Origin of the sequence: Aequorivita soesokkakensis (assembly GCF_001641085.1) — a bacterium.
Taxonomy (GTDB): Bacteria; Bacteroidota; Bacteroidia; order Flavobacteriales; family Flavobacteriaceae; genus Aequorivita; species Aequorivita soesokkakensis.
Genome location: NZ_LXIE01000012.1, coordinates 1 through 230,686 on the forward strand (window position 1 = coordinate 1; position 230,686 = coordinate 230,686).

The following is a 230,686-nucleotide window of genomic DNA, read 5'->3' on the forward strand; positions in this document are numbered from 1 at the left end:
AAATCTCAAATTCCAAATTCCAAAAAAAAATGTTTTGGTCCCGAAACTTCGGGAGGTACTTGTAATTTGGAATTTATTTGGAATTTATTTGGAATTTGGTACTTGTAATTTGAAATTTTTCAAAACATCATTAGTATCTTTAAACTTATCATATTTCCAAAAAATTGAAAAGAAACAAATACCATATTATAGGTGTAATGAGCGGCACTTCGCTGGACGGAATTGATTTGGCTGAAATCATTTTTAATTATACTGAAAAAAATTGGAATTTTGAAATTCTAGCTGCGGAAACAGTTCCGTATTCCTCATTTTGGAAAGAAGAGCTTCGCGAAGCCATAAATTATTCCAAAGAAATGTTGGAAAGGCTCGATTTTAAATACACTGAAAAACTTTCCGAGGAAATTTCAAAATTTATAAAAAAGCACAACATCCTTGAAATTGATGCAATTTGTAGTCACGGACATACCATTTTACACCGTCCCGAAAAAGGATTGACCTATCAAATTGGCAATTTGCCCCGTATCTCAAAAATGCTCAGCCAAACGGTGGTTTGCGATTTCAGGGTACAGGATGTTGAATTGGGCGGGCAAGGCGCACCATTGGTTCCAATTGGGGATAGATTGCTTTTTTCAGAATATGATTATTGCTTGAATTTAGGCGGTTTCGCAAATTGTTCCTTTGAAAAAAATGGCGAACGGATTGCTTTTGATATTTGTCCGGTGAATATCGTTTTAAACAAATATGCCGAAAAATTGGGGCGCGATTTTGACGAAGACGGAAAATTGGGAGCTTCGGGAAACATAGATAAAAATTTACTCGATAAATTAAATTCTCTTTCTTTTTATAGTAAAACGCCCCCTAAATCTTTAGGCTTAGAATGGGTAAAAGAACATATTTTTCCACTTTTGGACGCTTCAGAAATTTCTTCCGAAGATATTTTGCGAACCTTTACTGAGCATATTGCGGTCCAGCTTGCCAAACAGTTTCACGAAAACGCTTCGGTGTTGATAACTGGAGGCGGGGCATATAATTCTTTTTTGATTGAAAGATTGAATAAAATTGCACAGGTAGAAACAGCAATTCCTTTCCGTGAAATTGTGGAATTTAAGGAAGCCTTGATTTTTGGGCTTTTGGGCGTTTTGAAATTACGTGAAGAGGTGAATTGTTTGGCGAGTGTAACTGGGGCATCAAAAAATCATTCTTCAGGAAAAATATTCTATCCATAAATTTTACCTAAAATAAATATAAACCCCTAACAAGTTTTTTATATTTGTCCTCACACTCCGAAGCTTTAGCGTGGAGTATCTTAACTTTCCATATTTAATGAAGGAATTACTCAAAAAGTACGAAGACAAAGAACCCGAAATAGTTTTTCATTGGAATGACCCCGAAACCGAGGCCGAAGGCTGGACTGTAATCAACTCGCTGCGCGGCGGTGCTGCCGGCGGCGGAACCCGAATGCGGAAAGGGCTTGATTCCAACGAAGTGCTTTCACTCGCAAAAACAATGGAAGTTAAGTTTACGGTCTCTGGACCTGCAATTGGCGGTGCAAAATCTGGAATTAACTTTGATCCTTCAGACCCACGGAAAAAAGGAGTTTTGGAACGTTGGTATAAAGCCGTTTCGCCTTTATTGAAAGCATATTACGGAACCGGCGGCGACTTAAATGTAGATGAAATTCACGAAGTGATCCCGATTACCGAGCAAAGTGGTGTATGGCACCCGCAGGAAGGCGTTTTCAACGGGCATTTTTCACCTACGGAAGCAGATAAAATCAACCGTATTGGGCAATTGCGCCAAGGCGTTATAAAGGTTTTGGAAAACGTAAATTTTTCACCGGATGTTTCCCGAAAATATACCGTGGCAGATATGATTACGGGCTATGGCGTTGCCGAGGCTGTTCGTCATTATTATGATATATATGGCGGTAATGTGGAAGGAAAGCGAGCCATAGTGCAAGGTTTCGGAAACGTTGGTGCCGCCGCCGCTTATTATCTTTCGCAGATGGGCGCAAAAATAGTTGGAATAATTGACCGTGATGGTGGAATTATTAATAAAGACGGATTTTCTTTTGAAGAGATAAAGCAATTATTCCTTAAGAAGAATGGCAACACTTTGGTAGCGGAAAATATGATTCCTTTTGAAGAAATCAATGATAAAATCTGGAAACTTGAAACGGAGATTTTTGCACCCTGTGCTGCCTCCCGATTGATTACAAAGGAACAGATTTCAGAAATGATTGAAACGGGATTGGAAGTAATTAGTTGCGGAGCAAATGTGCCGTTTGCGGACAAGGAAATTTTCTTTGGGCCCATTATGGAATTTACGGACGAACGTGTAAGCTTGATTCCAGATTTCATTAGTAATTGCGGCATGGCGCGTGTTTTTGCCTATTTTATGGAACGCAAAGTGCAAATGACGGATGAAGCTATTTTTAACGATACTTCCATCACCATCAAAAATGCTATTCAAAATACATTTGATAATAACAGTACTAAAATAAATATTAGCAAAACTGCTTTTGAAATTGCCTTAAAGCAATTAGTGTAATCTATAATAACCAACAATAGTATGGCATCAATAATAATTTTAATTTTCGTAATTGGATATCTTTCCATCACTCTGGAACACCCATTAAAACTGGATAAAACAGTTCCAGCACTTATCATGGCCTCACTTATTTGGGCCGTTCTTGCTATTGGTTTTACTAGCGGTTGGTTTGATATTATTAATAGTGAAGAGCAAGCTTTCAATTTTCTTTCCGGCGGCGAATCTGCAATGGAAGGCTTTGAGGGAACGCTGCTTCACCATTTGGGGAAAACTGCCGAGATACTTATTTTCCTAATTGGAGCGATGACGATTGTTGAAATAATTGACCTTCACCGTGGTTTTGAAGTTTTGAAAAGCGCTGTACACACAAAGAGCAAAAGAAAACTACTTTGGATTATTGGGATTCTTGCATTTTTCCTTTCAGCTATTATAGATAACCTTACCGCAACCATTGTGTTGATTACCCTTTTAAGAAAACTGATTCATAAAAGAGAAGATAGGCTTTGGTATGCCGCATTGGTTGTGATTGCTGCAAATGCTGGGGGTGCCTGGTCGCCAATTGGAGATGTTACCACAACAATGCTTTGGATTGCAAAGAAAATTACGGCCGCAGGCTTAATAGAATTTGTGGTTTTGCCATCCATCGTATGTTTCGCAATTCCATTTTTAATTGCAAGTTATATGCCTGCTTTCCGCGGCACTATTGATGTTGATGCTCGTGAGGATAAAGCAGAGGAAAAACTTTTAAGCAGTAAAACAATGCTCTTTTTAGGATTGGGGATGATAATTTCTGTGCCAATTTTTAAAACGCTGACACATTTGCCACCCTATATGGGAATGATGCTTGCGCTGGGTGTTGTATGGCTGGTTTCAGAATACATACATCCCGAAGAAGATTTTAGTAAAGAAAGAAGACATTTATATTCTGCCCACAAAGCTTTATCGCGTATTGAAATTTCGAGCATCCTTTTCTTCCTTGGAATATTGATGGCCGTTGCAGGACTTGAAAGCCTTGTTTATGGCGTTGTGAATGGAGAAGAAGTAGGAACGCTACGTTATGTGGCTGAGCTATTGCAAAATGCCATACCAAATCAAGATGTTGTTATTCTATTGTTAGGGGTACTCTCTGCAATTATCGATAACGTACCGTTGGTTGCAGCTTCCATGGGAATGTATGATATGCCGATTGATTCGGTACTTTGGCACTTTATAGCGTATTCTGCCGGAACGGGGGGAAGTATGCTCATTATTGGTTCCGCCGCTGGTGTTGCTGCAATGGGAATGGAGCGTATAGACTTTATTTGGTATCTCAAAAAAATCACTTGGCTTGCCTTTTTAGGCTTCATTGCGGGGGCAGGCGTATTTCTGTTGTTTGAAAGAGTGTTATTTCACCACACCTAACAATTTCTGAAACCTAATTTCGTTATTCACTAAAACAAAACCTTTTTTATGTTAAACTTCTTTCTTCAAGAGGGTGCAGAAGTTGCGCAGGATCTTGAACCAATTGCCCAAGAGAAAACCCTTTCAATAATGGATCTTTTATTGACGGGTGGCATTGCTGGCCAAATAATTATAGTAGTACTTTTCGTGCTACTTTTCGTTGCGGTATATATTTATTTTGAACGGCTTTTCGCAATAAAGGCAGCTTCAAAAATGGACGGAAATTTTATGAATCAAATTCGCGACCACGTTGCAAAAGGAAATATCCAAGCCGCAAAAGTGCTTTGTGCCCAAAATAATACACCTGTTTCACATTTAACTGAAAAAGGAATTTCCAGAATTGGAAGTCCTTTGGAAGATATCAATACAGCAATTGAAAATGCTGGACGACTTGAAGTTTATAAACTTGAAAAAAACGTAAGTGTTCTTGCAACAATTGCTGGGGCAGCGCCTATGATTGGTTTCTTGGGAACTGTAATCGGGATGGTTTTGGCTTTCCACGAACTTGCAACCAGTAGCGGCCAAGCCGAAATGGGAAGTCTTGCAGAAGGTATTTATACCGCGATGACCACCACAGTTGCAGGATTGATAGTTGGTATTATTGCATATATGGGCTACAACCATTTGGTGGTAAAAACTGATAAAGTGGTGCATCAAATGGAAGCTACAGCAGTAGATTTCCTTGATATTTTAAACGAGCCTGTTTAATGAACTTACGAGGAAGAAATAAAGTTAGCGCCGAGTTCAGTATGAGCTCCATGACGGACATCGTGTTTCTGTTATTGGTATTTTTTCTGCTCACTTCGCCTGCAATAACGCCAGATGCATTGGATTTAATACTTCCGAAGGCAAAGGGAAAAACTTCAAATGTTCAGAAAGCATCCGTTAGTATCACAAAAGACGGTGCCTATTATGTGGACAAAGAACGCGTTAGCGAATACAGCATTGAAAGTGAGTTGAAAAAAGCGCTCGCTGGCCAGGAAGAGCCCACCATAATCCTCCGCGCAGAGGAAGGCGTGCCTATTGAAGATGCTGTGTTTGTAATGGATATTGCTAATAAGAACAATTTTAAAGTTGTTCTAGCAGTTAGGCCGAATTGACCAGTAATCATTAGCCAGTCGCAGTAATCAGTTAAGTTTTTAATAAAACTTCAGATTTTAAAAATCAACCACAAACTTTAAGCTTTAAACTTTGAACTTTTTAGATACAGAACATAAAAGAAAAAGTATGACCATCACGGTAATCGTGCATGTAATTATTCTTATTCTCTTGTTTTATGTAGGAATGAAATACCTGGATCCGCCGCTGGAACAAGGAATTGCAATAAACTTTGGCACAACGGATACTGGCAGCGGAAATATCCAGCCAACTGAAAAAATACAATCAGCACCTCAAAAAACATCGGCTCAGCCTGTTTCACAACCAAAATCTGAGATAAAAGAAGAAGTAGTTACGCAAGATAATGAAGATGCTCCTGTTATAAAAAAGGAAAAACCTAAAAAGGAACAAACTGCAACCCCTGTCAAGGAACAACCTAAAAAGGAAGTTAAAAAACCTGATCCCAAACCAGACAAGTCCACTACAGACGCGCTCTCCAGCATTTTGAACGGTCCAAAAAGTGATGGTACGGCAAAGGGTGGCGAGGGCAACGACAATAAACCTGGCGACAAAGGGAGTCCGGATGGTGATCCTAATGCAAGTAGTTATTACGGCACAGGAAAAGGATTGGACGGCGATGGCAATTATTTGCTTGGGGGAAGAAAAGCTTTAAACAAAGAAAAGTTTGTCCAGGATTGCAACGAAGCAGGAACAGTGGTCGTAAGCATTGAGGTGGATAGAAACGGAAAAGTAATTAGCGCCACTCCCGGCGTGCGCGGAACCACAAACAATTCCCGCTGTCTTACTGAACCCGCAAAACGCGCTGCTTTGGCAACAAAATTTAACGCTGACGATAAAGCACCAGCAAAACAGATTGGCAAAATAATCTACAGATTCAGTCTTTCTCAGTAGTAATTTCTCTTTAAAAAACACCTTGATTTTTTCTGTATCTTTAAACTTCAAAAAAAAGATACTATGCTTCGTATTGCTACTATTCTCTTCATTGTAATTTGTTTTGTGGGATGTAAAAATTCTTCCGAAAAATCCATTTCAAAAAATTCCGAGGAAGAAAAAAGTGAAAAGTATCCTTTCGATCTACTATTTATGCAGCGTGCATACCCAAGTGGCGAAATAAATACTTCGGCCTATTCCGAAGCAATCCAATGGAAAAGGCAATCTGCAAATAGAAATACAGCAAATGAAATTTGGCAGTTCAGCGGTCCGTTGAATATTGGCGGAAGGATTACAGATATTGAAATTCCTTCTTCCCAGCCCGATGTTTACTACGTTGGCGCGGCTTCTGGCGGAATTTTTAAAACCGTAAACGGCGGAGCAGATTGGACGCCAATTTTTGACGACCAGCAAATGCTTTCCATCGGCGATATTGAAATTTCGAAAAATAATAATAATTTAATTTATGTAGGCACTGGCGAAGTGAACGCCGGCGGCGGCTCTTTGGTTTATGATGGTGATGGAATCTACAAAAGCACAGATGGCGGAACCACGTGGCAATCCAAAGGTTTGCCGGACATTGGGAGCGTTGGAAAAATTGTTTTGGACCCAAATAACGATAATACAGCCTTTGTTGGCGCGATGGGACCTTTATTCAGAAATAGTAGCAATCGTGGAGTTTATAAAACCACAAATGGCGGAGATAGCTGGCAACAGGTTTTAGCCGTGAGCGATTCTACAGGAATCGTGGATATGGCTATTCACCCTACAAACGGAAACATTGTGTATGCTGCCAGTTGGGAACGAATTAGAAGACCAAATAGAAGACAGTACGGCGGAATAACTTCCGGGATTTACAGAACTACCGATGGCGGTGCCAATTGGACGGAACTAACAAATGGTTTACCAAGTCTCGCTTCCCAAAAAGGAAGGATTGGTATCGATATTTCGCAATCAAATCCCAATGTACTTTATGCACGCTATGCCAACGCAAATGGAAATATTCAAGGGGTTTATAAAACTACAAATGGTGGTGATTCTTGGACGGCCGTTAATTCCAGTCAGTTGACCGATGTTGGGTTTCACTGGTGGTTTGGCGGTATTTTTATTGACCCGACCGATGAAAACGTGCTCTATAATGTAGATTTTGAAGTACAAAAATCGACCAATGGCGGTACAAGTTGGAGCAACGTTTTTACGAACGCACACGTGGATCAGCACGCAATGGCTTTCAATGCCTCGGCTTCCAATGAGGTTTTATTGGGAAATGACGGCGGCCTTTATTACAGCACCAATGGCGGTGCTTCCGCCACCAAAGATTTAAAACTGCCAATAACGCAATTCAACAGAATGTTTGTGGATGCGCAAAACGAAAATAAAATCTATGCAGGCGCGCAGGACAATAGCACGAGCCGCACACAAACTGGAGGGCTGAGCGATTGGAACATCATTTACGGTGGCGATGGTTTTCAGCCTTTGGTTGACCCTACGAATACCAACATTATTTATGCCCTGTATCAGTATGGAGCTTTGGGAAAATCAACGAATAACGGCGGTTCCTTCAATAATGCCACAAATGGAATATCCAATGGTGATCGAAAAAACTGGGATACCCCGATTACTTTTGATCCCAATAACTCGCAAACACTTTATTTTGGGACAAACCGCCTTTATAAAACCACAAATGCCGCGGGCAATTGGAGCGCTATCAGTCCCGATTTAACTGATGGGCCGCACACTGGAAACTTGACTTTTGGAACAATTACCACTATTAGCGTTTCTCAATTTAACAGTCAAGTTATTTACGTTGGAACCGATGACGGCAAAGCCTGGGTGACCCAAGATGGCGGTACAAATTGGATTGATATTTCGGCTGGAGTTCCGAACCGTTGGGTTACTAAAGTTTTGGCCTCAAAGGAAAATGCAAATACAGTTTATTTAACGCTTTCAGGTTATCGGTTTGGGGAAGATGTTGGGCACGTTTACAAAAGCATCGATTTTGGGAATACCTGGGTAGATATATCAACCAGTTTACCGGACATTCCCGTGAACGACATTGAGCAGGACAGTTTCGGAAATCTTTTTATTGGAACGGACGTAGGCGTTTTGGCCTCAAATGATGAAGGAATAAACTGGAACGTGTTGGGTGAAAATATGCCTTCCGCAGTGGTTTCCGATTTGTTTATTCACGAAAACTCGCAGTTTTTGTATGCCGCTACTTTTGGTCGATCAACTTATAAAATTGATATTTCAGGAAATATTTTGAATTCCAATGAAAATATTTTTACTTCGGAAGTAAAAGTTTTTCCAAATCCAGCTTCAGATTTAGTAACTATTTTTCTGAAAAATGATTCGGAACGAACTTCTTTGTTTGTTTATGATGTAATGGGAAGGACTGTAAAACAACAATTTTTTGATAACGGACAAATGAATCTTTCAGTTGCAGATTTACAAGCAGGTGTATATTATTTAAAAATTTCACAAGCAGGACAACAGACAACAAAGAAACTGATTGTGAAATAATACTTTACAATAAACAATAAATTTTACAGACTATCAATTATTCCGAAACCATAGCTTGGCTTTTTGCGCAACTCCCAATGTACCAAAGGGTGGGGCAGTCTGCCTATAAAGCAGACCTATCTGCTACTATACAGCTTGCAAATTATTTAAACAATCCCGAGAAAAACTTTAAAACCATCCATGTTGCAGGCACCAATGGAAAGGGAAGCACGAGCCATATGTTGGCTTCCGTTTTTCAGGAAGCGGGCTATAAAACGGGGCTTTACACTTCGCCACATTTAAAGGATTTTCGAGAGCGCATAAAAATTAATGGCGAAATGATTCCGAAGAAGGACGTTTCGGAATTTGTGGAAAAACACAAACTGTATTTCACAGAAAATCAGCTGTCTTTTTTTGAAATGACCGTGGGCTTGGCGTTTGATTATTTCAGAAAGGAAAAAGTTGGCATCGCCATTGTTGAAGTGGGAATGGGCGGTAGGTTGGACAGCACGAACATACTAACGCCGGATGTTTCGGTTATTACAAATATAGGTTTGGACCACACGCAGTTTTTGGGCGATACTTTGGAAAAAGTTGCTGCAGAAAAGGCAGGAATTATAAAGGAAGGCATTCCTGTAATCGTTGGAGAAACTTTACCTGAAACAAAACAGGTTTTTGAAAAAATGGCTTCGGAAAAAAATGCAGAAATCACTTTTGCCGAAACAAATGATTCTTCAAACTATGCTTCAGATTTAAAGGGCAGCTATCAGCAAAAAAATATAAAAACTGTTTTGGCAACTTTAAGAATACTTCAAAAAAAAGGCTGGAACATTTCCGAGGAAAACATTCAAAAAGGTTTGTTGAATACAATTAAAAACACTGGTTTAATGGGGCGTTGGCAGGTTTTGGGCGAAAATCCGAAAGTAATTTGTGATACGGGACATAACACGGAAGGGTTGAGGTTGGTGATGGAGCAACTTTCAAAAGAAAGTTTTAAAAAGTTGCATATTGTTTTGGGCGTGGTTAGCGATAAAGACTTGGCGTCCGTATTGCCTTTGTTTCCGAAAGATGCAATATATTATTTCTGTAAGCCAAACATTCCGCGCGGTTTGGATGCTTCGTTATTGCTAACCCAAGCTAGGGGTTTTGGTTTAATAGGGGAAGAATATATTTCTGTAACTAAGGCTTATTCCGTTGCTCTAGAAGCTGCTGCAGCTAATGATTTGGTCTTTATTGGCGGAAGCACTTTTGTAGTGGCCGAAGTAGTTTAAAACAATATTTTATAAATAAAAAAATCCCGACGAAATCGTCAGGATTTTTAAAAACTGGTGGGCGATGAGGGGTTCGAACCCCCGACCCCCTCGGTGTAAACGAGGTGCTCTGAACCAGCTGAGCTAATCGCCCTTCTTGTTAGCGGTTGCAAATATAAGTTACTTTTTAATTTCACCAAACATTTATTTGAAATAATTATTGGAAAGAACTATTTGTGGCTTGTGGAAGAATTAAATAAGTTTAACTTTGACTACTTCACCTTTTAAAAACCAAACAGCACTTGAATCCATTATTTAAAAATATAATTGTAAATGTTGTAAAAAACCGTCAAAAGCATCGGAAACCATCCCAGATTTCCGAACCTTTTGAAAAGCGGGTGAAAAATCTTGAGGTTGAAGTAACCCACGAAATATGGGATTTTTTCTATCTACTTTTGGGCGTAGTTTCCGCTTCTTTTGGCTTGCGAGGTTTTTTGATGCCCAACAGTTTTATTGATGGTGGCGTCACGGGGGTTTCGTTGATGGTAAATGAACTGGTAGGTATTTCCTTTCCGCTATTGCTAGTGTGTTTCAACTTGCCGTTTTTGGCCCTGGCTTATTTTTCTATTGGAAAGCGGTTTGCCGTAAAAAGCGTTTTGGGAATTGTGCTTTTGTCAATTGCCGTAGCCTTGATTCCCTATCCTCTTATTACTGATGATCAAATTTTAGTAGCCGCTTTTGGAGGGCTTTTCTTAGGGTTGGGCATCGGGCTCGCTATTCGTGGGGGTGCAATTATAGATGGCACAGAAGTTTTGGCAATTTTTATCAGCCGGAAAACTAGTCTTACTGTCGGGAATGTAATTATGATTTTTAACGTAATTATATTTATAACCGCCGCCTATTTTCTTTCCACGGAAATTGCACTTTATGCAATTCTTACATATTTCGCGGCTTCAAAAACGGTTGATTTTGTAATTGACGGTATTGAGGAGTTTATGGGGATTACCATTATTTCTGAAAAAAATGAAGAAATACGTATGGCGATCATTGAAAAAATGGGCCGTGGCTGCACTATTTTTAAAGCTGAAAATGGGTTTGCAAAAGAAGGAGAAACACGAAAACCCGTTGATGTTGTTTATACGGTAATAACTCGTTTGGAAATGAGCAAGCTTCAAACAGAAGTGGATAAAATAGATAGCCAAGCATTCATAATTATGACTTCCGTTAAAGATGCCAAGGGCGGAATGATAAAAAAGAAACCTATCAAAAAATTTGACAAATAATCTTTTGCTTGGAATTTGTTATTTGTATTTTGGAGCTTTAAAATTAGGGTCATTAACTCAGTTGGTTTAGAGTGTCACGTCGACAACGTGGAAGTCGTTGGTTCGAATCCAACATGGCCCACAATTGGATTCTATCTATTTTTTAAAAGAGGGTTGGTTCCCCCAAGGTTTCGGGGCAACATGGCCCACAATTTTTGTTATTAGAAAAGATCCAATATTCTTTCCAGCGCCATTCCTCGTGAAGCTTTTATAAGGATTGTTGCGTGTTTGGGGGAATTGCTTTCAAGTTCTTTTTTTAAGTCCTCAAAAGTTTCAAATTTATTGATATGGGCAGAATTGTTTACTGTTTTAAAGAAATTGCTTCCCACCAAAAAAACCTTTCCAAATTGGTTTTCTACTAAATAATCCACGATGTTTTGGTGCTCAATTTCGGCTTCTTTGCCCAGTTCAAACATATCCCCCAAAAACATTATTTTGTTTTCGCCCTTTGCCTGTTTAAAGTTTTGCAAAGCGGCGAGCATACTTGTTGGATTGGCATTATAAGCATCCATTAAAATAGTGTTCGTGCCTTTTGAAATTAATTGCGACCGATTATTTGAAGGAATATAGCCCTCAATTCCGGCTTTTATTTTTTCCTTCGAAACCTTAAAATAAGCTCCAATAGCAATTGCGGCTGCAAGATTTGCAAAATTGTAAGCTCCCACTAAATTACTTTGTATTTCAGTTCCTTCAAATTCAATTAAAAGATGGTGGGTGCTGTCTATTAATTTAATGTCGAAATCACTTTGTGGTGTTCCAAAAGTGATTCTTTCAATTCCTTCTGAATTGGCCAATTGTTTTGGATCGTTTGCATTGACAAATATTTTCCTACCATGTTTTTTTAAAAATTGGTAAAGTTCGGTTTTGCCTTGCACAACGCCTTCAAGACTTCCGAAACCTTCTAAATGGGCTTTTCCGAAATTGGTGATATATCCATAATCAGGTTCGGCTATTTCGCTCAGCATTTTTATTTCCCCCAAATGGTTGGCGCCCATTTCCACAATTCCCAGTTGTGTTTCTTTCTTCATGGCAAGCAAAGTCAAAGGAACGCCAATATGGTTGTTTAAATTTCCCTGGGTGGCAACGGTCTTGAATTTTTGTGAAAGCACAGCATTTATAAGTTCTTTAGAAGTAGTTTTTCCGTTGCTTCCCGTTAACGAAATTATAGGGAGGCCAAGAAACTCCCTGTGAAAACGAGCTAGTTGTTGAAGAGTAACCAAAACATTTTCAACCAAAATTGTCTCACCCGTAGTTTTATGAAAAGCTTCTTCATCAACAATAACTTTGAAAGCACCTTTGTCCAAAGCTTCCTGCGCAAAAAGATTTCCGTTGAAATTTTCGCCCTTTAAGGCAAAGAAAATACAGTTTTCGAATATTTTTCGGGTGTCGATACTAACGCCGCTACAGTTTAAAAACTCTTTGTGGAGGGAAGGTATATTCATAAAATAAATATACTAAAAAACCCTCCGAAGCTGAATACTAAGGAGGGCTGTTTTTTATAGATTTTTATTTTTAGTTACGAGGGCGTTTTCCTTTTTTGGATTTTGAACCAACGCGGCTCATTGCGCATCTAAACCCAATATAGTCTGTTGCCATATCTTGCGGGAAATAACGTCTTTGAGCTGGATCTAACCAATAATCACGGTCTCTCCACGAGCCTCCTTTGTAAACACGAACCTCATTGTCTACCAAAGTGGTTCTGTTTGAAGACTTATCATATTGTCTATCTAGTTCTCCTAAGCTGTCTGCGTAAACTTTTTGAACCGGAGAGTTGTACATACGGTGTGATCCATCGCCGCTTTCACTTTCATCATCTGCAAAAGATTGATAGTAACGGGAGGAGCGTTTGTCGCCATCTCTGTAATCGCGGTTATCGCTTTCAGAGAAGTTTGTGCGTAAATAAGTTTCGTTTTCGTCAACTGGTACCTGAAGTATTTCCCCTGGTAAGTTACGTGCTATAATTTTTCCATTGCTCAAAGTGTCATAGATTATGGAATCCATAGTAACTATTTTCACTTTTCCATCTTCGCCAATGGCGTTTTTGGTATAAACGTTTCCACGGTAATAGTTGAAATCGTTAAAGTCATCATCAACTATTGGACGATAAACATCAGCTACCCATTCTGCAACGTTTCCAGCCATATCATACAATCCAAAATCGTTAGGTTCGTATGATTTTACTTGGGCTGTAATATCGGCACCATCATCACTCCATCCGGCTATTCCACCGTAATCACCATCACCTTGTTTAAAGTTTGCCATTTGGTCACCGCGAGATCTTCTTTTTCCAGAACGAGTGTATTGACCTTCCCAAGGATATTTTTTCTTTCCTCTATAAACGTTGTAGTTACGAAGCCCAACCAAACCTAGTGCAGCATATTCCCATTCAGCCTCAGTTGGAAGCCTGTAACCTGGCATCAAAATTCCATCTTTACGTTGAACGTATAGGTTTGTGCTGTCTTTACTTCTTTTGGCAATAGATTCAGATTTTTTACCGCCACGGGTTATTGAATCGTTTCCGCCGTAAACCATTGTTGGGGCGTTTAAATAGGTTTCGGTATTAAAGGTTTCGCCTGGTTCTACTTCATAACGAGCATTACGAGCCGTAACTCCTGCTGTTTCCAAAGCCATTTCATTAACACGATCCGTTCTCCAGTTGCTGAACTCTACGGCTTGTACCCAACTAACACCCACAACAGGATATTCTGCATATGCGGGGTGACGAAGGTAGTTGTTGGTCATTACTTCGTTGAAACCTAAACGGTTTCTCCAGACCAAAGTGTCGGGCACTGCACCTTCATATATTCTTCTATAATTTTCGTCAGATGGAGGGAAAACTTTCTTTAACCAGTCTAAGTATTCAAGATACATTAGGTTGGTTACTTCGGTTTCATCCATATAAAATGACTGAACGTGTTGTTGGTTTGGGGAATTGTTCCAGTCATGCATTGGGTCATCCTGAACTCTTCCCATTGTGAAAGTTCCGCCTTCAACAAAAACAAGACCTGGTCCTGTTTCTTGTTCTTTGGTTTTAGGATCATACTGAAAACCACCTTCTTTGGCGTTCATCTTCCAACCAGTGGCACGGGAACTGTTTTTATAGTCCCTAGTTTTGTTGCAGCCAACTAGTAGTGAGGCCACTATTACAGTAACAAATAGCTTTAATGCTAGGTTTTTTCTTAACATCATAGATTCAAATATGATAAAATTGGGTTCGCAATATAGTAATTAACGACAAAAACACAATAATATTTTGTTATTATTGCGCTGTGGGGTTTTGAAAGGTTTTACGACCAATCCCGAATGCAAACGTATTAGTTTTAAAATTATTATCCTAATACTGCTATATAGAAAAACTTTAAAAATTTTGCGCTATACTAAGTGTATATTTGCAGCGTTAATGGTACTAATGAGAAAAGTAATACTTCTTTTTATTTTAATTGCGATGCCTTTTTTAGGAAAGGCACAGTCAAAAAGCATAACCATAGATTGGGGAGATAGCAGTCCGTCAAGCTCTAATTTTGGTGTAAAAAAATCTTCGGTTTCTTCAAAACAAAAAGCGATTGAGGCTTTGAAACTCCAAATGAATACGGAAGTTGTTAGCTATACCACTCAATGGGAAGACAAAGGTTTTTCCGATAAAAATTCAGTTACAGTTTCAAACGTTAAGTATGGGGCGGTTTCTTCGGCTGAACTGAAAAAAATAAATACAAATACCCTACCCACCAAACTGAAATACAATATAGCGAGTACCTATTCGCGGGATAGGCTTTTCACTATTTTCAGTATTTCGCCCATAATAAAAACCAATGGAAGCTATCAAAAAGTGCTTTCATTTGATGTTAAATATCAGTACGGCCCACAAAGCCGTAATTTCCCTCCCGCAATTACAAACTCCGTGCTGGCAAGTGGTCAGTGGTTTAAGTTTAAAGTTGATAAAACAGGAATTTACAAACTCGACAAATCATTTTTGAATAGTTTGGGAATGAATACGGATGGTATTAATCCTAGAAACCTCAAAGTATATGGAAATGGCGGAAAAACCTTGCCTTTACTAAATGTCGAAAATAAGTTTTTTGACCTTCCGGAAAATTCAATACAGGTTATAGGCGAAGAGGATGGAAATTTTGATGGAAGCGATTACATTTTGTTTTATGGTACAAATACGGAGGGTTACGTTCCGGAAAACGACTCAAACCTAAATCCGTATAGTGATGAATCCTATTATTACGTAACCGTAGATGGGGGGCCGGGAAAAAGGGTGCAAGCAATGAATGAGCCTTCAGGAGCGGCTGAATTTACGATCAATCAATTTGACGATTATAAATTTCACGAAGTTGACGAAGAAAGCCCAACCAAGTTAGGTAGATTGTGGTACGGCAACCGTTTTGACATTGAAAGTGAACAGAGTTACACTTTTGAGTTTCCAAAAATTGTTTCGGGAAAACCTATGAAGATTGTTATAAAGGCGGGCGCTGCTTCAGAAAGCAATACTTCCATGGCTGTTTCCGTAAATAGTACTAGTTTGGACCCACTTACGTTTTCAAGATTGGGTGACCAAGGGCTTTTAAGTTTAGCTAATTTAAATACAGAAGTCGCGGCGAGCACAGCAACTGTAACTGTGGACCTTACCTATAATAATGCAGGAAACCCTTCAAGTATTGCCTATTTGGATTATATAGGTTTATGGGCAGTTCGCGAATTGAGCGGGGTGGAGGGACAATTGGCTTTTCGTTATAACGCTGCTGCTTCTTTGGCGGGTGTTGGGGAATACCAAATAAGCAATGCCTCACAGTTTTCACAGGTTTGGGATGTGACCGATTTTCAGTTCATTACCTCCAAACAAAATGAAGGAAATGCAACTTCTTTGAGTTTTAAGCAAACTCTTGGTGAGGTGCGCGAATATGTTGCCGTAAATCCCAATAATTATTTTCTTCCTATAAAATTAGCCCAATCTGCTGTTCCGAATCAAAATTTAAAAGGAACCATATTTAATGACGAATCTGGAAATTTTAAAGATATAGATTACATTATTATCACCGCGCCATTTCTTATTCAGCCTGCATTGCGCTTGGCAACTTATCATAAAAACCTGGAAGGGCTAAATGTGAAAGTGGTAACCACAGATAAAATTTATGAAGAATTCAGTTCTGGGAAACAGGATATTGGCGCCATTCGGAATTTTATTCGGTATGTTTATTTCAATGCTTCCACTGAATCGAAAAGGGTAAAATACATTGGCATTATGGGAGATGCTTCCATTGATTACAAAAATAGGCTTCCCAACAACAACAATATTGTCCCCACTTTTCAGACCGTTTCCGGTACCAGTATAAGCCAATCATTCATGTCTGATGATTTTTATGGAAACATGGATGAATTTGAAGGAACAATTGGAAGGGGGACGAATGATATGGACAAACTGGACATTGCGATGGGAAGGATGCTTGTTGATAATGTTTCCTTGGCAAATGCAATGGTAGATAAGGTAATTAGGTACACTTCAGAGACTTCCTATGGCAATTGGAGGACAAACTTTGTTCTTGTTTCAGATGATATTGATAAAACAGGGGAAGAGATTTTGGAAACAAAGTTGGATGGGCTTGGAGATCGAATATCACAGGAAAAACCCTTTATCAATGTAAAAAAAATACACTCAGATTCGTATCAACAGGAAGCCTCTGCCGGTGGAAATCGTTACCCTCAAGTTAACGAAGCCATTAAGCAAGCAGTAGAAGTTGGCGCAATAATTCTAGATTATTTTGGGCATGGAGGGGAAGATGGTTTAGCTGCGGAATATATTTACACTAAAGAAACTGCGCAAGAATTCAAAAATAAGAATAACCTTCCGTGTATAATTACGGTTACTTGTGAGTTTACAAAATTTGATAATCCATTGCGTATAACAGCGGGTGAATTGACCTACCAAAATAGAGATGGTGGCGCAATTTCATTGGTTACTACCACTCGGGCAATTTTCATTTCAACAGGAGTTGAATTTAATGAAGCATTGGCCGGGGAGCTCTTTGGTTATGGCGTTGACGTGCCAAGTCCTCCTGCTGAAGCATTTAGGCGTGCAAAAGAAGACAGTATTTCCAGCCCTTTAAGACGTGTGGTTTTTTATATCGGTGATCCTGCCATGCACCTTGCGTTTCCAAAGAAAAGTATTCGATTGACTAAATTGAACGGTGTGCCGCTTGGGCAGGCCACTGATACTTTGAAAGCATTAAGCAAAATAAAATTAGAGGGTGAGGTTATAAATGAAGCTGGTTCGTTAATGACAGATTACAATGGTGTGCTGGAGGCAAAAGTCTTTGATAAAAATGTAATGCGCCAAACCCTTGATAATGATAACCATAATTTCATAATGGATTTTGTAACCTTGGGCGAAGGACTTTTCAATGGGCAAGCTACGGTTACCAATGGAGTTTTTGAATTTGAGTTTGTTGTTCCCCGAGATATCCAAATACCCGTTGGGAAAGGAAGGGTAAGCCTCTATGCGAAAAGAGATAATGTGCTCGAGGACCAAGCGGGTGTAAACTTGGATTTAAATGTTGGAGGCCTAAATGAAAACGCCCCAGAAGATAATGAAGGTCCGCTCATTCGGCTTTATATGAATGATGAAAGTTTTGTGTCTGGCGGGATAACCGACGATTCACCAATATTGCTCGCCAAGTTGGAGGATCCCAACGGTATCAATACAGCTAGTGGAATTGGGCATGATATTGTAGCTATTTTGGACGGCGATGAAGCCAACCCATTTGTTTTAAATGAATTTTACCAAGCCGAAGTGGACGATTATACAAAAGGCGCCACTAACTACAAGTTCCGAGATCTTGAAGATGGCTTGCATACGCTAACCCTAAAAGCTTGGGATGTTTACAACAATTCTTCCACCGCCGAAATACAATTTATAGTTGCGGGGAACGATAAGCTTGAGATTACACGGGTACTGAATTATCCCAATCCATTCGTTAATTACACCGAATTTTGGTTCAACCACAACAGGCCAGACGAAACATTGGAAGTGCAAGTGCAAGTATTTACAGTTACAGGAAAAGTGGTATGGACCCAAAATGCAACTTTGCCACCATCGGGCAGTTATTTATGCCGAGAAATTACTTGGGATGGCCGCGATGATTTTGGGGATCGCATCGGAAAAGGAGTTTACATATATAAGATAACTGTTAAATCTACGTTAACCAATCAGCGGGTTGAAAAATTCGAGAAACTCGTCATCCTTTAAAAATTAAAATTATATTTGTCCAAAATTATTTAATATGAAGAAATTATTTATTCCAATTTTATTAGGTTTGGTGGCCTTTAAATCTATTGCTCAAGATAATACAGGTATAGAAAACCGTGTAATCACCACAGGTGTACCTTTTATATTAATAGCTGCCGACCCACGTTCTGGAGGTATGGGCGATATAGGTGTGGTTACTTCCGCAGATGCTTTTTCACAACAATGGAACCCAGCAAAATATGCTTTTTCACTTTCAAAACAAGGTGTTGGCGTTACATACACCCCTTACTTAAATAAGTTGGTTAATGATATATTTTTGGGTAACCTTACTTATTATAACCGTTTGAGCGAACAAAGTGCTGTAGCAGCAAGTTTCCGTTATTTTAGCCAAGGTGAAATTGAACTTCGCCAAACACCGGATGAAACTCCATTGATTGTAAAGCCAAACGAACTTCTTTTTGACGTTTCTTATTCCCTTCGTCTTAGCGAACGTTTTTCTATGGCTGTTGCGGGTAGATACATTCGTTCAGATTTGAAATTGCAAACTTCTATTGCAGATGCTTCTGCGGCAAGTTCAGTAGCTGTGGATGTTGCAGGTTATTATCAAAGTGAGGAAATACCTTATAACGATTTTGATGGTCGTTGGAGATTGGGTTTCAATATTTCTAACATTGGTCCAAAACTTAAGTATGACGAAGTAGGTTCAGAAAGCAACCTTCCAACAAACCTTGCCCTGGGTGGTGGTTTTGATTTTATTCTTGATGAATACAATAAAGTTGGTGTTTCAGCTCAAGTTAATAAACTTTTGGTGCCAACACCAAGCGATTCAAACAATGACGGCTTAATAAACAGTGAAGATGACTATTATAACGAAAGTTTTTTTAGCGGGATGATTTCTTCTTTTGGTGATGCCCCTGACGGTTTCAGCGAGGAGTTGAAAGAGTTTACTTGGGCTTTGGGTGCAGAATATTGGTATCAAGATGTATTTGCTTTTCGTACAGGTTATTTCAACGAAAGTGACGTAAAAGGAAGTAGAAAATTTCTATCCTTTGGAGCAGGTTTCCGTTATACCGCAATCAATATTGACGTGTCCTATTTGTTTTCAACATCAAAACTGGCCAACAGTCCACTTGATGGAACCCTTCGTTTTGGTTTAACATTTAACTTTGGTGATACCTACGACGAATATTAAAATAGTTAAAAGTTGAGGAGTCTATGAGTTGAGTAGTCAAAGAAGTAAATTATAATATATTAAACCTCTAAACTTATCGACTTCTAAACTCATCGACTAAATAAATGAAAAAACAAAAAATTGAAATTCCACTGGAAGTTTTTGAAGCCGTTTCAGAACTACCAATAGACATTCAAGAATTAATGAATAAGGCGCAGCAAGCACGTGAAAATGCTTATGCGCCTTATTCGCGTTTTAGGGTTGGGGCGGCACTTCAGCTTTCTTCAGGAAAAATTGTTTTAGGAAACAATCAGGAAAATGCCGCTTTTCCATCTGGCCTTTGTGCCGAAAGGGTTGCGGTTTTTAACGCCGGTGCTAACTTTCCCAATGAAATAATTACGGCTTTGGCAATAACCGTACGTTCCGAAAACAAGAAAATTTCTGAAGCCATTGCACCCTGTGGCGCTTGCCGACAATCTTTGGCGGAGTATGAGCAAAAACAGAAAAGCCCAATTGAAATCTACTTTATGGGCGAAACTGGCGAAATCATTAAAGTTGCTTCCGTGATGGATTTGCTTCCTTTGGGATTTGATGCAAAATACCTTTGAAAAGCAAGCACCAAATCTCAAATTCCAAATTCCAAATTTGTGATTTGGAATTTCCCCTTCATTTGTGATTTGTGATTTGGAATTTGTGATTTAAAGGTTTAAAGTGTTATTTTTGTTGTCCTTTCAATAAAAGTATAGATGAAGAAAATCACCAAAAAAACGTATCTGGATTGGTACGAAAACATGCTCTTTTGGCGCAAGTTTGAAGATAAGCTGGCGCAAGTATATATCAATCAAAAAGTAAGGGGCTTTCTGCATCTTTACAACGGCCAGGAAGCGGTACTTGCAGGCGCTTTGCACGTCATGGATCTTACAAAGGACCGAATGATAACCGCTTACCGAAACCACGTGCAACCTATCGGGATGGGCGTGGATCCAAAAAGAGTAATGGCCGAACTTTATGGAAAAGGTACTGGAACTTCACAAGGTTTGGGAGGTTCAATGCACATATTTTCCAAAGAGCACCGTTTTTACGGCGGTCACGGTATTGTTGGTGGCCAGATTCCGTTAGGTGCAGGCTTGGCTTTTGCCGATAAGTATTTTGACAGAGATTCCGTAACATTGACCTATATGGGTGATGGTGCAACTCGCCAAGGCTCACTTCACGAGACTTTTAACCTTGCAATGCTCTGGAAACTTCCAGTGGTTTTTTGTGTGGAAAACAATGGATATGCAATGGGAACTTCCGTAGCGCGAACCGCTAACCATACAGATATTTGGAAACTTGGTTTGGGCTATGAAATGCCTTGTAAACCTGTAGATGCAATGAAGCCAGAAGTGGTGGCAAAGGAAATGGACGAAGCTATTCAACGTGCGCGTCGCGGTGATGGCCCAACATTTTTGGAGTTGCGCACTTACCGTTATCGCGGTCATTCAATGAGTGATGCTCAGCATTACCGAACCAAAGAGGAGGTAGCTAAAAAACAGGAAGAAGACCCAATTACCTACGTGCTTCATCAGATATACGAAAACAAATGGGCAACCGAGGCAGAAATAAAAAAGATTGACCAAAGGGTAAAGGATTTAGTTGATGAATGTGAAAAGTTTGCTGAAGATTCGCCATATCCAGAGAAAAATGTAATGTTTGATGTAGTTTACGAACAGGAAGACTATCCCTTTTTATCAGATAAATTATAAAAAATGGCAGAAGTAATAAACATGCCGCGTTTGAGCGACACGATGGAAGAAGGAACGGTAGCAACCTGGCTTAAAAAAGTAGGTGATTCTGTAAAGGAAGGCGATATTCTTGCAGAAATTGAAACAGATAAAGCCACGATGGAGTTCGAATCTTTTTACGAAGGAACCTTACTTCATATTGGCATTAAAGAAGGGGAGACCGCAAAAGTGGATTCGCTTTTGGCAATTATTGGGAAAAAGGACGAAGATATTTCAGATTTGATTGACGGATCCTCCTCCGCTGAAGCTTCGGAGGATAAAGGAAAATCAAAAGATGAACCCGAAGCTTCCGATAAAAAAGAAAACAAGAAAAAATCTTCTGATGAAGAAACTGAAAACGATTCAAATAAAAGTGATGAATCAGCAAATTCTGAAAAAGCTGAGATTCCTGAAGGTGTGGAGGTAATTACAATGCCTCGTTTGAGCGATACAATGACTGAAGGAACTGTTGCATCTTGGTTAAAAAAGGAAGGCGACAAAGTTGAAGAAGGCGATATTCTTGCCGAAATTGAAACCGATAAAGCCACAATGGAATTTGAGTCTTTTTATTCCGGAACGCTTTTAAAAATAGGTGTTGGCGAAGGCGAATCTGCTTCTGTGGATGCTTTGCTCGCAATCATTGGTCCAAAGGGAACCGATGTTTCCGGGATCGGGGAAAATTTTAAGAAAAGTGGGAAGTCTTCAGATAAAAAAGAGAGTGCTTCCGAAGATAAAAAAGAAGAAAAAGAAATCTCAAGTAACGATTCTAAAAAAGAATCCCCCTCCGCTAAAGCTTCGGAGGACAAAGGAAAATCCGAAAGCTCACAAACAACAAACGAAGGTCGCATTTTTGTTTCGCCCTTGGCTAAAAAACTTGCCGAAGAAAAAGGAATTAACCTGCGCCAAGTTCGTGGTAGTGGTGAAAATGGTCGTATCGTTAAAAGCGATATTGAAAATTATCAACCTGCTGCTGGCGGTGGACAAGCTTATATTCCTGTGGGAACCGAAAGTTTTGAGGAAGTGAAAAACTCCCAAATGCGCAAAACCATTGCAAAGCGTTTGGCTGAATCAAAATTCACCGCACCAGAATATTATTTGACAGTTGAATTGGATATGGATCACGCAATCGCAGCTCGCGAAGCTATAAATGCAGATCCAGACGTGAAAATTTCTTTCAACGATATGGTTATAAAAGCGTGTGCAATGGCCTTGAGAAAGCATCCGCAAGTTAACAGCCAATGGACTCCTGAAGCTACAAGAATTGCAAAGCATATTCATATTGGCGTTGCTGTTGCGGTAGACGAAGGATTACTGGTTCCTGTTCTAAAATTTGCGGACCAAATGACGTTTTCACAAATTGGAGCACAGGTTAAAGAACTTGCTGGAAAAGCACGAAACAAGAAAATTACGCCACAGGAAATGGAAGGCAGTACGTTTACGGTTTCAAACCTTGGAATGTTTGGAATTACCGAATTTACCTCTATCATAAACCAGCCAAATTCCGCAATTTTATCTGTTGGCGCAATTGTTCAAAAACCAGTTGTGAAAAATGGGCAAATTGCTGTTGGCAATACAATGACAGTAACCTTGGCCTGCGATCACAGAACTGTTGATGGCGCGACGGGAGCAAAATTTCTGCAAACCTTGCGGCAGTATATTGAGAATCCGGTGACGATGTTCGTATAAATTATTCCTTCGGTAGGCGCGCGAGTAATCACGCGCCTACTTATATACAAAACCATGAAAAACATAATTATCACAGGTACTTCCCGCGGAATTGGGTTTGAGATGGTAAAATTATTTTCGGATGCTGGACACAATGTGTTGGCGCTTTCGCGGAATTCAAAACCTATTTCAGATTTAAAGCTGAAGAATGTTACGGCTTTGGAATTTGACATTGCCAATGAATCTGAAATTTTAAAGCTTTCCGCATATCTTCAAACAGGGATGAAATCTGTTGATGTTTTGATAAACAATGCCGGGTTTTTGGTGAACAAACCGTTTGCCGAAATTACTTCCGAAGAATTTAAAAGATGTTACGATGTAAATGTTTTTGGTGTTGCCTCATTGATGCAGACCGTACTTCCATTTATGAAAAAAAGTGGACACATAGTAAACATTAGTAGTATGGGCGGAATACAGGGAAGCGTGAAATTTCCTGGGCTGAGTGCATACAGCAGCAGTAAAGGCGCAATCATTACATTAACCGAATTGCTTGCCGAGGAATACAAAGAAACGGGTCCGTCTTTCAACGTTCTTGCTTTGGGCTCCGTGCAGACCGAAATGCTGGAAGAGGCTTTTCCGGGTTTTAAAGCGCCGCTTTCCGCAACTGAAATGGCGCAATATATAATGGATTTTTCCCTTACTGGAAATAAATTTTATAACGGAAAAATATTGCAGGTTTCGAGTACTACCCCTTGAGTGGTTTCTGTTTTTTTTTAGGTTTTTTCTTCAGTTTGTTCAGCCAAATAATGATTCCTGTAACTGGGAGACTTGTTGCTATCAAGCAGGAAATAAAGTAAATAGTCTTTGAAAACCACCCAAAGATAGTTCCCATATGAATCGCTTTTATAGAGCTTGCGATTTGAACATTCAACGGTTTTTCTGAAAAAATTTCCTTTGAAATAATAGTGCCATCGCGATCAATTTTCAGTTCATCAACGGCAGTTTCCAGAAAATCTTCATCGTGGTATTTGCGGATGCTAAAAATATCTTTTTCATCAGCTGGAATTTGAAAAATTGTAGTTCCTTCAAAAGGCAATTCGCTTTCCGTGATTTTTATGACTTCGGCAAAATCTACAGTTTCTGAAGAGGGATTTGCTTTGGAATCAATTTTTGGTCCACCTCCGCGCCCGCCAAAAACTTCCGTTCCCAAAACTGCGCTTCCCGCATCTTTGTACCATTCAAAAGACCAAAAAAGTCCGGTGAGCGACATAATCACTAAAAATATCGCCGTGTAAAATCCCAAGGTTACGTGCAAATCGTGGTTTACGCGTTTCCATTTTGCGCGCCAAGCTATTTTGAAACCGGGTTTTAGATGTTTCCATTTCAATTTTTTCAGTTTCTTCTTTGGAAACCAAAGCACAATGCCTGTGATGGAAAGTATCAAAAAAATGATAGTGGCAATACCAACAATCGGTCTTCCAATTGACATATCCAAAAGAAGCCAACGGTGCAGTTTGAACATGGTCATAAAAAATCCATCAAGCACATTTGGCTCCGATTTCGTATAAGTTCCATTGTATTGATCAACAAAAAAAGTCGTTCCGCGCCTGTCCTCTTTGTTTGTTTTAACGGAAAACTCATAGGGCTTTGTTCTTTCTGGGCTTATGCTTACGCGCGTCACTTCACCTTCAGCGGCAAGGTTTGTTGTTAGTGTTTCTATTGGAAAAACAGTTTCTTTTGGAGAAACGATCATTTCTTCAGAAAACAAACTTTTTATTTCTTCTTCAAAAGTTAGCACCGTTCCTGTTAAACAAATAATCAGCAGAATGATGCCGCTGCCAATTCCCAGCCAAAGATGGATGTCGTTTATAAACTTTCGTACAGTATATTTTTTTGATTTCATAAAAAGGAAATTTTTAAAACAATATAAAAGGCACAACCTAAGTCATGCCTTTATAAACTAACACTCAAACAACTAAAAATTATAGCGCAGGACTCCTGCAAAGTTTCGTGGATCGGTTTGATTGATATAACTGGTTCTATAGGCGTTGTAACCTATCTTATCAAATACATTATTCAATAAAAATTGAAGACTCCAGTTTTTATTGAATTTGTATTCCGCCTGAAAATTTACCAAGGTGTAGGCTTCTACATCAAAGGGTTTTTGGTTTGGCACAATTCCTTGATGGGTAACAGGTCCCGACGACCAATCGTTGATAGGGCGTTCTCCGGTAAAATACGCACCAGCGCCAACCGAAAGCCCTTCCAAAATGCTATTTCTGAAAGAGTAATTGGCATAGGCATTAAAGGTATGTCTTGGGGTATTTAGCGGTGCAGAACCATAAACATAGGAGGTATGCTCTTTATATTGCGCATCAATATATGCGTAACCGCCAATCAGCTCCAGATTTTCAAGTGGCCTTCCGGTAAGTTCTACTTCTATTCCTTGGCGCTGGTCGTTTCCGCCTTTTGCGTAATATAAAATGTTTGTCCAAGTTTCGTCATAAACAGGAAGGTTTATGTTTTTGTTGTTGATTTTATAAAGCGTCAAGTTAAATCGCAGTCGGTCGTTGAGCCAAGTTGTTTTAAACCCCGTTTCCAATTGGTCGTAGCGCTCGTTGCCCAATTCTTCTCCATTTTGACCCAAACGTGAAGCTGTTCGTGGATAGGAACTGTTGGTGTATGAAACAAAAACGTTTACATTTTTTATTGGCGAAACGATAATTCCTCCCAGAGGATTAAAAGCATCGCTACGTGTGTTTTCAACTTCTGAAAGCGTTTCGGTTGAACTGTAACGTGCCCCCAAAAATGTTTTCAGCCAACTGTTCCAAGAAATCACATCCTGGGCAACAAAACCTAATGAATTTGTTTTTCCGCCGCTCACATTTGCTTCTCCCAAGGCAACATTGGGCAATCTGTGTTCTATGTTTTGAAAAACATTAATAGTATCTACAACTCCAGCAGATTGGCTGCTTGTACTAAACCGTGAGGCCCGATAATCAAACCCAACTTGGAAAGTGTGTTTTATAGAACCTGTGTAAACATCATCCCCAATCAAGTCAAATTGGAGCACACTGTTGTTGTCATCGCGGGTAGAGGTGGAGTAGCTGCGTTGGCGAATATTGTAAATAGGCATTTCATTTTCCTCAATAGTTTTTCCCAAACCGGCACCTTTATCATCCAAGCTTAGTGACGAACTATAGAAAGCTCCTTTTAATGTAAGTTTCTCGCTTAATTCACGATCCATTCTGATGGCATAGGTAGTATTTTCGGTGATGGAACGATCGTTTTCAAAACCTAAAAATTGTGAATGTGGAAGATCATAAATTGCATTCATATCATTTTCAGCCAAGTTTACGGTGCCCAGATCTGGGGTACGGCTGTCGTAATAATGATCCAATTCTAAAGTTACCGTTGTCTTTTCATTTATTTTCCATTCAAAAGAAGGATTGAAGTAAAAACTTTCCTTTTCCACCAAATCCCTGAAACTATCGGCTCTTTCCAAAGCGCCATTTAAACGGAACGCAATATTTTTTTCTTTGTTAAGTGGCCCATAAACATCGAATGTAGGACGTATTTGCCCAAAACTTCCACCGCGCAGACTCACGCTTCCTCCGGTAGTATATTTTGGAGTTTTGGTAACAATATTTATGATTCCGCCGGGACTTCCCAAATCTGTTGCTACGCCTTGGGTTATGGAAGCGGTTCCTTTTAGAACTTGAATGTTATCCACACCCTGCATATCGGTCAATATACCAACACCGCGAAAATCTGAATGAATCCGTACTCCGTTTTTCAAAATAGGAATTCCCCTAAATCCACGAGAGGACATACTCTCACGTTTGTTGCCATAAGTCGCGAAGGTGTAAACGCCCGGTACGTTTTTAGTGGCTTCGGCAATGCTCAAAGCACCTTGATCCTCAATCAATTTTTCTGAAAGCACTGAGATGCTCTGGATCTGTTCATAAGGTTTAAGAGGCAAACGTGTGATTGATTCAATTTTGTCGGGATGGTCGTTTCGGTTACCGAAAACTTCCACTTCGTCAAGTTCGTTATCGTGGGTAAGTTGAAAAATGACTCCGTTAAAAACAGGCTCGTTCGGATTAATTGTAATCGTGGAAGCTTCGTAACCAACAGCACTCGCTGTAAGTTGCCATAGGCCATAAGGAATATTGTTGATTGTAAACTTTCCATCGGCATTGGCCGCACTTCCCTTTTTAAGTTCGGGAAGATAAACGCTAGCAAAAGGAATTGGATTATTGTCAATATCCGTAACCGTTCCGTTAATTTCTGCCACCTCTTGTGAAAATATAAACTGTACGCACAAGAGGAAAAATAGGGTGGTGATGAATTTCATTTTGTATTATTTTTATTTAGATTGGTTTTAAATTGAGAGCAAATCTAAAACGGAACTTTTAATTTTCAAAGCTTATTTAGAATAGTTTTAAATAGTAATTTATAATATGTTGAAATCAAAAGAAATGCAAATAATATTTTTTTTAAAAAGCTTTAAAATTTCCTTTAAATTGTTTCAGACCTGCTATTTTTGAAGCTGTAAAAATGGATAGAAACCTTCGTTTGGGTATTTTATGACTGATATTCTTGAAAAATACATTCCACAAGCTTCCGTTGCTTCAGCTTTTGAGTTGATAAAAACACACAATGTTCATCTTAAGATTGTAAATGAAAGGGTTACCCGCCACGGCGACTACAGGAAAATGCCCAATGGCCAACATAAAATCACAGTAAATGCCTCGCTTAACAAATACCGCTTTTTAATTACACTGGTTCACGAAATAGCTCATCTGGAAGCTTTCACAAAATATGGAAGACTCATAAAACCCCATGGATTGGAATGGAAGCGTACCTTTCAGTTGTTGATGCTCCCTTTTTTGCGCCCCGAGGTTTTTCCTAATCAATTATTGCCTTTATTGGCGCGCCATTTTAAAAACCCAAAAGCTTCGAGTGATACAGATGCCAGCCTTGCATTGGCCTTAAAGCAGTTTGACCCAGAGAACGATAAAAACTATATCTTTGAAATACCTTTTGGGGGGCATTTTAGATTGTACAACGGTAAAATTTTTAAACGCGGAAAGCAGCGTGTAAAACGTTTTGAATGTTTGGAAGTTGCTACAGGAAGAACGTATCTTTTCAATCCTAATGCTGAAGTGGAATTTTTAAGTCGATGAGTCAATGAGTTTATGAGTGGAGCGATTTATGGAATTCAGAAATTGGGGTTTATAGAAAAATAAAAACGATAAATTAGTTTAAAAGGGTTACGGTTTGGCTCCTCAACTTATCGACTCCTAAACTCATAGACTATACATGAACAAAGATTATTACGCAGTAATTATGGCCGGTGGCATTGGTTCCCGATTTTGGCCAGTGAGCACCCAAGAATTTCCAAAGCAATTCCACGATATGCTTGGTACGGGGCAAACGCTGCTGCAAAAAACTTTTTCAAGGCTTAACAAAATTATTCCTTCGGAAAATATTTATATACTTACAAATGAAATGTATCTGGAAATTACACTGAAACAATTGCCGGAAATTTCAGAAAAACAAGTGGTTCTTGAACCTGCAATGCGGAATACTGCGCCCTGCATTTTGCTTTCCGCTTTAAAAATAAAAAAGGAAAACCCGAACGCGTTGATGCTCGTGGCACCAAGCGATCACTGGATTGAAGATGAAAATGCTTTTGCAAATGATATTCAAAAATGTTTTGATTCAGCGGAAAAAGATAATATTTTACTCACTTTGGGCATTGAACCAACCTTTCCGAATACAGGATACGGTTATATTGAAAGCGATAAAAATGACGCTTCTGAAATTAAAAAAGTAAAACAGTTTCGTGAAAAACCTGATTATGAAACTGCAAAACAATTTCTTGCTGCAGGAAATTTTCTGTGGAATGCGGGTATTTTTATTTGGAGTGTGAAAAGTATTGTTGCCTCTTTTGAAAAGCATTTGGCTGAAATGAATTTGTTGTTTTCAAAGGGAATTCCTGTTTTGAATACTTCCGAAGAAAAAAAATTCATTGAAAACAATTATTCCGAGGCAGAAAATATTTCCATAGATTTCGGGATACTGGAAAAAGCGGATAATGTTTTTATGAAAAAGGCCACGTTTGATTGGAACGATTTGGGCACTTGGGGCGCGCTTCACGAGAAATTGAACAAAGATGAAAACGGTAATTCTGTTGTAAATGCTGAAACAATTCTAAAAAACTCCAAAAATAATATGGTTTTCACCAGTTCAAAAAAACTTGTTGTTTTGGATGGAATTGAAGATTATATCGTTGTGGACAAAAAAGATGTTTTGTTATTATTTCCTAAGAAAAAAGAGCAGGAGATAAAGGAGCTTTTGAAAGAGGTTTCAACTAAATTTGGTAAAAAATATTCATAGATGGAGAATTCAGAAAATAATGACGAAATAAAGATAACTCCGAATGATAAAGAGTTTGAAAGCGTAAAGCTGAACACTTGGGAAAGCATCAAAAAATTCTTAGTTGAGCTTTTTGATATTCAAACAGATTCAGACCGCGATGCCACGATTGAAGCGGTAAAAAAAGATATTTCCTTTAAAGGACATACAGCTTGGATTCTTATTTTTTCAATATTCGTTGCGTCTATAGGCTTAAATGTTAGTAGCACCGCTGTAGTTATTGGCGCGATGCTTATTTCGCCATTAATGGGGCCAATTGTTGGGATCGGTCTTTCCGTAGCCATCAATGATGTGGAAACCTTGCGACGCTCGTTTATAAATCTTGGGGTGATGGTTTTTTTAAGCGTGCTAACGGCTTTTCTTTATTTTAAAATTTCACCCTTAACAGAAGAAACGCCGGAATTGATTGCAAGAACTTATCCAACAATATTGGACGTGCTTATAGCCATTTTTGGTGGTCTGGGATTGATAGTTGCAAAAACAAAAAGCGGGACTATTGCCAGCGTTATTTTTGGGGTTGCTATTGCCACGGCATTGATGCCGCCGCTGTGTACCGTAGGGTATGGTTTGGCTATTGGCAGCGGCCCTTATGCAATTGGCGCACTTTATCTGTTCTCAATTAACGCAGTTTTTATTGCGCTTTCTACATTTATAGTTTCAAAAATATTGCGCTTTCCATTGGTGCGCTATGCCAACAGCAAAAGGCGCAAACGAACTGCCCAAATTGCTTCAGTAATAGCAATTGCGGTTATGGTTCCCAGTGTATGGCTTTTTGTGAAATTGTTGGATCAGCAAGTTTTTGAGACCAAAACAAAAGAGTTTGTAAAAAACATTATTAAGTATGAAGGCGCTGAGGTTGTTAAGTTTACACAGGATTATAAATCGAAAAATATTGATGTTTATTTAATTGGCCGCCCCGTTCCCCAAAACAAGATAAATGAATGGCTTTCAAAACTTGAGAAAACGGAAAAGTTGGAGCAAACACATTTACGGATTTACCAAGGTGCAGACCAAAGTGGCGAAATGGCCGCGAAACTTTCTGGTGAGATTAAAGCTGGAATCCTTGAAGATTTATACGTAAAAAATGAGCAATTAATCCAAGATAAAGATGAACAGATTCGCTTTTTGGAAAACCAGATTGCCCTTATAAAAGTTCAAAATGTTCCTTTTAAAGAATTGAGTGAAGAATTGAAGATAAACTATGAAGGTGTTGAAACTTTTAGTTATTCAAACAAAATCACAACGAATTTTAAAAAAACGGACACACTTCCGGTAATTAACATACGGTGGAAGAAAAATGTAACAACAGCTGAAAAAAGGAACGATTTGAAAAAAATTGAGGCGTGGATCAAATTTAAATTGAAGCTGGACACTCTTCAGGTTTCGGAATATCCGTAAAACAAAAACCCAGCTAAATTGCTGGGTTTTTTGTTTCGTTTAAATCTTGGAAGAAGTTTAATTCTTTATAAATTTATAACTAGCAGTTTTCTTTTCAACCTGTAACATTGCAAAATAAGTTCCAGTTCTTAATGAAGAAACGTTTATAGAACCTTCATTTGAAACCTTACTATTCAACACTATTTTTCCATTTACGTCAATAATTTGAACTGGATTATTTTCCAAACCTTTCATTGAAAAATAAAGGAGTTCAGAAGTTGGGTTTGGATATAATTTTAGGTTTTCAATAGAATTGTCTGCAATGGAAAGCGGAAAACTTCCTTCAACAATAATGTGGGTAGTATTTGTATCTGGATTTGGAACGACATCAACGGTTCCTGAAGGCCATTCAATAATCAAGGTTTCAATTGCGGTGCTTGTCCCAATCCCGAAATGTGCCAATAAAGAATTCATATGGCTGAAACCTTGGCCAGAACGCACTTCGCGCATTTGAGTGCCCCAATCACCAACAATTTTTACTCTGGCACCAATTCCGTTTTTGTTACTTTCAACGCCTTCCAATCCAACTTTCACCCAATTGTTGGCGTTCCCGTCATTAATATACAGGTTTCCATCGTTAACAACGTCTAAAAAACCATCGTTGTTGAAATCGCCAATTCCTCCTTCGTCAAAGTTTAAATCTTGACCCGTGAATGTCATGTCACCATTATTGAGGTAAAGTTCTTTGGACATTTCAGAAAAAATATCCACAAAGCCATCATTGTTGAAATCGCCCGATTGGTTCTCCCAAGCGCCGAGATCTGTTGGGTTTATGCCCGAACCTGCAATAACGTCGGTAAACATTCCGGTGCCATCATTTTGCATCAAGCGGTTTTGAAAATCGTGGTTAACTATAAAAGCATCAAAATCGCCATCGTTGTCAAAATCCTCAAAAACGGTTGACCAAGATTGTGCATTGTCGCGCATTCCGATGTCAAGCCCGTTTTCAGTAAAAGTACCGTCACCGTTATTGGTGTACATTGCATTGTCGCGGTTTTCATCACCTGGCAAAGCTCCTCCACGGCATTTTGTTAAATACATATCGGCATCGCCATCGTTATCATAATCTACCCAAATAGCAGCATAGTTTCCAGGTCTGTCTAAGGTTACAATTAAGGTTTGGTCCAGAATCATATTTTGGCCGCCACCATTGCGGTATGGATGGCTAAGATCAACATCATGGCAAACAAAAGCATCCAGCAAACCGTCATTGTTTATATCGGCAAGGGTTGATCTTTGTGAAAAGATATAATCCGGTTTGGGCACTTCGGTATAGGCAGTTCCGTCTTCATTGGCGAATAAAAAGGAAACGCGTGAATTGTTTCCAAGAAGAAGGTCGTTAAATCCGTTGCCATCAATATCGCCCGCAGCTACACTCCAATCTGGAATATTCTGTATTGGGGTTGTAATAAATATTGAATTGAAAGTGTGATCTGGAAGTTGATAGTCAATACCAATTCCATTTTCGGAAACCCGAACGTAATCATCAAGATAATCGCCATTCATATCAACAGCTACTTCAGAATAATCGTCATAATTACCAATTAGCCCACTTTGGTTGGTAAACGTAACTTGGGCCATTAAAGAAGCACTGAATAAAACGGTGCAAAGGGAAAGTAATTTATTTATCATAATATTATAATTTGGACACTAAAAATAAATTAAAATATTTGATAAATAGGGATGTAGAAAGAAAAAAATTAACCTTCTTTCAATTGAACTTCCCGTATTTTTTTGAAAAGATCTGAAGAATATACAAAATTGGTTACGTCTTCGTTGTCCGTTTTGAAAATTTCTTGATTGGTTCCCTGCCAAACCAATTTGCCGTTTTTTAGCAAGACAACTTTTTCGCCAATTTCCATTACAGAGTTCATGTCGTGGGTTACCACAACCGTTGTAATGTCATATTCGTGGGTTATTTCTTGAATAAGGGTGTCAATTAAAGTTGCGGTTTTTGGGTCAAGCCCAGAATTGGGTTCGTCACAAAAAAGAAATTTGGGTTTGTTTACGATAGCCCGGGCAATAGAAACACGTTTTTGCATTCCGCCAGAGATTTCTGCGGGAAATTTTTTGTTCACGTTTTCAAGGTTTACCCTTTTTAGCACCTCGTTCACCCTTGCCAGCATATCTGCTTTTTTCTGTTTTGTGAACATACGCAGCGGAAACATTACATTTTCTTCAATATTCATGGAATCGAACAGTGCGCCACCTTGAAAGAGCATCCCTATTTCTTCGCGAAGCTTTCTTTGTTCTTCATCATCCATATTCTGAATGGCTTTGTCTTCATAATAGATTTTGCCCTGCTCTGGTTTGAAGAGGCCAATAAGGCATTTCAATAAAACGGTTTTTCCGCTACCGCTCTGACCGATAATAAGGTTTGTTTTTCCTTTGTCAAATTCCGTAGTTATCCCTTTCAGAATTTCTTCTTCCCCAAAACTTTTATGTACGTCTTCTACTTTTATCATCAGCTAAGCAATAATTGGGTTATAATATAATTGGCCGAAATAATGAGCACACTCGTCCAAACGAAGGAATTGGTACTGGCTCTTCCCACTTCAAGTGCGCCACCCTTCATATAATAGCCTTGCCATGAAGGAACCGTGGCTAAAATGAAGGCAAAAACAAAGGTTTTAAAGAAAGCATAAAAAAGCTGATAGGGTATAAAGCTGTCCTGCAATCCCGAAATAAAGGCAGTGGAACTGGAAAAGCCACCATAAACACCAGCCACCCAGCCGCCCAAAATACCAAGAAACATAGAAATTACAATCACGAATGGATAGAACATTAATGCAACAATTTTTGGGAAAACCAAATAGTTTAGCGAGTTGATCCCCATTACCTCTAAGGCGTCAATCTGTTCGGTAACCCGCATGGAACCAATGCTGGAAGTTATGAATGACCCTACTTTTCCCGCCATAATTATTGAAATGAAAGTCGGCGCGAACTCCAAGATTACAGATTGGCGTGTGGCAAAACCTATAAGACTTTTCGGGATTAAGGGATTGTCCATATTTAAGGCAGTCTGTATTGCTACAACCCCGCCAACAAAGAAGGAGATGAAAGCGACAATGCCCAGAGAACTAATAATAAGGTCGTTGATTTCCTTAAAGATAAGATGTTTTAAAACAGATGTTTTGGTGAAACTGCCAAACACCTTTTTGATCATCAAAAAATAGGAACCAATATCTTGTAAATACTTCATAAAAAAGATAGCTATGGCTAAAATACTAAAATTAGCCCACGGATTTTTGAAAAAGCTTTTTTTAGCTTTTATTTACCAAAAAGCGCCATCATTTTGTGGTAAATTTCAATGCTCTCATAAATTCCATTGAAATTTGAAGCGCCCGGCCCTTCCGCAAAAACGGGAACCATGGTCCCAGAATGTCCAGTTGTGGAAAAGCTTGGTTTAATTTTGTTGTAATCATTTCCATAGGAAGCTAGCGTGTAACCGCCCGTTTCGTGGTCTGCAGTAACAATTACAAGCGTTTCACCGTTTTGCTTTGCAAAATCAAGAGCTACGCCCAAGGTTTTGTCAAAATCCAAAAGCTCTTGAATTAAGTAATCTGCATCGTTATTATGGCCGCCCCAATCTATTTGGCTTCCTTCAACCATCAAAAAAAATCCTTTTTCGTTTTTTGAAAGTTTTTCCAAAGCAAGTTTGGTGGCGTTCGGCAGAAAATCGCCACGGCCTTCGCTCATTTTTGGCATGCCGTCATCGGCAAGCAGTATTAATTCACTTTTTTCGCTTATAGTTTTTGGAAGTTGATCGGTAATCACTTCATAGCCTTTGGCTTTCATTTCAGCCAGTAAATCTTTTCCGTCTTTTCTTTTGGTGAAAAATTTTAAGCCACCACCTGCAAAAAAGTTTACACCGCTATTTGGTGCAAAAGAGGTAATATCTTCATAAAGTCGGCGCGATTTTACGTGCGCATAAAAGCTGGCGGGCGTTGCATGCTGTATGGACGAAGTGGCCACAATGCCCGTAGCCAATCCTCTTTTTGACAACTCCTCAACAATTGTGGGCACTGGAATGGTATCTTTATTTACGCCAATGGCACCATTATAGGTTTTTACGCCCGTCGAAAAAACCGTTGCTCCTGCAGCGGAATCCGTAATTAAATCGCTAGCAGAAGAGGTTTTGCTCAAGCCAATCGTGTTGAAACGTTCAAAATTCGGTTTGCCATTTTTATAATAAATAGCTGTGGAAACTTGGCTCAGGCCCATACCGTCGCCAATCAAAAGGATGATGTTTTTTGGGTTTTTTACTTCGGAAGAAATATTGGAAACCGTGTTGTCCTTTACTTGAACCGAAACACAGGAAGTTGAAATTATCGCAAAAGTAAAAAGAACAGTGAGGAGGGAAAGTTTAGCTTTCATTCTAAAATTTTGTTTGCAAAAATAGGGATTATAAAAATGTTTGGGTGTTAAAGAAAGGTTGTGAAAATTTAAAATTAACGAACACCAATTTTTTGGAGAATATTCTTCCAACGCAGATTTCTAATAAATTCTCCTTCCTTTTCAGAAACTATAAAATCCAGTTTTTGATTTTTAGCCTTTTTATAACCCTGAATACAATCTATAAAAAACTGAAAATTATTTTTTTTGGAAGCCAGTTTTGCTGAAGCAATAAAAGTTAGCCAAAACCCATAGCGCATTTTGTAAAAAGCTTCTCCCTGTTTATGCCTTGAAGCTTTTGTGTAAACTTTTCCGGTAGGTTTTAAATGTTTTACGTGTAGCGAAGTATCGGTTTTAACCTTCCAGCCGTGATATTGGGCGAGGAGTTCATCAACTGTGTCCCAACCCATAGTGTTTTTTAAACCTTTTATTTGTTCAAAACACTCTTTTCTATATGCTTTTAAGGCACCACGGATGTGGTCTTTATTTGTGAGATTTTCCAAAACCCATTCCCCGTTCTTTTCTATATAGCAAAAACCACCAACCATTCCTACGGAATTATCGTTTTGAAATGCTGCTGCAATTTTTTCTAAATAATTCTTCGGAAAAATTAAATCTGCATCATATTTACAAATAATGTCGAAGTTGTTGTCGAGTGTTTCAAAGCCTTTGTAAAAAGCATTGATAACCTTGCTTCCGGGCTCGTGAAGTTTTTCGGAATTGAAAAAAACACTTTCAATAAAAGAGTATTTTTCTGAAAATTGATCAATAATTTTTTGGGTGCCATCTGTTGATGCATCATTGACAACAACAATCTTTTTGGGTAGAAGAGTTTGTTCTGCTAAAGAATTCAACGTTTTAGAAATATGTGCTTCTTCGTTATGGGCTGGTATGACTATATAGAAATCCATTAAATCCTTTCAGCATAAACCAAGTAATACCGAGGGGTAATTCTTCGAAGAATGGGGCGTATGCCAATTTTTTTTACGGGATTGGTGAATTTTTCACTTTTCACAATTCGCCAGCCTGCTTTTTCAAGCAACCAATCAAATTGCCAATCCTCAAATTCGTGATAGTGGCGGTCCCATTTGTCGGTTTTGCTTCTATAAGCCGAGGCAAACCACAATTTTAAGGGCACGGAAGCAACCAATTTTGTAGCCCGAATATCATTTAAAACGTTGAAAGGCGAAACCAAATGCTCAAAGATTTCAAAAGCGGTGACCACGTCAAATTTTTCCGTTTTTACCACAGTTGTCTCTAAATCGAGATCTTCACCTTTGGTGTTTGTAACGTGAAAACCTTCTTGGGTGAGTATTTTAGAAAAAGGGTTGGAAACGCCCAAATCGAGAATTTTTTCTTCTTTGGAAATTACTTCGTTCAGAAAATTCAGGGTGTGTTTGTATCTTTTCTTGGGAAACTTGCCTTCGTACATTTTTTCAATTCTGAATTCTGAATTCTGAATTCAGAATTAATTAAACTCTATAAACTATCGCATTAATATTCATTCCCGCGCCAACACTTGCAAAAATAACCACATCGCCTTGCTGGATGGAATGTCCTTTCAGCTCTCCATTTAAAACCAAATCATATAGCGTTGGAACAGTTGCGACGCTGCTATTGCCCAATTTGTCTATGCTCATGGGCATAATGTTTTCGGGAGGAGTTTTATCGTAAAGTTTGTAGAAACGGTTTACGATGGCTTCGTCCATTTTTTCGTTTGCTTGGTGGATAAATATTTTTTTCACTTTGTCAATTCCAACTCCGCTTTTATCCAAGCAGGTTTTCATTCCGTCAGGAACATTATTTAAAGCAAATTCGTAAATTTTTCTACCGTACATTTTTATATAGCGGCGGGCATCCTTTCTTTCCAAATTATTGCTTTCGCCAAAGAAAATGAAATGTGCTTCCTCAAAAGCGTAGGTCGCGCTAAAATGTGAAAGAAAACCGCCAGCTTCATCCGTAAGTTCAACAACCGCGGCTCCAGCTCCGTCACTGTAAATCATGGAATCCCGATCGTGCGGATCTACCACGCGTGAAAGGGCCTCAGCCCCAATAACCAAACATTTTTTTGCCATTCCCGCTTTTATAAAAGCATAGGCTTGGATCATTCCCTCGATCCATCCCGGACAGCCAAAAAGCACATCATAGCCCACGCAAGTTGGGTTTTGGATTTTAAGATTGTGTTTTACGCGGGTTGCAATACTGGGCACGGTATCGCTCTGAACAGAATCGTGCCTTACGTCGCCATAATTATGGGCCACGATAATATAATCAAGTTCTTCTTTATTAATCCCGGCATTTTTGATGGCATTTTCAGCAGCAAAAGATGCAATGTCTGAAGTGGCTAATTTTTTTGGAATATATCGTCTTTCGTGAATGCCCGTAATAGCTTTAAATTTTTCAATTATTACAGTGTTTTCATTGCCAAAGCGAGTGCCGTCTTCATTGTAAAAATGATGATCGCCGAAATGCTCGTTCTTGGCAACTTCACTTGGAATATAACTGCCTATGCCTGTTATTTTGACATTCATAAATTGAAAGGTTTCGTTAAAAATACGGAAAATTCAGTAATTCAGTTTTCAGTCGCAGTATTCAGTAAAAATAATTTATTTTATCTGCCTACTGCGACTGCGACTGATAACTTAATTAAGCCTCCATATAAGCTTCAATAGGATTACAAGTGCATATCAAATTTCTATCGCCATACGCATCATCTACCCTGCGAATCGAAGGCCAGAATTTATTGTCTGAAATGTATTCCAACGGAAATGCCGCTTCCTGTCTGCTGTATGGGAAATCCCAAGTATCAGCAGTTAGCATTTGTAAGGTATGTGGTGAATTTTTCAAAACGTTATTTGGCTCGTCTTTATCAGCGGCTTCAATTTCTTTTCTGATAGAAATCATTGCGTCACAAAATTCATCCAAAGCCATCTTGCTTTCACTTTCAGTAGGCTCAATCATCAAAGTTCCCGCAATTGGGAAGGACACCGTTGGTGCGTGAAAACCGTAATCCATCAATCGTTTTGCGATGTCGGTTACCTCAATTCCTTTTGCTTTGAATGGGCGGCAATCCACAATCATTTCGTGGGCAGCACGGCCGCGTTCGCCTGCGTAAAGCACTTCATAATGGCCGTTCAATCTTTCTTTGATATAGTTTGCGTTCAAGATAGCATTTTGTGTAGCTTTCTTCAAACCGTTCACCCCAAGCATGCAAATGTAGGCATAGCTAATAAGACAAACCAACGAGCTGCCATAAGGCGCTGCGGAAATTGCGGTGATAGCATTTTCACCACCTGTTTGGATTAATGGGTTTGAAGGCAAAAATGGCACCAATTGTTTGGCAACGCAAATTGGTCCAACTCCCGGTCCACCACCTCCGTGAGGGATAGCGAAAGTTTTGTGTAGATTCAAATGGCAAACGTCTGCGCCAATTGCGCCCGGATTGGTCAAGCCAACCTGCGCGTTCATGTTTGCACCGTCCATATAAACCTGTCCGCCATTTTCGTGGATAATACTGGTTATTTCGCGAATAGCAGATTCATAAACTCCGTGAGTTGAAGGATAAGTTACCATCAAACAGGAAAGATTGTCTTTGTGTTTTATTGCTTGTGCACGAAGATCTTCCACGTCTATGTTTCCTTCGTCGGTAGATTTTGTAACAACCACCTGCATTCCTGCCATTACGGCGCTTGCAGGATTTGTTCCGTGTGCTGAAGATGGAATCAAACAAATATTTCTATGGCTTTCCCCCCGTGATTCGTGATAGGCGCGAATAACCATCAAACCAGCATATTCGCCCTGTGCGCCACTGTTTGGTTGTAGTGAAGTTCCAGCAAAACCAGTAATTTCAGTAAGCTGTTTTTCCAGTTTTTTCAGAATGGTTTGGTAACCTTCAGCTTGTTCCACAGGAACAAAGGGGTGCATATTGCCCCACATGGGGTCACTCAACGGAAGCATTTCTGCAGCTGCGTTCAATTTCATCGTGCATGAACCCAATGAAATCATTGAATGGTTCAGCGAAAGATCTTTGCGTTCCAGTTTTTTGATGTAGCGCATCAAATCTGTTTCGCTGTGGTATTTATTGAAAACTTCCTGTTGTAAAAACTCGGTTTTACGGGCAACCTCCTGTTGAATTTTATTTCCGGTTTCAAGTTCGGTAATCTTTTGAAAATCCTTTTTAATGGCTTCGGAAAAGATTGCAACTATTTTATTTAAATCCTTTACGGTAGTGGTTTCGTTAATTGAGATTGAAACCGTTTCGTCGTTGGGATAGTAAAAATTCACTTCTTTAGCTTCTGCTAAAAACTTGATTTTAGTAGCGTCAGTTTTTATTGCAATCGTATCAAAATAAGTTTCGTTTACTTGCTCAAAACCTAGTTTTTCCAAAGCATTTGCAAGTGTTACGGCTCCATTGTGAACTTTTCGAGCTATGTACTTCAAACCTTCCGGGCCGTGATAAACCGCGTACATTCCGGCCATAACGGCCAAAAGAACCTGTGCGGTACAAATGTTTGAAGTGGCTTTGTCGCGTTTAATGTGTTGTTCTCTTGTTTGAAGAGCCATCCGTAAAGCACGGTTGCCATCGGTATCTTTTGTAACACCAATAATCCTTCCCGGAATACTGCGTTTGTATTCTTCTTTTGTTGCGAAGAAAGCTGCGTGCGGTCCACCGTAGCCCAATGGAATTCCGAAACGCTGTGTGGTTCCTACAACAACATCAACTCCAAAATGGCCTGGAGATTCCAGCATTACCAAACTTAAAATATCTGCTGCAACGGCAACTTTTATCTGTGTATCGTTAGCTTTTTGGATGAATTCTTTATAGTTATAAACCTTTCCTGTTCTGCTTGGATATTGAAGAATGGCTCCAAAAAAGCCTTCAGAAAAGTCAAAATCCTCGTGGTTGCCTACAACCAATTCAATTCCAAGCGGAATGGAGCGCGTTTCAAGTACAGAAAGCGTTTGCGGAAGTACTTCTTCCGAAACAAAGAATTTTGAAGCGTTGCTCTGTTTCTTTTCCTTTTCGCGAACGTTATAAAGTAACGCCATTGCTTCAGCAGCAGCGGTTGATTCGTCCAAAAGTGAAGCGTTTGCAAGCTCCATTCCGGTTAAATCGCTAACTACTGTTTGGAAATTCAGCAACGCTTCCAGTCGTCCTTGCGCAATCTCCGCTTGATAGGGCGTATAGGCCGTGTACCATCCCGGGTTTTCCAAAATATTACGTTGGATTACTGGAGGCGTGATGGACTGATTGTAGCCCAAACCAATATATGTTTTGAAAAGTTTATTTTTTGTGGAAAGCTCGGTGATGTGCTCCAGGTATTCCTGCTCGCTCATCGCTGTGTCCAGATCGAGTGCTTTTTTCAGCAAAATATCGTCTGGAACGGTTTCGTAAATAAGTTGATCAATAGAGCTTACACCAATGGTTTTAAGCATTTCGGGAAGATCGTTTTCCCGGGGACCGATATGCCTTAAAGCAAAAGAATCTGTGTTCATTAATTTGCGATTGAAATTTAGGTGGCAAAATTACAATATTAAACGTGAATTAGCTTCTTTTTGAGTGTTTGAAAAGTATTATTTTTCAACTAAATAGTAAGGTTATAAACACTTTGGTTATTTTTGGATGTATGAAGTTTCTAAAGCGTGTTTTTGCTTTTTATATTAATGCCAGCATCCATGTTGCTTTGGCCGTTTTATCATTATTGGCAATTACGGTTTTGGAATATCATTTAGTGATTCCAATTGAGCTTTGGCTCTTTGTTTTTCTTGGTGCCTTAACGGGTTATAACTTTGTGAAATACGCCAAAGTTGCGGGACTTCATCATAGAAGTTTGACAAATTCCCTGAAAACCATTCAGATCTTTTCAGGAATATGTTTTGTTTTGCTTGCGTTTATAGCTTTCAAACTTTCCATAACAACACTTTTGGTCACGGTTGGATTTGGGCTGGCCACTTTTTTTTATGCGGTACCTTTTGTAAGGCATAAAAACCTTCGAAATTTTTCAGGATTAAAGATTTTTGTGGTGGCTTTTGTTTGGGCGGGGGTTACGGTTATTGTGCCGGTTGTTGCTTCGGAAGTAACTATTTCATTGGATATTTTACTTACTTTTTTGCAGCGGATTTTAATTGTTGTCGCTTTAATTCTCCCTTTTGAAATACGCGATGTGCCCTATGATGCCTTAAACCTAAAAACACTGCCACAGCAGGTTGGGGTTAAATCCACAAAGTTGATTGGGGAAGGAGTTTTGTTGCTGTGTTTGGTCTTTGAATTCTTCAAGGTAAATTCAGATGTGGCCTATATTATAAGTCTGTTGGTTTTTTGTTCCGTTTTGGGATGGATACTTGTGATTTCAAAAACCGAGCAAAGTAGATACTTTTCATCTTTTTGGGTAGAAGGGTTGCCCATACTTTGGTATTTACTTTTTATTCTTTTTGAAAAACTTTAAGCTTGCGGATTGTTTTTTATTTCTTGCTGAAGCCTACTTTTCAGTTGCTCTTTTTCTTCCGGCAGAAGAGTTTTAATATTTGCAGCATTTATGGTTTCGGTAAGTTTTGTGTTTCGTTTGGCATGGCCGCGACATAATGCACAAATAAGGATGTGCATTTTCAATTTTAATTTTTCGAAGAAGCTGGCCTCATTATATTGGCTTTTGTCACATACGTGAACGGCTTCATCACACTTTAAAAAAAACTTCATATATTTTAATTAAACCAATTTTTCTCCAAACACTCAACCATGGATTTGCGTGCCCGGTGGATTATTACCCACAAGTTAGACGGCGTAATATTGTATTCTTTACAAATTGCTTCGGTGTCAAAATTTTCAATGGTTTTCTTTTTAAAAATGGTCGCTTGTTTTTCGGGAAGTTTGTCTAAACATTCCAAAATAACAAGTCCCAATTCTTTGTTTTCCATTCGGTCCTCGGCGTTTCTGTCAAAAGGATCGGCGGCATTTTCTTCCAGCCAATCCCCTTCAGAATCATCGTCGCGATACGAAATATGAACCTCTGCCTTTCCTTTTTTTGAATTGATTTTGCGGTAATAATCGATTATTTTTCGCTTCAGGATTGAAATGAGCCAAGTGCGTTCCGTGGCCTCGCCCTTAAAGTTTTTTTTCGATTTAAGTCCCGCCAAGAACGTTTCCGAAATTAGGTCTTGGGCAACAATAGGATCATTTACCCGAACAATAGTATAATTGTATAGATAATCTGCATAATTGTCAACCCATTTGTCGGGATTCAATAGTTCCAAAAGAATAGTTTTTAGCCTATTTCAAAAATAGGGAAGTTTTCAAAACATATACGAAAATGCCAACCATTTAGTTTGGAATATTTTAATTCCTAAATAGTTAAACTCTTGAAAAGCTTATATATCTGATGCAGATGTTATATTTTTACATAATTAACTATATAAATTTCCCAATGAAAAAGATTACTACAGGAATTTTGATGTTCCTAATGTTCACATTTACGGCGTATGCACAATACGGCAAGCCAACTGCTGATTTAACTTTTGCAACCATGGATGCTGCAGACGCACTTTCCATTCAACAGCTTTACCCAAATGAAATCACCATTTTGGAAAGTAGAAATAATCAGGCTGCAGTGATTCTGACCGACAATATAATCCACAAAATACACGACAATGTAAAAACCCACGGGCCGGGCTATATTTTTAGGGCTTCAGAAGAACAAGCATTACAAGCTTTGGAGCCAATTGCAAGAAGAAATCCATTAATAGATTATTCAATTACTGAAGATGAATTTGTAAACGAATGCCTAGATTTGGTGGATGCCAATAATATTGAAAACGATATTTTAAACCTTCAAAATTACGGCACCCGCTATCACACTAAACCAGAAGCCGAACAAGCTGTTCTTGACCAACAGGCAAAATGGGACGCAATGATTTTGGCTGCAGGAAGAACGGACGTACACACGCGTATTTTTGAACACGTAAACACTCCAATGCCTTCCGTTATATTGACAATTGATGGTGTAAACACCCCAGACGAGTTTGTAATCATTGGCGGGCATATTGACTCTTTTTCTTTTCAGGGAAACAACAATGCTCCGGGAGCTGATGATAACGCTTCGGGGATTGCTTCCTTAAATGAAATGGTACGGGTATTATTGGAAAAAGACTTTGTGCCAAATAGAACCATAGAAGTTATGGCATTCGCCGCTGAAGAAATAGGGCTTGTGGGCTCTGCCGAAATAGCTCAGGAATATGCAGCTAATGGCGTAAATGTTGCCGCATTTGTTCAGTTTGATATGACGGGTTATAATGGATCAAACAGCGATGTTTATATAACAACGGATTCCTATAATAGCACCTCGCTAAACAATTATTTAACAGATTTGATGGATCATTACAACGCATCCGGGGTTCATAGTTTTACTTATGGGTTTACCGAGTGTGGTTATGGATGTTCAGACCATGCCAGTTGGGCAGATAATGGATATGATGCCGCTTTCCCTTTTGAAGCTGCCTTTGGCGAAGACAATCCAAACATTCACACAGCGGGCGATCTTTATTCTTTTTTTAATGAGCCAAATCACGCTGTAAAATTTGCAAAGCTTGGTCTTGAATTTTTAATTGAAGCTGCAAAACCGCAAACTCTTTCGGTCAATGATTTTTCTGAGAATGCGATCCGGTTTTTTGTAAAGGACAAAACCTTGAACTATCGTTTGAACAATACTGTTTCAAACATAAAAGAGGTGTCTGTTTACAACGTAGCGGGACAAAGAATAATTTCTGAAAAAGTAAATACTGAAAGCGGAAGCCTTCAACTAAGCCAATTTGCACAGGGTTTTTACATTGTACATTTTGCTTTAGAAAATGGACATACGTTTGCTAAGAAATTTATATTGAATTGATGTCAGGTCGAGCGCAGTCGAGACCTATTTCTTCAGAACGATTTTGCTTAATAAGAACCTCTCGACTGCGCTCGAGGAGACATTAAAAAACCTTAAAAGTTAAATAACTTTTGAGGTTTTTTTTAAAGCAATCCCGCCCGTTTCAAAAGTGCTTCGGGATCTGGCTCTTGTCCGCGGAATTTTATGTAGAGTTCCATCGGGTCCATCGTTCCTCCCTGTGAAAGCACAAAACCTTTAAAGCGGTCAGCTACCTTTTTATTAAAAATACCTTCCTGTTTAAACAATGCGAAAGCATCCGCATCCAAAACCTCAGCCCATTTGTAACTGTAATATCCGGCTGAATATCCCCCTTGGAAAATATGCGAAAAGGAAGTGCTCATACAGTTTTCCTTCACATCTGGATAAAGCTGTATGTCATCAAAAGCGGCAACTTCAAAGGCTTTTACGTCTTTTATTCCCGATGGGTCGCTGCCGTGCCAAGCCATATCGAGCATTCCAAAACTTAACTGTCGCAATGTCGCCATTCCTTCCAAAAAGGTTGCGGAATCCTTTATTTTTTCAACATATTCCATCGGGATTACTTCACCCGTTTTGTAATGGGTAGCGAAGAGTTCCAAGGTTTCTTTTTCATAACACCAATTCTCTAAAATCTGACTTGGCAATTCCACAAAATCCCAATAAACACTCGTTCCCGAAAGACTGGGGTAGTGGGTGTTTGCAAGCATTCCGTGCAATGCGTGACCAAATTCGTGGAAAAGCGTAGTAACTTCATTAAAAGTTAAAAGCGAAGGTTTGCTGGCAGTTGGCTTCGTAAAATTGCAAACTATGGAAATATGAGGTCTATCGTTTTTACCGTCTTTAATTTGCTGTGGTTTATAGGAAGTCATCCAAGCGCCATTTCGTTTTCCTGCACGCGGGTGGAAGTCTGCGTAAAAGATAGCGACCAATTCGCCTTCATCGTCTTTTACCTCGTATGTTTTTACGTCTGCGTGGTATTTGTCTATGTTTTGGACCTCTTCAAAATGAAGTCCGTATAATTTTTCAGCAACGGTGAATACGCCATTGATTACATTCTTCAATTCAAAATAAGGCTTCAACTTTTCATCATCGAGATTGAAAAGTTCCTGTTTTAGTTTTTCTGAATAATAGGCTCCGTCCCATTTTTCCAAATGATCAATTCCGTCAATTTTTTTTGCAAAAGCAGTCAATTCATCAAACTCTTTTTGTGCGGCGGGTTTTGCTTTTTCAAGCAATTCATTTAAAAATGATTTTACTTTTTCTGGGGTTTCCGCCATACGTTCTTCCAATACAAAGTGCGCGTGACTTTTATAACCCAATAAATTTGCCCTTTTATGACGAAGTGTAGCAATCTGTAAAACATTTTGCTGATTATCCAAATCGTCATTATGAAAACCTTTTGCGCCAAAGGCAATCGCCATTTTTTTGCGAAGCTCTCTGTTATCAGCATAAGTCAAGAAAGGAACGTAGCTTGGGTAGTCCAAAGTGAAAACCCAGCCATCCTTTCCTTTTTCCTCGGCGGTTTGCGCGGCGGCTTCAATTACGCCATCGGGCAAGCCGGAAAGTTCTTCTTCATTTGTAATATGAAGTTCAAATTTGTTTGTTTCCGCCAAAACATTTTCTCCGAAAGTAAGCTTCAGCTTAGAAAGTTCGGTATCAATTTTACGCAGTTCGGTTTTCTTTTCTTCCGAAAGGTTGGCGCCGTTTCTGGAGAAAGCCTTGTATTTTTTGTCGAGCAGCATTTGCTGTTCTTCGGAAAGGTTTAATGTGTCTTTTTGATTGTAAACCGTTTTTAGTCTTTCGAACAAAGCTACATTCAACAACATATCGTTACTGAATTCCGTGAGCATTGGCGAGATTTCCTGCGCTATTTTTTGGATTTCGTCATTGGTTTCGGCACTGTTGAGGTTGAAGAAAATGCTTGTTGCTCTTTCCAGTTTTTCACCTGTATTTTCCAAAGCTTCCACTGTATTTTTAAAAGTAGGAGCTTCCGAGTTGGAAGTTATGGCATCTATTTCTGCCTTTGTTTCCTCGATCAATTTACTGATAGCGGGGAGAAAGTGCTTGTTTTCTATTTTGGAAAAGGGAGCGGTATTGTATGGTTGTAATAGAGGGTTATTATTCATAATTTTTTACTAGTTCTGTGTCTGGTCGAGCGCAGTCGAGACCTAACTACTTGTAGATAATTTTTTACTTAGAATAACCTCTCGACTGCGCTCGAGGGGACATTTATATAATATTTAAAACTGAATACTGCTACTGACCACTGCGAACTTTCGCAGCACCTTCTTCAACCTTCATTTTTAAACCTTCTTTATAGGCAACAATCTTGTCGAGAACACATTTATCTGAAGATCCAATAATTTGCGCAGCCAAAATGCCTGCATTTTTGGCGCCATTCAATGCCACCGTGGCAACGGGTACGCCACCAGGCATCTGAAGTATTGAAAGGATACTGTCCCAGCCATCAATGGAGTTGCTGGATTTTACGGGAACGCCAATCACAGGCAATGGCGATAACGAAGCAATCATCCCAGGAAGGTGAGCTGCGCCACCCGCGCCTGCAATTATCACTGAAATTCCGCGGGTGTGTGCATTCTTTCCGTAATCGAAAAGTTTGTCTGGGGTGCGGTGGGCGGAAACGATGTCTACTTCCACTTCAATGTCGAATCCTTTTAAAATATCTACGGCTTCCTGCATTACTGGCAGGTCGCTTGTGCTTCCCATTATTATTGCTATTTTGCTCATATTTACTAGTTCTGTGTCAGGTCGAGCGCAGTCAAGACCTACTTCATTATAATAATCCTGTTTAATAAGGACCTCTCGACTGCACTTCGACTGCTTTCAGTACAGGCTATTCGAGGGGACATTTTATTTCTATGTCTGGTTGAGCGCAGTCGATACCTCATCGGCAGTTGGTCTATATTTTGAATGTGTCATATTCCTACATTCTGCGAGTATTTGAAGCATTTCAAAATCCTCATTAGCCAAAGCTTTCTTTTTTTGCGCACTCCATTTTTTTATTTTTTTCTCGAAATATATGGCTTGTTCCACATCATTGAATTCTTGATGGAATATTAATTCCAAAGGTCTTCGTTTGTATGTGAAACAAGTTTTGTTTAATCCGTTTTGGTGTTCATCGAACCGTCGTGAAATGTTATTTGTAAACCCTGTATAAAGTAAACCATCTGAACATTCCAATATGTAAATGTAATATGATTTCATTTAAGAACAGAAAAGTTTAGTTATACTTCTATGTCTGGTCGAGCGCAGTCGAGACCTATTTCTTTATAGTATTTCTGCTTCACAATTACCTCTCGACTGCGCTCGAGGGGACATTTTTGTTTCAAAGATTGTTAACATTTGCGTGTCTGGTCGAGCGCAGTCGAGACCTATTTCTTTATAGTATTTCTGCTTCACAATTACCTCTCGACTGCGCTCGAGGGGACATTTTATCTGCTTATAACTTCAATTGTCCTCTTAACCTCCTCCGCGATCTTTCGCGCTATGCTGAGGTCTTTGTTTACAATGGTTACGTGCCCCATCTTTCTAAATGGGCGGGTTTCTTTTTTGCCATAAATGTGGGGCGTAACACCCTCCATCGCCAATATTTTTTCTATGTTTTTATAGACTACCGCGCCTGTATGGCCTTCAGCGCCTACTAAGTTAACCATTATGCCGCCCAATTTGCTGTCGGTATTTCCCAAAGGTAAGTCTAATATTGCTCTTATTTGCTGTTCGAACTGGTTGGTGTAGCTGGCCTCTATGCTGTAATGCCCGCTGTTGTGGGGGCGGGGAGCGACTTCGTTTACGAGGATTTCATCATCCTCGGTCTGAAACATTTCTACTGCTAAAAGACCTACGTGCTTAAATGCTTCGGAGACTTTTGTGGCTATAGCTCTTGCTTTTTGTGCGACGGTTTCGTCTATACGTGCCGGGCAGATTACGTATTCCACTTGGTTGGCTTCGGGGTGGAATTCCATTTCCACAACCGGATAGGTTTTTACTTCCCCGGAAGGGTTGCGGGCTACTATTACTGCCAATTCATTTTTAAAGGGGATCAATTTTTCTGCAATACAAGCGCCTTCTGAAAGCGGAATTACATCTTCGGCGGTGCGGATAATGCTTACCCCTTTTCCATCATACCCGCCAGTGCAGCTTTTCCAAACAAAAGGGAAGTGCAATTCCTTACGGACAATGGCTTCGTTCAAATCGTTTTTGTCTTTGTAAACCTTGAAAGGTGAGGTGGGTATTTGGTGTTCTTTATAAAACTGTTTCTGAATACCTTTATCCTGAATATTTCTAAGCGTCGCAGCGCTGGGATATACTTTTATGCCTTCATTTTCCAACTTTTCCAGCGCTTCAATGTTTACGCCTTCAATTTCAAAAGTGAGTACATCTACCTTTTTTCCGAAGTTGTAAACCGTTTCAAAATCCATCAAATCGCCTTGCTGAAAATGGTCTGCTGCTATACGGCAGGGAGCTTCGGCGCTAGGGTCTAGAACGCTGGTGCGTATGTCCCATTTACGGGTTTCGTAAAGCATCATTTTGCCCAACTGCCCGCCGCCTAGAATGCCGAGGGTGAAGTTGGTGGAGAAGTAGTTCATATCAGTTGTGGGTTGTGGGTTCTCAGTTGTCGGTTGTCAGTTGTTGCTGTTGATTTTTTGGCTCTTGACTCTTGGCTCTTGGCTCTTGGCTCGTCGCTTTTCGCTAGTCGCTTTTCGCTAGTCGCTTTTCGCTTTTCGCTTTTCGCTTTTCGCTTTTCGCTTTTCGCTTTTCGCTTTTCGCTTTTCGCTTTTCGCTTTTCGCTTTTCGCTTTTCGCTTAAATCGAATGCAAAGATAGTAAAATGTGAGTAGGTGAATGGGTGAGTTTGTGAGTATGTGAATTCCTGAAACTTAAGACGTGAAACGTGAATCGTGAGACGTTATTCTTTATAGTTTTGGATTAGGGGTGCTATTGCCGCCATCTAAACACATTTTCCAAATACCGTCCGTTTTCTTTTTCCAGATGGTTACATAATTGCCGTAATATGTTGTGTCTTGTGTTTTGAACTGCCAATCGCCCCAGCTATATCCTAACTCGCCAGATTTTGCCACTTCTCCATTTATGGGTTGCCAAGTGATGGTTTTGATGTCATTATCTTTATCAAACGAATTTGCAAAAGCCGTTTTTCCCACTATAGGTAATTGCCCATTGCCAAGTTTTACAAAACTGCTATCGGCAACGGATAAAAGCGCGTTATTGAAACCAATTTCAGTTGCAAGCTTACTGGCATCGGTATCTGCCTTTATAATTTGTTGCAAGGATTGGTCTTTGTTATTTTGAGTTTGCTCATTGCAAGCCCAAAAAATTGCAAAAACGAGTAGATATTTTAATTTCATAATTTTATTATTTAAACAATATTATAAGAGACGCCTTATGGTTGAATAAGTTACGGAAGGGTTTGGGATTGATTCCATTTTTTCCTCTTCTCTTGGAAGAAAGTGGAATCGTATTCAGATATTATTCTTTTTGGTTTATATTTGAATAGGTTGTTATATAAACTTTGAATATTTCAATGCGCACTAAAATCTAAATTTATGAAAAAACTGTTCTCTTTACTGTTCATTTCACTATTGTTTTTGGGTTGTAAAAGTGATGATAATGACAATGTTGAAGAACAGGAGCAATTAGCAATAATTGGAAATTGGCGGCTCGTAGATTGGTATGACGATGTTCCGCGGGATATTAATGGCGATGGAAATGCCTCTACCGATCTGTATTCGCAATGGAACGGCTGCAGAAAGGGGAATATCTTGGTTTTGAAAGAAGATTTTACAACACGCTTAATTTATACCGGCACCAACAATAATCCTAAATGCCCTCCTGGATTGGAGACCAATGATACATTTACCATAGAACCTTGGTATTATGACAGTAGCTACGAGGAATTGGTTTTTATGGGAAGTGATTATTTAGACCCTTATGAAATTATGGAGTTGAACGATACCACCCTTGTGCTAAAGGGCTCGGGCATTTTTACTTGCTGTGATCCGGATATATCTTATTTTACCGATGGCTACTTAAAATTTCAGCGGGAATAGTTTGGCGATAATCATTGGCTTGTTGGACGGTTGGATTCTTGGATAGTTTGATATTTTTACCTGCAACCTGCAACCTGCAACCTGCAACCTAAAGCCTAAAAAGCGTAGTAACAATAACCCCTTTCCCATCATTTAAAACAACAGCCGATAATTCCCGCTCTTCTTTCACCTCAAAATTAAAGTGTGGTGCTAAAATGTTTACCCCACTTTGTATTTTCAATCTATTCCCTTGTCCGGAAATAATATCCTTATTGGGAATAAAATCTCCTTCGGGGATGTGTTCCGTTAGGATTACATATTTATAAGCAGCCAACTTGTTTACTATACTTTGTATTTCGGCATTGGATAGATGTTGGAGCACCTGCCGTAGTATCGCACAATCCCCAGCAGGCAAATTAGCTTCTGCGATGTCCAAACACTGGAACTCTAAATTGGGTGCTTTAAAGGTTTCTTTATTGTGCGCTATCAGGCTTGGTACTATATCTACTGCAACATATTTTTTAGTGTGATGAACCAATTGTTTGCCTACATTAAAATCGCCACAGCCTAAATCGCATACCGTTAGTGGGTTTTTAAAAGAAATTAAAAATGAGCTTACTGCGGCTATATATGGATTTACTATTTCTGGACAGTGCGATCCCTCTCCGGAATAGAACTCAGCTTTATCACCGCCCCAAAGGTTCATTTCATAAACCTGCTCCATAGCGAGCTTTGTGGGCCAGGGGGTTTTTGGTTTTTTGGGTTGGTTTTCTTTCTTCTCCACGAATAAGGAATTGGTGTTCAAATGTACTATTAAAAAGCTGTAAGCTTAAAACCCAAATGCTTCGCCCCCTTTTAAGGGGGAGAGCCGCCACTGGCGGAGAGGGGGTGCTTCTTAAGCGTAAATCAGCACGTTCATCACTCATTCACAAACTCACTCATTCACAAACTCACAAACTCACATATTCACCCATTCAAAAAAATTACAGCCTTCGGCATACAGTAGTAGATGTGACCTTTAAACAATTTAAATGTAGGAAAAACCACACACTCAAGTAGCGTTGGGCTCCTCTGAACGACCCCATTAACGGCGATTTTAATTTTATCGTTTAGGTTTCCTCTCAATGACCATATGGATGATGGATTGCACCGTCATTGCCGAAATATTTTGGCGATGGCCTTACCTATTTCGTCCAGTTTTTCCAAAGGTTGTTTTATTGTGGCATCGGTTAAATCAATTCCATTTCTATCGGTTTCCCTTTCTTGTAAAGGATAAATAATTATAAAACTATTCTGTTTAAAGCGCTCATTTAGGTACTTTGGTATTTCAACCATACTATTTTGGTAGGAGGGATTGTTTTTTCTGCTTAAAACAACAATTATATTATCATCCTTATGAAATTCCTGTGACAGTTTTAAAAATTCCAACCAATTGTCGCATTCCGTAAACTGTGCCTCAATTGGATATTTTAGGTGTATATCCTTTATAAATTTCAAGGTTTCCTCAGTAGCATAGAATGATAATTTGGCACCGGAATTTTTAGCAATATTCCATAATTTCACTAACCAATATGGAAACCCAATTTCCTTTTCTGCCCTGCTGGGAACTATCACCACATGTCTTTTTATGGTTGCCAGTGGCTGTACCGATTTATAGATTAAGGTGGTTGTATCGCATTTGCTTAAAATACCTTCAGAGAGCTGCCCTAAAAAGGAATCAGATATGCCCTTGCTTTCGTGTAGGCCTAATATCAAATCGGTTATTTTCCGCTCTTTTACAACGCTTATTATTCCATTTACTATGTTGAGATCATACCTAAGTAGTCCGTGCAGGATGGTATCGGTTGCAGAGGCTGTTACAGTGGCCCGGGTGAGTATTTTGTTTGCTATTTTGTCTGCGGAGCCATCATTGTATTGGTTGTAAATTATATTCAGGGCGTAGAGACCATCCTTATTTTTAGATGACTTTATAATCACACCTAAATTTACAAGTTCGTCCGTATTCTCAATGTTGTTAATAGGAATCAAGATTTTCTCTTCTAACAAATACTCATTGTCCAAAGTGCCATATGCCTCTGCCAGTGCAATGTTTTTTGCCCCCCGTTGCGCTACGAACGAAGCAATGGTACAGGTAAAAAGAATCATAAGGATAGTGCCGTTTAAAATATTTTCACCTAGCAAACGTATGGGTTCCCCAGTGGGGGTCTCTCCGATGACTATGGAATAACCCACCAAAACCGCGGCAAGGGTAGCTGCAGCCTGCGCATTGCTCAATCCAAAAATAATGCTTCGCTCATCAACGGAAAGTTTGTAGGTTTTTTGCGTGAGCCAAGCTGCAATAAATTTTGCCAAGGTGGCAACAACAATCATTACGGCACCTACTTTAATTGTTTCCCAATCCTTAAAAAACACACTGTAGTCAATGAGCATGCCCACGCCAATCAGAAAAAAAGGAATAAAGATTGCATTGCCCACAAATTCTATTCTATTCATAAGGGGTGAGGTATGGGGAATAAGCCTATTAAGGGTAAGTCCCGCCAAAAAAGCCCCAATAATGGCTTCAATTCCCGCCAATTCAGCCAATACTGCCCCCAAAAAAACCATCATCAGCACGAAGATGTATTGTGAAACGCTATCCTCAAATCTTTTAAAAAACCACCTGCCAATAATGGGGAAGAACACTATCACAATCAGGCCAAAGAGCAAAATGGAAATGGAAAGGCGTATCCAAAATTCAGTGTTTACTTCACCAGTGGTCATTCCCACAATTATGGCCAGCACCAAGAGTGCCAAGGTATCGGTAATCATAGTGCCTCCTACGGTAATGTTTACTGCCCTGTTTTTTGCGACGCCAAGTTTGCTTATCAGCGGATATGCAATAAGGGTATGGGATGCAAACATACTTGCCAATAAAATTGTAGAGGCCCAAGATAACTCCAGAATCCACCCTCCGGCCAAAATGCCTAACCCCATTGGAACAAGAAAGGTGTACATGCCAAAGACGAAACTTTTGCTGCTATTCTTTTTAAAATCGGCCAAATCTATTTCCAGCCCCGCTAAAAACATAATATATAGCAGGCCCGCAGTACCCGAAAGGATGATGCTGCTGTCGCGTTCCATTAAATTAAAACCGTGGGGGCCAATAATTGCACCCGCAATTATAAGTCCGAGAAGGGGAGGTATTTTAATTTTATTGAGAACAATTGGGGCAAAGAGAATAATTGCCAAAATCAATAGGAACTTTATTACAGGATTGGTAAGGGGTAAGGAAATTTCAAATACGCTCCAAACTAACATGGTATAAGTGGACCTAAAGTATTTGTGGGCTATATTGAAATAATTTATACCCTTTCTAAGGCCGAATAAAATTAGCGTATTTATTTTATAATTAGCAGGTGGGTGTGAAAGAAAATTTGGGGTTATGGGGTTTGGTTTTTTTATTCGGACTCTGGAAATCGGTTGCCTCCTATCGACTATCCATCGACTGCCTTCAGGACAAGCTAACCTGAGCATGACAAAAAAGTGAGGTGTGAAACGTGAGCTGTGAATCGTATTTCTGTTTGAATATTTATCCTTCGTATCTCGTCGTTCATACCTTGTCGCTCTGCCACCTCGATACTAATTTGAAACTGCTGTCACATTTCAAATTCACTCGGTCACATTTGATTCGTTTAAATAGATGTTCTTGAAAGTCCATCAGTAGGCTCTTTGGTCCTTTAAATATCACATATTACTTTGTAAAGTAAGGTTTAGTCCTTACCAATTGTATTGTCCAGCCCTACTTTTTTATTAGGGTTGCCACTTAATTTTAGGTAATTGAAATTAGGTTATGGAAAAGAACGCAGCTAAAGAAAAAAAAGGTACGGTGTTAATAACCGCTATTGCATTCGCGTTTATGCTATTATTTATTTATGCAGCAGTAAGTAAGTTACTCGACTTTGAAACTTTTACCGTGCAATTGGCACAATCACCACTTATCAGTGCATACGCAGGGATTGTTGCCTCGGTCGTTCCAGGTTTGGAAATTCTCATTGCCGTTTTATTGATCCTTCCAAAATATAGAATCCTAGCTCTTTATGCCTCGTTTACCCTAATGGTCATGTTCACGGCCTATATCTATATCATACTTAATTTCTCCGACTTTATCCCCTGCTCCTGCGGTGGGGTGCTCGAAAAATTGAGTTGGACGCAACACCTTATTTTTAATATTGTTTTCATAATCCTGGCTGGGGTGGCGGTCTTTTTCACTGCGCAAAGAGGTAACAAAAAGACCTTGCTGATGCTTGCCACCCTTGCCATTTTTGGTGTTGGTACCGTCACGCTGTTGTTTGCCTTTTCGGAAAAGAAGATGCATCGCAACAATGCGTTTCAGCGGAGGTATATCCCACATCCCATAAAACTGAAAAATGCAGTTGACTTAGAATACAATTCGTTTTACATCGCCGGGCTTACAGATAGTTTAATCTATTTGGGGAATGTTACCGCCCCTTTGAACGTAATGGAGCTATCCACAGCATTAAAGGCAGAAAACAACTATAGAATCCAATTGGATAAAATGGATCTTCCCTATACAAACATTCAAATAGAAATTAAACCTCCTAATTTTTATGTGAGCGATGGTACTATACCAATAATTTTACAAGGAAATATTACTTCTTGGAAGGCAAGGACTTTAATGCAAAGCCAATTTTATTTTTCACAAATAGTTTCATTGGATACAACCCAATTTGTAATGAGAACTATTGATGGCAGGTCAAAACAAAATGTTATAGCCTCATTTTCCTCTACTGCAGATAGCTTGAAAATTAATAACGCGCTATTACAAACAGAAGCGAATTCCATCTTTGCTACCGATGGCCAACTACTGTACGATTCTAATTTTGGAAGAATTATTTATGTCTATTACTATCGCAATCAGTTCGTTGTTTTTGGTAAATATCTGAATCTAGACTATGTGGGAAAAACAATCGATACCATTTCTAAAGCACAACTTGACATAATACACAATGCTAGTACCAACGAGAACAAATTAAAAGGCGATGCCACTATTGTAAATCAGCAGGCTGCCATAGCTGGAGATTATTTATTCATTGTTTCAGACAGGCTGGGTAAATATGAAGAAGCTAAAGTTTTGCAGCAGGCTTCTATTATGGACGTTTATACTATTTCCAAAAATAGGTATGCGTTTAGCTTTTACATCTATAATTATAAAGGGCAAAAGGTTGCTCGCTTTGCTGTCAACAATAACCAACTGCTAGCGCTTATGGGAGATTACCTTGTAAGCTATCAACTTAACGAAACCTATTTTAAATGATATTAAATTTTAAAGACATACAGGCCTGTATCAGGAAATAGATCGAACACCTGTAGAAGAAAGTAGATCATAGTATAAATTTAAATTTTAAAAACATGAAAAGTTTAAAATTCAAATGGGCATTGCCACTATTGGCAGTAGCCTTTGCCGTAACCGCAGCTTTTGCGAGCCAAAAGACCAATTCTGGAAATTTGGTTTTGGAACAGGGGTATGTACATAGTACACAACCCTGTAAAAAATCTATCCAATGTAATAGTTCGGGTAGTATCCAGTGTACATCAGGAGGTAATCTTGTTTGGGCAATGGATGGTTCCACAGGCTGTGACCGACCGCTGTTTTTTAATTAAAACAGTTTTTCAAAGAAGAAATGGCGCCCAAAAGGCGCCATTTCCAATTATGGCTTTAAGTACCCGGCCAACCAATTTGAAATCCTATTTGTAAGATCTTTTTGATTTTTGGAATTTTGAATGGCATGGGTTTCATTGGGATAGTTTAAAAAAGTAACATCCTTGCCCAACCTACGTAAGGCCAGATAGAATTCAATATTCTGTCGCACATCAATATGTACATCATCGGCACCAGACCATAGTAAAATGGGTATGTTTACTTGCTGTACATGGTCCATGGGAGAATTTCTTTTATAGGCTTCAGGGGCATCAAAATAGGAAGTTCCCATACGCCATTGGTGTTCTTCAAACCACCAACTGTCTGGCCGGCCATCGTACCCACCTACCGTAAGGTAAAAGCTCCGAAAATCCGTTACTCCCGCCCCAGAGACGATCGCTGCAAACATATTCGTCTGCGTCGCAATAAAGGCTGCTTCATAGCCCCCAAAGGAATGTCCCTGCAGCGCCATTCGGTCCTTATCCACCATTTCAGTTTTTAAAACACTTTCCACCGCAGCTTTTACACATTGCAGGGCTGATATTCCGGGATCGCCCAACTTATAGACTATATCTGGATAAAGCACAAAATAACCCTGCCCTGTATACACCTTTGGGTTAAACCCGTCCCCATTGTTCATCGTTGGGGTTATATAGTTATAGAACCTGTCCGACAGACGCTCATAAATATGGACTATCATTGGATATTGTACGCCTTCCACATAACCGTCGGGATACATGAGTATGCCCTGTAAATCCCGGCCATCAAAACTTTTATAGCTGATAAGCTCCTGCCTCGGACTCACAAAGTCCTTGTGTTGTAGGTTGCTTTCATATAACAGGGCTTCCTTTCCATCTTCCAGAAAATAGATCCTTCTTGGGATGTCAAACGATTCTTCCTGTACAATATAACTTCCTGCTTCCTTTGCCTGTTTAAGGTTATCAACCTTGGTATCTTTGGTAAATAGGGGAGTAATGCCTTTTTTTGAATTCCAGCTATAGTAGCCCGAGTGTTTTGGGCCATTGGCTTCCAAAAGGATGTCTTTTTCAGTATCCAATATATCCAGCGTAAATCGTTCGAACCGCTGAAAAGGGTATTCTTCATATTGTTTTCTATAAAACCTAAAAACTGTTTTATCCTCGCGCCCATTGGTAATACGATGAAATTCCCTCCCATCAACGGAAACTTTCCAAATATCAAATTCGTCATAAATATAAACCCATTTATTATCTGGGCTCCAACCCGCGAAACCATAGGGCCAAACGGCATTCGATGAAGAGTGGTCTGTGGTATCCAAATCAAAAGGGAGATTAACTGATACGTCTGTATGGCTATCCATTGGTATAGTGTACACCCACCACTTTTTATTTTTATAGTAAGCAATGTACTTTCCGTTGGGTGAAGGGTATTTGTTTTTAAAATCAATAGTATGTTTTTCGACCATACGTTTTTTATCTTTCGTATTCAGATCCATAACATAAAAATCGGCATCCCCTTCATATTTGAACTGTGGTTCATATTGCTTCTTGTCAAAAAGAAGTGCATAATGCTCATTGGGTAAAAGATAGGCGTTCGGCAATTTTTCAGTGGCAATCTGCAGTAGCTCTTTTTGCTCAGGCTTCCACTGCATTAGCCAAGGCCCCATCGCAGGATCATTGAACCGCAATTGTTGTGGTACGATCCACGGGTCGTCCCCCTTCCAAACCTGCACCTTGTTTTTTAAGGTATCGATATTACGCTCCAAATAACTTTTTGGGCGCACATAAAAAAATAGCCGCTCCCCATCTGCCGCATAAAAGATTTTACTTCCTCCTTCCATATAGGTATTCATAGGAAATCCTTTTTGAGAGGGAGGGTGCAGGGTCAGTAGTTTAGGGAGGCTCCCATTTTGAAATTCATGTAGTAAGGTTCTAGGAGGGTTGCCGGTAGTATCCACTTTAGTTTCCATAAAAGCAAGGCGGCTACTTTTTTCGTTCCAAGCCAAACGGGAAAATGTGCTATCATCACTCTTTAGGATAACACTTTTTTGTAGGGATTGGACATCCATCAATACGATCGAATTTTTTTCACCCGTGACAAAAGTAATTGCTGCCCATTTCCCATTTGGTGAAAATTTGAACCAGCTAACATGTTCCAATTGGGTTGTTTTTCCAGTTTCAAGATCAACAAGAGAGAATCGGTTGTTCGCATCCAAAACACCGGCATAATCTCCCGCATCAGAAAAATAGAAGAGCTCCAAATCAGGGAAGTTCTTGCTTTCATTGCGCTCCAAATTTATTAATTGCAGCGTCCTATCGGAATGATAACTATATAGCCACTTGGAATTCGGACTAAATTCATATTCTACGGCCTCCTTATATTTCATGACTTTCTTGTTATGGGTGTTTAGTATCATCAAGGTATCAGTAATCCCAGGATAGTTGAGCCTCCAGGCGGCCCATTTGCCATCATTGGAAAGTATGGGAGCGTACAGATTGCTCCATTTGGAATATTCCTCTTGCGGTATGCTTTTCTTGCCAACAGCCTGTCCAAAACTGGAGCAGACTGTCGCAAACAAGAAAATGACCACAACTAATTGGCTAATTCTAGGCGTATGGGCACAAATCATTTTTTGTATGGCCATATTAATATCCAGGGTTTTGTGGTTCAAGGTTTGGGTTGAGGTTCAATTCCATTTCCGGGATCGGAAATAGTACGTCCGTAGCCTTCCAATTCGGCTTGATGGGACCAATAACCTCAGCTGCCCTTTGCGTGCGCCTTAGGTCGAACCAGCGATGGCCCTGCTCGGTGAAAAGCTCATGCCTGCGTTCATTTTCTAAAGCTAATTTTAAAGATTCTACGGTATTTGCAACCGTTGGATCAAGACCCGCGCGACTTCTGATGCGGTTTATATCTTCTTTTGCTCCAGAAAGGTCACCAAGGTATAGCCGGGCTTCGGCACGGATTAAAAACTGTTCCGCCAATCGTAGCAACACTGAATATTCATCCCCGCTTCCTTCACGGGTTTTATATTTATTGGGGTAGAAATATGTTTCATTTCCCACGGCAACCTCCCCAATCCATTGAAGTCTTCTACTGTCCTCGGCTTCAAAAGAAGCAACCAATTCCGGATTCAGCGCCACAAAGGCTGGCGTTTCTTCAAAAATAAAAGTTAGGGCTTCCCAAGTAGGGTTTCCAGCTTCTGGCTTGAGTTGCCAGATCGTGGATGGGTTGGTCGCAGTAAATACCATTTCGGTTGTATCTCCTAGGTTTAAGGAACCGTCATTAATGAGTTCAGAGGCAACAGCCGAGGCAGCAGTGTAATTTTGTTGGTATAAATAAGTCCGAGCTAGTAGCGCGTTTGCAGCTTGTGCTGTGGGTCTAGTGTGTTCGTAGTTTTCTTGACCTGTCAGCCATGTTTTTGCTTCCAACAGGTCTTGAACCAAGATTGGATATACCTCATTTTCGGGCAGGCGTTTCACGTCTTTATTAATTCTGTAATCTGTAGTGGTGATATAGGGTATGGGTCCAAAAAGCTGTAAGAGGTGAAAGTGGAGGTATGCCCTTATAAACAATGCTTCCCCCATAAACGCATTCTTTTCCATTTCTGAGAGCTCCTTGGAATTCTGTACACCTTCCAATATACTGTTGGTGGCGTAGACAAGGTTATAAGTATCATTCCAAATGGATGCCACCTCCGTATTGGATGCTAATATGGAATGCCGATAAAATGTTTCGGCATCTTCCCCGGGCACCCCGTAATAATCAAGTTCATCGGCATATAAACCCAGTAGCACATTTAAACCGTTCGTCTGCCCGGTAATGAGCACATTGTCGCGTAATTTTGAGTAGATGTTCGCAAAGGCTGCATGTACCGAAGCGGCATCATTAAATACTGCGGTGCCCATTAACTCTGATTGTGGAAAATCTACTTCGGTAAAACTATCACAAGCGGTTATTGTTAGACAGGTACCCAGTAAAATGGGATACATGTTTAAGGCACGCATCGCTCTAAATTTCTTTAGTATTTTTAATATATTTTTCATCGGTTGCAAGTTTTATAATGTTAGTTGGAATCCCATGGTGAGCTTTCGCATAGGAGGTAAAAACCCCGTGAGTTGTTCTGGGTCGCCACTGTTGAATTTTGTAAATAGAAGTAGGTTTTCTCCCTGTAAGTATATTTTACAATTGAGGCTTCCTTCCCTGCGTTGTGGCAGGCTATAGGTCAAGGAAGCATTGCGAAGGCGGACAAAGGAGGCATCTGTTATAGATGCATTACTGAACATATATCTTGAATGGGCAATTAGGGCATCAAAATTGTAGCCCGCGGTAAATAATTGGGTCTCAGATTGATCCCCTTCGTTTTGCCATTGATCCGTAACAAAGTCGGGTTGGTTTGCCATTTCCCCAGGCGATGCACTTCCCAATACATAGTTATAACCGTCACGCTTGGTAAATTGAAAGAGGAAGTTGAGTTCCAGATTTTTATAGGAAATACGATTATTTATACCGCCGTACCATTTGGGTGCGGTATCCGCAATGTACTGCCTATCCTCAGGGGCACTAATTTCACCATCCCCATTATAATCCTCAAATTGATAGACTCCCGTTTCGGGATCAACACCCGTAACATGGTACAGTTTTTTGATATTCAAGGACTGTCCCACAACATATTGGTTGGCATAAGTGGAATTTTCCAAATTCGGAAATGCAATAAGCTTGTTTTTTGGTACGGATAGATTGATACCAGTGTCCCAATTCCAGTCCTTGGTTTTAACAGTGTGGGTATTAAGGCTAAATTCAAGACCGCTATTTTCTACCACAGCCCCTAAGTTTGCTTGTATTGATGGAAAACCGGTAGTGCCGGGTAGGGGGAGACCCACCAATTGGTTGGAGGATCGGTTATTGTAATATTCAAAAACAAGATTTATCCGATCCCTAAAAAAGTCAAGGTCAAGCCCCCCACTAAACTTTTTGTTTGTTTCCCATCCAAAATCTGGATTAAAGATCCGTGTTGGTTGAAGGCCGCTCACATCATCATAAAGCGTTCCTGTGGAACTATAGGTTTCCAAATATTGGTAGTTACCTATTTGGTCGTTCCCCGTTATGCCATAGCTGGCGCGAAGTTTTCCTAAACTTAAAAATGAAGCCTTATTTTTGATAAACGCCTCTTCTGAAAATAGCCAAGCAGCTCCAACGGCCCCAAAGTTGGCAAACCGTTTCCCGTCGCCGAAGCGGCTAGAACCATCCCTTCGCCCCGTAAGGTTTATGATGTATTTATTGGCCAGGGTGTAATTTATGCGTCCAAAAAAAGCTTGGTATTTATATTCCGTCAGTGCATCCCGGTTGACGCTAAGTGTATTGGCCGCGGCCAAATTATAAATAAGGCTATTGTTTGCAAAGCCTCTCGCGAAATGCGATAGCACATCATCGGTCTGTTTTTTATAGCTAGCGCCCACTAGCACATCCAATTTCGACTTTTCAAGGGTTTTATTCCACTTTATCTGGGGTTCAACCAACCAAGATTCCTTTTGTGCCCTATTGGTGTAAATGGAGGAGTAGCTACTGCTTAAGCCATACGATGGATCGTACTTGGTATTTGGGCTGGTTCGCGACTCATCTAGCCCAGTTGTGGTATAACCCATATTCGTTAGTAAAGTAAGCTCGGGAAACACCCTATAGGATAGACGTGCGTTGGTAATGAGATTCTTTCTATCGGTTAGGTATTTTCCCTCCAATTCAGCCAGCGGATTGGCGAAAGTGCCGTTCTCAAAATTCAGGTTACCTTCTGAATCGTACAGTTGGGGGGCATTGGGCGCTAAAAACCTCGTTAGCTGGGTAAGGTCAAGGCCCGGAAGGTCGTTTTGCTCCACCGCATAATTTGCTGAAAAGTAGAGCTGAAATTTGTCGTCGGTGCTTGTATGGTCTAGATTGGCGTGTACCGAAAGTCTTTTATAATTAAAATCCTTTGGAAATACCGTGGTTTCTTTGTGATAACCACCACTTAAAAGAAAACGGGTGTTCCCATTTCCTCCCGAAACAGTTGCCTGTGCATTTGTTAAGTAGGCAGTTCCACCTATGAGTTCTTTTTGCCAATCGGTATATCGGTTGGGGTCCCAGGTGCCGTTTACGTCATAGGCATCTTCGGGATATTCGTTAAAACCGTCATTGGCAAAAGCTTCCCTTCGCATTTTTAAGTACTGGTCCGTTTTCATATAATTTATAGTATTAGCCACCTGTGCCATGCCTGTATACGTACTTAAACTGAAGGCCGTCTTACCATCTTTTCCTTTTTTGGTAGTTATCAGTATCACTCCATTGGCGCCACGTGAACCGTAGATTGCGGTAGCATCGGCATCTTTTAATACTTCAATACTTGCAATGTCCTGCGGATTTAAAAGGCTTAAGGGACTTATATTACCGCCAGGAATTGTAGTGGCACCTACAGTAGAGAAACCCATAGTTTGGGAATCGTAGGGAATTCCATCAATGATGTAAAGGGGATCATTTCCTGCAGCAATGCTGTTTTGCCCCCTAATACGTACCTCGTAACCCCCGCTTGCAAGTCCGGTGGTCTGCACAATATTCACCCCTGCCATTCTGCCCTGCATAGCGGCAAGAGGATTGGAGACAGGCTGGTTCTCAATTTCGGCAGCGGTAATGCGAGCGATACTTCCTGTTTTCTCCCTATCGGAAACTTTGTAGTAGCCGGCATTGATAACCACAGCATCCAAAGCCTGCGCATCCACCTCCATAACAACATTAAAAACAATGTCTCCATCACTACCACTGCGACTGCGACTGAAACTGAGACTGCGACTGCCACTGAGACTGCCAACTGAAACCTCCTGCGTTTTATAGCCCACATAGGTAAACACCAACGTATCATTTGCGGAGGCGCTAACGGAGTACCGCCCTTCCAGATCGCTAATGCTCCCCCGGGCGCTGTTCTTTACCAAGACGTTAACGCCACTAAGAGGGTCCGCGCCTGAGGTAATAATGCCACTGATTGTTTTTTGTGGCTGGTTCTGTGAAAAAGTAGGGGAGTTGTAGGTTAGGAAAAGGGCAAAAGATAGTGCATAGGCATAGCTTCGCCTGTAATTATTTTTCATAATTTTGCATCAGTTAAGTGTTACACATTATTTTAACTACTGGCCTGCTCCAACGGTCGTCGAAAACTGGGAGCGGGTCATTTTTTTGGTAGTGAGATGTGAGAAGTGAGACGGATTACATCCCCATAGCCCCCTTCGAAGGGGGGACTGGTTGATCACTTCAATTCATCATTCACCATTCAAAATCTCGCAAATCCGCAAACTCACAAATTCACAAACTCACAAATTCACAAACTCACAAATTCACCATTCACGAAAAAACGCTTTAAAAGAAAGTTGAGAAGAAAAAACCGACCAAGCCCCAAACAAAAAGGACGCAGGTCTCAACTTATGCCATTGGGGTACTGGTATACCTTGCAACAATAAGTGAGAAGCCCACGTCCCGGGTCGTGAGCATCCATGCTTATCATCTCGTTGCAAAAATTACCAGTTTTCAATGGCGAGATTCAAAGCGAATGCTTCTAATGTTTTGCTTTTAGAAGAGTCGCAAATATATGTTATTAAGACAAATATAATAAAATATTTTAATCATTCGCTTTAGCGAACAGATATTTTTTGATAATTCAGTTGATTTGGGAGGCATTACTAATGTAATAGGTGTAAGATGGGTGAGATACAAAAAGGCGAGTTTAATACCAATAACGCTTTAGTTAATAAATTTCTGTGTGCTTTTATTTATGATAAATTCATAAAGAACCCAAAAAATTCTGATGGTGCCGTAATCAGTCAGAACCAATATGCTATACTTTGTGGATTATCTTCTTCCACTCTTACCAAATTAAAACTACCGGAAGGTTATGATATACCTATCTCCACTATTTATTCTATATGTAGGCACGAAAAATATTCTTTACAAAAATTTTTTAAAGAATTTGAAAAAAAATATGGAGTTAATATTCCTCAGTAGTAACTGATAGGATAATTTATTATTTCTAAGGAGCTGTGTTATAGGACGGGACGGTTTAAGCTTAAGTAACTGGCATTCTGGAAACGCATTATACATTTACACCCAAATCCCCATTATTGTTTCTAATTCATTATATTCTAAGTCATTTGAAAAGGTTTTCTCTAAAAGTGCTTCATGATTCTCTAGCATATAAAAAATTAAAAAAATTTCTGGTTGTGTTAGCAACGGTATAAGATGATATCGTATTTCATTTTCCTCGAAAATTCTTTTGATTTTTTCATCATTTATTTTAATAAATTCTTCAATTTTTTCAAAAATATACTCTTTTTTATTTTCTGGAAAATCTGCTAATAATTTTTCAAAATTATAAATCGATGTTGCTCTATCAAAATCAACCTTTGCATATTTATAAACTTTTCCTTCCAACAATCTAATGAACTTATAAATAAGATTATTTAGAGAATCTTTTAGAAGTTGATTCACACTAGAAAATTCGTCATCAGCTATTTCATAAAGGGAAAGTAATCTATATACGCGTCTTTGCAAAGGTTGGGGTATTTTTACTTCACTTTTATAAGTAAGTATATGAGCCGAACTAGACCAAGCATGCTGATTAATTGACCTCACTTGTATTTCAAATATGAAATCTTTAATAGATTCATAAAAATCAAGGTGTAACTTTTTAGGATTAATTTTTATATCATAGTGATTGCTAGTGTAGTCTAATTTATCAAAAGCTAAGCTATCCTTCTTATATTCAGCTTTTATAATTAAATATTGTTCTTTCAGAAATTTATCCACAATCTCTAAATCCGAACTAAAAGAACATATTACTCTTACACCTAATTTATCTTTTAAATCATCATAGGTATAGCTCGATTCTTTTTCTTTTTTCTTACGTTCAATTTTTTTTACAATGCTTAAAAGTTCTTTCGTTCTATAACTTATTTCTGGTAATATTTCATATTTTGGTAGTCCATGTTTGAGATGAATTGATACTAATTTTCCGAGATCTTCATAAAGCGGCTGGTCTTTCAGCCATTTTTGTTTAATATCCTCGGTCGCCATATTTACTCGATTTTTCTAATTTCAGAAATAACGGTTGCCTGATGGTCACCATTCGGCAATTCTTTTAATTCTACATTCTCTTTGAACTTACCTTTGTTACCAAAAATCATAATCCCATTTTTAAAAACAATCATGAATTTTTCAATTTTTTGCTTTATTAGAGAGAGGTCTTTGTTGAAGGTTGCAAATAGAAAACGTTTTGTTTTTAAAAAAGACTTATATTCATCTTGTATAAATGGAGTAGTTAAATATAAATCTGAGAACTCTTTGGGGCTGAGTTGATTTTTATTAGTTTGTAAGTAAGAATTTAAATCCTGAACATTTTTGGCTTGCTCAATTTTATCTTGAACCACTGTTTCAATAAATGTTCGTGTTAGGTTATAAAACCTTTGTGTTGTCACTTTAGGGTCTTCATATGGCTTACAGCCAAGAAAATCATCTATAAAGAAAGAAGTTAGTTCTTTTTTCTGTTTTATATTTATTTGGTAATCCATTAAGCTACCATCGTAGTCACAACCAAATTTGCTTCTGTCAAATAACAACGAGATTTTAAATAATTTCGTTTTTGCTGTTAGCATTAGATTTTTAACTTCTGAAATATCAAATGAATTTGTTTTCGGATTTAATGTCAATTGGGCGCCACCGTCTCGCTCAAGTTTCATTATTACACATGCAACCCTATCCGATAACTCACATTTTAATATGAAAAGTATTCCGGATGCATTATACCCTTTTTGAATATTATATAAATGTTGTCCGATTTCGATAGAATTATTTACAAATGTCTGATCAGAATATAAGATTTCGTTAACATGATTATTTACGGGAGATAGGGTAGAGGGATCATAACAAATCTTAAATGCCCTGTCTCTTCCAAGTGCTTTTATAATACTGTCTTTAAAGAATAATTTAAGTTCATCTGTCAATGAGCTTTCTTGTTGACTGAATATTGGCGCTAATGAAAAATCATTTTTTTTATGTTTAGGAATATCATGAACAATAGCCTTGGTGATTTTCAATGTGGTTAAATCATACACTTTCTTCATAAGTAATATGGATTGAATGTTTTATTCGAATATTTGATTCCCTTTAATTATAGAACAAACACGTACGAACATAAAAATAGGTGGGGAGAATGATAAAGATATAAAAAAATGATTCTTCAAGAAATCTTTTTTATTTTCAATTGGATATTGGAATAAACCAAAAGGCAATATTTTTAAGGTTCCTACAAGAAATCCGTCATTTATACCCCCACAAATTCTGCTGCTTTCACTGCTACAGCTTTTTCAAGCGTTACGCTTAATCGTAAACAAATATTCTTCAGGGCGGCCATCGCCTGGTCAGAGGATTTGCTTTGATGTACTAATGTTGTATTGGGAAGGTGGTAAATGGGTTCTCCTGTATAATTCCAAACGGTCCTATAACCAAGATTGATCATTGCATTTTTTACATCGGTATGATATCTATTAATATCATATGAAATTATTACATCTCCTACTGTAGTACCCATAATTAAAGTTTTTAAGATTATGGATAAAGGTATTGAAGGTGGTTTTTGTATTGTTACGGGATTTCGTAATGGGAGGAAATTAATTTTTACAGAAAATTTAAAAGGTATGATGTTCTAAAAATAAGATAGTTAGAGTATTTATTTTCAAAATTTAGTATATTTGGTATTCTCCCCGGTATAAAACCCATCCTTATGATTGATCATAAAGGGTGGGTTTGAGTTTGTTTTATATTTGAAATAAATAAAAAGTAGGTTATTTCCTGAAACTAGTACTTAGCTGCCCGATATGAGATTATAAAGGAAATAAAGTAGCTGATATAAACAAGTTGGCAGCAAAAAAATAAACATGCATCCTTCAACCAAAATAGAATCCTGGAAGGACGATAATATTCGTTTTATTGGCTTTATGGACATAATGGGCTTCAAAGACTTGGTGACTCGAAAAAGCCATGAGGAAGTAAAATATATGCTAAATACCTTGGTAAGCTTAAATAAAAGTCTTGAGTCTGTATTTGGTAAGCCAAACGTCAAAACGGCAGATAGAGAAAAAATAGAATCAAGGATTCGATCTGTTACATTTTCGGATTCTATAATGTTTTTCAGCCAGGATGATTCATTAGAAGACTTTCTGCAAATTTCTTATGCTCTAAGTATCTTTCAGGAAGCATCATTGCAAAGCGGAGCTCCAACAAAAGGAGCAATTTCATTAGGAATGTTAACTGCAGACTTTAAAAATTCAGTTTTTTTCGGACAGCCATTGATAGATGCTTATTTACTACAAGACCAACTAAAATATTATGGAATTGTAGCAGACAACAAGGTAGAAGAATACATAATCGACAAAAATAGAAAGCTAGAACCCGGTGAACCTAGGGTTGATAGAGCTTTTGTAAGACTAAAAACCCCATTCAAAAGTGGTAGTATATTGCATTATAATATTCATTTAGATAGTGTGTCTGGTGAACAACTTGAAAATCTTTATAAAAGTGTCTCAGGTGAATCTCGCAAATACGTTGACAATACAATAGAAATGTTTAATCTAATGAATAAAAAATAATATGGCAGGAAAATATGATGCATATTTAGTGTGTGAAAATGGACACGCAATTAATGATTCATACTATCGGAATCCAGAATTTAATAAAGCATTTTGTACTTCTTGTGGTGAAAAAACTAGGAAAGACTGTCCTAATTGCGGAGAAGATATTCAAGGAGATATTCATTACGAAGGAATTGTTGATTTGTCTGGCGCAATAACACCCGTACCTGAAATATGTAAATATTGCGGAAAGGATTTTCCCTGGAGGTCAAAGAAAAATAACATCTCTGCGAATATCAAAAAAACTGATCGAGATGATGTTCTGCTAATTGATACAATTTTTGATAAATTTCATTTAGTAGCAAAACAAATTAGACAAAGATATAGTGATAGAGATACACTAGATATTAAAGATGAATATGATGTTCAAGATTTACTTCATTCTTTACTAAGAATTTTTTTTGAGGATATTAGACCAGAAGAATGGAATCCGAGTTATGCGGGTTCATCAACTAGGTCCGATTTTTTATTGAAAAATGAGAACATAGTTATTGAGGTAAAGAAAACAAGAGCAAATTTGAAAGCTAAACAAATAGGAGAGCAATTAATTATTGATATTGCAAAATATAAATCTCATCCCAATTGTCAATTACTCTATTGTTTTGTTTACGACCCAGAAGGCTATATTAGTAATCCAAACGGAATTGAAAACGATTTGAATGACGAAAAAGGTAAAATGAAAATTAAGGTTAAAATTGTGCCAAAAGGACATTAAAATCTGCTGCTAACATCATATATAAGCTATGGCTTGGTCTGTCCTCACTTGGAAAATCGTGCGGATTTTCTAAAGCCAGTTTTTATCAGGAAAGGTCTGTGACGAGACACGCCACAGCTCATATACACAAACATTAGGCACAAGCTGAAAACAAAAACCAAATATGGAAGAATTATTAAGACAAATTGAAGAAAGAAGGACAAGTTTTAAAACTGATAGCTATTCTATGTCCATTGGAGAACTTGTTAACTTATACGAAAATAACGAGATTGTTATACGACCTGAATATCAAAGATTATTTCGATGGTCACACGGACAAAAGGTAAAACTCATAGAATCTATAATTCTCGGAATTCCTATTCCGTCAATATTCGTATATCAAGATGATACTGGAATTTGGGAACTCGTAGATGGGCTTCAAAGAGTATCAACTATTCTTCAATTGTTTGGAATATTGAGAGGTACGGAACCTCTCGTGTTGGAAGGGACAAAACATATTCCAAGTTTGGAGGGTTTTAAGTGGGACAATGACAATAAGGACAAAGAATTGCCTCAAGGTTTAAAACTTGCAATAAAAAGAGCCAAAATTCATTTAACTATAATTTTGAGTGAATCAGATAAACGTGCAAAATTTGAAGTTTTTCAAAGATTAAACACTGGTGGTTCAAACGCATCAAATCAGGAGGTAAGAAACAATGTGATGCTTATGATAAATCCTGACAGGTATAATTGGTTTAATGGATTAGCATCAAATCCAGATTTCCTTGAAACGCTATCTCTATCAGATAGACTTTATGAAGAACAATATCATATGGAGCTTTTATTAAGGTTTATTGCTCTTGCACATTATAACTACAATCATAAGAAAGATGTAGGAGATTATTTAGACGATATCAATGAAGATATTCTAAATAGTGTGGTTTTTGATTTCGATGCAGTAAAAGAAAATTTTGAATTAACCTTTGCGACATTAAATCGAATTCTTGGAGAAAAATCCTTTAAAAAATATAATGGGAATGACTTTAAAGGGAAATTTTTAGAATCTGCATTTGAAGCAGTTTCTATTGGGCTTTCAGCAAATATCTCAACATATAATTTACCATTGGAAGACCCGATTATTTTAGATAAAATTCAGCTGTTGTACGAAGAAGACACATATATTCAAACTTCTGGCTCTGGCTCAAATGCAAAAAGCAGAATACCAAAATTAGTTCCTTTTGCAAAACAATACTTTGAAAAATAATGGCAAGAAAGGCCTACACATATGACCAATTAACTAATCTAATAAGTGAAGATTATGCTTGGAGAAGGAAGGAATTGAAATTAATCAACGACCAAGTTTCTGATAAACCAAGTCCTATACAAAGCGCTGCTTTGAGATTTTCTGTTCCAATACTTTATGCCCACTGGGAAGGATTTGTTAAAAAATCAACTGAAATTTATTTAGAATATGTCGCTAAAAAATATTTAAAGCATAATGAGTTAAAACCACAATTTATAGCACTATCCTTATCCAAAAAACTGGGTAATTTAGAGATTAAAAACCTTGAAGAAAAAGCCAAAACAGTCGAATTTTTAATTAATGAACTCGACAAGAATTCTAACATATTGACAACAAATGTTATCCAAACTAAATCAAATTTAAAATATCATATTTTCAAAGAAATTCTTTTTATAATTGGTATTAATGAGTCTAAATTTTCCGGATATGAAAGTTTAATTAATGATTTAGTAGACGCCAGAAATAATATAGCACACGGAGATTTTTTAAGAGTAGATTTTAATACTTATCAGATAATGTTTACAGAAATACAAGAAGTGATGGCTTCGTTAAAAACTGAAATTGAAAACTCTGCCTTGTCAGAAGAATATAAACTGAAAAAAGCCAGTGCCTAACACCGGTAACCGTTGCACAACCCCATAATTTTTAAAAACCAAACCAATATAAGTTGCTTTGAGCGGCTTTGTTTTTTGGGTATCTTCTAAAAATGAAATAGATAGTGATTCTATTTAACAAAAAACTTTATATTTGGTATTCTCCCCGGTTAAAATGCAAGCTGTTACGGTTTTCCGTAATGGGTGGGTTATTGATTGCTTTATATTTGAACCTATAACAATGAAAAATTTAATAACTTGTGTTTAGTCAAGTCTATTATTGATATAAACTAAGTAAAGTTTTAACTATAATTCAGTTGTGGTCCATCCGAAAAACTAAATACATGAAATTAAAATCACTCACAATTAAGAATTTCAGAGCCTACCAATCAGAAACTAAAATCGGATTTGACCAATTGACTACCATCATTGGGAAAAACGATATAGGTAAATCAACAATACTTGAAGCTTTAGAAATATTCTTTAATAATCAGACGGTAAAAATTGATTCTTCAGATGCCAACATTCACTCCACAACAAAAACTGTGGAAATAACTTGTGAGTTTACTGATTTTCCCCCGAAAATATCCATTGATACATCTTCACCAACAAACCTGAAAGATGAATATCTACTCTCAATAGAAGAGACTCTTGTAATTAAGAAAAGTTTTGATTGTGCCAAGAAAACACCAAGTATCGAAATTTTTATTATTGCCAACCATCCGACAGAAAAGGAAGTATCAAACCTCTTAGAGTTAAAAGAAAAAGAACTTCAAACAATCATCAAATCCAAATCTCTTGATTCTAGGCTGAAAGGAAATCCTACAATGAGAAAGGCAATTTGGGATTCTGTTGGAGACTTAAAACTTCAAACCATTGAAATACCAGTTTCCAAACCTAAAGAAGACGCTAAAAGGATTTGGGAACAAATTGATGGATACCTTCCAATCTTCGCTTTGTTTCAAAGTGACAGAAGCAGCAGCGATTCTGACAATGAAGTGCAAGACCCAATGAAAGCTGCCATTGCAACTGCAATATCAGAAGTTCAAAAAGAGATAAATGACATTCAGCAAAAAGTAAAAGAAAAAGCAGAAGAAATTGCTGCAAATACTCATAAAGCACTCAAAGAGATTGATGAAAATTTAGCAAATAAATTAGACCCTAAATTTAATCCACCCACACCAGCAAAATGGAATGGACTTTTTTCAATTCAATTAGATACAGATGATGGAATCCCATTAAATAAAAGGGGAAGTGGTGTTAGGCGAATGATTCTTGTAAGTTTTTTCAAAGCAGAAGCCGAGAGACGTTTAAAATCTTCTTCAAAACAAAATATCATCTATGCAATCGAAGAACCAGAAACAGCTCAACATCCAAATAATCAGAAAGTATTAATAGAATCATTTAAATCTTTGGCAAATGAAAGTGATTGTCAAATAATTCTAACAACACACAGTCCCGGATTAGCATCAGAACTTCCTATTGAAAGTTTGAGATTTATTTTTCATGATGATTCAAATAATTTGAAAATAGAACTTGGCGAAGGTGTATTTCCCAAAATAGCCAAGACCTTAGGTTTGACCCCTGATAGTAGAGTGAAAGTTTTATTTTGTGTTGAAGGACCTACTGATGTTTCCGCATTATGTTCTTTGAGTAAAGCAATGAAATATAAATATCAAGAATTACCTGACTTGACAAATGATGAAAGAGTGGCTTTTGTCCTAATGGGTGGTTCCACGCTAAAACATTGGGTTAATCATAACTATTTGAAAGAATTGGGTAAACCTGAATTTCATTTATATGATAATGACGTCAATACATATCAAATGTCAATTGACCAAGTAAATAATCGAGAAGATAATTCTTGCGGATATTTGACCAAAAAACTTGAGATTGAAAGTTACTTACATAAGGATGCAATAATTGCAGGATTTGATATTGATATAGAAATACCCGACCAATTGGATGATGATGGAAAGGCTACACCGAGAATTTTTGCAGAAGCATACTCACAAAAAGTTGGATTCCAAAACCCAATAAAAGATACTAACGCTAAAAAATTCTTAGCTGAAAGAGCATTTCCAAATATGACGGCAGAAATGATTGAAGCACGTGACCCAAATGGAGAAGTTAAAGGTTGGTTTGAAAAAATAAATGAACTACTAAATTAAAAATCACTGTAAACCAAATGAATGACGACTACAAAGATGAGTTTTTATTAAGGCTCAAAAAAAGTGAACTGTATAAAGCTCTTAAAGAAAATTGTTCAGATAAAGATACTGATGTAATTTCATTAGTTGAAGATTGTACCTCGTATGCATACCAAAGAACAAAGACAGTTGTTAGACATATGGGTGAATTTACCCTTCATGATGGTGACCATTTATTTAGAGTTTTAAATTTAATGGAGAGGTTATTAACCAAAGAATCTATTGATAAACTTACCAGTCCTGAACTATTACTTTTAATAGTAAGTGCATTTTTTCATGATATAGGAATGGCACCTGATGAAGAGGAGGTTTTAACTTGGAAAAAAGTTTGGGATGTGCACCCTGAAATTGAAAAAGAAGATCAAAGGATTCTTGAGGATTTTAAAAGATTTTATACTTCTAGACCGGAGGATGAAAAAAGATTAATTGAGTTGATTAAAAAAGGTCAAAATACCCAAGCAGATACAGTTAAATCATATTTAATAACGGAATATATTCGCCAAACCCATGCAGATAGAGCAAGAGATATAATTGAAAAAGATTGGTCTGAAAAAATAAAATTTCGAGATACTGATTTAACTGTAGAATTAGCACAGATATGCTATAGTCATAATGAAGATGCTCTTTCCTTACTCGAGTTGGATAAAAATTTGCTTTGTGGTTCAGGCATATATGCTTGCTTACCGTTGGTTGGAGTTATATTGAGACTTGCTGATATTCTTGATTTCGATGGTAAACGAACTCCTTCTGTTTTATTTTCACATCTATATGTTAGAAATCCAATTTCAGTAAAGGAATGGAATAAACATAGAGCAGTTGAAGCTTGGGAAATTAATCCTGAATTAATTCAATTTAGCGCAAAATGTTCACATCCTGTTATTGAAGCTTCTATTCATGAGTTTTGCACAATGATTGACCACGAACTCAGTCTTTCAAATAATATTATTTCAACTTTGAATGATTTTCATCTAGCTAAAGATCGGGAATTAAATATAAAATTACCCCTTAAAGTAAATAGAGAGAAAATTAGAACAAAAACAGATATTAAGAATAAACCTATATACATATATAAAGACACAAAATTTAATTTAAGTAAAACTCAAGTGATTGAGTTACTAATGGGAACAAAGCTATATGGAAATCCTGAAGTTGCCTTGCGTGAACTCCTTCAAAATTCAATAGATGCTTGTTTACTTCGTAAAGCCCAAGAAATGAAATGGGGTAATTTATACGAGCCTAAAATTTATGTAAAATATTATGAAGATAATGGCGAAGATATATTAGAAGTAATTGACAATGGAACAGGAATGGATGAATATATTATTGATAATTATTATTCTAAAATAGGATCATCATTCTATAAATCAAAAGACTTTTATAATCTTAAAGCAGAATCGAATGCAGAATTTTCTCCCACTTCTAGATTTGGAATTGGTATACTTTCAACATTTATGATTTCAGATGAGCTAATTGTTGATACAAAACGAATATATGGTTCGCATAAATCAAGCAATCCAATAAACATGACTGTCGAGGGACAAGAAAGTATTTTTTGGATAAAAGATGGAAAAAGAGAAACGCCAGGTACTTCTACTCGACTTATTCTAAGAAAAAAGCATAACCCATGGGAAAGAATGTCAGAGGATGAATTTATTAAAAATGTAGAAAACGTTATTCCAAACCCTCCATTTGAAATTAATATACAAACAAATTCTCAAAAAAAAATAAGAAATGAAGACAGTTTCAAAGAATTAACTTCATATTCATTAAAGGATTTTACTTGGCATGAAAATGAGAATATAAAATTTATTGAAATAGAAATTGATAAAGTTGATATTGGCATAATCGGTTCAGCTACAGTTGCGATTTTAGAGAGTCACGATAAACCTGTTAAGAATATAGAATTGAACTCGAGAGACGTTGAAGTTGAAGGAGAAACTTACACATTAGAAAGAGAATTAAAAATTGATGTAAATTCTATTAAGGAATCTTCAAAGTCTATAACGATAAGTGATAGTGGTACTATTAGAACAGATGACTCTACAAGTATTTTAGCAAAATCAAAATCTAAGCTTTCATTACACGGTATAGAAATATCTTCCAGTTTATTTCCTGAATCATGGCAAATGAAGAATAATCAAGTAAAAATTAACTGGCCATTTCCATTAATATTAGTGGTAGATATATGCGGAGAAAGAGATTTAGACTTAAATTCACCAAGAACAGAAATAATAATAAGTGAAAAATGGACAGAATTTGAGGAGGAATTAGCTAAAATCATTTGTAATGGAATTAAAAACGCAGTTTCCGAAGATTATTGGAATGAATTATTAGAAATTTTTGAAAGTTTATCATTTAGTGAGAATTTCAAAAGAGCTCTTAGTAGCTTATAATACAGCACGAAATCAGAACAAAGGTAACCGTGCACAACTAAATAATTTTTAAAAATTGGACATATATAAGCCGCTTTGAGCGGCTTTGTCTTTTGGTAGCTTCTAAAAATGAAATAGATAGCGGTTCTATTAAGCAAAAAACTTTATATTTGATATTCTCCCCGATATTAAACCCACTCTTATGGTTTTCCGTAATGGGTGGGTTTGAGTTTGTTTTATATTTGGAAACCATACAGATAAAATTTTTTAATAACTTGGGCAAAGCCAAACAAAATGTAGGGATAAACTCAATAAAGTTGAGAGTGTGGGTGGTTGCCACACATTTGAACAAAAAACGATGAAAGAACTAAAAAACGAACTGAATAAAATATTACAACAACATAAAGAAAAATATCAATCTCTTTATAACGATGGTGGAAATTTCCAAGCACAAGCAGAAAACGGAAATAATTTTAGCCCGATAATGAAAAGTCTAACCGATAAATTGATTTCTAAAGCGAATGAATTTAGACATAAATGAAACTGAAAATAAAACCGCCATTGAAAATTATATTAAGGAATTAATTCGAGATTTTAATTCACTTATGATTAATCCATACAATTAAAGAACCCATTCAAAAATGAAAATAATTACTATATTTCTTTTCTTCTTAATTACAACATTTAGTTTTTCCCAAGAATATAAATTAGAGGATGCCCAAAAAACAACGACCGACTTATTGCAGGCTTTGAAAATTTTGGACTTACCAGAAGGAAAGGAAATGCTTGTAGATTTAGTGTTTGAATCTTCAAAAAGTTTTCCAATTGTATCATCTAGTAATTTACTTTTTGAAAAGCTTTTTGACACAGATATTGAGGAAATTAAAGGTTACAAAGCTTTATTGGAAATTCAATCATTAAGTAAAGCAAATACACCGTTAACCCTGAGATATTTATTAATCAGCTATCTCGATAAAAAAGAAAATAAATGGAAAGTTTTTAGTTTTAGAGAAAACATTGATACTGAAAGAGAAGTACTGTATTCCAAAAAAGGTCTGACTGATGACAATGATTCGCGAAAGATGCAATATCGTTTGAGGAATTTAGCATATTGGCAAATTATGAACGGAGAATTACTTGATGCAAAAGATAACTATTTAAAAGCTTTTAAAGAAGCTACAGCCGCTGAGGACAAAGATTTTGACATTTCGACATATTTGACTTTGGACAAAATTATTGATATTCGGAATTTACAGAATAAGTAATAAAAACGTGTGGGAATAAATAAGCATTCGTGTGGTCAGAACGACCCAACATGAATGCAGTGTTGCATAAACTGGTTGCTGAGAAATGACTAACTAATAAACTATTTTTTTATATTTGGTATTCTCCCCCTTCGGCCACCGAAGCTTCTTTGTGCATCGTAGCTCATCCTCGTGCTCCGAAACTTTAGTGAAGGAGTATACGAAGATGTATAGCGAAGGTGGGCTAGTGTCCACCGAAGCCTCGTGCGAAGGTGAGCTAGTGTCCACCGAAGCCTCGTGCGAAGGTGGGCTGTTTAAATAAACCCCCTTTACGGTTTTCCGTAATTGGTGGGGTTTTGTTTTTGTTACATTTGGAAATATTAACCTAATTATATAATTGGAATAAACACTATATATATTGCGAATCAAAAAAATTCTTTTTCTATTAACCATTTTACAGGTATTCGGATTGAACGCGCAAGAGTTTGATTGGGCAAATAGCGTAACGGGAGGTGATCATGAACATGGTGTAAAAGCAATAAGAAATAGCCTAGGGGAAACATACCTTATTGGATATTCTACTGGCAATCCTTTTGTATATGAAGGCAATGAATATTATACAAATGGTAGGAGTGATGCATTTTTCATCAAGCTAGATTCTCAAAAAAATTTAGTATGGTTGAAAACAATTGGAGGTGATGACGGAATTTATAATGATATGGCTGTAAATATTCATATCGATCCATTTGGTGACTTTTACCTTGCAATTCAATCAGTTGGCCAAAACTTTGAGTATGATGGGCAAATCTTAAGCGGGGTAGAAGCTCCCGGTCAGACCGGAGGTGAAGGTGTCATTATAAAGGTAAATTCTGATGGTGAATACATATGGCATGAATCCGGCACTACCTTAGGGGGAGATAACAATTCATTTGTCGGACTAACTACCGATTCGGACGGAAACCTTTATATAGTAGGTTTGTTTAGGAGATCGGTTACATTAGGTGGAACAATAACACTTACAAACCCATCTACTGGTACTACAATGGATATGCTCGTCGCTAAGTATCAACCAGACGGTAACATTATCTGGGCAAAACGAGCAGGCGGTATCCCCCATAATACGTTTGCCAGTGGTCAAGATATTAAGATACATCCTCAAACAAATGAGGTTATTGTTTTGGGTCACAGTGACGGACCAGTATACTACGATGGAGAGATTTCACCTGCCTATAATGGTAATGATGATGAAGGAATAATTTTATTATCCTATAATCCTGATGGAACTCAAAATTGGGTAAAACAAATTTTAGAGCTTCCGTCCAATTTTTCTAGCTATGGTATTTCTTTAGATATTAGCTCTGTAGGTGTTATTGGAATTTGTGGATATAAAAATGGTGGGGTCGGATTAGTTGGCTTTTATAATAGTGATGGTTCTGTAATTACTGAGCATGAACATCCTGCTCCCGATGGTGTGAGGATTTTTTCCATTTCATTTAATGAATATAATAAGGCCTATCTTTCAGGATGGAGTAATTCGGGTGCCGTTATAGGAATAGCTCCTTCAACAGTCACGATTTCTTCCAACACGGGATTTATTGTAAAACTTGATGAATTTCAACAAGTAAAATGGGCGTCGGAATTCACTGCTAGTCATTTTCAAAATAGTATATCCTATGGTTATGGTAAACTAATGTATGCAGGTAGAATTGACGATGATTTCACTTATAATAATGGACAAAATATAATAACCCCAGATCGAGGGGATGCCCTATTCGCGGAAATGACAGATGCCACATTATCTACGGAATCATTTTCAGATGATTTGATTGTCTTATACCCTAATCCAACAAAAGATGTATTGAGGGTTAAGGGTAAAACTATTGAAAATATTGAAATCTATAATGTTAGAGGTGTGCTTTTAAAAACAACTATTAAAAAAGAAATAGATTTTACATCCTATGCAAGAGGAGTTTATTTTATTAAAGTTAAAAATACAAAGGGAACAGTCACAAAAAAAGTGATTCTAATTTAAGAAGGACATCCACGATCGCTAAAATAATTCCCACTCCCATCTGGCGCGCTTTTAAAAAGCGTGTCTATTTAATTCCAGCATTTGCAATGCGACTAACCGTGGGGTAGACGGCTCCGCCCACAACCCAGAAACTGAGAACCCAAAACTGAAAACTCCCTCATTCACATACTCACATATTCACCCATTCACAAAAGCCTAAAGCTTACAGCCTATAGCGTATAGCCTATAGCTAACAGCTAAAACCTATATTTGATAGGACCGCCCGTTAAAAGTTAATCTATAAAGCTTTATATTAGGTGGTTTTCTATTAGAACACCAGGTTAAAAGCACAAGTGAGAAAAGCCCCGTCTAAATTTTAAAATCCTTAATTTAAAGCATTTAAAACAGAAGCATTCACATAATAATTTGCCCTCCCAATTTTGTGTTTTGTAAGATGGCCATCTTTAGCTAATTGAGCCAAATAATTTACGAATCGTAATTAGAGAAAATTAATTATAAATCAATGTGCAAAGGAAATTACATTTTCTTTACACGTTATTGATTTGTGTTCGGTTTTTCGAAATTACTTTACATATAGGCAGTGTCGTGTATAGAAAGATGATTTTTTTATTCCTTTCATTTTTTGAGGCCAGCTTTCTGATTCTCTTCTTATGTTTTTCGAAATGGTTTTTCAATTAGCAATGACCAATTAGCAATTAGATTGTTGAATTGTTTAATTGTGGAAATGTTTAATCGTTTAATTGTTGAACTCTAGCTTACAGTTTAAAGAATACGGCCTAAAGCCTTAAGCAAAACGTTATACTGGATATTCTCCGCATAGGTCAAAGTAGTTTTAGCGAAGGTGACCCTTTGCCTTATCAACGCATCTCGTTGAGGTTTTAGGGTCTTCAAAACCAATGCTGCCTAGTATGATAGTGGAGGGGTTTAGCATAGGCTGGAAGTACAAGACTCCCTTTTCACATAGTATGATGCACATTTCGTTACTATATTTTGCTACTTCCTTGAGTTTAACGTTATTTGCTTTAAAATTGACACTTTTTTGTAATAACCGTTTTGCATGAAGAAGACCTACTCTTTTTTTCTAATTCTGTTTATAGTCAGTTCCCAGTCCCTATTTTCCCAAGATTCATTAAAGCAGCTTATGAATGCCTATAAAGCTGAAATTAATGATTCCTTAAAGCTCATAAAAGTGCAAAAGGCAGTTGCCTTTTTAGAAAATAACAAAACAAGATCTGAGGCCGATCATATTACTGTATTGGAGCAATTGTACCTTTCGCAATTAGATAACCACCAAGATCAAAAGGCTGCTGAATCTTCTGAAAAACTAATTGCTTATTTAAAGAAAACAAAAGACCCAAAATACACTCCGCTTTTATCAAAAACCGCATATACAGGCTATACAACCTATGATTATCTCCAGAATTACACCAAGGCTTTAGAACTCTGCCAAGAGTATTATTTAGCCGAAAAAGCATTATACGGGGAAAAAAGTGAAGCAGTCGCAAAAGCGTATTTAGAGTTTGCCAATATGTACAGTAGGATAGATAACGTTGACGAGCAAATAAAAAGTCTAGATGCAGCAAGAGCCATCACAGAACAAATTACAGTACAAAACAAGCAGCTCGTTTTCGATATATATTATTATTACGTAATTACCCTAGTGTATTACGGCGACTATCCATCGGCAAAAAAATATCTCGATAAATTAAATGCCTTTTATGGGAAAAACAAAAATGACAGTAGCTTTATAAACGCTACCCATGACGGTAACTCAGTAATTAGCATCAATACAGCCAGTTTGGCTTTAGGTAATATTATGTACCACAAATTGCCAGTTGGCGAAGCCGGTGAAATGGAAAAAAGTATTGCCCTGTTTGAAAATGCATTAAACAAAGGAGCTAAAAAGTATTCCGAAAATGATTTAGCGCTTTTAAATGATGTGTATTCCCAAATTGGCGTGTATTATACAAGGAACATTCAAGATTACGACAAAGCCCAAAACAGTTATGACAAAGCTTTAAAATACAATCAAAATTACCCAGCAGGGCAAATTAATTTACTCTTTTTAAAAGGATGGACCGATATTCGGTTTAAAAAATGGGAAAGTGCCGAAAAAAACTTTTCCGAAGCACTGGCTCTAAAAGGCGTTGAAAATTTTATTGATGTAATAAGTCTCTACAATTACTATGGCGTAACCTTATCGCATCTTAAAAAATATGAGGAGTCTGAAAAATATATACAAAAAGTAGAAGCGTTTTATAACAGGGAGGCCAATACCTACCAAGGATTTATGAGCTTGCACAACTTGAGCGATATTGGAAGCTTGCATATATCAAATTATAAAGCAACAAAAGACAAAGTTATTTTAGAGCGAGCCTACAATTGTTATAAAAAAGCATCTAATCTTTTCGAAAAGGTATATCAGGGTGATGCTTTCAACCCCAATTTGAACCAGCGGGTAAACGAAATAAATGAAGGGCTTCTGTACTGTTCCACTATACTTGGGGATAAAAAAGGCGAGGTCCTGGAAATGGTAGAAAAAAACAAATCTGACTTTTTATGGGCCAGTTTTTTAAACAATAATCAAGGCAGCACCTTTATTAAACCCAAAAAATTGACAGATAGTATCCACGCCACTGAAAGCAAAATTGAGGCGCTAGCAATAAAAATAGCCGCTGCCAAGGACGCTGATGAAATAAAAAAAATAAAGAGTGAGAAAGTCTTCCTGGAAAACAACATTGAGGCAACCAAACTCAGTTTAGAAAAGGAACATCCCGCTTTCAATTCGTTTGCCTCCAATGAAGTTGGCTTTCAGCAAATTCAGAAAAAGCTTAAAAAGGATGAAATTTTAATTGATTATGTAGTTTTTGATAGCACTACCTATGCGTTTAAGGTTACCAACGAATCTATTGCTTTGCAGTTGATTTCAAAGGAAAACAAAAAGTTGAGGGAAGCCTGTAGTTCTTATTTCGATAAGTTGATAAGCATTGACGCGGATTATACGGATGAAGCCGAAAAACTTTCAGAAATTTTACTGAAACCCCTAAATCTTCCCAAAAATGGAAGACTGATAATCTTGACCAATAGCTTTTTGAGTTATTTACCTTTTGAAACATTAAAACACAATGCTAATTTCCTTGTAAGCGATTTTTCTATCTCCTATGCAAGTTCCGTAAAACTCTGGAACACCCAATCGCAATTGCCCAAGACCAAAAGCCAGAGTTTGCTCGTCTTTTCCCCAGATTACAAATTGTCCGAAAACAATTCCGAAGATGAAGCAATAGCGATGATAACCCGTGCAGGCGACTATGATTTGAAAGGGGCAAAAGCCGAAGCAACAACCATAAGTGAAATGTTTAATGGCACCTTTTTCAATTCAGAAAAAGCTACCAAAAATGCCTTTATCGAAAATGCTTCCAAGTACCAAATCCTTCACTTGGCAATGCATTCCGTTATGGATGAGGAAGATGAAAATCTTTCAAATTTAATCTTTTCCAATAACGAAAAACTGTACTTTTCAGAAATCTACAATCTAAAACTGCCTTCAGATCTTGCCGTTTTAAGCGCCTGCAATACCGGTATGGGCAGTTATAAAAATGGGGAAGGCATTATGAGTATTTCGCGTGCATTTACCTTTGCTGGGGTTAAATCTTGTGTGTACTCACTATGGCAAGTGCCCGATAAGGAAACGTCTGAGATTATGGTTTCATTCTATCAAAATCTGAAAAATGGAGAAGAAAAAGACATAGCCCTAGCAAATGCAAAAACTACTTTTATAAAGAAAAATCCTCTAAAAAGCCATCCGTATTATTGGGCGGGATTTGTTGTAAACGGAGACACTTCGGCAATTGCCACAACAAATACTTGGTGGCTTTATATTTTGCTAGGTCTCACTGTACTGATACTGCTTTTAATTTTTAAAAGAAAGCTATTCCAAACGGGCAAGTAGTTTTATTGCAGCCTCTCTTTGGGGATTTTCACTTTTTGTCAAGCTTTCCAAAACTGCAGTTGCAGCTGCCTTATTTTCCAATTTTAAATATGACAGTGCCGCATACCATCTCGAATAGGACTTGAATATGCTATTTTCCTCAAAAACGCCATTGTTAAATACTGCGAGTGCATCTTCATATTGCTCCAATTCCATCAAGGAAATTCCTTTGTAAAAAAGTGCGTAGTCCTCAGAAGTGGATTTGTAAATTTTAGTAAAAAGACTTAAGGCAGTTTCGTAGTCTCCAGTGTCATAAGCAAAAAAGGCCTCCGATTTTAAATCTGTTGTTCCCGTTCCCCTAACTGTCGGGGCAATAGTGTTGGGGTAGGTTTGATAATATTGGTTGTAAAGGGAATCATAGTTGGTACTGTAAAAAGAATTCCAAGTGAACAAACCCACTAAAACCGCAATACTTGCAGCGGCATATAGCCACTTATAGGATTTCTTTGGCTTTTCATACGCTTTAAAAGTTTCCTTAAGGGCCTTCCTTTTATTAAGTGTAATAGCCTTTTTTACATTTTTTTCAAAATCAAATGCAGCTGCAAAAGCAGGATCCTCCTTTAGCAATTTCTGGAAAGCGAGCGCTTCCTCTTCTGACAAATCGCCTTCAAAATATTTCCTGATATACTCCTCCTGCTCCATACTAGCGTTCTTTAATAATTTCTTTCAATTGTTTTAGGCATCTCGATTTTTGACTTTTTAGCACATCTTTATTCGTATAATCCAAAAGCTCCTGAATTTCATCCAGTTTTTTTTCTTCGTAATAAAAAAGCTGTAACACCTTTTGGCATTGCTCCCCCAATTTCTTCAATCCTTTTCGAAGTAAAGCCAGCTGTAAATTAATTTCCTCTTCTTCATACATATCAAAAGCCACCTCTGGAAATTCGCCATCATCTATTGAAACAGTACGCTTATCCTTTTTCAGCTTTTTATAAATCATGAATTTTCCAATCCCGAACAAATAGGTAGATAGGTTACTTTTCAAATCGTCAATACTTCCCTTTTTGGCATTCTCAATAAGCGCAATAACCGCATCTTGATAAATGTCTGTAATAGCTTCCTGATCTAATTGATACCGGCTTGCAAAAAACGCAAAGCCCTTTTTATTTTCCTCGTAAAACTTCTTGATAACTACGGGGTCATCACACTTTAAACGGCTTATTAAAAGCTTTTCATTATTCATTAGTACGATTGTGGGGCAAGAAGTAAACAAATCTATTAAAAAAAAAGAAACCTGATGTTTACCTTTTTTCATTTTGGGTACTAAGTTAAGATTAACTCTAAAAATTGAATTAAATGAAAACAGTATGTACCCTATTAATCACCGTTCTTTTTTTTACGGTTGCGCTTGCACAAGAAACCGTTGGCGGGAAAGTAATTAGAAATACTAAGGACCAAACCTACAACCGGGGCGAAGAAAAAGCTAGCGAAACTGTAGATAAGGCCTTAGATAAAGTAGAAGAAGGTATTGGTAGTATATTTAAAAAGAAGGATAAAAAGCAAAAGAACAAAAAGAACAACGGGAAGGATATTATTGGCAGCTCCGAACCTACCAACGGCTCCTCAAGTTCTACTTCCAATTCAGGTTCGAAAAATATAAAAGTATATTCAAAATTTGACTTTGTTCCCGGAGAAAAAATCATCGGTTTTGATGACTTTTCAACCACAAATCTCGGTGATTTTCCATTGGACTGGAATACCAATTCTTCTGCAGAAGTTGTACAGCTTCAGGGCAGTGACCAAAAATGGTTGTTTATGACGAAGGATGGTTATTTTCAACCTGAGTTCGTTAGCGATATGCCCGATAACTTCACTTTGGAATTTGATGTTTTCACACGTTACAGAAGCAATAACATTTTGGAATACCAACTTTATTTAGCATCATCCTCCAATCCCAAAAAAGATTTGTCGGAAGAATATCTATATGATTATATACAGTTGAAATGGGCAGGTTGTGAAGGTTCTTCCAAGTTCTATGTAGTTGAAAATAATGAGGTGGTTAACCAAAATGAAAATCTGAACATTAAAGATTTTGGCTGCGGAAATGAGGGCACCGAACCGGCCTTTGTGAGAATTTCCATTTGGCGCCAAAATTCAAGGCTTCGGATTTATGCGAATGAAAATAAGGTAATAGACATTCCACAGGCATTTAACAGCAAACAAAAATATAATGTTTTTAAGCTGGGTACGAAATACATGAACTTCTCTGAAACTGAAAACAAAGACGAATTTATGGTTTCTAACCTGCGCTATGCCGTTGGTGCGCCAGACACGCGAAGCAAATTAATTAACGATGGAAAATTAGTAACCAGAGGTATTTTATTTGACGTGAATTCTGATGTAATCCAAGCATCCTCTTATGGGGTTCTTAAAGAAATTGCTTCAGCGCTAAGTGAAAACCCAACGGTAAACATATCTATAATAGGCCATACAGATAGTGATGGCGATGCAGCTTCCAATCTTACGCTTTCTGAAAAAAGAGCGATTGCCGTAAAAAATATACTTGCTTCCGAATTCAAAATTGACAGCAACAGAATGCAAACTGCTGGAAAGGGCGAAACAGAGCCCACAGATAGCAACAATACAAGCCTAGGCAAAGCAAATAATAGGAGAGTTGAATTTATTAAACTATAATCAATTAACAGGAATCAATTAAGACTTAAAAAATGAAAAACATACTATCAATAGTAGCATTAGTAACAGTAATGACTATTAACGCACAGCAATGGCAAGGTGAATTCACTTCAAAATATGGAAACCTAACTTTTGTTACCGAAACTGGAAATGAATACCCAAACAAGAATATAATTTATGGTGATTACGGACAGAACGGAACAATGGTAGGGTTTCTATTGGGAAATGAATTTATAGGAGAATTCCACAATGGGAATGATTCAGGGCAGTTTCGTCTTCAAATAAGCGCTTTGCAAACCAACCGAGAATTCTCAGGTTTCTGGGGCTATGGTAACAATGTTAATTACAACAGTCCGAATCGAGATTTTTGGTGGACAGGGCAGGCAAAATCAAGTAGCAACGCAATGCCAAAAAACATTAAAACGGCCGTTTGGAGTGGAAAATGGAACACCACTTATGGCGATTTGATATTGAAGCAGATTGGCGATAAAGTTACTGGTTCCTATAAAAATGTGGGGGAAATAAATGCCACTTACAATAAAAACACCAAAACCTTAAAGGGAACTTTTACTAACAATGGAGCCGTAGGCTATTTGGAATTCCAATTTATAGGGAATTCCTTTGGAGGTAAATGGGGGTGGAACAGTGCAATGACTGAAGGAAGCTGGAATGGCAATAAAGCATTTAAAACAAATCAATAACATGAAAAAACTAGTTTTTATACTTGGCATCCTTTCCATTATTTCATGTAATAAAGGAAAAAATACGCTTCAAGACGCCATGAAGGAAAGCATGGAAGAGGCAATAGAAAATAAGACCGGAAGCCATGTTGATTTGGCCGACTCGGAAGATTTTGACAGTAACGCTGGGTTTGTTACCTATAAATCTGCTGCTAAAACCTATTTAAATGGAGAGGAAAAAATGACTGCGGCAGTCTTATTTCAAAAGGAAAATGACGGACTGGCAATATCATTTCAGCTAACAGGAAATGAGGGTCAATCTTTTATTACAATACTAAACCATATTCCTGATAATTTTTCGCTTCCCTTAGAAGGAAGGTTTGCAGTTAGCAATGCTTATGATGGAGAAAATCCCGTGGCCACAGCAATGTTTATGGATGTAAATGAAAATGGCATGATGGCTTCCGAAGTGCCTTATGAAGGCATTATGCGAATCACCAAACTTACCAAAGATAGTATGGAATTTGAAATTGATGGCAGAGGAGGCGATGCTACTGATGCCAATAGCCCCAGCAACTGGAAGTCAATTACCGGCAATGGAAAAATTACGTCCCCTATCATTCAAAGTTTCGGGATTGATAAAAACGATGTTTTAAAATAACGGAAACGTGATGCGTGAATTTTAATTAAAACAAATAATAATAGATTATGAAAACACTACTAGTAACAATAATGAGCGTTTTTCTATTTGCCTTTTCCTGCAAAGATGATGCGAAAACAGAACAATTAAATGGTTTGGAAGGAGAAGTGGCCGAGGCATTGGACGATGCCGGAATAAAGGCAGAAGACTTTATAGGAAATATAAACGAGCTCCTAACCCTTGAAATGGCTGCCAAAGCAACTGGCTTGCCCGCTTCGGAAGCAGAAACAAAGCATTCCAAATTTTCTTCCTTGGAAAGTTTAAAATATGTGTGGGGCTCAAATAGAACCCGCAAGGTTGAAGTTATGAAAGGGAATTTTATGGATGTGCCTTTGGAAAATGTTATTGAATTAAGCTGGGTGAAAAACACTACGCTAAAACAGTTTAAACATGATTATCACAACCCAACGCCTGAAGAAATAAAAAATGCGGAAGCGGCAATGGAAAAGAAGATGACGGAATTGGAAAGTGATGGGAAAGCAACCCCGGAGCAAACCAATACTGCCTCTGGTATTGCCAAAAATTCAATTTCCAAATTTAAGGTGAATGAAGTTTCAAATTTAGGCGATTATGCTGTGTTTGTAGATAGTGGCATTATGGGAGTAACCACAAGAGATTTAAAAGTTTTTTACAAGGGATTGTCTTTTACGTTGCGGGTTGATTTAAGTGATGATATGCAGGACAATGACCAAAAAGCCGTTACGGCGGCAAAAATGATAATTGAGGAGAAATTGAAATGAAAAAGATATCCTTCTTAATTTTTGCGTTACCCATACTGCTCTTTTCATGTAAAGAAGAAAAGCAGCAATCTGTTGTACCCCCACCCATTACAAAGGAAGGGTTTACTAAAAGTTTCGAAATAGTAAACACTATAAAAGGATCAAATAAAGACTCCATACTATCCTTCCTTCAGACCAATCCAGAGGTGATGCAAATAACTGAAGGTGATCAAATAATAACCTTTAGATTAAAAAATGGCCCTAACATGATTGTTGAACTTCTTGTGGCTGGAACCGATATAAAAGGGGCCTCAAACTCCCTAATTAATGGTAACACTTCCACAACCTCTGAAATCACGAATGTAATTGGGGCAAATTCTAAAGACAGAAACCATAAAAAAGCTCTCATTTTGGCACCCCATTTTTGGACTTTTGCTGAAAATGACGATGCATTGGTACCCTTAAATGCACTTAAAAACCATAGAAATTATAAAGGGTCAATTACATATAAGGCGAATGAGAAGCAATTTTCAAAGAATATTTCTTTTGACGACTATTTAAATATTGGCGATTACGATTTAATACATATAAGCACCCACGGAAGTAGAAGTGGAAGGCGTGTAAAAGACTCATTGGAAGTTGTAATTGGTGGAGATAGTAATAATACTGAAACTTATTTGGCCTCAGGAATACTATTTAACCCAAAAAACCCGGAAGCCATAAGAGCCTTGGCAGAAAAAAAAGGAGTATTGGAACACACATCCTACAGTAAATCGGGGGAGGTATATCTTAATTCCAGCTTCTTCAAAGAAAAACTCAAAAATCTAGACGATAAAATAATAATTTTCAGCGCCTGTGAACTTGGCCAACGAAAAGATCTAAAAACCATCTTTGAAAACAACTTAGTGAATGGACAATTCTTTTATTGGCAAAACGCGGTAAACTCTGGAGATGCTTATGCTGCATTTCAATATTTATATGAAAGAATGATAGCTTATGGGGAAACTGCCACTGAGGCCTTTGAAAGTATGCCGTTAAATTTGAAAACTAATTTAAGTTCCTTTTTCATTGTAAATAAGAAAAAAGTACAGACAACCACAAGCCTAAAAATGGTTTCAAAAGGAACCTCAATGCATCTGATTGAACCCATAACCATTTTGGATCCAGATTCTAAAACTGAACTTAATAAAGGTGACATTTACGGTTTTGAAGGAATATTTGGAGATGGCGAAAATGATAAAGGCAAATTCACTTTTGAGATTTTGGGTTATTCTGATGAAGAAATAAAAAAGAGTGGTCTTACACTTTCTCTTAAAATAGATGGAAACTTTGTGCAGGAAAATATAGATATTACAAACGCGGACAATGTGAAAATTGAAGCTGGAAAAAATGACAAATCTTTTATAGTAACTTTAAAGGAGGTTGACCTTAAAAAAGATCTTCCTAAAAATGGTTCCATCCTCATTGAAGCTTTTTTAAATCTTCAAGGCTCCAATTTCGGATATCACAGTTGCAATGTTAAAACGGGGAACTCTGATATGCGCATTGTCATCACTTCAGAGTATGGTAACAATACCCTATATTTTGATGCGGATAATTACGGCTTGAAAATGGTAAATCCATCAGATCAGAACCACGATATCTATTATGACGACAAAGGTTTTGTATATTCATTTAATCCCGAGGAAGGTTGGACGAAAGTAAACATCAATAGCGCCATGAATATGTATGCTGCCATGGTGCCTACTTTAAAAATTAAGGATCTAAACTTTCCAAAAAAAGGCACCACTTTTCATTATCTTCCTGAATATGTAAATGTATTAACGTTAAGTAAATTAGAAAATGAACCTTCTGCAAAAAAAATGAGCAGTAGTAACAGCAAAAAAAAGGTCTTTAAGATTCAAGGAGTTATTGCTAAATATGATGAACAAAGCAGATTAGAAGAATTGGACATGGATGGGCAAGGAAAAATACTATATTTTTATGAAGACCAAACAATTGTTTTTCCAAATGCAAAGTTAATTGAACTACCCTCTTTTTAACACTACCACAAATGAAGCTAAACTATCTATTGCTTATTGGATTAATTTTTTCGGCCTGCAATTGGAATAATGAATATGCAAAAACTTCAAAGCAAGCCCTTGCTGAAATGAAGGAAGTAAACCCGTCAAAAGGAAAAATTCCCGATTCCATTGCCTATTTTCCAACTGCACTTACCTACAAATACATTAAAAATGGTGAAGAAAACGAGCTATGGTTTTACCTAAATGAAGAGACCCAACAAGTTTTATATATTCCAAATGACGATATGTTACAAGGGGTTATTTCCTATCCAAATGGGGAATACAGGATTTTTGGTACTGATGAAAATGGGAAAAAAATGGTGCTAACCCAAAAAGTTGATGCCGTGGTTGCTGAGGAAATATTGGATGCCGCATTGGTTCCGACACACAAAACTAAATCGATAGATCAAAAAAATATTCAGCAAAAAAGCATAGAATGCACCGGATATAAAATTGACTATTTGAAAATGGAGGGGCGGGAAATCATTTTTACAACTAACGTAATACCCATAAATAGTTTTCAATTGTTTGGGTTTTGCAGGTTAGAAGGCGATGCAAAGCTTCCAATTGATATGGATTATATCAATTTGTTAAAAAAGCAGCAAACCCTTACCCATATTGAGCGAGCAAATTTTAGTTTGGAACTTCTCAATTACGGTCCAAATCCATATGAGTTTCTGCTTACAGAATTTTGATAGTGATTAGTTGAAATGTGTTTAAGGCCAGACATTTTAAAATGTCTGGCCTTTCTTTTAAAATCCCTTTTTCCATTGTCCAAAACGTTGGTCGTTACAGCTTCTTTCAGTTTTTTTGAGCTAACAGTTGGATATTTGTATCGGTAGAGTTCTTTCAAGAATTTTTAGCGTTTATAAATCGAAAATATTCGCCTATCGCTTACAGCCTACTGCAAAAAATATTCTCCACGATTTAAAAGCCCATTCTTATGGTTTTCCGCAATGGGTGGGCTTGGCTTTTGATATCATTTGATATTTCAAAACACAAAAAATCTCAAGCTAGTCGGAAGAACAAATATTAAAAAATCTTGCAAACCGCCCCTTCAATATTGTATATTTATACTTTCCACGGCTATCCACTCCTGTATTTATAGCCATCATTATGATTACCACTCGCGTAGTCAAACTGCATGCCGATTGTAAGCCGACCATAAGCCGATTGTAAGCCGTTCACATGCCGACCATATGCCGACTCCATGCCGACTATCCTTCATCGATAATTCATAGATACTCCTTAGATACCTTATAGATTATTGAAACTTAATCCATTTTAAAGGCACAGGGTCTTCCTCAATTATTTTCTTATCTGTGATTGACAATGATTCCCTAAACCAAAATGCCACCAAATCTGCTCAATCCTTATTTCAACAATTTTTTGAATGCCGCCTCCCTTTGCGTGAAGTAATTTGTATCTATCACATCCGTTGGGGTGTAGTTGGCTTCATATTGTTTCCGAATGGGATCAAAATTGGAAACATCTAGCGTATGCAATACATCACTTGGCTTTGTGTTCAATTTGCTGTCCGTGTAAGTAATAATACGGGTATTAATTGCTATAAGCTCCCATTGGTATTTCTTGGTTGGCAAAGCGGAAAAAGTCATTTTCTGGATCCAGTTGCCTGCCCCATCAAATTCATATACATACTTAAAAGCAAGTTTTGAAATAAAATAGGTATTGTCAACGGGCACGTTGTTTTCATAGGAATAATAAGTTTCCGGAAAATTGTATTGTACTGTTCCCAACAGCCGCTGGTTTTTGTCATATACCTGCTCCGGTTTCTGGATGCCATTTTCCGTAATATAACAATAGGTAAGTTGGTTGCTTTTGGTTTCAAATGTTTTCTCCATTCCTTTCTTCTCATTCTTGAGTTTTATTACTTCTCCCTTGGCATTTTTCTCCACAACGGGATAGTCGAACAACAATCCTGTCGGGGTATCATATATCTTATAAGGACCAGACTTCCCAAAAAATTTTACGGGCTGCCCATACTCGTCCATCAATTGTTTGGTCAATTCGGTATGGTTATCATCGTAAATATATTGGGTAACGGTAGGTGTATTGTCTCCAGTATATTCAAAGGTTTCCTGGGTCACATAGCCTTTTGCATCAAATTGGTAGGTGTTCTTTCTTGCGCTGGGTTTATGAAAATTAACATATTCGGTTTCCTCAATTTTTGTGACCGTCGTATTGTTAAGCCCAAAATGCGAAGTGTGGCATATTTGCGCCCGCAGGCCAAGGGCCACCAAAAGAAATAAGCTGATAAGGAGAGTGTTTTTGTTCATATTTGAAATGTAGTATTTGAATATTAAGAAATAGGCTTAAGAAAGTTGTACATTAAATATTTTAAAAGTAAAAAGGGTGAAATAATCAAAAGGGAGCCCCACAAATTCTGGGGACTAAAGATGTTCGGGAAGTTTTTTACCACAAAAAACATCAAAATACCACCCAAAATAATCGATATGTGCAACACTAGTAGGGGTGGGGTGAATGGGCCAATTCCTAAGGAATTCGATTGTTTCCCACGAAAAAGAAATTGTTCCAAAGCCACAATGATTAGATTGACATTAAAAAACCAGTTCTGAAAAAAGAGAATGCCCATATTGACCATTGTTACTTCCTCATTTCCCCAATTGGCAATAAGACCAAAGAATACCACGATAAATACAAAGTAAATAGCCATCATAAAGAACGGGCCAAAAACAGAAAGGGATACCTGCTTTTCCTCACGGCTTTCATTCCTAAAACCATAGATGGCCACGGCAATTATGCGGATGAGTTCAGTCCACCAAAAAAAATAAATTATGTAAAAGATGGTGGTTTGCCCAAACACTACAGCCAGTGCCGTTATAAATGTAAACAAAAGTAAATCCCACTTTTTATATTGGTATATGATAGTATGGAATGCAGGTTTCACAAGCAGCATTCCTTATTTTTTGGAGTTTATGTCTTTCAATGGATCAATAGTAAGCTGTGGCAAAGCCTTGGCTTCCTCCTCATATTTGTTAATATCTGCCTCAGTATCTGTGGCTGTTATAGCAGCTTTTTTGCCGTCATATCCCAAACCTCGGTAAGTAATCTCTTGTACATGCCATTTTTTATCGCTCCAAGGCGCCTTGTCCAGTCGCAATCGAATGCGTTTGGTCCAATTGCCTTGTTTGTCAAATTCATACATATAGGCATCGTAGTAGTTTAACATGGTATAGGAATAATCTACTTCTATCCCCGGAAGATTATCTTCATTGTACATCGTGAACTTATGCCCACCTCCAGAGGTTATATAGATTTTTTGTCCTTTTGCGTTATAAAAGGTTTCCCTAAACCCATCATGTTGGGCATAGCCATCGCCATAAGGTCTTATTTTCCAAGTAAATTCATAATCTTTCTTTATGGAACGCGCTACTATGGTATCGCCTTTGGCATCGGTCTCAAATTCGCTGTGAAAGCCCGCATACAGATTGCCATGAAGCCAAAATAGGTTTAGTGTGGTTTGGGTGTCTGCTTTGCCTTTATCAAAAAGATTTTTTTTATTGCTGGTGTATTGGGTATAATTGGGATTATAGGTAAAGGTGGTACTGTGGTATTTTGGGTTTTCAAAAAGAGTCACATAGCCATCCTTGTTGAAGGCATAGCGAGTAATGGCAGGATTGTCGCTCATGGCGATACGGTCCTTTATATTTAGGTCTTTGTTGAATTGGTGCTCCTCAATGGAGGTAACATTGCCTTTCGGTACTTCAAAATCTCTTTTTAGGGGACTGTGCTGCGCAACGGAAGTGAGTGTTGTAAATAACGTCACTAGGGTTACAAGTTTGGAGAGTGTTTTCATAAATGGAATAATTATTCACAAAAATGAAAGAAGTACTGTTTTTTCACAATACGACAATTGCCCTATTTAACCTGATCAATTTTGAGATGTGGACAGGGTTCTTTCCCCTTATGCCTCGTTGAAAGACTTGGGGGGCTTCTCGCCCATCAACACTTGAAGTGGCGGTTCATAAAGCTTATATGCCAAAACAGGCTGCTACGGCTACACCCATAGTACGGTTACGCAACCTGCCTTAATAGGAGGTTTCTCAATGTAGGATCCAAGGGGGCGGGTGCTACGCTCCTCTGGCTCGCTTAATAAAAGCGTGTCACTTTATCGTTGCATTTGTAGTGCTCCTGCTGTCGCGTTCGTCCTGCCCGTGATTCCGGCGCTGTATCCTCTAATAAAAGTTCGTAATATAGCCTACCCAAAACCCAGGATCACCCGTATTAAAGCCTAGTAAAAGCCCAGTATAAGTCTAGTGAAAGCTATTAACTTCCCTTAACTACATCAAAACGTATTTCCTAACACTCTAATTAAACGTAATCAAAGGTGACCGAGTGAATTTGAAATGCGTCAGCAATTTCAGATTAGTAAAGTTTACCCTGAGCGTAGCCGAAGGGAGGCCACCGGCCCACCTGCCGCTTTGAGCGGCTTTTTGCTTTTTAAGTTTATGTAGAAGGATGCTGCTGCTGCCTCTTTGCAGTTATTTTGTAACAAATTTTAGATTCCAATACTTACCCAGCGAATCCTAAAAAAAATCAAAAATGAAACATTCAAAACTATCTTTAGCGCTCTTTGTATTTATACTGTCTTTTAATTTTTTCCAAGCACAAGAAAAAATAGGGCACGAAAATTCTGTGCTTTGGAAAATAGAACGCGAAGATCTTAAAGAACCATCTTACTTGTTTGGAACGCTACATATGATGTGCGAAAATGACTTTGCGATTCCTGAAAAAGTGAACAATGCAATTAATAAGGTAGATGCATTGGTATTAGAAGTCAATTTAACTGACCCTAACGAAATGCACGAATTTCAAGAATCCCTGAGCAATACAAAGAAAATATCAGAGGAAATATCCAAAGAACAATACCATGAGTTGGATTCTCTTGTAACAGAAGTTATGGGAGTGCCTTTAGAAGCCTTTGATGGATACGGTCTTTCCATTTTACACGCTATGCTGATAACCAAAATGTTGCCTTGCTCAACATTCAAGTCCTTTGAAAATGAATTATCCGAAATGGCTTCCAAAAGCAAAAAGCCAGTATTGAGTTTAGAAAAAGCGTCGCAGCAAATCGAAATTTTGAAAAATGCGTATCCTTCAGACTTTGCTTTTAAACAACTAATGTTATTCCAATCTTATAAAAAGGATTTTAATGACGCTATAGCAGCTTATAAAAAAGAAAATATAGCGACTACGGTAGCATTAATTACGAAGGAAAAGTATATGGATGAAAACGCGACCGAGTTGATGCAAATAGGACGTAACCAGAAATGGGCTGAAAAAATGCCACAAATGATGAAAGAAAGAAGTAATTTGTTTGCAGTTGGAGCGGCACACCTAGTAGGTAAGTACGGTGTAATTCATCTTTTAAGAGAAGCAGGGTATGTTGTAAGTCCAGTTATAAAATAGAAAGTGTTTGATGAAAATAACGGAACAGAAATTTTTAGCCTTAATCAACCAACATAAAGGTATTCTTTATAAAGTTTCCAGAATTTATTTTGACAAATTGGAAGACCAACAGGATCTTTTTCAAGAAATTATTTTACAATTATGGAAATCGGTGGATTCTTTTAAAGGAGATAGTGAGTTTTCGTCGTGGATGTATAGGGTGGCGTTAAATACAGCAATTGTATTCTTTAAAAAACAAAAAAGAAAACCAGATAAATACGCGTCAATAAAAATGGAACCCATTTCACCTTCTCCTTACGATAATGAAAAAGACCTACAATTGGTGCATTTTTATAATGCTGTCAAAGAATTAAATAAAATTGAAAAGGCGCTAATACTCCAATATATAGAGGGCTTTTCTGGAAAGGAAATAGCTGAAAATTTAGGTCTTTCAGAAGTAAACGTTCGTGTAAGAACAAATAGAACAAAAAATAAATTACAACAAATAATAAAAAATCAAGGCTATGAATTTTGAGAACCTAAAAGATAAAATGGATACTGAAGCTATGTGCATACAAGAAATTCCGCAGAATTTAAAGGGATTAAAACGTACCCAATTACCGCTTCAACGTGTAAGAAGAAACTTGAGAAATGAAATTTTAACCCAAATTATAGTATTTCTTTGCCTATTTGCTATACCTAGTTTTTTGGAAATTAATAAAGTTGCAAAAGGGTTCTATTTTATACTATTATTTATTACAACGTTAATCACCATTACCTATCTCCTAAAAATGAGTGAGTTTCTTAAACGTAGTGTAGCTATATCCACCAGCTCTAAGCAAGTGCTTATAAATATAATCCAAGAACTCAATTTAACTTTAGAAGTATACAAAACCGCCATAATATCAGGAAGTTTATTATTGCCACTAATAGCTTTCGTGGTTTATACGGGAAAAGTTAATTTTGAGGATTCCTTGCTATTTGATATTATAACTTTCAATATTAGCTTCATTACTTTAATAGGGTATTTAATTGGTTATCTAGTAGTATCAATTTTAATTGTATTTATTACCAATTGGTGGACAAATATTCATTATGGAAAATACGTGAAAACCATGGAGAAAACATTGGGAGAAATAAATGCAGAATAATACTGCCAAATAGCGAAAAAACAGTTCCCGCCCAATAAAATCAGTTTTTTAGTATCTTTTATAAAAGAATCCGCAGTGTAACAATAAAATCCATAAGCTTGCTTGGGTATTCCTATTCTATCTACAATCCTTACAAACCCCCACAAGAATACAATTTGTTTGTTGTACAATATAGTTGTCGGGAAGAGAGTATGTTATTGGTTCAGCAAGACATTCAATAGTTTCACATTGGGTACACCTAAAATGAAAATGGTTTGCAGGAATGGGAGGTAGACCTTCGCAGTTATCACAGATGGCGAAATATTGTTTTCCATCATCTGCCACTATTTTATGCACTATTTCATCCTTACAAAAACGATTCAATATCCTATATACAGTAGCCCTGTCGGCATCAACATCCATAAGCTGGAAAACGGCATCATGACTCATAGCCTTTCTTTTGCTTTTTAAAACAGCCAAAACAGCCTCTTGTGTGGTAGTATTCCTTCGTTTAATCATGCCGCAAACTTAGCGAAAAAACTCTATTGCGACAAATTTGCAATAAATAAATGCAACAGTGTTGCATTAAAGAATAAAACCATTATATTTGAAGTGTTTTAAAATGGCTTATAAACAATAAAAATATGTGGAGTATTTTTTCTTCTTCATATTACAAGGTTTCTTTTTGAAACATAACTATTTAGAATATTATGACAGCTAGCACAGATTTTGAAGTTATAATTATAGGAGGCAGTTACGCTGGGCTTTCTGCTGCCCTTGCATTAGGGCGTTCCTTGAGAAAGGTTTTGGTTATTGACAGCGAAAAGCCATGTAATAATCAAACCCCACATTCTCATAATTTCTTGACACAGGACGGTCAAACACCCGCAGCAATTTCAGCACTCGCCAAAAAGCAGGTTAAAAAATATGAAACTGTAGCATTTTTTCAGGGCATAGCCACAAATGGCATAAAAATGGGGGAGGGTTTTGAAATAACAACGGATAAGCAAAAAAAATTTACCGCTAGGAAGCTAATTTTTGCTACGGGTATTAAAGATGTTATGCCCTCTATTAAAGGTTTTGCGGAATGCTGGGGAATTTCTGTGATTCACTGCCCTTATTGTCATGGTTATGAATTTAAGGGAAAGCAAACGGGAATATTTGCGAACGGAGAAAGAGGGTTTCACTTGGCCTCCTTAGTGCATAACCTTACCAACAATGTTACACTTCTTACCAATGGTAAAGCCGACTTTACTAAAGAACAAATTGCCCAATTAAAACATCATAAAATAGAAATAATTGAGAAAGCTGTGACTGAAGTGAAACACGAAATGGGAAAAATCAATCAGGTTGTATTCGCTGATGGCACTAAAAAGTGGCTGGATGCACTTTATGCAGCTTTGCCGTTTGTACAACATTCTGGAATACCTGATTCTTTAGGTTGTGAACTTACAGAGCAGGGCTATATAAAAGTAAGTCCATTGCAAGAGACAAACATAGAAGGGGTGTTTGCTTGTGGCGATAATGTAAATATGATGCGTTCAGTGGCCAATGCAGTATATTCAGGCAACCTAACAGGCGCAGTAGTAAACGGTAAATTAACAATAGAAAAATTTTAAAATGGTAGAAGTTTTTATAACCAACATTCATAATAAAATTCAGGCAGAAAGGGTTTTGAAAAACCTACGAATAGATTATCCTAAATTTGAATTACATTATGACCTTAATGAAACAGAATTTCCTTTTCCCTGCGGGCATACGGTTTTAAGGGTTGAAGGAGATAATATCAGTGCAAGGCAACTAATGGAATCAGTTTTAATCCAAGGTTTTAAATGTGAAATTTTGGAAGAAAAAGTATGTGCGTAAAATAAAAGTTGTGGCAGAATTTTGGGAATCAGTCTATAAAGGTAATGAAAAAATGTGGGGTGCTAATCCTACCGATAATGCCTATACAGCCTTGGGGATACTCCTCAAACATAATTGTTCAACAGTATTGATCCCTGGTTTTGGTTACGGGCGGAATGCAAGGGTCTTTTATGATAGGGGTTTTGGGGTTACGGGTATTGAAATATCCAAGACTGCTATTAAAAGAGCTAGAAGTCACTTTGGTCCTGAGGTGACCATACACCACGGCTCAGTGGCCAAAATGCCTTTTGACGCTAAAAAATTTCAGGCAATATACTGTTATTCCCTTATTCATCTTTTGGAGAAAGCGGAAAGAATTAAGTTAATTGAGGATTGTTTTGCTCAATTAGAGCCCAATGGCATAATGATTTTTGTAGCGTTGTCTACAAACGATAATAGATTTGAGGTAGGTAATGAAATAGAAAAAAACACCTTCCTTTCGCCCCACGGATTAAAGCTCTATTTCTATGATCGGGAAGCCATTAGCCAAGAATTTGAAAGCTTTAATATTATAGCCTTGAACGAAATAAATGAGCCGGAACAATCTCCCACCGAAAAGCATTGGATGATAGTCTGCAAAAAACCGACATAATTTTAATACTATTCACATCTCAAACTTCACGACTTTGTTATACTGAGCTTGTTGAAGCACAACCACAGCCGTGATTTTGGAACCAGAGCTATCCCCTGCTGATAGGGGCGTCTCGCCCGTCACCTCAGCGCCTCCTAATTCACAATTCAACGATCCCAAATAATACGCTTTACAAACCTCCTAATCTTATTCCAAAGTTCATGAAACAGCAGGAGACCGAATATTCGGTCTCCGCTAATTCAATTCATAATTTTAGGCTCTCCGCTTATGAAATTTTAATACTGCGGGCAGGTCGTTGCTTAGCCTCCTCTTTTTTGGGTAAGTGTATATTCAAAATACCCTCACTATAACTCGCATTAATCTTTTCTTCATCTACACTTTCGGGCAAGGTAAAGCTTCGTTTAAAAGAAGCGTAGCCAAACTCCCTGCGGGTGTAGTTTTCCTCTTGGTTTTCCTGCTCCTCTTTAGTCTCCGTAGAAATGGATAAAACTTGATTGTCAAGTTCAATCTGGAAATCAGATTTTTTAAGACCCGGCACCGCCATTTCAACTATAAAAGCGTCCGCTGTCTCCCTGATGTTTACTTTGGGTAAAGTAATACCATTATTGAAATTTGAGCTGAATACAGATGGGAGGTCTCTGTTAAAGAGCTCATCAATCCAATTTGACCAATTTGGAAAGTTTACATTTGAAGTATTGCTTGATAAACTTCCGTTTTTAGGAACATTAACTAAAGCGTTCATAATTACAAAATTTTAAATTAAACATTATTTCAAATTCGAAATCAATTGTGATTTCTATAAACCTAAATACAAAATAAATACCAAAATTTATTAGCCTTTTACTATAAGTGTATTCTTTTATAAATCCATTGAAAACTGTCAAATTTTCAGGACTATTACAATAATTAAGGTTAAAATATTGTCAAATTGACAAGGTCATTTATAAGGTGTTTTCCCTTATAATAAATGGTGGATTTACTATGCTCGAATTGCCATACCACTATATCTTTAGAACAAATTTCGAAAGTGCAAACAACTTATATACAGTTTTTTACCCGCCCTATTAAAATAAAATTTATAAATTAGAACTTTTTAAAAACAATAAATCTCCATTTCTTATATCAACTAATCGTAACCATTATGATAAAAAAATTCTTCCTACTTGACTATAGCAAAGTGTTTTTTTGTTCTCTCTTATTTATTCTACCTTTTTTGGGGTTCTCCCAAACCTTTACAAAGCTTTTTGATTTTAACGGCATCAGTGGGAGTAAAGCCTATGGAGACCTGATCAGCGACGGGGATTATTTTTATGGCACCACCACGGTAGGCGGTAGTAATGATAAGGGCGTTATTTTCAAAATTAAAAGCGATGGCACCGATTATCAAAAGCTTTATAATTTTGATGAGGTTCACGGAGCAAAACCGTATGATGGATTACAACTTATAGGCTCAGAACTCTTTGGAGTTACCTTATATGGGGGAACGAATAATGGTGGAATAATTTTTAAAATAGATACAAATGGTTCAAATTATTCTGTTCTAAAAGATTTTTCGAATAGCAATGATGGGGCCCAGCCAAACGCTTCTCTCTATTTTGATGGCACCTTTCTCTACGGCACTACCTATTCAGGAGGAACGGGTGGGGGCGGTGGAACCATCTTTAAGCTGAACCTCGACGGAACGGGCTTTACGGTCATTCACAACTTCAATGGCAGCAATACTAGTAATGGGGCTCAACCGAAAGCACAACTCCTGTCTGACGGGACATATTTGTATGGAGTAACTTTTAATGGTGGAACAAACAATAAGGGAGTACTCTATAAAATCAAACCCGACGGTACCAATTTTTTAAAACTCTATGATTTTGTAGGTACGAATAACACAAACAATGTAGAACCGAGCGAACCAATTTTGCACGAAGGATATATTTACGGCTGTACTTTTCTAGGGGGCGTAAATGAATTAGGCATCCTCTATAAAATCGCAACTGATGGTACTGACTTTTCCGTACTCCACGACTTTGATTCCCAAACAGGAGCAAAGCCCCATTGCAAATTGACCCTGGCTGGCGATTATTTATATGGAACCACAACCACCGGGGGCCTCTCTGGGGGTGGGATGATCTTCAAAATAAAACCAGACGGTACCGACTACAGCAGCATTTTTGAATTTGTAACGGAGAGTGGTTATAGTTGCTGGTCTTCCCTGCTCTATAAAGGAAGCTATTTGTATGGAATCACCTCAAGCGGAGGTGACGGTGGCGATAATGGCACTATCTTCCAATTTGATGACGGACTCCCACTTTCCAATCCAAATGTTTCAGCCCCAACTAATATAGCTATTTACCCAAATCCAGTACAGGATGTTTTATACATAAGCCTACCTGAAAATACGAAAGCCGATGCTATTCTCTATGATGTGGCGGGTAAATTAGTACTAAGGGAAACTATAGTTGGTAATGCCGCAATAAGTCTAAACAGCCTGAAAAGCGGGGTTTATTTTATTCAAGTGGGAAATCAGATACATCAAATCATTAAAAATTAAATAACAATTACAGTAAATAAATATATCCAAAGGTTCCACAGTGAGGCAATACGTGTATAACATTCTTTCTGCTGGCGAGCCTGTTCCGGTCATGTCCAATTAAACCAATCACCCAACCCCTCCTATAACTTCCAGTTATATCTCTTTTAACCACCAAAGCAACCATTAGCGCTTCACACTTCCCGTCCCACGCTTCCCGCTTCACACTTTCCGTCTCACGCTTCACACTTCCCGTCTCACACCTCACTACCAATCATTTCAACCCAATAAATCCTCCAAGTTTGGGTTCAAAAAACTCCAAAAATAAGGGCTTCAGGTTTTGATTTTTTTAAAGAATTTTTATTTTAGCAATTCTAACTAACCAATTTATTATGAAAAAATCATTAAAAACCCCATTAATTTACCTTTTTATCATCTTCTTGGCACAACCGTTTTTTGGCCAAGAAAATCGTGAACCGACCGTATTGGGTAAGGATGTAATGTTTACAGTGAGCCAATCCACTACTAGCGAGAAAAAAAGAATTGATTTCTTAAAGAAAAAAGACGGTAGCGAAATAACAGTAGATGAGTATATGCAATATTCCTTTCAAGACACCCTTTCCAAAGGCGAAAACTTCGATTATTTGCCTTTGAAACCGGGCTATTATACCATCGATAATATGATCCAAACTGGTGAATTTATTAGAGGTAACTTTTTTGAGGGTAATTTTCAGGTATTTCTCTATCCCGTTATAGCAAATATCGAGATAGATGAGTATATAAAAAGTATTACCTTCTATAATAAGGCTGAGGGCAATGAAAATGGCCAAAGTGAAGAGTACAGAAGGGATGGCTCTCTTTTTGGAAAAGGGCAAAAAGATGGCATGGGATATAAAACAGGACCTTGGGAACATTTTGATGAAAATGGAAACTTAGTATTGACCGGAGACTATGAGTCCGGAACTGGTAATAGGGTTGGAATCTGGAAACGCTATGATAGCAATGGGAAAATATTAAGTGAAGCTGATTTTGATGAACAGGATCCCACGAATCCATTTACAGGCAACTAAACTACATTTTAAACGAGCTATACCATAAAAAAACAATTTCTGCTAATTAGTATTTGCCTTATAAATCTTATTGCTTTCGGTCAAACGCAAGGAGAAAAAGCACCCATAGGAAAAATTACGGACTATAAAGGATATGATGATAATGGGAAACTTATAGCCGAGGGACGCATTGATGAGGACTATCATAAATATGGTAAATGGATTTACTATTATGATACGGGGAAAATATCCCAAGAAGAAACCTATAAAAACTGGCTTTGTGTGGGAGAGAAAAAAAGATATTTTAAAAATGGAAACCTGAAAGAATATCTATTGTTTGATGATAATGGAAATCTGAAAAAATGCAAGCGCTTTTACTCCAATGGGCAACTTAGGCTAGAGAGTGATGCAGCTGGCCAGCTTGACGATTGGAACCCTTATTTTGATGGCACCGTGCTTATGTATCATGAAAATGGTGCATTGATGATGGTTGGACAAATGGAAGATCAAATGTGTAAAGGCGATTGGATCTATTACAATGAAGATGGCTCCATAAAAGAAACAATCGATAAATCAGGAAAATATTTCTATGATGATTAACCATTAAAATGTTAATCATCTTAAAGATTTAAAAATAGCAATTTAAACCAAAACCATGAAAAAAATTCTTTTAATACTAACATTAATAATATCCTCTAACCTGGCATTTGCGCAATATACAGAGCTGGTAAACATCGCTGAAGAAAACAATAAACCAAAGGAATATATATTATATTATGATAATGGAAACAAACAGGTACAATCCTTTATAGACGGAAATGACAAGCTTAATGGTGACACTATCTATTATTTTGAAAACGGAAATATTCAAGGAAAAGGAAGGATGGTTAACAATGAAATGGTTGGGGATTGGGAGGCCTATGACGAACAAAGCGGAAAATTAAGTCATGTATTAAGTTTTGAAAATGATGAAATAGTATCGAAGAAATTATTTTATGAAAATGGAAAGTTAAAGAGCATTACCCCTTATGTAGATGGTAAAATAGAGGGAATGTTTAAAGAATATTATGAAGATGGCACATTGGCCGGAATAGAAAATTACAAAAACGATTTATTTCAAGGAGAGAGCAAATCCTATCACAAAAATGGGGAACTTAAGCATATAGGGAGGAACGAAAACGGAAAACAAGAAGGCACATGGAAGTATTATTATGATAATGGCTCACTGGGAGTTGAAGTAGTCTATAAAAAGGGAGAAGTAGTTTCTGAAAAAATATACAAGCGGGGAGAAGTATATGAAGAAAATTATGATGACATTTTCTTTTTTGGTAACTAATCAAAAATAAATAATGATATTTCCATAAATAAAATGATGGCCGAAACAAGAGCCGTACTTTTTTCAAAACGCAAAAACGTATGAATAGTTCCATTAAGAAGCGTACTTTCATTATCCTCTTATTACTGTGCTCCAGCGTTATAAAAGCGCAGCAAAAAGTATCAGACAAACAAATTCTAAAGCACCTCAAAGCAAAACAGATTGAATGGATAGCTGGTGAAAGTAATTTGGCTAAAGTAAAGATGAAATCCACCAAAAAATGGGGTGTTTATACTATCAAAGCATCCACCTTAGCAGGAGAGGTCAATATTGATTCTGAAGAAATAATAGCTCCAAAATTTGATTCAATAGGCTGGTTTAAAAACATGGAGCCTTTAACCATAGTGAAAAATAAAAGAAAATACGGTATTCTTTTGAATCCTTATGAAATTCACGATGCTGCTGAAAAAGCCCAATGCAAATACGATGCTATTAAAATAAAGGAAGTAGAAGGGCGCTTTTATACACTTGTAAAAGAAGACAATCTTTGGGGTTTGGTAGATTGGTTTGAAGGCATCTATTTGGTAGACCCTTCTTTTGAAAATCCAGAAGATGTTCCATTAGTATGGATAGAATCTTGGGCAGTAGATACCTTTAAAGAATCAAAGAAAAAATTAAACGCAGACATGCTTATTTTTGACGAAGACAATGGCGATGGCGTTTTTAAAGCAAGAGATAAAACCTCCAAAAAATGGGGCATGTACCAATCATTGGATTCAGAAAAATTAATTACACTTATTCCAGCAAATTACGATAGCATTAATTTTTTCTCTTTTAACAATAAGTATACAACGGTCTATAACAATGACAAAGTAGGTGTTTATCTATCGTATTGGAGTTATCGCGATAAGGCCAAACAAACCGTTCCGTGCAGTTATGAAGACTATAAAATGTATGATGCGGAAGGTGTGCCGAAACTTGCGGTACAAAAAAATGGAAAATGGGGTTGGATCGATTGGCTAACTGGAAAAGAGAAATCAGAGTTTACATATGAAACACCAAAAGACCTTCCATATCCCTATTATAAACAAGACACCTTCCTAGAAGAATAACGGATAGGAATTTAACTTCTAAATACTATTTTGTGAGCAGTTCAGACCTTCAACCCTTAAAAATACCCTCAGGCTGGTCTGTGGAATGGAACTTGTTAACAGAAACAGATCCCAACGAAGAAAACATCCACGAATTTTCGGGAAGCTCTTTACTGTTGCTTAATTCATCTTTACGATTAAAAGCCATAGATGTGTCTTGGCAACCAGAAGGCGATATCAATGGCGCGTATCAATTACAAGTTATTTGTTTGCTTCCAAAATTTAATGCCAAATCCAATATCATGGAATATGAAGGTATTTGGGAAACTCCAGAACTGGAATTCCAAACCAAAGATCGTTTGGCGTTAGTTGAAAAAATTAATCACTTACTATTCACTTTACAGCCATACACAGACCATCGTATTATGCTGAAACCTGGTATTGTGGATGAATCAAATGAACAAATCAGGCAAGTATTACTCAAGGGGTTAACAACTGATGTAGCAACCAAAATTATGGCATCAAACCATAAGCAACTTCAAGATTTACTATTAGAACATTCAGCCGTTTCCAAAACGATGGTTGAAGAACTAGCACTTTCTGGAGCGGGTAAAGGCATCAGAAATAAGGCAAAACAACTATTGCATAGTAAACGCTTTAAAAATTGAAGTCTACGATGGAAACAAAAAATGAATTAGGAAATGATGGATTAAAACTTATTGCTGCCATTACGCAGAAGATGACAGCAATGGTAGCCGAGTTGCAAAAAGAAAAACCCGAAAAAGAATTTTCATTAACCGTTTATGAACCCAATATGTATTGGTGCGTGAACTGGAAAAGCACCAAACGTTGGAAAACCGAACACTTTTTGAAAGAGTTTTTTCAAGTTCGCTTGTATGCCGACGATGAACACTATTCCGTAAAAGGCGAACATATGGCAGAAGATGTTTTTGAGCATCTCTGCGACAACCACCCGCTGGTTAAAAAAAAGACTATTAAAGAGTTATTTGAAATGACCGATGCAATTGTTCAACAAACGAAAGAGGCTGTTTTAGAGGCTTTAGATAAGGAGTTTGATCCTAGTTATTAGAGAACTTCGTGAATCGTGAGACGTGAGTCGTGAATCGTATTTTGTTGCTTATACTTCGTACTTTTCACTACGTCCTTCATATTTCATCCTTCTTCCCTCGTAATTCGTATTTCGTCGCTCGTACTTCGTATTTCGTTCTTAAACCCTTTTATTTCATCCTGCGATCCTCGTAACTCCCTGTGTATTATCAATGCTTAAAAGCTTGTTTGTAAACAAACTATAGCGTAGTTTTATCTGGTATATCAGAACAACTATCACGCTAACCAAAATCGCTGCAAGTATGTCTTTCATCTTCAGAACACCAATCCTCCAAAACCTAAAACCCTGCTATCTTCTTTTTGCATTACTATTGATAGTGAGCCAAAGCTGCAAAGAAAAAACGGAGCAAGTATCTTCACAGGCAGACTTACCCGAAAAGGAAACCTATACCGTGCTAATTGCCGGAACAAAAGTGGGGCATTTAAATGTGGATCGCGCTGGCGATTCGGTTGCAATAGATTATGACTATAAAGACAATGGCAGAGGTCCTACTATCAAGGAAACCGCAGTGCTCAATGCCGATGGCTTTCCGGTGCAATGGCATATTGCTGGCAATTCTACTTTTGGTAATAGCATAGACGAACATTATAAACTTGACGGTAAAAACGCAACATGGAAAGATGCTTCGGGAGAAGGTGCTGCAACCATGGAGCAGCCTGCTTTTTATGTAAACCAATCCGGCAGTCCGTATTCACTGTTTATGACGGCGCGGGTGTTGTTAAATTCAAAAGATCAAACCGTAACAGCGCTACCGGCAGGGCAGTTAAAATTGACTAAATTGGAAGGTATTGAAGCTGGTTCAGACTCCTTAAAATTGAAACTAAAAACCTATGCACTATCGGGTGTGGATTTAGATCCTACGTATTTTATTATGGATGAAAAGGATCACTTTTTTGCGATGATTGATTCCAAGTTTATCATTATCAGAGAAGGTTATGAAAGTGAAGAAAAAGGAATGCGCATGCTTGCTGAAAAGTATTCAGCAGAACGTTTTGAAGATTTGCAAAAGCGCTTTGCGCATACATACGATAAAAATATCCGTATTCGCAACGTGAAAATATTCAATCCAAAAACGCTAGCACTTACTGATTTGGCTTCCGTTGTTGTGAGTGGAAATAAAATATTAAGCATTGATGCTGCCGATGCCGTTGCTGGTGAAAATGAAATAGAAATAGATGGTGCTGGCGGAACTTTGGTGGCGGGGCTTTATGATATGCACGGCCATATGAGCGAAGATGATGCGCTTTTAAACGTTTTAGCCGGGGTTACCTCTGTCCGCGATATGGGTAACAACAACGAGGTATTGGAAAGCCTTATTCAAAAGATAAAAACAGGAGTTTTGGTGGGTCCAAATATTACCCGAATGGGATTTATAGAAGGGAAAAGTCCGTTTAACAGCAACAATGGAATTCTTGTGGAAAGCGAAGCAGAAGCACTTGCCGCGGTTCAAACCTATGCCGATAAAGGATTTTACGGTATAAAATTATACAATAGTATGAATGGGGAATGGGCACCTGCCATTGTTAAAAAAGCCCATTCATTGAATATGCCTGTTATGGGGCACGTTCCGGCTTTTTCTACTGCGAACGATATGATAAACGCAGGTTATGATGAATTGACCCACATTAATCAAACAATGTTGGGTTGGGTGCTGGAGCCTGGGGAAGATACGCGTACCTTATTGCGATTGACCGCCTTGCAACGTTTGCCAGATTTGGATTTAAACAGTGCGCCCGTTCAAAAGACATTGGATTTAATGGTTAAAAACAAAGTTGCTATGGACCCAACGCTGGCTATCCATGAACTGTTATTGCTTTCCCGAAACGGCGAAACTCAGGCGCGTACTTTAGATTATATAGACCATATGCCTGCAAGCGAACAGCGCGATGCCAAAAGGGCGATGGCGAGTATTGCCAATGATGCCGAGGATAAAGCGTATCGAGGAGCCTATGATAAAATTGTTGAGGTTTTAAAAATGATGAAAGCGCGGGGTATTTTAATCGTGCCAGGAACTGATTTGGGAGGCGCATTTAACTTGCACAGGGAGTTGGAGCTTTACCAACAAATTGGTTACACTCCAGCTGAATTATTAAAATTGGGCAGTTATGATATGGCACGATATCTTGGGCAGCAAGATAGAGGCGCCATTGAACCAGGAATGCTTGCTGATTTCTTTCTTGTCCCCAATGATCCCACAAAAGATATTAAGGCGATAAAAACAATTTCCATGGTATCCCGTGGTGGGGTGCTTTATTTTCCAAGCGAAGTATATCCAGAATTTGGTATAAAACCGTTTGTTGAGAAGCCAATTATTAAAGGGAATTAAAGAATATTATTATGAGAATTTTTAAAAAGAATCTGAAAACAAAAGTGTTTGTTTTTGCCTTATTGATGGGGCTTCCGTTACAGATGTGTACCCCCGGAGGAGGTGATGATTGCAATTGTGGACCAATAACCGGAAGGTATTTCGATATTAACGGAATGGAACTTAACAACTACAAAAAGGTAGGTGAGAATTCCGTTAGTTTGATGGTGGAGAATGAAGCCGTTCCGTATTCAGATTATTCAGGATTAACGGTTGAGTACAGCGTGGATTATATAAGCCAAAAACGTTCAAAATGGCCAAATTTTTCACTTACGCCAAGTGCATACGCTTGTTCGTGTGTTGGCAATGGGGAAAGCGGTTCTAAAAATGAAAAGCTCTCCAATCTTACGGTAATTACCCTTAATGATTTTGACGAAACCCATCGTGCAAATGATACTATAGATGACTTAATTCTTGTAAAGGGTTATTATTCTGAAGTAGATGAATATTTGGAAGATTATTTGGTGAACGATACTCAAAACATACAGTTTGAGGGAATTCAACTGTTAGTAGATAGAAAACCAACCCTAAACGAAAACTACAAAGTGAAGGTGGTTGTTGAATTATCTACGGGAGAGGTTTATCAAAAGGTGAGTGAGACTATTAAGATTAGATAGGTTTTTGTTATCAATACACTTTTTTAAAGGTGAAATTATACTAGGTGCTTTATTTTAGATTTTTATTTTTTATACTTTTTTTATTGGAGCTTCGGTTTTTGAACTTTAGGCATAAGCACGATAAGTATATCTGGATGGGTATTGTTTTAGTTTTTAGTTATTTTGGATATGCCTTTTTTCTTGTTTACAAAAGGAGGTTACTCTATAAACGGAAGTTTGCGCCTGATTTTAAAGAAAGATAAGATTTTGTTGCTACGAGCGTTCTGCCGTTAAGCTTATCAAAAAAACTTATATTTGTATAACCCAATTACTGGGATAATATCCAAAAATGAAACTCTACACTTCACTTCCAAAAGGACTAAAGCCCTATTACGAGATAGAACTGGAAAAGTATCGGAAGGAATATACAGTCGGGAACTTGAAGATTGCTTGGAACCATTTGGAAAGAGCCCACATACTCGGACAAAAATATCCTTTTGCCCATACTTTTGTACATTGGAAAATGTTGCAATTTGGGTTTAAAATTAAAAGCGGAAAGGAAATCTTTGGACAGATACCAAGGCTGGTTTTTGGGGGCGTGAAGTCCTTTGTTGGGAAAATTCCCGTTGGGAATCCAGGCGGTGCAAACGTACCACCGCTGAAGCCATTTCCCATAGAAAAAGAGTTACAGGAAATTTTTATAAAAGCGGGCGTTAGCGCTTTGCCAACCTAAACGCTTTCCTTCAAACTTATAACCGACAACACTCGCCCGCCGAAGCTTCTTTGTGCATCGTTGCTTTAGCGATGATATATAGCGTAGGTGGGGACAACTGATAACCAAAACATGAACTACACTGTAAAGGCGGAAGCATTCTCAAAAAGTAAGGCTTCCATTCACATTAAGCAAACGGAGATTCCTTTTGGCATTACACCCGAGACTGCAGATACGTTAGCAAATCCTGACGAATTGTTTTTGGGTTCCCTTTCATCCTGTATTCTTAAAAACGTTGAACGGTTTTCAGAATTTATGAATTTTGAATACAGCCGTGCCGAAATAACCATCAATGCTAAACGATTGGAAAAACCACCGCGAATGGATGAAATAAATTATGAGTTGCGGATTTATAGCCAAGACAGTAATTTAAATCTTGATCTACTGAAAAAGAATATCGAAAAGTTTGGAACTATATACAATACTGTCAAGATTTGCTGCACTATTACGGGTACAATTAAAAAGATCGGTGAGTAAATACTAGAAACAGGTGGAAGTGTATATTGATTATTTTTTGCTCAACCTGAAATTATAATTTCTTTCCTTCGACCAAAGCGGCCCAAAGACTTTTAATCAATTAAACACACACTATGAAATTTAGCCTACTAACAGCAATTCTATTAAGTATTTTCCTTATTTCCTGTAAAGACAAACCACAAGCAGAGACCTCTCAAGCAATCACGCCTGAAATAACTACTCCAACTTTCCAAAACAAAGGGCATGAATTAGTGTATACTATGGTGCAAAAGGTTGGCAACTATGATTCGCTGGCAAAGAAAAAGGACGTAGTATATACATATACCTACCAAACGCCAGATGGCAAAGCTGATATTTCCACAGAAAAATACCTGTTTGACGGGGAACTGTCTTATGGCGAATACCAACAACACGAGCGAACTTTCGATGACTTGAAAGGAAAAATAGAGCAAGGCTATGACGGGAGCGAATACTGGCTGAAGCACAATGGGCAACTTTTAAACGATACCACAAGACTGAAACGTGTGGCTTTTAATAGACCTACTAACTTTTATTGGTTTGCGATGTTTCAAAAATTATTAGATCCAGGTCTGAATTATGAATATCTGGGTGAGAAGATGGTAGATGATAAGGCGTATGATGTTGTGAAAATCAGCTTTGTTAGCCCTGATGAGAAGCCTACAGATGTTTATCAACTATACATAAATAAGAATACCTCCTTAGTAGATCAGTTTCTGTTTAGTGTGGTTGATTTTGGGGTTATGGAAACACCTTTCTTGATGCAGTTGGAATATGAAGAAGTTGGCGGGATGTTGATTCCAACAAAGCGACTTTATAAAAAGTCTACTTGGGATGCAGAGCTTATTGAGGGGCCTTGGATAAAAGTAACTTGGACTGATATTAAGTTTAATAATGGTTTAAGTGGTGATGACTTTAAGAAGTAAAGGCGGTATAGTAGAACCCCCAGCGGACAACTGAAAACCGAAAACCGACTTCAACACTTCTTACCGAAACAATATACTCGCACTCTTAAAACTAATAATCATAGTATTGAACTGTCCAATAAAATCCTGGCCCAGATTGCCGTGGAGATTGTCAGTAACTCCTATTTTTTCTGGAAATAGCCTTGTGCTTTTTAGGGTCGCCTCTGCTTTGCCCACTGCTAATTTTACGTCTTTAAGGATATAACCCTCTAATGCTACTTGCCCGCCTGCACCACCAGTGCTGAGGTCTGTTTTGTTGTAATTTTCCTCAATCTCATTCTGATATTTCTTATAGAATTTTGAATAAAGGGAAGTGGTTTGCGCCCCTGTATCAAAGTTAAAGCGCAGCTTATCGTTTTTATACTTTACGCTTATTATGGGCATATATTCATCATAGGCTAAATTATTTAGATGATAATCCGTTGGTTTTTGTGGTATATACAGGGTATCCTTAGTTAATTGTATTTCCTGCAGTGCGCGGATTACTGGGAAACCGATGATGCCCTTTATTTCATAATCGATGGTAGGAAAGGATAAATCCTTATCGTCAAAAACCAGAAATACTACGTGGGTTACGGTAATTTCACCCAACTGCAGTTTTGCAGCTACGGCTAGGTCGCTTTTCACCTTTAATCCCGTTGCTGCATCTACATCGAACTGGGCCGGGATTATTGTCATCCCAAGATTTTCCGCAACAGAACGTTGAATTACGGAGAAATTGGCTCCGGTATCAAAAACAAAATCAGTAGTAGTGTTCCCTATTTTTGTGGAGAGGGTAGAAAGCCCTATTTTATCTTTTACTATTGGAAGGGCAACATCCGCGGCTATAGTTACTTCCTGAGGAGGTGTATTTTCTAGGATTTTCCATATTTTATGTGTGTTTTTTAAATCCTCCATTTTTGTGGAATCTAAAAAATTGGCATACTGTTGCTGTAGGTCTTCGTTTATTTTTAAAGCCTCTCTATATTCGGCTAGATGAATGTGGTTGGTCAATTTGGTGACCAACATTTTTTCCGCCAAGCTATCGGTTATTTTCGCTTCTGGGGTTTTAAAAAAAGCGTCTATCGCCTCATTGGATTTCTCCGGATTGTTGAAAGCATTGGAGAGGATTGCTTCAAAATAAAGAGAATCTCTTTTTTGAAGATTTTCTTTATAGTTTTTGAATTCTTCAAGTAAAGTGAAATAATCCAAATCGGTCACCAAGGCGTTCAGAGCTTTAAATTTCTTTTCGGTATCAACCTTTTTTGAGTCTTGGTTGCACCCAATAAAAAACAACAGCAGCGGAAGCAAACATAACTTTTTCATAAAGGATAAACGGTTTGGTATTTTAAGATATTTTCAGACTATTGGTTTATTAATCGGGTAATTCGTAACAAGTAAACTCTAAAAAAATTCTGCAAACCATCATTTTTTTGCTTCTATGGTCTATGGAACACATAATTATATAGCATTCAAGATTTTCTAATAAAAAAAGTAAATTAATAATTTGCGCAGTTAAATAACTGCGTTTATATTTGCAGTCAAATAACTGCGTTATGAAATTAAGAAGAGATGTATTCCAGGCCATTGCCGATCCCACCCGAAGAATGATAATTTCCCTGCTTGCCGTTCAAGCCATGACACCTACCGCTATTGCTGAAAGTTTTGATTCTTCTCGGCAAACCATTTCAAAGCATATACAAATTCTCAGCGAATGCGAAATTGTTAGGCAAGAACAAAAGGGAAGGGAAATATACTATCACCTAAATCCAAACGGAATGAAGGAAATTGCTGAATTTATTGAGCCATTTAGAAAAATGTGGGATGACCGATTCAATAAATTGGAAGCTGTAATGAAATTGAAGATTCACGAGCACAAAAAATAAAATTAACAAGAAGTGAGAAAAAAACAATAAGCAAAAAAATAACACGCTATGGAGCAAAAAACTAAAGTACATGCAGAAGACGGCAAACAGGAAATACTCATAGCAAGAGACTTTGACTTGCCTCTGGAATTACTTTTCAGAGCATATACGGAGGCCGAATTGGTTGAACAATGGATGGGGACGAAAGTTATTAAACTGAAAAGTGAAAAACACGGAAGCTACCAGTTTGAAACCACCGACCGCCAAGGAAACAAATACAGTTTCAGCGGTGTGATCCACGAGTGTGTTCCCAATGAAAAAATAACGCGAACATTTGAAATGGAAAACACCCCATTTCCCGTTCAGGTGGAATTTTTGAAATTTGAAAAAAAGACCGAGAATACCAGTAAACTGCACATACATCAAATTTATAAGTCAGTCGCAGCTCGGGATGGGATATTAAAATTGCCCTTCACATTCGGGATTAATATGGCGCACAACAAACTACAGGAAATAGGAAGTAAATTAATTTAATAAATCATGACAAAGAGAAATAAAATAATTTATTGGGTAGCAACTGTTTGGCTTGCCCTCGGAATGACATCAACCGCAATAGTGCAACTGATTAAAATGGAAGAGGAAGTCACAAACTTCACAGATTTGGGGTATCCAATTTATTTAATGACCCTGCTTGGCGTATGGAAACTTTTAGGTGTTATCGCCATTCTTATTCCAAAATACCCCCTTTTAAAGGAATGGGCCTATGCAGGTTTTTTCTTTGCGATGTCTGGGGCGGTTATTTCGCATATAGCCGTCCAAGATGCAGCCATAACACTTTTCGGTCCCATATTGCTTCTTGTACTTACCGTAATATCTTGGTACTTTAGACCTGCCGAAAGAAGAATTAATGCTATTAAATAAGTATAATTATGAATCCAAAGGTAGTAGATAGGTTCTTGGACAGGGCCAAAAAATGGAAGGAAGAAATGAAATTGCTGCGGAAAATCTGTCTTGATTGCGGTCTGACCGAAGATTTTAAATGGATGCACCCCTGTTATACACTGAAAGGGAAGAATGTGGTTTTAATCCATGAATTTAAGGAGTATTGTGCGCTGTTATTTCACAAAGGGGCGCTTTTAAAGGATACGGAAAATATATTGGTGCGGCAGACCGAAAATGTACAGGCCGCCCGTCAAATTCGGTTTACCAATATTGATGAAATTATCACACTTGAATCCACAATCAAAGCTTATATATTTGAAGCGATTGAGGTTGAAAAAGCGGGGCTGGAAGTAAAGATGAAAAAGGTCTCCGAGTTCAATATGCCACAGGAACTGCAACAAAAATTCAAGGAAGACCCTGCTTTAAAAACTGCTTTTAAAGCCTTGACCCCGGGACGGCAACGTGGGTATTTATTGTATTTCTCCCAAGCAAAGCAATCAAAAACCCGGGTATCGAGAATTGAAAAGTATATCCCTAAAATTTTTGATGGGAAGGGAGTAAATGATAATTGAATAATATTTTAATCCGAGAACAGGTTGTTTTAAAAATAAACAGCTTAAAACTAAATCTTCCTAAAAATTTCGGAAAAACATAGATGAAACTGGGGATTTCATATCCATTTTTTAAATGAAAAACGATTAAAATAAGTGATGACTCGATGAATACCAAAACCTTACTTTCAAATTAAAAATCAATGCGTTACATTAATAATTAAATAACTGATATTAAAAACAAATGAGAAAATTATCGCTTTTTATCGCTACAAGTCTAGACGGATACATTGCCAAACCAGATGATGACCTTAGTTTCTTAAGTATAGTAGAAAAAGAAGGAGAAGATTATGGCTATGCCCAGTTTAACAAGAGCATTGATACTATAATTGTTGGTAGAAAAACCTATGATTATGTACTCAAGGAAATTGGTCCGTCGCACTATGATAATGGAGAAAGAGATGTATATGTTATAACGAGAACCGAAAAACCAGATACGGGTAAAACAATTTTCTATACAGAAAGCTTAAGCCAATTAGTAAAACAATTAAAAGTCAAAGACGGAAAAAATATTTATTGCGACGGCGGGGCAGAAGTAATAAATGAACTTTTAAGAAACGACCTGATTGACGAACTCATAATTTCAATTATTCCTATATTGGTAGGTAATGGAATAAGACTTTTTAATGATGGAAGACCAGAGCAAGAACTAGAGCTCGTAAACTCTAAAGCATTTGATACAGGCCTTGTGCAATTGTATTATAAGCGAAAAAAGAAATAGTCTTTCTGTTCCCAATAGCTTTTATGGAATATAAAAATAAATACACCATTAAAATGTTATATTGTCCATTATTATAAAATCCATTAGGATATTCCTATTGCCCGACCACCTCAATAATTCCTAATGCATTAAAAGCCCCGTCTTCCAAACTATAATACGCTCCATTTACTTCTTGATAAAATTCAATTCCAAGAACCAAGAAAATTGGCCAAGATAAATTTGGAGAAAGCTTAATGAATATAGTATCAATAGATACTGCATTTCCGTCATACGAAAGTATTCCACTATCCTTATGCGAAAACAAAAATTTTATTGTTTCAAAATTTAGTGCTGCTGCCCCGAATAAGATTTTAAAATGGGTTGTTCCCGTTGGAACTTTTATATCTGTTATTGGTCTAAATGAGTTTAATGTCAACAATATAATGCCAGATACTGGGTTGATTACAGTTTGAAAACTTATTTGAAGCGTGTTGTCCAACCGGGCGTTTATATTAAAATCAAATCCCTTTAGTAATCCCAATTCTCCTTGGGTAACGGTTCGCTTTCCTCGTTTGTTAGCGGGGTCAGCTTGTAAAACTTTTACCATTTTTTGGGTTAATCGCTGAACAGTCATACTGTCTTTGGCATTTTTGAGTACCGGACGAATAGCGTCTCTCAAAAGCTTCCCAGCCTTAGCCGCCCTCCCGAATTCCGAGGCGTTTTCCCGAGTACGCCGAAACCTAGGATCTCTTAATATTGTCTGCCTGTCAACCCCGGTCTTGGCACGTGCTAAAAATCCATAAAATGATTTGTAAAAGGAAATATCCCCAAGCGTCCCAACTAATTTCAATAATCCAACTTGTCTTGCCATATCATTAAATTTACAGTTGCCAGCAAAAATAATATGTCAACAAAAGCATTATTCACAACTTGGGTGCAACTTGGGTACGATTTTTAGGAAAAATGCCAAAAAAATAAATGAAATAATGCTTATGGATTGAAACCAATCTTGTTTCTGGACAAAGCTGAGACCATCCTCTCTCAATTTGACAATTCAAGCATTCCACAATTCAACAAATCCATACTAACTCCTCCAAACCTCAAAGATTACACAATTCAACACCCTATTAACCTCCTAATTAAAGTATGAATAGAGTATGAATAGAGTATGAATTAAGTATGAAGGGGTTGCCCGAAAGTTATACTCTGTCATCAAAATACCGTTTTAACACTGGAATTTGAACACAAAGCATTAATGCCAATAATAAAACTGCATATACCGTAATTTTTGAGGGTGTAAAAGCAGCTACTTCTTTGGAAATGGAATTACTTTTTATAAAATCAAAGCTAAGTACTGGTAAATCCAAAGGAGCGGGCTGTACCAAAAACCAGATATAAGCGGTGAATCCAATAACTATTGCGGCAATGGCAACCCAAATATATTTAGGGATCAAAGGGCGGTTACAGACAGCTGCGGCTTGTTCTTGCACATTTATCGCTGCCATTACTTTATCTGTAAATTGAAAGGAAGGTGTTTCCAAAGTGGTTTTTTGCATCACTTTCGCTGCCAATTGCTCTAAATCCTTAGCTTCTTGCTCGTTCATAATTTTGTATTGTTTCCGGTTCCAGCTTTTGTTTTAATATATTCCCAAGCCTTTTTCGCGCTCTGTGTATATTCACTTTTACTGTGTTTGCCTCCATATTCACAACTTTTGAAATCTCTTCCAAAGATAATTCCTCAAAGTAAAACAAGGTAAGTAAAAAACTGTCCTTGCTCGTTAATTGTTGCAAACATTCTTGAATGGTTTTTTGTTGTTCTTTTTCTTCCAAAACATCCAAGGCATTGCCTACAGTTTTTAGTTGATGCTCCGAAAAGGAGTCTATAGTTACTTCGTTATAGCGATTTTTGTTCTTTTTTATGCTGTCCAAACACGTATTGTACGCTACCTTATAAACCCAAGTTGACAATTTGGAATCTCCTTTAAACTTTGCCAAGGCTTTGTAAACTTTTATAAATGTGTCTTGTGAAACCTCTTCTGCTTCCTCCCGGTTTTTTAGCATTCGCAATGCCAAGGTGAACACCAAATCTTTATAACGATCCACCAATACCGCAAAAGCTTGGGTATTTCCTTCAATGATTTGATTGATAATAGCGGTTTCTTGGTCAGTGGTCATTTAATGATAAGACGACGGGTAACGAACTTAGGTTACAGACGATTGCTAAAAAAATAATTGACAAAGCCTGTAACCTAAATTGAAAAGGTGTCGTCATAACCTATGAACGCATTAAAATCAATCAATCAATTTAAAAACGAACAATCATGGGAGTAGAATTTATTATTATGCCGCTGTTTATTGGCGCTTTCTTCGGAATTTTTTATCTGCATTATTCCACACGTAATAAAGAACGAATGGCGCTTATAGAAAAAGGTGCGGATGCAAGTATTTTTGTAAAGGGAAAATCGCACACCGCACCAATTTGGAAGGTGCTTATTCTGAATTTGGCACTTTTGTTAATGGGAATAGGTGTGGGTATTTTTATCGCTTCCCTGCTTCACTACAACATGGGAGTAGAGCAAGAAGTGGCTTATCCGGGAACTATCTTTTTGATGGCGGGAATTGGTCTGTTTGCTGGTTTTACCATGACCAAGAATTTAGATAAAGAGTAAGTTAGAAAGATTGCTATTTCTACTTAAAGTTGAAAAAGTGTGACTTTGACAAGAGCACACTTTTTTTATAATACATATTGCGCTCTTTTCCATTGGGTTTAGTGCTTTTAAAGGGTATTCCTTTCTAAATCATTTGTAACGTAAACCATTATAATACGTCTTATTTGCAATCAAAAAATCATCAATCAAAATCAATCAAAACATGAAATCAAACAAAAACTCTTTAAGCAGAACCGCCTTTGTGGCGGTTATCGCCTTTGTGGCAACATTTACGGTTAGCTTTGCGCAAACAAAGACAACACAATTAGACGAACTTTTAAATAAATACACTGAATACGGGCAATTTAACGGTTCGGTATTGGTGGCAGACCACGGGAAAGTTATTTATAAAAAGGGATTTGGCTTGGCGAATAGGGAATGGGATATTCCCAACGCGCCCGATACCAAGCACCGTTTGGGGAGCATTACAAAACAGTTTACCGCTATGCTCATTATGCAGTTGGTAGCCGAAGGGAAGTTGGACTTACAGGCAACAATTTCCAAATATCTGCCAGATTATTCAAAAGTGAACGGTGAAAAAATTACAATTCACCAATTGCTGAATCACACTTCGGGAACGCCTAACTATACTTCGTTTCCAAATTTCTTTAAAGAATTGAGCCGCAATCCATACACCCCAACGGAAATGGTAAGGATGTATGCAGATTCTATCTTGGACTTTACACCTGGGGAACGGTTTTCATATAGCAATTCGGGTTATATAACCTTGGGAGCCATTATTGAAATGGTTACTGGGAAATCTTACGAAGAAGTTTTGCAGGAGAAAATTTTCACGCCTTTAAAAATGAATAATAGCGGCTATGACCATCACAATACGATTTTAAAAAAACGGGCAGCAGGCTATGAAATGAAGGGCAGTAAGCCTGAAAACGCACCTTATATAGATATGTCCACGCCCTATGCTGCTGGCTCAATGTATTCAACGGTAGAAGATTTATTTATTTGGGACCAAGCCTTGTACACCGAAAAATTGCTTCCGAAGAAATACAGGGATATGATGTATGAAAAATACGTGCCAGCCTTTGGACAATATTACGGTTATGGCTGGAGCGTTGGTTATTTCCCAGTCGGTAACACCAAAGACAGTACGGAAATAATTGGCCATGGCGGCGGAATTAACGGGTTCAACACGCTTATAACCCGAATGCCCAAGGAGAAATCGACCATCATTTTGTTAAACAATACAGGAAGAGCACCTTTGGAAGATATTACAATTGCCATAAATGGAATTTTGCACGGAGCAACTTATGATCTTCCGAAGCAATCCTTAGCCAATTTGGTTTATAAAGAGATTATAGATAAAGATTTAAAAGCTGGACTTGCATTTTATGAAAAAAATAAAGATTCAAAAGAGTATTCCAAATCTGAAAGCGAAATGAACACTATGGGCTACACACTTTTACAAGCTGGAAAGAAAAAGGAGGCAGAAGCAATTTTTAAATTAAATATGGAGGCCTTTCCAAAATCCGCTAATGTATATGACAGTTACGCGGAAGCCTTGATGGAGCAGGGAAAAAATGAGCTGGCAATCGCTAATTATAAAAAATCAATAGAGTTGAATCCCGGAAACCAAAACGGGATTGATATGCTAAAAAAGCTTGGCGTGGAAACTGAAGGTTTAGCAAAAGATGCAATTGTGCCTGATGCTGTTTTGGCAAGTTATGTGGGTAATTATGAACTGAAACCGGGTTTTATACTTACCATTACAAAAGAAGGAAGCCAACTGAAAGCACAAGCCACGGGGCAGCCTGATTTTGAAATATTTCCAAAAACGGAGACAGAGTTTTATGTGAAAGTAGTTACTGCGCAGATTACTTTTAATAAGAATAGCGCTGGAGTTGTTGAAAGCTTGACCTTGTTTCAAGGCGGGCAGGAGATTGTTGGTAAGAAAATTTAGTGACCTGTATACAGTATATGTTATATTAGCTTACGGGTTTATTTTTTAACCCGTAAGCTTTTTTCTTTTAAATAAATACAGATGAAAATTCACATAGAAACCGAACGTTTATTAATGCGTGATTTTATGGACGAGGATGTGCACGGCCTTTTTAGCTTGGATAGTGATTCGGAAGTACATAAATATTTGGGAAACAAGCCCATTACAACGTTGCAAGAAGCCCGTAAATATATCGACTTTGTAAAGCAACAATACCTTGATTACGGAATTGGCCGATGGGCAGTTGTTGAAAAAGAAAGTGGAGATTTTATTGGCTGGAGTGGATTTAAATATAATACCGAAACTTTAAATGCCAGAACAAATTATTACGATATTGGCTATAGATTGATAAAAAAATATTGGGGTAAGGGTTATGCCACCGAAACTGCTATAGCTTCATTATATTATGGATTTTCAGAACTTGGTTATAATGAAATTGTAGGCATTGCCGATGTTGCAAATACGGCCTCGAATATTATTTTGCAAAAAATAGGTTTGATCAAAAGGAATGAATTTATTCACGAAGCAACACTTCTTAATTTTTATTCCCTGACAAAAAGTGAATGGAAAATAATTAATAACCAATAAATGCAAATAAAACCCAAACAACAGTATTTAAAAGGAAAATCGGTTTTTATAGTTTCATTGTTAGTTATTGCAGTAACGGTGCTTACTGTATATTTTACAGGCGTAAACTACAATAGGTCGTTAACCGTCAACCTCTATGCTTCTTTAGCTATTATCGGCACTGCTTTATTTTTGTTTATGTCCTACGGCTTGTATAAAGGTGTGGATGTTGTTGATGATTTTCCGAATTTCAGAGGCTTTAGATCTGGAGATTTTTACAGCGGGCATGTCCCTTTTGATGCAGACATTCCAAGTTCGGATATAGGTGATGGATGGGAAGGTATCGTGGTTTCTATTTTTATGTGGATAGCGATGACAATACTGCTATTTGTGCTCTTAATAATTTTGGAAGTTGTTTTCTGGGTATCACTGTTTGTAATACTTATGATGCTTTATTGGCTTTTTTTTAGAGCGTTAAAACTAGTTTTCAGCAAATCAAAAGATACGCAAGGCGATATAGGGATTTCAGCATTATATGCTTTTGGGTACACCGCTTTGTATGTTGGTTGGATTTTTGGGATAGTTTATCTTTCAGAAGTGTTTGGGTGATTTATTTCTAAGAGGTTTTAGGCCCAACTCCCTTATATTTCGTAAATTTGCAACTTCGTTTTTTATTTATTAAACCATACTCATGACTAATATAATTTTGTTTGGCCCTCCCGGAGCGGGAAAAGGCACACAGGCTACTTTTTTGAAAGATAAATACAATTTGGTGCATATCTCTACCGGAGACGTTTTTAGGTATAATATGAATAATGACACCGAACTTGGCACTTTAGCAAAAAGCTATATTGAAAAAGGCCAGTTGGTGCCTGATGAAATAACCATAGATATGTTGAGCAACGAAGTTGACAAAAACTGTGATGCCAATGGATTTATTTTTGACGGTTTCCCCAGAACGGAGGCACAGGCGGAAGCCCTTGGCCATTTGATGGACGATAAAGACACGCAAATTGACGCCATGGTTGCATTGGAAGTTGACGATGAGGTTTTGGTGGAGCGTTTACTTGAACGTGGCAAAACAAGCGGAAGAGCAGACGATGCGGACGAGAGCATCATCCGTAACCGTATAAAAGTATATTACAACGAAACCGCTATTTTGAAAAGCTATTACGAAAAGCAAAACAAATATTACGGCGTTGATGGGGTAGGAAGTATTGAAGAGATTACTGAACGATTAAGTAAAGTTATAGATAGTTTGTAGTTTATAGTCTGGGGTTGCCCAACAATAAACAATAAACAATAAACAATAAAAAGTGACTGAAGGCAATTTTGTAGATTACGTAAAGGTTCATATTACCTCCGGAAAAGGAGGGCAAGGCAGTAAGCACATGCGGCGCGAAAAATATATTCCCAAAGGTGGGCCAGATGGTGGCGATGGTGGTCGCGGCGGACACGTAATTGTGAAAGCTAACAAAAACCTTTGGACGTTATACCATTTAAAATTTAAAAGACATTTTAAGGCCGAACACGGCGAGCACGGCAGTAAACAAACCAGTACGGGTGCTGATGGTGCCGATGTGTACATTGAAGTGCCATTGGGCACGGTAGTCCGCGATAAGGAAACCGAAGAAATACTTTTTGAACTAACGGAGGACGGCGAAGAAAAAATTGTTGCAAAAGGGGGTCGCGGTGGCTTGGGGAATGCCCATTTTAAAACTGCAACCAATCAAACACCACGCTATTCGCAACCTGGCGAAGAAGGTTTGGAAGCAGATATTATTCTTGAACTAAAAATACTTGCCGATGTAGGTTTGGTAGGATTTCCGAATGCGGGAAAATCTACTTTACTTTCTGTGATTACTGCAGCCAAACCGAAGATTGCCAATTACGAATTCACCACGCTAAAGCCCAACTTGGGCATCGTGGAATATCGCGATTTTAAAACTTTTGTAGTTGCAGATATCCCAGGAATTATTGAAGGGGCCGCAGAAGGTAAAGGTATTGGCCACCGTTTTCTTCGCCATATTGAACGAAATTCTACTTTGCTGTTTTTAATTCCCGCCGATGCGCCGGATATTAAGGAACAGTACGATATTTTAGTCGATGAATTGCGCCGTTACAATCCGCAACTTTTGGATAAGGAACGTTTGGTAGCCATCAGCAAAAGCGATATGCTGGACGATGAGCTAAAAGCCGAAATGAAAAAGATTCTCGACAAACAGTTTAAAGGCATTCCGTATCTCTTTATTTCTTCTGTTGCCCAACAAGGTTTGACGGAGTTGAAGGATAAGCTTTGGGCGATGCTGAACTAGAGCGAATGTCAGGTCGAGCGCAGTCGAGACCTCTTCTTAATTGTAAATCTGATAGATAATAACCCCTCGACTGCGCTCGGGGAGACAATTCAACTTTTCTTAAAATTTCTTTTATAAATCTTTTTTCTAATTCCTATAATGAAAATAGGTTGAATAATTCATTGGTATTCAGTCTATTTGCCTGTAATTTTTACTGCCTTAATTTATTTCACATCATACTTCAGTATATCCGAGGGTGAATTTTTGACGTTCACATCATTTATGCCCATCGCGCGGCTTCTTCCTTTAATTTAGTGTCTGTAAAAATACCTGATCAGTGTTTACCAGTTTGAAAAACAAGTTATTAATCCTAAAAATTATCAGTTATGAAAACGCTAATTATTTCCATTATGTTAAGTTTTACCGCAGCGGTAATCAGTGCCCAAGAGGTTACAGTTCTAGACGAGGCGAGATTGTTTTATGCGCCACTAAATGTAACAGTTGCGCAGGACGGTGACAGTTATACTTATAACATTAAAGAAAGCCAGTCCCGCCAGTTTGCAAGAGATCCTATTGGGTTTATGAAAGCAAATTTTGACATTCAAAGCTTTATTACCCAGACTGCACGCAAGAAATATCACGCCTATTTGGTAACATTTAATAGCGCCAACGGTTCTTTGGAAGCAGATTTTGATAAAGAAGGTAAACTGCTGGAAACCCGCCAACAGTTTAAAAATGTACTGTTATCGGCTAATATTCGCAACAATGTGTACAAAGACCACCAAGGGTACACCTTGACCAAGGCAAATTATTCTGCCCGCACTAAAGGCGAAATCTTGGCCAATGCCACCTATAAAATCAAACTTGAAAACGGAAAGGACAAACAGACCCTAAAAATTGACGCCAGAGACAGTGGGGTTGGGGTTGCCGTTAATTAAAAGATTATGGTTGCAATTTATGAAAAGGCTGTCAGAGAACAACTGTACTGATGGTCTTTTTATAGGTTGATCGAACTCTTAATTTCAAAATGAAAAAATGTTGGACGATTGAATTTTGAATATCTTTACTTTACAAAACACCACTTTATAACAACCAGTAAATAGCCAATAATGATAAAAGCACTTGTGATAGACGATGAAGAGCTCGCCCGAAAAAGGGTGCTCTACCTGCTACGGCAAGTGCCGGATGTGGAAGTTTTGGGCGAATGTTCCAACGGAAAAAGCGCCATTCTCGATATAGACCAAAAACGTCCCGACCTCATTTTTTTGGATATAAATATGAAGGATATGAACGGGTTTGAAGTGTTGAAAAAAATAACCCTATCGCCAAAACCGATTGTTATTTTCGTTACAGCTTATGACAATTACGCGCTTAAAGCATTTGATGTGGATGCTTTTGATTTTCTGCTGAAACCCTTTAAGGACGAACGTTTCTTTAGAACAATTGAAAAAGTCAGGAAAATTTCAGCAAATGAAGCCGATGAAAATTTTGAGAAACGCATTATTGAGCTTTTCAATTTATACAAAAGTAAATCACAAAAAACCGCTGCGCTTGAAAAACTGCCCATAAAGCAGGGAAACAAAACCATACTCATTAATCCTGTCGATATAATGTACATTACGGCATCGGGCAGTTATGCTGAAATTTTTGTTGAAGATAAAAAATACGTACTCCGCGAAACTCTAAACAATCTATGTGAATCTTTGGACAGCAATAAATTTATTAGGGTTCACAGGTCGAGCATTGTAAATCTGCAGCATGTGAAGGAAATAGTGCATTCAGAATTTTCTGAAATTGATGCCCGAATGAATGATAATACACTATTGCGCATCAGCAAGTCCTATAAAAAGAACTTTCTGGAAAAAGTAGGAATATGAAGAAAAATTACAATATAAAGAAGAAATACATAGACCTAAAATTAGTGCTGCTGTTAGCCGGGTTTTATGCGTTGTTTGATTTGGTTTTGATAGCAAAGACGGCATATATGCAGGTTTTTGGAATGGATTCAATGAAAAGCTTTTCATGGTCGCGTTTCTTGCTGGACAATCTGCTTTTTGACTATATAATCGTAGTGAGTTTTATGACGTTGATCGCCATAAGTACCAAGCGGTTTCTGCGGAAAAATTACTCCTGGACTAAAATCATTTCAACTCATATTCTGTTTTCGTTGTTGATTGGGATCGTAATACGGCTGGTAGTTGACCTTTATTACATTATGCTAGGACGCGTAAGTTTTGCCGAATATGATTTTGAGAGCAGCATTTTTAGATTTATGTATGTAATAGACCTGAATTTCCTAATTTATTTTGCGATGGTCTTTATTATTTACACCTATTACTATGTAAAAGAGGTGAAAAAGGCTGAAAAAAAACAAGGCAAATTGGAAGCGCAATTGGTAAGCACCCGTATGAAAATGCTCTCTTCACAATTGCAGCCCCATTTTCTTTTTAACACCTTGAATTCAATTTCCGTACTAACCGATATTGATGCCAGTAAAGCTAAAGATACAATCGCAGACTTGAGTGATTTTTTAAGGGAGATATTGTATGACAATGACAGCAACCGCATTCCGCTGGAAAAAGAACTCCGCATTTTGGAATTCTATCTCAATATTATTAAAGTTCGGTTTTCCGATCATTTAAAAATAACAACGGAGATAGATGACTCATTGCTTCACAAAATGGTGCCGGCGCTACTGTTACAGCCCATTCTCGAGAATTCCATAAAACACGGGTATGATTTTAACCATACCGATTTGGAGATTCTCGTAAAAATTTACGCAGAAGGAAAAACCTTGATAATAAAGGTTGAAAATAATGGCGCACCCGTTGAAGTGGGCCACACACTATTGCTAAAACGAGGTATGGGATTGGCTAATATTAATGATCGTTTAGAGAACCTTTACGGCAACAATTATTTTTTTGAAGTAAGAAATAAAATTGACGGTTCGGGTGTAGAAACTTTGATTGAAATCCCCATCGAGAATTGACCAAAGTGGTAAAATATTAAACCGCCGGAAATCATTCTCTTTAAGGATGATTTTTCACAATTTTAACCTTTCATAAAATCCAAGCACTTTGTTTTTGCGTATTTTTAATGAAAAGAAAAATGCAATGAAGCTCCTCTCAATTTTAATACTCTCCATATTCCTTGTTTCCTGTGGCGCCACTGTGGCCGTAGATTATGATAAGCAAGTGGATTTTTCAAAATACAACAGCTACAATTATTTCCCAAATATAGATTCTGGACTTAATGAATTGGATGATAACCGTATTATACAAATTACAGATAGTCTGCTCCAACAACGTGGTTTTATAAAAAGTGAAGCTCCCCAGATTTATGTCAATTTTTACGCACGCGAAAGTGTTTCCAGTTCCCGAAACACCATCGGCATTGGTATTGGCAGCGGGGGCGGGAATGTTGGCGTAGGCGTTAGCGGCGGAATTCCAATTGGCGGAAATGTAATTAACCAACAATTGACCATGGATTTTATAGACGTTGAAAAAGACGATTTGGTGTGGCAAGCCGTAGCCGATGGCGAAATGAAAGAGCGCTTCACGCCACAACAGAAAGAAGCATATTATATGACCGTTGTTCAGAAAATATTGGCGAAATATCCACCGAAAAACAGTAGTCAGTAGTCAGTAGTACACAGTAATCAGTCTTTTAATTTCAAAACTTGAACTATATCTATTTCTTTAAAAAAATATCGCTTCTTCTTTATCTGCTTCCTTTGTTCGCTATTGCCCAAAACAACTATCAAGAAGCGGAGGAATATTTCAAGCAGGAAAATTTCAGCAAGGCAAAACCTATTTTTGAGAACTATTTGAAACAAAATCCCGGTGATAAAAAAACCCGGGAATATTTGGGTGATATTGCCGCTTATGGCAAAAATTGGGACATGGCCATTTCCTATTACGAAGCCTTGGTGCAGGATGAGCCGAGCAATGCCAACTATCATTTTAAATACGGTGGCGCAATGGGGCTGAAGGCGATGTCCATCAGTAAAATTCGCGCTGTTGCTTACATTGGCGACATAAAACACGAACTGGAACAGGCTGCAAAACTGGACTCTAAACATATAGAAGCGCGTTGGGCGCTGATAGAATTTTACATTCAATTACCCGGTATTTTTGGCGGAAGCGAAAACAAAGCAATTGATTATGCAACTGAATTGGGCAAGATTTCTAAAGTTGATGGGTATCTCGCCAATGGATATATTGCCGAATATACTGATAGACCAAAGGATGCGGAGCGTTATTACAAAAAAGCGATTGAAGTAGGCGGTTCGCCACATACTTATGAAAAACTTTCAAATCTGTATGAAAAGAATAACCAACCTAAAGAGGCGATTGTCACAAATTCCGAAGCATTAAAAAAACACAAACGAAACCAGCTCAATTACCAAATCGGGAAAATTTCTGCGCAGTACAATTTGGAGCCCGAATACGGTATTGAATGCCTAAGCCAATATCTGGCCAACTATTCCATAAAAGATGGCGTGCCCAAAGATTGGGCATATTACCGTTTGGCTCAGATTTATAAAAATCTCGGAAAAAAGGAAATCGCCCTTACTTGGATAAATAAGGCATTAATTGACCGGACAGATTTTAAAGAAGCACAACAGGAAAAATCTCTCATTTTAGCACTTTAATTTGAAAGAGAAAATTCCCCCTTTGAAGGGGGCGGGAGGGATGTTTTAACTTTGTATCTTTACATCTAAACTCATAAACTCTTCAACTAAAAAATGAGAATCCACTTTATAGCCATAGGCGGCAGCGCGATGCACAATCTTGCATTGGCATTACATCAAAAAGGAGATACGGTAACCGGAAGCGACGATGAGGTTTTTGAGCCTTCAAAAAGTAGGTTGAAAAGCAAAGGTTTGTTGCCCGAAAAAGAAGGATGGTTTCCCGAAAAATTGACTTTAGAAATTGATGCCGTTATTCTCGGAATGCACGCCAAAGCAGACAATCCCGAACTATTAAAAGCGAAGGAACTCGGTTTAAAAATCTACAGTTACCCAGAATTTCTTTACGAACAATCCAAAAACAAAACCCGAGTGGTTATTGGTGGTTCCCACGGAAAAACGACTATTACTTCGATGATTCTGCACGTGATGAACTATCACGGAAAAGATGTGGATTATATGGTGGGCGCCCAATTGGAAGGGTTTGACACGATGGTGAAAATTACCGATGACAATGATTTTATGGTAATTGAAGGCGATGAATACCTTTCCTCTCCCATAGACCGTCGCCCAAAATTCCATCTTTACAAGCCTAATATTGCTTTGTTGAGTGGCATTGCGTGGGACCACATCAACGTTTTTCCAACCTATGAAAACTATGTGGAGCAGTTTGAAATTTTTCTAAAGGAAATAACCAATGGCGGTGCAATCATTTACAATGAAGAAGACGCTGAGGTTAAACGTGTGGTTGAAGCTGCAACAAATCCCATAAAAAAATATCCGTACCAAACTCCCGAATATTCCGTGGAAGACGGAACCACCCTTTTGGAAACTCCCGAAGGCCCGATGCCTGTTGAAATCTTTGGAAAGCACAATTTGAACAACTTGGAGGGCGCCCGCTGGATCTGCCAATTGATGGGCGTGGATGCCGATGATTTTTACGAAGCCATTGCGACTTTTAAAGGCGCTAGCAAACGTTTGGAAAAAATTGCCGAAACCAAAACGGCAGTTGCTTATAAGGATTACGCACATTCGCCAAGCAAAGTGAAAGCGACAACCGAAGCCGTAAAAAACCAATATCCCGACAGGAAACTCATCGCCTGTTTAGAGCTTCACACATACAGCAGCCTAAACCCAGAATTTTTAAAAGAATACAAAGGAACGCTGGATGCGGCGGATAGTGCGGTGGTCTTCTACTCTCCGCATGCCGTATTAATAAAACAGTTGGAAGAAATAAAAGGCGAACAAATTGACGAAGCTTTTGACCGACAGGATTTGGTGGTTTTTACAAATCCGGCCGATTTTAAAACCTATCTTTTTTCACAGGATTACGATAATACTTGCTTGCTTTTAATGAGTAGCGGCAATTATGGTGGGTTGGATTTTGAGGATGTAAAAAATTATTTGAAATAGAAAAATGCTCCAAAAGGGATTTTTACGAAATAGGGGAAAATTAAATATTTCAAAAAAACGTTTTTGGTTAAGTGTAGCTCTTGGTTTTTCAGCTTCATTTTCCTTTTATACATTTCTCTGCTTTATCCGATTTCTGCCTAGATTGCTTGATTTCGGAAGAGCAAATTATGCTGTTATTACAGAACCTTCGGATCGATATTGGGAAAATTTTAATTTTGCGATAATATCTTTGGTATTGGGAAATGCCTTATTTCTATTAAATCTTTTCCGTAAGCCAGATATTAATCCGGTACCAAGTAATGTGAGAATAGAAATAATAAACGATCAGCGTTTTTTGCACTTTAACTTTTCCTATCTCTTGTTAAAACTAGGTTTTATGGTTTCATTCTTTTCTATCTCTATGGAAACAAAAATTTCTGAAATGAAGTTTATACTAGTTTTGGTTGCAATTGTATTTTTTTTGGAAAGCTGGAAATCATTACTAAAATATTTCAAAATAAAAGTTTACAAGCCGTTATTTTTGAATCTTTCTGTAATATTTGCCATTGCTTTTTGCTTCGCTTTTACTTCGGTATTTCCTGAAAAAAAAATGGAAGCTATTCAGATAAGTTCAAACCCTTTTGTGGATTTACCTATTTCTGATTTTGCAGATGAAGATTATATGCCCTTTAGGTTGAATAATTTAAAGATATATAAAGAAAATAATCAATTGCTCTATAAATTGGAAGATGAAAAAATTGAAGATTTCGATTTGTTGGGCGATTATCTAAAAGAAGAAATATCTGAAGCATATAGAAATAAACTTAGTATTGTGCTTTTGATGCCCCAGGATATTTCTATGGATAAATTAGTCAAACTGGAGAATTTACTAAGCGGTCTGGGATATCGATTTATAAAATATATTACAAAATTTAGTGATAAAAATCTCATAAGCAGATTCGACAATCGTGGTTTGGTTAAGGAGTTGCATTATATAAATACGCCAAATTCAGTATCAAATATTCCACTTCCTCCGGTACCGAAGTATACTGATGTGACTAAAACAATACAAGTTCATTTAGGGGAAAAAGTATATTCTTTTGAAAATGAAAAAGTCAAAGAAGATGATTTAGTTGAATATTTTGTAAAACATATTGATAGTGCTACACAGTTTAATTATGTTTTTAATAATAACAGTACTTACCAATCATATATAACTTTATTTGCATCTCAAAAACAGGCAATTCAGGATTTGAGATATAATGATCAAAGTGTTGAATTGAAATTTGGGGAAAGTTTTAGCCCGCTAAATAGAAAGGAATATGAAAAGGATCAAGAAAGACTTTTTAATAAATTCCCTCTTCTTATTACTGAAACTTACACTGAATAGGTTATTCGTAAATACCATCAATAAAACCCGAAACATCCTTTCGGGATTTTCCTATTAATTCCTGTTTCGCATTCTCAAAATCCTGAGCATTTTTATCCTGCGAAAGCTTAAACTTTCCTTCCAAATTAATTATTTCAATTTCAAAAGCTTGGATATAATTTAACAAACGCTCCATTCTCGGATCGTCTTTTTTTAGAATGAATTTTTGTTCGCTGCCTTCCAAAAACTCAGTCATATCCAGCATGGTTTGCTTTATTGCTTCTGGCTCATTTATAAGTTGAAGTTTTCCAGTAACGTGGACAATGATATAATTCCACGTTGGTAATTGTGCCGTTGTGTAAATACTGGGTGAAATATAAGTATCGGGACCTTTAAAAACCACGGTAACTTCAGCCTCATCTTTTAAAGTTTCCAGTTGCTGATTGTTTCGGTCTAAATGAGCGACTAATTTTCTTGAAGTTTCGTTATAAATAAAAGGAATGTGCGTAACAAACGGTTTTCCATCCTTCGCAGTAACCAATATTCCCAAAGGGAAATTTTTGATTACGGAAATCATTTTTTCAATATCGTGGCTTTGGTGGTGCGGCGGTGGATACATTTATTTAGGCATTAGGCATTAGGCATTAGGCATTAGGCATTAGGCATTGGACATTTCTATGTGAAGCTCTGTCGTAAAACTATTTCACAAAGTTGCACAAAGAAACTCAAAGTTTCATAAAGTTTTTACGCTTTGGAAGTCAGCGATTTAAAAAACACAAACCCAAACCCTACGCAAAGCATTAAGTGAAATGGAAACAATCCAAAATCACCGCCTTGGTCGCCAACTATGAAAGCGCTGTACATTCCAAACGCGAAATAAAGCATCAAGACTCCTTCAATAATCACGTTTGGCGAAATGTTTTTGGTAATGTATTTATTGCCTTTCCAGCTTTCCTTTAAAGAGCTAATGTTGAATTTCGGGGTACGGATAAATTCGCTTTTCTTCCCAAAATGCCCTTCCAAAACCGCAATGGAATTATGTAGCGAAAAGCCCATCGCCACAGAAAAAAACGTAAAAAACATTGCTGAATATTTCAGGAATCTTTTAAACCCGCCGCCATAAATGCTTTTGTAGGTAAACCAATAACAGATAAAAAAGATGATGGTGCTTATCACAAAAAAGCTCATCACATAAAAATACATTTTTAAGTGTTCGTATTCATTTTTTATATAAAGCATCGGAATACTCAAGATTGCAACAATCAAAATGTTCAAAAACATGGTGCTGTTCAGCAAATGTAGAAAACTGTGAATCTTAGTTTTGATTGAAATATCCTTGCTTTTAAAAACACGCCAAGCCATTTTTTGAAAATTTTCGGCGCCGCCTTTGTTCCATCTAAATTGTTGCGAACGCGCTGCACTAATAACTACGGGAAGTTCCGCAGGTGTTTCCACTGCTTCCAAATATTTAAATTTCCACTTTTTAAGCTGTGCGCGGTAGCTGAGGTCTAAATCTTCGGTCAGCGTGTCGCCTTCCCAATTTCCTGCATCAAGTATGCATTCTTTACGCCAAACGCCCGCCGTTCCATTAAAATTTATAAAATGTCCTTTGCTGTTTCTGCCAACCTGCTCCAAAGTGAAATGTGCATCGAGCGCAAAAGCTTGTACTCGTGTGAGAATTGAGTAATCGCGATTTAAATGCCCCCAACGGGTTTGCACCACGCCAATTTCTTCATCCTTAAAATATGGAATGGTGTTTTTTAACCAGTTTTTCTTCGGAAGAAAATCTGCATCAAATATTGCAACGTATTCACCTTTTGCAATCTTTAAACCTTCCTTTAGTGCCCCTGCTTTAAAGCCTTCACGGTTTTTTCTGGTCACATGTTGAATATCCAATCCTGTTTTCCGAAGCGCTTCAATATGCTTTGCGGTTTCTTCAAAAGATTCATCGGTACTATCGTCCAAAACTTGTATTTCCAGCTTTTCCTTTGGGTAATCCATTTCTGCAATGTTGCTCAGCAAACGATCCATTACATATAATTCGTTATAAACTGGCAGTTGGATAGTTACATAGGGAATTTCCTCTTCTTTGGAAAAATCGAACGTTGGTGAGTTTTTATGATGTTTTCGGGCACTTAAATAATTAAAAAGCAAATTGAGCTGCGCCAAAGCATACATAAAGATAAGAAGCAGGGCAACGGAATAAACAACAATAATTAAGGATTCAAGAATCATTTTTTGAAGCTGTATTTAAAGATCCAGGTCAGGATTTTTATACCCGCAAAGATAGTACCTTTTACCGTACCCGAAACTTTTGAAACTCCTATCCGGTTTCGGTATTTTACGGGAACTTCAACATAGGTGAATTTTTTCTTCAATACTTTCAGTTGCATTTCTACGGTCCAGCCGTAGGTTTTGTCTTGCATATTAAGCTGAAGTAGCTTTTCATATTTTATAGCCCGAAACGGTCCAAGATCAGTAAATGTTGAGTTGAAAAAAAGACGCATCAGTTTGGTGGCCAGTTTATTGCCGAAGCGCTGCGGAAAGGTCATAGAACCATTTTCACGAAGACTCCTAACGCGGGCACCCACAACAAAATCGACGTTTTTTTCAATTATTGGTGCTATAATTTTCAACATTTCCGAAGGATAATCGCTGTAATCGCCATCGAGAAAAACCAAAATATCTGGTTTAATTTTTTCTTCTGAAATGTATTCCATTCCTTTTAAACAAGCGTTTCCATAACCGGCATTGGGTTGAAAAAGCACGGTTGCGCCTGCGTTTTTGGCAACTTTTGCCGTAGCGTCTGAAGAGTTATTGTCCACCACAATTATTTCTGAAACCATTTCCGGGATTTCGGCAATCACCTTCCCGATGGAGCCTTCTTCGTTATAAGCGGGAATGATTACTTTAATAATTTTGGACATTAAAACATGTGAATTTATGGACTGCGAATTTCAGAAAAATATATGACATTCCGTTTGACGAAGTATCTTCTTAAACCTGACAGCTCTATACTGCGAACTGCAACTGAATACTGCTACTTATTTACATAGTTCATCAAATCCACGTCATTCCCAAGTAGAATTTCGTTGGAATCAATCCGCTTTTCAAGTGGTCCATTTTCAAGTTTCAAAACGCCGCGCGGACAAACTGCTGAACAAATGCCGCAGCCAACGCAGCTGGAACGAACAATGTTTTCACCTTTTTGGGCGTAGGCACGAACGTCAATGCCCATTTCGCAATAGGTGGAGCAATTGCCGCAGGAAATGCATTGTCCGCCGTTTGTGGTAATTCTGAAACGTGAAAACAAACGTTGCTGAAACCCAAGTATTGCAGCCATTGGGCAACCAAAACGACACCAAACACGACTACCAAAAATGGGGTAGAAGCCAACGCCTATCACTCCGCTAAACACAGCTCCGATCAAAAAACCGTATGATTGGCGAAGCGTTTCTGCATTAAACAAAAACAAAGTTTTTCCTGTAGCGAAATGAAGTCCAACCAAAGAAAGAATTATCACCAAATATGCGATGGAACCTATTCGTGCATCTTTTTGAAGTTCTTCTCTTTTGAAAATCCAAACCCCTGTAAAAACGAGCGTTAAAAGTGTTGCCACACATATGAGAAAAACATCTTTTGTCAACCAATATTTTGAACTGTCGTCACCCAAATAGGAATGCACGACCGCCGTGGTCATCAAAACCACAAAGACCAGCACACTGTGAATAACCCAGCGTTCCACTTTCCAGGCAACTTGTCTTTTATCGCTCAAATGCCGGAATGGATCTCCGGCAGTTTCAGCCAAACCGCCGCAACCACAAACCCACGAGCAGTACCAACGTTTGCCGTATTTATAGGTCAAAATTGGGGTAATTACAAAGATTGATACAACACCGAAAATTAAAAGCCCCAAACCAATATCGCCTGCGGAAATAAATTCATCCACACGGTATTGTTCAAAATTGTAATAATTGAGGGGCCAAATATTTTTTAGGTCGTAATAGGGAAGTTTAAATGAATCGCTATTTAATCTTTGCATCAATTCAGGAATCAAAAACGCAAAGCCCAATTGAAAAAACATAACGGAAAACGTTCGAAGTTTTTCGTATTTGTTATGGCGGTATTTTAAAATGAATTTTATGCCAAAAGCCAAGATTGCCAAAGTATAAAGCGTTCCATAAACAAACCATTGACTGGCAGGACCGCCGTTCAGCAATTTGCTCAACGGATCAAAAAGAGCAACAATTGCTTTGTTATCTCCATCTTTCACTAAACCCAAATATTGCGGAAACCAGTACAGCACAACGTAGAAAAGTGTAACGGTAATTCCCAAGACCCAAGCCCAAAATCCACGGCTGGAAAGCGATTTAAAATAGACACCATCATTTTTAATTCCTTCGTGTTTGTTTTGATAAGCAGCGATTGAAAACCAAATAATACCTACGGCAATCATTCCTAAAGAAGTGCTTAACCACAATGTTTTGTTGGGAAAATTTAGATTGAAAAGTGCCAAAAAGAGCAATGCCAACCCTATCAAGCCTATGGCCGAGGCAAGTTTTTGCTGGGTGTTTATTGTTTTTGGCGGTTCGCCAGTTAAGGACATATTTCGTTGAACAGTGCTCATAAATTATACACTTATAGTTTGATTGGCATATGCTGTTTGAATTTCTTTTTCATAATTTTTGAAGAATTCAGGATCAAAATTGGCCTGTTTCAGATTTTCAATTACATAATCCACACTTCGTTTTTCGTTCAGCCATTTATCAAAAACTTCGTGTTTCATCCGTATTCCGAAAGTGTTTATCCCCAGAAATTCATTGGAGTTTTTATTACATGAAATCGTTACGCATCGAAGGTCGCTCGCACACTTCCAGTGGAATTGGGCTTCGTAATCCTTCAGTTTACTTTCAGAAAAAACCCAACCGTAGGTTTGGTATTCAATATCAAAAAACTTGGCGCTGTTAAACCAATTTCCAGGATTGTACTCAAATGGTTTTCCGCAAATGGTTTGGGCTAATGCTTCGCCCATCATTCGTCCGGTGTACCAAACTGCCTCAATGGGCGGGCGATTGCCGATAGGCTCGCGCTGTTGTGCACAATCGCCAATGGCATAAACATTTTCGATGTTTGTTTCCAGTTTTCTGTTCACTAAAATCCCTTTGTCAGTTTCAATTTTTGAATTTTTCAGAAAGGAAATCTGCGGTTTTACGCCCGTAGTAATCCCAACCACGCAGCAAGGTATTTCCTCGCCATCTTTGGTTACAATGGCACGTACATTTCCTTTATCATCGCCTAAAATTTTATCAAGTTCAGCATTGTGACGAAGATCAACGCCATGGGAAATTACGTGACTCGAAATCATTTCTGCCTCTGGTTTTGGAAGTGTGCCGGCCCAAAAGGCAGACTCACGGACGAGCATTGTTACTTCAATCTTTCGGGTGCGGAGCATTTCGGCCATTTCAACGCCAATCAATCCGCCGCCAACAATTACTGCTCGTGGGCATTCTTTGTTGTTTGGAGCGTTTTTTTCAAGATTTTCCAAATCCTGTTTCGAAACCAAACCTTGCACACCGTTCAGTTCCAAACCTTCCCACCCAAAAGTATTGGTGGTGGAACCTGTTGCAATTATAAGTTTGTCATAAGTGATTGATCCGCCCTCTTTAAAATGAAGTGTTTTGTTATTGGTATCAACTGTTTCAACGTATGCTTTTTTAAGTTCCAGTCTGTTTTTTTTCCAAAACCAAGATTCATAAGGTTCAATGTCGCGCCAGCGCATATGGCCCATATATACATACATCAATGCTGTGCGGGAAAAAAAATGATCTGTTTCTGCGGAAATTATGGTTACTTTTTTATCGGAAAGTTTTCGGATGTGCCTAGCGGCAGTAATCCCAGCAATCCCGTTGCCAATAATGACGATATGCTCCATAATTTGGAAGTTATTTTGTTGAATTGTTTTTTCAGTCGTTTATAAATTTACGCAATTACATTCCGGTTAGATTTAAAAGGCTTATTAAAGTTTCTATAAATTCTAAAATAATGCTACATTCAGCACTAATTTATTTTTAAAATGAAGCTGTTGTTCCGTTTGTTAAGCTGTATTGTTTTTCTTCCTTTAATTTTGGGATGCCCACAAAAGCGTGATTCTTCAGAAGTAATTGTTGCTGAAGAACACCAAAAAATAATTGGGGATTCAACAATTTCGAAAATAAACGGGGTTAGTTTCGTGGCTTCGAAAGACGCTATTCTACAAGAAAATATTTCGCCTTTAAAGAATATTCACGCAGATTATGCCGCCATTATGCCTTTCGGTTTTATTAAAAGTTTGGACCATCCTAAAATTATTTACAATCAGGAACGGCAGTGGTTTGGTGAAACAGATGAAGGCGCGAAACAATATATAAAGATGCTTCATAAGAACGATATTCGTGTGATGATGAAGCCTCAAATATGGGTTTGGAACGGCGAGTTTACGGGTTTGGTAAAAATGGCTTCGGAAGCAGATTGGTTGGAGCTTGAAAATTCCTATAGAAATTTTATAACCGATTTTGCGAAAGTTGCCGAAGAAGAAAAGGTTGAAATATTATGTATTGGCACTGAGCTTGAAAAATTTATTGAACATCGTCCCGAATATTGGCGAAGCCTAATTGAAGAAATAAGAAAGGTATACAAAGGAAAACTCACTTATGCGGCAAATTGGGATGAATACAAACGTGTCCCTTTTTGGGATGCTTTGGATTTTATTGGCGTTGACGCTTATTTCCCAGTTTCTGAAAGCAAAACCCCAACGGTTGCAGATGCGCGAAAAGGCTGGCAGCGCTGGAAAGAGGGGTTGAAAGGGTTTTCTGAAAAAGAAAATAAAAAAATCCTCTTTACGGAATACGGTTACCGAAGCGTGGATTTTGCAGGAAAGGAACCTTGGGAAAGTGACCATAGGTTAACTTCAATGAATTTTGAGGCACAGTCCAATACTTTGCAGGCTTTGTATGAAGAAGTATGGAGTGAGCAGTGGTTTGCCGGCGGATTTCTGTGGAAATGGTTTATTGCGCACGAAAAGGTTGGAGGCAATACGGACAATCAATTTACGCCGCAAAATAAGCCTGCGGAGGCAATTGTGGGGAAATATTATAAAGAATAGTTAGATCTCTTTTTCGGCTAATGCCTTAGGTGATTCTGCGGTTTGAGACAATTCCTTTTTTGAAAATTTTATATTTTTCAAATAGTAATTATACAATTCATCCGCATCAGCGCCAAGCCATTTTTTTATATAGATTGCCCAAAAATGGTATTGTAATTTCCAAATTCCCTTTTGCTCATAAAGCCTTGCTGAAGTTGTAATCCATTGTTGTATTACTACAAATTTCTTCCGCGCGTAAAGCTCGTTGATTAAAATATTGTCTTCGTAAATAATATAGGTTTCATCAAAACCACCAATTTCCTCAAATAGCTGTTTTGTAATAAACTGGCTTTGATCCCCTCCACGGCAAGCACGCCAGTGAAATTTTGTTAACCATCCCGCAAGCCGCAGCCACCAGTGGTTATGGTCAAATTTCATTCGGAAGCAACCTGCTGGGTTTCCTTTTTTTACTTCGGAAATAATGTATCTGTCAAAATTTTTGGGAGGAAGGGAATCGGCGTGAAGAAAATACAGTATTTCACCTGACGCCATTTGTGCCCCTTTGTTCATTTGCTTGGCGCGGCCTTTTTCAAATTGAATAAACCTAACAGGTTTAGAAAACCTAGTATATTCAAAAGCTGAAATTATTTCTTGGGTGCCATCGGTACTGCCGCCATCCACCAAAATCAATTCCGTTTCATTTTCTCCCGAAAGGTTTTCCGAAAGATGGATCAATAATTCCGCAATGGTTTCTGCCTCGTTTAAAACTGGGATGATGATGGAAAGCATATGATAAAAGTACGAAAGTTAAACCTCACAGGTTTTAGAAACCTGTGAGGTTTGTTCAGATTGCTGTTTTGTAATTTATTTTTGTTCGTTCAATTCCCAGTTATAATTCTTGTAGCTTAAAGTCGCACCTTGATTTATCTTCGTATTCGCGTATTTATTGATAAACCCAATAACATCCTGTTTTCCGTTCACTTTAAAATCCTTGGCATACCAGTCGAAAATGGAGGAAACCTTTGGGTTGCTGGCTGAAATATCATTTTTATCGCTATTGATGAATTCCTTGGTTGCGCGGTCCAATTGCTCGTTAATTTTTGAAGCGGTGTAAGCCTCGTCCAAAGGTTTTGGGCAGGAAATGGATGCGCAATTTATGGCGAAGTGAATTCTGGGCTCGTTCATTTTTCGAAGAATCCCATTTTCAATTCCGCCAAGGGAAAGTTCTTTATTTCCAACCGTTACGCGGCCTTTTGTCCAAGCACCGTCAATATCCTTAATGCTTTTTACGGGATAGTTTTCCACGATTAATTTTACGGTTGCCGCATTGTACAGGTTAATGTAATAAGCCAATAATTCCTGCACGCTCCAATCATTTGAGGGTTCTTTTTCAGAAAGCATTTTTAGATAAGCATCCAGTTTGGCTTCATTGTTTTTAAATCCCTTATAATCAACCAAGCCTTGGCTATTCACATATTTTTTCAGCAATTTGTCCCATTCGGAATGATCTACGTTTACAGCGGAATTAGCGGTAGTTGAGGTAAGTTTAGATTCCACTTCTTTAGTGGGCTGCCCTTGACTGCTCACGCCTGCGGCGGAAAGAAGGTTGCAACTTTGCATGGTAAAAGCCACAAAAAGTATTGTAGCAATATTGAATAAGGTTTTCATTTTTTTGTGTGGTTTAATGTTTCAAATACTTACGAAGCAATCCGCTATTTGGTTTTGATGGGATAAAGTTCCTGTTTCATAAAATTCTTTGGAAAATTTTCATCACCATCAAAGCCCAGCTCAATGTCTCTGCCGTCATGCGGAATATGATCTGTTTTAAAAAGGTAATCCCAAAGACTTAAACTAATGCCGTAATTAACACCGTATTGTGCGTGTTTTGGCAAAACTTTAGCGTGGTGCCAAATGTGCATTTTTGGATTGTTGAACACATATTTGAATATTCCGTAATCCCAACCAATATTGGCGTGGTTTAAATGCCCAATGGCGAGCGCAGTGAAATGAACTATCGCAACTGCTTCAACATCAAAACCTCCGATTATAGCAAGCGGAATATAAAGCAAGGATTTGTAAACAACGGGTTCCATCCAATGGTAGCGAAGGTGTGCGGCAAAACCCATTTCCTTGACGGAATGGTGCAATTTATGGAAATTCCAAAGCCACGGAATTCTGTGGAGCAAGCGGTGCGTGTTCCATTGCACAAAATCTGTAACCAAAAAGAAAATCAAAAGACCCAGCCCAAAAGGTAGGACGTTTAAATCAAGCAATTGAAAATCTGAAACCTTCAAACCAATCAACCCAAGTACATCGTTGAACAACTCCGCTGTAGCGTTGGATAAGAAAATAAGTACAATTAAATTCAACAGGAAAAAATTGAAGAACATATAAAAAAAGTCCAACCAAAAATCCTTTCGGAAGACTTTTTGGTTTTTTCGCCATGGAAAGACTAGCTCCAAACCCCAAACTATCAGTGAAACGAGGATTAATCCGTAAAAATAATTTTCCCAATGGAAATGGGTTATTTCATTCCACAAATAGTTGAAATAGCCTTGATAGGAATTTTTGAATATTTCGAAATACTTTTCCATGAATCTATAGAAACAGTCGTGATTTAAATTTTAAAATTACAACTTAGCAATTACAGGTTCCATTAAAAAGGTATGTTCTTGTTTGTTCTTTTTTGGGGTTTGAAAAAAGGACGTCTTTTGAGCCGCTTTCAATCAATTCTCCCTCACAAATAAAGTATAGCTCGTCAGCTATACGTTTTGCTTGGGAAATATTATGGGTTACTAAAATTATGGTGTATTCTGCCTTTAAACGATTCATCAAAACTTCAATAGCCTCAGTAGAAATTGGGTCTAATGATGATGTTGGTTCATCCATTAATAGTATTTTCGGCTTGACGGCTAATGTTCGTGCAATGCACAACCTTTGCTGTTGGCCTATGGAAAGTGATTTTGCCGACTCATTGAGTCTTGTACTTACTTCGTCCCACAAAGAAGCGGCTTTTAAATTTTCTTCAACAATACTATCTTTTTCTGCTTGTGATAATTTTGAATGGTTTTCAATCCCGAATAGCACATTTTCTTTGATGGATTTTGGGAATACGCATGGGCTTTGAAAAACCATTCCTATTTCTTTTCTAAGTTTTGTGAGGTCTTTGTTCTTTATAAGAATTTCTTCATTATTAAATAAAATGGATCCGTTTATTATTAAATTATAATCATCATTATTAATTCTATTTATGCTTCGCAATAGCGTAGATTTTCCTCCGCCAGATGGGCCAACAATACAGTTCACTTTATTTTTTTGAAAGTTTAACGAAATGTTTTTCAATATGTGCTGGCTGCCAAAAGAAACATTCAGATTAGAAATACTGATGTAGTGCTGATGTATTTTATTCTCAGATATATTTTCTATAATTTTTTGTGCTGTTTCCATCAATATTTAAGTTTTGAGTATTGTAATCTTCTCACAAAGGCGCTTATGCTAAAACTGAAAACCAATAGTATTAAAACTAAACTTGATCCCCAAGCATTTTCAAGTGCATCTGGGTTTGTTGCCTGTTGGGCCAGCGAGAGTATATGGGTTGGGAGGCTGCTCACCGGTTCAAAAAGGCCATTCGGAAAAGTTACACCAGAAAATGCAGTAGCAATAAACATAATTGGTGCCGTTTCTCCAATGGCTCGCGCTAAGCCCAAAAGCAGCCCTGTAAATCCTCCGCTTATGGCTCTTGGAAAGATAACAGTTTTAATAACTTGCCATTTGGTTAAACCAAGGCTTAATGCATTTTCACGATATGAATTTGGAATACTATTTATTGATTGATAGGAAGAAAGTATAACGGTCGGTAAAATCATTATTGCAAGAATAATTCCGCCCACGAACCATGAAACACCAGTATTAAAAAAATTCACAAACAGAATAAGACCGAAAATTCCGAATATAATTGAAGGTATACCATTAAGACTGTAAATTATGGTGTCGGTAAAATTTTGCAAGTATTTATTTTTAACATACTCACTTTTATAAATTGCAAACCCTAAGGATAGGGGGAAGCTAATAATGGCCGCACAAAGTGTAAGTAAAACACTTCCAATAATTTGATAAAAAACACCTCCTTCCGAACCGAAATTTTTAGATTCTGAAATTAAAAAATCAACTGAAATGGACTGAAATCCCTTATAAAAAAGTACTGTAATCAAGAATACTAAAATACCAATTGCAACGCATGCAGCTGCCCAAATTAGCATCTTAAAAATTGAATTTTTTAGTTTTCTATCCATTATAATCGGTCTTCTTTTTTGAAATAGAATTGTGTGATTATAGTGAGGGTTATTACTATTAAAAGAAGTAAAAACCCAATAGCATTAAGCGCACTAAAATGAAGTGAACCAAAGGCGCTTTCACCAATTTCACGACCTAATTTTGAAGTTATGGTCTGTCCTGGAGCCAAAAAATTGTAAAATGGATCAGGGATTCTGTCAATACTGCCAATAAGTAACATTACCGCCATAGTTTCTCCCAATGCTCTTCCTAACGCTAGAAGTATAGCGCCAATAATATCATTTTTTGCAATGGGTAAAAGTGTTTTTGTAATTGTTTCAAAAGGATACAACCCAAGCCCTTTTGAAACCTCGCGGTATTTTTTTGGTATGTTGTGCAACGCATCCTCGCTTAACGTAATAATGGTGGGCAAAACCATAATGGAAAGAAGGATTCCGGCAGTTAAAATTGTTCTTCCCGTGGCTAATTCAAATAATGAAGAAACCCAACCGCTAAAAAAAGCGATGCCAATAAGCCCATAAATTATTGAGGGAATTCCAGCCAAAAGCTCTATTGCAGATTTAAAATACAATCTAAATTTTTCAGGAAGTATTTCTGAAATAAATATTGCGGTTAAAACTCCCAAAGGCATAGCAATCAATAAGGCTATAAATGTAACCGAAAGAGTCCCGTAGATCATTGAAAGCACTCCAAATTTATCTTTGGACGGATTCCATTCCAACGTAAATATTTTCCAACCAACTGTGGAAAAAGCATCATAGCTGCTTATAAACAATACAATAAAAATAACGAGAACAATAGCAATACTTAAATAAGTGCTGCTAACAACATAACCTCTCCCTATGCTATTTTGAAATGCTGACATACTCGTTTTCCTCAACGATTTTTTGTCCTTCGGCGCTTAATATATAATCAATAAATTCTTTTGTAATTCCGGTTGGCTCTCCATTTGTTATTAAATCTAAATCGCGAATTATTGGAAATTTACCATTAATAATATTTGCCAATGTAGGTTCAATAATTTCACCATTGGGCATAATGATAGCAATACCTTTCACGTCTTTATTCATCCAGGCGTTTGATAGAATTCCAAGTGCAGCATCGCTTTGTACAATGGCGGTCTGTTCTTCATTATTTGCGCCCAATACTAAATCAGCACCGGCTGCTTCAGCTTCTTTGTCGCCAAGAACAATTTCCATAAAAACGTGGCGAGTGCCTCTAGCAGCTTCTTTATCTATTACTAAAATATCTTTATCGGGGCCATTTAATTCTTTCCAATTTGCAATTTCGCCTCGATAGATTTTTGCAAGCTGTTCAATTGATAGTGATTTAATGCCTGCATCGTAAATCTCTGACGACACTACAGGCACTACGGCATCTCTTCCTATCGGTATAACCACAAAGTTGGTATTTGGATATTGTGCAATTTCCTTTTCGGTAATATTTCTTGAAATCATACCTATTTCTATTTGCTGCGCTCCCACTTGATTTATGCCAACTCCAGAACCTCCCGCATTTACAATAATTTTAACGTCGGGATGGGTTTTCATAAATTGTTCGGCGGCAATTGATATTACGGGCAATACAGTTGTAGAACCTGAAGCATTAATTACCGTTTTGTTATTATTGGAACAAGCAATAAATAGGAATGGGATACAAAAAATCCAGAGGTTTTTTTTCATCTTTTTGTTTTAGGTTATTTATTTAACAACACCCGCCACCATCATAGTGAAAAGTTGATTCGCTAATAAAAATATCATCACGCCCTAAACTTGCCAACGCGCCAGCAGTTTTATCGCATATCGCTATCGGTTGATTTTTAAGTAGAATATGTCCTTTTTTATCATCAAAATGATTTTCTGAACCGAAATAGATTGCCGCTTTTCCTGTGAAAACACAAGGGCCGTCTTCTGGCATTGGGTCTTTTATTGCTGCAACCTCGATGGATTCAATATAGATTAACTCTTCGGTTGGGTAGTTTTTTGGATCGAGGATTCGGTATGGTTTTCTAGCGCGAATTTCAATGGTGCCGAAACCTACATCGGTCAACGCTTTCACGTATTCAGCAATTGGAAGACTTCCGCTTAAACAAAGTGCACGAAGGCGTGAATCTTCGCGAAGGGTTTCATTCATTTGCTGCTCGCAAGTTGGGTCACTCATTACCAAACGTCCGTGCGGTTTTAAAACACGGTACATTTCTTCAATAGCTTTTTTAAGATCGTCAGCTTTAAAAATATTGAATAGACAGTTCTGCGCGGCAACATCTATTGAATTATCTTCAACTGGAAGATTTAGGGCATCGCCTTTTTTCAAATCAACAAACTCACTTTTGAACCAAGGATTCATTGCTTCGGCTTCCTTGAAATTTTTTCGGGAAGCTTCCAGCATTTCGGTTACGGTATCAACGCCAATTACACCCCCTTTTTGTCTATTGAAATATGAAAACTGCAAAAGTTCCATTCCACCGCCAACGCCAACATATAGCATTTTTGGGTTATTGGTAAGATCGCGAGCATTTACGGTACTTCCGCAGCCATAATTCATTTCCTGCATTATTTTCGGAATTTTCAATCCAGGAAGCTCCCAAATTGGGTTTGTGGTGCAACAAAGACCTACATCTGGGGTTAAAGCTGCTTGTTTGTATACATCGTTTGTGGTTTCTAAATAGCTCATATTTTTTAAAGTTCTTTTATTAATTCCGTAAATAAAGTAATCATATCTGGCTCCGCTTGCTCAGCAGAAGCTATTATATCTGCTATATCAACAGGTTTTAGGTTTTCTGGGTTACATTCATCCGTCAAAACTGAAACTGCTGAAACAGGAAGTTTTAAATGATTTGCAACAATTACTTCCGGCACGGTGCTCATCCCGACGGCATCTGCGCCTATAATTTTTAGATATCTATATTCTGCACGTGTTTCCAGTTGTGGGCCAACCACGCTGGCATAGACACCTTTGTGCAATGTTATATTTTTTTCTGAAGCAATCAGCTCCAATTTCTTATTCATTTCTGTGTCATAAGGCGCACTCATATCCGCAAAGCGCTCGCCCATTTTTTCAACACCACGAAAGGCGAGGGGAGAGCTGCCTTGTAAATTTATGTGATCGTCAATAAGCATAATTTCACCTTTTTTGAAGTTTAGATTGATGGCTCCAGAAGCGTTGCTCACCAACAAATGTTTAATCCCTAAAAGATGCATTACGCGCACTGGAAAGGTAACGTCGCGCAAAGTGTAGCCTTCATAAACATGGAAGCGACCTTGCATAACCACTACTTTTTTTCCTTCCAAAGTTCCATAAATCAATTTTCCTTTGTGAAATTCAACCGTTGCCGTTGGGAAATTTGGGATGTGGTTATAGCTAACTTCACTTTCAATCTCAATGTTTTCCACGATTTTGCCCAGACCGGTACCGAGAATGATTCCCACTTCAGGGTTTTTAAATCCGCGCTGCTTTAAATAGTCTGCGGCTTCTTCAATGTATTTTGTACTACTCATAATCTATAAAAAATTTTTGTCTAAATGCGGGGGTAAAAATTGCTGAAAAGCGTCCACATTTTTAATGTCTTCGTAATAATCTACATCGTTCCGTTCTTCGAGAAGAACATATTTTCCGCTTTTTAAATCTTTCAGCGTAGCTTCCAAAACAGTAGTAGTCCCCCAATCTTTATTTTGAAAAATTTCAGATTTCAATTCTTTCATACCCAATAGATAATAGCCGCCATCGGTTGCTGGGCCGATTACAAAAGGAGTGGTTTCAAGCGCATTATAAGCATTTTCAATATCTTTTTGTTGCAGCTCATAAATATCGCTGCCTACTATCATCACTTTTTCATACCCCAATCCGAACATTTCTGAAAATGCATTCTGCATACGTTCGCCTAAATCATTTCCCGATTGCAATTTTTTTCTGAAAATATCCGGGTTCCAAATATCGTCGCGGTGAATGTTTTCAGAATAAAATACATATTTATCCACATTTAGCTTTTCAGTAATTTCCACGGTGTGCTTCAACAGAAATTTATAAATATTCAACGCGCTTTCATCGCCAACTGATTTTGCCAATCGGGTTTTTACTTTGCCCAATTCGGGGTTTCTGGTGAAAATAATTAGCGCTTTTTTTGAAGTGGGAAAATGAAAATCGAAAGCCATTTCATTGTCGCCATCAGTTTGTTTTGAGGAGAGTAAGCCCATTTTTCAGTGTTCAATAAATTTAATAAATAGGATTTCCTTCCTTTAAATATTTACGCCAGATTTTTGAAAAAGTATGCACGTTTTCCGTTTCTGTTCCGGTTGAATCAATCACGGGATAATCCTTGTTTTTCCATTCAAAGATACCGCCATAAAGATTTTTTACGTTGGTGAATCCCACTTTTTTTAATTTTTCACCAATTTTTTCGGAACGGATTCCCACGGAGCAATAAATAATTATCGGCGTATCTTTTTTTAATTTTTGAAGTTGTTTTTCTTCGGAAGAAAAATCATTAAAACCCACATTTTTAGCCGAAGCAATATGGCTCACGTTAAATTCTTCCGTTTCACGTGCATCAAGAATTGCAACAGAATCGTTCATTTGAAGCATCCGCAATTCTTCAACAGAAATGTATGGAATACTTCGTGTATTGTACTGCTCCAAAAGTTTGTCAAGCGATTTTTGGGCAATCGCCGGACTAATGGAAAGAAAAATTATTAAAAATGATAGAATTATTTTCATTGGATGATTTAAAGACCACAGTTCTTTAAAACCTGTGAGGTCCTTTTTAAAATTAATTTGCCACGGCACCCTGACAACTGCTTCCCGCGCCTGCGGTACAGCCATAGCAATGTTGGGAGATTATAATTTTTCTATTGTTTAAAATATCTTCGTTGTATTCTGAAATGTGCTGAATTTTGCTTGCAACCTTCAGTTCCAACATTTGGTTAAAATCACAATCATATAAATATCCATCCCAACTTATGGAAATTGTATTTCGGCACATTACGTTTTTCACTGCTGCCGGATTGTAGGCTTCCACTAAAGAATACATATAATCCTCATAGTTTTCTGAAGCAATTAAATAATCTAAAAACCTAGAAATTGGCAGATTTGTAATAGCGAAAAGATTGTGGAAATGTATTCCAAAATCTTCAAGCAATGCTTTTTTGAAATCCTTTTCCATACTTGCTTGGTCGCCTGGTAAAAATGCGCCACTTGGGTTATAGACCAAATCCAATCGCAAGTCACTTTCGGGCATTCCGTAACCAACGGCATTGAGCTCTTGTAAAGCTTTAATGGAAAGGTCAAAAACACCTTCGCCTCTTTGTTTGTCAGTTTTGCCGCGTGTCCAATGTGGCATGCTGCTCACAACATGTACATTGTGGCTTTTAAAAAATTCCGGTAGATCGTAATATTTTTTGTTGGCGCGAATAATAGTAAGATTACTTCGAACGATAAAATCCTTGATTCCAGCTTTGCTGGCCTCATCAACAAACCAGCGGAAATCTGGGTTCATTTCGGGAGCGCCACCAGTAAGATCCAAAGTGTGGGCACCTGTGTTTCGGATAACTTCCAAACACTGCTCCATCGTTTCGCGCGTCATTATTTCCTTTCGGTCGGGTCCTGCGTCTACGTGGCAGTGCTCACAAACTTGGTTGCACATATAACCAACGTTAATTTGAAGGATTTCAAGTTTATTCGGGCGCAATGGAAATTGATCTGTTTCCTTTATTTTTTCTGAAAAAGTGGGAAGCTCGCCGCTTGCGAAAATACCGTTTGATAGTTTTTCGAGTTGTTTATTGGCCATAGCAAGATCGCTGTGACGTTTATGAAGAGATTCTTGTTTTTTCTTTTTTTCTTTTAGCATAAAATTTTTTCGAATTCGATTTTTAAAAATATTCCGATATAAAAATCGGGTGCTCACATTTCTAATTTGTTCACTTTGTTCATCATCATCACTCCGTGAACCAAGGTTGCGCCACTCTTTATGGCAGCGCCAACGTGTATTGCTTCCATCATTTCCTCTTTAGTTACTCCCCGTTGCAGCGTATCCTTTGTATATGCATCTATGCAATAAGGACATTGTTCTGTATGTGCAACTGCCAGAGCTATCAAAGCTTTTTCGCGAGCTGTGAGCGCGCCTTCTTCAAATACTTTTCCGTAGTAATCAAAAAATTTATCGCCTAGTTCTTTGCTCCATTCGGTTATGTTTCCAAATTTGCGAAGATCTGCGGGGTCATAATAATTATTAGAGGCCATGATTGATTTTATTTAATAGTTACGAAATTGAAGCCATTGTGGTTTTCAATTATTGTAAATATAGACAAGTAGTCAGTCAAAAAAGAAATTGCTTACGAAAGTTTTTAAACTTTTAGTCAAAAGAATAAACAAAGCCACTTTCAAAATTATATTGGGAATTTGGAATACCAATGGCAGGAGTTTCATCGTAACTGAAAGTGTAAGTAGTGCTGAATGCTAAATTGTTAATGAGGTCTATAACCAAAGATGATTGACTTGAAAAACGATAATCCCCTAAATCGCTGAGTTTTGGCTGGAAATAGGTAGTGCTTACAAAAGTTATGGTTTTGGTGGGATAAAGGCTTAAAGATAAATAGGAGGAACTTCTAAAATCTCTTTGGATTGGGGTTACGCCATCACTTAACTCTTCGTGTTCATACATTATATGGGTGCCAAAGTAAAATTTATATTTTTCGGAAGTAGTCAATTTAAATCTTGGCCCTGTTCCCAAAAGTCCTCTAAATTCTATCTTTGAAACTTTGTTGTATTGTGCCTGCGCAAAAATTTCCCAAGCAATTCTGGGGTGGAAACGATAATTATAACGAAGGTGGGTGATGCCGCTATTTTCAAATTTATTTCCTTCAATGTTTTGTAACTGAATGTCATTTTTTAACAACACCAAATGCTTGTTCATTTTATATTGAATATGAATGTTGCTGCTAAAGGAAAGATAATCGTTTATATCGCGTTTCAAGGAAAAAGCAAGACTTGTTGAACCGGAAAACCCTGAGGTGTCGGTCACTCTCCGAAGTGATTCAGCATTAAGTATTTGAGATTTTGCGGTAAATGAAAAGCCGATAATAAAAAACGCGACTATATATTTCATTATTTTTCAATGGTTGGTTAGCGCATTAAAAATAATCAAAAATTTAAATAAGAAGCGTTCATTTGTTTTCAATAAAACTTTTCAGCACTACAGCTTGGTTATGCGTTTCGTCCTTGGCGCTGTAAAGAAGAGTGAGGCGTTTCTCTTTGGCTTTTTTCAGAAGTTCTTCAATTAATTCTGGATGATTTTCCAGCTCTTTGTTGTATTTTTTTTCAAATTCTGCAAAGCGGTCTTCTTTATGGTCAAACCATTTCCGAAGGTCGGTTGAAGGTGCAATCTCTTTCATCCATTCGTCCAGTTTTGCGTCTTCTTTGGTTACGCCGCGTGGCCAAATTCTATCCACCAAAACCCTAAAACCATCATTTTTGGATGCATCTTCATAAATGCGTTTTGTTTTGATGTCCATAAATTTTTAAAATCACAAATCACAAATCACAAATCACAAATCACAAATCACAAATCACAAATTCCAATTATGTCACCCTGAGCGCAGTCGAAGGACTTAATTCGCAAAAAAATCATTCTCCCCAATTAGCAATTTCCTCCGCAGACCAAAGCTCCGGGAAAAACTTGCGTTGTTGGTATTTTGGGTGCAGATACTTTTGCCATTCGGAACCTCCAGTTGCAGTTTTTGTTTTACCCTTGCTGTTTAAGTAATGATTGGCGGTATCTAAATGAACCAACGGCCAAGCAACGTTGTAAAAATGGTCAAATTGCTTTAGTTTATCCTTTAATTCCTGTGAAGGATTTTTCATTTGTTTTACGCGTTCTTCCAGGGTTTTGCCTTTTGTTTTTTCAGCTAATGTTTTAAAATCTGTTTCGTATTTTTCAATAAATTGGCCCAGGGTCAAAGTCATTTTTCCAGTTCTTCTATTGTATCCCGCATCCTTCCAATACATATTTTCAAAATAATCATTTGCGGACGGATTTATAGGTAGTCTTTCTTGACCTTGGCTGTTTACGAGGTTTTCAAGTTTGGTACAATATATTTCCAAAATACGGAACTGTGCACTCTGGAAACCGCTTGCGGGTGTAAGTGTGGAACGGAAAATATTATAATCATCATAGCTCATTCCGTCTTTCATAATATCGAATGAGGTAATGAGCATTCTGGTGTATCTTTTTAGACGGTCCAGTTTAGTGATCCAAATTTCTTCTGAAAGATTTTCACCTTCAGAAAGCTGTTTTATTTCGTGGATCATCATTTTTAAAGTGAGTTCCGTAACTTGATGGTACATCACGAAGATTTCTTCATCCTTAAAATCGGTTCGTGTTTTTTGAAGGGAAAGCAAAGTGTCCACTTGAATATAATCCCAATAATTAATTGGTTTTGCTTGAAGCAGCCCTTTTAAATAGGTTTCCGGGTTTTCACCAAGGTTGCTGTATTTTTCTTCAAGGGCTTTTATGATTTCGTCGTTGATCATTTTTTTATTTAATAAAATATCTTTTAAAAATAAGGGATATTTTCTGTTTTCTAAAGTATTCTGAAATGAGTTTCAAAGAAAAAAGCCTTGCTATAAAAATATAACAAGGCTTAAAAAAATATTTTATAAACTATTAATAGAATGTAGCGCGGTTGTCTTCAATATCTGCTTTCTTTTTCAATGCATTGTAAACTGCGCTTTGAGAAGCTGGAATAGCTTTAGTGCTCATTTGATTTGCATAATTTACATATGACTCAAGTTTTGGAGCAGGATTGAAAGCAGTTGTTTTTACTTTAAACACCCCGCTTTTTCCATCAATTAATTGAGTAGTTTCCCCTGGTTTCGTTCCAAAAGCAATTCCTACCACTTTAGGCTCATTGTTAGCGCCAGAAATAACCGGATTGGCCATGCTAATATCTGTAGCGGTCTGTACCGTTACATTTTGGTTTTTTGCAATTTCCTCAAGAGTAGTTCCCGAAATAGATTCGCGAATTTTCTTTGCTTTTTTCTCGTTGCGCAAAATTGGTGTTACCGTAGCGGAAGCATCTGCGACAGCCATTAACCCTTTAGGATTTTTGTTGGTAACCTGCGCAATAACATAACCATCAGGAACACTGAAACGTTTTGTGTCACCCACTTTGGTGTCTTCGTTAAATGCCCAATTAACAATAGTTCTGTTAGCGCCAAGACCAGGAATATTGGAATCCATTTGCCCTAACTTGTTTACAGGCTTTACTTCAAGATTTTGAGCTTTTGCCAATTCCGTAAAGTCACCGTCTTTTACTGCGACTTCAAATTTTGAAGCGTCTGCAAATATTTCGTTGATTGTTTTATCTGAAGGTTCAATTGTTTTTACAACTGTGGCAAGTTTAATTGCTTTTTTAGGCTCTGACTGTTTGCCAACTTCCACAACGTGAAACCCAAAGTCAGTTTCTACAACACCAATAGTTCCTTGTGGGTTGTTGAAGATGAATTTGTCAAATGGAGGTACCATTCTTCCCGGAGTTGAACTTCCGAGGTCACCACCATTGTCTTTAGAGCTGTCATCAGAAAATTCTGTGGCAAGAGCAGCAAATTTAGACTTGTCTTTTTTAACAACGCCTAAAATACTATCAGCCAATTTTTGTGCTTCTTCCTTTGTTCTTGTAACAGTTTCAGGAGCGCGAAGGGTGCCAACATAGCGTATTAGAATATGTTTTGATTCAGCAGAATCTGGCATTTTTTTAGTGTCCAAAACCTTTGAAAGGTAAAATGAATTGTCAACTTTGAAAGGTCCGTAAATGTCCCCTTGATTAAGGTTGATAAGCGTATCTGCAACGGTTTCAGGAAGTTCTTTTTTAAACATCCAACGGTCATAATAGGGAACATCAGAATTGGCGTTTACGTATTCTTCGTAGTCTTTTGTATTTCTAAAACCTGCAATAGTATCGTTGGTTTTTGTGTCTTGATTGAATTCCAGTTTGTTATCAAGCAAAGCAGTTACTTCTGTTTTAGCTGCTGCCATATCTGCTTCAGATGGTTCTTCAGAGAAAAATACATATTGCAAGTCTGCCTGTGCTTCCACTTGAAAATCATTTGGGTGGGCGGCTACATATTTCTTGATTTCTTCGTCGGTAACCTTTACGTCTTCATCTGCAATTTTACCATAAGGCATTAAAACAAAGTTGAAGTTGATATTGTCATTCTGAAAATGATATTCTTGTTCGCCTTCTGCAATTGTAGTGCGCAAACCTCCTTTTATCATATTGTAATAAGTGGTTTGAAGCACTGAGTTTGCGGTGTTTTCTTCAAAAGTTAACCATTGCTTGTACATTTCTGGAGAAGAAGCTTTGATGCTGGCAATGTATTCTTGGATCTTGCCATCATCAACTTGTCCGGCTTCGTTTAGGAAAGTTGGATTGTTGGCCAAAGAAGACCGAAGAGCGTTATCAATTTGTGCCTTTTCAACAGTAAGTCCAGCTTTTTCAATCTGCTCATCCATAATTACACGGCGAAGTTCTCTATCCCAAACCATATTCATGGCTTGTGTGGTATTGGAATTTGGCCCCATATTACGCTGGGTAACTTCCACTTCTTCCATAAAACTTTGTCGGGAAATGTCCGTGCCATTAACTGTAGCGATAGTATCTTGCCCTTTTGAGCCGCTACTGCCTTTGGTTAAAACGTCACTTAATATAAAGGCGAAAAGCGCCAATGCAATAATGAGGATAAGAAATATCCCTCTTTTTCTAATACTGTTTAAAATTGCCATTTGATGTTCAAATTTATAGGTGGCGAAAATAGTATTTTCATCCCATTAATAAAAAGGTAAAGTGAAAAAAGTGAGGAATAATTGAAAATCTAATCTTCGGAGAGTATTTTTAACTCAACTAGTTCAATTTTTGTGTTGGAAACTTCAAGAATTGTAAATAGATAATCCTCAATTTCAACGGTTTCGCCTTGATCTGGAATTTCCTCGGTATGATTTACAATTAGCCCTCCTAGGGTTTCGTAGTTTTCGTTTTCCTTCAGGTCGAGTTTGTAGGTTTCGTTAAGGTAATCTACTTCCAAACGCGCCGAAAATTTATAGTGGCCGTTTCCTAATTCTTCTTCAATAAGAGCGATGCTGTCATGCTCGTCCTCAATATCTCCAAAAAGTTCTTCTATAATGTCCTCAACGGTAATAATTCCACTGGTGCCGCCATATTCGTCAATCACTACGGCGATACTTTTTCTTTTTTTGCTGAGAATGCCTAGCACATCTTTAACGAGCATTGTTTCAGGGACAAAAACCACCGGCATTAAAACCTTTTTAAGGTTAGCGGGTTTTTTGAAAAGCTCAAAGGAATGGACATAGCCAAGAATGTCATCTATATTTTCGTTATAGACCAATATTTTTGAAAGGCCGGTTTCGGTAAAAATCTTGGCCAGTTCTTTTGGCGTGGTATCAATATCTACAGCTACAACTTCGGTACGCGGAATCATTGCCTCGCGCGATTTCACTTCGGAAAAATCGAGGGCGTTTTGGAAAATCTGTATTTCCGAATCCATTTCTTCTTTGGTTTCGGCAATTTCCATTTGTTCCGAAATGTAATTTCCCAATTCCAATTTGCTGAAAGTCAATTGCACCGTATCGCCTTCCGATTTAAAAATAAGTTTTAAAACCAAGTCTGAAATCCAAATAATGAATTCTGAAATCAATGAAAAAAGGACGTAGAAAAAATAGGCAGGAACGGCGAATATTTTCACCAAACTGTTCGCGTAAATTTGAAAGAAAACCTTCGGAAGAAATTCCGCAGTCATTAATATTATAAGCGTGGAAATTATGGTTTGTACCAAAAGACCGCTAAAACCAGCAAGTGGAATATATTCCATTAAAAGATCGCCCATAAAAAACCCATAGATAACCAAGGCAATATTGTTTCCCACAAGCATAGTGGCAATAAATTTTGAAGGACGGTTAGTTATTTTTTTAAGAACGCCAGCCAAGAAATTGTTTTGCTTTTTTTCAATTTCAATGTGGATTTTATTGGAAGACACATACGCAATCTCCATGCCCGAGAAAAAGGCGGAGAGGATGAGCATTGATAGTATTATTATGATACTGTAATCCATTTACAAGTTTAAAGTTCAAAGTTTAAAGATCAACCCTTCGACTGCGCTCAGGGTGACAGGTTCAAGTTTTGGATTTTCGCAAACCTTAAACTTGGAATCTGAAACGTTCAACTATTTATTTCGTTCTTCCATTTTCTTTCTGAAATTCCTTTTAAAGAAAAACATAAAGATTGAAACCACCACGAAAAAAGCAAATAAGTAAGCACGGTTGCGTTCAGTGCTCCAATTATTTACGGCTTCATAGGCGAAAAATACTGCTATTACTAGATATGCATATTCAAAAAAACGGTACGCTTTACTTAACATCGTCTATTTTATTTTTGTCTACTAATTGTACTCCTTGGTTTTTTCTGGAAAGAAAGGTAGTAAAATCCTGACTACTGTCAAATCCCACTGCACCATCGTTATAAGATCCGTCTTTAAATTTAATTTGGTAAGGTTGGTCCGTAAAAACCCAATTGTTCTTTTGGTCCCAATAAAGTTGAGTGGCTTTTAAAACAACACTATCGGCGGTTATCAAAACCACATTTTCCCTCAAATCTACCAAGCCTGTATTGTCAAATTGAATGGCATAATCTGAATTAACGGTGCTTTTTTTTCCGTCTTTATCCCAAAAAAGAACCTCTATTCCTTTTGGAAATTCTTTGTAAGGAAACTCCAAATTTGAATAGTCGAGCAATTTGGCGGCCAAGAGATTGGTGACCAATTTTCCGGAATCTGTATATTTAAAGTTAATGTCTTTTCCTTCAGCAATTGGCGCTCCGTCTGAAAGGCTCAATTTTTTTACGTTTTTGTAATTTCCTTCACATGCAAAAAGCGTGATGGCCAATACCAGGACCATCACGCTCTTAAACATATTTATAGAAGTGTACATTCTTATAAGTTAGGAACTCTTACGCTTCCGCCAACCCAACAGTTAAAGGTAATGGTTTTACCAGCCATTCCTTCAGAAAAAATATCACTTGCCTGAGGTGCGCGTTGTCTGTAAGCGCTAGCAGCTGCATTTGCGCTAGAGGCAATAGATGCGTCTACTCGGGCAGCTTTGGCAGCCATATCTGCAGCAAGCCAGTTTACAGCTCTTTTTTCGAATACAGTGTTTCCACAGCTATTTGAGCTATCGCCAATCATTTGTGCAATTTTTAAGTAAGCAATACCTGCAGATGGTTTTACCTCTAGCATTTTGTTATAATAGGTTCTTGCAGTTCCAAAACTTCCTTTTTTGCGGTAGTTTTCAGCAATACTGTAATAGATTCTGTATTTTTTTGAACTGTCATTTTCCAATTCCGCAGCTTGGTTGAAGTATTCCAAAGCTTTTGAAGATTTACCTTCGGCTTCAGCTTGTTTTCCCAATAAATAAGCAGAAGTAGAACTTGGCTCCAACTCGTGAAGGCGAACCGCTAATTTGTTTGACAAAGGACTGTCGCAGTCTTTAGCGTCAAGTCTATAACTGGCTGATTTTATCCAATCAATATCGTTCTTTTTAGCTTCGTAATCTTTTTCATATAATGGGATAAGATTATCACAATCTGCCAATTGGCCCAATTTACCATTCACGCTTTCTTGAACAGTTCCATATACGCTAAGATTGTTGTCGTAAACATCTTTTGCACGTTTTTCTTTATCAGTTAGTGCAGTACCAGCTTCTTCTTTATCCATCAAAGGTGTAAGTTTTGAAGCAAGGCTGTTTTTTTCTGTATCAATTTTTGAAATTACAACATCGTATAGGTCAAAAATATCTTGAAGACTCTTTTCGCCACTATTATGTAAATCTACAGCCAATGAGAAATAGGTATATAAGCTTTTTCCACTAGTGAAATCTTCAGGGTGTTTTTTGAAAACTACATCAAAGGCATTAAATTGCTCTGCTTTTGAACCAATATTATTGTCAAATTTTATTTGAGCAATTGTTAAAAGAACATCCCCTTCCTTAGTTTGCTCTGGGAAGTTTTGCAATCTTAATTCCCAAGCTTGAATAAGGTCGTTTATTTTGCTTTTGTCACCTTTCTCCTCTATAAAATATTCAAACATTTTCACACCATATTGGTAGATGGCAAGATTATAGTTTGGACATTCCTTAATCAGTTTTTCATAATATGGAAGCGCAGCCTCATAATTTTTTATTCTGGCCGGTTCTGTAAAATAGGATAATGAAATTTGGCAATCATCAGGAGCTTGGGCAAAAGATTTGCCTGAGAAAGAAAGTAGTAGAATTGTAAATAATAGAACAAATTTTGTTTTCATGGTATGTAAATTATTGGTATTAATCGTATAATCTTTTTTCGAACCAACGGTCGTTTAATGAGAAACTTAAGAATGTATTGAAAAAGTTTTCTTTAATCAAACCGAAATCGGTCGTTCCGCGGCTTCCTATTTCAAATCCTAAATTCATATTTGAGAATAATCGGCCTACGGGTAACCCAACTCCAAAAGATATGCCAAACTCGTTTATGTCCTGCCCGTCCACATTTAAACCGGTTTGCTCATATCTAGCTCCGGCTCTGTAAACAACTCTTTTAAAGTAATTTCCGTATGAATTATAATTTGGTATATAATACCCTCCAAGTTTAAATTTGGAAGCGTTTTTATAAACAATATTATCAATATTGAAAGATCGGTTTGTAAAGTTACTGGTTTTTTGGTTTGTATATTCAGCACCTAAGCCCCAAAATTTTGGTTTTCCAATGCCAGCGCCTATGCTAAATTGTGATGGGAAGGTAAAATCTGTATCTGCAACCGTAACGTCTCTTTCGTCAACACTATAAATTCCCGAGGGTAAAATAGATACCGTTCCTATTCTTCTGTAATTTTCTGAAGTGAAATTAGTGCCCGGAGTATATGTTACAGACCCAGAAAGTTCAAGATTTTCAGTAATCATTCGTTTATATAAAGCTCCAAAATTAAAGCTGAAGCCCAAAATATCAGAACGGTTGAAGGCTCTAGTTCCGTACTGAACATCAGATTGCTGGGTTACGGAGGTGTTTTCGATCTTCCCGAAATTATAATTTGCGTCAATCCCTAAGCTCAATTCTGGCGTAACTTGATAGCCTGCGGAAAGGTAAACTTTGTTCAATCCTCCGTTACCACTGTATTCGGTAAGTCCATCAGACACTTCGGAATAAAAATCATATCCAACAGATGTATATGGAATTACACCGAAACCCATTCCCAGTTTTCCCATGGGAATTCCCATAGCAATATAATCAAGTGAAGTGGCAGATGTATTTTGGCTTTCCGTATCATTTTTTTGCGTAGAAGCCTTATGGCTCCCACCCACTGAAAAATTAACCAATCGCAATCCTGAATAAGATGCAGGGTTTTGAAGATTTAAGTGGATGCTGTCCGAGAAAACACTGAGACCGCCCATTGATCTGTTTTCCACGGTTCCACGGAATTTTAAAGTTCCAATTCCATAAAAAGAATAGGGAGATGTAGTTCCTTCCTGGGCTACTGCAACACCTGCAATAAGTATAAATAAAACGACTATTATTTGTCTAAACATCAATGTTTGTTATATTCTAAAATATGGTTCAATCCCTCCAATAAAAAATTTGAGTTGGCAAAGATGTCATTTTTTATGCTATCTCGCAAAAAATGTGCATCACCTCCTGTTAAAATAACTGTTAAATTGTTATATTTTTTTCTATACGCATCTATAAAGCCATCTATTTCGTACAAAACACCATTTACAACCCCAGAATGTATAGAGGTTGTAGTGCTATTTCCAATAAGTAGCTTTGGGTTGTTTACATCAAGTAACGGTAGTTTTTCGGTAAACGTATGCAACGATTTATACCGCAATGAAATACCAGGTGAAATGGCTCCGCCCAAATACTCATTTTCCGAAGACAAAAAATCATAAGTTATGCAAGTGCCAGCATCAATAACCAAAACATTTTTTTCGGCATATTGCAGCGCGGCGGCGCTAATTAACGCAATACGATCCACTCCCAATGTTTGCGGAGTTCCATATTTATTGTTGAAAGGAATTTTTGTTTGGTGGTCTAAAAATGAAATCTCATATTTTTGTTGCAATCGGGAAAGCTGGTGCTCTGTAAAATTCCCAACGGAAGAAACGAGTGTATATGCAATAGCTGGAAAAGCTTCAGAAATTTCAGCAAGGGTATGCAAAAAATCCTTTTTAATGCACGTTTTCTTTTGCTGAAGTTTTCCAGAATCGAACACGCCCAGCTTTACCAGTGTGTTTCCAACATCAATTACAAGATTCATTTTTTTTGATAAGGCGGTAAAAATACAACTCCAGTAATGAACTATTTGTTAAGGCTCTATTAAATTGAAAAAAGATTATCTTTTTATTTTTTTAATTTATGTTTTGAGAAAAAGAAAATAGCTTTATATTTGCCGACTCAATAATGGTGCCTTAGCTCAGTTGGTAGAGCAACGGACTGAAAATCCGTGTGTCCCTAGTTCGATTCTTGGAGGCACCACAGTAAAACCCGAAACAATTGTTTCGGGTTTTTTGTTTTAAATTACTTACATTCTGGTCTTTATAGAATCATTTTCTCAAAAGGAATGACCGTCTCAAATCCTTTTTTCTTAAAGTAATCCATATCAATTTCATTTCCCGTAGCCAAAACAAAATCTCCGCCCCAGGCGCCTAAACTCTTGATTGTGTTTGGGTAATCGTTAAAAAGCTGTTCTTTGATTGTTGGAAGTTTTATAATTTCTGAAATAACTTCCTCGTGGGCATTCATTAATGTTTCAAAGTCCGACAACGAATAACAGAGCAACAATTTATTGGTGATGTCTGAAATTCTTTGAAGTGATTTTTTATCTCCCGAAGCGTTTTTGTATCTCGCAATCCCATCTTTGCTGTCTTGCTTTTTATTTAAATGCACAAAAAACAATGAATCTGTAAAATCCCACGGAAGATTAACTTTTCTGAATTTAGAATTTCCGTTCTTCAATTCATATAAAATAGGAGCATCGCTTTGCGCGGCAGCAATATCATATCCACTTCCACCAAAACTATTGGCGAGTAGCGCGAAGCCATCTACTTTTGCCCATTGCGCAATGTTGTTTATTAAAGTGGAAGAAGAGCCCAAACCCCAATTCCGCGGGAAATCCAGTGGTGTTTTAACTTGAATTCCTTCATATTTGGAAAGAAAATCCGGATTCAACTTTTGCGCTTCGCGAAGTATTTTTGATACCGTTTTTGAAATTTCACTTTCCTTATTTTGGCTTTCAAAATTCTTTAAATCGAAAAAATCCTCAAACCAAAGTGATCCATTTTCATCATAACTTTGCCAATGAATTTCTTTTTTTTCTGAAATATCAATTTCCAAAGATTGACCATATTTCGTGGGAATTGCAAGCGCAGTTGCACCATCCAATACCACATATTCGCCAGTCAGCAATAGTTTTCCGTTACTGTGAAATATTTTCTTCAAATTCTTTTAAACTGCTTTGCTTATCAATTTCTCAACTTTTCCAAAAAAGAAACAACTGAACTATGCGAAACCGCATTTTCTTTAAAATATTCCACTGCATTTTCCTTTTCTTCTTTTGTAGCTTCCAATTGATTCAAAATATTCATCAAGTGCATTTTCATATGGCCTTTCTGAATTCCGGTAGTAACTAATGATCGCACTGCCGCAAAATTTTGAGCCAATCCGGCAACCGCCAAAATTTTCATCAATTCTTTAGCGTCGGGTTTTTGAAGAATTTCAAAAGCAAGCTTTGTAAGTGGGTGAAGCGAGGTCAATCCGCCAACAGTGCCAACTGCCAAAGGCAATTCAATCCAAAAAGTGAAAATATCATTCTCGATTTTCGCGTGTGTCAAACTTCCGTAATAGCTGTTTCGTGCGGCGTAGGCGTGTACACCAGCTTCTACCGCACGGAAATCGTTTCCAGTTGCTAAAACAACTGCGTCAACTCCGTTCATAATTCCTTTATTGTGCGTTACGGCACGTCGCGTTTCGGTTTTAGCAATGTCAATTGCGCGAACAAATTTTTCCGCAAAATGTTTTCCTTTGTAATGTTTAGTACTAAGTTCTTCCACTTTACAGCTCACTTCAGCCCGCACCAAACATTCGGGTACGTAGTTGGAAAGAATGCTCATCACTACTTCCGGGAAGGTTTCTTTTTTCTGAAATGCTTCAAAATTACGAGCCTCTTCTTCAAAAGTGTGCGCCATTTGTTCCAAACAACTGTTTATGAAATTGGCGCCCATCGCATCCAAGGTTTCAAAAGTGGCGTAAACATAAAAATAACCGTCCAAAATATGAGATTTATCAACCAGCGAAAGTTCCAAAAGTCCACCGCCACGGGCTTTCATGTTTTTTTCAAGAGATTGGATGCTGTCGCGAAGCTTCGGTTTTACTGCTTCAAAAAATGCTTCAATGCTTTTTTCACTTCCGTAGAAATTGAAATGAATTTGCCCGTTCTTTTCCGTTGAAATCACTTCGGCCTTAAAACCCCCGCGTTCCAGCCAAAATTTGGCGGCATTGCTCGCTGCGGCAACTACCGAACTTTCTTCGGTAACCATTGGCAAAGCATACAGTTTTTCGTTGATTAAAAAATTTGGCGCAATTCCAAAAGGCAAGTAATAATTGGAAAGTGTGTTTTCAATAAAATCATCGTGAAGTTGCTGTAACGAAGCGTCTTCATTCCAGTAATTCCTTAAAATTTGAATGGAATTTGGACTATTTTGCAGGTAATTTTCTGCAAGCCATTCAATTTTTTCAGCTTTCGTTTTTTTTGAAAATCCAGAAACGGGTTGGTTCATCTAATTATGTAACATTGAATTGCAAAGATAGCGTTTCATAAAAATTTCTTCGGGAATCATTTGAAAAAGAAAGGTATTTAGAAACTGAAATGTGTTCCTAAATACCTTTCGCAACTAACTTAAAACAAAAAAAGGTTTTAAGTCTCTTAATTTAAACTACAGATTTTACTTTTTGTTCTGCTGTTTTTTAATGGTTTTTTTATCGATGTCAAAATCGTTTGTTTTTTGATTTGTGTTTCCCGTAGGGTTTGTAGGGTTTTTTTGCTCGGTTTTTCTTTCAAATTTCTTTTCCATGATTCCTTCTTTTTTGTTTATAATTGAATATCTAAAATAGAAAAATGAAATCACAAATTCCCTTAAACCCTTGCTAAAGAATGGTTAAACCTTCCGGATGGAGCCTACAAATGCTGAAATTCCTGCAATTCCTTTTTCTGAAAGCATTTTGATAAAAGCGCTGCCAATAATTGCGCCTTTTGCATATTTTGTGACCAGCTGAAATGTTTCCGAATTATTTATTCCGAAACCTACAATTTGAGGATTTGTGAGCGAAAGCGAAGCAATACGTTCAAAATAAGTTGTCTGTTCTGTGCCGAAACCTGAAGAACTTCCCGTAACGCTTGCGCTGCTAACCATATAAATAAACCCTTCGGAAGCAGCGTCAATTTGCCGAATTCGTTCTTCGGAAGTTTGAGGTGTTATCAAAAAGATATTGAGCAAACCGTATTTTTTGAAGATTTCAGCATAATGTTCCTGAAATTCTGCCAATGGCAAATCGGGAAGAATCAAACCATCAATACCAACTTCTGCACACTTTTTACAGAAATTTTCAACTCCAAACTGAAGCACTGGATTAAAATAACCCATTAAAATCAAAGGAATAGAAACCGTTTTCCGAATATCTTTCAATTGCTCAAAAAGCAAATTTGTAGTCATTCCATTCTTCAAAGCCTCTTCGGAACTCTTTTGAATTGTAGGTCCATCTGCCAATGGATCGCTAAAAGGCAATCCAATTTCAACCAGATCAATACCATTTTTCTCCAATTGTTGAAGAATTTCAACTGTGTCATCCAATTTCGGATAACCTGCGGTGAAGTAAATGGAAAGTAGCTTTTTGTTTGCTTTTAGTATTTGTTTAATTCGATTCATATTAAAGTGAATAACTGTCAGATTTTAAAACCCGCAAGTTTGGTTTAAAATTTATGAATAAATATATTTTGTAAAAATTAAGAAGTAGATATTATAAATGATAGCCAATAGAGTTAACAAAATACTTATTACTAAAAATTGATAAATAAACTTTTTTGAATACTTGTAATTTTTATAGGGAACTAAGCTGGTTAGAAGGGCAATTGCTCCTCCCCAAATTGAACATTGGATAAATCCAAGGAAAAATATTCCAAAAGAATTCAAAATAGTTCTTCCTTCATGCCACATAAAAACCAAAATAAAAGCATTAATAAAAGATAACATCATGAGCACTGCAACAATGAGTTTTAAATCTTTTTTCATAATTTCAAAAATAAGAAATCAATAATTGAAATATTTAATATAAGTGTCTAAATCCTTGTCCCCACGCCCGCTTAAATTCACAACAACAACATCATTTTGATTGAATTTTCGTGTTTCAAAAATGGCAAGCGCGTGGCTGCTTTCAATTGCGGGAATAATGCCTTCAAGTTTGCAAAGCTCTAGTCCTGCCTGCATCGCTTCATCATCGGTTATTGAAATAAATTCACCTCTTCCGCTCGCAAAAAGATTGGCATGCATCGGCCCAACTCCTGGATAATCCAAGCCTGCCGAAATAGAGTAGGGCTCCGTAATTTGTCCGTCCGCCGTCTGCATCAACAGCGTTTTACTGCCGTGAATAATCCCCACTTTTCCCAAAGCTGAAGTCGCTGCGCTTTCGCCACTGTCAATTCCTTTTCCGGCAGCTTCAACAGCAATAATTCCAACTTCAGGTTTATCCAAATAATGATAAAAAGCACCCGCGGCATTACTTCCGCCGCCCACGCAAGCAATCACAAAATCTGGGTTTTCGCGACTTTCTTTTTCTTTTAATTGTGTTTTTATTTCTTCAGAAATCACACTTTGAAACCTTGCAACCATATCTGGATACGGATGTGGCCCCACCACGCTACCTATTATATAATGTGTATCCACCGGATTATTGATCCAATCGCGAATGGCTTCGTTGGTGGCGTCTTTTAAGGTTTTGCTACCGCTTGTGGCGGGAACTACTTTGGCGCCCAACATTTTCATACGGGCTACATTTGGTGCTTGGCGTTTAATGTCGATTTCGCCCATAAAAACAATGCATTCCAAACCCATCAATGCGCAAACGGTTGCGGTAGCAACCCCGTGTTGGCCGGCTCCTGTTTCAGCAATTATTCGGGTTTTGCCCAAACGCTTTGCCATTAAAATTTGGCCGATTGTATTGTTTACTTTATGTGCGCCTGTGTGGCAAAGGTCTTCGCGCTTCAAATAGATTTTGGTATTGTATTTTTCCGAAAGTCGTTTTGCAAAATACAGAGGAGTAGGTCTTCCCACATAATCTTTCAACAATTGCCGAAACTCCATTTGAAAAGATTCTTCTGCCATTATTTTCAAATAATTCTGCCGAAGCTCTTCAACATTAGGATATAGCATTTCGGGAATATACGCTCCGCCAAACTCGCCGTAGTAACCCTTTTCGTTTACGTTATAATTCATTTTTGAATCTTTTTAAATCTTCAATATTTTTCAATCCCGGCTCAATTTCAAATTTGCTGTTTACATCAATCGCGTGAATTGGAAGGTCGGTTTTTAGTAATTCTTTTAATTCATCAACTTCTTCCAAACCAATGCCACCACTTAAAAGGAAAGGAGTTTCGTATTTGTAGTTTTTTAAAACTTCCCAATTAAAGGTTTTTCCATTGCCACCGTGATTATCACCTTTGGTATCGAATAAAAAAGCATCTACTTTTTTTACAAAATCACGTGTTTTGGAAAAATCGAAAGAATCGTCAACGGGAAAGACTTTCCAAACTTCATAACCATCCCAAAATTTTAACCGTAAATACATATTTAGTGTTAGCACAAATTCCTTAGTTTCATTGCCGTGAAGTTGAATAACATCCAAATTGTATTTTTCAAAAGTTTCGAGAATTTCCTCTATTGTGGCATTCACAAAAACGCCAACTTTCTTTATTCCGAGCGATAGCGAAGGAATCTCTTCCAAATCAAAAAACCTCGGACTTTTTTCATAAAAAATAAAACCCAAATAATCCGGCTGAAGCTTTGCAACTTCAGCGATGTTGTGTTTCATTCCGCAGATTTTCAGCCCCACCCCAGCCCTCCCCGAGGGGAAGGGAGTTTGATTTTTTTCTATCATCTTAATTTATCTATAAAAGCTTTTGCAGTTTCGCCGGGATTTTCAGTTTTCATAAAATTTTCTCCAATCAGAAATCCTTCAAAACCGTAGGTTCTCAAATCTTTTATGGTTTCTGTGTCGCTGATTCCGCTTTCGGAAATTTTTACAAAATCGGCTGGAATTTCTTCTGAAAGCTTTTTACTGATTTCAATATTTACTTTGAAATTTTTCAGATTTCGGTTGTTTACGCCAATCATATCTACATTCGGCAAAAGTGATTTTTGAAGCTCTTCGAGATTGTGAACTTCCAATAAAACATCGAGCTTCAAGCTTTTCGCCAAAAACGAAAACTGCTTCAATTCTTCTGCTGAAAGACAAGCGGCGATTAATAAAATTGCGTCTGCTCCATAAGCTTTTGCTTCATAAATTTGATAAGGATCAATGATGAATTCCTTCCGAAGAATTGGAATTGAAACTGTTTTTTCAGCCACTAATAAATCATCCAAGGAACCGCCAAAAAAGTTGGAATCCGTTAAAACGGAAATTCCCTTTGCACCTGCAAGTTCATATCCCGAAACAACTTCGGGTAACAGAACTTTGTCGTTTATAACCGATTTGCTGGGCGAGCGGCGTTTGTGTTCCGCGATAATTCCAGTTGTGGAAATTCGCAACGCTTCTGCCAACGATTTGGTTTCTTTTGCAAAAAGTGGAAATTTTTCCAGTAATCGCACGGGAATTGCTTCCTTTTTGGCGGATACTTCCTTGCGTTTATAAGTTGTTATGTTATCTAGAATTGTCATTCGGTTTTTATTATTTTTTTGTCCGGTCGAGCGCAGTCGAGACCTCATTTTTTTTAGTACTATTTAGTTCTCGACTGCGCTCGAACTGACATTTCATTTTCTATTTCGATAAGTGTTTTAACTTTTTCAATGAATCCAATGCGTTTCGGGATTGTAAAGATTCCATCGCTTTTTCAAACCCTTCTTTTATGGTACAATTTTGAACTACTGAAATCGCCATTCCGGCATTTGCACAAACCACATTATTTTGGGCTTCGGTACCTTTTCCGTTTAAAATATTCAGAAAAATTTCGGCTGAATCTTTTACCGTTTCGCCACCAAAAATTTCTGATTCCTCAATTTGTTTCACACCGAAATTCTCAGCAGTCAAAATATTTTCCGAAGCTTTTGAAATCACTTTTACTGGTCCCGTTAACGAAATTTCATCATAACCATCCATCGCGTGAAGCACAGCGTAAATTTTCTCGCTTTTTTGATAGAGATAGCCGTACATCCGTGCCAGTTCCAAATCGAAAACGCCAACCAATTGATTCTTCGGAAACGAAGGATTTACCATTGGTCCAAGCATATTAAAAAAGGTTTTTACACCCAATTCCTTGCGGATTGGCGCCACATTTTTCATAGCAGGATGGAAGAGTGGCGCGTGCAAAACACAAATTCCAGCTTCGTCCAAACTGCGTTTCAGAAAATCTTTTTCATTACTGAATTTTATGCCCAACGCTTCCATAACATTGCTGCTTCCGCTTACGGAAGAAACGCCATAATTGCCATGTTTGGTGACTTTTATTCCAGCGCCCGCAGTTACAAAAGATGCCAAAGTTGAAATGTTAAACGTGTTTTTTCCATCACCGCCAGTTCCGCATAAATCAATAGTGTTGTATTCGCTTAAATCAACCGATAGACAAAGGTCCAATAATGCATCGCGAAAACCTTCCAGCTCTTCCAAACTCACATTCCGCATCATATAAACAGTCAAAAAAGCGGCGATTTGACTTTGGTTGTATTTCCCTTCGGAAATGTTTACCAAAACGGTTCGAGCCTCGTCTTTGCTGAGTTGTTCGTGGTTTATTAATCTGTTTAAAATCTGTTTCATTGTTAAGTCGATGAGTCGATGAGTCGATGAGTTTATAAGTTTAGAAGCAAATACTGCCAACTGTTATTGAAAACTGAAAACTTTCTTTCAGCTTTCCACCCAGTTTTTAATAATCTGTTTTCCCATTGGTGTCAGTACACTTTCAGGATGAAATTGTACTCCGCAAACATCATAAAACTTATGACGGATGGACATAATCTGTCCATTTTCATCTACAGAAGTAACTTCCAAAACCTCCGGAAAATTTTCTTTTGAAACTACCCAACTGTGGTAACGGCCTATTTCGAATTCTTTTTCAATTCCCTTAAAAAGTGGTTCGTTTTCCTTTAAAATTATCGCTTTCGTTGCAACGCCGTGAAAAACCTTACTCAGGTTTTCCAACTTTCCGCCAAAAACTTCACCGATGGCCTGTTGACCCAAACACACTCCAAAAATAGGTTTTGAAGTTGCGTATTTTTGGATTACTTCTTTCAATAATCCTGCTTCATCGGGAATTCCGGGACCGGGAGAAAGCAGGATTTTGTCGTAGTTTTCTACTTCTTCCAAATAGAATTTATCGTTTCTTCTTACGGTTACTTCGCAATCCAATTCCTCTAAATAGTGAACCAGATTGTAAACAAAACTGTCGTAATTGTCAATTACTAATATTTTCATATTTATATGTTTTCCGCTAATTCCAGCGCTTTTGTAAGTGCGCCGAGTTTGTTATAAACTTCCTGCAATTCGTTTTCTTCATTGCTTTCCGAAACTACGCCAGCACCAGCTTGGTAATGCAATGTATGGTTTTTGCTCACAAAGGACCGAATGATAATTGCATGATTAAAATTACCGCTGAAATCCATAAAACCAATGGCACCGCCATAAAATTCACGACTTCGGTTTTCATATTTTTCCAGCAATTGCAGCGCTTTATGTTTTGGTGCGCCACTCAAAGTTCCCGCGGGAAAAGTGTCTGCAACAATCTGCATCGTTGATGTTTCGGGGTTTTTCGTTGCCGTAACTTTGCTCACTAAATGAATTACGTGTGAAAAAAACTGAACCTCGCGATAGGTTTCCACTTTTACGTTCGTGCCGTGGCGGCTCAAATCGTTTCGTGCCAAATCAACTAGCATTACGTGTTCGCTGTTTTCCTTTTTGTCTTCGGAAAGTTTTTTGGCTAGCTCGGCATCCTGCTCGTCGTTTCCGGTACGTTTAAAAGTTCCGGCGATGGGGTGGATTTCTGCCGTGTTTCCTTTTACGACCAATTGCGCTTCGGGCGAACTTCCAAAAATTTTAAAATTTCCGTAGTCGAAATAGAAAAGATAAGGTGAAGGATTCACACTTCGCAAAGCTCTATAAACATTAAATTCATCACCCGTAAATTTCTGCGAAAACCGTTTGCTCGGCACAATTTGGAATACATCACCGCGCTGGCAATGCTCTTTGCATTTTCGCACCAACGCTTTAAAATCTTCATCGTTAAGATTTGTGGTTCGTTCGCCGTTTCTTTCAAAAGGATATTCGGCAAAACTTTTCGCCTTTAAAATTTGCTCAATCTGCGGAATATTGTTTTCAGCTTTAAAAGTGTGGGCAAAAATATATGCTTCGTTATTGAAATGATTTATTGCAATTATGTTTTGGTAAACAGCATAGTATAAATCGGGCATTTCAAGATTTTCCTCTTTTTTTGAAAGTTCAATATCTTCAAAATAACGAACCGCATCAAAAGCCATAAAACCGAAAAGTCCGTTATTTATGAATTTATACTTTGAGGTTCCTTCGCTTTCGCTCGGAAGGAAAGAAGAAGCAAATTCATCTAAAATAGTTGGAACATTGTGTGAACATCCCCCTAAATCCCCCTTCGAAGGGGGACTTTTTAAATCGATAATCGAACTTTTCCCATCGGGAAATTGCTGAAAAATGATTTCGTTTTCAACTTTTATAGATGCAATTGGGTTAAAGCAGATATAACTGAAACTGTTGTCGTTGGCGTGATAGTCGCTGCTTTCCAGCAAAAGGCTGTTCGGAAATTTATCGCGCAATCGCAAATACACCGAAACCGGCGTGAGCGTATCTGCCAGCAGTTTTTTTGAATATGTTTTTAAATTATATTTCATTTCGTCAAAATATGTGAATAAAAAAAGGCTTGTCGTGATTGACAAGCCTTTTCGTATATTTTATACTACAGGTGTTCTGCTCACGAGTTTTGCCGTAAGTTTTTCCACCACCAAGTATTTTGTGTAAATGTGTTCATTGTTTCGGGTTCAAATATAGAATTTTTTTTGAAGCCAGTTTTCTTTTATTGAAAAATTTAAGATTTCGATTCTGAAATGAAACTTTTTGTCAATAAATAAGTCTATTAATCTTACGTTAATGATTTGTTTTAATCGTTTCACTTTCAATATTTTTAGCAAATGAAATTACTGCCAGCTATTCTTTTTGTTTTGATGTTTCAAAGTTGTGCCGAAAAAAAAACGGATGCAAAAATGACCGAAGCAACTTCTGAAGTTGCGATGAAAGAAAATCTTCAAACCAATGAAGAAAATTTCAATCCAAAAAAAGTTGTTTCCCTCAATTTTGACGAGCTTCAAAAGAACTATTTTCAAAAGAAAAACGATTCCATTTATGTTATAAATTTTTGGGCCACCTGGTGCAAACCTTGCGTAAAAGAACTTCCCGCTTTTGAAAAATTAGCTGTGGATTATTCCGATAAAAAAGTAAAAATACTTTTGGTAAGCCTCGATTTTTCTGATATACTTGAAAGCCAAGTGATTCCGTTTATCAAAAAAAACAACATACAATCTGAAGTTGTTTTGCTGGATGATGCAGATGCAAATAGCTGGATACCGAAAGTTTCGCCGGAATGGAGCGGTGCCATTCCCGCAACCATCATTTATAACAAAGATAACCGTAAATTTTACGAACAATCCTTTACATTTGAAGAACTTGAAACAGAAATAAAATTATTCCTCTAAATCTATAAACTATGAAATCAAAAAAAATACTTTACACTTTAGCCTTTGCTGTTATTGCGATAACGGCTTTCGGTAGTTGCAAAAATGAAAAGAATCAGAATGCAGAAGATGTTGCAATAAATGAAAATATTGAAGCAAATAACACAAAAACTGTTTCAGAAAATGCAGCGGTTGGTTATAAAATTGGTGACGAAGCCACAGATTTCAAACTGAAAGACGTAACCGGAAAAATGGTTTCACTTTCAGATTATAAGGATGCCAAAGGTTTTATTGTAATTTTTACCTGCAATACCTGTCCATTTGCGGTTGCAAGTGAAGAAAGGATAGTTGCCTTGGATAATGAATTTAAACCAAAAGGATATCCAGTAATTGCCATAAACCCCAACAATCCAATTGTTCAAGAGGATGATACTTATGAATTAATGCAGGCAAAGGCGAAAGAAGCTGGGTTTACATTTCCGTATTTGTTTGATGATAGCCAAACGGTTTATGCAAAATATGGGGCTACAAAAACGCCGCACGTTTACCTACTCCAGAAAGAAGATGGAAAAAACATTGTGAAATATATTGGCGCCATTGACGATAATGTGAAAAATGCTGCTGCCGTGAAAGATCGGTTTTTAGCGAATGCCGTAAATGAGCTTTTGGAAGGAAAAGAGGTTTCCGTAAAGGAAACCAAAGCTATTGGCTGTTCCGTTAAGCAATAGATTTCTGAAAATAATTTTTTAAGAACCGAAAACGTTTTGTTTTCGGTTTTTTTAATTTTAAACGTTTGGTATTTATTATTTTTACTGAAAATTTTTAAAAATGGCAGATTTAACACAACAACAGTGGAGTGAGCAATTGGAAAAGGATGACAATTCGGTAATTCTCGATGTTCGCACCGATGCGGAATTTGAGGAAGGCTATATTCCCGGAGCAATACAGATAGATATATACAACGGAGCCGAGTTTCTTCAACGCGCAAAACAATTAGATCCTCAGAAAAACTATTATGTGTATTGCCGTTCCGGCGGAAGAAGCGGGCAGGCCTGCATGTTGCTAAATTCCGTAGGCATTAAAAATGCTTACAACCTTAAAGGAGGGATTATGGAATGGAAAGGAGAAACAACAAATTAAAAAAATGATTATGAAAAAAATAGCTATTCTTTTCGGACTTACTTTAACCCTGTTCTTTACGGCCTGTAAAGACAAAAGTTTCGCACAGGAAATAAAGGTTTTGACGCCAGTTGAATTTAACGATGCAATGACGCAGAATAAGGATGTTCAATTAGTTGATGCCCGAACGCCGGAAGAATATAAGGAAGGCCATCTTCAAAATGCATTAAATATTGATGTCTTGGAAGCGGATTTCAAAACTAAGGCTGAAAAATTGGATTTGGAAAAACCCGTTTATGTTTACTGCCGAAGTGGAAAAAGAAGCGCCAAAGCAGCCTTGATTTTAAAAGACATTGGTTTTAAAGAGATTTATGATATGCAAGGCGGCTATCTTCTTTGGGAAAGTGAAGGGCTTCAAAATAAAAACTAAATTTTCTTCTTAATTTTTTAACGAATTGGAAGTGTTGTAGTTAAACTGACGCTAAAGTCTCTTTTTTAAAATCTCCATAAGCAAACGCTTCGTACCTTCAAGTAAGAAAACCTTTGTTATGGAAAGTAGAGAAGAAATAGTACGTCAGGAAATGCGAAACCTTATTGCCGCAAGTTGCCTTTTTGAGAAACGTCCCTCTAAAGAATTCACAGCATTTCATAAAAATTTATTGAATTTTTTCTTCAATTCAATAGATGTAAACATTGATTATGAAAACAATTTGATTTCTATTTGGAACTCAAAACCTTTGACGATGGATCCAATAAGGCTTTATGATTTAAACGAAGCAATTTCGGATAGGGTAGGTTATAACGATTTGGAAGAAACATTAATCGGGTGTCTTGAAGAAGGCCAACTTCAGTATAATTTTTATAAAAAATTGCTTTTTGAATATGGTGATTCCATTAAAGATGGGGACATGTTGAGTGCTTAAATCAATTTTCGATGAATTTGAATCCAGCCGAAATTAAACTGTAATGTAAGCCAGTGTCGCGTTTGTAATAATCGTATTTTAAATCTACACTTTTCAAACCGAAATCAGCAATATGGAATTTTGCAAAAATATCTGTATAGCTAATTCCAAAGCCGTATTGGTTTGCGGAAAATTTAGAAAGGTCAAAGTCAGAAGTATAAAATTCTTCTGTAGAAAGCGCTACATTATAGGGGTAAAAATAATCTGCCGCAGTCTGGTTATAAAAACGATAGCTTGGATAAAGCGTAAATTTATCTGTAATTTTTATTGGAATTTCAATACTCGCTGTGTGCGAGCTTATTCCCCAATCATCAAAATAGTAACGATAATAGGTCCTTAAGACGAACATTTCATTTATAAAATAATTCAACCTCCCTCCAATTGCCGTTTTAAAACGTGTGTCGGGCAAGCGTTCAATATCATCAGCCAGTTGAAAGTTTTCTAGAAACCGATCTGGAAGATCATTAAAATAAACTCTTTGGAAGGGTGTAGAGAGTAAGCCTTGCTGTTGCACTAAATCTAAAGAAAGTGATCCCTGTAGATTTTTTGAAAGTATTTGCGAAAATCCGAAACCTAGTGAATACGAATTTCGGTTTTTTTTATCCAATCCATTAAAAGAAGAAGATTGGCGCAATTCAATTGGGTACAATAATTTCCAAGTATCTAAGTAAACATTTGCGTGCACGCTTAATTCTGTATTTTTTTCATTAAAAAGTTTTGTGTAGTTTCCTCCAAAGCCAAAGGAGAAATAATCAAACTCTGAAGAAACGGAGACTTTAGCGCTTAAAATATCGTTTCTACTATCGCTACTGTGCGAATAATTAATATTTCCACCAAACCACACATCGCTAGAAGATGCTCCCGATGATGCTACAAAAGGGTCGGCTTGGCCGCCGCCATCAAAAGGGTCAATATTACTGGAAGAAGCTGAGGTGTATGCTGAAACACCTGCGTCAATCGTTAAAACATCGTCGTCATTTAAAGGAATTGCAACTACTATTGTGGGAGTTAAATCAGTAAGTTTTTCTGTGCCAATACCACCGCTAACGGCAGCATTTTCACCATCCTGGCTGTAATAACTTGCAAGAAAATCTACTTCGGGGGCTTCAAGCACACGTTTTTTATATGTTGAAATTGAATCCTGCGCAAAGATTGTTGCTGAAAAAAATATGATAAATAAACCGAATAAATTCTTCATATAAATATTAATTACAGCCGCAACCACCGCCAGTTTTACCTCCGTTAGCTCCTGACGCAGCCTCACGATATGCCTGTGCATTTATCTCAAACCTATCAACGGCTTTGTCGCCTAAAACCATATCGGGATCATTGATGTTTACTTTTTCATATTCCTTAACAACTGTACAGGAACTAAAAAATCCCAATAAAATTATACTCGAAAGAATTATTATCTTTTTCATTTTTTATTCTGAATTTCAATATTTTCGGAAGTGAAAATTTCTCCTTTTTCGTCAATAATAATGCACTCTATTTTTGGGAGTTGGTTTATAAAATCAATCCCGACATCCTTTCCCATCACAAAAATTGAAGTGGCGAGGGCATCGGCAATTTCAGCTTTTGGTGCAAACACCGTAGCACTTATAATTCCTGTTGCGGGATAGCCAGTTCGGGGGTCAATTATGTGTGTGTAGCGAATGTCATTAAAAGTAACATATTTTTCATAATTGCCGGAAGTTACTACTGCATTTTCATTTAGTGGGAGTAAAGCAAAAGCTTTGTTTTTATCCAAGGGGTTTGTGATAGCTACTTTCCAAAATTCTCCGTTGGGTTGTTTTCCCCAAGTATTCATATCGCCCGAAGCATTTATAATTCCTCCGCTGACACCTTTTTCCATTAAAAGTTTTTTAGCTTTATCTGCTGCATATCCTTTACCAATGCCGCCAAAACCTATTTTCATTCCCTCCAATTTTAGAAAAACCGTAAAATTTTCAGGATCGAGAACAATGTTTTGATACCCTATTTTTGAAACAGATTGCTTTATTGCTTCTTCAGAAGGCATCTCTGTCATACTGCCGTCGAACTTCCAGATTTTATCCATGGAGGCAAAACTGATGTCGAAAGCGCCGTCGGTCAATTTTGAAATTTCAATGGAGCGGCCAATTAAGTTGTAAAGTTCTTCATCAACCTTTACTGGTTTTATGCCGGCATTTCTATTTATTTCTGAAGTCTGCGAAGCAGGATCCCAAGAGGAAATTAGTTTTTCAATACGGGATATTTCACCAATGGCAAGATCAATATATTTGTTTGCTTCTGTGGAATCTTTGGCAACAACCGTAATTTCAAAACGGCTGCCCATCAATTTTAGGGTGCGCTTAAAAATTTCCTGTGAGAACGTGAAATTCACACAAAGTAGCGCAATTAATAATGAGATTATCTTTTTCAAAATTATTTTACAAAGGACTCCAGTTTTTCAATATATGTAGCAGGGGTGGTCTTTTCATAACCCGCTTCGCCCAAAACCTTGCCGTCTTTATCTAAAACAACTACGAAGGGAAAGTACCCTTGCTTATTATATTTTTCGGCAAGTAGATTATTTTTTTCTTGTTGGTCATCGGTCAGGGTGTTTGCTTTTTTTCGCGGAAAATCTGCCTGAAGCATAACAAAATGTTCTTTGGCATAGGCTTTAAATTCTTTGGAACTCCATATTTCCCGATCCAGTTTTATGCAGGGCGCGCACCAATCACTTCCTTGGAAGACAAGGACGATAGGGCGGTTTTTTTCGGAAGAAATTTGTTTTGCGATTTCAAAATCGGTTTGCCATTCTTGGGCGGAAAGTGTGATTGAAAATACAATAGCAACAAATGCTATAATTAGGTTCTTCATAATAATGAGTAAATAATTTTAATAACGTATTATATTCAAAATTAGTGCCGAGATCCCAATTAGCTTCGCAACTTTTTCAAAAATAAATTAGAGGGTTAAAAATCATCCTTTTGGTTCATCCGCCGAAGGCCCATAGCTGCCCGGCACGGGAATATTTAGCAATCTATAATAAACGCCCAGTTGTGCACGGTGGTGGGTAACTTGGTTTAGCCCATGCCTAATGGCGCCGTACTTACTCCATTCCATAATTTTTTGGCCGTTCATCCGTATGCTCCAATTGAGTTTTAAGTCTGCTTCTTTCGCATTTTCCAAAGCTTTCATGCCAGCTTTATACTGTTTTTCCAACTGTTGCAACAAATCTTCTTTACTGCCCATTTTCTCGGGATTATAGCCATCGGCAAAATCCAAATATTCGGTATTCAATATAACCTGCGGCCAACCGAAAATATCCACAATATGCGTTGTTAAATCCATTAACTTCATACTTTTTGTATGTGGGGCATAATCGTTTTTGTTCTTTGGAAAGTTATTCAGAAATTTTTTGGTGGTATTGTATTCTTCGGAGAGCTCGTCCTTTAAATTTTTTAGCGTATCCATAATTTTTATTTTAAAAATCCAATTATTCTTTGCACAACTAATTTACCCATTTAAAAGCATTTTTTCAATAGGAAATTCCTTTAAATTTGCAGTCTAAAATCCTTTCAATTGGCAAAACAGATAACAGATACCATCGTAATGATTCGCCCAGTTGCGTTCCGAATGAACGAACAAACGGCGGTCAATAATTTTTTTCAGGAAGACATAGCCCTTAAAAATGCTGAAATTAACACCAAAGCACAGGAGGAGTTTGATGCTTTTGTTCAGAAACTACGTGCGGTGGGTGTAAATGTAATTGTTGAAAACGATGATTTAAGAATGGACACGCCAGATTCCATTTTCCCGAATAATTGGATCAGTTTTCATGAAAATGGAGATATTGGTCTTTACCCAATGTTTGCTGAAAACCGCCGTCGCGAAAGACGTGAGGAGGTTTTGATCCGTTTGGAAAACGAAGGTTTTATAATTAATAATGTTTATGATTATACTCCCGCTGAAGACGAGGGAATCTTTTTGGAAGGTACTGGCAGTCTTTTGCTGGACCGTGTAAACCATAAAGCCTATTGCGCGCTTTCTGCTCGCGCTGATGAAGAATTGCTGATTGAATTCTGCGAGGATTTTGAATATCTGCCGGTTATTTTCACCGCAAACCAAACCGTGGACGGAAAACGATTGCCCATCTACCATACCAACGTAATGATGTGTCTTGCTGAAAAATTCTGTGTAATTTGCTTAGACACAATTGACGATGCTGCGGAAAAGAAAAATGTGGTTCAACATCTTAAAAAAGACGGAAAGGAAATAATTAAAATATCCGAAGCCCAAATGCACCATTTTGCGGGCAATATGCTTCAGCTACAAGGAAAGGATAAAAAATATTTAGTGATGAGCGCCGCTGCGCACAAAAGCTTAAACAAAGAACAGATTTCGGCAATTGAAAAGCATTGCGAAATCTTGAGCAGTGACCTTACAACCATAGAAACCTGCGGTGGCGGAAGCGCTCGCTGCATGATGGCAGAGGTATTTCTTCCAAAGGGATAATTTTAAACCAAAACTTCTTTTTTCGTAATATTTTTGATCATTCCGCCAAAAATGAAATAGTGGAAGGGTAGCATCAAATACCAATATAATCTTCCCCACAAACCTTTTGGACGGAATGTAGCAGTTTGTATCAATTCATTTTTATCGTTGATGCAGAATTCCAGCCAAGCTTCACCCGGCAATTTCATTTCGGCAAAAAGAAGGAGACGTTTGCTTTCCCTATCGGCATAAAGTACGCGCCAAAAATCCAGTACATCTCCCGTGTAAATTTGATTGGGGTGTGTTCTACCACGCCGCAGTCCAACCCCACCAACAATTTTGTCCATAAAACCGCGAATTTTCCATAACGAATTTCCATAATACCAGCCACGCGTGCCGCCGATGGCCCAAATATTGTCCAACACTTTTTCGGGATTATCTATTTGTAAAACTTTTCTATCTTTTAAACAGCCGTATTTTGGAACTTGGATATATTCCTTTAAGTTCGAAATTCTACCTGCAACCAATGAATCTTTCCAACTTGAAATCACAAGGTTTTGCTCAATCTTCAAAAAGGCTTTTTTGATAGCTTCTTCGTAAGAAATGGGTTGAATATTTAAAATTTCCTGTAATTTATTATCCCTAGCAACAACTTCCATTTTCATACTATCCACAAGATTTACAGCGAGTTTATAGGAAGTTGAGGTTACGAAATACAACCAATACGATGAAAGCCGTGGCGACATAACCGGAACGGAAATTATCCAAAGTTTCAAACCACGGATTTTGGAATATTTCAGCAGCATTTCTTTATAAGTCAGTACATCGGGTCCACCAATATCAAATGACTGATCAAAACATTTTTCATTATCCAAAACCCCATAAAGAAAGGCAATAACATCGCGAATGGCGATGGGCTGGATTTTTGTTTTTAGCCATTTTGGAGCGACCATTATGGGCAGTTTTTCACATAAATCCCTGATAATTTCAAAAGAAGAACTGCCGCTACCAACAACAATTCCAGCGCGAAGCACGGTTAAATGATAGTTGCCCTTATATAAAATATCTTCTACTTTTTTTCGGGATGAAAGATGTTTTGAAAGTTCTTCCTCATTTACAATTCCACTTAAATAGATAACCTGCTTCACAGAAGTTACGGCCATATATTTATTAAAGTTTTCCGCAGCGCGGGCTTCTATTTTATCAAAATTATTGTCAGACCCGCTCATTGAATGAATTAAATAATAAGCAGCATCAATATCTTTCGGAAAAGATTCTGTGTTCACTTCTTCCGCAAAATCAACCTCAAAAACGGTTACCTTTTTAATGGTTTCAGGATCCAGCGGGAGCCTTGTTTTATCACGAACCGCACAAATTATTTCGTGTCCGTTTTCGAGCAATTCTGGCAGCAATCGCATCCCTATATAACCATTGGCTCCTGTAAGTAGAATCTTCAATTGAAAAGTTTTGTTTAAAGATAATTTATAATTATTAAACAACAGTTAAAAACCCGTTAAGTTATAGCTGTCTTTATTTTTCAAAACGGTATCTTTAATACCTCAACCAATCAAATCTAAGGGTCATGAAAATTTTAAAAATTGTATTGTTAATTGTGGGTGTCGTTCTGATTATTTTCGGACTTTACAACGCTTTTGTTCCGCAACAAGTTTTAGATATAGGTCCTTTGGAAGTCAATGCTAAAGAGGGTTTAAGCAATCAAACTTTGGGAATGATTGGTATTGGGGTTTTGGCACTTATTGCTGGTGCGTTGCTTAAAAATCGCAGCTAATTTTTAAATATTTATTGTTTTAAGAATTGAAATTACAGCGGCGCTAATATATTCCACGCCTATTGAAATTACGATAAAACCAACAATTCGTGAAATAGCGTTGATGCCGGAAGCGCCCAGAAACTTGCTGATGTAATGCGAACTTCTTAAAATAATAAACGTTGCCAAACCAACTGCCAAAACCGCTAAAATAACCCAAACTATTTCTGTGGTATTTTGATATTTCTGATTGAAAGTTATCAATAATGAAATGGATCCAGGTCCCGCGAGCATTGGAATTGCAAGGGGTGTAAGTGAAAATTTTTCACGCTTGTCCAAGTCTTTTTGAACGCGTTTGTTCTTCATTCCTTTGTGTTTCGAAAAAGTTCCCGTCAACAGCGCAAAACCGGAAGTAACGATTATCATTCCGCCCGCGATTCGCAACGCATTCAAACTTATTCCGAAAAAAGCCAATAAATAGGTTCCTGCGAAAAAAGAAATAATCAAAATAACAATCACATTTATGGTGGTTAAAAGTGAAGTTTTGTTTCGTTCTTGAATGCTCTCGTCACTTGTCAATCCTACAAAAACGGGTACAGTTCCCAAAGGGTTTATTACCGAAAAAAGTGCTGCAAAAACATATAAAAAAATGTCCATAGTTTTTTCGGCAAAGGACGTTCGGTTTTGGGTTTTGTAGTTTACCAAAACTTTAAATGAAGGTTATTAGAAGGCTTCGGGAAAATTCTGAATTCTGAATTCAGAATTCTGAATTCAAAAAAAGTATCTTTGCACTTTAAAATGTTACTATGACGCTACAGCAAACATTGGAAACCCAAATTAAGACCGCAGTTGAAAAATTGTACGGTGCAAAACTTGAATCGGTAGAATTACAGCCCACTCGCAAGGATTTTGAGGGCGATATTACCGCAGTTGTTTTCCCAATGTTGCGCGTGGTTAAAGGAAATCCGGCACAGATTGGGGAGGCTATTGGCAATTATTTGGTTGAACATGTTTCTGAAATTGAAAAATTCAACGTTGTTCAAGGGTTTCTGAATATTGTTTTGAGCGATTCCTATTATTTGAACTTTTTCAATTCCGTGGGAGATTTTTCTTCCTTCGGAAAAGTTCCGCAAGGAAATGAGGCGGTAATGGTTGAATATTCCTCGCCAAACACAAACAAACCTTTGCACTTGGGGCACGTTCGAAATGTTTTGCTCGGCTATTCCGTTGCCGAAATTGAAAAAGCTGCCGGAAAAAAAGTCTATAAAACCCAAATTATCAACGATCGCGGAATCCATATTTGTAAAAGTATGCTGGCCTGGGAAAGGTTTGGAAATGGTGAAACGCCCGATTCAGCAGGATTAAAAGGAGATCACTTGGTGGGGAAATATTACGTAAAATTTGATAGTGAACTCAAAAAGCAAGTTGAACCAATTTACAAATCTTATTTAGCTGGAAATTATCCTGATAATTTTGTCAACAAAATAACATTTGAAGGTATGAGTCAATATATTGAATCTGCCAAAAATGATAAGTCTGAAGAAGCACAAAAAAATTTAAAAGTTTTTAAAGAGCAAATCTATGGATATGCATTGTATAGTACCGAAATAATGCAATCAGCCCAGGAAATGCTCCGAAAGTGGGAAGCGGGCGATGCAGAGACCGTAGCACTTTGGAACAAAATGAACGGCTGGGTCTATAAAGGTTTTGAGGAAACCTACAAGTCCATTGGCGTAGATTTCGATTTTTATTATTACGAAAGTGATACCTATTTGCTCGGAAAAGATATTATTGAGGAAGGCATAAAAAAAGATGTTTTCTTTATGAAAGACGACGGCTCCGTTTGGTGCGATTTAACCGAAGATGGGCTTGATGAAAAACTAGTTCTGCGAAGCGACGGCACAGCGGTTTATATGACGCAGGACATCGGTACTGCCGTGCAACGCGTTAAAGATCACCCAGACGTTGGCGGAATGATTTATACAGTGGGCAACGAACAGGATTATCACTTTAAAGTTTTGTTTTTAATTCTTAAAAAACTGGGCTATAGTTGGGCTAAAAATCTTTTTCATTTAAGTTATGGAATGGTGGATCTTCCTTCGGGAAAAATGAAAAGCCGCGAAGGAACCGTGGTTGACGCCGATGATTTGATTGCTCAAATGACCGATACTGCCCGAATCATTTCAGAAGAACTTGGAAAGATCGACGATTTTTCAAAAGAAGAAAAAGAAACACTTTATAGAATGATCGGTTTGGGGGCTTTAAAATATTATATATTGAAAGTTGACCCTAAAAAACGGATTCTTTTCAATCCCGAGGAAAGTGTGGATTTTCAAGGGAATACGGGCCCGTTTATACAATATACCTACGCACGGATTCAGTCTATTCTACGAAAAGCTGGAGAGGTATCTCCCGAAGCCTCGGGAGCACTCGACCTAACAGCTGTTGAAATGCATCCGAAGGAAAAAGAACTTATAAAAATTATCCAGCAATTTCCTGAAACCATTCAATTGGCAGCTGAGAATTACAGCCCGGCTTTGATTGCTAACTATACTTATGATTTGGTAAAGGAATTCAACAGTTTTTATCAAAATGTGCCAATTCTGGCAACAGATAACGAAACTGAAAAAGCATTCCGTGTGAAAATTTCAAAAGCAGTGGGCGAAATTATAAAGAGTGCATTTGCTTTGTTGGGAATTGAAGTTCCGGAAAGGATGTAGCTTTTAAAACAAAACCTGAAACGAAAAGTTTGGCGTAATTCCCAAAGAAATTTCCTCAATTTGGTTTACGGTTATTTCATTGTTTTCATCCCGTGCCAAAGCATAGCGGATGTTAATAGTATTTTCCGTATTCAACAGGTTTAAAAGCGCAATATTTATTTTTGCATCAATGGAAGGGGAGAGCTTCCAAAGATATTCCGCAGAAAGATCTGCACGGAAATAATCCGGCAAACGCTCGTTGTTTGGAGCGTCAAATTGAATGGTCGTTATTCCGCCCTCAGTGGTTGTCTCAAAATTTTCCAAAGGAATTGTATAGGGTTTTCCGCTGTGCCAATTAAGTCCCAAAGCGATTTTCAAGGCATTTAAAGAATAGGTTCCTGCAAGCGTTGCGGAATGCTGAACATCCAAATTATTTGCAAACGTTGATGGTTCGAGATTTTCAAATTCATAATTATTTTTGCTGTACATATAGCTAAGCCACGTACTGAACGATTTCGTTTTTTTGTTCACCACAAATTCGGCGCCTTTTACCGTATAATTTCCAATCGCTTTTGAAAACTGGAACTGGTTTTGAAGCCCTTGGTTTGCACTGTTTATATTTTCCACTATTTTGTAAAAACCTTCCAAATTCATAAAAAGCCCTTTTTTGCTATAGACCAAACCTGCGGAAGCCTGCTTGCTTTTTATGATTGGCGTGTTTTCGCCATCTGCCAAAATCCATCTTCTTTTTTCGATGCCGAGAAAATCACTTTCAAAATCAATTCGTTGCGTAGTGCTTTGGCTTTTGAATTCCCCCAAAACCTCAACGGCAAAGCCATTTCCAAATTTTTGGTGCAAACTTAGACGTGGTTCAATTAAAATTTCCCCAAACTTTGAAAAATAATTTCCACGAACGCCTCCAAAAACAAAGGTATTTTGATTGTTTGAAACAAAATTCAATCCCGCAAAAAGCGCGTGTGTTCGCAAAACATTCTTTTCATAATCGCGGAATCGCGGCAGATTTACATCCTGTGTATTTGCTATTCCAATTTCTGAAAAATGATAGCCAGCTTGAAGCTTTAAAGTTTCCGAGAGCCCAATATTGGCGTCAAGTTTAGCACCCGTTTCCAAAACTTCGTTTTTTTGAATTTGCTCTTGGGTAGTGAAGATGTCTTTATTTATGGCATCCAGCAAGTAATAAGTGCCGTAAAACAAAGCAGTTGTCTCAATATTGTCGTTCCAAAAACGATTCCACGAAACGCCGCCCAATAAGCTGCGTTGGTCCAGCTCGCTGGTTTTTGATTGTGAATTGGTTTCCAAGGTTTCTGTGAAATCCAGCGAATTGTCAATCGTTAAAAAGTTGACGCGCACTTTATCTTTTTCCGAAATATCCCACAATAATTTGGTGCTGAAATCGTAAAAACTGAAATTTTCATCAGCAGTAATTGCGACATTATTTTCAGTGTTTTCAATGTTCGAAATTTCACTGTCCTGAAAAATACGTTTGGTGTAATTTTTATAAATAGGCGATTCCCAAAGATGGTTGATGGATTTTCTTGCGGCAACTTGAATGCCGAGTTTTTCTGAAACGGGAATGTCCAAAAACCCGCTGCCATTCACCAAATTGAAACCAATTCCCGCTTCGGTTTCTGACGAAATCTTGTTTTTTGAACGCATATCGATAACCCCCGAAACGCCTTCGCCATAACGAATGTTTGTCCCGTTTTTATAAATAATTACGTTTTTGGTAATGTCAGGGTTCACAGCCGAAATGAGACCGAAAAAATGCCCGCTTTGATACATTTTTATATCGTCCCAAAGCAGCAGGTTTTCATCGTGCGTTCCCCCGCGAATGTTGATGTTTGAAATGGTTTCGTCCACACTTTCCACTCCGGGCAACGCCTGAGTAATCTGCAAAACATCCCCTTCAACCTGTCCGGGCAACAGTCCGAAATTTTCAGTTGAAATAGTAATTGATCCATCCAGATTTTTATCAATTCCCTTTGTGAAAATATTTTGGACGATAACTGTTTCCAATTCAGAAACAGACGGTACTAAAAGCAAGGCAGAACAGTCATTTGAAAGGTTTGAAGTGTTTACTTTAATTGATTTATAGCCCACAAACGAAACCGTAAAACTTACTTTTTTGTGATGGGCTGGGATATAAAAAAAGCCTTCCGCGTTTGAAATGGTGTTGAACGAATTGTTTTCAGATACAATCGTTGCGCCTTCCAACGGTAACTGGGTTTCAAAATCGATTATACGCCCGCAAAGGCTACCATCGTTTTCTTTGGAAGTAATGGTTATGTAGCGTTCGTTGATGCGGTGGTAAAGTAAAGGTGTGTTTTCACGAAGATACGAAAGCACATTTTCTATTGAAGTGTTTTCATTTGAAAGTGGTTTCAGTTTAATTCCATCAACTTCCTCACGGACATAGGAAAACCTAACATTGAATTCCTTTTCCAAAAATTTCAAATAGGTCAAGAGTGTAGTATTATCAGTTTCCTGTGCAATGGATTTGGATCCAAAAGCACAGAAAACTAAAAGGAAAACCAAGATTTTGTAGCTACTCGCTATTTTTGGCATTTATAATTACAGTTCCGTTTTCGTTTGTGATATAATTCAAATGTAAGGGTTCACAGATAGCTTTTAATGCCAGCTCCAGATTTTCATGGGTAAAAGTGCCCGAAAATCTATGTTCAGAAACTACTTTTTCCGAAGTTATCTTAATTGGATATTGTCTTTCTAATTCTTTAAGTACTAAGGAAAGAGGCGCATTTTCAAAATTACTTTCGTGGGCAAGCCATACTGGGGAAGGGGTATCGGCAGTTTCATTTATCACTAATTTCCCGTTTTCAATCTGAACTTTACTTCCCGCGGGTACTTTTAAAAGTGTATCATTGAAAGCAACACTTACCAAACCTTCGTAGCAAGCAACCGTAAAAAGCCCATCCCGCGCAAACACATTAAACTGCGTTCCCAAAACACTTACAGTACCTTCAACGGTTTTTACGCTGAATTTATTTCCTTTTGTTACTTTGAAATAAGCCTCGCCGTCCAAAGAAAGCTCACGGGAATTGGTCCAGTTCTTTTTGTTATAGGTAATTTTTGAACCTGCGTTCAGCACAACTTCAGAATTATCGGGCAATGAAAAAGTTTCGGTCTGCGCAATTTCAGTTTTTACTGAAGTGTCCAAAGTGGTTGTGTAATAATAACCAACCAACAAAACCGCAAACACGGCGGCCACTTTCCAGACAATTGAAAAAATATTTGGTTTGTGCAATTGATGCACTGGTTTTATTTTATTTGAAATGGCTTTAAAGTTTGATTCGCTGTCCATTTCTGGCATTTCAAAACCAGCACTTGCTGCGGCAATTTGGATATACGAAGCATATTCCGGATCAGTCTTTAACTGTTCCAGTTCTTCGGGAGTAGCTTCATTGTTGAGCCATTTGTGCAATAAGTAGTCTTTCTCCATTTTCTTTGTATTCATAGGTTAAACAGCTAAGTTGCGTGTTACCCTACCTTAAAAATTTAAATATTTCCAATTTCCTTCCGAAGTGTTGCCAGCGCTTGGCTCATTCGTTTTTCCACTGCTTTCACTGAAATGTTCAGCATTTCGGCAATTTCAGCATATTTTTTTCCTTCTATTCTGTTTAAAAGAAATGCGGTGCGTTGTGCTTCAGTAAGATTTTCAAGTGAGGATTTAAGTTTTTCGTGAAATTCCGATTCCTCCATCAAAAACTCTGGGGAATGGAAATTTGTTTTTTCAGGTTGACTTTTCGCGTGCTTTAAAATTACTTTTTTGTGCGCTACTTCGTTTAAAAAAGCATTATTGCAAACAGTATATAAAAACGATTTTGCTTTTTCCTGCGTAACCTTTGCACAATTCTGCCATAATTTTATAAAAGCTTCCTGCACCAAATCATCCGCTTGCGCCGTATCGCCACACTTAAAATAGATAAACCGCCAAACAGGTTTTCCGTGGGCTTCATACAAGCGATTAAATATATTTTCGTTACAAACGTTTTCGGGTTCTTTCATAAACGGGTTGATGGATTTCAAATATATTTAAAAGTTTTTCAAGTTGGTGGGTAGGGTTTATTTTAATTTATTTGTTCTAACATAAACCAACAAATTTTTTTAGGGTGAAAAAAATACAACTCTTACTATATTTTGCATTACTTTCTTTATGTATTGCGCTTTTCTCTTGCCAAAAAGAGGAAAAAGAATTTATAGATGAAACTCCCGAGGATACCATAACGGCAAATTCGCCCTTAACGGGCTTGCTGTTGCGAACCTCCCAAAATCCTGGTACTTATGATGATTTAATTGATGGAAATGGATGCGCTTCCGTATTGCTTCCCGTAACCGTAATTGCCAACGGGCAGCAAGTAACGATAAACACTCCCGAAGATATTTTGTTAATCGAACAGATTTTCAATCAGTTTCCCAACGACACTGATACCTTGGAAATTAGTTTCCCCATCACGCTTGAATTGTTTGATTTCACCCAAGTAACCGTAAACAACCAAGCCGAATTGGACGCTCTGGCGGCAACCTGCAACTCAAACAACACTGAAATTGGCTGTTTGGATTTTGTGTATCCAATCACATTTTTCACTTATAATGCAGATCAGCAGCAAACGGGTTCTGTGATTGTGAATAGTGATTTGGAACTTTTCAGTTTTCTGCAAGGTTTGGGCCCGAATGATTTTATCAGTTTGGATTTTTCTATTTCTGTAATACTTGCTGACGGTTCAACTTCCGAAGTGAACAGTAACCAACAATTACAAGCCTTGATTTTGGACTGCGTGGCAAATACCAATACTGACCCGATAGACATTTCACAATTTGAGGAAGATTTGACAACTGGGGTTTGGTATGTTGAATACTTTTTTGATGACTATGACGAGACTGATAATTATGCCGGTTATGAGTTTAGTTTCGCTTTGGATGGAACTGCACAAGCCGTAAAATCTGGAAATACCATAGCTGGAACTTGGGCGCTTGTTGACGATTTTAAATTCGATCTTTTCTTCGGAACCAATGCGCCTTTGGATGAATTGGACGAAGATTGGGAAATACTGGAAGCCACTTCTGAAATTATTAAACTGAAACACATCAGCGGCAGCGATGGTAGTACAGATTATTTAACGTTCGGCCGTAATCCTAATACCGGCGGGAACAATACAGAATTAAATCTTTTCATAGAAAACCTGAGCACCGGAAGTTGGTTCGTAAACTTGCTGGAGGAAAATGGAAGTGATCACACTGCAAATTTTAATGAATATGAATTTACATTTTTAAGAAACGGGGATGCAATTGCCGTGAGCAGTGGCAATACAATTAATGGCTTTTGGACTGCTGAAATTGATAGCGGAAATTTGGATTTTATCTTAAATTTTGAAACTACAACAAATGGCGATTTCTCTGAATTGAACGATGATTGGGACGTTTTGGAAGCCACACAAACCATTATCCGTCTTTCTGATGTAAGTGGTGGCGGAGGCGGAACAGATCTTCTAACGTTTGGTCGCGAACCAAATGGAGGAGGCGGTGGTGGCCCAGATCCACAGGAGCTTCGTGATATTCTGCAATCGGGTACTTGGTACATTGAAAAATATTTGGACGATGGAGGCGATGAAACATCTGATTATTCTGGATATGATTATACCTTCTTTGCCAATCAAGATGTTTTGGCTACAAAAGGCTCTCAAAATGTTGATGGAATATGGATTATATCCGTGACCGGACAAGAATTAAACTTTGAATTTGATATGGACAGCCCCATAAATGGAACTGACGATGATGAATACAAAGCGCTTCAATATTCGCCAACCTCAGTAACTTTTATTACCCGGAATAGTGATGGGGAAATTGAAGATACTTTGATCTTCAAAAAGAATTAGAAATTTCAATAAACAATAAACAATAAACAATAAAAAAGTTTAAACTATGAAAATCCTATTAAAAGCAACACTCGTTATTTTTATTTACACAGGTTTGGCAATGTCATGCGACAAAGATGATGATAACAGCCAACAGCAAAACACAACTATTCCACAAACTATAAATACTGCACAAAGTGGCAGTTGGAAAATCACTTACTTTTTTGATTCAGATCATGAAGAAACGGGGCATTTTACAGGCTATGTGTTTACTTTCAATGAAAACGGTTCTTTGGTAGCTGTTAAGGGAAGCACAACAGTAACCGGAACTTGGTCCGTAACAGATAGCAATTCAAGCGATGATGATGGAGGTTCAAATGATACGGATTTCAATATTTTCTTCGCTTCTCCCGCAGACTTTGAAGACCTTTCTGATGATTGGGATATTATTTCGGTGAGCAATTCAAAAATTGAACTGACCGATGTTAGTGGCGGAAATGGAGGTACAGACTTTTTAACATTTCAAAAAATTTAAAAATTAATTTTTTCTTTCCCCAATTAGACCATCCTTTTAGGATGGTTTTTTTATGCCTTTAATTATTAATTTTTTTCATTATTAATTTAAGAAATAAGGTAGGGTTTTTTGAAGGTTATCTGTCCTAATCATATAACATAAAAATAATTAACCATGAATAAATTAGCTAAACTTTCTTTCTTAACCTTCTTATTGATTTTTCTAGTAAGCTCCTGTACAACTGAAGATTCATTGCCTTTTGATGATTCTAATTCAGATATGGTAGCAGTAAATTCTGAATTAGGAGACTTACTCCTTCGCACTTCAGATAATAACAATACTTCTTCCATAGATTGTATAGACCTTGTTTATCCGCTTACTTTCTTTATCTACAACTCAGATCAGCAACAAACTGGAACGCAGACGGTAGGTAACGACGGTGAACTGCTTGCTTTATTGCTTTCCTTGGATCCTGGAACTTATATTGCCTTGCAGTTTCCCATAAACGTTGTATTGCAGGATGGCACTGTTGTAGAAGTTAACAGCAATGCAGAATTGGTAACATTAATTTCTGATTGTTCATCTAACGGCGGTGGTTTTCCTTCAGATTTTGAAACTATATTGACCACGGGCTCTTGGTTTGTCACTTATTTTTTCGATGATCAAGATGAAACTGGTGATTTTGCTGGATATGAGTTTACCTTTAATCCAGACAATACTGCTCAAGCCGTAAGTACTGCAAATAGTGTAGATGGAACTTGGAGCCTTACAAATAGCAACACCCCGGATCTAAACCTTTTCTTTGGAAATAATACTCCTTTTGATGAGCTGGACGAGGATTGGGATATTATAGAAGCAACTCAAGATATCATTAAACTGAAGCACATTAGCGGCGGAGACGGAAGTGTTGACTTTTTAACTTACGAACGCACACCCAATGGCGGCGGCGGGGGAAATACTTCTGAATTCACTGATAATTTGATAAATAGTGTATGGTATGTAAATTTATTGGAGGATGATGGAAATAATGAAACCTGCCATTATGTGGAGTATGAATTTAAATTCAATGCCAATGAAACTGTTACAGCTATAAGCACAAGCAACACAGTTAATGGTACTTGGGCAGTCACCAACAGTAGCAGCGGAATAGACCTTATTTTAAATTTTGAGATAACTGGCAGCGATGATCCTTTTGAAGATTTAAACGATGATTGGGACGTAACAAGCTTTGATGCACAAATCATAAAATTAATTGATATTAGTGGTGGTAATGGCGGAACAGATTACTTGAATTTTGGCAGAAACCCTTACGAAGATTGTAATGGAGGAGGTAATACCACAGAGCTTGCCAATATTTTAATGGATGGGCAATGGTATGTGCAAAGCTATATAGACGATGGCGATGACGAAACCAACGATTACAACGGTTATACCCTTACTTTTAATTCTGATGGAACTGTAGTTGCCGCAAATAATAGCAATACAATCAACGGGACTTGGAGTGTTGTTAACAGTAGTAATGGTCTTGATGTACTATTGGATTTTGGAACCGCGATGCCTTTTGATGAATTTAATGATGATTGGGATGTTGTTACCTACAACAATACAAGAGTTGAGCTATTTGATGTTAGTGGAGGTAACGGTGGTACTGATTACTTGACATTTCAAAAACTTTAGTTGCCTTTTTTATCCCCATGATTAAGCCACGGTTTCCCGTGGCTTTTTTGTTTTTATGAAATTTTAAAACTAATTAATTTCCATATAATGCCTTTCCAGCAGCCTCATATTTATCATTTGTGGTCCAGGTTGGCGTTTTTGGATCATTGGCAATAAGTCTTCCGGCCAATACATAGCTCTGAAAAAATTTCAGCAGATAGTCATAATCCAACGTGTCAGCTTCATCACCGGGTTGGTGGTAATATTTGGTGACATCACCATCAAAAGATTGAAAGCCTAAAGAGAAAGTAGGAGCGGGGATACCCTTTCTGGCGAAAACAATATTATCACTTCTTTCAAAAAGATTTTGTTCTGGAGCGGCATCATCAATTGCTTTTAAGCCAAAAGTTGTGGCTGCATCTTTTATATTGGCGGAAGCAGTGGTTCTGGGCAATCCAATAATTGAAATTACCGAAGTGTCATTATAGCCCGCATTGTCACTATTAAAACAATAAACCATTTTGTTTAAAGGGAGCAAGGGGTTTTCAACATAATATTGACTTCCCAGTAACCCTTTTTCCTCTCCTGTGAAAAGAATAAATAAAGCCGAACGTTTGGTTGGGTATTTTGCAATATTTTCAGCCATACTTAAAACCGTTGTTGTTCCCACGGCGTTATCTCTTGCTCCGTTGTATATTTCATCGCCGGTTTCATCGGGTTTGCCAATGCCCACATGGTCGTAATGTGCAGAATATATTATAAATTCATTTTTTAATTGAGAATCTGTTCCTTCAACCATTCCGATTACATTTTGGGAAATGATTGTTTGCTTGTCTTCACCTTCCATCATCAGTTTTGCACTCATATAATTTTTAGACTCAAATGCTTTGGCTTGAACATTATTTTCGTCGTGGACCCATAGATAGGCAAGCCCTTTTTTTCCGTCTTGGTTTTCTTTATCCTTTGCAATTTCTATTCGGTCACTATTAAAATTATGGTCAATATAGCCCCACGTTGTTTCATTGGCGTCCAAAAGCTCAATCACGGCAATCGCTCCATGGTCTTTTGCCAATTGCTCTTTCTGTTCAACCAAGCCAAAAGCAGCGCGGGTATCTGTAACTTTGGGTGCTCCGGATCTTACAATTACAATTTTTTCCGAAACATTTTTTCCTTTATAATCGTTTTCAAGGCCGTAACCTAAATAAATGGCTTCACCCGTGAACTCCATTTTATTCGGTTTTAATACCACTTTTCTCTTTAGTTCCTTGCCGTCAATTGCTAAAAGCAAACGCTTTATTGGGCTAACCTTATTCAGTTTTATTTCTTGAAAATAGCTTTCGGTGTTTGAGCCTTTCATCACGTTTTGTGTAACTGGTTTTACGCCATAACTTCTAAGGGTATTGGCAAGATAGGCAGCAGCAATTTTATTTTCAGGTGTTCCCGTTTGCCTTCCTTTCAAAAGATCATCGGCCAAAAAGTATATGTGGCCCTCAATTTTGTTCTTAGTAATGGTAGCTTCTACTTTCTCTTTATCGGATTGTGAGTAAAGAGTGATTGAGCTTAGCAATAACGAGATAAAAAAAATGGTGTACTTCATAATTTAATTTGAAAATTGGTTAAAACTGTGCATAAAGATAAGTTTTGTATTGAAACAATAAATTTTATTTTTTTAAAACTGTTTAATCTTTTCACATAAAACTTAAACAAAAGTTAAAGTGCTTTTTATGAGGGATTTGTTTAAATAGTTTTGTTGGACTAATAAATAAACTATAAAACCCATGAAAAATTTACTGAAAATCTCACTGATTGTTTTTATCACTTTAGGATTTGCTTCCTGTAGTGATGACGATGATACCAATCCAGACCCTCAAACAAATACGATTGCTGATTTTGTTGCATCAAATGATGATTATTCCTCTTTAAAGGCAGCGTTAGATAAAACTGGGCTGACCGCAACCCTTGATGGACAAGGAAGTTTTACGGTATTCGCTCCAAATAATGCAGCTTTTTCCGCCTTTTTAAACGCAAATGGTTTTGCAAGTTTGGATGATGTTCCAACAGCTTTGCTTACGAATGTATTGTTAAATCACGTTGTTAGCGGTGTTAATATGGCTAGTGATTTAACAACAGGTTACGTAAATACCTTGGCAACAGAAGCTTCCTCAGGGGCTAATTTAAGTATGTATGTAAATACTTCCACTGGTGTAAAATTGAATGGAATTTCTACCGTAACAACTGCGGACATTGAAGCTGACAATGGAGTGATTCACGCTGTAAATGCTGTAATTGCATTGCCAACGGTAGTCACCTTCGCTACTGCCGATTCAACTTTCGCTACCTTGGTTACAGCTTTAACACGTGCAGACCAGCCAGATTTTGTGGGTATTTTGTCAACTCCAGCTGGAACTTCTCCAGCACCTTTTACGGTTTTTGCTCCAACAAATGATGCTTTCACAGCTTTATTGGCTGAATTGGGAGCAAGTAGTTTAAATGATATTGATGGCCCTACACTTACAGCTGCTTTAAGTACGCATGTTATAGCTGGTGCCAATGTTCGTGCAGCAGATTTGGTAGATGGAACTGTAACAACTCTAGGGGCAGACTTGGTTGTTGATGCGTCAAACGCTACTCTTACAGATCCAAACGGACGAGTAAGTAATATTATAGTTGTGGACGTTCAAGCCTCAAACGGTGTTGTTCACGCTATCGATAAAGTACTTCTTCCCCAATTATAATACAGGTACTTTATTGGAAAAATGCTGCTTTCTTTTTCAGATGGCAGCATTCTTTATTTTTAGGACTTCTCAATCCAAATGATAAATTTCCATAATCTCTTTCAGGATTTGGTCAAAATCAATTTTTAAATCGATCAATTTTCCGGTTTCCATATCCATAACCCAGCCGTGCACGGTTAAGTTTCGGTTGCGGTTTGCAAGTTGTACGTCAGCCGTTTTTATTACGTTAACGCACTGTTCCTGAACGTTTAGCTCTACCAATCTTCTGTACTTTTCTTCTTCGTTTGAAAAGGAATTCAATTCTTTTTGATGTAATCTATAAACATCGCGAATATTTCGCAACCACGGGTTCAAAATACCCAAATCCTGGCTCTGCATTGCAGCTTTTACGCCACCACAACCATAATGGCCGCAAACAATTATATGGTTCACCTTTAGGTGGTTTACGGCATAATTAATAACACTCATGGCACTAAGGTCTAAATTTGAAACCATATTTGATATGTTTCGCATCACGAAAGCCTCTCCAGGTTTGGCTCCCATAATTTCCTCTGCTGTAACGCGGCTATCGCTGCAGCCAATATAAAGTACGTCTGGGTTTTGTCCATTTGCCAGATTTTTGAAATAATCAGGATTGTTTCCCAATTTTTCATTTACCCAAGCTTGATTGTTTTTGAAGATTTGATCTATATTCATATTGTTTTTTGAAGGATTTTTTCAGAATTCAAAGATAATTAAATTACCTGTTTTGTATTTTCTATTCCTTTTAAAATGCGCAATCTTCCTGGCCCATTTTTAAGTGCGAGTGAATAGTGTTTTGCGGCTTCCTCATTTCTATTTTGGGTAAGCAACCAATCTGCAAACAACTCATGAGGCGGTTTTTGTATGGATGGCGGACCATAGCTAAAACTCAGACTATTCTCAATATCGATGGATTTTATAAAATGTTCTTCGGCCAGTTTTAAATCATTATTTAGTTCAGCGCGAAGCGCCATTAATTGGTTTTGTCTTATTTCAGATTCTTTTAAATCCATTTCCGTAGCTTCATCGCGTGTAACTGCTGAACAAAGTTTGGAACTGCCTTCTGCTACAACAAAGGATTCCCTTTTATGATCTTGTTCCATAGTGTTAATCAAGCTGTCCAATTTTGATATATTACCTTCTTTAAAAGCTTTCATCCCTTCCAGAAAGTGATATTGGGAACGAACGGAAATATTCAAGTCGGTTATATCTACAGGAATATTTGCTATTTCACCGTCCCATTCATCTGTCTCGGTTAAATAGGTTCCTTTTAAAAATACCACATGCACTCGTGCTTTTTTTGAAGGGGTTTCAGCAGCATATTTTTTCATATCAAGCACCATTTTTTTTGCTTCTTCCTGATTTCCTTTTTGAAGATAGCCGTATTCTAACCAATGGAAAGCGTGATAGCCACGAGAGTCGTTGTCCAGATTTTTTTTCTCCATTCTGTTAAGGCTTGCTTGGTAGGAAGCAATATTTGAAGAAATTACATCATCCCACATCCCCATTGCAACATAAATATGTGAAGGCATATGCAGTGCATGGCTGGCATCTGGCGCTACTTTTGAATAGGCATTGGCGGCATCCAGCGCAAGTGAAGCGTGGTTGGGATCGTCATAGGAATGTATTAAATAATGTAAAGCTCCGGGATGGTTTGGGTTTTCCTTTAAAATACCTTTTGCAATTTTTGCTCCTTTGCCATAAATCACATCGTCTCTTCCTTCTTCAACGGAACCCAGCAAAGACAGTGCATAAAATGCAGCAACTTCTTGATTGGCTGGATATTTTTTGTACAAACTTTCCATAAACTCGGAATAGCCAATATCACGTTCCTTTTTTTCTGTTTTTGGTTTGTAAAGTATGTGTACTGCTTCAATTAAATCATTTTCAAGTTCCGTTGTTTCTTGTTTGGAATTAATTTCGTCAAGTTGCTCCAAAACTATAGCGGCATCTTCATAATCCTGTTCCTGCCATAAACTGTGGTTATAGGTCATGGCTTCGCCCCAATACGCCATTGCCATTTCAGGGTCTTCCTTTTTTGCTTTTTGAAAAGCTTCGCGGGCGTCTTCGTATTCAAAGGAATGCAGTAATAGCAGCCCTTTTTTAAAATGGGGTAGAGCATTTTTGTTTCCAGTGACAGAAATATTCACAACACCCAAAGCATCAGTTTCTTTTTCTTTCTGTTTACAGGAAATTATAAGAAATAGTGCCAAAAAAATTGATAGATACTTCATAATAAATGTATTGGGTGATTTTAAAGATAATGAATTTTGCTTTATTTGAATTCCCCTGTATTTACATCTTTAATAAACTTTATCAATCCCGGAAAATAATTTTCTGGATCGTCATATTGTGAACAATGTCCAGCATTTACTGTCAAACTTCTTCCGTTTTGAACCTGTGTGCTCATCCATTCCATATATTTTGGATCCATGGTGTCGTATTTTCCGCCAATCATTAATGTTGGAGTTTTAATTTCTTTTAATCTATCTGAAACATCCCATCCTTTTAAAGTTGCATTTCCCGTTACACCAAATTCGCTGTAACCTTGCATATAGATATAAATATTTGGGTTGAGGTGTGAAAAGGCGCGATTGATGAATTCTGGCCATTCATCCAAAGGTTTGCGAAGAATATGCTCTGTATAATAATTGTTCATCACGAGTTCGGAATATCTGGGATTTGAGAAATCTTCTTTGGCTTCCAATTCCTTGATTTCTTTATAGATTTGTGGAGGAAGTTGGGCTCCCAAAACTTCGGCATATTTTTCATATTCTGGAATGCTCGCCATCATATTTGAAATAATCAAGCCTTTTAAATTATCTTGATATTTCAACGCATATTCCATCGCCAAAATTCCGCCCCACGATTGGCCGAGTAGGTAAAAATTTTCTTTATCAAGATTTAATGCTTTTCGCACTTGCTCTACTTCTTCCACAAAATGTTCAGTGGACCAAAGGGTGGAATCGTTTGGTTTGTCGCTGTAATAACTGTCCAATTGATCGTAATAGATGTATTCAATTTCTTCATTAGGAAAGTAGCCGTCAAAATTCTCAAAAAATTCGTGTGTTCCGCCGGGACCGCCGTGAAGTAACAAAACCTTCATCTTTGGATTGTTGCCCATACGTTTTGTCCAAACATTAAAAGTGCCTTTTGCGGTTTCAATTGGAATCATTTTGATACCTCCGGTATTTTGGTCATCGCTATTGGAATAATCGAAATAGCTGGATTTGCTGGCGGTTTCTGTTTTTGAGGTTTCTTGTTTTTCGGCACAACTAAATAAAAGTGTTGCTGAAAATATTAATGTGTAAATTATGTATTTCATAACGGTTGATTTAGTTGTTTTTTTTTGAAATTATAGAATTATTTTTTTCATATATATTTTGATTTTTTTTACTTACCATCCTTCTACTTGATATTTATTTGGCCCAATTTGCCCAGTTTTTGAAAGTGAAGCGCATTCGTCATTTCTTTCAAAAATAGCATCGGTTGGTTTTACAGCTCCGTTAGACATTGTAGGGTAATCATAAACAGTGTAAGTGTAGCCAACGGTACTGCAAGGATGTCTGTTACCGTCTTGCGAGCCCCAATATTCAGTAAAATTATACGATACAGGTGCGAGTCTTTGCCAGGATTTTGGCACTAAAATTTTACCAATAAATTCTTCTTTTTCAGTTTCCATGTCCATTACCCAAGACCCCCACCAAGTTCCAGTTTCTGGCGCAACTGCCTTTTCTAACTCCCAAACTCTTACACGATATTTACGCCCTTCTTGCCAATTGTACTTTATTCTGCAAGAATAGCCGCTCCCTTCGTGGCCAAATGCTTCGGAAAATCCATTGGCTGCACTTTCTACACCTTTTGAATCCCAAATTGAAAAAATAGCAATCTTTGTTTGCTCTCCTTTAAATGAAGCTGTAGTTTGAAGCCCCATATAAGCAGACTTACCGTTTACAAAAGAGAATTGATGTGCCCAATAAAAATTGGGTGCTTCTTTTTCAACAGTGAGAAAAAAGTCCAAATTATTATAACCGTAACTATCAGCATTTAGTTGCGGCCAATTAAAAATTGCGGAAGCTACATAGGTTGGCGATTTAAATGTCAATCCGTTATCATTCGTATTATTTTGAGAGTTTAAAACGCTGTGTCCGAAAAAAAATAATAGCAAGGCTGAAATGTAAATTTGCTTGTAATTTTTCATAATGGTTGGTTTATGTTAGTTGGTTTCATTCGCTATTAAAACCCGAAGCAGATTTCCGCCAAGGATTTTATCAATATCTTTTTCGCTATAGCCTTTTTCAGCCAAAGCTTTTGTGATTTTTATATAATCTGTAACATCGTCCAACTCTTTTGGTGGCAGAAAAATTCCATCAAAATCGGAACCTATGCCCACATAATCCACGCCAACTAATTTAATAACATATTCAATATGTTTAATTACCCATTCAAATGGTGCACGAAGAGCTTCTGACTCTTCAGTATATTTTTTGTATATACTTTCTTGGGCTAAAAATGGCTCCATTCCCGTTTGCATTAGGGAATCTATTTCTGCTTTGTGGCTTTCAATAAATGCCATTTCCCTTGCGTCAACCGAAGGATCAATAAATCCTGAATTAAAATTAATTTGAATAACGCCGCCATTTTTGGCAATGGCTTTTATTTGGTCGTCCTTTAAATTTCGTTTGTGCGGACAAAGGGCATAGACTGAACTATGGGAGGCGATAACAGGTTTTGTGGTTGTTGCAATTACATCATAAAACGTTTGCTCGCCAACGTGCGAAATATCTACCATCATTCCTAAGCTATTCATTTTTTGAACTACTTGTTTGCCAAAAGCTGTAAGCCCATTTTTTCCTTCGGAATTTTTTGCGCCCTCGGGATTGGTCTCGTCCGAAGCACTTGTTGCCCAAGGGGTAGAGTTATTCCAAGTTAAGGTTATGTACCGCGTGCCACGATTGTAAAGCGCTTCAAGTTTGCCCAAATCGTTTTCAAATTGATGGCCGCCTTCCACACCAATCAATGCTGCAATTTTGTTCTGTTTTACGGCTTTTAAAAGTTCTTTTGAATTGGCGACTTTTACAATTTTATCGGGATTCCGTTTAATAACGGCATCCAAACTATCTATTTGGCGGTTGGCAAAATCATACGGATTCTGTTTTTCGCCATCGCTCCAAACGGAAAAGAACTGAACATCTACGCCACCTTCTTTTATTCGATTTAAATCACTGTGGGTTTTGCCTTTTAAATTGGTATCAAAAACAAAATTCTTTTCCATGGTTTGGGTAAGAAAATCATTGTGGGTATCAACCAAAATTGCATTTTTGTGGATGTTTTGGTAGTTTTGCGCGCTTAGTTGAAATGTTGCGATTAAGCTGATGAAAAGTAGTTTTGTTTTCATAATATAGTTATTGATTGCTAGCTTTTTCTCATTAAGAAAGTTTTTGCTGATGTTTCTGAAAAGTTTGACCATTGTTAAAGTTAATCTTTAATTACCTGAGGAGCAGCAAATTTCTGATTTAATATTACAAAGCTATCTACTGTAACTCTGTGTTTGTCAAAATTTATAAATCGAATGAGAATTGCCATAATCAGAGGCATAATGGCTATAATAAGAAAAACGATTTCCCAACTATAGTGGGTTTTTAAAACGCCGAGCATGGCAGCTCCAGTCGCTCGTCCCATATTTGAGAGTGCCATATAAATTGTAAATTGAGTTGCCGCAACTGTTTTCCAACACAAGTGCATTGCCGCCGCAAACATTGCAATACATAAAAAAGTGTATAATGTGTAATAGGATAAGATAAAGCCATAAACAACCACATTGTTGCTCCATAAATTGGTCATAAAACCAAATACCGCAATAAGGATAATTAGTAAACTTAAATACACTGAAAGCATCTTGATTTTACCAAAATAATCTACCAAATAGCCACCAATGAACATGCCTAAAAATCCTCCTATTACCGTTGTAATTGAAAACGCATTTGAAAAGGAAGTGTTTGTCCAGCCCAATTCCTGAATACTAAAAATAGGAAGTAGTGTATCTATAAGCCCGAACATTAAACCTATCACAAAAGCTCCAATACCAAACACGACACTCGATTTTAGGCGCACAACTTTATAAAGACTTTTAAATATATGTTTCCAACTTCTCAACTGTGTTTGCTTTGATTCTGAAGAAACTTCACCCGGGCTCCACGGCATTAATTTTTCTCCAGCTCGTTCCTTAAAATATATTGGGAAAATCATAATCATTGCCACTGCAATGGAAAGTGAGGAAATGGCTATTGAAAAACCAACCGTATTGATAAGCCAAGTGCCAATAATTAAAGATGCAGAAATGCCAATGGTTTTGGTTCCCCACATTAAACCATTGGCTCTGGCCTGTTCGTTTTCGGGAATCACATCTACCGCCATTCCATCGGTTGCCACGTCCTGAAATGCTCCAAAAAAACTGATAAAAAATCCTGCCGCCATCAATCCAAAAGCATTGTTTAAAGGGTCAGGAATTAGCCCGATGCACAAAAAACTGATGATTAATCCCAATTGCCCAAAAATAACCCATGGCCTTTTTCTGCCCATTGCCAAGAAAGTCCAACGATCCATTAAGGGGGCAATCAAAATTTTAAAGCTCCATGGAATTCCAATTACCCCAACATAGGCAGCAATTTCCATTGCGGACTTATCATTCATCGCCAACCATGCGGGGATGGCAAAAAAAGTAATTCCTTCAGGTATTCCTTGGGCGGTATATAGCGCGGAAAAAGTAACGTAGCGCGTTAAAGCATTATCAGTTAAAATGCGGCTGAATCTTTTTTTTTGTCTATTTTTTTCTTTTGCCATGACATTGGTTTTAAGTGTAAGGAATAAAAATCCTTCGTTTTATTTATGACATGGGGAAACTGTCTGTTTTCTCGGAATATTGCTATTTATTTTCCGCCTCTGCAAGCTTCTTAGTATCTACATACTGCTGAAATGCGATTACTTTTCCATCTTTCAAAGTCCATAAATGTGCTACCTGAGCATCAATTTTTTTGCCTGTAGCTTTTACTGTAGCATCATATCGCAATGTGGCAAGTACTTGATTATCGCTCATTTCGTGAAGTTTAATATTTTTCAATTTGAAACCGTCATACATGGCGCCAAGACGAACAAAAACACCATTTAATATAGCGTCTGGTCCTATGTAAGGATTGCCATCTGCCAATGAATTGCTTTCGGCTTCGTTCCAAACTATTTTGGCATCCATTGCTCCAAGTACTGAAGGAATGTCACCAACTGCAAATGCTTTATATACCCCATCAACAATAGCTACATTATTTGGATCGCTAACCAATCCCAATTGTTGCATAAGCACACCATTGTCCATAAAATCCTGCTCTTGGGCAATGCGTCCATTTTTCATTAAAACTAATGTTACTCCATGGACATCGACCGTTTTTCCAGTAGCTGGAATGCCGAAGAAATCGCCAGTATGTTTGCCTTGAAATCGCCAATGTTTAACAATTTTATTGCCTTGACCAAAAGCATCTTCAACAGTGAATTTAACGTCAGAAAATCCCGTTATGAAATTTTGGTAATATGCCTTGAAATCTGCAATGCCTACAATATTTCCACTATCGTTTAACTGAACGACATTTGGGTCGAAGTTTTTATCATTGATAAGATCAATTTGACCTTTATTAACGATGTCATTCCAAACCTGCTCATACATTTTAAGGTCTTTTTCAATATTGCTTTTTTGAGCGAATACTGTTGAAATGCTTAATAAAGCGATGGCTAAAAGTAAATTTGATGTTTTCATTTTTGAATGGTTTTTATAGTTGATTTATTTTTGAATTTTAATCATTTACGCCATATTTAATTTGCCGGCTATATTCTTCAGCATCGAAAGTGCCTTTAGACTCTTTTATTAAACCGTTTTCATCAATTTGCCAGAGTTCAAATCCGCTGATGTTCACTTTTTTACCTGTGCCATTTGGACCTGTATTCGTTCCGGTTAACGTCCAATGAAACTCGTAGCCATGTTTGGTTTTTATTAATTTGTCAAAAGCCACAATCATATCATCCGGAAAGGCATCCATAAATGCTTTGGCACTTTGGGTAATGGCGGTCCTTCCCACAGCAGGTGTGCCTTTGTTTATAGTTAATGAACCATTTTCAGCATAAAATGAAGCCACAGATTCTGGTTTTTGGCTACACCATGCTTGGGCGTAGTCTTTGGCAAATGCATTGATATCAAACATCGTATCGTTATTTATTTCTGAAGAAATTATTCCTGTAATTGCAGATTCAGCACTTCCATGCGGATCTGGATTTTGAGCCTGTACACCAAGTATGCTTATAAAATGGAAGGGTAGAAGTAATAATATTTTTAATTTCATCATATTGGGTTTTTATAAGTATCTATTGTATTTTCTCTTTGTTCTTTCTTCTCAGTAAATAATATTTTCCAAAATTCTTCCCAAGTTGCTTTCAGCCATTGGTATTTTGCGGTCTGCGGCAAAGATTTTCTGAATTTCATTTTTAAGCTCACAGATTTCCAACTCAGAATAATGGTGGTGCTCCAAGACATCCTGAATTTTTTCAAGACTTTCATCTTCATCATCATTTTGAAATATTCGATGCATTTTATCGAAAACTTCATTGGATACTTTTGCCTTTATGAGCGCAATCTCTTCCTCGGCTTCAACTTTATCAGCCTTTGCACAGAGAATTAGTATATAAGTTTTCAGCTCTTCCTTGCTCCATTGTGTTTGATCGGTCTTCATGATTTTAACTTTTGAATACTAAAAAATTAATCTACATGTCTGGTTGAGCGCAGTCGAAACCTTTTTTGTCATTAACTCCATAAGGAGTTCTCGACTGCGCTCGAACAGACATATAGAAGCTATTAATTATTTTCTATCGGCAACTTTTACATCACCACTAATTCCACTTAATTCTGGAACATAAATCCAAATTTCGGTATCGCCGCCATTGGTCACGTCCATCCAGTCCTTTAAAAACCGGTCCCAACTTCCGGCTCCGTACATTTCGTCATATTTATTTGAAATGTCGTGATCTTCGCCCAACCATGCCGATTTTTCAAAAAATGAAATGACCGCCAGGTCCCGTCCTTCTTTGGTGCTGGAAAATTCATTGGTGTAAATACCATAGATATCTTCAGGCGATTTTGAGGCGTACATGTCGTGGACTTTTTTTACTAAGGCCATAGCTTCTTTGTATTTACCTCTCTTTATGTCCCACGTGTCCACCTCCATATTTTTTATGGTGAAATCTTTCGGAAATCGAGACATTTCTGCGTTAAAACGCCAGTAACTTTGCGCACCGCTATCGGCTGTGATGTATGGAGCAACATTGTTGTTCCAATCGGCATCGTGTCCATCTTTTTGGGCGGGTCTATTGTCTAAAGAACTCCAAGGAAAGGGTCCCATAACCCATACATAGCTCCCGGTTTTGGGTCCGTTGGAAATCCAATACACACGTCCGCCATAAGGACCATCGCCGTGGTATTTTTTATTGTGTGCCGTAATCCCCTTTTCAAATTGTGTTATTTGACCAGGATTGGGCGTTAATAGTGCATTTTCGAATACGCCGTATTCGGTGTTGTTTTGCGATACTGCCAATAATGGAAGTAAAAGCATAGTAAAAATTAATTTTTTACTCACGGCCCAAATATTGTTGTTTTGGTGTTCGTGATTTTTCTTTGAAAAATTCATAATGTTTAATTTGTGTTTCCGCCTTAGGCGAAAACGGGTTAGTATTAAATTGTTTAGCTTAATCAACTGGGGAGTTTCTTGATTAATCAAATAATTTAGCGTTGTAATAAGCTGTTTCCGAAATTATCTTTCCTTCTTTATTAAAGTAGTTTACATAGTGAATGGGAAGGATAATCGCTTTTTTGTCTGATTTGCGAATTAGGTTAATATTCCACCAAGACATAACCACGTCTGCATCACCCATTTCGTAATGCAAATAGTCTGGATAGCCAACCATGTCTATGCTGGAAACTTCATATTTATCTAAAATCTGTTTGTCTATAACTTTTTGTTCAGCCAGTGAAATACTTTCGTAATCAGGCGTACTGGAATCTATAAATTCAGCATCATCATCATAAAAACTATACATTTTGTCCAGATCATTGTTTTCCAAAGCATACACCATTTTTCGGACTGTATTAATATATTCGTGATGGTTGTAGATGGTTCCATTCTTCCTGTCGGTAAAACTGGCACGGATTTCATCAATCGGTCCGTCGTTTTTATAATAAATTAGCATCGCTATCTTATTGTTTTTATTGAGCGTGTACAATCTGTGTGATGCTGCATCAATTTTAACACCAGTGATTTTATGTACGCCTTTTATAAGATCCCAGGTCTGTACCCAAACGGCACCATCTGTATTGTCTTTTTTGTACTCAATGGCATCGGGATAGGAGTTGGGAAATGGAACAATATTATAATAGTCCAATTGGTCGTGATAGACCATTTGGTTGTCCAAAAAGGATTCTTTGTCCATTCCCTTGTCACTCGCCCTGTCCGAGGTACCGTTATAGGCCTTAAAATCGTCTGTTAAGTAGCTTGCCATTTTTGACCGATCACCGGCGACTGAAGCTGCTACAAATTGGTTTACAACATCTATGGATGGATGCTCAATGTAAACTGTTCCGTTCTTTTTTTGTGCGGTGGCAATGAAGGCTATGAGCATCATTACCGAGAGAATTTTTGTTTTCATTGTTATATATTTATTTGGTTAATATTCTGTTTGATTTTATTTTGAATAATTGTTTAAAGTTTCTTGAACAGGTTTAAATTTTATTTCCAATTCTTTTTGCGCCAGTCCATTTTTATAAATAATGGACGCATTGTTTTTTGGCGGTTGATGGTTTAGCATCAGTGTTATGTCTGAAACAGGATAGCTTTCGCTGCTCAACAAATAATTTTTACTATGTAATCCTAAAGTGGTTGCGGCTTTAAAAATAGCTTCGGCTACGTCTTGAACATCTACAAGGGCAAATTCCACATTGCTATCATAAAGCATCTGCACAAAAGGGTTGGGCGCAATTTTATTTTTGAATAGAAATTGCAGCCCCGTAGATGTGGAATCTTCACGTTCAGAAAGGGATTTGCCCATTACCCCAACTGGCGAAACTGAAATGATTTCAAAAGGAAGCACCGGGTTTTGATTGATAAATTTTTCCACCACTTGGTTTGCAAGAAATTTAGCCTGGGCATACGGATGGCTATCCGGACTCGTGAATTTCAAATCGGTTTCATCAAAAGTATCCGTAGGTTTTTTAGTTCCTGCTGGAAGTGGAAAGTTTGTATTGTAGGCAGCAACTGAAGCAATTAAAATAACTTTCTCAATTGAAGGCGTATCACTTATGGCTTTTAGAAAATTTTCGGTTCCTTTTATTGTAGGGTCAAAAAGCTCTGTCTGCGGATCTTGCACATCCAATTGAAAAGGCGTTCCGCCGTGAACCACAATTTCACAATCGCTTATAAAGTCTTTTAGTGTTTCCAAATCTTCCACTTTTAATGCACTAATGTTGAGGTTATCTGAGTTTTCAATATTGAAGAGATGCTTGTATTTTTCACTCTTTTTAATATCGGTAACAGATACTTTCACGTTGTATCCTTCTTCCAGAAATTTCTTGGTGATGTAGCTTCCTATAAAACCTGAACCACCTATAATGCCTACTGTTTTCATAATGCTTGGGTTTTTGTTAAAAACCTAACAGGCTAGCTGAATCCTCACTTCCAACGCCTGTTAGGCTAACATATTTATTGTTAGGATTGTGGTTCTTCGGGCCCTACATTTTTTTCCGCAGCATTTTTCTCTGCTTCCTGCATGGCTTGTATATCCAACATTATTTTTGAAAGATCCCAATACCCAAATTCTTTCACTATTTTACCATCTATAAACTGTGCGGTAAGGTGTGTTGGAATGGTATAGGTTTTTTCATTTGCTTTTAAGGTTCCTTTCCACAGACCCCAAAAGTTTACCCAGGTTTGGTCCTTGTCGGTAACTACCATTTCATATTCAGACTCACCATCCACATATTCCCAGCTTGAAAAGAGCGCGGCGTCATCTTTGTCATTCTGAACCAATTCCGCAAGGGTTTGCCCATTTGCTTCGGTTACATTATTCATGATTTTTACAGTATCTGCATAATGAGTAGCCATTGCTTCCCAATCTTGTTTTGAGTATGCATCGATAACTTTTTTGTAAGTGTCAATCTCTGGAGATTGTTGAGTGTAGCGCTTTTCCTGTTGTTGGCAAGCGGTAAGCGAAAGGACTATTGCAAGCCCTAAAAAGAGTAGTTTTTTCATAATTTTGAATGATTTAAATGGTTAGTTAGTTGAAAAAATGTTGCGGGGAGTGCATCTAAGTAACTGACAATCAAACAAAATTGGAAATGGTTTAGGACGAAGAAGGTCAAATTCTGTCCGAAGGAAAGGTTTTATTTGCCGAAGGGGGGTAATTCATAATTCAGAATTCATAATTCTGAATTATCTATATGGTTTGCAATCGCTTAAGAAGTTCTGTGCGCATCGCTTTGCTCATCGGGATTGCTTTTTTTGAAATAACAACGTGCGTACCCGCCACCTCATCTATCTGCGAAAGATTGATGATGTAAGAGCGGTGAATCCTAAGAAAATGGTTCTGTGGAAGTTTTTCGTCAATATCCTTTAAAGTCATTACTAAAAGATATTCCCGGCCCTGCGAAAAAATGCGACAATAGTTGCGATCTGCTTCAATATAATAGATGTCTTTGATGTCTATTTTCAACATCTTTTCATTATGGCGAACAAAAATGCGGTCATTCAATATGAAATCCGTAGTATTTCCATTAATTGCTGCTGAATCATTTCCATTGCCGTTTCCGTTGCCATTTTCTGAAGATTTTTCCAATGAAATTCTATCAACGGTTAACTCAATGGCACGCTGTAAATCCAGTTTTTTGAAGGGTTTTGAGATAAAAGCGTACGGATGGGTTTCCTTGGCGCGGTTAAAATGTGCCTCATCTGCATTTGCGGTTAAATAGATAATTGGGATATTATAGGATTTTTGAATTTCGTGGGCGGTTTCAATGCCGTCCATTTCGCCTTTTAGCCTAATATCCAATAAAACGATGTCTGGTTTGTCTATTTTTATATGTGAAAGTGCTTCTTCGCCGCGGGGAAGAATTCCTGTAACTTCATATCCCAATTCACTTAATTGCAAAGAAATATTGGCGGCGATTACCATTTCGTCCTCAACGATCAATATTTTTATTGCTTTCCCCATTAAGCTATTTTGAAGTTTTTAAAGTTGAAAAATACAGCAGTGCCGTTTTTATAGTCTTCGGAAATAGTGCCGTTCAATTGTTGTGTTAATAACTGAATTAATTGTGTGCCAAATCCCGTTCCTTTGGGTTTTGAACCTTCCGTTTTACCAATGCCGTTGTCTGTAACTTTTAGCAAAAGGTCATTGTTCTCTTTAACAAGGCTGATGTTAATTTGTCCTTTTGCTCCTTCGGGGAAAGCGTATTTTAGGGCATTCGTTAAAAGTTCGTTCACAATAAGCCCAATTGGAACAGCGGTATCCACATCTAGATTCAAATCGTCCATCGCGCATTCTATCTTTACTTTTTCTTCTGCATTGAAAGTGTCCAAAACACCTTCACCTAAATTGATAAAATAATCCTTCATTTCAATACTGCCCAAGTTTTCGCCTTGATACAATTTTTGGTGAATAATACCCATACTTTGCACACGATTTTGGCTGGCGAGCATAGCCTCTTTGCTGGCGCCATCTTCCAGTTTTGCTGATTGAAGTGCGATAAGGCTTTTCACCATTTCCAGATTGTTTTTAACTCGATGGTGAATTTCTTTCAACAGCAATTCGTTTTGTTTGTTTTTGGCATCCAGTTCTATATTTAAAACAGAAAGTGCTTTTCGTTTTTTTCGAATGTTTTTAAGTGTAAAATACATTCCGAAGAGAATAACTGCCAATAATCCGGCGATGCCAATATAAAGAAATTGCGTTTTGCGTTGTTGTGCAATTTTAGCTTCTTGGTCCAAAATTTCCAAATCCTTTTGCGCTGTTTCATATTTTACTTGCAGCTCGCTATCCTTTCGTGCGATGATGGTATTTAAGTATTCCGTATGGCCTTGTTCGTAGAGTTCGTGATATTCCAAGGCATTTTTATAATCCCCCAATTCGCTGTAAATATTGGAAACGTGCATATAGTTTTCCCAAAGGTTTTTGGTATTCCCTATTTGCTTCATAATTTCTATGGCTCTTAGATTGTAAGGCAGTGCTTCGGCATATTTTCCTTGTAAAATATAGACGTGACCAATATTTGCCGTTGGCGGCATGGTATAGCGCAATAAGCCTATCTTTTTTGCACCTTCATAGCAAAAGTTATAATCTGCAATGGCTTCGTCATAGCGTTCCATATATTTGTAGATGTTTCCACGACCATTATAGCAGGCCAAAAGTGGGGCATCCGTGATTCCTATTTTTTTGTATAAATCAATGGCGTGATTCATACTTGCCAAACTTTCTTCCAGATTTCCGAGAAAGAGTTGATTTTCGGCAAGTCTGCGATAGGAAAGAGCCATATCTTCTTCATAACCATTTTTCTCTTGAATGGCGATGGCTTTTTTGCAGTATTCCGCTCCTTCGGCATAACTATCAGAATAATAGAGCAAGTCGCTAATTTTTGTATAGCATTGTGCAACACCACGCTGATCATCTGTTTTTTCGTAGAGTGCGAGTGCTTTATACACGGCCTCAGAAGCCTTGTCGTACTCTGCCGTTCCACTGTAGTTAACTACTAATAAAAGATAAGTATCCGCAAGTGGTTTGCTCATTTCCTCTTTTTTATAAAGTGAAATGGCCTTTTTCAAATAAACGATGGAGGAATCAAGAACGGTATGGTCTTCGTGCCATTTTGCCAAACCGATATAAGCTTCCCCAAGTGATTTAAAATCCTCATTTTTTAAGGAAAGTTGAATTGTTTTTTTGAAAGTGTTGTATTCCAAAAGCGTATCCTGCGCTTTCTCAAGTTTTTCATTTAGATAGGAACTTTTAAGCGTGTCTTCTTGTGTTTGGGAAGGAGTTTGGGGAAGACTGCTCCACGAAACGCAAGCTAATACTGCAGAGAGTAATAGTCGTTTCATTTTTATTGATGATTGGTTGTTAGTTGATTATAAAGATAGGGAGATTAATTTTATATGCAAATGTATTATTCCGTCCAATTTGAATATAAAATCTTCCACGCAGAAAATTAGCCGTACCTTCGCTGCTTATTAAAACCGTCTTCTTAGTTTTAATGGTTTTTAAAAAGACCGAATTCTAAAAGCGCCGCGATAAAGTATCTCCAAGCGCAGCGGTCTAAAAAAATACAAAGCGTAAAGTTTTTGAATTCTAATAATCGAAGAATCCAAAAGCGAAGCGCTTCCAACAATCTAAATAAAATATGTCATTTAAATCACTTGGGCTTTCCGATGCCCTGCTGAAAGCAATCAGCAAAAAAGGATATGAAACGCCTTCGGCAATTCAACAAAAAGCAATTCCCTTAATTTTGGAACGAAAAGACGTGCTGGCCTCTGCCCAAACGGGAAGCGGTAAAACTGCGGGCTTTGCATTGCCTATGCTTCAAATATTGAACAATCAACCTCCTTTGCGCCAACGTCCCGTTCGCGCATTAATACTTACCCCAACCCGAGAACTTGCAGCACAGGTGCAGGATGAGTTTAAGGAATACAGCGAATTTACCGACCTTCGCTCCACTGTTATTTTTGGTGGCGTGGGCGCCAATCCCCAAATTCGTGCCTTGCGAAACGGTGTGGATATTTTGGTGGCAACACCGGGCAGGTTGCTCGATTTGGAAAGCCAAAACGCACTTTCGCTTTCAAAGGTGGAAATTCTCGTTTTGGACGAAGCCGACAGAATGCTCGATATGGGTTTTCTGCGCGATATTAAAAAAATACTTGCTTTATTGCCTTCAAAAAGACAGAATTTGCTGTTTTCGGCAACTTTTTCAAAGGAAATAAAAAAGCTGGCAAGCGAGTTTTTGCACCATCCTGTTTTGGTGGAAGCCACGCCGGAAAATACTACGGTTGAAAAAATTGACCAAACCGTTTATAGGGTTGACAAAGCCCAAAAAACCGATTTAATAATTAAACTTATTTCCGAAGGTAATTGGCAACAGGTTTTGGTTTTTACGAGAACCAAGCACGGCGCCAACCGTTTGAGTGAAAAACTTGAAAAAGCGAAAATCACTTCAGCAGCAATCCACGGAAACAAAAGCCAAGGTGCTCGAACTAGAGCGTTGTCCGGGTTTAAGGAAGGGAAAGTACGCGTTCTGGTTGCAACCGATATTGCAGCCCGTGGTTTGGATATTCCATTACTGCCACACGTTATCAATTTTGAATTGCCCAACGTTTCCGAAGATTATGTACACCGCATTGGCCGTACCGGAAGGGCAGGAGCCAGTGGCGAAGCGCTTTCATTAGTAAGTCTTGATGAGGTTGGGTACTTAAAGGACATTGAAAAGTTGATTGGTGAACGGCTTCAGCCTAAAATACTTTCGGATTTTCAACCTACGGAAACCATGGCCGAAGTAAAAGCCGCGGAAGAAGAAAAGAAAAGAGAAAAAGCACAACGCCACAGCCGTGGCCGCAATTCTGGCACGAAGGTAAACACACATTCCAAAAAAAACAGCAATAGAAATAAGGGAAGAAGGTAAATGCTTCTTTTTCGGTTTTCACTTTAAATTTTACTGTCTTTTATTGAATCGGTCCGTTCCGAAAAGATAAAAGACAGTAATTACATTTCATATTGTTTTGATGTTTTCCATTAGGCTTTTGGTGGAATTGGAGGCGGCACAAGGTTTGACACTGGCTTTATACTTTGCAGATATGCAAACATTGCTTTTAAATCGGCATCCGGTAAATTTGAAATGGATTGCCAAGGCATAGGCGGTAGCAAAGGTCTGTTATTTTCCATTCCTTTGTACTTTCCGTGCTTAATGGCATTTAAAAACTGCGCTTCCGTCCATCCACCGATGCCGGTATCATCGGGAGTGAGGTTAGCGGCGAAGGATGTTCCCCAAGGACCGATGGCTGCAGTAAGTCCAGGCGTGAAAAGAAGATATGACTTTGCGGTTTCCACATCATAAGCTCCCAAGACTTCATTAGCAGGGTGTCCGGAAAGCAAAAGATCTGGATCAATAATAGGTCCTTTATCTGTCATTTTTTTTGGGGAATGGCAATCATGGCAGCCTGTTGCGGTAACAAGCATCTCTCCACGTTTTATTGGTGATACCTCCACTTCAGTTGTTTTGGGTTCATACATTTTTGGTGTATCCTTTTCCTTTTTTTCTGAATTGCAGCCCACCATTATAATACAAAGCGCAGCTAACGTTAAAAATTGTTTTCTCATAATTTGGTTGATTTTAGTTAGTCACCCAAATTTAGAAAATTTCTTGTTTCCTTTTTAAAATTGACTTGTGTTTTTATCTGAAAATTAGATACTTATGTCTAATTTATTCAATTTAATAAAGTTTTCATTCTACGTCAATCGAAATTTTTTTTTAATTAAATAGAAAAACATCTATAATAAGACAATGTCTTTTTTTTCAATTGAAATTTTTTAAACGGTATTGCCTTCAGAGCTTCGTTGCTTCCGAATGTGCACAATAAGCGCAACTGTATACATAATAGCAGCAAAAAACCATAAATACTTAATTTTTTCCTTCCCCATAAAATAGTAATCGAAAGCAACACTCGCGGCCACAAGAATATTGAGGATAAGTATAATATAGTTTAATGTTATGCGCTTTTTTGGTGAAAGTTTTTTCAACAACATAAACAAATTGAAAAGAGCAGTTACAAACTGAAGGATGGCGAGGGCATTTTTACCTTCTTCCAAAAAACTTAAACCGCCAATAAAGAAGATAAAGGCATTTAAAAGAAAGCTGAATCTGAAGAGTTTGGCTTTTATCTTTGCATTCACCCTGCCAAAATAAAACATTTTTTTCATCCAAAGCCAAAATGTGATTTAGGAATATTTTTAAAGGGTTTCTTTTTTGAAATATTTCTTCCGCAACCAAAATGAAACCCGAACCAACAAAATCAAGGTTGGAACTTCAACCAATGGGCCGATTACACCCGTAAAAGCCTGCCCAGAATTCAGTCCAAAAACTGCTATTGCCACAGCAATTGCCAATTCAAAATTATTACCAGCTGCCGTGAAAGCTACTGCTGCTGTCTTGTCGTATTCTGCGCCCATTGCTTTTGTAAAGAAAAAACCAATGATGAACATTAACGTAAAATAAATAAGTAAAGGGACTGCAATAATCAGGACATCCATCGGTATTTCTACAATCAATTCACCTTTCAGCGAAAACATAACCACAATCGTAAATAAAAGAGCAATCAATGTCAATGGCGATATGGTAGGGATGAATTTTGTATTGTACCATTCCTCGCCTTTTAGCTTGACTAAAATCAATCTGCTTAAAATTCCCATTACAAACGGAATTCCCAAATAAATAGCAACACTTTCGGCAATGGTCGCTATTGAAATATCTACAATTGCACCTTCAAAACCGAAATAGGGTGGCAACACGGTAATAAAAAGCCAAGCGTAAAAACTATAGGCAAAAACTTGAAAAATACTGTTCAGCGCAACCAAACCGGCACCGTATTCACTGCTGCCTTTGGCGAGGTCGTTCCAAACCAAAACCATGGCGATGCAACGCGCCAGACCAATCAAAATAAGTCCGACCATATATTCCGGATAGTCGCTTAAAAAGATAATTGCCAGAATAAACATTAACACAGGGCCAATAATCCAATTGAGAACAAGCGAAATAGAAAGGATTTTTGTATTTCGGAAAACCTTTGGCAATAGTGCGTAATTTACCTTTGCCAAGGGCGGATACATCATTAATATCAAACCAATGGCTATGGGGATGTTTGTGCTGCCACTATTGAAGGAATTCAGAAACTCTGGAAAATTAGGCGCGAAATAACCTATGCCAACGCCCAAGGCCATTGCAATGAAAATCCAAAGCGTAAGATAACTATCGAGAAAACTTAATTTTTTAGTTGAAACCATTTTTTATGAATTGATTTGTGAAAAAACAAATTTCATCTCGGTCGCGATCTGGATACTGCGTTCCAAATACACTTCTTTTTGCTGGGGAGTACCATCTGAAATTTTCGGGTCTTCGTACATTATTGAAATACGTTTTTCCGAACCAGCTACAAAAGGACAGCCTTCATCGGCCTGCGAACAGGTCATAATTGCGGCAAAATCTGCTGCGGGGTTAGCCTCGTCATCATATTTCTTTGAAAAAGCAATAATCGGCGACTTTTCCAAAGCGTATTTTATGCTATAAATCGGGTTTTTGTTGTCTCCTTCTTTAGTAACTTCAAAGCCCGTGTTTTTCAAAGTCTCTACAACCATTGTGTAAACGGCAGTAGCTTCCGTCCCGCCGGAATAGCACGCTATATTTTTAATTCCGAAGTATTCCGCAATGGTCTGCGCCCAAATCTGCGCCAAATGGCTTCTGCGGGAGTTGTGTGTGCAGATGAAGTTTAGCTGGATTGGTTTTTCTTCCTTCTTTTTTGAATTTATATAATCAATAAGAGGTTGCAGAACGGTTTTCCTTTCTTCGGAAAGATTTGCTGTAACCAGTTCATCAATAAATTCTTGGATTGGTTTCAATAGTTTCATTATTTAATTTTTATATACCCACAACTTTACTGCGGCGTTCCAAAAGCACGTTGTCTTTCCAAACACCATGGAGTTGTCCCACTTTTTCTTTGTAACCTACTTCTCGGAAGCCGCATTTTATGTGCAATTTATGGCTGGCTACATTGTCACGAAATATTCCCGATTGCAATGTCCAGATATTGTTGGCCTCACTAATTTCAATTAAATTTTTCAGAAGAAATGCTCCCGCACCCTTTCCTCTTGCCGCTTCCGCAACATATACGCTCACTTCGGCAACGCCACCGTAAACGCAGCGACTGGAAACAGGGGAGAGGGCAGCCCAACCCAAATAGTTATTGTCTTCCACCGCCAAAATTCTACCGAAAGAAAGATGCCCAGCGTCCCACTTTTCCCAATTGGGAATTGTGGTTTCAAAAGTTGCAGTGCCTGTTTGCAGACCTTCGCCATAAATTCGGGCGACTTCGGGATAGTTTTCTTCTGAGATTTCAATCAGTTTCATACTAGCAACAATTACCGTCCGGGGAGCAGCAGGGCTCATCATTTATTTCAGCCAATTGTCTTTTCGGTTTTTCAGGTTTCGTTCCCGGTTTTTCAGCATAGACTGTAACACTGAAAATGCCTGTATCGGAAGTGTTGAATGTATTCACTTCTTCGGGCGAAAGATATTTTTCAAGAATATCATTCGGGATTACGATCGGTTTTTCCTTTTGGATTTGAATATTTTGAAAACCTGCGTCTTTTATGAATTGTAAATATTCGGTTTTTTGGATTGCTCCAGCCACACATCCCGCATACATTTCGGCATCTTCCTTTAAAGCATCGGGAAGATTTCCAACCAAAACAATATCGGAAATACTAAAATGGCCGCCCGGTTTTAAAACCCTGAAAATCTCGCCAATTACTTTTTGCTTGCTTGGCACAAGATTTAAAACACAGTTGCTTACAATTACATCTGCAACATCATTGTTCACGGGCATTGCATCAATATCGCCTTCCCTGAACTCAACATTGTTGTAGCCCAATTTTTCTGCATTGTTTCGCGCTTTTTGAATCATAATTGGGGTAAAGTCAATCCCAATTACCTTTCCTTCACTTCCGGTTTCGTGTCTTGCAACAAAACAATCGTTGCCAGCGCCGGAGCCCAAATCGATTACGGTATCTCCTTTTTTGATTTTCGCGAATTGCGTGGGAAGTCCACAGCCCAATCCTAAATCTGCATCTTCTACATAACCACCCGTTTCGGAATAGTCGTCCATCATTATATTATAAACCTTATTTGAAGGCGTAGTTGCGCCGCAGCAAGAGGAAGCGTTTTCAGCTTTGCCTTGTTCGGCTATTTTAGCATATCGATCTTTTACGATTTCTTTTAATTCTTGTTCGTTTTTCATTTTTAAAGCTTTTATAATGAATTTTATATTAGCAGCAGCCTGAGTTTGGTGAGCAACAAGGCTCAGCTTCTTGTAGTTCGCGAAGTTTTATCCTTGGTTTTTCTGAAGGAACGCCACAACTTTCTTTAGCTAGGCAATCTGTTTGTTTGGTTGTAAGAAGGAAATTGGTCCCGTCAAAGTCAAGCCCAAACTTACCGATAGTGTCCCCTTGGTATTCCACTTCAATATCTAAATCTTCAAGTCCCAAAACTTTTTCTGAAAGAGCAATAATGTTTGATAATTTTTCGGGATGTAATCGGTGGTTATAATCATCAGCATTCCAAAGCTGGAAGTTTGCAACTTCCTCATTACGTACCGTACCGCCGCAATCTATAAAGTGTTTAGTGATTTTCCCTACTTCGGTTACGTGAAAATGCGTTGGAACCAATTCTCCGTTTGGAAGCATAAAGGTTATTTGTTCTAAATTATTTAAATGGTCTTTTATTTCTGATAGTTTCATAATAATGTGTTTTTATAATTTAACAACAATTGTTTTTATTTTCAATGTCCTGGTCCAAAAACTGGTTCATAACCGTTTTCATAGCAGTCCAATTTTCTTGGTGAATGCAATAACAAATGCTTGTACCTTCAATATTTCCTTTTATCAATCCCAGGTTTTTCAGCTCTTTTAAATGTTGTGAAATTGTGGGTTGTGCAAGACCAATTTCTTCCACCAAATCGCCACAAATGCAAGCATTTATTTTAAAAAGATACTGAAGAATGGCCACTCGTGCTGGATGTCCAAAGGCTTTAGCGAACATCGCCACTTGGTTTTGTTGATCGGTAAATATTTCTGTTTTGGTAATTCCCATTTTCTTTATATTTATTCATTGCAATATTACGATTAAAGAATTAAAACGCAATAAAATTTTAAAAAAAAATGAATTTTTTTATTGTTTGGTTTTTGAAACTTTCTTTTTATAAGCCCATTCCGCTATAAAACAAATGCAGATAATTCCAAGGGAAATAGATACTCCCAACAAGTTTGAAGTGGATTGTTGGACAATTAAAACAACAAAGGCGGTGGATGAAAGAATAGCTCCAATTAGACTAATTGTTTTATTCGATTTTATTTTTTCCGCTTTGCGAAAACTTACATAGTTTACAACTGCAAAAATCAACAAGAACCCTGCACTGCCAGAAGTTGAAATGCTTTCTAAGTTTAAAAAATTTGCTGTTAACAATGTGAGTATTACCGTAATGATTAAACCAATGGGTTTATTCCAAAATTGGTCTGTAAAGGAATGGGGCAATTCATCATCTTCGGCAAGTTCATAGCTCACCCGACTACCACCATAAAGTGTTGCATTTATAGCTGAGAATGTTGAAATAAGTGCGGCAACCGTCATAATTGTAAAACCAATTTGACCAATCATTGGTTTAGCGGCTGCTGCCAAAACATAGTCTTTAGCGGTTGCTATTTTATCAAAACTTAAAGAACCTACGGTAACCATTGCAATAATTATATACAGCAAAACCACGAAACCAACGGAAACAAAATAGGCTCGGGGAACATTTTTTTTCGGATTTTCCAAATCCGGAACTGCATTGGCAATAAGCTCAAAACCTTCATAGGCTACAAAAATCACCATTCCGCCCGTAAGTAATAAAAACGGACTTTCCCAGTTTGTTGGATTGAGCTGTGAAAGATTGGCATTTCCGAATAAGCCATAAATTCCAATTCCTGCAAAGGCCAATAAAATAAATAGTTTTATAAAAACAGACAGGCTTTCAATTTGGCCAACAACTTTTAAACTGTAGTAATTTATAAGCGTCGCCAATAAAATAACCCCGCTCACAAAAATGTGGGTGTCAATTCCTTTTGAACCAGTAATGGAAATTAAATTAGGTGCATAACTACCAAACGCACTGGCGTAAAGCGATAGCATAATTATATAGCTAATCCACAACACATTATTGATGCCACCACTAAAAACTCCTTTGCCAAAACCCTCATTCACAAACCGAACGGTTCCGCCCCTGTCTGGAAAAGACAACGATAGTTTTGAATAACTATAGGCAGTGAACAAGGCAATAATACCTGCAAAAAGGAAGGCCAAGGGTGTGCCTCCTTTGGCTAAGGAAACCGCCAACCCTAAAACCGCAAAAATTCCCCCACCCACCATACCGCCAATACCAATGGCTATGGCGTCTTTTAGTTTTATAGAATCTTTTGATTTTTTCAAATGTTTAATGGGTTAAAAGTTTCTCAAAACAAATACTGTTTTCCACTCCAGCATATTGACCGTAATTATCTATAAATCTATAACCGCATTTTTTATAAAGCGAAATGGCTTCCGGTTGTTTAATACCCGTTTCCAAGATACATTTTGTGTTTCCCAATTCCCTTGCCCAAATTTCCAGTTCTTTTAAAACTTCCACGGCAATTCCCTTTCCGCGTTGTTCCAAAGGAACATACATCCGTTTTACCTCCATAACGTTTGGCTCAAATTGCTTAATAGCGCCGCAGCCCACGGAAGTATTATTTTCGTCATAAGCAACAACGGTATGTTTTATGGAATCTATTTTATTGAATTGATCGTAAAACGGATGATCATCGCCATCGCGTATCGCAAGGTCTGCATCGAGCTGTTTCACCAATTCAATAAAATCTTTGTTTGTGGAATCTGTGCGTAAAAGTTTCATCAATTTTGGTTTTTGGTGAAGTGAAGATACCAAAAACGTGCTGAATTTCCATAGTGGAAATCCAACACGCTCACTAACAAACCAACACTTAGGAACAGTAGGTTTCTATTTAATAATTATTTTTTGTGAGGTGACTTGGTCGTTATTGGTGATTTTCAAAATATAGGTTCCCGCATTTAAATGACTAATATCCATTTCCATAGATACTGCATTGTTGTTTGTGCCTTCTTTTACTTTTCTAGCATTTAAATCAAAAATCTCAACTTTTGAATTTATATCATCCTTTGGAAAATTTACGACCAAAATATCCTCTGCAGGCACGGGATAAATTACGTAGCCATATTTAATTTGAGTAGTTATGCCCAACTGAATTCCGTTGCCTTCAACAACCAAATAAGTATTATTTCCATCAATATCCGTAAAAGTTTCAACCGCTCCCGAAGGCCACTGAACTTCAATTTCCGATACATTTGAAGCATCGCCCAACCCAAAATGATTTGTAAAACTGTTTTGACTGCAATAGCCACTTGCGGCTTCAATTTGGCATGTTTGCCAGATTTCGTTTCCGTTTATGGTAGCCCTAATTCGAACTTTTGCCCCAACAGCCGACCCGTTTGAAGGATCGCCAACACAGCGAATTTTTATCCAGTTATTCCCGCTTCCCGTGTTTTTGAAAAGTGAATTGCTTTGGTTTTCGTTTAATGTATTCGCCAAAATCACATCTAGCCAACCGTCATTGTTGTAATCGCCAAAAGCACAACCAAACGTATTTCCTTGGTGATTTGCCAAAGCGCTACCTGTGTCTTTGGAAAAAATACCGTTTCCATCATTTATAAAAAGGGAATTTGTTTCTTGTCCAGTAAAATAAGCATTGCAAACCAATAGGTCCAAATCGCCATCGTTATCAACATCTGCAAAGGCAGAACCAAACGAGCTTCCAGTTTCCGCAGCAATTGCAGAACTGGTTTGTTCCACAAATGTGCCATTTTCATTAATAAATAATTGATTGTTTTGTCCGCCCCAATTGGCTACAAAAAGATCGAAATCGCCGTCGTTGTCAACGTCTGCCCAAGAGCTGCCAGCAGAGTTTTTTCCGTTTTGGGTAATGGGAAGGTTGGTGATTTGTGTGAAAATATTAGGGCCATCATTTCTGAAAAGTGAATTGTTGGTATTGTCTTCATTCGCAACAAACAAATCGCTATCGCCATCGCCGTCATAATCTATCCAATTTATGGAACGCGAAGCAAGGGTTTCACTGGTAATGGACAGACCAGTCACAGGTTCAAAAGAGCCATCGCCCTGGTTTTCAAAATAAAGATTTCGCGTGGAAACAATACTATTCGTGATGTAAGCGTCCAAAAATTGATCGTTGTTGAGGTCAATCCAATTCACCATTTCAGAATAGGTCAGCGGAATTCCGATAGCGTTGCTGGGCTCATATTCAAAAGTACCGTCGCCATTGTTTCTGTAGAAATAATTTTTCTTCCCCACGCCATTTCTGCCGTAAGTTACTACCACGGCATCCAAATCGCCATCGTTGTCAACATCGGCAAAACTCGCCCCGTCGGAACGGTCGTTGTCCAAAACTATATCATCAGCGATTACGGTTGTGAAAGTGTTGTCACCGTTGTTAATGTAAAGCATATTGTTTTGCCCAGCAGTAGGCCCGTTGGTAAAAAATATATCGTCCCAGCCATCGCCATTCACATCAATAAAATTAGCACTTCGTGAGGCGGAAGGTGTTGTGGTAATGTCTTCAAAAGTTGTTTCCTCAAAAGACTGTGCTTTAATTTTTTCTAAGAAAAAGATGAAGGCACAAAGGCTAAAAAGTATAATTGATTTTGTCATAATTGTTTGATTTTGTGATTGGTTGTTGAATGCTTTTGTAAGTGTGAAATTAATTTGAAATGTCACAGACATCTTTGATTTTGTTGTGAACGGAAGATTATTGTTTTGAATGACTGCTAAACCGTTTTAAAAATCTTTTGGAGAATGAATAATTTCTTTTGAAACCTTCAAATCTAAAGCTTATGAAAAAGACGCGAAACAATTCAGCATTGATGCAAACACCCCAAGTATGGGTTTGAGTGATGTTAATTGAAAGTGGAAAACAATAAAGCAAAAACGTTATTACCACATTTATAAAAATTCCCTTGAAGCGATAACTTAAAAATTGTTGGCTTATGCTTTAAACACCATAAAGGTTTTTTATCTTAGCTTCTTTCAAGAATATTTGAATATTTTGTCTTTTCCGACCAAAAAAAATACACTTATGAAACATTATTTCGCCGTCCTACTTTTTGTTTTCTGTTTATTTAATAGCAACGCACAGCAAAAGGAACTCACGTTAAAAGACGCCGTTTTGGAACAGTACGGCAAATTTTATCCTCAAAATATTCAAGGTTTTCAGTGGGTTCCAGGAACAACTTCTTATGTTTATCTTGAAAATAGAACAACGCTTAAAAATGGATCTGCCGAAAATAAAAACCAAAGTGAAAGCCTTTCAATTGCAGAGGTAAATAAAACCTTAAACAGCAATTTAAAATGGTTTTCGGGAATGACGTGGAAGAATACCGATTCTTTTTATTTGGTAGATGGCAATTCCTATTATTTGTATGATTATAAACAGAAAAAAGGGAAGCTAATTTCCAAGGTTGAGGAATCTGCAGAAAATAGTACGCTTCAAAATGAAACAGGAAACGTAGCTTATACGAAAGAAAATAATTTATACATCCAAAAAGCAGATGGCACAACCGTTGCTGTTACTAATAATACTGATAAAAACATAGTTTCCGGTCAGGCAATTGCGCGAAGTGAATTCGGAATAACCAACGGAATTTTTTGGTCGCCAAAAGGAAATCTGCTCGCGTTTTATCAAAAAGATGAAAACGATGTTGCAGATTATCCGCTTTTGAATATTGACCCGACTCCCGGAGAATTGACTTCCATAAAATACCCAATGGCGGGACAGAAAAGTGAGCGCCCAAAAGTTGGCGTTTATAATTTGAGCACGGGGAAAACAGCTTTTATTTCTCCCATTGGAAATGTTGAAGATTATTTAACCAATCTATCGTGGACGCCCGATGAAAAAAATATAGTTATTGCAGAATTGAACCGCGATCAAAACCATTTGAAATTACAACTTTTTGATGCTGCAACGGGAAAATTGGTTCGAACAATTCTGGAAGAGAAAAGCGACAAATGGACGGAACCAGAGCATCCTGCCTATTTTTATGCAGATTCTTCCGAAGATTTTATTTGGATGAGCGAAAAGGATGGATTTATGAATCTGTATCTGTGCAATACTTCCAAAGGAATTGTAAAACAATTGACCAATAACAAATGGGTCGCTGAGGAAATAGTTGGAAACAACACTAAAGGAACCGAAGTTTATTTCACAGGAACAGGCGAATCGCCTTTGGATACCAAATTGTATTCGGTGACTATTTCAAATGGAAAACAGACCTGTTTAACGGAAACCAGCGGTACGCACAATACTAGTATTTCTGCAGATGGGAAATATATTTTTGATCAGTATTCAAATCACGAAACACCCAACGTTGCACAGTTAATTGACAATAAAGGGAAAACAATCCAAACGTTTGTAAAAGCCGAAAATACAATGGCAGATTACAAACTTGGAACAACGGAGATTGGAAAATTGAAGTCGCACGATGGTTTTGACCTTTATACCCGTTTAATAAAACCATCCAACTTCGACCCGAATAAAAAATATCCAGTTTTGGTGTATGTTTACGGTGGGCCGCATGCACAATTGATTACAAACTCTTGGAACGATGGCGCGTCACTTTGGATGAAATGGATGGCAGAACAAGGCTACCTTGTTTTCACATTGGACGGTAGAGGTTCCGCAAATAGAGGTTTTGCTTTTGAAAGTGTAATTCATAGAAACGTAGGCACTGAAGAACTGAAAGATCAATTGGTTGGGGTGGAGTATTTAAAATCACTTCCGTATGTTGATGCCGACCGTTTGGCGATCCACGGTTGGAGTTTTGGTGGTTTTATGACAGTTTCAATGATGCTTCGCAATCCGGGAGTTTTCACCACAGGAGTTGCAGGCGGACCCGTAACCGATTGGAAATATTATGAAATTATGTACGGCGAGCGATACATGGACACTCCGCAACAAAATCCTTTAGGCTATGAAACTGCCAGCTTGCTAAACAAAACCCAAAACCTGACTGGAAAACTGTTGACAATCCACGGCTCAATAGATCCAGTAGTTGTTATGCAGCACGATCTTTCTTTGATTAAATCTTTTGTGGATAATGAAAAACAGATGGATTTCTTTGTGTACCCTATGCACGAACACAATGTGCGCGGGAAGGATAGGGTTCATTTAATGACGAAGGTGCTTAACTACGTGATTGACAATAATAAGTAATCAGGGGATAATCCATTTAAACTTTTTAAACTTTTAATCCAATAAACTCAATCGTTTTTCTCCATAACAGAATGGTTAAACTTACCCTTTACCGTCTTAAACCGAAGAATAACAAATCCAATAACTGCTGAAATAAGAGAGCCGATTAAGATTCCAATTTTGGCTGAATCTATATATTCTGGACTGCTGTTAAAGGCTAAGCTAGCTATAAATATGGCCATTGTGAAACCTATTCCTGCTAAAAAAGAAACACCAATTATCTGTTTATTGGTTATGTCTTTCGGCACCTCGATGATTTTGAATTTTCTTGCCAAAAAGATAACTGTAGAGATGCCAATACTTTTTCCCAAAATCAAACAAACCATAATATTTATTATCAGCGCCGTTTCGAGTCCGCCTTCACTATTTATGGCAACTCCCGCATTAGCAAGCGCAAAAATTGGAATTACCAAATAAGCCACCCAATTGTGAAGCTTATGCTCTAAATGCTGTAAGGGGGAACGGTAATCATCGGCCCAATCTTCCAAATCATCTATCAATTCTAGTTGTTTGGGTGAAAGTACCGGTTTTTGAAGAATGGTGCTCTCTTTTATTTCACCCACAATACTTTCCAGTTGATCAGTAAATTCGTGGGTGCTTATTTTTTGTCTAACGGGAATAGCAAATGCCATCAAGATTCCAGCCAAGGTGGGGTGGAGGCCAGCTTTTAAAAACAACAACCAGACAACGAAGCCGGAAACAATGGTTAAAAATTCGAAATACAATCCTCTATAGCTTAAGAAATATATAATTGCCAATAATACAAAAGCGGCACCCAACAATACAAAATTCAAGCTGCTACTATAAAAAATTGCGATTACCAATACCGCGCCCAAATCGTCAACAATGGCAAAAGCAGTAAGAAATATTTTTAAGCTCAAGGGTACTCTATTTCCGAGTACTTTTAAAATTGCCAGTGAAAAGGCAATATCTGTAGCCATCGGAATTCCCCAACCCTTTAAGGTTTCTGGGTTTTGGTTTAAAATTATATAAATTAGTACCGGAATTATAATTCCACCGATTGCCCCAAAGAGCGGAAACATAATTTTTTTGGTTGAATTGAGTTCGCCAATTAAAAATTCACGCTTTATTTCCAACCCAATCAAAAAGAAAAAAATAGCCATTAATCCATCGTTTACCCAAAGTATCAATGGTTTTTTGAGTTCAAAACTGTCGGTTACAATACCCAATTCATACTGCCAAAAAGATTGGTAACTTTCTGAAAAGGCGGAATTGGCCCACACCAAGGCAATTATGGTTGTTGCCAAAAGCAATATTCCAGTAGAGCTTTGAAGGTTGACGAATTTTTGGAATGGAGAGAGCAGTTTTTCTTTTATCATATACTTTTTTCGAATTGGCAAGATACGAAACTCCTATATTTTTATTCTGTTTAATTATTTGGAAATCTTAAGAAACACTGCCTACTGCAACTGCATACTGCCAACTTTTTTTTACCTTTGCAACTCTTAAAAAGAAAGCAAGAATATGTTCGATAATTTAAGCGATAAGCTGGACAAAGCGCTGCACGTACTGAAAGGTCACGGCAGCATCACTGAAGTAAACGTAGCAGAGACTTTAAAGGAAGTGCGCCGTGCCCTTTTGGACGCCGACGTTAACTTTAAAACCGCAAAGGAATTTACCAATACTGTAAAAGAAAAGGCCTTGGGACAAAACGTACTTACTACGTTGCAACCTGGCCAATTGATGGTGAAACTGGTAAAAGATGAATTGACCGAATTGATGGGTGGCGAAACAGCCGGTATCAATTTGAGCGGTACGCCAACGGTTATTTTAATGTCCGGTCTGCAAGGTAGCGGTAAAACTACTTTTTCTGGAAAACTTGCGAATTATCTTAAAACAAAAAAAACAAAGAAACCACTTTTGGTTGCCTGTGATATCTATCGTCCTGCGGCAATTAATCAATTGCACGTGGTTGGTGATCAAATAGGCGTAGAGGTTTATAGCGAACCCGAAAATAAAAATCCAGTTCAAATTGCTCAAAACGCAATTGCACACGCCAAACAAAATGGCTTCAATGTTGTAATTGTGGATACTGCCGGTCGTCTTGCGATTGATGAAGCGATGATGACTGAAATTTCAAACGTTCACAAAGCGATCAACCCACAGGAAACAATTTTTGTGGTTGATGCCATGACCGGGCAAGATGCAGTGAATACTGCTAAGGCCTTTAATGAAAGGTTGAATTTTGATGGAGTTGTTCTTACCAAATTAGACGGTGATACCCGTGGTGGAGCTGCAATTTCCATTAAAAGTGTAGTTGATAAGCCTATAAAATTTATCGGTACCGGTGAAAAGATGGATGCTATAGATGTTTTCCACCCAGCCCGTATGGCCGACCGTATTTTGGGGATGGGAGATGTTGTTTCCTTGGTTGAAAGAGCGCAGGAGCAGTTTGACGAAGAGGAGGCAAGAAAACTACAGAAGAAGATTGCAAAAAATCAATTCGGTTTTGACGATTTCCTAAACCAAATTCAGCAGGTTAAGAAAATGGGAAGTATGAAAGATTTGGTGGGAATGATTCCTGGAGCAGGAAAAGCGTTGAAAGATGTTGATATTGATGACGATGCTTTCAAAGGCATTGAAGCCATAATTCATTCAATGACTCCAAAAGAAAGAACCGAACCAGCAATTATAAACGGAAGCCGAAAAAAACGAATTGCAATCGGAAGCGGAACAAGCGTTCAGCAGGTAAATCAACTTTTGAAGCAATTTGACCAAATGAGCAAAATGATGAAGATGATGCAAGGCGGCGGCGGAAGAAAGATGATGCAGGCAATGGGGAAGATGAGGTAGATTTATGATGTCACCTCGAGCGCAGTCGAGAGGTCTTTAATTTTTAATTTTTAGGAGTATGACCATTTTAGATGGAAAGAAAGTTTCAAACGACATAAAAAACGAAATCACTGCCGAAGTTGATAAAATGAAAGCGCGTGGTGAAAAAGTTCCACATTTAGCAGCTATTATTGTTGGAAATGATGGGGCTAGTCTTACATATGTTGGAAGCAAGGTTAAGGCATGCGAGCGCGTTGGTTTTGAGTCAACATTGGTTAAAATGCCAGATACTACCAGTGAATTAGAATTATTAAAAAAGATTAAAGAACTCAACGAAGACGACAATATTGATGGCTTCATTGTTCAGCTTCCATTGCCTCCACAAATTGATACCCAAAAAGTACTTCTCACTGTAGATCCTTCAAAAGATGTGGATGGTTTTCACCCTGAAAACTTTGGAAAAATGGCTCTGGATATGAGTACCTTTATTCCCGCAACCCCTTTCGGCATTCTTGAGTTACTGCAGCGGTATGATGTGGATACCAAAGGAAAACATACCGTAGTTATTGGAAGAAGCCATATTGTTGGCCGACCGATGAGTATTTTAATGAGCCGAAAAGGATGGCCCGGAAATAGCACAGTAACACTTACGCACAGCAACACAAAAAACATTGCGCAGATAACCACGCAAGCAGATATAATTATTTCAGCATTGGGAGTGCCAAACTTCTTAAAAGCGGAAATGGTAAAAGATGATGTTGTAATTATTGATGTTGGAATTACAAGGGTTGAAGACCCAAGTCATCCAAAAGGGTATGTAATTACCGGCGATGTGGATTTTGAAAACGTGAGCAAAAAGGCTTCGTTCATAACTCCAGTTCCCGGAGGTGTTGGCCCAATGACTATTGCGATGCTTTTAAAAAATACACTTTTAGCACGCGAACAAAGAAGAGGTTAGGCCTTTTCAGTTTCCGCCAAACGCCAATCCAAATATTTGTGAAGATCCGTTTCTATCCAGCCCATGCTGATTGATAAGACAGCCAAATCATCAATATAACCAACGCCGGGAATAAAATCTGGAACTAAATCAAATGGGTTGAAAACGTATAAAAGCGCTACTGCAATGGAGGCAATTGTAAACCACGGCACATTTGGATAATTTCCTTTTTTAACGTCTTTCAGCATTGCGAACATAATTTTACCAAGTTCGGCATATTTGCGCAAAGGGCTGGCGTTGCTAAGTTTTTCCGAAATAGCTTCTTCATTATTCATCACTATTTCAACATCTTCATCCTTTATTTTGGTTACCTTTTCCTCAACATAATCTTCGTTGATTTTGGAATCCATCATTGCGATGGTAGAGGGTTTTTTTTCTTTCTTTTTTCTGAAAAGCATATATTTTTTTTGTTTCCTTAAAATTAAAGAATTGAAAAAGGAATACTTTTAAAATTATGTTATAAATAATTTGAGACAGGAAAAAATTCTTCGTAAAAAATAAAATTTACAAACGTTCGTCTTCGGTTGCGGTTTCCTCTTTTCCATATTCTTTTCTGTAAATACGAACGATGACCATAAAAAGACTGATAAGCAATGGGCCAAAAATAAGTCCGATAAAGCCAAATAAAGGTACGCCAACTATTACTCCAATAAGCGTTATTAACGGATGCACATTATCTAATTTTTTCAAAACATAAAGACGAATTATATTGTCCGTAGAACCCACAACAACAAAGCCGTAAATAAGTATTCCCCAAGCTTGAAAGCTGTGTCCTGTGGAAAGTGTGAGCACAAAAACAGGCAGAATACCCACCAACGTCCCTACGAATGGAATCATACTGCCAATAGTAACAATTACAAACCAAAAGAAGGGGTCTTCAATTCCGAAAATAAGAAAACCAATAAGTGCCACAATTCCCTGCGCTATTGCGACCAAGGGAATTCCAAGTGCATTGGAGCGTACCATGGCCTGAACTTCGGATCCAATTTCCTTTAAGTTTTCGCGGTCCATCGGGATGTATTCTTTTAAAGATTCTCTTAGGTCCGCACGATTTGTAAACATATAATAGAGCATAAAATACATCAACCCAATAGCGATAAAAGCATTAAAAGTGCCGCCGGCCAAATTTTGCAAATTATCAGAAAGCCAACTTGTAATTGCTCCAGGATCAATTTGGGAATTGAGATCATAACCAAACTTATCTTCCATTTTGCCCAATTGTTCCTTAAGCGCATTTATCACTTCTTCAGAATTTTGTACTGCTCTCCCAATTTTGTTGGTAAGCATCAAAATTATTCCGGCAATGGGTATAAGGATTAAAAAAAATGAAATGAGCATTAATACGGTAGCTGCAAGTGAGGGGTTCCATTTTTTCTTATTGACCAATTTAGCCATCCATTTGCGCATAAGAACATAAATGGTTATTGCGCCCAAAACCCCCGTGAGATAAGGAAGTAGTTCCCTAAAAATAAGACTGCCCATTAGCAAAATGAGCAAAATGACAAATATTTGTCGGATTATTTGAGGTGGTATTTGTTTTATCATTTGGCGAATAATTGTGTTAAGTCATTGAATGCTTTAAATTCCAAAGCATTCCCTGCGGGATCCTTAAAAAACATGGTGGCCTGTTCGCCCACTTGTCCTTCAAAGCGAATGTACGGTTCTATGATGAAGGTAATGTTTTTTTGAATCAGTTTTTCTGAAAAATTTTTGAAAGTTTTCATGTCCAATACAACCCCGAAATGCGGTATGGGCACATTTTTTCCATCCACGGGATTTATGGTTTCTTCTTCGGAATTCTTCTCTTTTAGATGAATTACAAGCTGATGACCAAAAAAGTTGAAATCAACCCAATGGTCACTGCTTCGCCCTTCTGCAAGTTCAAGTGTATCTCTGTAAAATTTTCGGCAAACTTCCAAATTATCCACTGGGATGGCAAGATGGAAAGGTCTTAGCGGGTTGCTCATTAATTATTTCTTAAAGCGTGTATCAGTTCTTTTTTCTTCATTTTTGAACGTCCCTCAATGCCCACGTTTTTTGCTTGTTCATAAAGTTCGGCTTTGGTCCATTCCTCGTAGGGTTTGGCTTTGCCGCCTTTTTTACCAGCATTTGGAGTGTTGGCGATGCGGGCAGATTTTTGTTTGCTATATCCTTTGTCCCGCAATGCCTCATATTGCTCTTCGTTTTTGATTCTTGGATTTGGCATAACGATTTTTTTAACAAAAAACCCCTTGAAAACAAAGGGTTTTAAAATTAATAAATTATGTTTGATCTGTATCTTTTCTGTTTTTAAGAAGGCCTATACCCGCAAAAAAGAACACTATGCCTAAAATTATAAGTGCCCAAGGGCTCATGCCGACATTCATACTTCCAAATGCGCTAAGCACGCCCATTACGAGCGCAATTCCTCCAGCTATAGTTAAAATAAAACCTAAAATCTTAATCATAATTCAATTGTTTAGATGGTTAATTGGATTAAAATTAAAGGAAAGCATTCACTATTTAATGAATGTTAACAAAACCTTTGCAGGCAAAATTTATTTGGCAGCAGGTTCCCAACCAATCATAAAATATTTGAAAGGTGCATCATCCGGAATTTGGCTTGCCTCAACTTTTAAATCCAGGTTGTAGCGAAGTTCCTCCGGAAGGCTTTTTTTGTCAATAGTTAAATAAACGTCTGTTTCCTTAAGAAATATAACTACCGCATTGATTGTGGTCTGAATGTTGTCAACCGTATAATTGGCTTTCACATCTTTCCAAGTACTTGCTGAGGTCAGGCCCTTTTCGGTTTTATATCTGGAGTCAAAAATCTGTATGTTTTTTATAGTTGAATTTGGATCACTTTCATTATCCGGTGAAAGTAACAACAATTGTTTCCCACCTTTTTCATAAATTTCAACCTCGCCTTGAGTTTCCAATGCATTTGGTGATGAATTTATTTTCACGATGGAATCTGTTGCAAAAATGGAATCTATCTGCTTAACTTTCATTTCATTTGTCAAATTACCGATGGAACCGTTTTTAATCAAAAAAGGATCGCTGTCCTTTTTGCATTGAACAAAAGCAAGTGAAACTATTCCAATTATTAAAAGTGTCTTTTTCATTTATGTTTTTAGTTACTGAATTATTAAATTATTAAGTTGAGTGAGTTGATGAGTTTAAAAGTTTATGAATTTAAAAGTTTAGGATATTTTACTGACTACTGACTACTGACTACTGACTACTGACTACTGACTACTGACTACTTCATCATTTTCCCTAAAATCCCCAAAACGCTACGGATTACAGTTGGGCTGGTAAGAGTTTTCAACCACGGATTTGAAGCACTTCTACGGCTGGAAGAACTTCTGCTTGAAGATGAGGTTTTTACGGCTTCTTTTTCTTTTTGGGCTTTTTCTTTAGCCTCTTCTTTGTTGGCGATTTCAATTTTTTCGGTCAGCATTTCATAAGCGCTTTCCCGATCGGTTACTTCGTTGTATTTTGGGATAAGTTTTGAGGCTTTCAATAAATCCTTCAATTCGCCATCTGTTAAAACGTCCATTCGGCTCATTGGGGCTCGCAGCATTGTACGGGCTAAAGGCGTTGGAATTCCCTTTTCGTTCAAGGCGCTTACCAAAGCTTCGCCAATTCCCAAGGCTGTTAAAACTTCGTCGGTTTTATAATAGTCTGAAAGCGGATAATTTTCTGCTGTAAGTTTTATTGCCTTTCTGTCTTTAGCAGTAAATGCACGAAGCGCGTGTTGAATTTTTAAACCCAGTTGGCTCAAAACAGCATCGGGCACATCGGTAGGGTTTTGGGTGCAAAAATAAAGTCCCACCCCTTTGGAACGTATCAATTTTACAATACTTTCAATTTGATTGAGCAATGCGCTGCTAGCTTCGTTGAAAATTAAATGTGCTTCGTCAATAAAAATCACTAATTCCGGTCTGCCGCTATCGCCCTGTTCGGGAAAGGTTGAATAAATTTCAGCCAAAAGGCTTAGCATAAACGTTGAGAAAAGTTTGGGCCGATCTTGAATATCGGTCAAGCGAATGATATTTATGTAACCCATTCCGTTTTCGTCCACACGAAGCAAATCATCTGTGTCAAAGGATTTTTCACCAAAAAATAAATCGGCACCTTGTTGTTCCAATTCCACAACTTTTCGAAGAATCGCACCTGTTGAGGATGAGGAAATTCGTCCATAAGCATCAGCAAATTCCTCTTTTCCTTCATCGGTGGCGTATTGCAATATTTTTTTGAAATCTTTTAAGTCCAGCAACGGCATTTTATTGTCATCACAATACTTAAAGATTACAGAAACAATTCCTGCCTGAACATCACTTAAATCGAGAATTCGCGAAAGCAAAACCGGCCCAAATTCACTTACGGTAGCACGAAGACGAACACCTTGTTGATCTGAAAGTGAAAGTATTTCGGCTGGAAATTTTTTGGCTTCATACGGAAAGCCAATTGCAGTGTGGCGTTCTTCAATTTTGGCATTGTTAGTTCCAGGTTCAGCAATTCCACTTAAATCGCCTTTTATGTCCATTAGCAATACGGGAATTCCTTTTTCAGAAAGATTTTCGGCAATTATTTGTAGCGTTTTTGTTTTTCCAGTACCAGTAGCCCCAGCAATCAATCCGTGACGGTTCAAGGTTTTCAATGGAATTTTCACATAGGCATCTTTTACGGTTTCGCCATCAAGCATTGCGGCTCCAAGGTTTATGAAATCGCCTTTGGTTGTATATCCGCTATTTATGTAATCAAAAAAAACTTGCTTATCTGCCATCTTTCTAAATTTTGTTCAAATGTAACAAATAAAAAAACCAAAACTCAAATCCCAAATTCCAAATAATATTCAAAATTTAATGTTCAAAATTCAAACAAGATGTTGTTACTCTTGTAGTTTACAAATTTGTATTTAAATACCTTGTATTTGAAACTTGCTTTTTTTGCACTTGTAATTTATTTGGAATTTGGTGCTTGTAATTTGGAATTTTCCCCAACAATTAAAGTAATTTTGCACCAATGAAAAAAGAAGTGCAGATTTTAGTTGACAAAGGAGTAATGCTCCCATTAATGGAGGAGTTTTACACCATTCAAGGGGAAGGATTTCACAAAGGAACGGCAGCCTATTTTATTCGCGTTGGTGGTTGCGATGTGGGCTGCCATTGGTGCGATGTAAAAGAAAGTTGGAATGCGGATTTGCATCCGCCAACAGCAATTGAAGCAATAGTTGAAAATGCGGCAAAACATTCAAAAACCATTGTAATTACTGGCGGTGAACCACTTACTTGGGATATGGGCCCGTTGACAGAAATGCTGAAGGAGCGTGGAATGCAAACGCATATTGAAACTTCCGGAGCCTACAAACTCACGGGAATCTGGGATTGGATTTGTCTTTCGCCTAAAAAAATGAAACTCCCAACGGAGGAAGTTTATAAAGCTGCGAATGAATTGAAAGTAATTGTTTTCAACAAAGACGATTTCCGTTTTGCGGAAGAACAGGCCGCTAAAGTTGGAGGGGATTGCATTCTTTATTTGCAACCAGAATGGAGCAAACGCGAAAAAATGAGCCCGTTGATTGTTGATTATGTAATGCAAAACCCAAAGTGGAAGGTTTCGTTGCAAACACACAAATATTTAAATATACCTTAAATTTAATTCCAAATAAAAAAACACCAAACTCCAATCAATTACTTTGGAATTTGGTGCTTGAAATTTGTTAATTGAAATTCCTTTTTAAAAAATTCAGACTTTTTTAAAGGGAATTTCCACATAATGGTCATCCCAACCAATCATCAAAACGGTTCCTTTACCATCCGTTTTAAAAATCATTGACAGAGATTCAATAGGCGCAACGGCTTGTTCACAGGGCACTGTAATTCGGGCTACATCTTTTTCTTTTTTATAGCTGAAAGCACCCCAAACATTGGTATCGCTGTTTATTATGATGGTCCAGTTATCTTCATCAGGAATTGTGTAAAGTGTGTAAGTTCCAGGTTTCAAAATTGTACTTCCAAGTTTTAGGGGAACATAAATATCTAGTTCTGTAGCTTCATTTGCGCCAGTGCGCCATACTTCGCCATAAGGTACCACGCCACCAAAAATATCACGTCCCTTTTTTTGTGGACGACTGTAGATAACTCTTGCCAAAGGCTGACTTTTTTTGTCAGGGCGTGCCATTGCAAGGTCCATTGGCGAAGCATCCATCTCTGGAAAATTCTGCGCTTGCAGGTTTTGAAAAGAGAAAATTGAAAGTGCAATAAAAAATATGGGAAGTAATTTTTTCATAAAAAAGCGTTTATTTAGGCGTAAAACATGTTTTACAATTTAGATGATTCTTTGAATATAAAGTCTAATCGAATTTAAAAAAATACTAAAATTTGTAAACTTAAAACGTAAAATAAGTCGAAAATAGTGCGCAACTATTACGCCAAAATCCCAATCTATTTTAAACACTCTCAAAAGCTGGGTTTTTTCACAGGAATTTGTTAATAACTTACGGCTTATAAAATACGCAAACCCTTAATTTTATTGGGGATTTGGTTATATTTGTTCGTTACGAAAAAAAATGAAAATCATTCAAAATAAAATATGAGCGAAGAACAGAAAAAAGGCGCTTATGGTGCCGACCAAATTCAGGCTTTGGAAGGAATGGAACACGTGCGTATGCGCCCATCCATGTATATTGGCGATGTTGGCGTGCGCGGTTTGCACCATTTGGTTTATGAAGTGGTCGATAACTCCATTGACGAGGCAATGGGCGGTTATTGTGACACGATTGAAATTTGGATAAACGAAGACAACTCAATAACCGTAAAAGATAACGGGCGTGGAATACCCGTAGATCTTCATAAAAAAGAAGGCGTTTCCGCACTTCAGGTTGTAATGACCAAAATTGGAGCAGGTGGAAAATTTGATAAAGATTCCTATAAAGTTTCTGGTGGTCTTCACGGGGTTGGGGTCTCAGTAGTGAATGCGCTTTCTGAACACTTAACTGCTACCGTGCACCGTGATGGTAAAGTTTGGCAACAAGAATACGAGCGTGGAAAGGCGATGTATCCTGTAAAGTCAATCGGGGAAACTGATTACCGTGGAACCATAGTTACCTTTAAGCCAGATCCGCAAATATTTCAGCAGTCGTTGGAATATAGTTATGACACGCTTGCCAGTAGAATGCGCGAGCTGTCTTTTTTGAATAAAGGAATTACTATCTATTTTACTGATAAAAGAGAAAAAGATGAAAACGGTGAATTTGTAACCGAAAAATTCCACAGTGAGGAAGGCTTAAAGGAATTTATCCGCTTTTTGGATGGAAACCGCGAGCCAATTATTGCTGATGTTATTGCAATGGAAGGTGAGAAAAACGATATTCCTGTTGAAGTTGCAATGGTGTATAACACTTCGTTTAACGAAAACTTACATTCCTACGTAAACAATATTAACACTCACGAAGGTGGAACGCATTTGGCCGGTTTTCGTGCAGGATTGACGCGTACTTTGAAAAAATATGCAGATGCTTCCGGTATGCTCGATAAGTTGAAGTTCGAAATTGCCGGTGATGATTTTCGTGAGGGATTGACCGCAATTATTTCGGTAAAAGTGCAGGAGCCCCAATTTGAAGGGCAAACAAAAACCAAATTGGGTAACCGCGAAGTTACTTCAGCGGTAAGCCAAGCGGTTTCTGAAATGCTCGAAAATTATTTGGAAGAACATCCCAACGATGCAAAAACTATTGTCCAAAAAGTAATTCTTGCAGCACAAGCAAGACACGCTGCTCGAAAAGCCCGCGAAATGGTACAGCGCAAAACCGTGATGAGCGGTGGTGGTTTGCCAGGAAAACTTTCAGATTGTTCCGAACAAGACCCAGAAAAATGCGAAGTATTCCTTGTGGAGGGAGATTCCGCAGGTGGAACTGCAAAACAAGGCCGTGATCGTAATTTTCAGGCTATTCTTCCCTTGCGTGGAAAAATCCTGAACGTGGAAAAAGCGATGCACCACAAGGTTTTTGAAAACGAGGAAATCCGAAATATTTATACCGCTTTAGGTGTAACCATCGGTACCGAAGAGGATAGCAAAGCCTTAAACCTTGAAAAATTGCGTTACCACAAAGTAGTGATTATGTGTGATGCGGATGTGGATGGTAGCCATATTGCAACGCTGATCCTTACTTTCTTTTTCCGCTATATGAAGGAATTGGTAGAAGCTGGTTGTGTTTATATTGCAACTCCGCCGCTTTATTTGGTGAAAAAGGGTGCCAAAAAAGAATATGCTTGGAGCGATAAGGAACGCGATGCCTTAAACGAACAATTTGGAGGAAGCGCAGCCATCCAGCGATACAAAGGTTTGGGTGAAATGAACGCCGAACAGCTTTGGGACACCACAATGAACCCAGAGTTTAGAACGCTTCGTCAGGTTACTATTGACAATGGCACCGAAGCAGATAGAATTTTCTCAATGCTTATGGGCGATGAGGTTCCACCGCGTCGTGAGTTTATTGAGAAGAATGCGGTTTATGCGAATATTGATGCGTAAGCAACTATAAATAGTTTGAAAAGCCCATTTCTGAAAAATTCTGAAATGGGCTTTTTAGTTTTTAACCCTTTATTATCATTATTTTAAGGAGATAATAGTACTTTTGCACAACATTCAGAAGTAATCTGAAAGTTTAAAAATCACTCCGAAATTTCTTCGGAATAACTATAAACCATAAACATTTAATATGAAAGTAACAGTTGTAGGAGCAGGTGCTGTTGGCGCAAGTTGCGCAGAGTACATTGCCATCAAGAATTTTGCAAGCGAAGTAGTTTTGTTGGACATTAAAGAAGGTTATGCCGAAGGAAAGGCGATGGACCTAATGCAAACCGCTTCATTAAACGGTTTCGACACTAAAATTACAGGTGTGACTAACGATTACTCTAAAACTGCAGGTAGCGATATTTGCGTAATCACCAGCGGAATTCCTCGTAAACCGGGAATGACTCGTGAAGAATTAATCGGCATCAATGCTGGAATCGTGAAAGATGTTTCTTCAAACCTTGTGAAAAATTCTCCTAAAACTATTATAATCGTTGTTAGCAACCCAATGGATACGATGGCCTATTTGGTTCATAAAACATCTGGGCTGGATAAAAATAAAATCA

The 230,686-nt window shown here is 37.7% G+C and carries 218 protein-coding genes, 3 tRNA genes and 1 pseudogene (1 of these 222 cut by a window edge); 99 read left to right on the top strand and 123 right to left on the bottom strand.

Annotated elements, in window-relative coordinates; genetic code table 11:
* Window positions 1-164: 164 nt before the first annotated feature.
* From A7A78_RS06220 to A7A78_RS06255, 8 genes are all read left to right on the top strand, one after another.
* Window positions 165-1,226 (top strand): anhydro-N-acetylmuramic acid kinase, encoded by a 1,062-nt coding sequence (locus A7A78_RS06220; protein WP_068761592.1) that lies wholly within the window; start codon window positions 165-167, stop codon window positions 1,224-1,226.
* A 97-nt stretch (window positions 1,227-1,323) separates the two neighbouring features.
* Window positions 1,324-2,550 (top strand): Glu/Leu/Phe/Val dehydrogenase dimerization domain-containing protein, encoded by a 1,227-nt coding sequence (locus tag A7A78_RS06225; protein ID WP_068761593.1) that lies wholly within the window; start codon window positions 1,324-1,326, stop codon window positions 2,548-2,550.
* Between the two features lie 21 nt (window positions 2,551-2,571).
* A complete protein-coding gene (gene nhaD / locus A7A78_RS06230) occupies window positions 2,572-3,951 on the top strand; it encodes a sodium:proton antiporter NhaD (protein ID WP_068761594.1) in 1,380 nt (459 codons plus the stop codon).
* Window positions 3,952-3,999: 48 nt separating this feature from the next.
* Entirely contained in the window at window positions 4,000-4,698 is a 699-nt protein-coding gene (locus A7A78_RS06235; RefSeq protein WP_068761595.1) for a MotA/TolQ/ExbB proton channel family protein, read from the top strand.
* The gene (locus tag A7A78_RS06240; RefSeq protein WP_068761596.1) at window positions 4,698-5,090 is read left to right on the top strand and encodes an ExbD/TolR family protein; all 393 of its coding nucleotides are present in this window, start codon (window positions 4,698-4,700) and stop codon (window positions 5,088-5,090) included. The genes A7A78_RS06235 and A7A78_RS06240 overlap by 1 nt, the downstream gene beginning before the upstream one ends.
* Window positions 5,091-5,217: 127 nt before the next feature.
* The gene (locus A7A78_RS06245) at window positions 5,218-6,000 is read left to right on the top strand and encodes an energy transducer TonB (RefSeq protein WP_242649254.1); all 783 of its coding nucleotides are present in this window, start codon (window positions 5,218-5,220) and stop codon (window positions 5,998-6,000) included.
* A 63-nt stretch (window positions 6,001-6,063) separates the two neighbouring features.
* On the top strand, window positions 6,064-8,562 hold the full coding sequence (locus A7A78_RS06250) for a T9SS type A sorting domain-containing protein (RefSeq protein WP_068761598.1): 2,499 nt from the start codon (window positions 6,064-6,066) through the stop codon (window positions 8,560-8,562).
* A gap of 32 nt (window positions 8,563-8,594) precedes the next feature.
* Entirely contained in the window at window positions 8,595-9,812 is a 1,218-nt protein-coding gene (locus A7A78_RS06255) for a bifunctional folylpolyglutamate synthase/dihydrofolate synthase (protein ID WP_068761599.1), read from the top strand.
* Window positions 9,813-9,867: 55 nt separating this feature from the next.
* Here the strand turns inward: A7A78_RS06255 and A7A78_RS06260 are convergent.
* Window positions 9,868-9,945: transfer RNA gene (locus A7A78_RS06260), tRNA-Val, on the bottom strand.
* 148 nt (window positions 9,946-10,093) lie between these two features.
* Between A7A78_RS06260 and A7A78_RS06265 the strand changes: the two genes are divergently transcribed.
* Both A7A78_RS06265 and A7A78_RS06270 read left to right on the top strand, forming a co-directional pair.
* Entirely contained in the window at window positions 10,094-11,074 is a 981-nt protein-coding gene (locus A7A78_RS06265) for a YitT family protein (RefSeq protein ID WP_068761600.1), read from the top strand.
* 46 nt (window positions 11,075-11,120) lie between these two features.
* Window positions 11,121-11,195: transfer RNA gene (locus A7A78_RS06270), tRNA-Val, on the top strand.
* Between the two features lie 79 nt (window positions 11,196-11,274).
* Here A7A78_RS06270 and A7A78_RS06275 read toward each other — a convergent pair.
* Together A7A78_RS06275 and gldJ are read right to left on the bottom strand one after the other, a co-directional pair.
* A complete protein-coding gene (locus A7A78_RS06275; protein WP_068761601.1) occupies window positions 11,275-12,555 on the bottom strand; it encodes a UDP-N-acetylmuramoyl-tripeptide--D-alanyl-D-alanine ligase in 1,281 nt (426 codons plus the stop codon).
* A 70-nt stretch (window positions 12,556-12,625) separates the two neighbouring features.
* On the bottom strand, window positions 12,626-14,299 hold the full coding sequence (gene gldJ / locus A7A78_RS06280; RefSeq protein WP_094746066.1) for a gliding motility lipoprotein GldJ: 1,674 nt from the start codon (window positions 14,297-14,299) through the stop codon (window positions 12,626-12,628).
* Between the two features lie 223 nt (window positions 14,300-14,522).
* Here gldJ and porU point away from each other — a divergent pair, with 223 nt between their 5' ends.
* The 6 genes from porU to A7A78_RS06310 all read left to right on the top strand — a co-directional run bounded on the left by porU (window position 14,523) and on the right by A7A78_RS06310 (window position 23,714).
* Complete coding sequence (gene porU / locus A7A78_RS06285) at window positions 14,523-18,359, top strand: type IX secretion system sortase PorU (protein ID WP_068761791.1); 3,837 nt, start codon at window positions 14,523-14,525, stop codon at window positions 18,357-18,359.
* 34 nt (window positions 18,360-18,393) lie between these two features.
* Complete coding sequence (porV, locus tag A7A78_RS06290; RefSeq protein WP_068761603.1) at window positions 18,394-19,551, top strand: type IX secretion system outer membrane channel protein PorV; 1,158 nt, start codon at window positions 18,394-18,396, stop codon at window positions 19,549-19,551.
* Window positions 19,552-19,655: 104 nt separating this feature from the next.
* Window positions 19,656-20,138 carry a cytidine deaminase gene (gene cdd, locus A7A78_RS06295; protein ID WP_068761604.1) on the top strand — a complete coding sequence of 161 codons (483 nt, stop codon included), beginning with the start codon at window positions 19,656-19,658 and terminating at the stop codon, window positions 20,136-20,138.
* Window positions 20,139-20,276: 138 nt separating this feature from the next.
* Window positions 20,277-21,275 carry a pyruvate dehydrogenase (acetyl-transferring) E1 component subunit alpha gene (gene pdhA, locus A7A78_RS06300; RefSeq protein ID WP_068761605.1) on the top strand — a complete coding sequence of 333 codons (999 nt, stop codon included), beginning with the start codon at window positions 20,277-20,279 and terminating at the stop codon, window positions 21,273-21,275.
* A 3-nt stretch (window positions 21,276-21,278) separates the two neighbouring features.
* Window positions 21,279-22,979 (top strand): pyruvate dehydrogenase complex dihydrolipoamide acetyltransferase, encoded by a 1,701-nt coding sequence (locus tag A7A78_RS06305; RefSeq protein WP_068761606.1) that lies wholly within the window; start codon window positions 21,279-21,281, stop codon window positions 22,977-22,979.
* Between the two features lie 54 nt (window positions 22,980-23,033).
* Window positions 23,034-23,714, top strand: coding sequence for an SDR family NAD(P)-dependent oxidoreductase (locus tag A7A78_RS06310; protein ID WP_068761607.1), 681 nt, complete (start codon window positions 23,034-23,036; stop codon window positions 23,712-23,714).
* Here A7A78_RS06310 and A7A78_RS06315 read toward each other — a convergent pair.
* Both A7A78_RS06315 and A7A78_RS06320 read right to left on the bottom strand, forming a co-directional pair.
* Window positions 23,704-24,861, bottom strand: coding sequence for a PepSY-associated TM helix domain-containing protein (locus tag A7A78_RS06315; RefSeq protein WP_068761608.1), 1,158 nt, complete (start codon window positions 24,859-24,861; stop codon window positions 23,704-23,706). The genes A7A78_RS06310 and A7A78_RS06315 overlap by 11 nt on opposite strands.
* 72 nt (window positions 24,862-24,933) lie before the next feature.
* The gene (locus tag A7A78_RS06320; protein ID WP_068761609.1) at window positions 24,934-27,315 is read right to left on the bottom strand and encodes a TonB-dependent receptor; all 2,382 of its coding nucleotides are present in this window, start codon (window positions 27,313-27,315) and stop codon (window positions 24,934-24,936) included.
* A gap of 232 nt (window positions 27,316-27,547) precedes the next feature.
* Here A7A78_RS06320 and A7A78_RS06325 point away from each other — a divergent pair, with 232 nt between their 5' ends.
* From A7A78_RS06325 to A7A78_RS06335, 3 genes are all read left to right on the top strand, one after another.
* Window positions 27,548-28,147: a SprT-like domain-containing protein gene (locus tag A7A78_RS06325; protein ID WP_068761610.1), complete on the top strand. Its 600-nt coding sequence runs from the start codon at window positions 27,548-27,550 to the stop codon at window positions 28,145-28,147.
* A 136-nt stretch (window positions 28,148-28,283) separates the two neighbouring features.
* Window positions 28,284-29,363: a mannose-1-phosphate guanylyltransferase gene (locus A7A78_RS06330; protein ID WP_068761611.1), complete on the top strand. Its 1,080-nt coding sequence runs from the start codon at window positions 28,284-28,286 to the stop codon at window positions 29,361-29,363.
* Window positions 29,364-30,800 carry a DUF389 domain-containing protein gene (locus A7A78_RS06335; RefSeq protein ID WP_068761612.1) on the top strand — a complete coding sequence of 479 codons (1,437 nt, stop codon included), beginning with the start codon at window positions 29,364-29,366 and terminating at the stop codon, window positions 30,798-30,800.
* A 57-nt stretch (window positions 30,801-30,857) separates the two neighbouring features.
* Here A7A78_RS06335 and A7A78_RS06340 read toward each other — a convergent pair whose 3' ends face one another.
* The 8 genes from A7A78_RS06340 to gcvP all read right to left on the bottom strand — a co-directional run bounded on the left by A7A78_RS06340 (window position 30,858) and on the right by gcvP (window position 40,730).
* On the bottom strand, window positions 30,858-32,471 hold the full coding sequence (locus tag A7A78_RS06340; protein WP_068761613.1) for an FG-GAP-like repeat-containing protein: 1,614 nt from the start codon (window positions 32,469-32,471) through the stop codon (window positions 30,858-30,860).
* A 68-nt stretch (window positions 32,472-32,539) separates the two neighbouring features.
* Entirely contained in the window at window positions 32,540-33,304 is a 765-nt protein-coding gene (locus A7A78_RS06345) for an ABC transporter ATP-binding protein (protein WP_068761614.1), read from the bottom strand.
* Window positions 33,304-34,041 carry an MlaE family ABC transporter permease gene (locus tag A7A78_RS06350; protein ID WP_068761615.1) on the bottom strand — a complete coding sequence of 246 codons (738 nt, stop codon included), beginning with the start codon at window positions 34,039-34,041 and terminating at the stop codon, window positions 33,304-33,306. The genes A7A78_RS06345 and A7A78_RS06350 overlap by 1 nt, the downstream gene beginning before the upstream one ends.
* Before the next feature lie 68 nt (window positions 34,042-34,109).
* On the bottom strand, window positions 34,110-35,216 hold the full coding sequence (locus tag A7A78_RS06355; protein WP_068761792.1) for an alkaline phosphatase: 1,107 nt from the start codon (window positions 35,214-35,216) through the stop codon (window positions 34,110-34,112).
* Window positions 35,217-35,290: 74 nt separating this feature from the next.
* Window positions 35,291-36,145, bottom strand: coding sequence for a glycosyltransferase family 2 protein (locus tag A7A78_RS06360; protein WP_068761616.1), 855 nt, complete (start codon window positions 36,143-36,145; stop codon window positions 35,291-35,293).
* Window positions 36,145-36,666: a methyltransferase domain-containing protein gene (locus tag A7A78_RS06365; protein WP_068761617.1), complete on the bottom strand. Its 522-nt coding sequence runs from the start codon at window positions 36,664-36,666 to the stop codon at window positions 36,145-36,147. The genes A7A78_RS06360 and A7A78_RS06365 overlap by 1 nt, the downstream gene beginning before the upstream one ends.
* A 40-nt stretch (window positions 36,667-36,706) precedes the next feature.
* On the bottom strand, window positions 36,707-37,765 hold the full coding sequence (locus A7A78_RS06370) for a 3-oxoacyl-ACP synthase III family protein (RefSeq protein WP_068761618.1): 1,059 nt from the start codon (window positions 37,763-37,765) through the stop codon (window positions 36,707-36,709).
* A gap of 115 nt (window positions 37,766-37,880) precedes the next feature.
* A complete protein-coding gene (gcvP, locus tag A7A78_RS06375; protein ID WP_068761619.1) occupies window positions 37,881-40,730 on the bottom strand; it encodes an aminomethyl-transferring glycine dehydrogenase in 2,850 nt (949 codons plus the stop codon).
* 131 nt (window positions 40,731-40,861) lie between these two features.
* On the opposite strand from gcvP, the gene A7A78_RS06380 reads away from it, so the two are divergent.
* A complete protein-coding gene (locus A7A78_RS06380; protein ID WP_068761793.1) occupies window positions 40,862-41,680 on the top strand; it encodes a UbiA prenyltransferase family protein in 819 nt (272 codons plus the stop codon).
* Here A7A78_RS06380 and A7A78_RS06385 read toward each other — a convergent pair.
* Window positions 41,677-41,931: a hypothetical protein gene (locus tag A7A78_RS06385; RefSeq protein ID WP_068761620.1), complete on the bottom strand. Its 255-nt coding sequence runs from the start codon at window positions 41,929-41,931 to the stop codon at window positions 41,677-41,679. The genes A7A78_RS06380 and A7A78_RS06385 overlap by 4 nt on opposite strands.
* Window positions 41,932-41,936: 5 nt before the next feature.
* A complete protein-coding gene (locus tag A7A78_RS06390) occupies window positions 41,937-42,485 on the bottom strand; it encodes a sigma-70 family RNA polymerase sigma factor (protein WP_068761621.1) in 549 nt (182 codons plus the stop codon).
* Window positions 42,486-42,655: 170 nt separating this feature from the next.
* Here A7A78_RS06390 and A7A78_RS06395 point away from each other — a divergent pair, with 170 nt between their 5' ends.
* Window positions 42,656-44,113: a M20/M25/M40 family metallo-hydrolase gene (locus tag A7A78_RS06395; protein WP_068761622.1), complete on the top strand. Its 1,458-nt coding sequence runs from the start codon at window positions 42,656-42,658 to the stop codon at window positions 44,111-44,113.
* 122 nt (window positions 44,114-44,235) lie between these two features.
* Here the strand turns inward: A7A78_RS06395 and A7A78_RS06400 are convergent, their stop codons facing one another.
* The 5 genes from A7A78_RS06400 to A7A78_RS06420 form a co-directional block, all read right to left on the bottom strand.
* Window positions 44,236-46,257: a M3 family metallopeptidase gene (locus A7A78_RS06400; RefSeq protein WP_068761623.1), complete on the bottom strand. Its 2,022-nt coding sequence runs from the start codon at window positions 46,255-46,257 to the stop codon at window positions 44,236-44,238.
* Window positions 46,258-46,387: 130 nt separating this feature from the next.
* Window positions 46,388-46,879 (bottom strand): 5-(carboxyamino)imidazole ribonucleotide mutase, encoded by a 492-nt coding sequence (purE, locus tag A7A78_RS06405; protein ID WP_068761624.1) that lies wholly within the window; start codon window positions 46,877-46,879, stop codon window positions 46,388-46,390.
* 129 nt (window positions 46,880-47,008) lie between these two features.
* Window positions 47,009-47,356: a GIY-YIG nuclease family protein gene (locus A7A78_RS06410; protein ID WP_068761625.1), complete on the bottom strand. Its 348-nt coding sequence runs from the start codon at window positions 47,354-47,356 to the stop codon at window positions 47,009-47,011.
* Between the two features lie 227 nt (window positions 47,357-47,583).
* Window positions 47,584-48,738: a 5-(carboxyamino)imidazole ribonucleotide synthase gene (gene purK, locus A7A78_RS06415; RefSeq protein WP_068761626.1), complete on the bottom strand. Its 1,155-nt coding sequence runs from the start codon at window positions 48,736-48,738 to the stop codon at window positions 47,584-47,586.
* A gap of 326 nt (window positions 48,739-49,064) precedes the next feature.
* Window positions 49,065-49,514, bottom strand: coding sequence for a YybH family protein (locus A7A78_RS06420; RefSeq protein ID WP_068761627.1), 450 nt, complete (start codon window positions 49,512-49,514; stop codon window positions 49,065-49,067).
* 198 nt (window positions 49,515-49,712) lie between these two features.
* Here A7A78_RS06420 and A7A78_RS06425 point away from each other — a divergent pair, with 198 nt between their 5' ends.
* Window positions 49,713-50,216: a lipocalin family protein gene (locus tag A7A78_RS06425; RefSeq protein WP_068761628.1), complete on the top strand. Its 504-nt coding sequence runs from the start codon at window positions 49,713-49,715 to the stop codon at window positions 50,214-50,216.
* A gap of 88 nt (window positions 50,217-50,304) precedes the next feature.
* On the opposite strand, the gene A7A78_RS06430 is transcribed toward A7A78_RS06425, so the two are convergent.
* Together A7A78_RS06430 and A7A78_RS06435 are read right to left on the bottom strand one after the other, a co-directional pair.
* Window positions 50,305-50,979 carry a class I SAM-dependent methyltransferase gene (locus A7A78_RS06430; protein WP_068761794.1) on the bottom strand — a complete coding sequence of 225 codons (675 nt, stop codon included), beginning with the start codon at window positions 50,977-50,979 and terminating at the stop codon, window positions 50,305-50,307.
* 368 nt (window positions 50,980-51,347) lie between these two features.
* On the bottom strand, window positions 51,348-53,423 hold the full coding sequence (locus A7A78_RS06435; RefSeq protein ID WP_242649255.1) for a cation:proton antiporter: 2,076 nt from the start codon (window positions 53,421-53,423) through the stop codon (window positions 51,348-51,350).
* A 601-nt stretch (window positions 53,424-54,024) separates the two neighbouring features.
* Between A7A78_RS06435 and A7A78_RS06440 the strand changes: the two genes are divergently transcribed.
* Together A7A78_RS06440 and A7A78_RS06445 are read left to right on the top strand one after the other, a co-directional pair.
* On the top strand, window positions 54,025-55,509 hold the full coding sequence (locus A7A78_RS06440; protein ID WP_068761630.1) for a MauE/DoxX family redox-associated membrane protein: 1,485 nt from the start codon (window positions 54,025-54,027) through the stop codon (window positions 55,507-55,509).
* Window positions 55,510-55,604: 95 nt separating this feature from the next.
* Window positions 55,605-55,856 (top strand): DUF6520 family protein, encoded by a 252-nt coding sequence (locus A7A78_RS06445; protein ID WP_045081722.1) that lies wholly within the window; start codon window positions 55,605-55,607, stop codon window positions 55,854-55,856.
* Window positions 55,857-55,903: 47 nt separating this feature from the next.
* Here A7A78_RS06445 and A7A78_RS06450 read toward each other — a convergent pair whose 3' ends face one another.
* Genes A7A78_RS06450 through A7A78_RS06460 form a run of 3 tightly spaced genes read right to left on the bottom strand, consistent with a single transcriptional unit; the run spans window position 55,904 to window position 62,984 of the window.
* The gene (locus tag A7A78_RS06450) at window positions 55,904-58,516 is read right to left on the bottom strand and encodes a prolyl oligopeptidase family serine peptidase (protein WP_068761631.1); all 2,613 of its coding nucleotides are present in this window, start codon (window positions 58,514-58,516) and stop codon (window positions 55,904-55,906) included.
* 1 nt (window position 58,517) lies between these two features.
* Window positions 58,518-59,918 (bottom strand): RagB/SusD family nutrient uptake outer membrane protein, encoded by a 1,401-nt coding sequence (locus tag A7A78_RS06455; protein WP_068761632.1) that lies wholly within the window; start codon window positions 59,916-59,918, stop codon window positions 58,518-58,520.
* A gap of 12 nt (window positions 59,919-59,930) precedes the next feature.
* Entirely contained in the window at window positions 59,931-62,984 is a 3,054-nt protein-coding gene (locus A7A78_RS06460; RefSeq protein WP_068761633.1) for a SusC/RagA family TonB-linked outer membrane protein, read from the bottom strand.
* A gap of 604 nt (window positions 62,985-63,588) precedes the next feature.
* On the opposite strand from A7A78_RS06460, the gene A7A78_RS06465 reads away from it, so the two are divergent.
* A complete protein-coding gene (locus A7A78_RS06465) occupies window positions 63,589-63,891 on the top strand; it encodes a hypothetical protein (RefSeq protein WP_068761634.1) in 303 nt (100 codons plus the stop codon).
* A gap of 96 nt (window positions 63,892-63,987) precedes the next feature.
* Here the strand turns inward: A7A78_RS06465 and A7A78_RS06470 are convergent, their stop codons facing one another.
* From A7A78_RS06470 to A7A78_RS06480, 3 genes are all read right to left on the bottom strand, one after another.
* The gene (locus A7A78_RS06470) at window positions 63,988-64,959 is read right to left on the bottom strand and encodes a hypothetical protein (protein WP_068761635.1); all 972 of its coding nucleotides are present in this window, start codon (window positions 64,957-64,959) and stop codon (window positions 63,988-63,990) included.
* Window positions 64,960-64,961: 2 nt separating this feature from the next.
* Window positions 64,962-66,005 carry a nucleoid-associated protein gene (locus tag A7A78_RS06475; RefSeq protein ID WP_068761636.1) on the bottom strand — a complete coding sequence of 348 codons (1,044 nt, stop codon included), beginning with the start codon at window positions 66,003-66,005 and terminating at the stop codon, window positions 64,962-64,964.
* Window positions 66,006-66,205: 200 nt separating this feature from the next.
* On the bottom strand, window positions 66,206-66,472 hold the full coding sequence (locus tag A7A78_RS06480; protein WP_068761637.1) for a hypothetical protein: 267 nt from the start codon (window positions 66,470-66,472) through the stop codon (window positions 66,206-66,208).
* Window positions 66,473-66,818: 346 nt separating this feature from the next.
* On the opposite strand from A7A78_RS06480, the gene A7A78_RS06485 reads away from it, so the two are divergent.
* The 10 genes from A7A78_RS06485 (at window position 66,819) to A7A78_RS06535 (ending at window position 81,968) form a co-directional block, all read left to right on the top strand.
* Window positions 66,819-67,529 carry a hypothetical protein gene (locus tag A7A78_RS06485; protein WP_068761638.1) on the top strand — a complete coding sequence of 237 codons (711 nt, stop codon included), beginning with the start codon at window positions 66,819-66,821 and terminating at the stop codon, window positions 67,527-67,529.
* A gap of 1 nt (window position 67,530) precedes the next feature.
* Window positions 67,531-68,286 (top strand): DUF2321 domain-containing protein, encoded by a 756-nt coding sequence (locus A7A78_RS14865; RefSeq protein ID WP_094746055.1) that lies wholly within the window; start codon window positions 67,531-67,533, stop codon window positions 68,284-68,286.
* A gap of 163 nt (window positions 68,287-68,449) precedes the next feature.
* Entirely contained in the window at window positions 68,450-69,529 is a 1,080-nt protein-coding gene (locus A7A78_RS06495) for a DUF262 domain-containing protein (RefSeq protein WP_068761639.1), read from the top strand.
* Window positions 69,529-70,182 (top strand): MAE_28990/MAE_18760 family HEPN-like nuclease, encoded by a 654-nt coding sequence (locus tag A7A78_RS06500; RefSeq protein WP_068761640.1) that lies wholly within the window; start codon window positions 69,529-69,531, stop codon window positions 70,180-70,182. The genes A7A78_RS06495 and A7A78_RS06500 overlap by 1 nt, the downstream gene beginning before the upstream one ends.
* 323 nt (window positions 70,183-70,505) lie before the next feature.
* Window positions 70,506-72,332 carry an ATP-binding protein gene (locus tag A7A78_RS06505; RefSeq protein WP_068761641.1) on the top strand — a complete coding sequence of 609 codons (1,827 nt, stop codon included), beginning with the start codon at window positions 70,506-70,508 and terminating at the stop codon, window positions 72,330-72,332.
* A 17-nt stretch (window positions 72,333-72,349) separates the two neighbouring features.
* A complete protein-coding gene (locus tag A7A78_RS06510; protein WP_068761642.1) occupies window positions 72,350-74,764 on the top strand; it encodes an HD domain-containing protein in 2,415 nt (804 codons plus the stop codon).
* Between the two features lie 337 nt (window positions 74,765-75,101).
* The gene (locus A7A78_RS06520) at window positions 75,102-75,284 is read left to right on the top strand and encodes a hypothetical protein (RefSeq protein WP_068761644.1); all 183 of its coding nucleotides are present in this window, start codon (window positions 75,102-75,104) and stop codon (window positions 75,282-75,284) included.
* A 100-nt stretch (window positions 75,285-75,384) separates the two neighbouring features.
* Window positions 75,385-76,008 (top strand): hypothetical protein, encoded by a 624-nt coding sequence (locus tag A7A78_RS06525; RefSeq protein WP_068761645.1) that lies wholly within the window; start codon window positions 75,385-75,387, stop codon window positions 76,006-76,008.
* Window positions 76,009-76,405: 397 nt separating this feature from the next.
* Window positions 76,406-78,019, top strand: a complete 1,614-nt coding sequence (locus A7A78_RS06530; protein WP_131811111.1) for a T9SS type A sorting domain-containing protein — start codon at window positions 76,406-76,408, stop codon at window positions 78,017-78,019.
* 1,141 nt (window positions 78,020-79,160) lie between these two features.
* On the top strand, window positions 79,161-81,968 hold the full coding sequence (locus tag A7A78_RS06535; protein WP_068761647.1) for a CHAT domain-containing protein: 2,808 nt from the start codon (window positions 79,161-79,163) through the stop codon (window positions 81,966-81,968).
* Here the strand turns inward: A7A78_RS06535 and A7A78_RS06540 are convergent.
* Complete coding sequence (locus tag A7A78_RS06540) at window positions 81,948-82,649, bottom strand: hypothetical protein (RefSeq protein ID WP_068761648.1); 702 nt, start codon at window positions 82,647-82,649, stop codon at window positions 81,948-81,950. The genes A7A78_RS06535 and A7A78_RS06540 overlap by 21 nt on opposite strands.
* Window position 82,650: 1 nt before the next feature.
* Window positions 82,651-83,190, bottom strand: a complete 540-nt coding sequence (locus A7A78_RS06545; RefSeq protein WP_068761796.1) for an RNA polymerase sigma factor — start codon at window positions 83,188-83,190, stop codon at window positions 82,651-82,653.
* Window positions 83,191-83,303: 113 nt separating this feature from the next.
* On the opposite strand from A7A78_RS06545, the gene A7A78_RS06550 reads away from it, so the two are divergent.
* From A7A78_RS06550 to A7A78_RS06575, 6 genes are read left to right on the top strand one after another with little or no spacing between them, the layout of a single operon-like run.
* Window positions 83,304-84,641 carry an OmpA family protein gene (locus A7A78_RS06550; protein WP_068761649.1) on the top strand — a complete coding sequence of 446 codons (1,338 nt, stop codon included), beginning with the start codon at window positions 83,304-83,306 and terminating at the stop codon, window positions 84,639-84,641.
* 32 nt (window positions 84,642-84,673) lie between these two features.
* Window positions 84,674-85,342 (top strand): hypothetical protein, encoded by a 669-nt coding sequence (locus A7A78_RS06555; RefSeq protein ID WP_131811112.1) that lies wholly within the window; start codon window positions 84,674-84,676, stop codon window positions 85,340-85,342.
* A gap of 1 nt (window position 85,343) precedes the next feature.
* Window positions 85,344-85,982: a hypothetical protein gene (locus A7A78_RS06560; RefSeq protein WP_068761651.1), complete on the top strand. Its 639-nt coding sequence runs from the start codon at window positions 85,344-85,346 to the stop codon at window positions 85,980-85,982.
* A gap of 47 nt (window positions 85,983-86,029) precedes the next feature.
* A complete protein-coding gene (locus A7A78_RS06565; RefSeq protein ID WP_068761652.1) occupies window positions 86,030-86,761 on the top strand; it encodes a hypothetical protein in 732 nt (243 codons plus the stop codon).
* The gene (locus tag A7A78_RS06570) at window positions 86,758-88,782 is read left to right on the top strand and encodes a hypothetical protein (protein ID WP_068761653.1); all 2,025 of its coding nucleotides are present in this window, start codon (window positions 86,758-86,760) and stop codon (window positions 88,780-88,782) included. The genes A7A78_RS06565 and A7A78_RS06570 overlap by 4 nt, the downstream gene beginning before the upstream one ends.
* Before the next feature lie 11 nt (window positions 88,783-88,793).
* Entirely contained in the window at window positions 88,794-89,498 is a 705-nt protein-coding gene (locus A7A78_RS06575; protein ID WP_068761654.1) for a hypothetical protein, read from the top strand.
* A 678-nt stretch (window positions 89,499-90,176) separates the two neighbouring features.
* Here the strand turns inward: A7A78_RS06575 and A7A78_RS06580 are convergent.
* The 3 genes from A7A78_RS06580 to A7A78_RS06590 are packed head-to-tail and all read right to left on the bottom strand — an operon-like array spanning window position 90,177 to window position 92,641.
* Window positions 90,177-91,100: a hypothetical protein gene (locus A7A78_RS06580; RefSeq protein WP_068761655.1), complete on the bottom strand. Its 924-nt coding sequence runs from the start codon at window positions 91,098-91,100 to the stop codon at window positions 90,177-90,179.
* Between the two features lie 23 nt (window positions 91,101-91,123).
* Window positions 91,124-91,741 carry a hypothetical protein gene (locus A7A78_RS06585; RefSeq protein ID WP_068761656.1) on the bottom strand — a complete coding sequence of 206 codons (618 nt, stop codon included), beginning with the start codon at window positions 91,739-91,741 and terminating at the stop codon, window positions 91,124-91,126.
* Window positions 91,742-91,744: 3 nt separating this feature from the next.
* Window positions 91,745-92,641 carry a hypothetical protein gene (locus A7A78_RS06590; protein ID WP_068761657.1) on the bottom strand — a complete coding sequence of 299 codons (897 nt, stop codon included), beginning with the start codon at window positions 92,639-92,641 and terminating at the stop codon, window positions 91,745-91,747.
* Window positions 92,642-93,387: 746 nt separating this feature from the next.
* On the opposite strand from A7A78_RS06590, the gene A7A78_RS06595 reads away from it, so the two are divergent.
* The 3 genes from A7A78_RS06595 (at window position 93,388) to A7A78_RS06605 (ending at window position 95,384) form a co-directional block, all read left to right on the top strand.
* Window positions 93,388-94,254: a TraB/GumN family protein gene (locus A7A78_RS06595; RefSeq protein WP_068761658.1), complete on the top strand. Its 867-nt coding sequence runs from the start codon at window positions 93,388-93,390 to the stop codon at window positions 94,252-94,254.
* 82 nt (window positions 94,255-94,336) lie between these two features.
* Window positions 94,337-94,768 carry an RNA polymerase sigma factor gene (locus A7A78_RS06600; RefSeq protein ID WP_423190699.1) on the top strand — a complete coding sequence of 144 codons (432 nt, stop codon included), beginning with the start codon at window positions 94,337-94,339 and terminating at the stop codon, window positions 94,766-94,768.
* The gene (locus A7A78_RS06605) at window positions 94,758-95,384 is read left to right on the top strand and encodes a hypothetical protein (protein WP_068761660.1); all 627 of its coding nucleotides are present in this window, start codon (window positions 94,758-94,760) and stop codon (window positions 95,382-95,384) included. Before A7A78_RS06600 ends, A7A78_RS06605 begins: the two co-directional genes overlap by 11 nt.
* 117 nt (window positions 95,385-95,501) lie before the next feature.
* On the opposite strand, the gene A7A78_RS06610 is transcribed toward A7A78_RS06605, so the two are convergent.
* Complete coding sequence (locus A7A78_RS06610; RefSeq protein WP_094746058.1) at window positions 95,502-95,882, bottom strand: transcriptional repressor; 381 nt, start codon at window positions 95,880-95,882, stop codon at window positions 95,502-95,504.
* Window positions 95,883-96,073: 191 nt separating this feature from the next.
* On the opposite strand from A7A78_RS06610, the gene A7A78_RS06615 reads away from it, so the two are divergent.
* Genes A7A78_RS06615 through A7A78_RS06625 form a run of 3 tightly spaced genes read left to right on the top strand, consistent with a single transcriptional unit; the run spans window position 96,074 to window position 97,860 of the window.
* Window positions 96,074-96,982: an NAD(P)/FAD-dependent oxidoreductase gene (locus A7A78_RS06615; protein WP_068761661.1), complete on the top strand. Its 909-nt coding sequence runs from the start codon at window positions 96,074-96,076 to the stop codon at window positions 96,980-96,982.
* A gap of 1 nt (window position 96,983) precedes the next feature.
* Complete coding sequence (locus tag A7A78_RS06620) at window positions 96,984-97,229, top strand: hypothetical protein (protein WP_068761662.1); 246 nt, start codon at window positions 96,984-96,986, stop codon at window positions 97,227-97,229.
* Window positions 97,198-97,860: a class I SAM-dependent methyltransferase gene (locus A7A78_RS06625; RefSeq protein WP_242649256.1), complete on the top strand. Its 663-nt coding sequence runs from the start codon at window positions 97,198-97,200 to the stop codon at window positions 97,858-97,860. The genes A7A78_RS06620 and A7A78_RS06625 overlap by 32 nt, the downstream gene beginning before the upstream one ends.
* Before the next feature lie 265 nt (window positions 97,861-98,125).
* Here A7A78_RS06625 and A7A78_RS06630 read toward each other — a convergent pair whose 3' ends face one another.
* Window positions 98,126-98,602: an Hsp20/alpha crystallin family protein gene (locus A7A78_RS06630; protein ID WP_094746059.1), complete on the bottom strand. Its 477-nt coding sequence runs from the start codon at window positions 98,600-98,602 to the stop codon at window positions 98,126-98,128.
* Between the two features lie 471 nt (window positions 98,603-99,073).
* On the opposite strand from A7A78_RS06630, the gene A7A78_RS06635 reads away from it, so the two are divergent.
* The 13 genes and pseudogenes from A7A78_RS06635 (at window position 99,074) to A7A78_RS06695 (ending at window position 110,122) form a co-directional block, all read left to right on the top strand.
* Window positions 99,074-100,405 carry a choice-of-anchor tandem repeat GloVer-containing protein gene (locus tag A7A78_RS06635; protein ID WP_068761663.1) on the top strand — a complete coding sequence of 444 codons (1,332 nt, stop codon included), beginning with the start codon at window positions 99,074-99,076 and terminating at the stop codon, window positions 100,403-100,405.
* A 371-nt stretch (window positions 100,406-100,776) separates the two neighbouring features.
* Window positions 100,777-101,454 carry a toxin-antitoxin system YwqK family antitoxin gene (locus A7A78_RS06645; RefSeq protein WP_068761665.1) on the top strand — a complete coding sequence of 226 codons (678 nt, stop codon included), beginning with the start codon at window positions 100,777-100,779 and terminating at the stop codon, window positions 101,452-101,454.
* Window positions 101,455-101,622: 168 nt separating this feature from the next.
* A pseudogene (locus A7A78_RS15365) lies at window positions 101,623-101,703 on the top strand (hypothetical protein); the annotation flags it as partial.
* 12 nt (window positions 101,704-101,715) lie between these two features.
* A complete protein-coding gene (locus A7A78_RS15280) occupies window positions 101,716-102,033 on the top strand; it encodes a toxin-antitoxin system YwqK family antitoxin (RefSeq protein ID WP_068761666.1) in 318 nt (105 codons plus the stop codon).
* 55 nt (window positions 102,034-102,088) lie between these two features.
* Window positions 102,089-102,769 (top strand): toxin-antitoxin system YwqK family antitoxin, encoded by a 681-nt coding sequence (locus A7A78_RS06655; RefSeq protein ID WP_068761667.1) that lies wholly within the window; start codon window positions 102,089-102,091, stop codon window positions 102,767-102,769.
* 80 nt (window positions 102,770-102,849) lie between these two features.
* Window positions 102,850-103,860: a WG repeat-containing protein gene (locus tag A7A78_RS06660; protein WP_068761668.1), complete on the top strand. Its 1,011-nt coding sequence runs from the start codon at window positions 102,850-102,852 to the stop codon at window positions 103,858-103,860.
* 32 nt (window positions 103,861-103,892) lie between these two features.
* Window positions 103,893-104,507, top strand: a complete 615-nt coding sequence (locus A7A78_RS06665; protein ID WP_068761669.1) for a hypothetical protein — start codon at window positions 103,893-103,895, stop codon at window positions 104,505-104,507.
* An 8-nt stretch (window positions 104,508-104,515) separates the two neighbouring features.
* A complete protein-coding gene (locus A7A78_RS06670) occupies window positions 104,516-104,929 on the top strand; it encodes a hypothetical protein (protein WP_068761670.1) in 414 nt (137 codons plus the stop codon).
* 280 nt (window positions 104,930-105,209) lie between these two features.
* A complete protein-coding gene (locus A7A78_RS06675; protein WP_068761671.1) occupies window positions 105,210-107,294 on the top strand; it encodes an amidohydrolase family protein in 2,085 nt (694 codons plus the stop codon).
* Between the two features lie 11 nt (window positions 107,295-107,305).
* Window positions 107,306-107,950, top strand: coding sequence for a hypothetical protein (locus tag A7A78_RS06680; protein WP_131811113.1), 645 nt, complete (start codon window positions 107,306-107,308; stop codon window positions 107,948-107,950).
* Between the two features lie 328 nt (window positions 107,951-108,278).
* Window positions 108,279-108,662 carry a DUF3703 domain-containing protein gene (locus tag A7A78_RS06685; RefSeq protein WP_068761673.1) on the top strand — a complete coding sequence of 128 codons (384 nt, stop codon included), beginning with the start codon at window positions 108,279-108,281 and terminating at the stop codon, window positions 108,660-108,662.
* 111 nt (window positions 108,663-108,773) lie between these two features.
* Entirely contained in the window at window positions 108,774-109,178 is a 405-nt protein-coding gene (locus tag A7A78_RS06690; protein WP_068761800.1) for an OsmC family protein, read from the top strand.
* Between the two features lie 113 nt (window positions 109,179-109,291).
* Complete coding sequence (locus A7A78_RS06695; RefSeq protein WP_068761674.1) at window positions 109,292-110,122, top strand: DUF6503 family protein; 831 nt, start codon at window positions 109,292-109,294, stop codon at window positions 110,120-110,122.
* A gap of 60 nt (window positions 110,123-110,182) precedes the next feature.
* On the opposite strand, the gene A7A78_RS06700 is transcribed toward A7A78_RS06695, so the two are convergent.
* Window positions 110,183-111,466 carry a retropepsin-like aspartic protease gene (locus A7A78_RS06700; protein ID WP_068761675.1) on the bottom strand — a complete coding sequence of 428 codons (1,284 nt, stop codon included), beginning with the start codon at window positions 111,464-111,466 and terminating at the stop codon, window positions 110,183-110,185.
* A gap of 230 nt (window positions 111,467-111,696) precedes the next feature.
* Here A7A78_RS06700 and A7A78_RS06705 point away from each other — a divergent pair, with 230 nt between their 5' ends.
* The 5 genes from A7A78_RS06705 (at window position 111,697) to A7A78_RS06725 (ending at window position 114,279) form a co-directional block, all read left to right on the top strand.
* A complete protein-coding gene (locus tag A7A78_RS06705) occupies window positions 111,697-112,026 on the top strand; it encodes an ArsR/SmtB family transcription factor (protein ID WP_068761676.1) in 330 nt (109 codons plus the stop codon).
* A 48-nt stretch (window positions 112,027-112,074) separates the two neighbouring features.
* Complete coding sequence (locus tag A7A78_RS06710; RefSeq protein ID WP_068761677.1) at window positions 112,075-112,539, top strand: SRPBCC family protein; 465 nt, start codon at window positions 112,075-112,077, stop codon at window positions 112,537-112,539.
* A gap of 6 nt (window positions 112,540-112,545) precedes the next feature.
* A complete protein-coding gene (locus A7A78_RS06715; protein ID WP_068761678.1) occupies window positions 112,546-112,926 on the top strand; it encodes a DoxX family protein in 381 nt (126 codons plus the stop codon).
* An 8-nt stretch (window positions 112,927-112,934) separates the two neighbouring features.
* Complete coding sequence (locus A7A78_RS06720) at window positions 112,935-113,519, top strand: YdeI/OmpD-associated family protein (protein ID WP_068761679.1); 585 nt, start codon at window positions 112,935-112,937, stop codon at window positions 113,517-113,519.
* A 223-nt stretch (window positions 113,520-113,742) separates the two neighbouring features.
* Window positions 113,743-114,279, top strand: coding sequence for a dihydrofolate reductase family protein (locus A7A78_RS06725; protein WP_068761680.1), 537 nt, complete (start codon window positions 113,743-113,745; stop codon window positions 114,277-114,279).
* 94 nt (window positions 114,280-114,373) lie between these two features.
* On the opposite strand, the gene A7A78_RS06730 is transcribed toward A7A78_RS06725, so the two are convergent.
* From A7A78_RS06730 to A7A78_RS06740, 3 genes are all read right to left on the bottom strand, one after another.
* Complete coding sequence (locus tag A7A78_RS06730; protein WP_068761681.1) at window positions 114,374-115,129, bottom strand: hypothetical protein; 756 nt, start codon at window positions 115,127-115,129, stop codon at window positions 114,374-114,376.
* Window positions 115,130-115,457: 328 nt separating this feature from the next.
* A complete protein-coding gene (locus tag A7A78_RS06735; protein ID WP_068761682.1) occupies window positions 115,458-115,862 on the bottom strand; it encodes a hypothetical protein in 405 nt (134 codons plus the stop codon).
* A complete protein-coding gene (locus tag A7A78_RS06740; protein WP_068761683.1) occupies window positions 115,843-116,433 on the bottom strand; it encodes an RNA polymerase sigma factor in 591 nt (196 codons plus the stop codon). The genes A7A78_RS06735 and A7A78_RS06740 overlap by 20 nt, the downstream gene beginning before the upstream one ends.
* 146 nt (window positions 116,434-116,579) lie before the next feature.
* Between A7A78_RS06740 and A7A78_RS06745 the strand changes: the two genes are divergently transcribed.
* The 13 genes from A7A78_RS06745 (at window position 116,580) to A7A78_RS06805 (ending at window position 129,256) form a co-directional block, all read left to right on the top strand.
* Window positions 116,580-116,927 carry a DUF6249 domain-containing protein gene (locus A7A78_RS06745; RefSeq protein ID WP_068761684.1) on the top strand — a complete coding sequence of 116 codons (348 nt, stop codon included), beginning with the start codon at window positions 116,580-116,582 and terminating at the stop codon, window positions 116,925-116,927.
* A 202-nt stretch (window positions 116,928-117,129) separates the two neighbouring features.
* Entirely contained in the window at window positions 117,130-118,884 is a 1,755-nt protein-coding gene (locus tag A7A78_RS06750; protein ID WP_068761685.1) for a serine hydrolase, read from the top strand.
* Between the two features lie 81 nt (window positions 118,885-118,965).
* On the top strand, window positions 118,966-119,511 hold the full coding sequence (locus tag A7A78_RS06755) for a GNAT family N-acetyltransferase (protein WP_068761686.1): 546 nt from the start codon (window positions 118,966-118,968) through the stop codon (window positions 119,509-119,511).
* Window positions 119,512-120,099 carry a hypothetical protein gene (locus tag A7A78_RS06760; RefSeq protein ID WP_242649257.1) on the top strand — a complete coding sequence of 196 codons (588 nt, stop codon included), beginning with the start codon at window positions 119,512-119,514 and terminating at the stop codon, window positions 120,097-120,099.
* Between the two features lie 82 nt (window positions 120,100-120,181).
* Window positions 120,182-120,754: an adenylate kinase gene (locus A7A78_RS06765; RefSeq protein WP_068761687.1), complete on the top strand. Its 573-nt coding sequence runs from the start codon at window positions 120,182-120,184 to the stop codon at window positions 120,752-120,754.
* Between the two features lie 52 nt (window positions 120,755-120,806).
* Complete coding sequence (gene obgE, locus A7A78_RS06770; protein ID WP_068761688.1) at window positions 120,807-121,805, top strand: GTPase ObgE; 999 nt, start codon at window positions 120,807-120,809, stop codon at window positions 121,803-121,805.
* Window positions 121,806-122,170: 365 nt separating this feature from the next.
* Window positions 122,171-122,722 carry a hypothetical protein gene (locus A7A78_RS06775; RefSeq protein WP_068761689.1) on the top strand — a complete coding sequence of 184 codons (552 nt, stop codon included), beginning with the start codon at window positions 122,171-122,173 and terminating at the stop codon, window positions 122,720-122,722.
* A 171-nt stretch (window positions 122,723-122,893) separates the two neighbouring features.
* Complete coding sequence (locus A7A78_RS06780) at window positions 122,894-123,661, top strand: LytR/AlgR family response regulator transcription factor (RefSeq protein WP_242649258.1); 768 nt, start codon at window positions 122,894-122,896, stop codon at window positions 123,659-123,661.
* The gene (locus A7A78_RS06785) at window positions 123,658-124,773 is read left to right on the top strand and encodes a sensor histidine kinase (RefSeq protein WP_068761690.1); all 1,116 of its coding nucleotides are present in this window, start codon (window positions 123,658-123,660) and stop codon (window positions 124,771-124,773) included. Before A7A78_RS06780 ends, A7A78_RS06785 begins: the two co-directional genes overlap by 4 nt.
* Before the next feature lie 124 nt (window positions 124,774-124,897).
* The gene (locus tag A7A78_RS06790) at window positions 124,898-125,425 is read left to right on the top strand and encodes a DUF4136 domain-containing protein (protein ID WP_068761803.1); all 528 of its coding nucleotides are present in this window, start codon (window positions 124,898-124,900) and stop codon (window positions 125,423-125,425) included.
* Window positions 125,426-125,463: 38 nt separating this feature from the next.
* Window positions 125,464-126,438 carry a tetratricopeptide repeat protein gene (locus A7A78_RS06795; protein ID WP_242649259.1) on the top strand — a complete coding sequence of 325 codons (975 nt, stop codon included), beginning with the start codon at window positions 125,464-125,466 and terminating at the stop codon, window positions 126,436-126,438.
* A gap of 93 nt (window positions 126,439-126,531) precedes the next feature.
* Window positions 126,532-127,887: a UDP-N-acetylmuramate--L-alanine ligase gene (locus A7A78_RS06800; RefSeq protein WP_068761691.1), complete on the top strand. Its 1,356-nt coding sequence runs from the start codon at window positions 126,532-126,534 to the stop codon at window positions 127,885-127,887.
* A 4-nt stretch (window positions 127,888-127,891) separates the two neighbouring features.
* Window positions 127,892-129,256 (top strand): hypothetical protein, encoded by a 1,365-nt coding sequence (locus A7A78_RS06805; protein WP_068761692.1) that lies wholly within the window; start codon window positions 127,892-127,894, stop codon window positions 129,254-129,256.
* 1 nt (window position 129,257) lies between these two features.
* Here A7A78_RS06805 and A7A78_RS06810 read toward each other — a convergent pair whose 3' ends face one another.
* The 5 genes from A7A78_RS06810 to A7A78_RS06830 all read right to left on the bottom strand — a co-directional run bounded on the left by A7A78_RS06810 (window position 129,258) and on the right by A7A78_RS06830 (window position 135,167).
* Window positions 129,258-129,854, bottom strand: a complete 597-nt coding sequence (locus A7A78_RS06810) for an FMN-binding negative transcriptional regulator (RefSeq protein ID WP_068761693.1) — start codon at window positions 129,852-129,854, stop codon at window positions 129,258-129,260.
* Window positions 129,855-129,979: 125 nt separating this feature from the next.
* Window positions 129,980-131,470, bottom strand: coding sequence for a cellulose synthase family protein (locus tag A7A78_RS06815; RefSeq protein ID WP_068761694.1), 1,491 nt, complete (start codon window positions 131,468-131,470; stop codon window positions 129,980-129,982).
* Window positions 131,467-132,162: a glycosyltransferase family 2 protein gene (locus A7A78_RS06820; RefSeq protein WP_068761695.1), complete on the bottom strand. Its 696-nt coding sequence runs from the start codon at window positions 132,160-132,162 to the stop codon at window positions 131,467-131,469. The genes A7A78_RS06815 and A7A78_RS06820 overlap by 4 nt, the downstream gene beginning before the upstream one ends.
* Window positions 132,163-132,275: 113 nt before the next feature.
* Complete coding sequence (locus A7A78_RS06825) at window positions 132,276-133,862, bottom strand: 4Fe-4S binding protein (protein ID WP_068761696.1); 1,587 nt, start codon at window positions 133,860-133,862, stop codon at window positions 132,276-132,278.
* Window positions 133,863-133,865: 3 nt separating this feature from the next.
* Window positions 133,866-135,167: an NAD(P)/FAD-dependent oxidoreductase gene (locus A7A78_RS06830; RefSeq protein ID WP_068761697.1), complete on the bottom strand. Its 1,302-nt coding sequence runs from the start codon at window positions 135,165-135,167 to the stop codon at window positions 133,866-133,868.
* Window positions 135,168-135,308: 141 nt separating this feature from the next.
* On the opposite strand from A7A78_RS06830, the gene A7A78_RS06835 reads away from it, so the two are divergent.
* The gene (locus tag A7A78_RS06835) at window positions 135,309-136,376 is read left to right on the top strand and encodes a glycoside hydrolase family 113 (protein ID WP_341271718.1); all 1,068 of its coding nucleotides are present in this window, start codon (window positions 135,309-135,311) and stop codon (window positions 136,374-136,376) included.
* Here A7A78_RS06835 and A7A78_RS06840 read toward each other — a convergent pair whose 3' ends face one another.
* The 22 genes from A7A78_RS06840 to A7A78_RS06950 all read right to left on the bottom strand — a co-directional run bounded on the left by A7A78_RS06840 (window position 136,377) and on the right by A7A78_RS06950 (window position 156,992).
* The gene (locus tag A7A78_RS06840; protein ID WP_068761699.1) at window positions 136,377-137,144 is read right to left on the bottom strand and encodes a TIGR04283 family arsenosugar biosynthesis glycosyltransferase; all 768 of its coding nucleotides are present in this window, start codon (window positions 137,142-137,144) and stop codon (window positions 136,377-136,379) included.
* Window positions 137,145-137,219: 75 nt separating this feature from the next.
* On the bottom strand, window positions 137,220-138,023 hold the full coding sequence (locus A7A78_RS06845) for a DUF547 domain-containing protein (protein WP_068761700.1): 804 nt from the start codon (window positions 138,021-138,023) through the stop codon (window positions 137,220-137,222).
* A 44-nt stretch (window positions 138,024-138,067) separates the two neighbouring features.
* Complete coding sequence (locus A7A78_RS06850) at window positions 138,068-138,949, bottom strand: sterol desaturase family protein (protein WP_068761701.1); 882 nt, start codon at window positions 138,947-138,949, stop codon at window positions 138,068-138,070.
* 43 nt (window positions 138,950-138,992) lie between these two features.
* A complete protein-coding gene (locus tag A7A78_RS06855; RefSeq protein WP_068761702.1) occupies window positions 138,993-139,802 on the bottom strand; it encodes a phosphate ABC transporter ATP-binding protein in 810 nt (269 codons plus the stop codon).
* Window positions 139,802-140,647 (bottom strand): phosphate ABC transporter permease PstA, encoded by an 846-nt coding sequence (pstA, locus tag A7A78_RS06860; protein ID WP_068761703.1) that lies wholly within the window; start codon window positions 140,645-140,647, stop codon window positions 139,802-139,804. Before pstA ends, A7A78_RS06855 begins: the two co-directional genes overlap by 1 nt.
* Window positions 140,647-141,513: a phosphate ABC transporter permease subunit PstC gene (gene pstC, locus A7A78_RS06865; protein WP_068761704.1), complete on the bottom strand. Its 867-nt coding sequence runs from the start codon at window positions 141,511-141,513 to the stop codon at window positions 140,647-140,649. The genes pstA and pstC overlap by 1 nt, the downstream gene beginning before the upstream one ends.
* Window positions 141,494-142,330 (bottom strand): phosphate ABC transporter substrate-binding protein, encoded by an 837-nt coding sequence (locus A7A78_RS06870; protein WP_068761705.1) that lies wholly within the window; start codon window positions 142,328-142,330, stop codon window positions 141,494-141,496. The genes pstC and A7A78_RS06870 overlap by 20 nt, the downstream gene beginning before the upstream one ends.
* Window positions 142,331-142,352: 22 nt before the next feature.
* On the bottom strand, window positions 142,353-143,321 hold the full coding sequence (gene arsM, locus A7A78_RS06875) for an arsenosugar biosynthesis arsenite methyltransferase ArsM (RefSeq protein ID WP_068761706.1): 969 nt from the start codon (window positions 143,319-143,321) through the stop codon (window positions 142,353-142,355).
* A 5-nt stretch (window positions 143,322-143,326) separates the two neighbouring features.
* Window positions 143,327-144,145: a purine-nucleoside phosphorylase gene (locus tag A7A78_RS06880; RefSeq protein WP_068761707.1), complete on the bottom strand. Its 819-nt coding sequence runs from the start codon at window positions 144,143-144,145 to the stop codon at window positions 143,327-143,329.
* 3 nt (window positions 144,146-144,148) lie between these two features.
* Window positions 144,149-144,841, bottom strand: a complete 693-nt coding sequence (locus tag A7A78_RS06885) for a TIGR04282 family arsenosugar biosynthesis glycosyltransferase (protein WP_094746061.1) — start codon at window positions 144,839-144,841, stop codon at window positions 144,149-144,151.
* 19 nt (window positions 144,842-144,860) lie between these two features.
* Window positions 144,861-145,361 carry a rhodanese-like domain-containing protein gene (locus tag A7A78_RS06890; RefSeq protein WP_068761708.1) on the bottom strand — a complete coding sequence of 167 codons (501 nt, stop codon included), beginning with the start codon at window positions 145,359-145,361 and terminating at the stop codon, window positions 144,861-144,863.
* Window positions 145,362-145,413: 52 nt separating this feature from the next.
* Window positions 145,414-146,490 (bottom strand): arsenosugar biosynthesis radical SAM (seleno)protein ArsS, encoded by a 1,077-nt coding sequence (gene arsS / locus A7A78_RS06895; RefSeq protein ID WP_068761709.1) that lies wholly within the window; start codon window positions 146,488-146,490, stop codon window positions 145,414-145,416.
* A gap of 53 nt (window positions 146,491-146,543) precedes the next feature.
* The gene (locus A7A78_RS06900) at window positions 146,544-146,882 is read right to left on the bottom strand and encodes an arsenosugar biosynthesis-associated peroxidase-like protein (protein WP_068761710.1); all 339 of its coding nucleotides are present in this window, start codon (window positions 146,880-146,882) and stop codon (window positions 146,544-146,546) included.
* A 112-nt stretch (window positions 146,883-146,994) separates the two neighbouring features.
* Window positions 146,995-147,747 (bottom strand): DUF481 domain-containing protein, encoded by a 753-nt coding sequence (locus A7A78_RS06905; RefSeq protein ID WP_068761711.1) that lies wholly within the window; start codon window positions 147,745-147,747, stop codon window positions 146,995-146,997.
* Between the two features lie 58 nt (window positions 147,748-147,805).
* A complete protein-coding gene (locus A7A78_RS06910; RefSeq protein WP_068761712.1) occupies window positions 147,806-148,153 on the bottom strand; it encodes a DUF488 domain-containing protein in 348 nt (115 codons plus the stop codon).
* 112 nt (window positions 148,154-148,265) lie between these two features.
* Window positions 148,266-149,171, bottom strand: coding sequence for a tryptophan 2,3-dioxygenase family protein (locus A7A78_RS06915; RefSeq protein WP_207489337.1), 906 nt, complete (start codon window positions 149,169-149,171; stop codon window positions 148,266-148,268).
* Window positions 149,172-149,304: 133 nt separating this feature from the next.
* Window positions 149,305-151,422, bottom strand: coding sequence for a peptidylprolyl isomerase (locus A7A78_RS06920; protein ID WP_068761713.1), 2,118 nt, complete (start codon window positions 151,420-151,422; stop codon window positions 149,305-149,307).
* Between the two features lie 89 nt (window positions 151,423-151,511).
* The gene (locus tag A7A78_RS06925) at window positions 151,512-152,765 is read right to left on the bottom strand and encodes a hemolysin family protein (protein WP_068761714.1); all 1,254 of its coding nucleotides are present in this window, start codon (window positions 152,763-152,765) and stop codon (window positions 151,512-151,514) included.
* Window positions 152,766-153,060: 295 nt separating this feature from the next.
* Complete coding sequence (lptC, locus tag A7A78_RS06935; RefSeq protein ID WP_068761716.1) at window positions 153,061-153,639, bottom strand: LPS export ABC transporter periplasmic protein LptC; 579 nt, start codon at window positions 153,637-153,639, stop codon at window positions 153,061-153,063.
* A gap of 2 nt (window positions 153,640-153,641) precedes the next feature.
* A complete protein-coding gene (locus tag A7A78_RS06940) occupies window positions 153,642-155,006 on the bottom strand; it encodes a tetratricopeptide repeat protein (RefSeq protein WP_068761717.1) in 1,365 nt (454 codons plus the stop codon).
* A gap of 19 nt (window positions 155,007-155,025) precedes the next feature.
* Entirely contained in the window at window positions 155,026-156,264 is a 1,239-nt protein-coding gene (gene bamG, locus A7A78_RS06945) for a BamG family beta-barrel-assembly machinery protein (protein ID WP_068761718.1), read from the bottom strand.
* A complete protein-coding gene (locus A7A78_RS06950; RefSeq protein WP_068761719.1) occupies window positions 156,264-156,992 on the bottom strand; it encodes a type III pantothenate kinase in 729 nt (242 codons plus the stop codon). Before A7A78_RS06950 ends, bamG begins: the two co-directional genes overlap by 1 nt.
* A gap of 145 nt (window positions 156,993-157,137) precedes the next feature.
* Here A7A78_RS06950 and A7A78_RS06955 point away from each other — a divergent pair.
* Window positions 157,138-157,210: transfer RNA gene (locus A7A78_RS06955), tRNA-Phe, on the top strand.
* A 60-nt stretch (window positions 157,211-157,270) separates the two neighbouring features.
* On the opposite strand, the gene A7A78_RS06960 is transcribed toward A7A78_RS06955, so the two are convergent.
* The 11 genes from A7A78_RS06960 to A7A78_RS07010 all read right to left on the bottom strand — a co-directional run bounded on the left by A7A78_RS06960 (window position 157,271) and on the right by A7A78_RS07010 (window position 166,848).
* Window positions 157,271-158,173 (bottom strand): GYDIA family GHMP kinase, encoded by a 903-nt coding sequence (locus tag A7A78_RS06960; RefSeq protein ID WP_068761720.1) that lies wholly within the window; start codon window positions 158,171-158,173, stop codon window positions 157,271-157,273.
* Window positions 158,174-158,196: 23 nt separating this feature from the next.
* Window positions 158,197-159,510 carry a hydroxymethylglutaryl-CoA reductase, degradative gene (locus A7A78_RS06965; RefSeq protein ID WP_068761721.1) on the bottom strand — a complete coding sequence of 438 codons (1,314 nt, stop codon included), beginning with the start codon at window positions 159,508-159,510 and terminating at the stop codon, window positions 158,197-158,199.
* 165 nt (window positions 159,511-159,675) lie between these two features.
* Window positions 159,676-159,804, bottom strand: coding sequence for a hypothetical protein (locus A7A78_RS15325; RefSeq protein WP_278184087.1), 129 nt, complete (start codon window positions 159,802-159,804; stop codon window positions 159,676-159,678).
* Between the two features lie 84 nt (window positions 159,805-159,888).
* Window positions 159,889-160,656: a tryptophan synthase subunit alpha gene (gene trpA / locus A7A78_RS06975; protein ID WP_068761723.1), complete on the bottom strand. Its 768-nt coding sequence runs from the start codon at window positions 160,654-160,656 to the stop codon at window positions 159,889-159,891.
* Between the two features lie 51 nt (window positions 160,657-160,707).
* Window positions 160,708-161,019 (bottom strand): hypothetical protein, encoded by a 312-nt coding sequence (locus A7A78_RS06980; RefSeq protein ID WP_068761724.1) that lies wholly within the window; start codon window positions 161,017-161,019, stop codon window positions 160,708-160,710.
* A gap of 18 nt (window positions 161,020-161,037) precedes the next feature.
* The gene (gene trpB / locus A7A78_RS06985; RefSeq protein WP_068761725.1) at window positions 161,038-162,219 is read right to left on the bottom strand and encodes a tryptophan synthase subunit beta; all 1,182 of its coding nucleotides are present in this window, start codon (window positions 162,217-162,219) and stop codon (window positions 161,038-161,040) included.
* A complete protein-coding gene (locus A7A78_RS06990) occupies window positions 162,209-162,814 on the bottom strand; it encodes a phosphoribosylanthranilate isomerase (RefSeq protein ID WP_094746069.1) in 606 nt (201 codons plus the stop codon). The genes trpB and A7A78_RS06990 overlap by 11 nt, the downstream gene beginning before the upstream one ends.
* 62 nt (window positions 162,815-162,876) lie before the next feature.
* On the bottom strand, window positions 162,877-163,659 hold the full coding sequence (gene trpC / locus A7A78_RS06995; RefSeq protein WP_068761726.1) for an indole-3-glycerol phosphate synthase TrpC: 783 nt from the start codon (window positions 163,657-163,659) through the stop codon (window positions 162,877-162,879).
* A gap of 100 nt (window positions 163,660-163,759) precedes the next feature.
* Complete coding sequence (gene trpD / locus A7A78_RS07000) at window positions 163,760-164,752, bottom strand: anthranilate phosphoribosyltransferase (protein WP_068761727.1); 993 nt, start codon at window positions 164,750-164,752, stop codon at window positions 163,760-163,762.
* A gap of 87 nt (window positions 164,753-164,839) precedes the next feature.
* On the bottom strand, window positions 164,840-165,406 hold the full coding sequence (locus A7A78_RS07005) for an anthranilate synthase component II (RefSeq protein ID WP_068761728.1): 567 nt from the start codon (window positions 165,404-165,406) through the stop codon (window positions 164,840-164,842).
* Window positions 165,407-165,408: 2 nt separating this feature from the next.
* Window positions 165,409-166,848 carry an anthranilate synthase component I family protein gene (locus tag A7A78_RS07010; protein ID WP_068761729.1) on the bottom strand — a complete coding sequence of 480 codons (1,440 nt, stop codon included), beginning with the start codon at window positions 166,846-166,848 and terminating at the stop codon, window positions 165,409-165,411.
* A 297-nt stretch (window positions 166,849-167,145) separates the two neighbouring features.
* Here A7A78_RS07010 and A7A78_RS07015 point away from each other — a divergent pair, with 297 nt between their 5' ends.
* The 5 genes from A7A78_RS07015 (at window position 167,146) to A7A78_RS07035 (ending at window position 169,727) form a co-directional block, all read left to right on the top strand.
* The gene (locus A7A78_RS07015; protein WP_068761730.1) at window positions 167,146-167,706 is read left to right on the top strand and encodes a TlpA disulfide reductase family protein; all 561 of its coding nucleotides are present in this window, start codon (window positions 167,146-167,148) and stop codon (window positions 167,704-167,706) included.
* A gap of 11 nt (window positions 167,707-167,717) precedes the next feature.
* Entirely contained in the window at window positions 167,718-168,413 is a 696-nt protein-coding gene (locus A7A78_RS07020; RefSeq protein ID WP_094746062.1) for a thioredoxin family protein, read from the top strand.
* 100 nt (window positions 168,414-168,513) lie between these two features.
* Window positions 168,514-168,825 carry a rhodanese-like domain-containing protein gene (locus A7A78_RS07025; RefSeq protein WP_068761731.1) on the top strand — a complete coding sequence of 104 codons (312 nt, stop codon included), beginning with the start codon at window positions 168,514-168,516 and terminating at the stop codon, window positions 168,823-168,825.
* 10 nt (window positions 168,826-168,835) lie between these two features.
* Window positions 168,836-169,234: a rhodanese-like domain-containing protein gene (locus A7A78_RS07030; RefSeq protein WP_068761809.1), complete on the top strand. Its 399-nt coding sequence runs from the start codon at window positions 168,836-168,838 to the stop codon at window positions 169,232-169,234.
* Between the two features lie 118 nt (window positions 169,235-169,352).
* The gene (locus A7A78_RS07035) at window positions 169,353-169,727 is read left to right on the top strand and encodes a hypothetical protein (RefSeq protein ID WP_068761732.1); all 375 of its coding nucleotides are present in this window, start codon (window positions 169,353-169,355) and stop codon (window positions 169,725-169,727) included.
* Between the two features lies 1 nt (window position 169,728).
* Here the strand turns inward: A7A78_RS07035 and A7A78_RS07040 are convergent, their stop codons facing one another.
* The 5 genes from A7A78_RS07040 to A7A78_RS07060 all read right to left on the bottom strand — a co-directional run bounded on the left by A7A78_RS07040 (window position 169,729) and on the right by A7A78_RS07060 (window position 173,207).
* Window positions 169,729-170,964 (bottom strand): DUF3570 domain-containing protein, encoded by a 1,236-nt coding sequence (locus A7A78_RS07040; protein WP_068761733.1) that lies wholly within the window; start codon window positions 170,962-170,964, stop codon window positions 169,729-169,731.
* A gap of 7 nt (window positions 170,965-170,971) precedes the next feature.
* A complete protein-coding gene (locus A7A78_RS07045) occupies window positions 170,972-171,187 on the bottom strand; it encodes a DUF4266 domain-containing protein (RefSeq protein ID WP_068761734.1) in 216 nt (71 codons plus the stop codon).
* Entirely contained in the window at window positions 171,184-172,173 is a 990-nt protein-coding gene (locus tag A7A78_RS07050; RefSeq protein ID WP_423190700.1) for an FAD:protein FMN transferase, read from the bottom strand. The genes A7A78_RS07045 and A7A78_RS07050 overlap by 4 nt, the downstream gene beginning before the upstream one ends.
* Window positions 172,173-172,610, bottom strand: a complete 438-nt coding sequence (locus A7A78_RS07055; protein WP_068761736.1) for a thioredoxin family protein — start codon at window positions 172,608-172,610, stop codon at window positions 172,173-172,175. The genes A7A78_RS07050 and A7A78_RS07055 overlap by 1 nt, the downstream gene beginning before the upstream one ends.
* Before the next feature lie 102 nt (window positions 172,611-172,712).
* Window positions 172,713-173,207 carry a DinB family protein gene (locus A7A78_RS07060; protein WP_068761737.1) on the bottom strand — a complete coding sequence of 165 codons (495 nt, stop codon included), beginning with the start codon at window positions 173,205-173,207 and terminating at the stop codon, window positions 172,713-172,715.
* 138 nt (window positions 173,208-173,345) lie between these two features.
* Here A7A78_RS07060 and ctlX point away from each other — a divergent pair, with 138 nt between their 5' ends.
* Window positions 173,346-174,248, top strand: a complete 903-nt coding sequence (gene ctlX, locus A7A78_RS07065; RefSeq protein ID WP_068761810.1) for a citrulline utilization hydrolase CtlX — start codon at window positions 173,346-173,348, stop codon at window positions 174,246-174,248.
* Between the two features lie 2 nt (window positions 174,249-174,250).
* Here the strand turns inward: ctlX and A7A78_RS07070 are convergent, their stop codons facing one another.
* Window positions 174,251-175,684, bottom strand: a complete 1,434-nt coding sequence (locus tag A7A78_RS07070) for an SDR family oxidoreductase (RefSeq protein WP_068761811.1) — start codon at window positions 175,682-175,684, stop codon at window positions 174,251-174,253.
* A gap of 125 nt (window positions 175,685-175,809) precedes the next feature.
* On the opposite strand from A7A78_RS07070, the gene A7A78_RS07075 reads away from it, so the two are divergent.
* The gene (locus A7A78_RS07075) at window positions 175,810-176,016 is read left to right on the top strand and encodes a hypothetical protein (RefSeq protein ID WP_068761738.1); all 207 of its coding nucleotides are present in this window, start codon (window positions 175,810-175,812) and stop codon (window positions 176,014-176,016) included.
* A gap of 3 nt (window positions 176,017-176,019) precedes the next feature.
* On the opposite strand, the gene A7A78_RS07080 is transcribed toward A7A78_RS07075, so the two are convergent.
* Entirely contained in the window at window positions 176,020-176,652 is a 633-nt protein-coding gene (locus A7A78_RS07080) for a MarC family NAAT transporter (protein ID WP_068761812.1), read from the bottom strand.
* A gap of 149 nt (window positions 176,653-176,801) precedes the next feature.
* Here A7A78_RS07080 and argS point away from each other — a divergent pair, with 149 nt between their 5' ends.
* Entirely contained in the window at window positions 176,802-178,715 is a 1,914-nt protein-coding gene (gene argS / locus A7A78_RS07085) for an arginine--tRNA ligase (protein ID WP_068761739.1), read from the top strand.
* Between the two features lie 3 nt (window positions 178,716-178,718).
* Here argS and A7A78_RS07090 read toward each other — a convergent pair whose 3' ends face one another.
* From A7A78_RS07090 to A7A78_RS07100, 3 genes are read right to left on the bottom strand one after another with little or no spacing between them, the layout of a single operon-like run.
* Window positions 178,719-181,280: a TonB-dependent receptor gene (locus A7A78_RS07090; protein ID WP_068761740.1), complete on the bottom strand. Its 2,562-nt coding sequence runs from the start codon at window positions 181,278-181,280 to the stop codon at window positions 178,719-178,721.
* On the bottom strand, window positions 181,261-182,187 hold the full coding sequence (locus tag A7A78_RS07095) for a FecR family protein (RefSeq protein WP_094746063.1): 927 nt from the start codon (window positions 182,185-182,187) through the stop codon (window positions 181,261-181,263). The genes A7A78_RS07090 and A7A78_RS07095 overlap by 20 nt, the downstream gene beginning before the upstream one ends.
* Window positions 182,188-182,228: 41 nt before the next feature.
* Window positions 182,229-182,738: an RNA polymerase sigma factor gene (locus A7A78_RS07100; protein ID WP_068761741.1), complete on the bottom strand. Its 510-nt coding sequence runs from the start codon at window positions 182,736-182,738 to the stop codon at window positions 182,229-182,231.
* 104 nt (window positions 182,739-182,842) lie between these two features.
* On the opposite strand from A7A78_RS07100, the gene A7A78_RS07105 reads away from it, so the two are divergent.
* The 3 genes from A7A78_RS07105 (at window position 182,843) to A7A78_RS07115 (ending at window position 186,776) form a co-directional block, all read left to right on the top strand.
* The gene (locus A7A78_RS07105) at window positions 182,843-184,606 is read left to right on the top strand and encodes a hypothetical protein (protein ID WP_068761742.1); all 1,764 of its coding nucleotides are present in this window, start codon (window positions 182,843-182,845) and stop codon (window positions 184,604-184,606) included.
* Between the two features lie 46 nt (window positions 184,607-184,652).
* Window positions 184,653-185,120: a hypothetical protein gene (locus A7A78_RS07110; protein ID WP_068761743.1), complete on the top strand. Its 468-nt coding sequence runs from the start codon at window positions 184,653-184,655 to the stop codon at window positions 185,118-185,120.
* A 153-nt stretch (window positions 185,121-185,273) separates the two neighbouring features.
* Window positions 185,274-186,776, top strand: a complete 1,503-nt coding sequence (locus A7A78_RS07115; RefSeq protein WP_131811114.1) for a hypothetical protein — start codon at window positions 185,274-185,276, stop codon at window positions 186,774-186,776.
* 73 nt (window positions 186,777-186,849) lie between these two features.
* On the opposite strand, the gene A7A78_RS07120 is transcribed toward A7A78_RS07115, so the two are convergent.
* Window positions 186,850-188,352, bottom strand: a complete 1,503-nt coding sequence (locus A7A78_RS07120; RefSeq protein WP_094746064.1) for a M28 family peptidase — start codon at window positions 188,350-188,352, stop codon at window positions 186,850-186,852.
* A gap of 181 nt (window positions 188,353-188,533) precedes the next feature.
* On the opposite strand from A7A78_RS07120, the gene A7A78_RS07125 reads away from it, so the two are divergent.
* Window positions 188,534-189,490, top strand: a complete 957-nt coding sequence (locus tag A7A78_RS07125; RefSeq protein WP_068761746.1) for a fasciclin domain-containing protein — start codon at window positions 188,534-188,536, stop codon at window positions 189,488-189,490.
* 69 nt (window positions 189,491-189,559) lie between these two features.
* Here the strand turns inward: A7A78_RS07125 and A7A78_RS07130 are convergent, their stop codons facing one another.
* The 15 genes from A7A78_RS07130 to A7A78_RS07200 form a co-directional block, all read right to left on the bottom strand.
* Window positions 189,560-190,186, bottom strand: coding sequence for a carbonic anhydrase (locus tag A7A78_RS07130; protein WP_068761747.1), 627 nt, complete (start codon window positions 190,184-190,186; stop codon window positions 189,560-189,562).
* 38 nt (window positions 190,187-190,224) lie between these two features.
* Entirely contained in the window at window positions 190,225-191,745 is a 1,521-nt protein-coding gene (locus A7A78_RS07135; RefSeq protein ID WP_068761748.1) for a tetratricopeptide repeat protein, read from the bottom strand.
* Window positions 191,746-191,786: 41 nt separating this feature from the next.
* Window positions 191,787-192,836, bottom strand: a complete 1,050-nt coding sequence (locus tag A7A78_RS07140) for a proline iminopeptidase-family hydrolase (protein WP_068761749.1) — start codon at window positions 192,834-192,836, stop codon at window positions 191,787-191,789.
* A 72-nt stretch (window positions 192,837-192,908) separates the two neighbouring features.
* Window positions 192,909-193,712 (bottom strand): DUF3472 domain-containing protein, encoded by an 804-nt coding sequence (locus A7A78_RS07145; protein WP_068761750.1) that lies wholly within the window; start codon window positions 193,710-193,712, stop codon window positions 192,909-192,911.
* Window positions 193,713-193,727: 15 nt separating this feature from the next.
* Window positions 193,728-194,909: a dipeptidase gene (locus A7A78_RS07150; RefSeq protein WP_094746071.1), complete on the bottom strand. Its 1,182-nt coding sequence runs from the start codon at window positions 194,907-194,909 to the stop codon at window positions 193,728-193,730.
* Between the two features lie 80 nt (window positions 194,910-194,989).
* The gene (locus A7A78_RS07155) at window positions 194,990-196,354 is read right to left on the bottom strand and encodes an MFS transporter (RefSeq protein ID WP_068761751.1); all 1,365 of its coding nucleotides are present in this window, start codon (window positions 196,352-196,354) and stop codon (window positions 194,990-194,992) included.
* Between the two features lie 82 nt (window positions 196,355-196,436).
* Complete coding sequence (locus A7A78_RS15290) at window positions 196,437-197,315, bottom strand: ester cyclase (RefSeq protein ID WP_165593552.1); 879 nt, start codon at window positions 197,313-197,315, stop codon at window positions 196,437-196,439.
* Window positions 197,316-197,352: 37 nt separating this feature from the next.
* The gene (locus A7A78_RS07165) at window positions 197,353-197,898 is read right to left on the bottom strand and encodes an ester cyclase (protein WP_207489339.1); all 546 of its coding nucleotides are present in this window, start codon (window positions 197,896-197,898) and stop codon (window positions 197,353-197,355) included.
* Between the two features lie 48 nt (window positions 197,899-197,946).
* Window positions 197,947-198,282, bottom strand: a complete 336-nt coding sequence (locus A7A78_RS07170; protein WP_068761752.1) for a hypothetical protein — start codon at window positions 198,280-198,282, stop codon at window positions 197,947-197,949.
* A 126-nt stretch (window positions 198,283-198,408) separates the two neighbouring features.
* Window positions 198,409-199,233 (bottom strand): hypothetical protein, encoded by an 825-nt coding sequence (locus tag A7A78_RS07175; protein ID WP_242649260.1) that lies wholly within the window; start codon window positions 199,231-199,233, stop codon window positions 198,409-198,411.
* A gap of 82 nt (window positions 199,234-199,315) precedes the next feature.
* Complete coding sequence (locus A7A78_RS07180) at window positions 199,316-200,248, bottom strand: nuclear transport factor 2-like protein (protein WP_068761753.1); 933 nt, start codon at window positions 200,246-200,248, stop codon at window positions 199,316-199,318.
* A gap of 36 nt (window positions 200,249-200,284) precedes the next feature.
* Window positions 200,285-201,223, bottom strand: a complete 939-nt coding sequence (locus A7A78_RS07185) for an NAD-dependent epimerase/dehydratase family protein (RefSeq protein ID WP_068761754.1) — start codon at window positions 201,221-201,223, stop codon at window positions 200,285-200,287.
* Window positions 201,224-201,303: 80 nt separating this feature from the next.
* Window positions 201,304-201,846 (bottom strand): nuclear transport factor 2 family protein, encoded by a 543-nt coding sequence (locus tag A7A78_RS07190; protein WP_068761755.1) that lies wholly within the window; start codon window positions 201,844-201,846, stop codon window positions 201,304-201,306.
* A gap of 184 nt (window positions 201,847-202,030) precedes the next feature.
* On the bottom strand, window positions 202,031-202,804 hold the full coding sequence (locus A7A78_RS07195; RefSeq protein WP_068761756.1) for a LytR/AlgR family response regulator transcription factor: 774 nt from the start codon (window positions 202,802-202,804) through the stop codon (window positions 202,031-202,033).
* Entirely contained in the window at window positions 202,804-204,684 is a 1,881-nt protein-coding gene (locus A7A78_RS07200) for a tetratricopeptide repeat-containing sensor histidine kinase (protein ID WP_068761757.1), read from the bottom strand. The genes A7A78_RS07195 and A7A78_RS07200 overlap by 1 nt, the downstream gene beginning before the upstream one ends.
* A 299-nt stretch (window positions 204,685-204,983) precedes the next feature.
* Between A7A78_RS07200 and A7A78_RS07205 the strand changes: the two genes are divergently transcribed.
* Window positions 204,984-206,255, top strand: coding sequence for a DEAD/DEAH box helicase (locus tag A7A78_RS07205; RefSeq protein ID WP_068761758.1), 1,272 nt, complete (start codon window positions 204,984-204,986; stop codon window positions 206,253-206,255).
* Between the two features lie 110 nt (window positions 206,256-206,365).
* Here the strand turns inward: A7A78_RS07205 and A7A78_RS07210 are convergent, their stop codons facing one another.
* The 11 genes from A7A78_RS07210 to A7A78_RS07260 form a co-directional block, all read right to left on the bottom strand.
* Entirely contained in the window at window positions 206,366-206,950 is a 585-nt protein-coding gene (locus A7A78_RS07210) for a c-type cytochrome (RefSeq protein WP_068761759.1), read from the bottom strand.
* A 210-nt stretch (window positions 206,951-207,160) separates the two neighbouring features.
* On the bottom strand, window positions 207,161-207,550 hold the full coding sequence (locus A7A78_RS07215) for a hypothetical protein (RefSeq protein WP_068761760.1): 390 nt from the start codon (window positions 207,548-207,550) through the stop codon (window positions 207,161-207,163).
* Window positions 207,551-207,580: 30 nt separating this feature from the next.
* Window positions 207,581-208,630, bottom strand: coding sequence for an ACR3 family arsenite efflux transporter (arsB, locus tag A7A78_RS07220; RefSeq protein WP_068761761.1), 1,050 nt, complete (start codon window positions 208,628-208,630; stop codon window positions 207,581-207,583).
* Between the two features lie 3 nt (window positions 208,631-208,633).
* Window positions 208,634-209,251 carry an arsenate-mycothiol transferase ArsC gene (locus A7A78_RS07225; RefSeq protein ID WP_068761762.1) on the bottom strand — a complete coding sequence of 206 codons (618 nt, stop codon included), beginning with the start codon at window positions 209,249-209,251 and terminating at the stop codon, window positions 208,634-208,636.
* Between the two features lie 10 nt (window positions 209,252-209,261).
* Entirely contained in the window at window positions 209,262-209,750 is a 489-nt protein-coding gene (locus A7A78_RS07230) for a GNAT family N-acetyltransferase (protein WP_068761763.1), read from the bottom strand.
* A gap of 1 nt (window position 209,751) precedes the next feature.
* Window positions 209,752-210,639, bottom strand: a complete 888-nt coding sequence (locus A7A78_RS07235) for an arsenite methyltransferase (RefSeq protein ID WP_068761764.1) — start codon at window positions 210,637-210,639, stop codon at window positions 209,752-209,754.
* 28 nt (window positions 210,640-210,667) lie between these two features.
* Complete coding sequence (locus A7A78_RS07240; protein ID WP_068761765.1) at window positions 210,668-211,138, bottom strand: DUF6428 family protein; 471 nt, start codon at window positions 211,136-211,138, stop codon at window positions 210,668-210,670.
* 19 nt (window positions 211,139-211,157) lie between these two features.
* Window positions 211,158-211,490, bottom strand: a complete 333-nt coding sequence (locus A7A78_RS07245) for an ArsR/SmtB family transcription factor (RefSeq protein ID WP_068761766.1) — start codon at window positions 211,488-211,490, stop codon at window positions 211,158-211,160.
* Window positions 211,491-211,568: 78 nt separating this feature from the next.
* Entirely contained in the window at window positions 211,569-212,864 is a 1,296-nt protein-coding gene (locus A7A78_RS07250; RefSeq protein WP_278184088.1) for an APC family permease, read from the bottom strand.
* Between the two features lie 4 nt (window positions 212,865-212,868).
* Complete coding sequence (locus A7A78_RS07255) at window positions 212,869-213,324, bottom strand: GNAT family N-acetyltransferase (protein ID WP_068761767.1); 456 nt, start codon at window positions 213,322-213,324, stop codon at window positions 212,869-212,871.
* 105 nt (window positions 213,325-213,429) lie between these two features.
* Complete coding sequence (locus tag A7A78_RS07260) at window positions 213,430-215,172, bottom strand: FG-GAP-like repeat-containing protein (RefSeq protein WP_165593553.1); 1,743 nt, start codon at window positions 215,170-215,172, stop codon at window positions 213,430-213,432.
* A gap of 424 nt (window positions 215,173-215,596) precedes the next feature.
* Between A7A78_RS07260 and A7A78_RS07265 the strand changes: the two genes are divergently transcribed.
* Entirely contained in the window at window positions 215,597-217,729 is a 2,133-nt protein-coding gene (locus A7A78_RS07265) for a S9 family peptidase (protein WP_068761819.1), read from the top strand.
* Window positions 217,730-217,776: 47 nt separating this feature from the next.
* On the opposite strand, the gene nhaA is transcribed toward A7A78_RS07265, so the two are convergent.
* On the bottom strand, window positions 217,777-219,108 hold the full coding sequence (gene nhaA / locus A7A78_RS07270) for a Na+/H+ antiporter NhaA (protein ID WP_068761769.1): 1,332 nt from the start codon (window positions 219,106-219,108) through the stop codon (window positions 217,777-217,779).
* A gap of 145 nt (window positions 219,109-219,253) precedes the next feature.
* Here nhaA and ffh point away from each other — a divergent pair, with 145 nt between their 5' ends.
* Both ffh and A7A78_RS07280 read left to right on the top strand, forming a co-directional pair.
* A complete protein-coding gene (ffh, locus tag A7A78_RS07275; RefSeq protein WP_068761770.1) occupies window positions 219,254-220,582 on the top strand; it encodes a signal recognition particle protein in 1,329 nt (442 codons plus the stop codon).
* 58 nt (window positions 220,583-220,640) lie between these two features.
* Window positions 220,641-221,519: a bifunctional 5,10-methylenetetrahydrofolate dehydrogenase/5,10-methenyltetrahydrofolate cyclohydrolase gene (locus tag A7A78_RS07280; protein WP_068761771.1), complete on the top strand. Its 879-nt coding sequence runs from the start codon at window positions 220,641-220,643 to the stop codon at window positions 221,517-221,519.
* On the opposite strand, the gene A7A78_RS07285 is transcribed toward A7A78_RS07280, so the two are convergent.
* The 7 genes from A7A78_RS07285 to A7A78_RS07315 all read right to left on the bottom strand — a co-directional run bounded on the left by A7A78_RS07285 (window position 221,516) and on the right by A7A78_RS07315 (window position 226,329).
* The gene (locus A7A78_RS07285) at window positions 221,516-221,956 is read right to left on the bottom strand and encodes a YkvA family protein (RefSeq protein WP_068761772.1); all 441 of its coding nucleotides are present in this window, start codon (window positions 221,954-221,956) and stop codon (window positions 221,516-221,518) included. The two genes, A7A78_RS07280 and A7A78_RS07285, sit on opposite strands and share 4 nt — an antisense overlap.
* Before the next feature lie 106 nt (window positions 221,957-222,062).
* The gene (locus A7A78_RS07290) at window positions 222,063-223,103 is read right to left on the bottom strand and encodes an AI-2E family transporter (RefSeq protein WP_068761773.1); all 1,041 of its coding nucleotides are present in this window, start codon (window positions 223,101-223,103) and stop codon (window positions 222,063-222,065) included.
* A complete protein-coding gene (locus tag A7A78_RS15105; protein WP_068761774.1) occupies window positions 223,100-223,525 on the bottom strand; it encodes a VOC family protein in 426 nt (141 codons plus the stop codon). The genes A7A78_RS07290 and A7A78_RS15105 overlap by 4 nt, the downstream gene beginning before the upstream one ends.
* Window positions 223,525-223,764 carry a DUF7218 family protein gene (locus A7A78_RS07300; protein ID WP_068761775.1) on the bottom strand — a complete coding sequence of 80 codons (240 nt, stop codon included), beginning with the start codon at window positions 223,762-223,764 and terminating at the stop codon, window positions 223,525-223,527. Before A7A78_RS07300 ends, A7A78_RS15105 begins: the two co-directional genes overlap by 1 nt.
* Before the next feature lie 55 nt (window positions 223,765-223,819).
* On the bottom strand, window positions 223,820-224,005 hold the full coding sequence (locus A7A78_RS07305) for a hypothetical protein (protein ID WP_068761776.1): 186 nt from the start codon (window positions 224,003-224,005) through the stop codon (window positions 223,820-223,822).
* A 90-nt stretch (window positions 224,006-224,095) separates the two neighbouring features.
* Window positions 224,096-224,662 carry a hypothetical protein gene (locus tag A7A78_RS07310; RefSeq protein ID WP_068761777.1) on the bottom strand — a complete coding sequence of 189 codons (567 nt, stop codon included), beginning with the start codon at window positions 224,660-224,662 and terminating at the stop codon, window positions 224,096-224,098.
* A 137-nt stretch (window positions 224,663-224,799) separates the two neighbouring features.
* Window positions 224,800-226,329 carry a helicase HerA-like domain-containing protein gene (locus A7A78_RS07315; RefSeq protein WP_068761778.1) on the bottom strand — a complete coding sequence of 510 codons (1,530 nt, stop codon included), beginning with the start codon at window positions 226,327-226,329 and terminating at the stop codon, window positions 224,800-224,802.
* Window positions 226,330-226,568: 239 nt separating this feature from the next.
* Between A7A78_RS07315 and A7A78_RS07320 the strand changes: the two genes are divergently transcribed.
* Window positions 226,569-227,198, top strand: coding sequence for a 7-carboxy-7-deazaguanine synthase QueE (locus A7A78_RS07320; protein ID WP_068761779.1), 630 nt, complete (start codon window positions 226,569-226,571; stop codon window positions 227,196-227,198).
* A 93-nt stretch (window positions 227,199-227,291) separates the two neighbouring features.
* On the opposite strand, the gene A7A78_RS07325 is transcribed toward A7A78_RS07320, so the two are convergent.
* Window positions 227,292-227,834 carry a DUF2911 domain-containing protein gene (locus A7A78_RS07325; RefSeq protein ID WP_068761780.1) on the bottom strand — a complete coding sequence of 181 codons (543 nt, stop codon included), beginning with the start codon at window positions 227,832-227,834 and terminating at the stop codon, window positions 227,292-227,294.
* A gap of 303 nt (window positions 227,835-228,137) precedes the next feature.
* Here A7A78_RS07325 and gyrB point away from each other — a divergent pair, with 303 nt between their 5' ends.
* Together gyrB and mdh are read left to right on the top strand one after the other, a co-directional pair.
* Window positions 228,138-230,078, top strand: coding sequence for a DNA topoisomerase (ATP-hydrolyzing) subunit B (gyrB, locus tag A7A78_RS07330; RefSeq protein ID WP_068761781.1), 1,941 nt, complete (start codon window positions 228,138-228,140; stop codon window positions 230,076-230,078).
* 187 nt (window positions 230,079-230,265) lie between these two features.
* Window positions 230,266-230,686, top strand: partial view of a malate dehydrogenase gene (gene mdh, locus A7A78_RS07335; RefSeq protein ID WP_068761782.1) — the 5' end (the start) only. 506 nt of this gene lie beyond the right edge of the window; only the first 421 of its 927 coding nucleotides appear in the window; the start codon lies at window positions 230,266-230,268; the stop codon falls past the right edge of the window.

What these genes read in the sequence shown, in the direction of transcription:
- A7A78_RS07205 (WP_068761758.1), top strand. Translation starts at nt 204,984, where the DNA reads ATGTCATTTAAATCACTTGGGCTTTCCGATGCCCTGCTGAAAGCAATC.
- A7A78_RS07230 (WP_068761763.1), bottom strand. Translation starts at nt 209,750, where the DNA reads ATGAAACTGATTGAAATCTCAGAAGAAAACTATCCCGAAGTCGCCCGA.
- nhaD (WP_068761594.1), top strand. Translation starts at nt 2,572, where the DNA reads ATGGCATCAATAATAATTTTAATTTTCGTAATTGGATATCTTTCCATC.
- A7A78_RS07185 (WP_068761754.1), bottom strand. Translation starts at nt 201,223, where the DNA reads ATGAAAACAGTAGGCATTATAGGTGGTTCAGGTTTTATAGGAAGCTAC.
- A7A78_RS06330 (WP_068761611.1), top strand. Translation starts at nt 28,284, where the DNA reads ATGAACAAAGATTATTACGCAGTAATTATGGCCGGTGGCATTGGTTCC.
- A7A78_RS07015 (WP_068761730.1), top strand. Translation starts at nt 167,146, where the DNA reads ATGAAATTACTGCCAGCTATTCTTTTTGTTTTGATGTTTCAAAGTTGT.
- A7A78_RS07060 (WP_068761737.1), bottom strand. Translation starts at nt 173,207, where the DNA reads ATGGATACGCTAAAAAATTTAAAGGACGAGCTCTCCGAAGAATACAAT.
- A7A78_RS06550 (WP_068761649.1), top strand. Translation starts at nt 83,304, where the DNA reads ATGAAAACAGTATGTACCCTATTAATCACCGTTCTTTTTTTTACGGTT.
- A7A78_RS06535 (WP_068761647.1), top strand. Translation starts at nt 79,161, where the DNA reads ATGAATGCCTATAAAGCTGAAATTAATGATTCCTTAAAGCTCATAAAA.
- A7A78_RS06855 (WP_068761702.1), bottom strand. Translation starts at nt 139,802, where the DNA reads ATGGAAACAGCACAAAAAATTATAGAAAATATATCTGAGAATAAAATA.
- A7A78_RS06925 (WP_068761714.1), bottom strand. Translation starts at nt 152,765, where the DNA reads ATGGATTACAGTATCATAATAATACTATCAATGCTCATCCTCTCCGCC.
- A7A78_RS07035 (WP_068761732.1), top strand. Translation starts at nt 169,353, where the DNA reads ATGGAAAGTAGAGAAGAAATAGTACGTCAGGAAATGCGAAACCTTATT.
- nhaA (WP_068761769.1), bottom strand. Translation starts at nt 219,108, where the DNA reads ATGATAAAAGAAAAACTGCTCTCTCCATTCCAAAAATTCGTCAACCTT.
- A7A78_RS07325 (WP_068761780.1), bottom strand. Translation starts at nt 227,834, where the DNA reads ATGAAAAAATTACTTCCCATATTTTTTATTGCACTTTCAATTTTCTCT.
- A7A78_RS06360 (WP_068761616.1), bottom strand. Translation starts at nt 36,145, where the DNA reads ATGGATTTCTATATAGTCATACCAGCCCATAACGAAGAAGCACATATT.
- A7A78_RS06400 (WP_068761623.1), bottom strand. Translation starts at nt 46,257, where the DNA reads ATGAATAATAACCCTCTATTACAACCATACAATACCGCTCCCTTTTCC.
- A7A78_RS06685 (WP_068761673.1), top strand. Translation starts at nt 108,279, where the DNA reads ATGAAACTCTACACTTCACTTCCAAAAGGACTAAAGCCCTATTACGAG.
- A7A78_RS14865 (WP_094746055.1), top strand. Translation starts at nt 67,531, where the DNA reads ATGGCAGGAAAATATGATGCATATTTAGTGTGTGAAAATGGACACGCA.
- A7A78_RS06420 (WP_068761627.1), bottom strand. Translation starts at nt 49,514, where the DNA reads ATGAAATTAAAATATCTACTCGTTTTTGCAATTTTTTGGGCTTGCAAT.
- A7A78_RS06445 (WP_045081722.1), top strand. Translation starts at nt 55,605, where the DNA reads ATGAAAAGTTTAAAATTCAAATGGGCATTGCCACTATTGGCAGTAGCC.
- A7A78_RS07260 (WP_165593553.1), bottom strand. Translation starts at nt 215,172, where the DNA reads ATGACAAAATCAATTATACTTTTTAGCCTTTGTGCCTTCATCTTTTTC.
- A7A78_RS06715 (WP_068761678.1), top strand. Translation starts at nt 112,546, where the DNA reads ATGACAAAGAGAAATAAAATAATTTATTGGGTAGCAACTGTTTGGCTT.
- A7A78_RS06340 (WP_068761613.1), bottom strand. Translation starts at nt 32,471, where the DNA reads ATGATAAATAAATTACTTTCCCTTTGCACCGTTTTATTCAGTGCTTCT.
- A7A78_RS06510 (WP_068761642.1), top strand. Translation starts at nt 72,350, where the DNA reads ATGAATGACGACTACAAAGATGAGTTTTTATTAAGGCTCAAAAAAAGT.
- A7A78_RS06450 (WP_068761631.1), bottom strand. Translation starts at nt 58,516, where the DNA reads ATGGCCATACAAAAAATGATTTGTGCCCATACGCCTAGAATTAGCCAA.
- A7A78_RS07240 (WP_068761765.1), bottom strand. Translation starts at nt 211,138, where the DNA reads ATGAAACTATCAGAAATAAAAGACCATTTAAATAATTTAGAACAAATA.
- A7A78_RS07155 (WP_068761751.1), bottom strand. Translation starts at nt 196,354, where the DNA reads ATGGCAAAAGAAAAAAATAGACAAAAAAAAAGATTCAGCCGCATTTTA.
- A7A78_RS07090 (WP_068761740.1), bottom strand. Translation starts at nt 181,280, where the DNA reads ATGCCAAAAATAGCGAGTAGCTACAAAATCTTGGTTTTCCTTTTAGTT.
- A7A78_RS07280 (WP_068761771.1), top strand. Translation starts at nt 220,641, where the DNA reads ATGACCATTTTAGATGGAAAGAAAGTTTCAAACGACATAAAAAACGAA.
- A7A78_RS06485 (WP_068761638.1), top strand. Translation starts at nt 66,819, where the DNA reads ATGCATCCTTCAACCAAAATAGAATCCTGGAAGGACGATAATATTCGT.
- A7A78_RS06525 (WP_068761645.1), top strand. Translation starts at nt 75,385, where the DNA reads ATGAAAATAATTACTATATTTCTTTTCTTCTTAATTACAACATTTAGT.
- A7A78_RS07300 (WP_068761775.1), bottom strand. Translation starts at nt 223,764, where the DNA reads ATGCCAAATCCAAGAATCAAAAACGAAGAGCAATATGAGGCATTGCGG.
- A7A78_RS07010 (WP_068761729.1), bottom strand. Translation starts at nt 166,848, where the DNA reads ATGAAATATAATTTAAAAACATATTCAAAAAAACTGCTGGCAGATACG.
- A7A78_RS06840 (WP_068761699.1), bottom strand. Translation starts at nt 137,144, where the DNA reads ATGCTTTCCATCATCATCCCAGTTTTAAACGAGGCAGAAACCATTGCG.
- A7A78_RS06720 (WP_068761679.1), top strand. Translation starts at nt 112,935, where the DNA reads ATGAATCCAAAGGTAGTAGATAGGTTCTTGGACAGGGCCAAAAAATGG.
- gldJ (WP_094746066.1), bottom strand. Translation starts at nt 14,299, where the DNA reads ATGTTAAGAAAAAACCTAGCATTAAAGCTATTTGTTACTGTAATAGTG.
- gyrB (WP_068761781.1), top strand. Translation starts at nt 228,138, where the DNA reads ATGAGCGAAGAACAGAAAAAAGGCGCTTATGGTGCCGACCAAATTCAG.
- A7A78_RS06520 (WP_068761644.1), top strand. Translation starts at nt 75,102, where the DNA reads ATGAAAGAACTAAAAAACGAACTGAATAAAATATTACAACAACATAAA.
- A7A78_RS06730 (WP_068761681.1), bottom strand. Translation starts at nt 115,129, where the DNA reads ATGGCAAGACAAGTTGGATTATTGAAATTAGTTGGGACGCTTGGGGAT.
- A7A78_RS06900 (WP_068761710.1), bottom strand. Translation starts at nt 146,882, where the DNA reads ATGGCCTCTAATAATTATTATGACCCCGCAGATCTTCGCAAATTTGGA.
- A7A78_RS06370 (WP_068761618.1), bottom strand. Translation starts at nt 37,765, where the DNA reads ATGAATGTCAAAATAACAGGCATAGGCAGTTATATTCCAAGTGAAGTT.
- A7A78_RS06460 (WP_068761633.1), bottom strand. Translation starts at nt 62,984, where the DNA reads ATGAAAAATAATTACAGGCGAAGCTATGCCTATGCACTATCTTTTGCC.
- A7A78_RS06710 (WP_068761677.1), top strand. Translation starts at nt 112,075, where the DNA reads ATGGAGCAAAAAACTAAAGTACATGCAGAAGACGGCAAACAGGAAATA.
- A7A78_RS06250 (WP_068761598.1), top strand. Translation starts at nt 6,064, where the DNA reads ATGCTTCGTATTGCTACTATTCTCTTCATTGTAATTTGTTTTGTGGGA.
- A7A78_RS06585 (WP_068761656.1), bottom strand. Translation starts at nt 91,741, where the DNA reads ATGCTGCTTGTGAAACCTGCATTCCATACTATCATATACCAATATAAA.
- A7A78_RS07195 (WP_068761756.1), bottom strand. Translation starts at nt 202,804, where the DNA reads ATGGGGAAAGCAATAAAAATATTGATCGTTGAGGACGAAATGGTAATC.
- A7A78_RS07140 (WP_068761749.1), bottom strand. Translation starts at nt 192,836, where the DNA reads ATGAAATACATAATTTACACATTAATATTTTCAGCAACACTTTTATTT.
- A7A78_RS06950 (WP_068761719.1), bottom strand. Translation starts at nt 156,992, where the DNA reads ATGAATCTTGTAATTGATGTTGGAAACACACTGGTAAAGCTGGGCGTG.
- A7A78_RS07080 (WP_068761812.1), bottom strand. Translation starts at nt 176,652, where the DNA reads ATGGACATTTTTTTATATGTTTTTGCAGCACTTTTTTCGGTAATAAAC.
- arsM (WP_068761706.1), bottom strand. Translation starts at nt 143,321, where the DNA reads ATGAGCTATTTAGAAACCACAAACGATGTATACAAACAAGCAGCTTTA.
- A7A78_RS06310 (WP_068761607.1), top strand. Translation starts at nt 23,034, where the DNA reads ATGAAAAACATAATTATCACAGGTACTTCCCGCGGAATTGGGTTTGAG.
- A7A78_RS06775 (WP_068761689.1), top strand. Translation starts at nt 122,171, where the DNA reads ATGAAAACGCTAATTATTTCCATTATGTTAAGTTTTACCGCAGCGGTA.
- gcvP (WP_068761619.1), bottom strand. Translation starts at nt 40,730, where the DNA reads ATGAACACAGATTCTTTTGCTTTAAGGCATATCGGTCCCCGGGAAAAC.
- A7A78_RS06850 (WP_068761701.1), bottom strand. Translation starts at nt 138,949, where the DNA reads ATGGAAAAGTATTTCGAAATATTCAAAAATTCCTATCAAGGCTATTTC.
- A7A78_RS07170 (WP_068761752.1), bottom strand. Translation starts at nt 198,282, where the DNA reads ATGAAGACCGATCAAACACAATGGAGCAAGGAAGAGCTGAAAACTTAT.
- A7A78_RS06305 (WP_068761606.1), top strand. Translation starts at nt 21,279, where the DNA reads ATGGCAGAAGTAATAAACATGCCGCGTTTGAGCGACACGATGGAAGAA.
- A7A78_RS07030 (WP_068761809.1), top strand. Translation starts at nt 168,836, where the DNA reads ATGAAAAAAATAGCTATTCTTTTCGGACTTACTTTAACCCTGTTCTTT.
- A7A78_RS07225 (WP_068761762.1), bottom strand. Translation starts at nt 209,251, where the DNA reads ATGAAACTATTGAAACCAATCCAAGAATTTATTGATGAACTGGTTACA.
- A7A78_RS07320 (WP_068761779.1), top strand. Translation starts at nt 226,569, where the DNA reads ATGAAAAAAGAAGTGCAGATTTTAGTTGACAAAGGAGTAATGCTCCCA.
- purE (WP_068761624.1), bottom strand. Translation starts at nt 46,879, where the DNA reads ATGAGCAAAATAGCAATAATAATGGGAAGCACAAGCGACCTGCCAGTA.
- trpD (WP_068761727.1), bottom strand. Translation starts at nt 164,752, where the DNA reads ATGAAACAGATTTTAAACAGATTAATAAACCACGAACAACTCAGCAAA.
- A7A78_RS07200 (WP_068761757.1), bottom strand. Translation starts at nt 204,684, where the DNA reads ATGAAACGACTATTACTCTCTGCAGTATTAGCTTGCGTTTCGTGGAGC.
- A7A78_RS07235 (WP_068761764.1), bottom strand. Translation starts at nt 210,639, where the DNA reads ATGAAAAACGAACAAGAATTAAAAGAAATCGTAAAAGATCGATATGCT.
- A7A78_RS07055 (WP_068761736.1), bottom strand. Translation starts at nt 172,610, where the DNA reads ATGAAGAACCTAATTATAGCATTTGTTGCTATTGTATTTTCAATCACA.
- A7A78_RS06500 (WP_068761640.1), top strand. Translation starts at nt 69,529, where the DNA reads ATGGCAAGAAAGGCCTACACATATGACCAATTAACTAATCTAATAAGT.
- A7A78_RS07305 (WP_068761776.1), bottom strand. Translation starts at nt 224,005, where the DNA reads ATGATTAAGATTTTAGGTTTTATTTTAACTATAGCTGGAGGAATTGCG.
- A7A78_RS07135 (WP_068761748.1), bottom strand. Translation starts at nt 191,745, where the DNA reads ATGAAGTATCTATCAATTTTTTTGGCACTATTTCTTATAATTTCCTGT.
- A7A78_RS07245 (WP_068761766.1), bottom strand. Translation starts at nt 211,490, where the DNA reads ATGGGAATTACCAAAACAGAAATATTTACCGATCAACAAAACCAAGTG.
- A7A78_RS06320 (WP_068761609.1), bottom strand. Translation starts at nt 27,315, where the DNA reads ATGAAATTCATCACCACCCTATTTTTCCTCTTGTGCGTACAGTTTATA.
- trpC (WP_068761726.1), bottom strand. Translation starts at nt 163,659, where the DNA reads ATGACAATTCTAGATAACATAACAACTTATAAACGCAAGGAAGTATCC.
- A7A78_RS07290 (WP_068761773.1), bottom strand. Translation starts at nt 223,103, where the DNA reads ATGATAAAACAAATACCACCTCAAATAATCCGACAAATATTTGTCATT.
- A7A78_RS07265 (WP_068761819.1), top strand. Translation starts at nt 215,597, where the DNA reads ATGAAACATTATTTCGCCGTCCTACTTTTTGTTTTCTGTTTATTTAAT.
- A7A78_RS07175 (WP_242649260.1), bottom strand. Translation starts at nt 199,233, where the DNA reads ATGAATTTTTCAAAGAAAAATCACGAACACCAAAACAACAATATTTGG.
- A7A78_RS07095 (WP_094746063.1), bottom strand. Translation starts at nt 182,187, where the DNA reads ATGAATACAAAGAAAATGGAGAAAGACTACTTATTGCACAAATGGCTC.
- A7A78_RS06675 (WP_068761671.1), top strand. Translation starts at nt 105,210, where the DNA reads ATGTCTTTCATCTTCAGAACACCAATCCTCCAAAACCTAAAACCCTGC.
- argS (WP_068761739.1), top strand. Translation starts at nt 176,802, where the DNA reads ATGACGCTACAGCAAACATTGGAAACCCAAATTAAGACCGCAGTTGAA.
- A7A78_RS06335 (WP_068761612.1), top strand. Translation starts at nt 29,364, where the DNA reads ATGGAGAATTCAGAAAATAATGACGAAATAAAGATAACTCCGAATGAT.
- A7A78_RS06495 (WP_068761639.1), top strand. Translation starts at nt 68,450, where the DNA reads ATGGAAGAATTATTAAGACAAATTGAAGAAAGAAGGACAAGTTTTAAA.
- A7A78_RS06605 (WP_068761660.1), top strand. Translation starts at nt 94,758, where the DNA reads ATGAATTTTGAGAACCTAAAAGATAAAATGGATACTGAAGCTATGTGC.
- ctlX (WP_068761810.1), top strand. Translation starts at nt 173,346, where the DNA reads ATGATTCGCCCAGTTGCGTTCCGAATGAACGAACAAACGGCGGTCAAT.
- A7A78_RS06225 (WP_068761593.1), top strand. Translation starts at nt 1,324, where the DNA reads ATGAAGGAATTACTCAAAAAGTACGAAGACAAAGAACCCGAAATAGTT.
- A7A78_RS06815 (WP_068761694.1), bottom strand. Translation starts at nt 131,470, where the DNA reads ATGATTCTTGAATCCTTAATTATTGTTGTTTATTCCGTTGCCCTGCTT.
- A7A78_RS06725 (WP_068761680.1), top strand. Translation starts at nt 113,743, where the DNA reads ATGAGAAAATTATCGCTTTTTATCGCTACAAGTCTAGACGGATACATT.
- ffh (WP_068761770.1), top strand. Translation starts at nt 219,254, where the DNA reads ATGTTCGATAATTTAAGCGATAAGCTGGACAAAGCGCTGCACGTACTG.
- A7A78_RS07255 (WP_068761767.1), bottom strand. Translation starts at nt 213,324, where the DNA reads ATGAAACTTTTACGCACAGATTCCACAAACAAAGATTTTATTGAATTG.
- A7A78_RS06355 (WP_068761792.1), bottom strand. Translation starts at nt 35,216, where the DNA reads ATGAAAGCTAAACTTTCCCTCCTCACTGTTCTTTTTACTTTTGCGATA.
- A7A78_RS06825 (WP_068761696.1), bottom strand. Translation starts at nt 133,862, where the DNA reads ATGAGCACTGTTCAACGAAATATGTCCTTAACTGGCGAACCGCCAAAA.
- A7A78_RS06920 (WP_068761713.1), bottom strand. Translation starts at nt 151,422, where the DNA reads ATGGCAATTTTAAACAGTATTAGAAAAAGAGGGATATTTCTTATCCTC.
- A7A78_RS06465 (WP_068761634.1), top strand. Translation starts at nt 63,589, where the DNA reads ATGGGTGAGATACAAAAAGGCGAGTTTAATACCAATAACGCTTTAGTT.
- bamG (WP_068761718.1), bottom strand. Translation starts at nt 156,264, where the DNA reads ATGTTTAGACAAATAATAGTCGTTTTATTTATACTTATTGCAGGTGTT.
- A7A78_RS07020 (WP_094746062.1), top strand. Translation starts at nt 167,718, where the DNA reads ATGAAATCAAAAAAAATACTTTACACTTTAGCCTTTGCTGTTATTGCG.
- A7A78_RS07285 (WP_068761772.1), bottom strand. Translation starts at nt 221,956, where the DNA reads ATGCTTTTCAGAAAAAAGAAAGAAAAAAAACCCTCTACCATCGCAATG.
- A7A78_RS06695 (WP_068761674.1), top strand. Translation starts at nt 109,292, where the DNA reads ATGAAATTTAGCCTACTAACAGCAATTCTATTAAGTATTTTCCTTATT.
- A7A78_RS06655 (WP_068761667.1), top strand. Translation starts at nt 102,089, where the DNA reads ATGAAAAAAATTCTTTTAATACTAACATTAATAATATCCTCTAACCTG.
- A7A78_RS06870 (WP_068761705.1), bottom strand. Translation starts at nt 142,330, where the DNA reads ATGAAAAAAAACCTCTGGATTTTTTGTATCCCATTCCTATTTATTGCT.
- A7A78_RS06740 (WP_068761683.1), bottom strand. Translation starts at nt 116,433, where the DNA reads ATGACCACTGACCAAGAAACCGCTATTATCAATCAAATCATTGAAGGA.
- A7A78_RS06545 (WP_068761796.1), bottom strand. Translation starts at nt 83,190, where the DNA reads ATGAATAATGAAAAGCTTTTAATAAGCCGTTTAAAGTGTGATGACCCC.
- A7A78_RS06615 (WP_068761661.1), top strand. Translation starts at nt 96,074, where the DNA reads ATGACAGCTAGCACAGATTTTGAAGTTATAATTATAGGAGGCAGTTAC.
- pstA (WP_068761703.1), bottom strand. Translation starts at nt 140,647, where the DNA reads ATGGATAGAAAACTAAAAAATTCAATTTTTAAGATGCTAATTTGGGCA.
- A7A78_RS07040 (WP_068761733.1), bottom strand. Translation starts at nt 170,964, where the DNA reads ATGAAGAATTTATTCGGTTTATTTATCATATTTTTTTCAGCAACAATC.
- A7A78_RS06810 (WP_068761693.1), bottom strand. Translation starts at nt 129,854, where the DNA reads ATGTATCCACCGCCGCACCACCAAAGCCACGATATTGAAAAAATGATT.
- A7A78_RS06575 (WP_068761654.1), top strand. Translation starts at nt 88,794, where the DNA reads ATGAAGCTAAACTATCTATTGCTTATTGGATTAATTTTTTCGGCCTGC.
- trpB (WP_068761725.1), bottom strand. Translation starts at nt 162,219, where the DNA reads ATGAATTATAACGTAAACGAAAAGGGTTACTACGGCGAGTTTGGCGGA.
- A7A78_RS06885 (WP_094746061.1), bottom strand. Translation starts at nt 144,841, where the DNA reads ATGGGCTTACTCTCCTCAAAACAAACTGATGGCGACAATGAAATGGCT.
- A7A78_RS07130 (WP_068761747.1), bottom strand. Translation starts at nt 190,186, where the DNA reads ATGAATATAGATCAAATCTTCAAAAACAATCAAGCTTGGGTAAATGAA.
- A7A78_RS07150 (WP_094746071.1), bottom strand. Translation starts at nt 194,909, where the DNA reads ATGAAAACAAAACTACTTTTCATCAGCTTAATCGCAACATTTCAACTA.
- A7A78_RS06790 (WP_068761803.1), top strand. Translation starts at nt 124,898, where the DNA reads ATGAAGCTCCTCTCAATTTTAATACTCTCCATATTCCTTGTTTCCTGT.
- A7A78_RS07115 (WP_131811114.1), top strand. Translation starts at nt 185,274, where the DNA reads ATGAATAAATTAGCTAAACTTTCTTTCTTAACCTTCTTATTGATTTTT.
- A7A78_RS06670 (WP_068761670.1), top strand. Translation starts at nt 104,516, where the DNA reads ATGGAAACAAAAAATGAATTAGGAAATGATGGATTAAAACTTATTGCT.
- A7A78_RS06380 (WP_068761793.1), top strand. Translation starts at nt 40,862, where the DNA reads ATGAAGTTTCTAAAGCGTGTTTTTGCTTTTTATATTAATGCCAGCATC.
- A7A78_RS06630 (WP_094746059.1), bottom strand. Translation starts at nt 98,602, where the DNA reads ATGAACGCTTTAGTTAATGTTCCTAAAAACGGAAGTTTATCAAGCAAT.
- A7A78_RS15325 (WP_278184087.1), bottom strand. Translation starts at nt 159,804, where the DNA reads ATGGAAAAGAAATTTGAAAGAAAAACCGAGCAAAAAAACCCTACAAAC.
- porU (WP_068761791.1), top strand. Translation starts at nt 14,523, where the DNA reads ATGAGAAAAGTAATACTTCTTTTTATTTTAATTGCGATGCCTTTTTTA.
- A7A78_RS06540 (WP_068761648.1), bottom strand. Translation starts at nt 82,649, where the DNA reads ATGGAGCAGGAGGAGTATATCAGGAAATATTTTGAAGGCGATTTGTCA.
- pstC (WP_068761704.1), bottom strand. Translation starts at nt 141,513, where the DNA reads ATGTCAGCATTTCAAAATAGCATAGGGAGAGGTTATGTTGTTAGCAGC.
- A7A78_RS07075 (WP_068761738.1), top strand. Translation starts at nt 175,810, where the DNA reads ATGAAAATTTTAAAAATTGTATTGTTAATTGTGGGTGTCGTTCTGATT.
- A7A78_RS06880 (WP_068761707.1), bottom strand. Translation starts at nt 144,145, where the DNA reads ATGAGTAGTACAAAATACATTGAAGAAGCCGCAGACTATTTAAAGCAG.
- A7A78_RS07310 (WP_068761777.1), bottom strand. Translation starts at nt 224,662, where the DNA reads ATGAAAAAGACACTTTTAATAATTGGAATAGTTTCACTTGCTTTTGTT.
- A7A78_RS06980 (WP_068761724.1), bottom strand. Translation starts at nt 161,019, where the DNA reads ATGAAAAAAGATTTAAAACTCATTGTTGCAGTGCTCATGATGTTATCT.
- A7A78_RS06410 (WP_068761625.1), bottom strand. Translation starts at nt 47,356, where the DNA reads ATGAAATCATATTACATTTACATATTGGAATGTTCAGATGGTTTACTT.
- A7A78_RS06235 (WP_068761595.1), top strand. Translation starts at nt 4,000, where the DNA reads ATGTTAAACTTCTTTCTTCAAGAGGGTGCAGAAGTTGCGCAGGATCTT.
- A7A78_RS06560 (WP_068761651.1), top strand. Translation starts at nt 85,344, where the DNA reads ATGAAAAAACTAGTTTTTATACTTGGCATCCTTTCCATTATTTCATGT.
- A7A78_RS06780 (WP_242649258.1), top strand. Translation starts at nt 122,894, where the DNA reads ATGATAAAAGCACTTGTGATAGACGATGAAGAGCTCGCCCGAAAAAGG.
- A7A78_RS06345 (WP_068761614.1), bottom strand. Translation starts at nt 33,304, where the DNA reads ATGATAAAAGTAGAAGACGTACATAAAAGTTTTGGGGAAGAAGAAATT.
- A7A78_RS06580 (WP_068761655.1), bottom strand. Translation starts at nt 91,100, where the DNA reads ATGAACAAAAACACTCTCCTTATCAGCTTATTTCTTTTGGTGGCCCTT.
- A7A78_RS07100 (WP_068761741.1), bottom strand. Translation starts at nt 182,738, where the DNA reads ATGAAAGAACCCGAAAACGTTTGTAACGAAAATATATTTAATCGCTTG.
- A7A78_RS07005 (WP_068761728.1), bottom strand. Translation starts at nt 165,406, where the DNA reads ATGAAAATATTAGTAATTGACAATTACGACAGTTTTGTTTACAATCTG.
- A7A78_RS06365 (WP_068761617.1), bottom strand. Translation starts at nt 36,666, where the DNA reads ATGTACGAAGGCAAGTTTCCCAAGAAAAGATACAAACACACCCTGAAT.
- A7A78_RS06700 (WP_068761675.1), bottom strand. Translation starts at nt 111,466, where the DNA reads ATGAAAAAGTTATGTTTGCTTCCGCTGCTGTTGTTTTTTATTGGGTGC.
- A7A78_RS06475 (WP_068761636.1), bottom strand. Translation starts at nt 66,005, where the DNA reads ATGAAGAAAGTGTATGATTTAACCACATTGAAAATCACCAAGGCTATT.
- A7A78_RS06805 (WP_068761692.1), top strand. Translation starts at nt 127,892, where the DNA reads ATGCTCCAAAAGGGATTTTTACGAAATAGGGGAAAATTAAATATTTCA.
- A7A78_RS06505 (WP_068761641.1), top strand. Translation starts at nt 70,506, where the DNA reads ATGAAATTAAAATCACTCACAATTAAGAATTTCAGAGCCTACCAATCA.
- A7A78_RS06275 (WP_068761601.1), bottom strand. Translation starts at nt 12,555, where the DNA reads ATGAATATACCTTCCCTCCACAAAGAGTTTTTAAACTGTAGCGGCGTT.
- pdhA (WP_068761605.1), top strand. Translation starts at nt 20,277, where the DNA reads ATGAAGAAAATCACCAAAAAAACGTATCTGGATTGGTACGAAAACATG.
- A7A78_RS15290 (WP_165593552.1), bottom strand. Translation starts at nt 197,315, where the DNA reads ATGAAAACATCAAATTTACTTTTAGCCATCGCTTTATTAAGCATTTCA.
- A7A78_RS06480 (WP_068761637.1), bottom strand. Translation starts at nt 66,472, where the DNA reads ATGGGTACTACAGTAGGAGATGTAATAATTTCATATGATATTAATAGA.
- arsS (WP_068761709.1), bottom strand. Translation starts at nt 146,490, where the DNA reads ATGCTAAAAGAAAAAAAGAAAAAACAAGAATCTCTTCATAAACGTCAC.
- A7A78_RS06735 (WP_068761682.1), bottom strand. Translation starts at nt 115,862, where the DNA reads ATGAACGAGCAAGAAGCTAAGGATTTAGAGCAATTGGCAGCGAAAGTG.
- A7A78_RS06425 (WP_068761628.1), top strand. Translation starts at nt 49,713, where the DNA reads ATGAAAAAACTGTTCTCTTTACTGTTCATTTCACTATTGTTTTTGGGT.
- A7A78_RS06470 (WP_068761635.1), bottom strand. Translation starts at nt 64,959, where the DNA reads ATGGCGACCGAGGATATTAAACAAAAATGGCTGAAAGACCAGCCGCTT.
- A7A78_RS06395 (WP_068761622.1), top strand. Translation starts at nt 42,656, where the DNA reads ATGAAAAAGATTACTACAGGAATTTTGATGTTCCTAATGTTCACATTT.
- A7A78_RS06440 (WP_068761630.1), top strand. Translation starts at nt 54,025, where the DNA reads ATGGAAAAGAACGCAGCTAAAGAAAAAAAAGGTACGGTGTTAATAACC.
- arsB (WP_068761761.1), bottom strand. Translation starts at nt 208,630, where the DNA reads ATGGTTTCAACTAAAAAATTAAGTTTTCTCGATAGTTATCTTACGCTT.
- A7A78_RS06565 (WP_068761652.1), top strand. Translation starts at nt 86,030, where the DNA reads ATGAAAACACTACTAGTAACAATAATGAGCGTTTTTCTATTTGCCTTT.
- A7A78_RS15105 (WP_068761774.1), bottom strand. Translation starts at nt 223,525, where the DNA reads ATGAGCAACCCGCTAAGACCTTTCCATCTTGCCATCCCAGTGGATAAT.
- A7A78_RS06750 (WP_068761685.1), top strand. Translation starts at nt 117,130, where the DNA reads ATGAAATCAAACAAAAACTCTTTAAGCAGAACCGCCTTTGTGGCGGTT.
- A7A78_RS07110 (WP_068761743.1), top strand. Translation starts at nt 184,653, where the DNA reads ATGAAAATCCTATTAAAAGCAACACTCGTTATTTTTATTTACACAGGT.
- A7A78_RS06325 (WP_068761610.1), top strand. Translation starts at nt 27,548, where the DNA reads ATGACTGATATTCTTGAAAAATACATTCCACAAGCTTCCGTTGCTTCA.
- A7A78_RS06760 (WP_242649257.1), top strand. Translation starts at nt 119,512, where the DNA reads ATGCAAATAAAACCCAAACAACAGTATTTAAAAGGAAAATCGGTTTTT.
- A7A78_RS06680 (WP_131811113.1), top strand. Translation starts at nt 107,306, where the DNA reads ATGAGAATTTTTAAAAAGAATCTGAAAACAAAAGTGTTTGTTTTTGCC.
- cdd (WP_068761604.1), top strand. Translation starts at nt 19,656, where the DNA reads ATGAAAAAACAAAAAATTGAAATTCCACTGGAAGTTTTTGAAGCCGTT.
- A7A78_RS07165 (WP_207489339.1), bottom strand. Translation starts at nt 197,898, where the DNA reads ATGATGAAATTAAAAATATTATTACTTCTACCCTTCCATTTTATAAGC.
- A7A78_RS06240 (WP_068761596.1), top strand. Translation starts at nt 4,698, where the DNA reads ATGAACTTACGAGGAAGAAATAAAGTTAGCGCCGAGTTCAGTATGAGC.
- A7A78_RS06610 (WP_094746058.1), bottom strand. Translation starts at nt 95,882, where the DNA reads ATGATTAAACGAAGGAATACTACCACACAAGAGGCTGTTTTGGCTGTT.
- A7A78_RS07125 (WP_068761746.1), top strand. Translation starts at nt 188,534, where the DNA reads ATGAAAAATTTACTGAAAATCTCACTGATTGTTTTTATCACTTTAGGA.
- A7A78_RS06645 (WP_068761665.1), top strand. Translation starts at nt 100,777, where the DNA reads ATGAAAAAATCATTAAAAACCCCATTAATTTACCTTTTTATCATCTTC.
- A7A78_RS06785 (WP_068761690.1), top strand. Translation starts at nt 123,658, where the DNA reads ATGAAGAAAAATTACAATATAAAGAAGAAATACATAGACCTAAAATTA.
- A7A78_RS07315 (WP_068761778.1), bottom strand. Translation starts at nt 226,329, where the DNA reads ATGGCAGATAAGCAAGTTTTTTTTGATTACATAAATAGCGGATATACA.
- porV (WP_068761603.1), top strand. Translation starts at nt 18,394, where the DNA reads ATGAAGAAATTATTTATTCCAATTTTATTAGGTTTGGTGGCCTTTAAA.
- A7A78_RS06830 (WP_068761697.1), bottom strand. Translation starts at nt 135,167, where the DNA reads ATGGAGCATATCGTCATTATTGGCAACGGGATTGCTGGGATTACTGCC.
- A7A78_RS06555 (WP_131811112.1), top strand. Translation starts at nt 84,674, where the DNA reads ATGAAAAACATACTATCAATAGTAGCATTAGTAACAGTAATGACTATT.
- A7A78_RS07025 (WP_068761731.1), top strand. Translation starts at nt 168,514, where the DNA reads ATGGCAGATTTAACACAACAACAGTGGAGTGAGCAATTGGAAAAGGAT.
- A7A78_RS06890 (WP_068761708.1), bottom strand. Translation starts at nt 145,361, where the DNA reads ATGAAAATAATTCTATCATTTTTAATAATTTTTCTTTCCATTAGTCCG.
- A7A78_RS07215 (WP_068761760.1), bottom strand. Translation starts at nt 207,550, where the DNA reads ATGAAAAAAATGTTTTATTTTGGCAGGGTGAATGCAAAGATAAAAGCC.
- A7A78_RS06910 (WP_068761712.1), bottom strand. Translation starts at nt 148,153, where the DNA reads ATGGACATCAAAACAAAACGCATTTATGAAGATGCATCCAAAAATGAT.
- A7A78_RS07210 (WP_068761759.1), bottom strand. Translation starts at nt 206,950, where the DNA reads ATGAGAAAACAATTTTTAACGTTAGCTGCGCTTTGTATTATAATGGTG.
- A7A78_RS06800 (WP_068761691.1), top strand. Translation starts at nt 126,532, where the DNA reads ATGAGAATCCACTTTATAGCCATAGGCGGCAGCGCGATGCACAATCTT.
- A7A78_RS07145 (WP_068761750.1), bottom strand. Translation starts at nt 193,712, where the DNA reads ATGAAAAATTACAAGCAAATTTACATTTCAGCCTTGCTATTATTTTTT.
- A7A78_RS06915 (WP_207489337.1), bottom strand. Translation starts at nt 149,171, where the DNA reads ATGATCAACGACGAAATCATAAAAGCCCTTGAAGAAAAATACAGCAAC.
- A7A78_RS06570 (WP_068761653.1), top strand. Translation starts at nt 86,758, where the DNA reads ATGAAAAAGATATCCTTCTTAATTTTTGCGTTACCCATACTGCTCTTT.
- A7A78_RS06690 (WP_068761800.1), top strand. Translation starts at nt 108,774, where the DNA reads ATGAACTACACTGTAAAGGCGGAAGCATTCTCAAAAAGTAAGGCTTCC.
- A7A78_RS06965 (WP_068761721.1), bottom strand. Translation starts at nt 159,510, where the DNA reads ATGAACCAACCCGTTTCTGGATTTTCAAAAAAAACGAAAGCTGAAAAA.
- A7A78_RS07190 (WP_068761755.1), bottom strand. Translation starts at nt 201,846, where the DNA reads ATGAAAAAACTACTCTTTTTAGGGCTTGCAATAGTCCTTTCGCTTACC.
- A7A78_RS06705 (WP_068761676.1), top strand. Translation starts at nt 111,697, where the DNA reads ATGAAATTAAGAAGAGATGTATTCCAGGCCATTGCCGATCCCACCCGA.
- A7A78_RS06765 (WP_068761687.1), top strand. Translation starts at nt 120,182, where the DNA reads ATGACTAATATAATTTTGTTTGGCCCTCCCGGAGCGGGAAAAGGCACA.
- A7A78_RS07045 (WP_068761734.1), bottom strand. Translation starts at nt 171,187, where the DNA reads ATGAAAAAGATAATAATTCTTTCGAGTATAATTTTATTGGGATTTTTT.
- A7A78_RS06820 (WP_068761695.1), bottom strand. Translation starts at nt 132,162, where the DNA reads ATGTCCAAAATTATTAAAGTAATCATTCCCGCTTATAACGAAGAAGGC.
- purK (WP_068761626.1), bottom strand. Translation starts at nt 48,738, where the DNA reads ATGAACTACTTCTCCACCAACTTCACCCTCGGCATTCTAGGCGGCGGG.
- A7A78_RS06660 (WP_068761668.1), top strand. Translation starts at nt 102,850, where the DNA reads ATGAATAGTTCCATTAAGAAGCGTACTTTCATTATCCTCTTATTACTG.
- A7A78_RS06385 (WP_068761620.1), bottom strand. Translation starts at nt 41,931, where the DNA reads ATGAAGTTTTTTTTAAAGTGTGATGAAGCCGTTCACGTATGTGACAAA.
- A7A78_RS06245 (WP_242649254.1), top strand. Translation starts at nt 5,218, where the DNA reads ATGACCATCACGGTAATCGTGCATGTAATTATTCTTATTCTCTTGTTT.
- A7A78_RS06990 (WP_094746069.1), bottom strand. Translation starts at nt 162,814, where the DNA reads ATGAAACACAACATCGCTGAAGTTGCAAAGCTTCAGCCGGATTATTTG.
- A7A78_RS06455 (WP_068761632.1), bottom strand. Translation starts at nt 59,918, where the DNA reads ATGAAAAATATATTAAAAATACTAAAGAAATTTAGAGCGATGCGTGCC.
- A7A78_RS06595 (WP_068761658.1), top strand. Translation starts at nt 93,388, where the DNA reads ATGAAACATTCAAAACTATCTTTAGCGCTCTTTGTATTTATACTGTCT.
- A7A78_RS06905 (WP_068761711.1), bottom strand. Translation starts at nt 147,747, where the DNA reads ATGAAATATATAGTCGCGTTTTTTATTATCGGCTTTTCATTTACCGCA.
- lptC (WP_068761716.1), bottom strand. Translation starts at nt 153,639, where the DNA reads ATGTACACTTCTATAAATATGTTTAAGAGCGTGATGGTCCTGGTATTG.
- A7A78_RS07180 (WP_068761753.1), bottom strand. Translation starts at nt 200,248, where the DNA reads ATGAAAACAAAAATTCTCTCGGTAATGATGCTCATAGCCTTCATTGCC.
- A7A78_RS06350 (WP_068761615.1), bottom strand. Translation starts at nt 34,041, where the DNA reads ATGAAGTATTTACAAGATATTGGTTCCTATTTTTTGATGATCAAAAAG.
- A7A78_RS06590 (WP_068761657.1), bottom strand. Translation starts at nt 92,641, where the DNA reads ATGAAAACACTCTCCAAACTTGTAACCCTAGTGACGTTATTTACAACA.
- A7A78_RS07120 (WP_094746064.1), bottom strand. Translation starts at nt 188,352, where the DNA reads ATGAAGTACACCATTTTTTTTATCTCGTTATTGCTAAGCTCAATCACT.
- A7A78_RS06745 (WP_068761684.1), top strand. Translation starts at nt 116,580, where the DNA reads ATGGGAGTAGAATTTATTATTATGCCGCTGTTTATTGGCGCTTTCTTC.
- A7A78_RS06620 (WP_068761662.1), top strand. Translation starts at nt 96,984, where the DNA reads ATGGTAGAAGTTTTTATAACCAACATTCATAATAAAATTCAGGCAGAA.
- A7A78_RS06940 (WP_068761717.1), bottom strand. Translation starts at nt 155,006, where the DNA reads ATGAAAACAAAATTTGTTCTATTATTTACAATTCTACTACTTTCTTTC.
- A7A78_RS06835 (WP_341271718.1), top strand. Translation starts at nt 135,309, where the DNA reads ATGAAGCTGTTGTTCCGTTTGTTAAGCTGTATTGTTTTTCTTCCTTTA.
- trpA (WP_068761723.1), bottom strand. Translation starts at nt 160,656, where the DNA reads ATGAATCGAATTAAACAAATACTAAAAGCAAACAAAAAGCTACTTTCC.
- A7A78_RS06315 (WP_068761608.1), bottom strand. Translation starts at nt 24,861, where the DNA reads ATGAAATCAAAAAAATATACTGTACGAAAGTTTATAAACGACATCCAT.
- A7A78_RS06755 (WP_068761686.1), top strand. Translation starts at nt 118,966, where the DNA reads ATGAAAATTCACATAGAAACCGAACGTTTATTAATGCGTGATTTTATG.
- A7A78_RS06845 (WP_068761700.1), bottom strand. Translation starts at nt 138,023, where the DNA reads ATGAAAACCTTATTCAATATTGCTACAATACTTTTTGTGGCTTTTACC.